Here is a 229381-nt window from a genome sequence, read left to right as displayed (position 1 = left end):
GGGCTACAAGGTGGCGCGCAACAGCAATGTGTTCGACAACGCCTATTTCGACCTCGACCCGGCCACGCAGGCCGAGCGCGTGAACACTTCGCGCACCAACCGCTTCGAATTGACGGATACCACGGTGGCGCTGTACGGCACCTACCAGTGGCGCATCGACAGCAAGTGGGGCGTGCTGGGCGGCCTGCGCGCCGAGTACACGGACCTCGACATGAACCAGGTCACGACCGGCCAGCGCGCGACGAACCACTATTTCGACGCGATCCCGAGCGCCTTCGTCACCTACGGCCTGTCCGACGACACCACGCTGCGCCTGAGCTACGCGCACCGCATCCGCCGCCCGGGCGCGGGCGACCTGAATCCCTTCGTGGTCTACCGCGACGAGCTCAATGTCTCGTCGGGCAACCCGAACCTGAAGCCTACCGATTCCGATTCGCTGGAACTGGGCGTTGAAACGAAGCTGGGCAAGGTCGACACCAACGTGCGCCTGTATACGCGCCGCGACACCGACCTGATTTCGGAACGCCGCTTCCTGCTGGCCAACGACGTGCTCCTGACCACCCGCGAGAACGCCGGCAGCAGCACGTCCAGCGGTCTCGAATTCAATTTCAGCGGACGCGCCAGCCCGAAGCTGATGCTCAACGTGAACGGCAACATCGGTTACTCGGAGCAGACGGTGCTGGGCAGCGCGCTGGACGACAAGCGCAGCGCCACCTCGATCAGCGGACGCGCGCGCATCAGCTACCAGATGGATACAGCCAACAGCTTCCAGCTGATGCTCAACGCCCAGGGCAAGACCCTGTTCGGGGAGGGCTACCGCCAGCCGGTGCGCACGGCCGATGTCAACTATCGCCGCAACCTGACGCCGGCCCTGACCCTGGTGGTGAATATCAACGACCTGTTCGACTCGCAGAAGGCGGAGATGATCACCGAGACCGACCGCTTGCGCGAATACAGTATCCGCCGCACAGGCGGGCGCGTGGCGTATGTGGGGCTGTCCTACCGCTTCGGCAGTTTTGGCGGGCCGGGGCAGCGCCGGCCGATGATGTTTGGTGGGCCGGGCGGGCCGGGTGGTCCTGGTGGCCCAGGTGGCCCCGGCCACTGATGCTGTTGCAGCGTGGGCCGATTCTCCGCCCACGGGGTGATAGTGAGCTTTTGAACAGCCGCACGGGCAGCATCACTGTGATCCGACCGTGTGGGCGGGAGATCTGCCCACGCTACGATTCTAGGCTCACTCGCGTCCGCAGGATTCTCTCTGCATGACGCGCCAGATAAACACCTTCACCAGCGACACCCCTTCGCGCGCCCGGATCGACTCCTCCCTCGCCCTGGGGCCGGACTTCGCCGATGCCGATTTGTCGGGCTGTGATTTCCGCGACGCCGTGTTCGAAGGCGGCAGCCTGCGCGACGCCCACATCAAGACACGCGCTTCGAGGGCGCGGACCTGCGCGAGGTGGACCTGGGAGGCCTGAAGCTGGCAAATGGCAGGCAGTTCCTGGGGGCGACCATCTCGGCGCGCCAGGCGGCCGAGATAGTGCGGGCGATGGGTTTGAACGTTGCCGAAGGGCGGCTAGCTGCGTTCGAAGGTCGGCTGGAAGGGCACGGCCGGCGCCGTGCATTGTTCGACCGGCTGCGGCTTGCCGTCTTCCTTGCGGATGAAGCACTCGTCGAACACCGAGCAGTAGCAGGCCGAGTACTTGATGTCGTTCATGCTGCGATGGAGGGCGTCGAAGTTCGGGTTGGGTACGGCCGTCTCGCTCGAGGTGAACATGACCAGCGTACCACCGGGGCGCACCAGAGCGCTGGAGACGTTGCCTCGGACATTGACAGGGATGTTGAACTCTTTCGATGGTCCGCAGCAGGCGTCCAGCAAGGCGTGCAGGTTCGCGACAGGCTTGCCCTTGTAGGTCAGCTCGACCCATTCGATGCGGGCAGGCCCGATACCGTTATTCACCATCTCGAACTCGACCCGTTTGCGGAACAGCCCCGTTTCGCTGGCCGGCGCCCGCGACGAATTCGAGCGCATCAGGTCCAGGTAAGGATAGCTGTTAGCCGCCACCAGCTTTTCCATCGAATGCGCCGAGTGCAGGCCGAGCCAGAGCGAGACCAGCGAGACGATTGCCGCTGCGACGGCCAGGCTGATGTCGAGCCAGCGCACGCCGGTGCCATGGGGGTGGTGGTGGGGATGATTCTCGTGTTCCAAGGCCGCTCCGAACGTTGACGAAACCGCGATTGTAACGACGCAGCGCCCATAGCGGAGGCTTTGGGCAGCGAATATGCGGCAGGCATGAAAGCGGCCGTGATCCGGTTCCGGAAAAGGAACTGGGCGCCGCAGCGCCCATTCAAGCAGCTGCCCCGCGCAGGCGTCTCAGACGATCCCGAGATGCTCCATCCCCGCCGAGAAATCGCGGTTCTTCGCGTGCTTGCTATTGAGCTTGATGTTCAGGCGCAGGTCGTTGACCGAATCCGCGTTGCGAAGCGCATCCTCATATGAAATCTTGTCCGCCTCGTACAGGTCGAACAGGGCCTGGTCGAAGGTCTGCATGCCCAGCTCGCGCGACTTCTTCATGATCTCCTTGATCTCGTGGACGTCGCCCTTGAAGATCAGGTCGGAAATCAGCGGGGAGTTCAGCAGGATCTCCATTGCCACCACGCGGCCCTTGGCTTCCTTTTTCGGGATCAGGCGCTGCGAGATCAGGCCCTTCATGTTCAGCGACAGGTCCATCAGGAGTTGCTGGCGGCGCTCTTCGGGGAAGAAGTTGATGATGCGGTCCAGCGCCTGGTTCGAGCTGTTGGCGTGCAGGGTGGCCAGGCACAGGTGGCCGGTCTCGGCAAACGCGATCGCATGCTCCATGGTCTCGCGGTCGCGGATCTCGCCGATCTGGATCACGTCCGGGGCCTGGCGCAGGGAGTTCTTCAGGGCCGCTTCGAAGCTGTCGGTGTCCACGCCCACTTCGCGCTGCGTGATCACGCAGTTGCGGTGCGGGTGCACGAATTCGACCGGGTCTTCGATCGTGATGATGTGGCCGTAGCTGTTCTCGTTGCGGTAGCCGACCATCGCGGCCAGGGTAGTCGATTTGCCGGAACCGGTGGCGCCGACCATGATCACCAGGCCGCGCTTGGTCATGATCACGTCCTTCAGGGTTTCCGGGAGGTCGAGGTCCTCGAAACGAGGGATGGTGGTGGTGATCACGCGCAGCACCATGCCCACGCAGCCCATCTGCATGAAGGCCGAGACGCGGAAGCGTCCCAGGTCGCCTGGGCTGATCGCGAAATTCGATTCCTTGGAGAGCTCGAAGCCGGCCGCCTGTTTGTCGTTCATGATGGCGCGCGCCAGGTCGTTCGTGTGCGTGGCGTTGAGCGGCTGGTTCGAGACTGGCGTCATCTTGCCGTCGATCTTGATCGCCGGCGGGAAGCCGGCCGTGATGAACAGGTCCGAGCCGCCTTTGCCGGTCATCAGGCGCAGCAGGTCGAACATGAATTTGGATGCCTGGTCGCGTTCCATCGCTGGTCCTTAGCCTGGGAAGTTTTCTGGAATCTTGGCCGCGGTGCGGGCGGCGGCGCTGGAGATCACGTTGCGGCGCACCAGGTCGGTCAGGTTCTGGTCGAGCGTCTGCATGCCGACGTTGCTGCCGGTCTGGATGGCCGAATACATCTGGGCGATCTTCGCTTCGCGGATCAGGTTGCGGATCGCCGGGGTGCCGATCATGATCTCGTGCGCCGCCACGCGGCCCGAGCCATCCTTGGTCTTGAGCAGGGTCTGCGAGATGACGGCTTGCAGCGACTCCGACAGCATCGCGCGCACCATCTCTTTTTCCTCGCCCGGGAAGACGTCGACGATACGGTCGATGGTCTTGGCGGCCGATGAGGTGTGCAGGGTGCCGAACACCAGGTGGCCGGTTTCGGCCGCCGACAGCGCCAGGCGGATGGTTTCCAGGTCGCGCAGTTCGCCCACCAGGATCGCGTCCGGGTCTTCGCGCAGCGCCGAGCGCAGCGCATTGCTGAACGAGAGCGTGTGCGGGCCGACTTCGCGCTGGTTGATCAGGCATTTCTTGGAGTCGTGGACGAATTCGATCGGGTCCTCGATGGTGAGGATGTGGCCGTACTCGTTTTCGTTCAGGTGGTTGACCATCGCCGCCAGCGTGGTCGACTTGCCCGAACCGGTCGGGCCGGTGACCAGGACCAGGCCGCGCGGGCGCATGGCCAGGTCGCCGAAGATCTTCGGCGCGTTCAGTTCTTCCAGCGACAGGATCTTCGAGGGAATCGTGCGCAGCACGGCCGAGGCCCCGCGTTCCTGGTTGAAGGCATTGACGCGGAAGCGCGCCAGGCCCGGAATCGCGAACGAGAAGTCGCACTCCAGGATCTCTTCGTACTGCTTGCGCTGGCCGTCGTTCATGATGTCATAGATCATGCCGTGCACGTCCTTGTGCTCGAGCGGCGGCAGGTTGATGCGGCGTACGTCTCCATGCACGCGGATCATCGGCGGCAGGCCGGCCGAGAGGTGCAGGTCCGAGGCCTTGTTCTTCACGGAGAACGCAAGCAGTTCTGAGATGTCCATCTTATAATCCTTGTGCTATGAGTGGCGCCCAGGCAGCCGGCCTCGTCTCGACTCAAAATATTTCCTATAGAAAACCATTATGTCCATAATCGCCGGGAACTTGCAAGCTGTCGAAGCGACAATCAAGGCGGCCTGCGCACTGGCCGGCAGGGCGCAAAACGAGGTGCAATTGCTGGCCGTGTCGAAGACCTTTCCCCCTGAAGCGGTGGTCGAAGCCATCGCCGCGGGGCAGCGCGCATTCGGTGAAAATTACCTGCAGGAGGCGCTCGACAAGATGCAGGAAGTGGCGCGCCTGCAACCATCGATTCCGGTGGCATGGCATTTCATCGGCCCGATCCAGAGCAACAAGACGCGGCCGATAGCAAGCAGCTTCCAGTGGGTGCATACGGTGGAGCGCCTGAAGATCGCGCAGCGCCTGTCCGAGCAGCGCCCGCCAGAACTCGGCCCCCTCGACATCTGCCTGCAGGTGAACATCAGCGGCGAGGCCACCAAGAGCGGCGCGCGCGAGGCCGAGCTGCCCGAGCTGGCGCGCCAGGTCTCGCAGCTGCCCAACCTGCGCCTGCGCGGGCTGATGGCGATCCCCGAGCCCAGCACCGAGCCTGCCCGGCAGCGCGCCGCATTCGCGCGCCTGCGCAAGCTGTTCGAGTCCTTGCGCCTCGGTGGCCTGCCGCTCGACACGCTGTCGATGGGGATGTCGGGCGACCTGCCTGCGGCGGTGGTCGAAGGCGCGACCATCGTGCGGGTGGGCAGCGCCATCTTTGGCGCGCGCCACTATGAATAAGTCCAATCAAGGAATCGAATGAAAATTGCGTTTATCGGCGGCGGCAACATGGCCACGGCCCTGATCGCGGGCCTGGCCGGCCAACTGACCGGCGCCGGCAGCCTGCATGTGGTCGACCCGAATGCCGAGGCGCTCGAGCGCCTGGCCGGCCAGTATGGGGTGAGCACGGCCGATACCATCGACGTGCAGGTGGCCGGCTGCGACATCATCGTGCTGGCGGTCAAGCCGCAGCAGATGCGCGAAGTCGCCGCGGCGCTCAAGCCGCAGCTGGGCGGCCAGCCGCTGGTGCTGTCGATCGCGGCCGGTATCCGGATTGCCGACCTGTCGCGCTGGTTGGGGGGCTATACCCGCATCGTGCGCTCGATGCCGAACACGCCGGCGCTGATCGGCATGGGCATCACCGGCATGGTGGCCCAGCCTGAGGTCGACGCGGCGCAGCGCCAGGCCGCCGACAGCGTGATGCGCGCAGTCGGCCAGACCGTCTGGCTGGACGACGAAAACCTGATCGATCCGGTGACGGCGGTGTCGGGCAGCGGCCCGGCCTATGTCTTCTACTTCCTGGAAGCGATGCAGCAGGCCGCCGTCGAGATGGGGCTGGATGCCGGGCAGGGGCGCAAGCTGGCGCTGGCCACCTTCACCGGCGCCGCGCAGCTGGCGGCGCAGTCAAACGATCCGGTGGAGACCCTGCGCCAGCGCGTCACCTCGACAGGCGGCACCACGCATGCGGCGGTGAGCAGCATGGAAGCGGCGGGCGTGAAGGAAGCGATCGTCGCGGCCATGAAGGCGGCCAGTGCGCGTGGGCGTGAACTGGGCGACGAACTCGGGAAAGATTGAACGAACTGGCGGGTGATGCGGCCACGCCGCATCACCATGCCGGCGAGCGCTGATGTGCGCTTGCCGGCTGCCTGCTGCCGATGACCGCTTATTTACGGCCGATGGTCGCCTGCTTCACTGCCTGCTGCGCGCCGTCGTCCACCGCACGAACCTCGACCGTCCACGGCGCCTTGCCCGACAGGGTGACCGATTTCGAGAACACCAGCGCATCGCCCTGCTGTGCGAAAGCCGGCTTGGCGAAGGCATGGAGCACCTTGCCATCGCTGGTCAGCACCCGCACCTGCGCTTCGTTCACGCTGGCCACGCCGTTGGCGTCCCTGACCCTGGCATTGATGGCCACCGGCTGGCCGTTGCTGACCTTGGTGCTGCCGAGCGTCAGCTCCGCGGTAGGCGGCACATTGTCCGGCACTGTCACCTCGTACTTGCCGGTATAGTCGGTCGACACCAGGTTCACGCGGCCGTCGACCCGAACATGCCACTCGCCGGCCTGCGGGAACTTGACATCGACGGAGCGGTATTTCTGCACCGTCGTCAGGCCGGCCGACTGGGCAGCGAAGCCGATGCCGGTGGCAGGGTCGACGCCAGGCGGGTACAGGGTAATGTAGAGGTTGTTGGCCTCCAGCGCCCACGACGCATCGGCGAACAGCTTGATGGCGCCCGGTTCGACCGTGATCTTGTGCAGGCCGTACCCCGTGTTGGTCTGGAACGAGTTCAGTGCCGCTGCGCCGGCGTAGGCGCCGCCGCCGACGCGGACCGGGCCCGGATTGAATTTGACCAGGTCGTCGGCCGTGACGGCGGTTGGGATGGCGCCGGCATTGACCGCGTCGACCGCTTTGCGGGTGTCGACGAAGCCCGCACCCGCGTCATGGGTGTCGTAGCCAGCCATGACTTCCTTGTTGGCGGTGACTTCGAGCAGGCGGATCACGTCCAGCGGCGCCAGGCGCGCGCCGCCTTTCTTGTCCTGGGCCTGGTGCACCAGCGCCGCGATGCCGCTGACGTGCGGGGTGGCCATCGAGGTGCCGGATGCGGCGCCATAGTTGGTGCCGGAGGCGGTCATCGGGTGCACCGGGTTCTGCGTCGACACGATGTTCTCTCCCGGCGCCACGATGGCCGGGCGGTCGATCCCGAGCGGGCGCGCGGCGTGGTCCCAGGCCGCCTGCTCCTCGGCGCTGGCGGCCAGGAAGGTGTTCAGGTTGGCCAGCGCCAGCTCGCGGTCGTGGTTGCCCTCGGGCCGTCCGCGCGAGGAGAAGCCGGTCATGCCGTAGGCCTTGTTGGTAGCGCCGATGCCCAGGCCGTACGGCGCGTTCGAATACGGGTTCATCGTGTTCGGGCCCGCGCCATCGTTACCGGCGGCGAAGATCGACAAGATGCCCTGTTCGAAGGCCAGGCGCGAGGCGACATTGGTCGAGCGGTTGGGGTTGAAGGGCTCGTAGGTCGAGCTGCCCCAGGAATTGCTGAGCACGCGGATGTCGGCTACGCCGTCGCGCTTGCTGGCAATGACGTGGTCGTAGGCTTCCAGCGTAAAGGGGAGGTTGATGCCGGTACTGGCGCCGTAGCTGATGATGGTCGCCTTGGGCGCCATGCCGCGCAGGTTGCCGTCGGAGTCGACGCCGGTGCCGGCGATGGTGCCGATGCAGTGGGTGCCATGGCCGTATTCGTCGGTGTTCCAGTGGGTGCCAAGGCCGTCGAGGTGGCGCTCGACGATCGAGGTCTCGACGTCGATGCCGTTCGGCGTCAGCGACACATACACCTGGGTTGGATCGTTGCCGAGCGCGCCCGCCACCTCGTAGTTCTTCCTGACATTGCCGAGATCCGGGTGCAGGCCGTCGGCGCCGGTGTCGATGATGGCGACGGTCACGCCCGAGCCGTCCAGGCCGAGCACGCGCTGCACTTCCTCGGCGCGGGTCATGGCGCGCCCTTCGGCATTGAACAGGCGCTGGGTGCGGCTCGGCTCGATGAAGCGGGTTTCGCCCCAGCCGGCCACCTTGCTGATCTCGTCCTTGGTCAGCAGCATGCGCGCCATCGGCAGCACCTTGTAGGTCTTGAACTTGCGGCCGAGGACGGACAGGCGCTGGGCGCTCTCCTTCTTGTCGAACACGACGATGACGTCGTAGTAGACATTCGCGAGCTGCTTGTTCAGCTCCTGGGTGAACAGGCTATCGATCTTGGTTGCGGCATGGGTGCCGGTCACGACCGGCACGAGGCCCGTGACGGCCGCACTGGCGACCGGGCCGTGGGCGCCCATTGCCAGGACAAGTGCTGCAACGAGGGAAAAACGACGACGGTTTGTACTCACTATATGCTCCTCTTGATCTGTTATTGTCTCGGGATGCTCCAGTTGAAACACGGCATTTCCGTGTGCCGCCTGATGAGTATCCCGTTGGCAAATGAACCGGTCAAACGTGCATACATACGTCTCGATTTAATTTTTACAAATGTCAAAAAACGTCGTATCCGCGCCAATGTTCAATTGTGCAGGCGAACGTTTGTGCTAGGCGCGGAAATGCAGGAGGGGACTTGCGGCAGAGAATGCCCAGTGAACGACAGGGCGGGGTGGCGTCAGTGGATCTCGAGGCCCTTCCAGCGCAGCACCGGCAGCAGGCGCTGGGCGAGCTGGTAGGCCGACACGGCGCCGGTCGCGATGCCGACGGCCCATTTCGGCCTGATGATGAACAGGCCCGCGGCCACGCCGGCGGCGACCAGCGCCGTCTTGCGGTGCCGGTTCAGCAGGGCGGGGACCACGCCCAGCGTCGCGGGCGAAGCGAGCGAGGCGTAGTCGCAGGCCACCTGCGCGCGCTGGTCTGCACAGCGTTCCACCAGCGCGGCGCGGCGCGCCGCCAGCGTATCGGTCTCAGCCTTCATGGAAGGATTCTCCCTTGAGCGAACCGGCATCCTTGCGCAGCTCGGCCAGGGTCGCCGCCATCAGGGGCGGGCGCGTCTTGAGGCCGGCGCGCAGCCGGGTGACGGCAAATGCGCTGCCGAGCGCGAACAGGATGAACATGCCCCCGACCGCCAGCAAGCGGTGGCTGTCCCAGAACAGCACCAGCACGAACAGTACGGCGAGCAGCAGGCCGACGAAGGCCAGCACCGCCGCTACCAGGGCCCAGGCCAGGTAGCCGAACAGGCGCCGCGTCTCTTCCTGCAGCTCGATGGCCGCCAGTTCGAGCCGCGTGCGCAGCAAATCCAGCATGCTGGCGCCGAGCGCCTTGACGTTCGCGATGATGCTCATGCGCGCCGTCCCGGGATCAGCGGCGTGCGATCAAGAGGCCGATGACGACGCCGACGGCGGCGCCCAGGCCCACCGACTTCCATGGGTTTTCGTGCACGTATTCGTCGGTGACCTTGGCGGCTTCCTTGGTCTTTTCGACAACAGTCTGCTGGTACTCGCCCAGGCTTTCCTTGGCGCCGGCCAGGGTCTGCTCGAACTTGGCCTTGGCCGCCTTGAGCTCGTCGCCGGTCAGGTGGCCGCTATTGCGCAGCCAGGCTTCGGCGTCCTGGATCACGGTCTTCAGGTCCGACAGCAGCTGGTCACGGGTGCCGGTTTGGGTAGGGATCTTTTCCATCATGATGAAGAGCCTCGCTAAAGTAAGTAAATGTGGTGGATGAATGCCTTTTGTGCAATATTACCTGAATGTATAGTCGAGTGCGACACCTGCGAACAGTGCGGCCCCCAGCCAGTTGTTGTGGCGGAAAGCCTTGAAGCAATCCATGCGGTCGCGCCGGCGGATCAGGGTGTAATGGTAGAGCGCCAGGGCGGCCGCCACCACGACCCCGGCCACGAACCACCAGCGCAGCCCGAGGTACCAGCCGCAGGCCAGGTCGATGGCCAGCGCGGCGCCATAGCACAGCATGACGGCGGCCACGTCGAGGCGCCCGAAGGTGATGGCCGAGGTGCGGATGCCGATCTTCAGGTCATCGTCGCGGTCCACCATCGCGTACTCGGTGTCGTAGGCCACCGCCCAGAACACGTTCGCCACCAGCAGCCACCAGGCCACGGCCGGCACGGTATCTTGCACGGCGGCGAAGGCCATCGGGATGCCGAAGCCGAAGGCGATGCCCAGGTAGGCCTGCGGGATCGCAAAGAAGCGCTTGAAGTAAGGGTAGGTGCCGGCCACGACCAGCGCCGCCACCGAGAGCTGTTTGGTCAACGCATTGAGCGGCAAAATCAGGAGGAAGGCTAGCGCCGACAGCACCGCCGCCACCATCACCGCTTCCCAGCCGCGGATCTTGCCGCTGGTAAGCGGGCGGTCATTGGTGCGCTTGACGTGTTTGTCGAACTCGCGGTCGGCGTAGTCGTTGATGGCGCAGCCGGCGGAGCGCATCAGGGCGGTGCCGAGCACGAAGATGGCCAGCACCATGAGGTCGGGCATGCCGCTTGATGCCATCCACAGCGCCCACAGGGTAGGCCACAGCAGCAGCAGGATGCCGATCGGCTTGTCGGCCCGCACCAGGCGGAAATAGAGCGCCAGCTTGTTCATCGAATGGGTTGTCTTGTCGGGCAAGAACTGTTGAGCAGAAGACAGCGATTCTAAAGCTTTTGCCCCCGGCACGCGTTTCAGCCTCAGGGGAGGGCTTGCCGGTACAATCGACCCCCGCCAACTTTTTCCATTTCCATCATGCACATTTGGGTCGATGCCGATGCCTGTCCCGGCGTCATCAAGGACATCCTGTTCCGCGTTGCCGAGCGCACGCACATCAACGTGACGCTGGTGGCCAATCAGCTGATCCGGGTGCCGGGCTCGCGCTTCATCCGCGCGCTGCAGGTACCAATCGGCGCCGACGTGGCCGATGCCGAGATCGTCGAACGCGTGAGCAGCGGCGACATCGTCGTGACCGGCGACATTCCGCTGGCCGCGCTGGTGCTGGAAAAGGGCGGGCTGCCACTCAACCCGCGCGGCGAGTGGTACACCAGGGACACCATCGCCCAGCAGCTCACCATGCGCGCCTTCATGGAAGAGCTGCGCGGCAGCGGCGTCGATACCGGCGGGCCGGCCGCGTTCAGCCAGGCGGACAGCCGAAATTTCGCGAATGCGCTCGACCGCCAGCTGGCGCGGGTGCGGGCCGGCGGCTGAGCCGTCGCGGCCAGCGTACTGTCGAGGTCGAAAAATATTACCGTGGCTGCCAGCGCCAGTTTGACTGGGCCTTGATACAACAAAGGAGCCTTGCGGCTCCTTTGTCTCATCCAGCGAGCGCAGCGAGTGTCAGCTGCGCGACTTGCGGGCGAACAGGCCGGCTGCCACGAAACCCATCAGCATGAGCGGCAGCGTCGCTGGCTCGGGTATCTGGCGCGGGCCGGCCACGTCGCAATCGCTGCAAATCCAGAGCTGCTCGGCGCCTGCATTATTGCCGGTGTAGCGAATATCGAGCGACAGGAAGTAGTTCCCGTTGACTAGGTTATAGACGGCATCGTTCAGCGTCTGGTTGAATGCAGCAAATTCCGCGACGTTCGTGCCCAAGTTGTTTTCTACATAATAGCCAGCAGCGCCGCAGGAGTTGGCGTTTGTCGCCGTACCGATGTTGTACGAGGCGCCAGTGACCTTGTTCACGCAGAAATTCGCAGCCACCGGCAAGAAATTCGTGATTACCGGTGCATTGCAGCCACTACCCGTGCTGAGCTCGAAACACAGGTTGTTGACCGTGTTTCCTGCGGCGTCGACGATGCGCGCCTGGGCCCAGATATTGATCCACTGGCCCGCACCCGAGCCGCTCTGGTTGTTATCGAACAGGAAGACTAGTTCGTTCCCATCCAGGTAATTACGCAGCGCATTAAGGGAAATGTCCCAGCGGTTAGCCAAGTCGCCAGTAAAGGCGCCGCCTGCATCGGCCATGGTATAGCTTGAGCCCTGGTTCCCGGAAGGTGTCAGGAAAGGGTTGTTGACCGGGGTGTTGGCTGCGAATGGCGGGAAGTTCGTTGCGCCGTTGGCCCCTGAGAAGACGATCGCCTGGTCGGCGATCTGTCCAGGCGACGATTGAGCGGGCAAACCGGAGGATGGCAGGCAGCGCGGATCGCCTGCGGCGGCACACTGCTTGAGCAGATCCAGGGAATACACATTAAAACCGTTATACGTCCCGACGGACATCTCATTAGCGGCAGGCAAGCTCAATTGCGTTGCGTGTGCCGAACCTGCCAACAGGAATACGCCGATGAAGAGCCGGCTGACGAACTGTTTCATTACATCCCCTATTTGTTTGATGGTCTACCCGATACGCAAAGCATAAAACGGGCCAGCTTGAAATTAATGAATCAATTCAGTCAGTTAAGAAAAGCGCCCGCCAAAAAACCAAGAGTCGATGTAAGACATACCGACAGTCGGTGCCTGCTATCGATATCGTATTTACGATTGATAAGCTCAAACACCTTGGCCAAACATGCCCGTAGGCGCTGATCAGGAAAACCAAGGCGCCGGCCGGTGCATGAGCGGCCAGCCAGGGCTCAGGCAGCCACCTCGAGCCTGACCATGTCCACGCCCGGCAGCCTGCATTCGCCCACCGCGCGCGCCACCGCATCGATGGCTGCGCGCCGCGTGAAGCTCTTGCGCCAGACCAGCACGACCCGGCGCGAGGGCGTGGGGTGGGCGAAGGGCACATAGGTCAGCAGGCCGTGGGGATCGTGCATGTCGGCCACCGAGGCGCGCGGCAGCACGGTCAGGCCGATGCCGCTGGCCACCATATGGCGGATGGTCTCGAGCGAGGAGCCTTCGAAGGTACGCTGCATGCCGTTGCCCGGCGATGAATAGCGCGCCATTTCCGGACACACTTCCAGCACCTGGTCGCGGAAGCAATGGCCCGCGCCCAGCAGCAGCATGGTTTCCAGCTTCAGGTCGTCGGCCGGGATGTCCTTGCGGCCGGCCCAGGGATGGGTGCGCGGCATGGCAACCACGAAGGGCTCGTCGTACAGGGTCTGCATCGACATGCCGTGCTCCGGCAGCGGCAATGCCACGATGGCGGCGTCGAGCTCACCCTGGCGCAGCAGTTCCAGCAGCTTGTGGGTGAAATTTTCCTGCAGCACCAGCGGCATCTGCGGCACGGTGTCGATCAGGTTGCGCACCAGCGGCGGCAGCAGGTAGGGGCCGATGGTGTAGATCACGCCCAGGCGCAGCGGGCCGGCGAGCGGGTCCTTGTTCTGCTTGGCCAGCTCCTTGATGGCTGCGGTCTGCTCCAGCACGCGTTCGGCCTGGGCCACGATCTGGGCGCCGAGCGGCGTCACCGACACCTCGGAGCCGCCGCGCTCGAACAGGGTCACGCCCAGCTCGTCTTCGAGCTTCTTGATGGCGACGGAGAGGGTAGGCTGGGCCACGAAGCAGGCTTCGGCGGCATGGCCGAAGTGCCTGGCGCGCGCAACGGCGACGATGTATTTCAGCTCGGTCAATGTCATTAGGTATCGGTCCCAGGATTCGCGGCTGTATTGACGTGCATCCTGACACAATGTTGGCTTTTAGTCAGCCGAGATTTCTTATAGATTCGGTCTATTTGAAATCATAGTCGATATAATTGCCCGGCAGGATTTTCGCCTGCGTTCTTAAGAGGCACCCATGTCTTCGACCTTCGGCCCGGCGGAAGCCCAGGCTTATATCCACAAGCTCCTGACGGTCATGCACCAGCAGGGCGGCTCCGACCTGTTCATCTCCAGCGATTTCCCGCCCAGCATGAAGCACCAGGGCGCCATGAAGCCGCTGAGCCAGCAGCGCCTGTCCGGCGAGGTCACGCGCGCGCTGGCCCTGTCGCTGATGAACGAGCGCCAGCGCGCGGAATTCGAAGCCGAGATGGAATGCAATTTCGCGATCTCGCTGCCCGGCGTCTGCCGCTTCCGGGTCAACGTCTTTGTGCAGCAGCAAAGCGTGGGCATGGTGGTGCGCACCATCGCCTCCGAGATCCCGAACTTCGAGAAGCTCGACCTGCCCGAGGTGCTCAAGGACGTCGTGATGACCAAGCGTGGCCTGGTGCTGGTCGTCGGCGGCACAGGTTCGGGCAAGTCGACCACGCTGGCGGCCATGATCGACTACCGCAACAGCAATTCGGCAGGCCACATCATCACCGTGGAAGACCCGGTCGAATACGTCCACAAGAACAAGAACTGTCTGGTGACGCACCGCGAAGTCGGGGTCGACACGCATTCCTGGCACAACGCCCTGAAGAACACGCTGCGCCAGGCGCCGGACGTGATCCTGATCGGCGAGATCCGCGACACCGAAACCATGGAGCACGCGATCGCGTTTGCCGAGACCGGCCACCTGTGCCTGGGCACGCTGCACGCGAACAATGCCAACCAGACCCTCGACCGGATCATCAACTTCTTCCCGGAAGAGCGCCGCAACCAGCTGTTGATGGACTTGTCGTCGAACCTGCGCGCCGTGGTCTCGCAGCGCCTGGTGCGCACCGAGGACGGCAAGGGCCGCAAGGCCGCCATCGAGATCCTGCTCAACACCCCGACGATCGGCGAGATGATCCTGAAAGGGAACTTCCAGAACATCAAGGAGATCATGCACAAGTCGCGCGAGCTGGGCATGGTCACCTTCGATGGCGCGCTGTACGAGCTGTATAACAAGGGGCTGATCGGCTACGACGAGGCGATCCGCAATGCCGATTCGGCCAACGGCCTGCGCCTGCAGATCAAGCTCTCGGGCGAGCGCAAGGGCCCGGATGGCGGCGGCGGCAAGGCCACCGAGCTGTCGATGGCCGTCGAAGAAGAACCGCAAGACGACGCACCAACCACTTAAAAGACTGTATGCCGCAATTCGAAAACAAGATCTGCACGCGCGCCGAGCTGGCCCAGCGTATCGCCCAACTGCCCAAACCAGTGGTGCTGACCAACGGGGTATTCGACATCCTGCACCGCGGGCACGTGACCTACCTGGCGCAGGCGCGCGAGCTGGGCGCTTCGCTGGTGGTGGCGGCCAATACCGATGCCTCGGTCAAGCGCCTGGGCAAGGGCGACGACCGGCCGCATAACAACCTGGCCGACCGCATGGCGGTGCTGGCCTCGCTGGAGTCGGTGAGCCTGGTGGTGGAGTTCGACGAGGACACCGCATTGGAGGTGGTCTTGGCGGCGCGCCCCGAGATCTACGCCAAGGGCGGCGACTACGACATGACGGCGATTCCGGAAGGGCAGGCTGTGCTGGCCTATGGCGGGCGGGCGGTGGCGATCGATTTCGAGCACGACCGCTCGACCACCAAGCTGGTGGCGAAGATCCGCGGATGATTGAAACGGCCCGGTAGGCCGGGCCGGTCGACGATTCAGGCCAGCGCTTCCTTGGCCGCTTCTTCGGGCGTCAAGCCGTCGTAGAACTGGTCGGTAAACCATTCGACCTGCTCTTCGATATGGTCCTGGGCCTGCTTGACGGTGGCGCCGCCGGCGACGAGGAATCCCTCCACCTCGATACACCAGTGGATGAACGCCAGCGTTTCTTCGTCGAGTGCTTCTTCTTTCTTGGCCATGTCGTTTCCTTTTCTGTTCTGGTGAACCGGCGCTTCAGCGCGGGTAGGTGAAGCCGGTGCGGATATCCATCGGCGCCAGGCGGTTGCCCTCGCGGACCATCAGCTTGTTGGGAGGTTCATCGCCCGCCAGCGCGCCCGGCGTGACAGCCAGGCCTTCGCTTTTTCGCACCAGCGGGTCGCAGCGTTCGTAGACATTGGCGCAGCCCGTGGCTTTGAGCAGGGCCTGCACCACCGGGACCTTCCACTGGTCGACGCCGCCGGCATTGAACTGGCATACCAGATAGCCTGCAGGGCCGCCATAGCTGTGCACCAGCAGGCCCGGCAAGCCATCCTTTTCGCCATCGACCAGCTGCACCAGGGCCTGCGGGTCGGCGATGTCCAGCGCCACGGCGCGGCGCTCGACGGCGGCCTGCACGCGGCGCTTGATCATCGCGTGGTCGACCGGCTCGTCTTCGCGCAGGGTCCAGACGCGGGCGGCGATCTGGGATTTGGCGTTGTAGGCGGCCCGCGCCAGGAACTGGCGCGAGGACGACTGCACGATCGCCGTGGCGCCCGGCTTGTTGCGCTCCGAGGGCTTGCCGTCGACCTTGTCGATGGCAGAGATATAGATCCAGGGGTCGCCGGCCAGCAGGCCTTTTTCCTTACCCTGTTTGATGGTGATGATGAGCATGCGCGGCTTTCGTTTTCAAGGTCGGGATGATACAGCAAGCCGCCGCCATTCCCGGCACCCGGCCGGCGGGCATTCCCGCAAAACCAGGAAGCGGCCGACACTTGCCTTCATCCACGCCCAGACGCCTAGCCGCCCACCTACGTGTTTCGCCGTGCCCGCCACGCCAGTCCCAGCAGCCCCAGCCCGAACATGGTCCAGGTCTGCGGCTCCGGCACCGCCGCCGCCATCGCGCTCATCGACAGCTGGGTGTCGCTGGTCCAGTACAGGTGGCGCTCGACCGTCATGGACGGGTTGAAGTCATAGGCATAGTGCTGGTCCCCGGTCGTGATCAGGCGGCCGCCGCCGACCCAGCCTTCCGGGTCACTGCCGTAGCTGCCCACGCTGAAGTTCAGGCCCTGGTCCTGCGAGAATGAAAAGCTGGTCGCGCCGCACTGGTAGTAAGCGTTGCTGGAGGAGGCGCAGGCGAGGTAATCGAGTTCGCCGACCACCAGCGACACGAGTTCGTCCCTGGCCAGCAGCCCGTCGCCGTTGGCGTCATCGCCACGGAACGACCCGCTGATGACTTCCTGCGGCAGGAAGCTCTTGCTGACGCTGTCGTAGAAACCGTTGAAGGAAAAACCCCAGGAGATGGGACCGGCATGGGCCGCGGTGCAGCAGAGCGCCAGGGCGGCGCTCGGGAGAAGCTTTTTCATGTGTTACCTCGAACAAGTGCAAGGTGCGGCGATGGAAACTGATGCGTCCAGCCTACTCCTGCCCGGCACTTACTGTCGCGTTACCCTGGAAATAATTCCAGAATGTGTCGCCCATCTGCCACATCATGTAACATTGCTGACAGGAATGCTCGAGATAAAAAAGCGGACTCAGGCGCCGCCCAGGTAACCGTTCTGGCGCCAGGCTTCGTAGACGACGACGGCCACCGTGTTCGAGAGGTTCAGGCTGCGGTTGTCGGGCATCATCGGCAGGCGGATGCGCTGGGCCGGGGCGAAGCTGTTGCGCAAGGCCGGGTCCAGGCCGCGCGACTCGGGGCCGAACACGAACACGTCACCCGGCCTGAATTGCGCGTCGGCGAAGGGGGAGGAGCCGTGGGTGGTCAGTGCGAACATGCGCGCGGGATCCGGCTGCACGTCGAGCAGAAAAGCGTCCCAGTCCTTGTGCACCTTCATGGTGGCGTAGTCGTGGTAGTCCAGCCCGGCGCGGCGCATCTTGGCGTCGTCCAGTGGAAAGCCGAGCGGCTCGATCAGGTGCAGCTGCACGCCGGTATTGGCACACAGACGGATGACATTGCCGGTATTCGGCGGAATCTCTGGTTCGACCAGTACGACATGGAACAACGCGTTCTCCTTGGTATGCAGTATCAGTGCGGTGGCGTGCGGGCGAACACGAGATTCGTCACGCGCGCCGCGCCGGCCGCTTTCAGCACGCCGGCCAGTTCATCGAGTGTATGGCCGCTGGTCATGACGTCGTCGACCACGCCGATGTGAAGCCCGCACAGGCTGGCCTGCCCGGCGCGCACCGCAAAGGCACCGCGCACGTTGCGGCGCCGCGCGCCGGGCGCTACGCCCGACTGCGCAGCCGTCTCGACCACCCGGTCCAGCAGCCGCGGCAACAAAGCGACGCCCAGCGCGCGCGCCAGGGGCCGCGCCACTTCGAGCGCCTGGTTGTAGCCGCGTTCGGCCAGCCGGTGCGGCCCCAGCGGCACCGGGCATAGCAGCTCGGGCAGGGCCAGGCCATCGCTGGCCTGGACCGCATCCCTCAGCCGCCGCGCCATCCAGGGCGCCAGCGCCAGCCGGGCGCCGAATTTCAGTTGCAGCACCAGGCGGTCGCTTGGCGCCGTGTAGTCGCACGCGGCCACCGTGGCGTCGAAGGCCGGCGGGTCGGCCAGGCAGGCGCCGCAGCGGCGTCCGGCATCCTGGGCGCCGACCGGGTTGGCGCAGCAGGCGCAGCGCGCGGCGCTGTTCCCGATGTGCGCCAGCGAGCAGGGCGGGCAGACCGTCTCGTCCCCGGGCATGCCGCACAGCACGCAGCTGGACGGCAACAAGGTGCGCAGCAGCGCGCCTTGCAGGGCATGCGGCCAGCGCGACAGGGAAGTCAGGCTACGGGGCAGGGGCATCGGCTGGGGCATCGGCTGAAGCATCGGTTGTGACTCACGCAAGCATGTACACTCCCGCCATTATCTCATTTGTCCGCTTCGCTACCATGGCATCACCGCAACCCCCTTCCAAGATGAGCGCGCCGATCGACGGCGCGCGCGTGCGCAGCCTGTTCGCCGCGCCTGGGCGCATCGCGCCCTCCGACTTCCTGCGCCGCGAGATCGCCGCGCGCATGCACGAGCGCCTGCAACTGGTCAAGATCGTCCCGAAACAGATCCTCGATGCCGGCTGCGGCGCCGGGGCCGACCTGGCCCTGCTGCAGAAAACCTATCCGGCGGCCCAGATCCTCGGCATCGACGCCGCGCCGGCCCTGGCCGCGGCGGCGGGCGCCTTGTCGAGCTCCGTGCCCGGCATGCGCTCGCTGAACCAGATGCTCAGCCGCTTGTTGCCGGCCAAGGCCGGCGTGGACATCCTGTGCGGCGATTTCGCCAAGCTGCCATTCGGCGCGAACTCGGTCGATTTGCTGTGGTCGAACCTCGCGCTGCACTGGCATCCCCAGCCGGACCGCGTCTTTGCCGAATGGCGCCGCATCCTGCGCGTGGAGGGCCTGCTGATGTTCTCGAGTTTCGGTCCGGACACGTTTGCCGAGCTGCGCACCGCCTTCGCCGCCATGGACGAGACCCCGCACACGCTGCCTTTCGTGGACATGCACGATTTCGGCGACCAACTGGTCGAAGCCGGTTTTTCCACGCCGGTGATGGACGTCGAGCGCATTACCGTCACCTACGACACGGCGCAGGCGCTGCTGGCCGACGTGCGCGCGCTGGGCGGCAACCCGCTGGCCACGCGCCGGCGCGGCCTGGTCGGGCGTGCGGCCTGGGAGCGCATGCTCGCAGCACTCGAGGCGGGGCGCCGTCCGGACGGCAAGCTGGGTTTGAGTTTCGAGGTCATCTTTGGCCACGCTTTCCGCCCGGCACCGAAGACCACGGCGGCCGGGGAAGCGATCGTGCGTTTCCAGCCGCGCAAGCCTCAATAACGGGTGGCAACAACACTGCCCCAATTTTCCTTGAATAAAAATTACTGATTTGATTATAATCAGTGGCTATTTTTATCGTCCAGACGCGAAAAGCGCTGAAAAAAGCAGCAGAATAGACGAAAAATAGAAATGAATTGCAGCATCCGCAGAGCCGCCGGCCTCTGGTGACGAAGTTGTCACCCGGGCCGGCATATGGTTTTCCCACCGTTCCGCAGCGCATTCGCGGAGGGCGGGTGGCCTATCTGCGGCATTGATTCGGAGCGGCGGCAGTTCGTTCATGGAATTGTCGACCGTTAAAAATATTTTATTTTGGGTGGTTGGGGACAACATGACATACGCAACGCGACTTGGGGCCTGGATGTTCGGGCTCGCAGCAACGGCCGGCATCCCAGCATGGGCGGCTCCGGAAATTACCGGGCGGCCGGTGGAACACCAGTTGAACATGCAGACCCCGGTGACCGCCGTCGGCGCCGACATCTACGACCTGCACAACTGGATGATGATCGTCTGCATGGTCATCTTCGTCGCCGTGTTCGGTGTCATGTTCTATTCGGTGTTCAAGCACCGCAAATCGCTCGGCCACAAGCCTGCCACCTTCCACGAATCCACCGCCGTCGAGATCGCCTGGACCATCGTCCCGTTCCTGATCGTCATCGGCATGGCGCTGCCGGCCACCAAGACCGTGGTCGCCCTGAAAGACACCTCGAACGCCGACATCACCATCAAGGCCACCGGAATGCAGTGGAAATGGGGCTACGACTACCTGAAAGGTGAGGGCGAGGGCATTTCCTTCCTGTCGAACCTGTCCACCCCGCGCGCCCAGATCGGCCTGCCGGGCGAGCCATCGACCGAACAGCGCGGCGAAAACTACCTGATGGAAGTGGACAACGAGATGGTCGTCCCGGTCGGCAAGAAGATCCGCATGGTCTTCACCGCCAACGACGTGATCCACGCCTGGACCATCCCGGCCTTCGGCATCAAGCAGGATGCGATTCCGGGCTTCGTGCGCGACGGCTGGTTCAAGGCCGACAAGGTCGGCACCTACCGCGGCAACTGCGTCGAGCTGTGCGGCAAGGACCACGCCTTCATGCCGATCGTCGTGCGCGTCGTCTCGAACGAAGACTACGCCGCCTGGGTCGGTACCAAGAAGAAGGAAATGGCCGCGCTGGCCGACGACCCGACCAAGGTCTGGACCATCGACGAACTCAAGACCAAGGGCGAGCAGGTCTATGCCGCCAATTGCGTGGCCTGCCACCAGGCCAATGGCAAGGGCGTGCCGAATGCCTTCGCACCGCTGGACGGCTCGGAACTCGTGAACGGTTCGAAGCATCCGCAGATCGACGTCCTGCTCAATGGCCAGGACACCCCGCGCTACGCCTCGGCCATGCCGGCCTGGAAGCAGCTGTCGGACACCGAGATCGCCGCAGTGATCACCTATACCCGCAACACCTGGTCGAACAAGGCTGCGGAAAATATCGTACAACCGGCCGAAGTGCTGGCTGCACGCAGCAAGTAAGTTAGCTCAGTTAGCTTCAGGGATATCGACATGACTACCAGCACCATCGATCACGCACACGACGATCACCACGGCCACGACCACGCGCACGACCATCCGCACGGCTACCGCCGCTGGCTGTTCGCCACCAACCACAAGGACATCGGTACCCTGTACCTGTGGTTCTCGTTCATCATGCTGCTCTCGGGCGGCGTACTGGCACTGATGATCCGCACCGAGCTGTACCAGCCGGGCCTGCAGTTCTTCCGTCCGGAGTTCTTCAACCAGCTCACCACCATGCACGGCCTGGTGATGGTGTTCGGCGCGATCATGCCGGCCTTCGTCGGCTTCGCCAACTGGATGATCCCGCTGCAGGTGGGCGCTTCCGACATGGCCTTCGCGCGCATGAACAACTTCTCGTTCTGGCTGTTGCCCCCGGCGGCGATCCTGCTGGCAGGCTCGTTCTTCTCGCCGGGCGGCGCCACCGCCGCCGGCTGGACGCTGTACGCGCCGCTGTCGACCCAGATGGGCCCCGGCATGGACATGGCGATTTTCGCGATGCACATCATGGGCGCCTCGTCGATCATGGGCTCGATTAACATCATCGTCACCATCCTGAACATGCGCGCCCCTGGCATGACCCTGATGAAGATGCCGATGTTCTGCTGGACCTGGCTGATCACCGCCTTCCTGCTGATCGCCGTGATGCCGGTGCTGGCAGGGGCGATCACGATGACCCTGACCGACCGCCACTTCGGCACCTCGTTCTTCAACGCGGCCGGCGGCGGCGACCCGGTGATGTACCAGCACATCTTCTGGTTCTTCGGCCACCCGGAGGTCTACATCATGATTCTGCCGGCCTTCGGCATCGTCTCGCAGATCATCCCGGCTTTCGCACGCAAGCCGCTGTTCGGCTACGCCTCGATGGTGTATGCAACCGCCTCGATCGCGATCCTGTCCTTCATCGTCTGGGCCCACCACATGTTCACCACCGGCATGCCGGTGACCTCGCAGCTGTTCTTCATGTACGCCACCATGCTCATCTCCGTGCCGACCGGCGTGAAGGTGTTCAACTGGGTCGCCACCATGTGGAAGGGCTCGATGACCTTCGAAACCCCGATGCTGTTCGCGGTGGGCTTCATCTTCGTGTTTACGATGGGCGGCTTCACCGGCCTGATCCTGGCAGTGACCCCGATCGACATCGTGGTGCACGACACCTATTACGTGGTGGCGCACTTCCACTACGTGCTGGTGGCCGGTTCGCTGTTCGCGCTGTTCGCCGGCTTCTACTACTGGGCGCCGAAATGGACCGGCCACATGTATCCGGAAGGCCGCGGCAAGATGCACTTCTGGCTGTCGCTGATCACCTTCAACATCACCTTCTTCCCGATGCACTTCCTGGGCCTGGCCGGCATGCCGCGCCGTTATGCGGATTACGCGACCCAGTTCACCGACTTCAACATGATCGTCTCGATCGGCGCCTTCGGCTTCGGCCTGTCGCAGGTCTACTTCCTGTTCGCGGTGGTGCTGCCAACCATCCGTGGCGGCAAGAAGGCGGAAGCCAAGCCATGGGAAGGCGCGGAAGGCCTGGAGTGGACCGTGCCGAGCCCGGCGCCGTTCCACACCTTCGAAACCCCGCCGCTGGTGAAGTGATCATGACCCGCGACGAAGGTAAAAAGAGCAACCTGAAGACCGCCCTGGTGCTGGGCGGGATCGCGCTGTTCTTTTTCGCCAGCGTGATCGTCAAGTTCCTGCTGCGGGGCTGACATGACCCCGCTGAGTAAGCGCATCCGCCGCCTGAACCGCTCCACCCTGGGAAAACTGGTGGTGGTGGCGATCATGATGTTCGGCTTCGGTTACGCGCTGGTGCCGGTGTACCGCCAGATCTGCGAGGTGCTCGGCATTAACGTGCTCACGCAGAAGGATGGGTTCGTCAAGGCGCCGACCAATACCCAGGTCGACAAGACGCGCACCATCGTCGTCGAGCTGGACGGCAATGCCCAGGGGCCATGGCGGTTCCGCCCGACCACCCGCAGCATCGAAGTGCATCCGGGCGAGCTGGCCACCGTAACCTACGAGGTGGTCAACACGCAGGGCAGGGTGGTCAAGGCGCAGGCAATCCCGAGCTACGCGCCGCAGGTGGTCACGCCGCACTTCAAGAAAGTGGAATGCTTCTGCTTCCAGGAGCAGACCCTGCAGGCCAACGAGGCGCGCCAGATGCCGGTCGTGTTCTTCATCGACCCGGCGCTGCCGCGCGAAGTGAAGAACATCACGCTGTCGTACACCTTCTTCGAGATCGGCGGCGCGGTGAAAGCGGCTGCGGCGCCATCCAAAGGGGCGGTACAGTAATGAACGAGAAGCCGCATCAACGCAAGGCGAGTTTCCTTGCCACGATGAAGGCAGTCTTCTGGTCGTTCTTCGGCGTGCGCAAGCGCAGCGATTACGAGCAGGACGCGGCCAACCTGAACCCGGTGCACGTGATCATTGCCGGGCTGATCGGGGCAGTAATTTTTATCGGCCTGATCATGCTGGCGGTGCGGTTTGCGGTTTCGCAGTAAGTTGCAAAGAGTCGTCGCAGGTAGCGACGTCGATACATGAAACAACGTCATCCCGGCGCAGGCCGGGATCCAAGTGCCAGCATCCAAGTTCTAGCGACACAAGAATCACCCGATAATTCAAAGAGTCAGATTGAGGAGATGAAGATGAGTTCGCCACACACCGTGCCACATTATTTCGTGCCAGGCCCTTCCAAGTGGCCGATGGTCGCCGGCATTTCGATGCTGGTGACCATGCTGGGCGCTTCCGCCTGGGTCAACAGCGCGTCCTGGGGGCCGATCGTCTGCATAGCCGGCATCCTCGCGATGCTGACGGTGCTGTACTTCTGGTTCGGCGACGCCATCGGCGAATCCGAATCCGGCATGTACGGCCGCAACATCGACTTGTCCTACCGCTGGTCGATGAGCTGGTTCATCTTCTCGGAAGTGATGTTCTTCGGCGCCTTCTTCGGCGCGCTGTTCTATGCCCGCGCGATTTCGATGCCATGGCTGTCCGACCTGGACCACAAGTTCATCTGGCCCGACTTCGCACCGACCTGGGGCAATACCGGCCCGGCCGGCGTGGTCGACAACTTCCAGACCATGGGTCCGTTCCCCATCCCGACCATCAACACCGCGCTGCTGCTGCTCTCGGGCGTGACGCTGACCATCTCGCACCACGCGCTGCGCGAAGGCCACCGCGCCAAGACCGCGGTCTGGCTCGCCGCCACCGTCCTGCTGGGCGCAGTCTTCATGGGCTTCCAGGTCTATGAATACATGCACGCCTACTCGGAGCTGAACCTGAAGCTGACCTCGGGCATCTACGGCTCGACCTTCTTCATGCTGACCGGCTTCCACGGCTTCCACGTGACGATGGGCGCGATCATGCTGTCGGTGATCCTGTACCGCGTCCTCAAGGGCCATTTCACGGCGGACAACCACTTCGGCTTCGAAGGCGCGGCCTGGTATTGGCACTTCGTCGACGTCGTGTGGCTGGGGCTGTACGTGGTGGTGTACTGGCTGTAAGCTTGGGTGGCCGGGTCAGACCGGCCATTGATTTGCAGCGGCATGCATGCCGAATCCCGTAGGGTGGGCAGGTTTTCCTGCCCACGCGGTGATCGGTACTTGGCTCCGCTCTCGTGCCTGGTGATCTTGATGCAAACTATCACCGCGTGGGCAAGGAACTTGCCCACCCTACGATTCGCGGCAACGCGTCCTGAGCAGATCCTGCGACGTCAGCGAATCCCCGTCGGCGCAATCCACCCCATCTTGTAGGCCCCGAGCAGGCACAGGAACAAGGTAATCGACAGTCCGACCCGCAGCGCCAGCGCATGCACGGTGCGGTTGCTCTGCCCTTTGTCTCGCATCAGGAAAAACAGTGCCGACGCCAGGCTGGCGAGGATCAGGATGAAAGCGATGGCAACGAGCAGTTTCATAGTGGGCAAGGGAAAGGTTGAGGCATCATTGTAATGCGGTTCGCGTTCCGTTTTCGACCCATTCCCTTCATTGCCGCCCTGGTCCTCGCCATCCTCGGCATTATGCTCGGGAACTGGCAGGCGGGCAGGGCAGCCCAGAAGCAGGCAGTGCAGGAACAGCTTGACGCCCGCGCCGCCGAGGCCCCCGTCGCGCTCGGCCCCACCCTCACGCCTGCCGCGGAGCTCGCTTACCGCCGCGTCACCGTCACCGGCGAATTCGTCGGCAAGTGGCCGCTGTTCCTGGCCAACCGTCCGATGGCCGGCCGTCCCGGCTACTACCTCGTGATGCCGTTTAAAATAGCCGATGCGTCGTCTGCGGCGGCCACCCACGTGCTGGTGCTGCGCGGCTGGCTGCCGCGCGCGGCCGAATACGGCAAGCTTCCGGCCTTCGATACGCCCCAGGGAACGGTGACGATCGAAGGCACGGTGGTCGCCACCGCCGGCCAGTTGATGGACCTGGGCGAGGCCGCGCCGCTGGCGCCGAACGCCATCGTCCAGAACATCGACCCGGCCGCCGCGGCCCGCGCCACCGGCCTGGCGCTGCAGCCCTTCTTCGTGCAGCAGACCGGGCCTGCCCAGCCGGGCGAGGCCCTGCAACGGGTCTGGCCTTCGCCCTCCGGCGGCATCGACAAGCACCGCGGCTACGCGTTCCAGTGGTATGCACTGGCGGCGATGGCCATCCTCTTTTTTGTGATAACGGGAATTCGTAGTGGAACAAGAAAACGTGAAGCAGGCACAAGCAACTGATCCTGCGCAGGCGCTCAAGCGCAACCGTGGCCGCTGGAAGCTGTTCGCCGTGCTGATGGTATGCGCGGCGCCCCTGATCCTGTCCTACCTCACCTATTACGTCATCAAGCCATCCGGCCGCACCAACTACGGCACGCTGATCGACCCGCGCCTGCACCCGATTCCTGCGATGGACAGCACGACCCTCGACGGCCGTCCGGAAAAGCTCGAGCAATACGCCGGCAAGTGGATCATGCTGAAGGTCGGCAGCGGCGAATGCCTCGATGCCTGCCAGAAGCAGCTGTTCGCGATGCGCCAGTGGCGCCTGATGCAGGGCAAGAACATGGACCGCGTCGAGCGCGTCTGGCTCGTCACGGACGACAAGCCGCTCGACACCCTGACCATCCGCCAGTACGACGGCATGCGCCTGCTGCGCGCGCCCAACGGCACCGTGACCAGATGGCTGCCGGCCGAAAGCGGCACCGCGGCATCAAGCCACATCTACCTGATCGACCCGCTGGGCAACCTGATGATGCGCTTCCCGGTCAACCCGGACCCGCGCAAGGTGTACAAGGACATCGCCAAGCTGCTCAAGGCCTCGGCCATCGGCTGACCGGTCGGAATACACACAATGCAAACCTCTTCGCTGCTGCAACTGGCCCTGATGGGCGTGCTGGTTGCGACCCTGCCGCTGGCCATGGTCTGGATGTCGTCCGACGCCAACAAGTTTCGCAAGCTGGTCTGGATCGCGGTCTTCCTGACCTTCGACCTGATCGTGTTCGGCGGCTTCACCCGGCTGACCGATTCGGGCCTGGGCTGCCCGGACTGGCCGGGCTGCTACGGCATGGCCAACCCGTTTTTGGCGCACGAGCAGATCTCGGCGGCCGAAGCGGCCATGCCGACCGGCCCGGTTACCGTGGTCAAGGCCTGGATCGAGATGATCCACCGCTACCTGGCCATGGGCATCGGCGTGCTGATCATGGCGCTGCTGTTCACCGCGACCCTGCAGTGGCGCAAAACGAAGGCACAGGCCTTCAAGCCGGGCATCCCGCTGGCGCTGTTCGTGTTCGTCTGCATCCAGGGCGCCTTCGGCGCATGGACCGTCACCCTCAAGCTGCAGCCGGTGATCGTGACCATCCACCTACTGCTGGGCATGGGCCTGCTGGCCCTGCTGGCCTGGCTGGGCGGACGCGAGGACTACCTGATGCATCCGCCGCAGCCTTCAAGCGAAGGGCAGGGCGACAGCGCCGCGCTGCGCACGATCCACACGCTGACCATCCTGGCCGCCGCCGTCGTCACCGTCCAGATCGCGCTCGGCGGGTGGGTGAGCACTAACTATGCAACCATGGCCTGCGACGAATTCCCTCTGTGCGACGGCCGCCTGGTGCCGCCGATGGACTTCGAGCACGGCTTCCACCTGTGGCGCGAACTGGGCAAGACGGCGGCAGGGCATTACCTGCCGTTCCCGGCGCTGGTGGCCATCCACTGGGTACACCGCAACTTCGCCATCGTCGTCGTCGGCGTGCTCGGCCTGCTGGCCTGGCGCGCCTGGCGGCAGCCTTACCTGGCGAAGCACGCGCGCCGGCTGACCATCTTGTTGGTAGTGCAACTGCTGACCGGTATCGCCACCGTCTACCTGGACTTCCCGCTCGCCATCGCAGTAATGCATAACGCCGGCGCAGCCCTGCTGGTACTGCTGGTGACCATGTTAAACTACCGGGTGAAGTACCAGATTGAAGTGAACGGCGCGACCTGAACCGCGCGACGTGAACCGCGGCATGTGCCGCGCACACGCCAGCCAGCACCCCATTGATGACGACCCAGACCGCCCTCCACAAACCTCCGAGCCGCGTTGCCCAATACTGGGCCCTGACCAAACCGCGGGTCACGCAACTGGCCGTGTTTTGCGCCGTGATCGGGATGTTCCTCGCCACCGACGGCTTCCCGGGCTGGCGGGTGCTGGTCGCCGGCACCGCCGGCATCTGGCTGCTGGCCGGCGCCGCCTTTGCGGTGAACTGCCTGGTCGAGGCCAAGATCGACGCCAAGATGGCGCGCACGGCGCGGCGCGCCACCGCCATGGGCGAGCTCACCAACACCCAGACGATCGTCTTCTCGACCCTGGTCGGCGGCCTCGGGATGGTCGTCCTGTACGCTTTCGTCAATCCGCTCACCATGTGGCTGACCTTCGTTACTTTTGTTGGTTACGCCTTCATCTACACCATGCTGCTCAAGCCGGCCACGCCGCAGAACATTGTCATTGGCGGACTGTCCGGCGCCATGCCGCCGGCCCTGGGCTGGGCCGCGGTGGCTGATGCCGTGCCGATGCAGGCCTGGCTGCTGGTGCTGATCATCTTCGTGTGGACCCCGCCGCATTTCTGGGTGCTGGCCATGTACCGCCGCGACGACTATGCGCGCAGCGGCCTGCCGATGCTGCCGATCACGCACGGCATGCAATACACCGGCCTCCAGGTCTGGCTCTACACCATTGCGCTCGCCGCCACCACCTTGCTGCCCTTCGCCGTCGGCATGAGCGGCCTGATCTACCTGGCCGCCGCGGTCGTGCTCAACATCCTGTTCTTGCGCCATTCGTGGCGCGTCCACAAGCATTACAGTGACTTGGCCGCGCGCAACGCCTTTACCTGGTCGATCGTCTACCTGTCGCTGCTGTTTGCGGCGCTGCTGCTCGACCATTACTTCAAGTTCTGACGGCGCAGCTTCCTTGTGCGCAGCTTCCCGATCACGGTTCCGACATGAAAAAACTCCTGAGTGTGCTGGTGATGACCCTGGCGGTGCTGGCCGCCGGCTGCGACAAGCTGGCGAACAAGACGCCAAGCTTCAACAACACCGACGTCACCGGCCTCGATTACGCCAAGGGCTTTTCGCTGACGGACCACAACGGCAAGCCGCGCACGCTGCAGGACTTCAAGGGCAAGCTGGTGGTGCTGTTCTTCGGCTACACCCAGTGCCCCGACGTCTGCCCCACCACAATGGCCGAGATGGCGGCCGTGATGAAGGAACTCGGCCCGTCCAGCAAGGACGTGCAGGTGCTGTTCGTCACGCTCGACCCTGAGCGCGACACCCAGGAACTGCTGGCCGCCTACGTGCCGGCCTTCCATCCGAGCTTTATCGGCCTGTACGGCGACAAGGAAGCCACCGCGCGCACGGCCAAGGAATTCAAGGTGTTCTTTGCCAAGGTGCCCGGCGCCGAACCGGGCAGCTACACGGTGGACCACATGGCGGGCAGCTATGTGTTCGACCGCGACGGCAAGCTGCGCCTGTTCGTGCGCCACAACAGGGGCCCCGGTCCGCTCGTCGCCGACCTGCGCCACCTGCTGTAATCAAGCTGCGTTAAGCCTGGTGTCAGCCATGCGGTGACGCTGCTGTTATGATGGTGTAAACACCACACTACAGGGACGGCATGGAACAACGCGCAGGCAGGAACTACCCCCGCATCGCCATTGTCGTCCTGCTGACGCTGGGCTGCCTCTACGTCCTCAGGCCCTTCCTCGCCGCGATCGTGTTCGCGGCCTGCGTCGTGATTTCCTCCTGGCCGCTGTATCTGCGCCTGCTCGGCGCGATGAAGGGACGCCGTACCCCGGCGGCCCTGACCATGACGCTCACGCTCACCCTCCTGATCATCATCCCGCTGGCCATGGTCGCCTACAACCTGGCCGACGACGTCGCGAACGCGTTCACCCAGGTCCGCCACGCCATCGAGCACCGCGAGCTGCTGCCGCCGCCCTGGGTGCGCACCATCCCGCTGGTGGGCGAATCGATCGATACCTACCTGCGCCAGCTCGTGGCCAGCCGCGATCAGATGATCGCGCTGGCCCAGCGCATGCTGGAACCGGCGCGGCGCTACCTGCTGGCCGGGGGGCTGATGCTCGGCACCGGCGTGGTCCAGCTCAGCCTGGCCGCTTTCGTAAGCTTTTTCCTCTACCGCGACGGCAAGGCCTTGCTCGAGGTCGTCACCGTGGCGATGGGCCGCATGATGGGGGAGGGCGCCGAGTCGGTGGCGGTCACCGTCAGCCAGACCGTGCGCGGGGTCATGTACGGCATGCTCGGCACCGCGCTGGCCCAGGCGGTGGTGGCGGCGATCGGTTTCACCATCGCAGGCGTGCCGGCGGTGCCGCTGCTGTCGGTGATGATCTTCGTGTCGTCCCTGATCCCGGTCGGCCCGCCCATGATCTGGGGCGGCGCGGCCGTCTGGCTGTTCCTGCAAGGGGAAACGGGCTGGGCGGTCTTCATGGTGGTCTGGGGCACCTTCCTGATCAGCGGCGTCGACAACATCGTTCGCCCGCTGCTGATCAGCCGCGGCAGCAGCCTGCCTTTCCTGCTCACCCTGCTGGGCGTGCTGGGCGGGGTGATCGCCTTCGGCTTCGTCGGCATGTTCATCGGGCCGACCCTGCTGGCGGTGGGCTACAGCCTGATGGGCGAGTGGACAGGTACGCCGGAACGGGTGATTCGCAAGAACTAGCCGGGCAGGAAGCAGCCCGCGCGGCGTCCGGGGCCGGCGCGCAGGGAGTCTGTTCGCTTGCGAACAGATCGCCAGCGCAATTCCGCGCACACTCGGTCGACTTGCTTAGCAATGGCGCACGCGCCAACCCTTTCCCTATTGCCTACCGGCCCCCGGTCTGCGCAAGCCTCCATGTCAGGAAATCATCATGTCGTTCAATCACGCAATCGTCTGGCTCGACCAGACCGAAGCACATGTCATTCATTTCACCCGCAATGCGGCCGAGTCCGAAGTCATCAAGACCACGTCGCAGCACAAGAAAGACGGCGTGACCGGCAACAACCGCGCGGTGGAAAGCACCAGCTACATGGACGACATCGCTGCCGCCTTGACGCCGTCGAAGGAAATCCTGGTCGTCGGTCCAGGCCAGGAAAAGCTCGCTTTCATCAAGCACCTCAATAAAAGCCATGCCGAGATCGGCGACAAGGTCGTCAGCGTCGAGACGGTCGATCACCCGAGCGACAGCGAACTGCTGGTCTACGCGCGCAAGTATTTTGCCAAGGAAGACCTGACGAACTGATTACGGTCCAGCGCGGCATGCAACGGCCCCAGGAGGGCCGTTTTGCATGGACCAGCCCCTGCAGGAAACGTGGAAACACGCGAGAATGACGCCTTTCCTTTCCAGCAGACGTGACCCACATGGCCCTTCCAGGTTCTCCAGTGCTTCCCCGCAGCGCCGCCATCAACCCGACACCGCTCGGCGTATCCCTCGTCCTGATCGTATTGGGCGCCTGGTACCTGGCGCACAGCGTCGGCTGGCGCCAGTCCGCGCTGTTCGTGGTCGGCGCGCTTCTTGGCCTCGCGCTCTACCACGCAGCCTTCGGCTTCACCTCGGCGTGGCGCGTCTTCATCGCCGATGGCCGCGGGGCCGGCCTGCGCGCCCAGATGCTGATGCTCGCTGTCGGCGTGGCCTTGTTCTTCCCGGCGCTGGCCGCAGGGTCGCTGTTCGGCACCCCGGTCAGCGGCCTGGTTTCGCCGGCCGGCACCTCGGTGATCGCGGGCGCCTTCATCTTCGGCATCGGCATGCAGCTGGGTGGCGGCTGCGCGTCCGGCACGCTGTACACGGCCGGCGGCGGCAGCACGCGCATGGTCGTCACGCTGGTCTTCTTCATCATCGGCTCGGTCATCGGTACCGCCTACATGCCGTTCTGGACCTCGCTGCCCCAGCTGGAACCCATCTCGCTGGTCAAGACGCTCGGCGTGGCGCCGGCCCTGGCGCTGAACTGGGCCGTGTTCGCGCTGATCGCCATCATCACGATCGTGGTCGAGAAGCGCCGCCACGGCAAGCTGGTCGCCTCGCACGTGCAGCCGGCGCATGCCTCGCCATGGCTGCATGGCCCCTGGCCACTGGTGGCCGGCGCCCTGGCGCTGGTGCTGCTCAATTTCGCCACGCTCGCGCTGTCGGGCAAGCCCTGGGGCGTGACCTCGGCCTTCGCGCTGTGGGGCGCCAAGGCGGCTGCCGGCATCGGCATCGATACCGCGAGCTGGGCCTACTGGTCGACCGAGGCCAATGCCGCGGCGCTGGCCGCGCCGATCTCGCAGGACCGGACTTCGGTGATGGACATCGGCATCGTGCTCGGCGCGATGCTGGCGGCGGCGCTTGCGGGCCGCTACGCGCCGGTGTGGCGCCTGCCGCTGCGCTCGCTGGTCGCGGCGATCGTGGGCGGCCTGCTGCTGGGCTTTGGCGCGCGCCTTGCCTATGGCTGCAATATCGGCGCCTATTTCAGCGGTATCGTGTCGGGCAGCCTGCACGGCTGGCTGTGGCTGGCGGCCGCGTTTGCCGGGAACGTGGCCGGCACGCGCCTGCGCCCGCTGTTCGGCCTGGAAGTCGAACGGGTCAAGCCCACCGCCTGCTGAACCGGTGCCGCGGCAAGGGAGCGGCTCAGCGCCCGAAGTGCCCGTACAGGCCGAGGCAGAGCTCGACGAAGATCAGCAGCAGGATCGCCTGCTCGAGCCGGTGCGAGCTGTGGTAGCGCATGGTTTCCACCAGCGTTTCGGAGGTATGCGACAGCGTGGTGAGCTTGCGGTCCAGCGCCGCGGCGCGGTCGTGCAGTTCGTAGTCGCCCTCGAGCATGGCATACAGGCCCGACAGGCTGGGGTTATCCCAGAGCAGGTCGGGCCGGTCGAGAACGCCCGCCCGGCCGTTCAAGCGGTTCTCCGCCAGCAGCATGTTCCCGACCGTCTTGAGCAGCTCGGACGGTTTCGCGGAAAAACGCCCATCCTCGGCCAGGTCGCGCGCCAGCGGCTCGCTCAGGTCGAAGTCGCGTGCGGCGCGCCGCTCCTGGAAGGACAGCATGGCCGCCTTGGCCATGACCTCGGCAATCAGCTGCAGGCGCAGCCGGTCGGCGTTCTTGATCTTGATGTCGGGGCCCGACGGTCCTTCTTCTTCGTCCGGACTCACGCACACCCGCGCGGTTTCTTCCGCCTTGAGGTCGGCCGCGCCCGATGCATGGGGCGCGACGGTGCGCAGCAGGTGGGCTTTCTCGTCGTCGGTGGCATTGAAGAAGACAACCGCGCCATAGCGGAAGATCGCGGCAATGCCGCCTTCGGCCAGCCGGATCGTGAACGGCGACTTGCCGATGATCTCGAAACCGGAAAGGGCCCGCACGTCGATGCGCTCCGCCGCCATGATGGCGCTGGCCGTGAACTGGAGCTGGGTGATGACCGGGCGGTGATACGGCAGCTTCTCCGTGTTCAGGTGCAGCCCCGGGCGGGTGCGGGGACGCGGGTTCCAGTGAATCTGCTTTTTGTGGGAGTGGCTATCCATACTATTTTGCTTGCTTGAAATGTCGACGTCGAACGGGAATGGACTTCCCATGCAGGAGTCTCAACTGCGCTGTCGAGCCGGTGTTGTCGGAGGCATCATGATATCGGAAGCCGCAGCCCGGCTGTGTTCTCATGGAGAAACGCATGCCAAAAAAATCCGGCGCGGGGCCGGATTCAAGTGCACGCCACGGGAGCAGCGGCACGCTTAACTGGTGTGTGTTTCCATGCGGCGCCGTTTCTTGAAGCATGTCGCCGCCGGCGGTGCAACCTTGGTCGCCGCCCTTGGAAAATCCAAATGGAATGTGACGCGGGCGGCAAGAATGCTGGGCTTGTCGCGTGACGCGCTACGCTACCGGATTGAAAAATACAGCATCCAGAGCAGGGTGCAATAGCACTCTCGCTGCGCTACACGCCGCCGCCTGCGCCTGCCGGCGCCAGCACGCTGCGCAGCCGCTCGAAATCGATCGGTTTGGTGAGATGGTGATCGAACCCGGCGTCGAAGGCGCGCTGGCGGTCTTTTTCCTGGCCCCAGCCGGTGGCGGCAATCAGGGTCATGTGCCGGCCACCCTCGGTGGCGCGCAGGCGGCGCGCCAGCTCGTAGCCGTTCAGGTCGGGCAGGCCGATATCGAGCAGCGCCACGTCGGGCGCGAAGTCGCGCGCGGCTTCCAGTGCGGCAGTGGCGCTGTGCACGGCGCGGGCTTCGCAGCCGAACAGTTCGAGCGCCATCAGGAGCATCTCGGCCGCATCGGTATTGTCGTCGACCACCAGGACGCGGGCCGGGGCTGGCGCCTCGGCGGGCGGCGCAGGCGGCGCGGCCTCGCAGGCCGCCCCCACCAGCAGCGGCAGGCGCACCGTGAAGCAGCTGCCTTGTCCCTCGCCATCGCTGTGGGCGCCGATCTCGCCGCCGTGCAGCTCGACGATGCCGCGCACCAGCGCCAGGCCGATCCCCAGCCCGCCCTTGGAGCGCTCCAGCGCCGGTTCCAGCTGCGAGAACATGTCGAACACGGTGGCCAGGGCATGCGCGGGCAGGCCGATGCCGGTGTCGCGCACCGCCAGCACCGCGACGCCGCTGTCGACCTGCAGGCTGAGCGTGATCCTGCCGCCGTCCGGGGTGTACTTGGCGGCGTTGGTCAGCAGGTTGACGATGACCTGGTTGATGCGCGTCGGGTCGGCATCGACCATCACAGGCAGGGCCGGCAGCTCGACCTCCAGCACGTGGCGGGCGCCGTCCATCAAGCTTGTCGTGTCGCAGACGGCGGCGCGCGCCAGCGCCGAGAGCTCGACGGGCTGGCGCCGCAGTTCCATCTTGTCCTGGGTGATGCGCGAGACTTCCATCAGGTCGTCGACCAGGTGGGTCAGGTGATGAAGCTGGCGATCGAAAATGGCCAGCAGGCGCCCGCTGTCGCCCTCGGACGCGAACTTGAGCTTCAGGACCTCGAGCGCGCTGCGCATGGGCGCGAGCGGGTTGCGCAGTTCGTGCGAGAGGGTAGCGAGGAATTCGTCCTTGCGGCGGTCGGCCGCGGACAGGGTAGCGTTGATCGCCTGCAGCTGGGCTTCGGCGCCGCGCCGGGCTTCCAGCGCTTCTTCGGCGGCCTTGCGTGCGGTGCGCAGTTCGCGCTCGTAGGACTCGCGCTCGGAAGCCTTGAACAGCGCCCATTCGTCGCGCACCTCGCCGTCTTCATAACGGCGCACGATGTTGATCAGCATGGGCAGGCGGCCGCCCTCGCGGGTGCGCAGGTCGACCTGCAGCTCGGCCACCGAGCCGCGCACCTGCAGCAGCGGCTGGCAATGCGTGTGGTGGAACAGGCGGGCGCCGACCGTCAGCAACTCCTGGACGCGCTTGCCGGCCAGTTCTGCCGGAGCGAAGCCGAGCCAGCGGCAGGCAGTGGCGTTGGCGCGCAGCAGCACGCCGGCGCCGTCGGTCAGCAACAGGCCGCAGGGCGCGTTGTCGTACAGGGGTTCGGCGGGAGCCGGCACCGCCGCCCGCCGTTCAGTCAAGCGCACTGGCCAGGAACGCGTCGATGGCGCGCGAGCTGGCGGTGGGGGCGCTCATGTGCGGGCAGTGGCCGATGTTCTCGATCACATGCAGGTGCGCCTTCGGCAGCCGGCTGGCCAGGAAGTCGCCGGCGCTGAGCGGCGCAATCAGGTCGTCGCTGCATTGCAGGATCAGGGCCGGGGTGGTCGACTTCGGCACGTCGGCGCGATGGTCGGACAGGAAGGTCACACGCGCGAAATGCTTGGCGATGTCGGGATCGTTGCGGCAGAAGCTGTCGGTGAGTTCCTCGCGCAGGGCAGGACGTTCCGGGGCGCCCATGATCGCAGGCGCCAGGTTGCTCGACCAGCCGAGGTAGTTCGCTTCCATTGTCTCGAGCAGTTCGTCGATGTCGCCGCGCTCGAAACCGCCGTTGTAGCCGCCGTCGTTGATGTAGCAGGCCGACGGCGCCACCATCACCTGGGCCGCGAAGCGCTGCGGCGCCTTGATGGTGGCCAGCATGCCGATCATGCTGCTGACCGAGTGGCCCACGAAGATCACCGGTCCGGTAGCGAATTCGTCGAGGATTTCGAGCAGGTCGTCGGCATAGCCGTGCAGGCTGCCGTAGCGTTCCCGGGTGTAGGCCGAGAGGTCGGAGCAGCCGCTGCCGACCAGGTCGTAGGTAAGGACGCGGAAGCGGTCCTGGAAGGCGGGCGCCATGTAGCGCCACATCCCCTGGTCGCAGCCGAAGCCGTGCGAGAACACCATGGTGGCCCCGCCATCGCCTGAGACGTGCACGTTGTTCCGGGCTTGCACTGTCATGTTGTTTACCTGGGAGAGGGTTGCGGGAACAGGGAGGATATTGCGGTCACCGGGCAGTATGCCCTTGCCCGGTTTCTTGTGCAATGATTAAGTTTGTTGCATGTTTCAGTCATGGTCGTCGTCATCCATCGCGCGCTCGCGCCGCGGCACCACCTTCACCAGCAGGATGCGCGGCCCGTTCATCTTCTTGACCACCACGTCGAAATGCGGGAATTCGATGCGCTGACCCTGTTTCGGGATGTCGCCCAGCTTTTCCATGAGCAGGCCGCCGACCGATTCGACGTCGTCCAGGCCCATCTCCTCGTTGTCGATGTCGATCCCGAGCAGGCGCTCGAGCGAGAAGATCGGCAGGCTGGCCTTGCCGATCCAGGTGCCGTCGGACTGCGCCATCCAGTCGTTCTCGTTCATGCGGAATTCGTCGCGGATCTCGCCCACCATGGCGCCGAGCAGGTTGTCGAGCGTGATGAAGCCGACCGGGCGCTTGCCCTTTTCGCCGATCAGGGCGAAATGCGGGGCGCCGCTGCGGAAGCGCCGGAAGATGTCCTGCGCCGGGGTGCGCGCCGAAATCGTCTCGACCGGGCGCAGGTGCTGCTTCAGGTCGGTGACGGGACGGCCAGCCTGCTGGGCGAAGAACAGGTCCTTCAGGTGGATCACGCCCAGCACTTCCTCGCCTTCCTCATCGAAATACGGGTAGCGCGAGAAGCGGTTGCGGCGCACCGTCTCCATGTTTTCCTCGTGGGTGCGGCCGGCGTACAGCGCGCTCACTTCGTTGATCGGGCGCATCAGGTCGGACACCGCCAGCTGGCTGAAGTCGAGCGACTGCGCCAGGATGTTGCGCTCGTCGGTGGTGAACTTCTCGCCCGGCGTGCTGGTGCGCAGGATGAGCTTGAGCTCATCGGTCGAGTAATGGGTGTCGTGGCTGCCGGTGCCGGCCAGGCCGGCGATGCGCAGCACCAGATTGGCGCTGGCATTGAGCAGCGCGATGGCCGGGTACATCGACCAGTAGAAGGCGTACAGCGGGATCGCGGTCCAGAGGGCCACCACTTCGGGCAGGCGGATCGCCAGCGTCTTGGGGGCCAGCTCGCCGACCACGATGTGCAGGAAAGAGATCACCGAGAAGGCGACCACGAAGGACACGCCGTGGATCAGCTCGGGCGAGGTCACGCCCAGCATGGCAAACAGGGGTTCGAGCAGGCTGGCAAAGGCCGGCTCGCCCACCCAGCCCAGGCCGAGCGAGGCCAGGGTGATGCCGAGCTGGCAGGCGGAGAGGTAGGCGTCGAGCTGGTTGTGGACCTTGCCCAGGATGCGCCCGCGCAGGCCGCTGGTCTTGGCAATCGCGCGCACGCGCGTCTTGCGCAACGTGACGATGGAGAATTCCGCCGCCACGTAGAAGCCGTTCAGCGCCACCAGGAACAGGGCGAGAGCGACGAATAAAAGGTTTTCCATTGAAGAGAGTTAAGTTAAAAAAAGGCAAAGCCGGCGACCATTGTACAGCTCATGTACCGTCCAGTACGCCTTGATGGACGGCGGAGAGGATCGCTTCCACGGCCGGATGCTTGATCTTGCGCTCGTTCGAAACGGCGTAGAAATGCTCGCGCACCTGCGGAACGCGGCCCAGCTGGAGCGCGCCTAACTGCTCCTCGACGTCATGGGCCAGGGCGGCCGGGGCGAAGAACAGGCCCAGGCCGCGCCGCCCGAAGGTGGTGAGCAGGGCGTTGTCCTCGAATTCGCCGACCACGTCCGGGCGCACGCCCTGCAGCTCGAACCATTCGTCGATCTTGCCGCGCAGTGCATTATTGCGTGTCGGCAGCAGGAACGGCGCGCCGTTCAGCGAGTGCGGGAAGTTTCCTCCCCAGCTCTCCGCCAGCGCCGGGGTGCCGACCACGATGGTTTCGCTGTCCGACAGCAGATGGCTGAACACGCGCAGGGTGGTGCCCGAGCGCACGGCGCGGTCGGTCAGTACCACGTCGAGCTTGTGCAGGGCCAGGTCGGCCAGCAATTCGTCGAACTCGCCTTCGTAGCAGACCAGCCGCACCGGGCGCGGGAGCTGCGTGGCGATCTCCAGCAGGCGATAGGCGGTAAGCTTGGGCAGGGAATCGGAAATCCCGACCGTCAGGCGGATGCGGGTGCTGTCCGACTCTGCCATGGCTTCCTGCATCTGTTCGCCGAGCAGGAAGATCTGGTCGGCGTAGGATAGCGCCAGCCGCCCGGCCTCGCTAAGATTCAGGCGCCGGCCTTGTTGGGTGAACAAGGCCTTGCCCATGGACTGCTCGAGCTGCGATAGTTGGGTGCTGACGGTCTGGATTGCCAATCCCAGGCGTTCGGCGGCGCGGGTAATGCTGCCTTCCTTGGCCACGACCCAGAAGTAGTAAAGGTGGCGGAAGTTTTGGGGACTATGATTCATGTCTTCTGTTTTTACGAAGTAATTCTTCGATTATCTTCGCTTTTTCAATATCTTGCAGGGGCATACACTGCGTTCTGCCAAATCAACAACAAAGGAAACCGATATATGAAGCATTTCAACAATAGGGGAAATCCAGCATGAAACACTTTACCTGGTCATTTGTCGTCACCGCGATCTGTATGGCACTGGCGGGCTGGTGGGGATACGACCATGCCGGCATCTCCGGCATGCTGACCGCACTCGGCGTCACCGCGATCCTGTCGGTCATGGAAGTCTCGCTGTCCTTCGACAATGCGGTGGTCAACGCGTCGGTCCTGAAGGGCTGGAACGAATTCTGGCTCAAGCTGTTCCTGGGCCTGGGCATGATCATCGCCGTATTCGGCATGCGCCTGGTGTTCCCGCTGGTGATCGTCGCGGTCGCCGCCGACCTGGGCATGACGGAAGTGTGGAACCTGGCGCTGACCGATCCGAAAGGCTTCTCGATCCACCTGACCAACCACCATGCGGAAGTGGCGGCCTTCGGCGGCATGTTCCTGCTGCTGGTCTTCCTGAACTTCCTGCTGGACGATGAAAAAGAAGCCCACTGGCTCGGCAACTTCGAGCGCAAGATCAGCTCGCTTGGCAAGGTGTCGTCGATCGCCGTGCTCGTCGCCCTGGGCGCCCTGATGTTCGCGATGGGCTGGGTTGAAGAAGCGCAGAAGATGGTCGTGCTGATGGCCGGCCTGTGGGGCATCGTGGTGTATATCGGTGTGGATATGCTCAGCAGCCTACTGGAAAAGAGCGAATCCGATGAAAACAGCAACGTGGGTGACATGGTCAAGCGCGGCGGTATCGGCGGCTTCCTGTACCTCGAAGTGCTGGATGCATCGTTCTCATTCGACGGCGTGATCGGGGCGTTTGCGATCACCCAGGACGTCGTGATCATCATGCTGGGCCTGGCAATCGGCGCGATGTTCGTGCGTTCGATGACGGTCTACCTGGTCCGCCAGGGCACGCTCGACGAATACGTCTACCTGGAGCACGGCGCGCACTATGCGATCGGTATCCTGGCCGTGATCATGCTGGTGAGTATGAAGTACCACGTGCCTGAGCTGTTCACGGGCCTGATCGGTGTGGCCTTCATCGCGGCTTCGCTGTGGAGCTCGCTGCAGCACAAGAAGCTCAACGCAAGCATCGAAGAAAAAGTAGCATAAGCAATCGTGGCGGGCCAACCGGCCCGCCACGCAAGAACTGCAAGGCGAGTGGCAGAACACCAGCTCGCCCTGCGTCTACCCCGGTGTTCACAAGAACTACTATTTTTGGAGAGTCACAATCATGGCAATCAGTCTGCAAAAAGGCGGCAACGTCAACCTGTCGAAAGAAGCTCCCGGTCTGACCCAGCTGAAGGTCGGCCTGGGTTGGGACACCCGCGCCACCGATGGCGCAGCGTTCGACCTCGACGGCGCGGTGTTCCTGCTCAATGCGTCGGGCAAAGTGCGTTCGGATAGCGACTTCATCTTCTACAACAACCTGAAGTCGTCGGACGGTTCGGTGGTCCACTCGGGCGACAACACCACCGGCCAGGGCGAGGGCGACGACGAAAGCGTGTCGATCGACCTGTCCAAGGTGCCGGCCGAGGTCGACAAGGTGGTGCTGGCCGTGACCATCCACGACGCCGAGACCCGCCGCCAGAACTTCGGCATGGTCGGCAAGGCCTTCATCCGCTGCGTCAATGCCGGCAACAACAGCGAAATCGCCCGCTACGACCTGTCGGAAGACAGCTCGACGGAAGCGGCAATGGTCTTCGGCGAGGTGTATCGTAACGGCGCCGACTGGAAGTTCCGCGCGACCGGCCAGGGCTTCGCCGGCGGCCTGGGCCCACTGGCCAAGAACTACGGCGTGAACGTCTAATTCAACAGCCGCGCCCCGCTCCACCAATGCGGGCCGCTTGGAAAGGAAGCCAGAAATGCCAGTATTTACCGTGACCGGGGATGTCGATCCCTTCCTGCATGTCTCGATGCGACGCGGCGAAACCATCTATTGCGAATCGGATGCGATGGTGATGATGGAATCGACGCTCGACCTGAAGGGCAAGATGAAGGGAGGCCTGGGCAGCGCGCTGATGCGCACCTTCGCCAACGGCGAGTCGTTCTTCCAGCAGCATATCGAAGCGACCCGCGGCGACGGCGACTGCCTGCTCTCGCCAACCCTGCCGGGCGCGATGCAGGTGGTCGACGTCGGCCCGAACAACTACATCATCAGCGACGGCGCCTTCGTCGCCGCCACCAACGGCGTCGAGCTGAAGGTGCGCACCCAGAACATCGGCAATGCCCTGTTCGCGCAAAGTGGCGGCTTCTTCGTCACCGAGACGGGCGGCAGCGGCCAGGTGGTGGTGTCGGGCTTCGGATCGATGTCGGTGCTGGACGTCGAGCCGGGCAAGGACGCGATCATCGACAACGCCCACGTGGTGTGCTGGGACAGCACGCTGCGCTACGAGATCTCGATCACGACCGGCACCAGCGGCGGCTTCCTGGGCAATCTCATCAACAGCCAGACCAGCGGCGAGGGCATGGTGTTGCGCTTCTCGGGCAAAGGGAAGGTTTATGTATGTTCACGCAACCGGAATGCATTCAAAGCCTGGATGCAGCAGCCGGCACGCTAAAGGAGAAAGCAATATGTCAGTCAATCTGCAAAAAGGCCAGAAGATCTCGCTCGACAAGGAAGCCGGCGGCGCGCTCTCGCGCGTCACCATGGGCCTGGGCTGGGACGTGGCCAAGTCGAAGGGCTTCTTGGGCTTCGGCGGCGGCAAGGGCGACGCGGTCGACCTCGACGCATCGGTCGTGATGTTCGACGAGTCGAACCGCGCGGTCGACACGGTCTGGTTCCGCCAGCTCAAGAGCAAGGACGGCAGCATCACCCACACGGGCGACAACCGCACCGGCGCCGGCGACGGCGACGACGAGCAGATCTCGGTCGACCTGGCGAGCGTGCCAGGCACGATCAAGTCACTGGTCTTCACGGTGAACAGCTTCACCGGCCAGAACTTCTCGACGGTGGAAAACGCCTACTGCCGCCTGATCAACGCTGGCAACAACCAGGAAGTGGCGCGCTTCAATTTGTCGGTGCAGGGTTCGCACACCGCGCAGATCATGGCCAAGCTGTACCGCCATGGCGGCGAGTGGAAAATGCATGCGATCGGCGAGAATGGGTCGGGACGCACGTTCGATGATTTGATGCCGCTGATTACGCCGCATCTGTAATCTGCGGTGGATGCAGAAAGAGCCGGGCTTGCCCGGCTCTTTTATTTGGGGCCGTCAGAGAATCGCTCGGCCGGCACATTGTTGGATCGCAGGGTGGGCCGGTTTCCTGCCACGCGGGGATAGTTGGTGGCTGATGTGCCGTGCTGGCTGATCCAGCGTGATTTGAACGCGTGGGCAAGGAACTTGCCCACGCTACGAGGCCAGCGGCAGCCACACCGTAAACGTACTTCCTTTACCCAGTCCCTCGCTGCGCGCCTGCACCTCGCCCCCGTGCAGCGCCACCATATTCCGCACCAGTGCCAGGCCAATTCCGAGTCCGCCCTGCGACCGGTCCGGCGTGCGCTCGGCCTGGGTGAACAGATCAAACACGTGCGGCAGCAGGCCGCCGTCGATGCCGATGCCGCTGTCGGTCACGCTGATGTCCACGCCCGCATCGCGGCGCGCCACGTGCAGCACGATCATGCCGCCGCGCGGCGTGTATTTGGCGGCATTGTTGAGCAGGTTGGTCATCACCTGCACCAGCCGCGTCGCGTCGCCGTCGACGTGGACGCCGGCGGCGTAGATCTCGACCGACAGCATGTGGGCGCGCGCCGCGATCAAGGGCCGCGACTGCTCGATCGCGCTCGACACCAGCGCGTCGACGCCGATCCTGCGCTTGTCGAGCGTGATCAGGCCGCGGGTCACGCGCGAGACGTCGAGCAGGTCGTCCACCAGCGAGGTCATATGGCGCACCTGGCGGCTGATCACGTCGCTCGAGCTGCGGATGTGATCCGGGCTCGCGGTCATCTTCAGCAGCTCGGCCGCGGTGGCGATCGGCGCCAGCGGGTTGCGCAGTTCGTGCGCCAGCATGGCCAGGAACTCGTCCTTGCGCCGGTCCTGGTCGCGCAGCGAGGCATACAGATGCGCATTGTCGAAGCCGGCCGCCGCGATCGCGGCCAGCTGCACCAGGATCGCTTCGTCCTGCTCGTCGAAGGCGCCGCCGGCCTTGTCCGCCACCTGGAGTCGGCCGAACTGCCTGCCCTGGCGGTCGATCAGGGGCACGCATAGGCCGTCGCTGCCGGCCGGCTGCAGCTGGCCGTCGTCGCCGTCCAGCGTCACCGCCGCCCGGCCGACCCCGAGGGTACCCCGCACTTCCTGTTCCAGGGCCGCGGCGATCTCGCGGCTGGAGAGCACTGTCTGCAGCGCGCGCGCGGCGCCGGCGACCTTGGCCAGCAAGGCGGACTGGCGCTGTTCGCGGTCCAGCCGCTGGGCCAGTCCTTCCTGTTCCACGACGCTGTCGTGGATGTCGCGATTTGCGCCGATCCATTCGCGCACGTCGCCGTCGGGACCGAGGATGGGCACACCCTTGACGGACGTCCAGCGGTAGACGCCATCGGCGCGGCGCAGGCGGTATCGGGTCTCGAACAGGGAACGGTTGGCGACACACTGCAGCCAGATTTGCTGCGTGCGCTCGCGGTCGTCGGGATGGAGTGCGTCGAGCCAGCCAAACCCCTTCCACTGCTCGTAAGTCTGCCCGGTGAAGGCCCGCCACGAGGGCGAATCCTCGACGACATGCCCGTCCGAGGTATTGGTCCAGATGATCTGCGAGGTCGCCATCGCCAGCGACCGGAAGCGCTGCTCGCTTTCGCGCAGCACGGTTTCGGCATGCACGCGGTCGGTAATATCCTCGTGCATCAGCAGCACTTCGACGATCCGGCCCTGGCTGTCCTTGATCGGGTGGGCGCGCGACGTCACCCAGCGCTTGCGCCCCGGCTGGCCGAGGGCGGCGGTGTCGTACAGCATGGCCGGCACTTCGACCGATTCGCCGGCCATGGCGCGCTCGAGATAGGGCGTGATGCCCGCCGCCTGCAGTTGCGGGTCGCGCAGGACGTTGTACTCGGTGCTCAGCACGTGGCGGTAGAGCGGGCTGCCTTCGAAGATATGCCAGAGCTCTTCCCACCCCTTGTTCACGCGCACCGTGTAGCCGGCCGGCGTCAGGAGCTGGAAGCTGGTGGGCGCCTGTTCGAACAGTTCCCTGAACCTGACTTCCGGGTTGGCGAGGAGTTCCGCGCTGGAACCGGTGACCGTGTCTGCGCTGGGAGGCATATCTTGTTCTTCTTCTGGATGGTGATGACGGCAGTGCTGTCCGCGCCCTTGCAGCAGCGCCGGAATGCAGGCGGGGCGGGGCGGCGTAACGACACAATTGTTGCGATCGGAATGATGTCACACATTCGCTCCTGCCGGGATGGCCTTTTGCGTCGTTGCAGGTGCCCCGTGCCAGTATCCCAGCCATGAAGCATAAGTTGCTTCCTTCCTTGCACAAACCGTTGACGATGCACGAAAGCAAGCGTAGTGTATTACTCAATTAATACACATATACGCACCATGCCCACCCACGCACCCCAGCTGTTTTCGATCACGCCCGGCTCGGCCGACCCGATCTACCGCCAGCTGATCGACCAGGTCCGCCGCCTCGTGGCCGCCGGCCAGATGGCGCCCGGCGACGCGCTGCCCTCGGTGCGCGAAGTCGCCCAGGCGCTGGCCGTGAACCCGATGACGGTCTCCAAGGCCTATGGCCTGCTCGAAGTCGAGGGGCTGGTGGAGCGCCGCCGCGGCCTGGGGATGATGGTGGCCGACCGCCCGCGCAACGTGCAAAGCGGCGCCGGGCGCGCAGCGCTGCTGCGACCGACCCTGGAGCGCGCCGCGCGCGAAGCACGCGAGCTCGAGCTCGATCCCGATACCGTTCTCACCCTCTTTGCCCACATTTTGAAGGAAGCATCGTGACTGCACCCATCATCCAGATGCGCGGCGTCGCCAAGTATTTTGGCAGCGCGATCGTCTTGCAGGGCCTCGACTGGGACGTCCAGCAGGGCCAGGTCATCGGCCTGCTGGGCCGCAATGGCGCCGGCAAATCCACGCTGATGGAATGCCTGCTCGGCCTGCGCGAACTCGATGGCGGCAGCGTGCGCCTGTTCGGCGAGGACGTCGCCGCGCTGTCCGACGCCACCCGCGCCCGCATTGGCTACGTGCCGCAGAAATCCGGACTGTTCGAATGGATGACGCCCGTGCAGATGTTCGACTACTTCAAGGCCATGTACCCGCGCTGGAACACGGTCAAGGTCGAGGCGCTGCTCGAGCGCTGGGGCTTCGACGCCCTGCTGCTGAACAAGCCGATCGGACGCCTGTCGGGCGGCGAGCAGCAGCGCCTGTCGATCATCCGCGCACTGGCGCACGACCCCGAACTCCTGGTGCTGGACGAGCCGGTGTCGGCGCTGGACCCGGCCGGGCGACGCGCCTTCCTGGCCGAGCTGGTGGACGGCGTGATCGAGCGCGGCACCACGGTGGTGTTTTCGACCCACATCCTGACCGACCTGGAACGGGTGGCGCTGGACGTCGCCTTCCTCAAGGATGGCCGCATCGCGCTGCAAGGCCCGCTCGACGACTTGCTCGAAGGGGCGCGCAACGCCGTCGACGGTCGCCGCGCCGAGCCGGTCAGCCTGGAAGACCTGTTCATCGAGGTGACGCAATGAGCGCGCGGCTGCATGATTATCGGGTGTTGTGGCGCGCTGCGGTCACGCATGCCAATCCGCGCCTGTCAGCGATCATGCGCTGGGGCGTGCCCTTCCTGACCATCATGCTAAGCGCGGCGGTGGGCGTTTCGCGCGGCCTGGGAGCGGCACTGGTGTTGGCCTGGTGCGTCATCTGCGCCGCCATCCTGCTGACCTGGACCACGCGCTTCGTCCCTGGCGCGGTCAAGCTCAATTCGCCGGCGAATGCAAAACTCGTACCCGGCATGCGCCGGCGGCTGGTGGAACTGGCCTGCATCGTCTGGTTCCTGCCGGTGGCCGGCATTGTCCTGGCGCCGTATGCCGATCCAGGGAGCCTTGGCATGTGGCTGTTCATCATCGTTTGCTTTACGGCCGGGGGCGCGCTGAGCGCGGCCGGGCACCAGGCTGGGTGGCCGATCCTTACTGCCATGTCCTTCGCTTCGGTCTTCATCGGCGAGGTGCCGCAACCGGTGCACAGCCTGCTCTCGTCTCCGCCGGCGCTGGCGCTGGCGCTGCCGTTCTACGCAGGTGTGATCGTCGCCGTGGCGCGCGAAATGCTTCCCGAAGGCGGAGAGCGCCACTGGCGCATGATCGCCCGGCGTACCCGCGTGGTGGGAGAAACCGGCAAGAAGGATCCCCTCATCGACAAGGTGGGCGGCGCGCACGCCACGGCCTGGTACGCCGCTTCGCTGCGCCGCGACAGCGCAGGGCGCGACGCTCGCCGACTGGTGCTGCACGCACTCGGCCCCGCGCACCATGCGAGCGAGCTGGTGGTCGCGCTCGGCCTGCTGTCCTGCGTACTGGTTGCCGTCGGCGTTCTGGCCACATGGCGCGCTGGTGATGGTGTGCTGGCAGGTATTGGGTGGATACTGGCGGCTACTTTGCTGATCGTCCCGTTCTCGACCATCGTCCGCCTGGGCGGGCAGGTGGGGGCGCATCCGGGCGAGCAGGCACTGGTGCGGCTGGCGCCGGCGATGCCTGGCAGCGCACCCTCGTTCAACCGCCACCTGGGCCGTGCCCTGTTGCTGCAGGCGCTGAAGGCCTGGGCCATGGCCTCCAGCGCTGCGCTTGCCCTGGCCGCACTGGGCGGCGCGAACGGGACGACGCTGCTCAACCTGGCCTCTATCTGCTGCCTGCTGCTGCCGCTGGCCGCCGCGCCCCTGCGCAACCATGCGCGGCGCGCCCCGCTGGCTGCCTGGCTGGCGGTGATCCTGCTGCTGGTGTCGGCAGGCATGAACATCCTGCTCGGCTTCTTCGCGCGCAATGCCGGCCTGCCGGTATTGCCGGTGGCGGCAGTCCTGAGCATCGCCACCGCAGCCATTGCGGTCAGGCGCGGGCTGCGCCTGGTGGAGGGGGCGCCCTTCGCCTTCCCGGCGGGGCGCATCGACTGAGAAGCCTCAAACAGCCGTCGGCGCAGCCGCGCCTGCGGCCCGTTTGCGGCCCAGCACCAGCAGCCCGAAGGCGGTCGCAAACACATACATGCTGACCGAATAGATCGCCGCCGGCAGCATCAGCTGGAAGTCGCCCAGCACCGACACCGCCACGAAAATCGCCAGCGTCGAATTGTGGATGCCAATTTCGTAGCCGATCGCGATGGCATTCGGCTTGTCCAGGCCCATCATGCGCGGCACGTAATAGCCCAGGCCCAGGCTGATGATGTTGAAGAGGATGACGGCCAGGCCGATCGACGCGAACGAGGTGGTCAGCGCGGTCCATTCCTTGGCAATCGCGATCAGGGCCAGCGCCGCCAGCACGGCCATCGAGAAGCGCTTCATCGGCTTGTCCATGCGCGCCGCAAATCCCGGTGCGCGGCTTTTCACCAGCATGCCGATTGCCACGGGGATCAGGACGATGCCGATCACCTCGACGACTTTCCCGGTCTGCATCGGCACCACCTGGCCGCTCCTGGCAAAGGTGTCGATGGCGAAATTGGCAATCAGGGGCAGGCTGACGATCGACAGCACCGTGTTGATCGCGGTGAGCGAGATGTTCATCGCCACGTTACCGCCGAACAGATGGCTGAACAAATTAGCTGACACGCCGCCGGGGGAAGCCGCCAGCAGCATCAGGCCAACCGCGAAGATCGGCGCCACATCGAGCAGGACGATCAGGCCAAAACAGATTGCCGGCAGCACGACGGCCTGCAGCACCAGTGCCAGGATGACGGCCTTCGGATGGCCCAGCAGGCGGCGGAAGTCGCCGAGGGTGAGGGACAGGCCCAGCCCGAACATGATGAGCGCCAGCGCGCCGATCAAGAGGGTGGGCAAGAGGGTGATGAAATTGCTCATGTGTTGTCTCCGTTATTGTAGGTATGGGCGGTCGTACAGCACATGACAGTATTGGCGCTGCTCGCCGCAACGACAGTGTAGTGCAGCCGGCGGCCGGGAAACCAGCTGGACAGCCTTACTTGACGCCGCCCCTGGACGCAGGGGGCACCGGATTGAATTCCATCGACCAGACCACGGCGGCGATCTTCCAGCCGGTAGTGGTGCGCACCATCTGCCAGCTTTCCTTGCCCCAGTTCTGCTTGTAGTCGCCGGCCAGGAAGCTGTAGTCGAACCAGGCCTGGGCCACGTCGCCGTCGCTGTCGATGCGCAGGTTGGCGAAGGTTTCCTCAAGCGGCTCGGGGTCCTTGGCGATGCTCTCGATGAAATTGCGCGGGGAGCTGTTCCTGTATTTCGAAGGCCGCTTCAGCTTGGGATCCGGACGGTTGGCGTATAGGCGCTCGATGCTGGTGTCGGTGATCACGCCGGTCCAGGTGATGCCCTCGTGCAGGAACAGCTGCAGGAAGGCGGCCGTGTCCTTCTTGATGATCGCACTGCGGAAGGTTTCGACGATCGCTTCGATCTGCTGCTTGTCGGCGACCGGCGTTTGGGCCAGGGCTTGCGGTGCGGCCAGCAACAGGCCGAGGGCCAGGGCGCTTGCTGCGAATAGCGATTTCATGGCGTCTCCAGGGGGGAAACCGATGAGTATAGTCGTCGATCCCGCCTGTAGAGTCACCGAAACTCACCGCGCCGGCGAATATCCCCGCTCAGTGGCCGCGCCGCTGCACCAGCGCCGTGCCGACGCCGTGGCGCTTGCCTTCGCTGACGGCGGTCACCGTGCCGTCCGGGTTGAACACCAGCGCATTGGCCGCGCCGATTTCTTCCGGCGCCGCTTCCCAGCGGTGGCCGAAGGCTTGCAGCGCGCGCGCCTGCTCGCTGCCAGGGAAGCCTGGCTCGATCGAGGTCGCCTCGCCATTGCGCTCGGACAGGCGCGGGGCGTTGAGCGCCTGGTCCATCGGCATGCCGAGGTCGACGTGATTGAAGATGGTCTGCAGCACCGTCGTGATGATCGTCGCGCCGCCCGGGCTGCCGATGGTGAAGGCCGGCTTGCCGTCCTTGAGGGCGATGGTCGGCGCCATGCTCGAGCGCGGGCGCTTGCCGGCTTCCGGCACGTTCGGATGCGGGCTGGAGAAGTCGAAATCGGTCAGCTCGTTATTGAGCAGGAAGCCGTAGCCGGGCACCACGATGCCGCTGCCGCCCCAGGACTCGATGGTGAAGGTATAGGACACGATATTGCCGTCCTTGTCCGATACCGTCAGGTGGGTGGTATGCGCGTTCCCGCGCTGCATCCTGACGCTTTGCGGGCGCAGCGGCACGCTCTGGTCGTTTTGATAGGCGTAGGGGTCGCCCGCCGCCACGTTGCGCGCGGCCTGGGCGCCGATCAGGGTACGGCGCTGCGCCGCGTACTCCTTCGACAGGATGCCGGCGATTGGCGCGTCGATGTATTCGGGATCGGCCAGGTAGGCGTTGCGGTCGGCGAAGGCCAGGCGGCTCGCCTCCAGGTAGAGGTGCTCGGCGCGGGCGCGCGGCATCGCCTTGAAATCGAAGCCCTCGAGGATGTTGAGCGCCTGCGCGACGGTCGCGCCGCCGCTGCTGGGCAGCGGCATGCCGTAGATCTCGTAGCCGCGGTAGGTCGTGCGCAGCGGCTGGCGGATGCGCGCCTCGTAGTCGGCCAGGTCGGCCAGCGTCATGCGCCCGGCCCGGGCCGTCTTGCCTGGCGCAAGCGGTGGCTTGTTCACGGCGTCGACGATGGCGCGTGCCATCGGGCCTTCATAGAAGGCTTGCACGCCTCCAGAGGCGATCTCGCGGTAGGCCCTGGCCATGCCCGGGTTGCGGATCAGGGCGCCCGGCTGCACCGCTTTGCCGTTGCGCAGGTAAAGCGCGCTGGTCGGCGCGTAGAGCTGAAATTTTCTTTCATTTTGAGTCGTTAAATGACTGAATATTTCACTGACCCGGTAGCCCTTGGTCGCGATTTCGATGGCCGGGGCCAGCACCTGCCTGAAACGCATGCTGCCGTAGCGCTCCAGCGCCTCGTGCCAGCCGCGCACCGTGCCCGGCACGCCGACCGAGGCGCCACTGGCGATCGCGGTCTCGTAGTCGACCGGCTTGCCGTTGTCGAGGAAGGCGGCGGGCGTGAAGCTGGCGGGGGCGGTTTCGCGGTGGTCGATGGTGATCACGCGCTTGTCCTTGGCCAGGTAGATCACCATGAAGCCGCCGCCGCCGATGCCGCAGCTGAACGGATCGGTCACGCCGAGCGTCGCGGCCGCGGCCACCGCCGCATCGATCGCATTGCCGCCCCCGTTCAGGATGGCCATTGCCGACTTCGAGGCCTGCTCGCTGATGGTGGCGACCGCGCCGCCTGTACCGGTAGCGACCGGCGACTTCGCCATGACCGAAGGCGCCTGCAACACAATGGACAAAGCCAGGGCGCAAGCGCCCGCAGTCGCCTTCATGGGGTCGATCCCGAAACGATGCGCTTACTGCGCGTACATGTTGAAGGTAACCGGATACATCACCGCTCCCGATGCCGCGCCCGCCATGCCGCGCGGCGGCGGTGGCGTCAGGTGATCGAGTTCGATGCGCGAGCCGCGCAGGGCCGGCGACATATAGCCCGGCTGGCCCGGCACCAGGTAGAAAGCCTGCGCCACGCTGCCGATGCGCATCGTGAAGCGGTAGCTCAGGCGGCCCGGCCAGATGCAGCGCGCATTGTCCGGGCAGCGGCTGTCTTCGGCGCCTTCGTAGGTGATGGAGAGGCGCTCGGCCAGCGGCAGGGTCTGGCGCTCGGACATGGTATAGCGCGCTTCAGGCAGGCGGTCGTGGGTGGTGGCGCAGCCGCTGAGCAGCGAAGCAAGGCAGGCCAGGGTGAAGACACGGAGCAGGGGGCGCATGCGGGTCATCCGGTTGTTTTTTTGGAATGCCCATCATAGCAAAGCCAGGGGCGGAAGGCGCGCACAGACGTGTTGATCGAGTCATGAGCCCGTCATATTCGGGGTCTAGACTTTGCTGCGTGGTCCAACCCACACTCCCTCAACCAGGAATAGGAATAACAAGCCCATGTTCAAGAAGATCTTCGCCGGTGCTGCCGCCGCGCTCATGATGTCGACCTCGTTCGCCGCCGACATGACCGGCGCCGGCGCGACCTTCCCGTACCCGATCTACGCCAAGTGGGCCGAGTCGTACAAGGCCGCCACCGGCAACGGCCTGAACTACCAGTCGGTCGGCTCGGGCGCCGGCATCAAGCAGATCAAGGCCAGGACCGTGGACTTCGGCGCCTCGGACATGCCGCTCAAGGCGGAAGACCTGGAATCCGATGGCCTGATGCAGTTCCCGGCGATCATGGGCGGCGTGGTCGCCGTGGTCAACGTCGAAGGCGTCACCCCTGGCCAGCTCAAGCTGACCGGCCCGGTCATCGCCGACATCTACCTGGGCAAGATCACCAAGTGGAATGCGCAGCCGATCGCCGCGCTGAACCCGGGCGTGAAGCTCCCCGACGCCGACATCACCGTCGTGCACCGCGCCGACAGCTCGGGCACCTCCTTCCTGTTCACTGACTACCTGTCCAAGACCAGCCCCGAGTGGAAGAGCAGCGTCGGCGCCGGCACCGCAGTGAAATGGGCCGTGGGCGTGGGCGGCAAGGGCAACGAAGGCGTCGCCGCCAACGTGCAGCGCATCAAGGGGTCGATCGGCTATGTCGAGTGGGCCTTCGCCAAGAAGAACAAGCTGTCGCATACCCAGCTCAAGAACAAGGACGGTACTTTCCTGCAGCCTGACGACGACGCCTTCAAGGCCGCCGCCGCCGGCGCCGAATGGACCAAAACGCCGGGCTTCGGCGTGGTGCTGACCGATGCCGCCGGCAAGCAGAGCTGGCCGATCACCGGCGTGTCCTACATCCTGATGCACCGCACCCAGGCTGATGCCGCCAAGGGCGTGGAAGTGCTGAAGTTCTTCGACTGGGCCTACAAGAACGGCGCCCCGGCTGCCGCCGAACTGGACTACGTGCCGATGCCGGCATCGGTCGTCAAGCTGGTGCAGGCCAACTGGAAAGCCCAGCTCAAGGATGCATCGGGCAAGGCCATCTACTAATCCGTTCGACCTGTCACGATCCGGCGGCCTGGCTGCCGGATGTTTTTTTGACTTTCTTCTCCCATGGCCAATACCATCGTTCTCGTGGCCGGCGACAAGCCGGCCATCGCCGAGCTGCTCAAATACGCGCTGCACGAAGACGAATGGATCTGGCACAGCGTCCCGACCCTGGCCCAGGCCTGGGAGTTCATCGGGCGCGAACGCCCCGAACTGCTGCTGCAGGAATCGATGCTGCGCCAGGAAGGCGGCATGCGCCTGCTGGCGCGCCTGCGCAGTGCGAGCAGCCTGCGCGAGCGTCCCGTCATCCTGCTGGCCGCCGGCGCCGATGGCCAGCAAGCCGCGCCGGCGCCGGCTGCCTTCGTTCCGCGGCAGCCGGACGACGCGGTCGAGGAGCGCCTGCTGCGCTCCGGCCGCCTGGTGCTCGATCCGCTCAGCTGCAGCGTCCGGGTCGGCAAGCACCAGGTCGACGTGCGCCACGCCGAATACCGTCTGCTGCGCTTCCTGCTGTGCCATCCGGGCCAGGTATTCTCGCGCGCCCAGCTCATCGAACAACTGTGGGACGCCCACGGCACGCTCGACCAGCGCACCGTCGACGTGCACGTGCTGCGGCTGCGCAAGGCGCTGGGGCGCGCCAAGACGGTGATCAAGACCGTGCGCGGGGCCGGCTACATGCTGGCGCAGGCCTAGCCGGGACTGATACCTCGCCTCGATCAAGGCCCTGCGCGCAAGGCCTTGATCCGCGCGATCGCATTGGCCTGGTTCTTGTCCACTGCGACTGCCTTCTCATAGGCCGCGATCGCCTGGGCCTTGTCTCCCAGCGCCTCCCAGGCCTCGCCTTCGCTGTCCCATGCATTGCCGTATTTCGGCTCGATATGGGTCGCCAGCCTGAACAATTCGATGGCGCCGCGCGCATTCTTCCCGCGCAGCAGCTGGTAACCCAGGTTATTGAGGGTAAGGGAATTGAGGTGGAAGTCGGCGGAAGCGCTCCGCATGCGCGCATGGATCGCCTGCGCATCCTGGTAACCGCCTTCAGCGAATGCACGCAAGAATGCGGCTTCGCCCGGCACCTTGGCAGCCGCCGGCTGGAAGCGCATTGCCATCAGCTGCGGGGCGATGCCCCGTTTCGCGGGCGCCTGCCGGATGAAGTCCATGGCCTCGGCATCCTGCTTCAGGTAGGCGTCGAGGAAGCGGTGGACATACAGGGCGACTGTGCGATAGGCCTGTACGACGTCGGCGCGCCGATAGTCGCCAAATTCGCCGTCACCCGCAAGGCGCAATCCGAACAGGGAGCTGAAGTGCCCGTGCTGCATCGGGTGCATGGTGCCGAAGTAAACGTCCGAGTAGGTCATGCTGTTGAGATAGCTCGGCCCCAGCTTGTCTTTCAGCGCAAGTTCCTCGGCGGGCGGCGCCGAGGCGCCCAGCGACAGCATCGGCACCGCGGTGCGCGCCGGCCGCACGTAGCTGGCGGCGCTCCAGATCTTCGGATGGAAGCGGATCGAGCCGTCCAGGCTCACCAGTGCCTTGATGCGGCCCGAGCGTGCGGCGGCAAACACGTTGGATAGGCCTCCCCAGCTGTAGCCCACCACCGCGACCTTGTCCATGTCGGCCTGCGGCAGGGTGCGTGCATGGTTGACCAGGAAGGCGATGTCCGCCGCCTGCGCCTCCACCCCTTCGACATCATCGGTCATGACCACCGAACGCGCCCCAAGGCTGCGGCTTGCGATGACCACGTAGCCCCGGCTGGCCAAATACTCGCACAGGTCGAGGTTCTCGTCCGCCGGCGCGGCAAAACTCGGCGCGTAGATGATTACGGGGTAGGTGCCGCCAGCGGGGGCGGCGTCGCGCACGGCCAGTGTCGGGGCGTCGTAGAGGGCTTTTTGCGGGCCCGCCATCCAGGCGGCACGCTGCTTCGCGGCCTCAAGCGCCGGCAGGCCGAAGTCCACGTCAAGCAGGCTGGCCTGGCGATAGTCTGCCACCCGCATCGGTGCGGCGCCCGTGCGCTTGGCCGGATACCAGATCAGGGCCTGGATGGGCCGGGCCGGCGGCGTGGAAACGGTCTTGCCGAAGGCATCGACCTGCTCGTCCATGGCACGGCTGTAGTCGTATTGCTGCACGATGCGCAGGCCGACCGCATGGGGGCCGGCTTCGGGCGTCAGGGCGGCGGGGCTGGCGTGGACATGGGCACAGGCGCTGGCCGCCAGGAGCACGATGGCGAGTCTTTTCATCAGGTCGGTGTCTCTCGATGGGAACGGACACTCATCCTACGGCGAGTATGCCGCTGAAAGTGCGCAGTTTGTCACGAATGCCATGTCACAGGCATGACATGTTTGCTATATAGACTGGCAGCACCTCCGCGCCCTTGACTCCCACCTGCATGAGCATCCACGCCGCCGTTCCTACCCTGTCCCGCACCAACCGCTACCTCGTGTTCATCTGGCCGGCCATTGCCTTGCTCCTGTGTGCGGCGCTGTGGACCGCCACCATCCTGCGCGCCGACCTCGAGCACGAACGCGCGAACTCCCAGGCGCGCAAGGACGCGAGCGCCTATGCCGAAGCCTACGAGCAGTACATCACGCGCTCGGTGGGCCAGATGGACCAGGTCACGATGCAGCTGAAATTCAGCTGGGAGAAGGGCCGCGATCCCGGCCTGCTCGACGAGCAGCGCCGTGACGGCATGTTCACCGATCCCGCCTTCCGCGTGGTCGCCATTGTCGACCGCAGCGGCATCGTGCGCGCATCGACGCGCCCGGCGCTGATCGGCAGCGACCTGTCCGACGGCGCGTACTTCGTCCAGCATCGCAACCACATCTCGACGGCGCTGCGCATCGACGCCGCGCCGCCGCGCTTCGCCAGGGAGGGCGAGGGCGGCGAGCTGGTGCTGTTCACGCGTCGCCTCGACACCCGCGACGACGAATTCGACGGCATCGTGCTGATGGGAGCGGACACGCGCTATTTCACCTCCTTCGTGAGCCCGGCCACGGTGGGCGCGGGCGGCGTGGTGGCGCTCGCCGGCAGCGAAAGACCCTTGCGCGCCGAACAGCACAGCGACGGCGCCGTCTTCCTCGACAGCCGCGGCAAGCTGCTGCCCGCGCGCGACGACCTGTGGGCGAGCGAGCGCGGCGTACGCCTGGTCGAAGGCAGGGGTGGCGTCGATAGCGGCTTCGCCGACGGCCAGGCGCGCGTACTTGGCTGGCGCCATTCGAGCGCCTATCCGCTGGTGGCGCTGGTCGGGCTGTCGCAAGGCACTGCATTGGAACCGGCGGCCGCCGCCTGGGCTGACAGCCGCCACCGCGCCATTGCGATTACTGCCCTGCTGCTGCTGCTCGGCGCCAGCGCCGGCATGCTGGCACGCCGCGCGGTGCTGCGCGAGCACGAGCAGGAAGAAGTGCAGCGCGCCTACCGCACCGCCACCGAAAGCGGCAAGGACGGCTTCTACATGGCAGCCGCGGTGCGCGGGCGCGATGGACGGATCGAGGACTTCCGCATCGTCGACTGCAACGAGCGCGGCGCCTTCTTCTACGGGATGACGCGCGACCAGCTGGTCGGCCGCCGCCTGTCGGAGATCGACGCCGGCCTGTTCGGCGAAGCGCTGATGGAAACCTACCGCAAGGCGATGGAAGCCGGCTTCTACGAGGACGACCGCCGCATGCCGAGCGATAACCGCCTGAACATCAGCTGGGGGCATCGGCGCCTGGTGCGGGTCGGCAACGGCCTGGCGGTGACGCTGCAGGACATCAGCGAGCGCAAGGAACACGAATCGCAGCTCGAGCGCATGGCCAACATCGATGCCCTGACGGGACTGGCCACGCGTCACGCCTTCCTGAACGCCATGCCGGCGATGCTGGCGCAGGCCCAGGATACGGGCGGCGGGCTGGCGCTGCTGTTCATCGACCTCGACGAATTCAAGCACGTGAACGACTCGCACGGCCACGCGGTGGGCGACGCACTGCTCAAGTCCGCGGCCGGGCGCCTGCTGTCGCTGCTGCGCCCGACCGACCGCGTCGCGCGCTTCGGCGGCGACGAATTCCTGGTGCTGCTGCACCCGGTGGATGGCGAGCGCCAGGCCGCCTCGGTGGCGGCGCGCATCGTCGAGGCCTTCGGCGTTCCCTTCCTGGTCGGCGACGAGCTGCATGCGGTGGGCGCATCGATCGGCATCAGCATGTACCCGCGCGACGGGCTGGACGCCGAGACCCTGGTGCGCCACAGCGACATCGCCATGTACGCAGGGAAAAACGAAGGCAAGGGCCAGTACCGCTTCTTCGATCCCGCGCTGTCGACCACCCTCAGTTCGCGCGCGCGCCTGAAGCAGCACATGTTTGAGGCGCTCGAGCGCGATCAGTTCACGCTGTTCTACCAGCCGCGCGTGGATGCGCGCAGCGGCGAGCTGCTGAGCATGGAAGCGCTGATCCGCTGGCAGCATCCGGACCTGGGCCTGGTCTCGCCGGGCGAATTCATCCCGCTGGCCGAAAGCACCGGCCTGATCGTGCGCATCGGCGAGACCGTGATCGACAAGGCTTGCGCCCAGCTGGCCGCCTGGCGTGCGGCCGGCGTGGCCCTGGTGCCGGTGTCGATCAACGTCTCGCCCAAGCAGTTCCTGCGCGGCGGCGTGGGGCGCCAGCTCAGCGCGGCCCTGGCCAGGCACCGCGTGCCGGCCAGCCTGATCGAAGTCGAGATCACCGAGTCGGCAATGATGGGCGACCACGACGACATCCTGGCCGAACTGGCCTCGCTGCGCGCCCTCGGCGTCAAGCTGCACGTCGACGACTTCGGCACAGGCTATTCGTCGCTGTCGCAGCTGCAGCGCCTGAAGATGGACGTGCTCAAGGTCGACCGCGCCTTCACCATGGAGCTGGGCAATTCGAAGGAGGGCAAGGTCTTCTTCCAGGCGATCGTCTCGATGGCCCATGCGCTGGGCATGTCGGTGGTGGCCGAGGGCGTCGAGACCGCGGAGCAGCTGGCGATCCTGCAGGGCCTCGATTGCAACGAGGTGCAGGGTTATTACATCGCGCGGCCGGTGCCGGCCGGCGAGATGCTGGGGATGATGCAAAAGCGCTTCCTGCTGGAGCATGCGCCGCAGCCGGTCCCGGTTGCGCCGAGGGGAGTTTGCGCCTAGAATGCCTGCGCCCCTGGGCATGCTTCGCGCCATGCGCAGGCGCCCCGGCCTGACCGGAATCCGCGCATGACCTATACCGCACTGCTGTTCCTCGCCCTTGCCATGTCGACCGACGCCTTTGCCGCGGCGATCGCCAAGGGCGCCGCCTTGCGCCGCCCTACTTTTACGCAGGCGCTGCGCATTGGCCTGCTGTTCGGCTGCATCGAGACCATCACGCCGGTGATTGGCTGGGCGCTCGGCTCGCTCGCCGCCGACGCCATCCGCCAGTGGGACCACTGGATCGCCTTCTTCCTGCTGCTGGGCCTGGGCGGGCGCATGATCTGGCTGTCCTTCGGCGAGGACGAAGAGGAGGACACAGCGGGCTCGCAGAAACTGGTGGTGCTGGTGCTTACGGCCGTGGCGACCAGCATCGATGCGATGGCGGTCGGTGTCGGACTGGCTTTCGTCGACGTCTCGATCGTGCACGCTGCGCTGGCGATCGGCGTCTCTACCACGGTCATGGTCACCATCGGCGTGCTGCTCGGGCAGCGCCTGGGCGCCGTGGCCGGACGCAACGCCGAGCGGGTCGGCGGCGTGGTGCTGATCCTGGTCGGCACGACCATCCTGATCGAGCACCTGTCGGCCTGAGTCTTATCCTGGTTCACGCGCGGCGGGGCCTACCCACCTCCGGCATCAGCCAGAACAGGGCCAGCGACACGTGGATGATGGCGCCGAGCGGTGCGTACCACAGCGACAGCAGGATCGCCAGCGCATACAGCAGGATCGACACCCGGTTCTTGCGGCTGCCCCAGGCCGCCGCATGGCCGCCGGCGCTCGCGTCCAGGCGCCAGGACAGCAGCATGAAGGCGATGGAGCACAGCAGCAGCACCACGCCGTACAGGGCGACCGGCACCGGCGCCATCGGATGCTCGCCGGCCCAGGCCGTGACGAAGGGGATCAGCGACATCCAGAACAGCAGGTGCAGGTTGGCCCACAGGGCGGCGCCGTCGACTTTCGCCACGCGCTCGAGCAGCGCGTGGTGGTTGACCCAGTAGATGCCCACGTAGACGAAGCTGAGCGCATAGCGCAGCCAGCCCGGGAGCACCTCGGCCAGGCCTGCGGCTTCCGTCGAATGCGGAGGCTTCAATTCCAGCACCATGATCGTGATGATGATCGCGATCACACCGTCGCTGAAGGCCTCCAGGCGGGTCTTGTTCATGCTGCCGCCTCGGGCAGGCACAGGTGCAGGCACAGGATCGCCACCGGCACCATCAAGGCGATGAAGCCGACGGCGAGATAGGCAAAGGCCGCCGCCGCGCAGCCCAGGGCAAAGGCCAGTACCGGCCAGAAGAACTTGGCGCAGCGCGCACGGGTGGCCGCGTCGGCGGCGCCGCGCAGGCGGTCGACCGTGTCGATCACGAGCTGGGTGACGTTCCCGGTCATCATCGAGGTCGGCGCGAGATGTGTGAGCAGCAGCTTGCTGGCCGCGCTATGCGCCCCCATCGCCGCCGCGCCCAGCAGGCCGGCCGTCATCGCCAGCGCGCCGGCATGGTCGCCGACCGTTTCGGCCAGCATGCCGCACCCCATGAAGCCCAGCAGCAGCAGCAGCTGCAGCAGGTAGGACGGTTTCACCGCAGGCAAGGCGCGTGCTTCGCAGCGCGCCACCAGCAGCCTGGCCGCCGCCACGCCCAGGATGAAGGCCGGGAAGGCGAGCAGCTTGAGCAGCGAGGGCGTCTGCGCCGGTTCGGCCAGCGACACGGCGATCAGCACGAAGTTGCCGGTGACATGGGCCGTGAACAGGCCGAACAGGGCGATGAAGCCGAGGGTGTCGACATAGCCGGCCAGGAAGCCCATGCCTATGCCTTGCAGGCGCTGGAATTGCGGCGTCGTCATCGAGGTGGTCGTCAAGCTGCTCATGTTCGTCTCCCCCTCAGAACGCGAAGCAGCTGCAGCCGAGGGCGCCCCAGAAGCCGCCGAAGTTCGACACCGGCACCGCCGACTTGCGGGCGCGGTCGTGCTGGTGTGCGTGCACGCCGCAGGGACCGCCGCACTGGTGGGGCAGGGCTGCATGCAACTGCGGCTGCTGCGGCTGGGGTGCTGCACGGCGCCAGTGGCCCGGCACGGTATTCACCGGCGACCACTCGGGCAGCACGGGAACCGGCGGCGGCCCCAGGCTGGTGAATTCGGCCGCGCCAAATACCACCTGGCCGCCGACCACGGTCAGCACCGATTCGATCGACTTGATGGCTTCATCGTCCACGCTGAAGAAATCGTTCGACAGCACTGCCAGGTCGGCCAGCATGCCTTCCTGGATCCGTCCCTTGCGTCCCTGCTCGTTCGAGAACCAGGCGCTGCCCGCCGTCCACAGTTCGAGCGCGACTGTCCGCGGCAGCAGGCCGTTGTCGCCGTACAGCGGCAGGCCGCCCACGGTGCGCCCCGTCACCAGCCAGTACAGCGCCGTCCACGGGTTGTAGCTGGCCACGCGGGTGGCGTCGGTGCCGGCGCCGACCGGCACGCCGCTTTCCAGCATCTTCTTCACCGGCGGCGTGGCGCTGGCAGCTTGCGCGCCATAGCGCTCGACGAAATACTCGCCCTGGAAGGCCATGCGGTGCTGGATCGCGATGCCGCCGCCAAGCAGCCGGACGCGCTCGATATTGCGCTCGCTGATGGTCTCGCAGTGGTCGAACATCCAGTGCAGGCCATTGAAGGGAATCTCGCGGTCGACCTTCTCGAACACGTCGAGCATGCGCGTGATCGATTCGTCGTAGGTGGCGTGCAGGCGGAAAGGCCAGCGGTTCTCCACCAGGTGGCGCACCACTTTTTCGAGTTCGTTTTCCATTCCGGCTGCCAGCTCGGGGCGCGGCTCCAGGAAATCTTCGAAATCGGCCGCCGAGAACACCAGCATCTCTCCGGCGCCGTTGTGGCGGTAGTAGTCGCTGCCCTGGCCGGGCGTGACCATGCCGGTCCAGCGCTGGAAGTCTTCCAGTTCGCCGCCCTTGTTCTGGGTGAACAGGTTGTAGGCGATGCGGATGGTCAGCTGCTTGTTGCGGTCGAGTTCCTCGACGACCGCGTAATCGTCCGGATAGTTCTGGAAGCCGCCGCCGGCGTCGATCGCGCTGGTGATGCCCAGGCGGTTCAGTTCGCGCATGAACTGGCGCGTGGAATTCACCTGCAGCTCAATGGGCAGGGTCGGGCCCTTGGCCAGCGTGGCGTACAGGATCATCGCGTTCGGGCGCGCGATCAGCATGCCGGTCGGGTTCCCCAGGCCATCGCGCTGGATCTCGCCGCCGGGTGGGTTCGGTGTGTCTTTCGTGTAGCCGACAGCGCGCAGGGCCGCGCGGTTGAGCAGGGCGCGGTCGTACAGGTGCAGGATGAATACCGGCGTATCGGGCGCGGCGGCGTTGATCTCGTCGAGCGTGGGCATGCGGCGCTCAGCGAACTGGAATTCGTTCCAGCCGCCCACCACGCGCACCCATTGCGGGCTCGGGGTGCGGTCGGCCTGGTCCTTCAGCATGCGCAGCGCGTCGAGCAGGGAGGGCACGCCTTCCCAGCGCAGCTCGAGGTTGTAGTTCAGTCCACCGCGGATCAGGTGCAGGTGCGAATCGTTCAGGCCGGGAATCACGGTGCGGCCATTCAGGTCGATGACCTGGCTGCCCGCTTCCCTGAAGCGCATCACGTGCTCGATATCGCCGACGGCCAGGAAGCGGCCGTCCTGGATGGCGACTGCGCCGGCATTGGGCCGCTCGCGATCGAGGGTGGCGAAGGCGCCGTTGATCAGGATGAGCGGTGCGGTGGACTGTGCTTGCATGGTCTCGGCTCCTCGCTTAACGAACAGGGGCCGGGACGGGAGCCAGCACGTCGTTTTGCCCCTGGTTGCGCGCCGGGGCCTTGTGGACCATCGTATAGGCATAGTCCACGCCCATGCCGTAGGCGCCCGAATGCTCGGTGACGATCTTCATCACGGCGTCGTAGGTGTCGCGGTTCTTCCAGTCGCGCTGCCATTCGAGCAGCACCTGCTGCCAGGTCACCGGGACCACGCCGGCCTGCACCATGCGCTGCATGGCGAAGTCATGGGCGTCTTTCGAGGTGCCGCCGGAGGCGTCGGCCACCATGTAGATCTCGTAGTCGCCCTCCAGCATGGCGCACAAGGCGAAGGTGGTGTTGCACACTTCCGTCCACAGGCCGGCCACGATGATCTTCTTGCGGCCATTGGCTGCAAGTGCGTCACGCACTTTCTGGTCGTCCCAGGAATTCATCGAGCTGCGTTCGAGGATCGGGTGGCCAGGGAACACGTCCAGGATTTCAGGGTAGGTCTTGCCCGAGAAGGAGTCGGTCTCGACGGTGGTGATGACGGTCGGGATGCCGAAGGCCTTTGCCGCCTTGGCCAGGCCGACCACGTTGTTCTTCAGGGTCTGGCGGTCGATCGACTGCACGCCGAAAGCCATCTGCGGCTGATGGTCGATGATGATCAGCTGCGAGTTTTGCGGGGTCAGGACTTCGAGTTTTGGATTGTTCATGACATGCTCCTTATGTAGGCCGCTCAGCTCGCGGCGGTTGTGATTCGATGAAGTCATTATGTGCGGCGGCAGCGAAACTGAAAAACGGATAATTTGCAGATATACAATCGAAATTTTCGATGGTCGGTCCGTGTGCCTAGGGAAAAATCGTAGGGTGGGACGTTCGTCATTCAGGCCAGCGGCCTGAATGACGAACGTCCACGCGGTGATAGTTGCAACGTAAGCAGCCGCACGGGCTGCCGCGCCGGGCTAGTCGAGATCGGCCGCGTCGTGCCGTTCCGCGACCTGCTCGTCCGGATTGCCACGGACGCGGTTCACCTTGCGGCCGCGAATGACTGCCGGCCGCGCGGCGATCTCGTCCGCCCAGCGGCGCACGTTCTTGTATTCGTGCACCGACAGGAATTCGCCTGCCTCGTACAGCTCGCCACGCACCATGCCGCCGTACCACGGCCAGATCGCCATGTCGGCAATGGTGTACGCGCTGCCCGCGACATACTGGTGCTTGGCCAGCTGCCGCTCCAGCACGTCGAGCTGGCGCTTGGTTTCCATCGCATAGCGGTCGATCGGGTACTGCAGTTTCTCCGGCGCGTAGGTGTAGAAATGCCCGAAGCCGCCGCCCACGAAAGGCGCCGAGCCCATCTGCCAGAACAGCCAGTTCATCGTCTCCACGCGCGCCACGCCGTCCTTCGCCAGGTAAGCCCCGAACTTTTCGGCAAGGTAGAACAGGATCGATCCCGATTCGAACACGCGCACCGGCTGCGGGCCGCTGCGGTCGACCAGGGCCGGGATCTTCGAATTCGGGTTGATGTCCACGAAGCCGCTCGAGAACTGGGCGCCCTCGTCAATGCGGATGAGCCAGGCGTCGTACTCGGCCTGGACATAGCCCAGCGCGATCAGCTCTTCCAGCATGATCGTCACCTTGACGCCGTTCGGTGTCCCCAGCGAGTACAGCTGCAGCGGATGCCTGCCGACCGGCAGTTCGGCGTCGTGCGTGGGGCCGGCGACAGGGCGGTTGATGTTGGCAAAGCTGCCGCCGGAAGCGGCGGGCGGGGTCCATACCGTGGGCGGGATATAGGGCGAGGGGTTGATCATCGGGTTCTCCTTTTTATGCCGGATGAAAGACCCATTCTATCGGGGGCGTCAGGAACGTGCATGGCCAAAAGCCGACGTTGCCAGTGTTCACTTCACTCATAAGTGACCTTGGCTTCGACTTCCGGCTCCAGCAAGAAGGCATGGTGTACTGATAAGTTCTGTACTGCTCACGCCGCCAGGACTTCGCGGATCCGTCGGGCTAATTGCTTTTGATCGTACGGCTTGCTGAGTAACTGAACTCCTTCCCTGAGGCGGCCATCAGTCGTCAGTGCGTCGCGCGTATACCCCGAGGTGAACAAGATGGCCAGGTCCGGTTGCATGAGCTTGGCGAGGGCCGCGAGTTCAGGACCAGTGATGCTGCCTGGCATTACCACATCAGTGAATAACAGGTCGACCTGGGCACCATCTATCAGGATCTGGAGTCCGCTTTCTCCATCGGACGAATGCAACACCCGGTATCCCAGCTCCGACAAGTTGGCAACCACGGACAGGCGCACATCCTCGTCGTCTTCGACGACAAGGATAGTTTCGGTGCCGCCCGACTCTGAAGCAGCCACTGGGGCCGTAGCCAAGTTCTCAGGTTGATGAGTGCGGGGAAGATAGACCATTACTGTCGTACCGCTACCGAGGGTGCTGGAAATGTCGATATGCCCCTTGCTTTGCTTGACCATGCCATAAGCCATGCTCAAACCAAGTCCCGTCCCTTGGCCGATCGGCTTCGTCGTAAAAAAGGGCTCGAACGCTTGCGCCATGACATCAGGACTCATGCCCGACCCGGTATCGGTCATGGAGACGAAAACGTACTCGCCTTTTGCAAGCCCGGGAAGTCTGCTGGCTTCGTCTTCATTCAAGGTTACATTGCTCAGGTTAATCCTCACCTCTCCGCCGGTGGGCATCGCGTCACGTGCGTTGATCGCCAGATTCAGAATCACGTTTTCAAACTGGCCCGGATCAACCTGCGTGTTCCAGAGGCCCTCTTCACAGGAAATATGTAACTCCACCGTTTCCCCGAGGGCGCGCTGTAACAATTCCTCCATGTTTCGCAGGAGCCGCACGACGTTCACGGCAACTGGTTGCAGTGGCTGGCGGCGTGCGAAGGCAAGCAGTTGTGAAGATAGTTTGGCGCCGCGCTGGACTGCTCCTTTGATACTATCGAGTCGCTTGTGCATCCCGGCGTTATCGCGAGCATGCAGTTGCAACAGCGCAAGATTTCCTGTGATGACCTGTAAGACGTTATTAAAATCATGTGCGACGCCCCCGGTCAGCTTACCTAGGGCTTCTAGCTTTTGGGCATGATGAAGGGCATTTCGGGCTTCCTCGAGCGCTTGAGAGCGCTCCGCGTCGAGCTGCTGCGCGGCTCTGCGTTCGCTGATATCGCGTATGAAAGCGGTGACGACATAGCCTGAACCTTGCGGAACGCCTGCAAACGCGAGTTCAACCGGAACCCAGCGGCCTGTACGATGCAACGCTTCGACTTCCACGACTTTCCCCGCCGCTTTGCCAGTCGCGACAAATCGTTGGAAACCGACTTTGTGCCTCGAGCGGAACTGCTCAGGGATGATCAACGTGGCCAGGTCTTTGCCGATCGCTTCCTCGGCGGTCCAGCCAAATAATTGCTCCGCCTTGGCGTTCCAGTCGCGAATCCTTCCGTCGGAAAGCACCGTAACGAATGCATCGTGCGAATGCTTCAGGATCACCTCAATGCGGTGCTGCTCCTCTTTCAACCGGGCATTGGCCTCCCGCAAAGCCTGCTCATCCTGTTTTGAACGGGTAATGTCGGTATGGGTACCGATGAGACGCAGCGGCTTGCCCTCGGCATCCCGGCTGACGGCCATCGCGCGGGTCATAATCCACTTCCAGCTTCCATCCCTGCAACGCATACGGAATTGAGCCTGTAGTGGCCCATCCGTACTGTCGAGATAGCGGCGCACGAGCGCTTTGGTGGCAGGTAAGTCCTCGGGATGAAGTCGACGTTCCCATTCCAACGGGCTGTTGCCTATCTCCTCGTCCTGGTAGCCGAGCATGGCCTTCCACTGCTCTGAATAGATCACCTCGTCAGTGGCGATGTTCCAATCCCACACGCCATCCCCAGCGCCTTCAAGCGCATATTTCCACCGAAACTCGCTTTCGCCCAACTGGTGTGTCATTTCCGTCGCCAGCGACAGCGCCCGGCGTCGTCCTGACGCCAGCAACCACACAAGCAAGGCGATCATGATGCTAAACGCACCGCCAATGATTGCAATGAGTCGGGGACGGTCGGTAACAATACGTTGTTCGAATGCCGAAGACGACTGGATATCGAGGGTCCACGGGCGTCCCGCAACCGAAATGTGCTGCAGGGCTCGAAACTGCGGTGGAGAAAGCCTGGCAGGGTGCATCAAGCGCGAGGAATACAGACGGGACTCCTCGGAGACCTTGGTACCGTCATAGATGGACAGCACGACGTCTCCCGAACGCTCTCCCCCCAGGCCTGCCATGAGGTCGTCCATCCGGAACGGCGCGCCTATCCATCCGATCAGGCTCTGGCGGCGCTGTGCGATGGTAGCCGTCGGCATGCCGCGCTTATATACGGGCAAATACATGACCAGGCCGGACTGCACGTCCTTGCCATTCTCCTGGATCAGTCTCACTTTGCCGGAGGCAGCCGCGTGCCCTGTATCACGTGCCCTCTCCATCGCAGCGCGGCGGTTCGGCTCGGAGAGCATGTCGAAGCCAAGTGCACGCAGATTCAGGCCAGTAAACGGCTCGATCTGTGTAATCGCTGAATACACGTTTCGTTCGCCGGCAGGAATTACTTGATAGTTCGTGAAGCCTTCACGCCGTATCGCCGCTACATGCTCGGCCATGCGCTGCGGAGGAATAAGTTCAACAAGGGCGATGCCTTGAATTCCGGGAAATTTTTCTTGAAGGCGCAATGAGGCAATAAACAGGCTGAAGTCCTCACGTTTCACCTTCACAGAACCGAGCAGATAAGCTTGCGTGCTACGCGCGGCTCCTTCGTAGGTCGTCATCCTTTGCTCGATGCGCCGGATAGCCTGCCGAACCTCGAACCGGAATTCTGTTTCGTTGAGCCGTACGGCTTCCTGGCTTGCGATATTCCAAGCGGCAAATGTCGAGGCCAAGGATAGGACCAAGGTTCCGACAGTTAGCAAGAGCGGAGCGTTTTTTCTAAGCAAGAAGAAGCTCTTCCGAGTTGTTGGCCGTGCCCTGATTCCAGACGGACGGCGGATCGTGACCAAGCTCTGATGTCACGTCCCGTTGGCATTGTATCCGCTTAATCCTAGCGTCAGCATCCGGTTAGAGTCGCCTGCGAAGGAGATCGAGCAGTTGCTGGTCTTCACTGACGCCGGTAAACAGCAAGATCCAGTTCTTCGGTGATTTGGCTGGATTGAGCGTCCGAAGTGCCACTGAAAATGGCGAGGTCCTTGAGTTTGAAGTCGCAGGATATGAACGCCCTTCATACACGGGCCAGCGTGATGTTGACGTGGACGCACGAGATCTGGACAGCGACGGGGCAGTGATTGGGATTGTGCTGTACGCAGACCAGAACGGCCACTTGTTCGAACTCGAATATCTACGATGGGGTTTTGAAGAAATCCAGGATCCGCAGTGGGATACATTCACTGCCACCCCTTACGTGCAATCATCCCGGCGTGAAGCGAAAGACTTAGAAGTCTTTGCATGAGAAATTTGGGCGGCGCATTGAGATCATGCGGAGTCTGTCAACTTGGTCTGCTCCGGGGTCGATTGTGGACGTCCACACAGGCCCCTACACATTTGTCGCCAACAAACTGTTGTTCAAGATTATCCTCGCTTCTGTATTGGCACTTCCTATACTTCAATGACGGCCCGTTGGTAGAAGGCTGTGAGCATCAGGAGCCAATCATGAAAACCATTGCATGTTTTGCAGTGGTCGCCGCCCTGTCGGGGGCGGCCGCTGCGCAGGAAATACCATCACCAGGGCAAGTCCGGATCACCGCGCCGCCGGAGCGCATCGTCCTGCCGCAGCAGCTGCGTAACGTCTGGTACGAAGAGTTCGACGGCATCAAGGGAACGTATGCCCTGTCGAACGGCAAGTCCATGCAGCTGAGCATGTGGGGCAATCGTATGTATGCCAGCATGGGCAGCATCGGGAGGGTACAGCTCATCGCCGTCTCGCCCTATGTGTTCGTCACGCGCGATGAACAACTACGGATCGTCGTCGACGATCCCGCAACATCCTCGTCAAACCGCATCAATGCCACCCTGACAATGCCGGCGCATATGCTGTCGAGCACGGCAGCGCCCGGCGAATTCGTCACGCTGCTCGCGCAACGCTAGACCTTCCCGGCATACCAGTGAAAACCCCCGCCGAAGCGGTAATGCCGTTCAGTTAAGGAAGCTTCGTCACCTTGCGGACGGCGTAGCGTAATGGTCTGGCCTTGACGGCCCGGTCGCAAGAGCGACCGGGCCCTTGTTCATGCAAGAGGCCAACCAAGCTCTCTCGCAGGTGTTTCATCGACGACGGAGCTTGCCGTAGGAATGCGTAACGGCAGCCCAGGGCACGTTTACCACCGTAAAAATGAAAAATGCCGTTCAGTCTTAACTGAACGGCATTACCGCCGAAGCGGGGTGTTTATCTGGCAGGAACTGAAGGCTTAGACAAACGCCGCCAGCGCACCTTTCATTTTCTTCAGCGCAGCCGATTCGATCTGCCGGATGCGCTCTGCCGACACGCCGAACTCTTCGGCCAGCGTGTGCAGCGTGGCGCCCGAGCCGTCGTCGTTGGCCAGCCAGCGCGCTTCGACGATACGGCGCGAGCGCGGGTCCAGTTTGCCGAGCGCCGTTTCCAGGCCTTCGGACTGCAGGCGGGTGACCGCCTCGGCTTCCAGCACCTTGGTCGGCTCTGCCAGATCCGACGACAGGTAGGCGATCGGCGAAAACTTGTCATCTTCGTCGTCGGTCGGCGACTCGAGGGCGATGTCGCGGCCCGACAGGCGGGTTTCCATCTCAATCACTTCTTCGCGCTTGACGTCGAGCATCTTCGCCAGGTCGTCGACCTGGCTCGGGGTCATCGCATCGAGGCCGACCTTGTTGCTGCGCAGGTTGAAGAACAGCTTGCGCTGGGCCTTGGTCGTGGCGACCTTTACCAGGCGCCAGTTCTTCAGGATGTATTCATGCATCTCGGCTTTGATCCAGTGCATCGCGTACGAGACGAGACGCACGCCCTGGTCAGGGTCGAAGCGCTTGACGGCCTTCATCAGGCCAATATTGCCTTCCTGGATCAGGTCGGCGTGCGGCAGGCCATAGCCGAGGTAGCCACGGGCGATCGACACCACCAGGCGCAAGTGCGACAGCACCAGCTTTTGCGCGGCGTCCAGGTCGTTTGCGTCGCGCAGCCGCTTTGCCAGCGATTGTTCTTCCTCGTGGGTCAGCATCGGCAGGCGGTTGACGGCCGAGATATAGGCGTCAATGTTGCCAAGATTGCCGGTGAAACCCAGGTTCAGGGCACGACTGCCGGCCGGAACCAATGCGGATTGTGCGGACATATTCATTCCTCGTAGTAGTCTTGCTGCATCCTCGATGTGCCACGAAACCCATGTCTCGGGACACCAATCTACTGCCTGTTACGGGATGCTTCACTTGATTTTCGCTGTCTTCAAGCCATATATTAGCACTCTCCAGTGGTGAGTGCTAGACGACCCATCGGTTTGCCGAAGTCGATTAAGTTTGGCTAAAGTATTGCCAGCAGGAATCAAAATCATTTCGTTTCAACTGTAGAGTAGCTACTCCCCGTTTGATTGATTCAGCTCAAAAGTGAGCCCGGAAGCGCTGGAAAATCCCTCAGCACAGGTTAAGTGGACCCCGGGACGGCTTCTGTTGAATGGCGCACGTAAGCCTGCCATGCCCTGTAGGAGCAGGGCGCGTCTGGGCGTAGGGACGACGGCAAGGCCGTTTGGAAGAGGCTTGTGGACGGGGGTCGCCGTCCACATTTATATCAGCTGACGCGCGCCAGGTGGCGGTGCACCGACAGCATCGCACCGGTCAGTCCGAGCCCGGCGCTGATCGCCAGCAGGCCGGCGATTTCCAGGCCGCCGAGCGGCGCCAGCTGGAATTCCGACGCATACAGCCTGGCGAATTCGGCAATCGCGCCGTTCAGCGGCGCCAGTCCCAGCAAGACCACGCCGAGCGCCACGGCGCCGGCGCACAGCCCGAGCAGGGCGCCGGTGTAATAGAAGGGGCGGTGGATGAAGTTGTCGGTCGCGCCCAGCAGCTTGGACACCGCGATCTCTTCCTTCTGGGTCAGGACCTGCAGGCGGATGGTATTGAAGACCACCGCGATCACCACGATGCCGAGCGTGACGGCCAGCAGCAGCAGGGCCAGGCGCAGGATGGCCAGCAGGGCGGCCAGGCGCTTGACCCAGGCCGAGTCGACCTGCACCGTCTCGACGCCCGGCAGCGCGCGCAGCTGCTCGACCATCGCATCGACCCCGCCGGCAGCGCCGCTGCCGGAGTAGCCTTCGAGCTTGAGCACATAGCTGTCCGGCAGCGGGTTCTCGCCGAGGGTGTCGAGCACGTCGCTCAGGCCGCTCTTGCCCTTCAGCGCGGCCAGCGCGTCTTCGCGCGCCACGAAATTGACTTTTGCCTGTCCGCCGCCCATGTTGGCGGCCACGATGCTGCGGATCTGCGGCGCCACCGCATTGGCCTGCTCGCGCGTGGCCTCGAGCTTCATGAAGAGGCTCATTTCCGGATCGACCGAGAGCTGCTGGGACAGCGGGCGCACGTTGTCGAGCAGCGTGATGCCGGCGAAGGGCAGGGTCAGCGCGAGCGCGACGACCAGGACATTGAACAGGAAGCTGCCCGGAGCCTTGCGTACGCTGGACAGCGCCGCGCGCAGCGCGAAGCGGTGCTGGCGGATCCACGGGCTCATGCCGCACCTCCGGCAAGCATGCCGTGTTCGAGGCGGATCACGCGTCCCGCCGTGTCGAGCACCTGCTCGTCGTGGGTCGAGATCACGCAGGTCACGCCGACGGCATGGAAGGCGCGCAGCGCGTCGAGCACGCGGTCGGCCGCGGCGCGGTCGAGGTTCGCGGTCGGCTCGTCGGCCAGGATGATCTGCGGGCGGTTGACGATGGCGCGGGCGATCGCCACGCGCTGCTGCTCGCCGCCGGACAGTTCCAGCGGCAGTGCCTTGGTGCGATCGAGCAGCCCGACCTTCTCCAGGGCCGCGCGGGCGCGTCCCTCGGCCTGCGCCCTGGGCGCGCCGGTGACGAGCAGCGGCAGCATCACGTTGGCCAGGATGTTGCGGTCGTTGAGCAGGCGCTGGTGCTGGAAGATCAGTCCCAGGTTACGGCGCAGGAAAGGGATGCCTGCCTTGCGGATGCGGCCGATGTCCTGGCCGTTCACGGTGACGACGCCGCTGGTGGGACGCTCGACCGCGGCCACCATTTTCATCAGGGTCGACTTGCCGGCGCCGGAGGGACCGGCCAGGTAGACCAGCTCGCCCTTGGCGATGTTGATGGTGACGTCGCGCAGGGCGTAAGCGTCGGTGGAGTATTGCTTGGAGACGGACTGGAATTCGATCATTGGGGTCGCTTTTTCCTTAACCCAGCAGCGCTTCGACGAATTCTTCGGCATTGAAGGGCTGCAGGTCGTCCAGCTTCTCGCCCACGCCGATGAAATACACCGGTACCGGGCGCGTGCGCGCAATCGCGGCCAGCACGCCGCCCTTGGCGGTGCCATCGAGCTTGGTGATCACCAGGCCGGTGAGCTGCAGCGCATCGTCAAAGGCTTTCACTTGCGCCAGCGCGTTCTGGCCGGTGTTGCCGTCGATGACCAAGAGCAGCTCGTGCGGGGCGCCATCCATGCCCTTGCCGATGACGCGCTTGATCTTCTTGAGTTCTTCCATCAGGTGCAGCTGGGTCGGCAGACGGCCGGCCGTATCGACCATCACCACATTCGTACCGCGCGCCTTGCCCGACTGGACCGCATCGAATGCCACGGCGGCCGGGTCGCCCGAGGCCTGCGAGATCACGGTGACGTTGTTGCGCTGGCCCCAGACCATCAGCTGCTCGCGCGCAGCGGCGCGGAAGGTGTCGCCCGCGGCCAGCAGCACCGACTGGTCGAAACGCTGCATGTGCTTGGCCAGCTTGCCGATGGTGGTGGTCTTGCCGGCGCCGTTCACGCCCGAGATCATCATCACGAGCGGGTCGTGGCGGCCGAGTTCGAGCGGCTTTTGCAGCGGGCTCAAGAGCTCGATCATCAATTCCTTGAGCGCGACCTTGACGGCGGCCGCGTCGACCAGCTTGTCTTCCTTGACGCGGCGGCGCAGGGAAGTGAGCAGGTAGTCGGTGGCGTCCATGCCGGCGTCCGACATCAAGAGGGCGGATTCGAGTTCCTCGTACAGGTCTTCATCGATGCGCGCGCCGACGAACAGCAGCGACAAATTACTCGAGGTCTTGGACAGGCCGACTTTCAGGCGGGCCATCCAGGATTGCTTCTGCTCGGCTTCGGTCGTCGGGCGCTCGGCGGTTTCCGGGAACAGCTCGCCGGCCGCGACGCTGCCCGTCTCGAACGTTCTCGCATCGAGGGCGCCGGGAACGAACATCGGCGCCGGTGCCGGTGCCGGGACGGGGGCGGGTGCAGCAGCAGGAGCAGTGACAGGAGCAGAGGCGGGCACGGCTTCGACGGCCGGCTCGGGAACCTGGGTCTCCGGCTTCTTTCTTTTGAAGAAACTAAACATAGTGGGGTAGCGATTCCTGCGCGCGCATGCCGGAGGATTCCGGCGATGAAAAAAGATGCGAATATTTTACCAGAGCAGCAAGATCCTTCCCCCAAGCGCAGGAATGCCCTGTAAAGATGCATCGGGTAAATTTCCTGTTGCGTTATTGATGAAACCGGTAGGCTACTCAACAGTGCGGTTCTGGAAATCGATGGCGAGTTGCGTTAAATTGAGCGCAGGGAGAAAACCAACCATAACGAACAACGGGGTTACCGTGAAAATCACGAACTTTCTAAAGCGGCTTATCTATGGCGACAACGCCACCGATGGCAGCGCCGCAACCTTGCGCAACATTATTGTGTGGGCGTTCATTGCCCTCGTTGCCCTGTTCCTGACCAAGCCATCGGGCGAGCCGGTGAGCTTCTTCGACAAACCGATTCCGCTGCCGGCGGAGCTGGGCCTGGAACAGCGGTAAGCACGTAGAAGCAGCCCGTAACGCCGTTCAGTGAAGTTGTAATACGACGTTTTTACGTTAACTGAAGAATTGATGTGGTCTAACTAACTGTACGGTATTACCCGCAGGCAGCCCGTGGCAAGGGCGGCCTGCGCGAGTCAACCGGCGATGGGCGCTCAGCGCCCGGCCTGGGCCGCTTCCGCCGCCCGGCGCAAAGTCTCCAGCGTCGCATTCGGCGTAATCAGATTGCCGTCGTAGCGAAGCTCGATCAAAGCCGGCAGCTGCTGCTCGTTCGCGTGCGCAAGCGCCCGCTGCAGGGCGGGCGCAAACTCTTCGGTTGCTTCGACCACCTCGCCATGGCCGCCATAGGCGCGCGCCAATGCCGCAAAATCCGGGTTGTGCAGCTCGGTTCCCGACACGCGGCCCGGATAGGTCTTTTCCTGGTGCATGCGGATGGTGCCGAACATGCTGTTGTTAAACACCAGGATCACCACGCCAACCTTGTATTGCACCGCTGTGGCCAATTCCTGGCCCGTCATCATGAATTCGCCGTCGCCGGCAAAGGTCACGACTGCGCGTTCCGGGTGGACGATCTTGGCCGCGACACCGGACGGCACGCCATAGCCCATCGCGCCGTTGGTCGGCGCGAGCTGGGTGCGCATGCCGCCGTAGCGGTAGAAGCGGTGCGCCCACGAGGCGTAGTTGCCGGCGCCATTGGTGATGATGGCGTCGCGCGGCAGCACGTCCATCAGGTCCTGCACCACCTGCCACAAATCGAGCGGCGCGCCCCCGTCGCGCAATAACGGCGGCTGCGCCTGGAAGGCCGCCAGTTCCGCTTTTGCTTCAAGCACGCAGCCGGCCCATGCCGAAGCATCCACCGGCTCCATCGCTGCCAGCATGGCGCAGGCCTGCGCCGCGCCGCTGGCGATCATCAGGTCGGCCTGATAGACGCTGCCCAGTTCCTGTGGGTCCGCATGGATGTGGACCAGGCGCTGGCGCGGCACCGGGGAAGCCAGCAGCGAGTATCCGCCGGTCGTCATCTCGCCCAGGCGCGGGCCGATGGCGATTACCAGGTCGGCTTGCGCCACGCGCGCTGCCAGCTTCGGGTTGATGCCGATGCCGACGTCGCCGATGTAGTTCGGATGCAGGTTGTCCATCAGGTCCTGGAAGCGGAAGGTGCAGCCCACCGGCAGCTGGTTGGCTTCGGCGAAGCGCGCCAGGTCGGCGCAGGCCTTTTCGTTCCAGGTGCCGCCCCCCAGCAGCACGACCGGGCGTTTGGCGTCCAGCAGCATGGCGCGCAGCGTGTCGATTTGCGCCTGCGAGGGCGAGGCCTGCACCGGCTGGTAGCGGCGGGTGTCGGCCACTTGCGCGATGGTGACCAGCATGTCTTCGGGCAGGGCCAGCACCACCGGGCCGGGACGCCCGCTGGTGGCGACCTGGAAGGCGCGCGCCAGGTATTCGGGAATGCGGTCGGCGCGGTCGATCTGGGCGACCCACTTGGCCATTTCGCCGAACATGCGGCGGTAGTCGATTTCCTGGAAGGCTTCGCGGTCGATGAAGTCGTTGCCGACCTGGCCGATGAACAGGATCATCGGGGTCGAATCCTGGTAGGCCGTGTGCACGCCGATCGAGGCATTGGTGGCGCCCGGGCCGCGGGTGACGAAGCAGATGCCCGGCTTGCCGGTCAGTTTGCCGTAGGCCTCGGCCATGAAGGCCGCGCCGCCTTCCTGCCGGTTGATCACGAAGCGAATATCCGAGTCATGCAGCGCGTCCAGCACGTCGAGATAGCTCTCGCCGGGAACGCCGAAGGCGGTATCCACGCCGTGGATCGCGAGTGCATCGACCAGGATCTGGCCGCCGGTGCGGGAAGGGTGCGTCATGGTTCGGTCATCCTTGCAGGTTGGGTAACGGATGATTTTATGCGAGCGGGCCGATGGGGGCTTTTGAAATGGCGACACGAAGTTTCAGAAAAGGTGGCGAGAGTTGATCAGGTGGGGGCGACGAGCTTGGGCCCCCGCCTGCGCGGGAACGACGGTTTTCAGGTGCCGGGCCACAAGCACATCTGCACTCTGTTCACTCAGCACGTCGTCCCCGCGAAGGCGTGAATGATGCCAATGGCATCATTCACCCCAATTTTGCTAGCAAACCACAACATCGCCCTGAGCGGGGCCTTCAGCACCCCCAATCGGTTACAATGCGCCCGTGAAGCAGGCCAGGCAGCCGCTGGCCGGTACCTTCGGGTACTGGCGGGAGGAAGGTCCGGACTCCATAGAGCAGGGTGACGGTTAACGGCCGTCCGCTGAAAGCCTTCCGGTGCAAGCCGGGGGTATAAGGCGAGGAATAGGGCCACAGAGACGAGCGTATTAAGTTACGGTGAAACGCGGTAACCTCCACTCGGAGCAATTCCAAATAGGCACGCGTTGATGTTGCTCGCGGAGCGTGCGGGTAGGAAGCTTGAGCGCTGGAGTAATCCAGCGCCTAGAGGAATGGCTGTCCAGGCGGGGACTCGCAAGGGAAACCGCTACACAGAATCCGGCCTATCGGCCTGCTTTACATTATATTCAGCGGTCCGGCGGCAACCCGCCAGGACTGCGCCCCGGTGAGTCGACGATGCGGAAATACATCCTTGCCCTCGACCAGGGCACCACCAGTTCCCGCGCGATCGTGTTCGGCCACCAGGGCCGGCCGATCGCCTGCAGCCAGCAGGAATATCCCCAGCATTTCCCGCAGCCCGGATGGGTCGAGCACGACGCGCTCGACATCTGGCATACCCAGCTCGCCTGCGCGCGCGATGTATTGCGCGAAGCGGGCATCGCCCCATCCCAGGTTGCCGCGATCGGCATCGCCAACCAGCGCGAGACGACCGTCCTGTGGGACCGCGCCACCGGCGAGCCAATCGCGCGCGCCATCGTCTGGCAGGACCGGCGCACCGCCGATACCTGCGACCGCCTGCGGCTTGAAGGCAGGGCCGCCGACATCCAGGCGCGCACCGGCCTCGAACTCGATGCCTATTTTTCCGCCACCAAGCTGCAATGGCTGCTCGAGCACGTGCCCGGCGCGCGCGCGCGGGCCGAGCGCGGTGAACTGGCTTTCGGCACGGTCGACAGCTGGCTGATCTACCGCCTGTGCGGGCGCCACGTTACCGATGCCGGCAACGCCTCGCGCACGATGCTGTTCAACATCCACACGCTGCGCTGGGACGATGCGCTGCTGGAGATGTTCGGCATTCCCGCCGCCGTGCTGCCCGAGGTAGTGGGCAACTCCGAAGTCGTGGGCCTGGCCGCCGAAGCCTGGTTCGGCCATGCGATCCCGATTGCCGGCATCGCCGGCGACCAGCAGGCCGCGACCTTCGGCCAGGCCTGCCACCGCAAGGGCCTGGTCAAGAACACCTATGGCACCGGCTGCTTCATGCTGATGCATGCGGGAGACACGCCGCCGGTCTCGCACAATCGCCTGCTGTCCACCGTCGGCTGGACCGTCAATGAGGCCACCACCTACCTGCTCGAAGGCAGCGTCTTCATGGGCGGCGCCACCGTGCAGTGGCTGCGCGATGGCCTGGGCATCATTAAACAATCCGCCGACGTCGAACCGCTCGCGATGAGCGTGCCCGACAGCGGCGGCGTGATGCTGGTGCCGGCCTTTACCGGCCTGGGCGCGCCGCACTGGGACCCTTACGCACGCGGCGCCATCGTCGGCATGACGCGCGGGACCACGGCCGCCCACATCGCGCGCGCCGCGGTCGAAGCAATCGCCTACCAGAGCGCCGAACTGCTGGGGGCGATGCAGAAGGACGCGGCCTGCGCGGTGCTCGAGATGCGCGCCGACGGCGGCGCTGCGCGCAATGATATGCTGATGCAGTTCCAGGCCGACCTGCTCGGTATGCCGGTGGTGCGCCCGCGGGTCCTCGAGACCACGGCGCTGGGCGCGGCCTACCTGGCGGGCCTGGCGGTCGGTTATTGGGAAACCATCGAGGACATCGGCAGCCAGTGGCAGGTCGAGCGGCGTTTCGAGCCGCTGATGGATGCCGGCCGGCGCCTGGAGCTGATGGCGCGCTGGGGCAGGGCAGTGGAACATGCCAAGGCCTGGGAAACCCCTGGACATTCCGGAGGACGATCATGAAGCAGCAATACTGGTTCCCGCGCAAGCCGCCCGAGCGCGGCTGGGGCTGGGGACTGCCGCAGACCTGGCAGGGGTGGCTGGTCTTCGGCGGCTATTTTGTGCTGCTGGTGGCGGCATCGGTGTCGCTGCTGCCGGAGCGCGCCTTCAGCTATATCGCGCTGGTGTTTGCCCTGAGCGCCTCGCTGGTGTTTATCTGCGCGAAAAAGGGCGAGCCGCCTGGTAAGTGACCGGCATGGGGTATTGGACGAAATTACCCCGCCCGCACAACGGGACTTGGCAACCAGTCGGCAATCGCTGCAAGCGTGTTCCGCCCACCGGTTCCGATAACGTATGATTCCGGCTCAGGGATGGCAGCCCTCCACCTGCCGTAACATGCGCAAGGAGTCCGGAACATGTTGAAATTGGGAGACGCGGACCCGCGCCTGGTCCAGAAACTCGGTGGGCTCGCGGCCCGCGCGGTCGAAGACGCGCTGGCGTCCGGCTTGAGCTGGGACCAGGCCATCCTGGCCTTCGGTGTCGCCAGCAAGGCGATCGCCGCGAATGCCGCCGGCCAGGGAGGCGGCACGCCGGAGGAGTGCGCGGCGCACGCCGAGCGGCGCCTGAAGGAAGGCATGGACCGCAGCGCTGATGTGCTGAAGGCCTACCTGCGCTGAAGCCGGCTGTCGCGAAACACGCTTCAGAACCCGATCCGCGACTTGCCCGGTACCGGCCGCATGCGGATATCGCCCGCCGCCACATGCCCGCGCTCGGCCGCCACCGCGTAACCCAGCGCATCGAGCAGGATCTTGCGCAAGTCGCGGGGCGAGACCGGCGCCAGCCGGTCGAGCACCTTCTCCGCCAGATCCTCGTCGAACCCGGTCAGGTTCAGTTCGCGCACCAGGCCGCGGTACATGCGCTGCGCGATCCCGGCTGCCTGTTCCGGGGTCGGCGCAGGCACCTCGTACACCGCCATGCGATTGAGGAGCGGGGCCGGGATGCCTTCCGTTGAATTTGCCGTCAGCACCCAGAAGATCCGGCTCGCATCGAGTTCCACGTCGATGAACTCGTCGCGGAACGCGCGCGAAGTCTCGGGCTCTAATAGTTGGTAAAGCGCGGCCAGCGGATCGGACTGGCTCGAGCCGCTCGCCTTTTCCACTTCGTCGAGCACCACCACGGGGTTCGCATACTGCCCGCGCACCAGGCGCTCGGCCACCTTGCCGCATTTCGCGCCGCGCCAGCTGGCAGAGCTGCCGGTGATGACGAAGCCGGCCGACAGCGCATTCATGCTGATCAGCTCGCACTCGGTCTGCATCATCCGGGCCAGCCGGCGGGCGAAGTGGGTCTTGCCCACGCCCGGGCCGCCCAGCAGCAGGATGGGCATCACATTGAAGCCTTTGTTACCGGCCTGGGCCAGGCGCAGATAGCGCGCCAGGTCGCCCAGCACTTCGTCGAAATTCGGACATTCTTCGAACAATGGATCCAGTGCACTTGCCGAAGAAGGGGTGGTGACGAAGCGGTCGGCACCGATCTCGAGCATGCGCTCGTAGAAGGCCTCGAGTTCGGGAGAGCGGCCGCGGCTGCGGTCGAGCGCTTCCTGGACTTCGATCAGGTCGTAGACCGCATAGGTGCGGGCAAGGGTGATACTCACAGCTGTCTCCCTGGTAGCAGACAAAGAATGGTTTCGACAGAGCTGCCATCCCTGCTGCCATGCGCTGTCATGCGGGATGGGTAGGTGACTTGGAGTGATGCTAACGCTTCCTGACGAGCGCCGCAATTTTCACAACAATCAATGCTGCAGAGAAATCTTTCGCTCCCGCTCGCCGCTGTCGCATCAGGACGTGATCTTTATCATAGGAATTATTGTCTGTACAAGTGAGGTGCAACCTTCAGTCTGTTTCCTAAGTGACTGATTTAGGAGACATTTTACGTTGACATAGGGTCAAGAGATGCACCTAAGTCCTTGGTTTTATTAGAAAATTTAAGATTTGCCGGGCGTGAATTCGCTTGACCACCAACATTGATTCCAATAAAGTGGGAAACAGTGTGAAAAAGTGTCGTTTTGTGGGGGATTTTTGAAACCCCAAGCGGCTAAAAAATTCTGAATCGATAAACTCCAAGCTAGGTAATCTGTGTTCCAGGGCGCGTCAGCGATCAATCTCGATGCAAAAGGAAGGATGTCGATTCCGGCAAAGCATCGTGACGCCCTCGCGTTCCAGTGCGAAGGCCGCATGACGCTGACCAAGCACCCGCACGGCTGCCTCCTGTTCTTCCCGCGCCCGGTCTGGGAGCAGCACCGCGACCAGATCGCCGCCTGGCCGATGTCGGCTCGTGCGTGGCAGCGCATTTTCCTTGGTAATGCCTGCGATGTCGAGGTCGACAGCGCCGGCCGCGTATTGATTTCGCCCGAGCTGCGCGCCGCCGTCGGGCTGGAGAAGGAAGTCATGATGCTTGGCATGGGCACCCATTTCGAGATCTGGGACGCCGCCAAGCTCGCCGACAGCGAAGCCGAGGCTGTGGCCGGCGGCATGCCCGATGTACTTTCCAATTTCTCCTTCTGAGGCCTTGATGACGGACAATTTGCCGGCACAGGGCACGGTATCTGAATACCAGCATCGTACGGTACTGCTCGACGAAGCCGTTGACGCGCTCAACCTGACGGGTGAGCGCGTCAACGGCATCTATATAGACGGCACCTTCGGTCGCGGCGGGCACAGCCGCCTGCTGCTGTCGCGCCTGGGGCCGCAGGGCCGCCTGTTCGCCTTCGACAAGGACCTCCAGGCCATCGCCACCGCCGAGCAGATCGACGACCCCCGTTTCACGATCGTGCATGACAGCTTTGCCACGATGCAGGACGCGCTGGCCGCGCGCGGCATCAGCCAGGTGGACGGCATCCTGCTGGACCTTGGCATCTCGTCGCCCCAGGTGGACGACGCCACGCGCGGATTCAGCTTCCGCCAGGACGGCCCCCTCGACATGCGCATGGACACCACGCGCGGGATGTCGGCGGCCGACTGGCTGGCCATCGCGCCGGAACAACAATTGGAAAAGGTTATACGAGATTATGGAGAAGAGCGGTTTGCTTTCCAGATTGCAAAGGCGGTTGCAGCTCGCCGGGCAATCGAACCAATTTCGACCACACGACAGCTTGCCGCAATCGTGGCAAACGCGGTCAAGACTCGGGAAAAAGGCAAGGATCCGGCAACCCGGACCTTTCAGGCTATCCGGATTTTCATCAATAAAGAGCTTGAAGACCTCGAACAAGGCCTGAGCGCGGCCTACGCCATGCTGGCGCCGGGCGCACGCATGTCGGTGATCAGCTTCCATTCGCTGGAAGACCGCATGGTCAAGCAGTTTCTGGCGTCCAAGGCGAAAGTCGAGCAGCCGGACCGCCGTTTGCCGATCCGCGCCGTCGACCTGCCGCAGCCGCTGATGAAGCTGATCGACAAGACCAAGCCATCCGACGCAGAGGTGAGCGCCAATCCGCGCGCCCGCTCGGCGGTGCTGCGCGTGGCCGAACGCCTCGGGAGCGCGCCATGAGCGCCAAGCTCAACGCCATGCTGACGGCCGCGCTGGTCCTGTGCGCGCTGTCGGTCGTTAACGCCCGCTACCAGGCGCGCCATCTCCTGATCGAACTCGAACGCCTGCAGCAGCAGTCGCGCCAGCTCGACATCGACTGGGCCCAGCTCCAGCTCGACCAGTCCACGCTCGGCAAGAACGAGCGCATCGAGCAGATCGCACGCACCAACCTGAATATGACCCCGCTCACCCCGGCCCGCACGCAGTACCTGACGGAAGGGGCGCGATGAGCCGGCCGAACGCGCGAGTCGAACGACGCGCCACCTCCCGGGTCGCCGCCTCCAAAGGCGTGGCCTTCTCGAAAAGCCCCGTGCTGGCCGTGAACGTGCCGAGCTGGCGCTCGCGCCTGGTGCTGTTCGTGCTGTTCGCGGCTTTCGCCGCGCTCGGCGCACGCGCGCTCTGGCTGCAGGGCATGTCGACCCAGTTCCTGCAAAAGCAGGGCAAGAGCCGCTACGAGCGCACGCTCGAATTGCCGGCCACGCGCGGCAAGATCATGGACCGCAATGGCGCCGTGCTGGCGTCCTCGCTGCCGGTCAAGGCGGTGTGGGCGATTCCAGAAGACGTGCTGAAATCACCTGGCGCGAAGATCACCGCACTGGCGCGCCTGCTCGAGATGCCGGAAGCGGAGCTGCGCAAGAAGCTCGACTCCGACCGCACCTTCGTCTACCTGAAGCGCCAGGTCGAGATGCCGGTCATCGCCGAGATCGAAAAGCTCAAGATCGACGGCATCGACACCCGCAAGGAATACAAGCGCTTCTACCCGCAAGGCGAAGTGATGACCCACATGGTGGGCTTCACCAATGTCGAGGACATCGGCCAGGAAGGCATGGAGCTGTTCCACCAGAAGGCCCTGGTCGGCGTGCCGGGCAGCCGCCGCGTGATCAAGGACCGCCTGGGGCACATCGCCGAAGACCTGGGCATGTTCCGCGAACCGCACCAGGGCAAGGACCTGACCCTGTCGGTGGACAGCAAGCTGCAGTACATCGCCTTCACCAGCGTCAAGAACGCGGTCGAGAAGTTCAACGCCCAGGCCGGCGGCGCCGTGGTGCTGGACGTGCATACCGGCGAAGTGCTGGCCATGGCCAACTACCCGACCTACAACCCGAATGACCGCTCCAAGCTGACCGGCGCGCAGCTGCGCAACCGCGTCATCACCGATACCTTCGAGCCGGGTTCCACGCTCAAGCCGGTCACCGTGGCGCTGGGTCTGGAGAAGAAACGCATCACCCCGGACACCGTGTTCGACGTCTCGGGCGGGCGCATCGTCGTCGGCGGGCGCACCATCCGCGACATGCACCCGAAGGATGCGCTCACGGTCGGCGGCATCATCCAGAAATCCTCGAACGTCGGCACCGTCAAGATCGCCCAGATGCTTCAGCCGCAGGACATGTGGGAGCTATACACCAAGCTCGGATTCGGCCAGGCGCCGCGCTACGGTTTCCCGGGCGCCGTCGCCGGCCGCGTGCGTCCATGGAAATCCTGGAAGCCGATCGAATACGCCAACATGTCCTTCGGCCACGGCCTGTCGGTGTCGCTGCTGCAGCTGGCGCGCTCCTACATGGTGTTCGCCCGCGACGGCGACATCATCCCGCTCTCCTTCCTGAAGGTGAGTGAGGAGCCGGTCGGCCAGCAGGTGATCTCGCCCAAGACCGCCGCCCAGGTGCGCACCATGCTCGAATCCGTGGTCGGCCCGGACGGCACAGCCTCGAAGGCCCAGGTGGCCGGCTACCGCGTGGGCGGCAAGACCGGTACCGCCGAGAAGATCGTCAACGGCCGCTATTCGAAGACCGACAACATCGGCTATTTCGTCGGCATTGCGCCGATGTCCAAGCCGCGCTTCGTCATCGCCGTCATGATCGACAACCCGCGCGGCGCCTTGCGCACCGGCGGCAGCGTCGCCGCCCCGACCGCGGCGGACCTGGCATCGAATGCGCTGCGGGCCGCGAACGTGCCGCCCGACTCCTCGGTGACCGACATCATCATTCCCGAAAACCCCCTCGAGGAGAGCATGTGATGGCAATGAGCCTGAACGACATCTCCGGATGGATCCGCGCCGCCGCACCAGGCGGCCGTCTCGTTTCCGACTCGCGCCGCGTGGCGACGGGCGACGTGTTCTTCGCCTATCCGGGCGCGGGTGCCGATGGCCGCGATTTCATCGGCGCGGCGATTGCCCTTGGTGCCGCCGCGGTCGTGTACGAAGAAAATGGCCATGCCTGGGACGAGGCGCACACGGTCGCCCACCTGGCCGTCGCCAACCTGAAGAAGAACGCCGGGCCGATCGCCCACGCGGTGCTGGAACGTCCGGATGCCGGCATGTTCACCGTGGCCGTCACCGGCACCAACGGCAAGACCTCCTGCGCCGTGTGGCTTGGGCAGGCGTTGGCCCGCCTGGGCGAGACCGCGGCCGTGATCGGCACGCTGGGCGTGGGCATCGCCAAGGGCAAGGTCGAGCCGCAGTTTGACGCCACCGGCTACACCACGCCGGACGCGGTGCTGCTGGCACAGACCCTCAGCGAGCTGCGCACGCAGGGCGCCACCGCGCTGGCGATCGAAGCCTCGTCCATCGGCCTGGTGCAGGACCGCGCGGCCGGCATGCATGTCGACGCCGCCATCTTCACCAACCTGACCCGCGACCACCTCGACTTCCATGGCGACATGGAGAGCTATGAGGCAGCGAAGTTCAAGCTGTTCGAATGGGAAGGCTTGCGCTCCGCCATCGTCAACCTCGACGACCCGGCAGGGCGGCGCCTGGTCGCCCACCTGGGCGCCAATTTCAGCGCGCTGCCGGTCACCGGCTACACCTTGAAGAACGAAGCGGATCAGCCGGCGATCGATGGCGTCGGCATCCTGCGCGCCTCGAATCTGCGCAGCCGCCATGCGGGTACCGAATTCACCGTCGATACTCCGGCAGGTTCTGCCAATGTGAAGACCGCGCTGGTCGGCCACTTCAACGTCAGCAACGCGCTGGCCGTGCTGGGCGCGCTGCTGGCCAAGGGCGTGGCGCTGAAAAACGCCGTCGAGGCGATCGAAGCGCTGGTGCCGGCGCCGGGCCGCATGCAGCAGGTCGGCGGCCAGGACGCGCCGATGGTCGTGATCGACTACGCGCACACGCCGGATGCGCTGGAAAAGACCTTGGGCGCGCTGCGCCAGGTCGCCACGGAGCGCGGCGGCCAGCTGTGGTGCGTCTTCGGCTGCGGCGGCGACCGCGATCCGGGCAAGCGCCCGCAGATGGGCGCCATCGCGCAGGCTGCCGACCAGGTCGTGGTCACCAGCGACAACCCGCGCAGCGAAGAACCAGGCAGCATCATCGCCCAGATCGTCGCCGGCATGGACAAGGACGTGCAGGCCATTGAAGACCGTGCCACCGCCATCCTGTCGGCCGTGAAAAACGCCGGCAAGCAGGACGTCATCCTGCTGGCAGGGAAGGGCCATGAGCCCTACCAGGAGATCAAGGGCAAGAAGATGCCGTTCTCGGATGCCGATCATGCAACGCTCGCACTGAGCGCGCGGCTTACCATGATGAGGACCCACTGATGCGCGCCACCCTCGCACAACTGGCAGCCGCCATCCCGGGCGCCCGGCTCGTCGGCAGCGACGTCGCCTTTCAGGGCGTCTCGACCGACAGCCGTACTGCCCCAGCCGGCGCGCTGTTCGTCGCGCTAAAAGGCGAGAGTTTTGACGCCCACAGCTTCCTCGGCCAGGTCGCCGGCCGCGGCGTGGCCGCCGTCGTGGTGCACGCCTTGCCGGAAGGCTGGACCCTGCCGGCCATCGTGGTGCCGGACACCCTGGTGGCGCTGGGCCGCATCGCCAATCTCTGGCGCGGGAAGTATGCGATTCCCGTGATCGGCGTCACCGGCTCGAACGGCAAGACCACGGTCAAGGAGATGATCGCCTCGATCCTGGCGGCGGCCTTCGGCGAGGAAGCGCGCCTGGCCACCCAGGGCAATTTGAATAACGAGATCGGCGTGCCGCTGACCCTGTTCCGCCTGGGCGCCCAGCACCGCGCGGCCGTGATCGAGATGGGCATGAACCATCCGGGCGAGATCGGCCGCCTGGCAGCCATCGCGGCGCCCACCGTCGCCATGGTCAACAACGCCCAGCGCGAGCACCAGGAATTCATGCACACCGTGGAAGCGGTCGCACGCGAGAACGGTTCGGTGCTGCAGGCGCTGCCGCAGGATGGCGTGGCCGTGTTCCCGGGCGACGATGTCTATACCGACTTGTGGCGCGGGCTGGCGAAGTGCTCCACCTTGACGTTCGGCCTGACCGAGGATTGCGACGTCAGCGCGAGCTATGCCAGCACCGGTTTCGGTAACCAGCTCACCATAACAACGTCGGGCAACGCTGCGGAACTCGCAAACCGTGCCAATGACCTCCTCACCCAAGCAACGTCATCCCGGCGCGGGCCGGGATCCAGTTCCGATGCGCAGCCGGCTGCGGATGCTGCATCAACTGCGGATGAGAACTTGGGTGCCGGTCTTCGCCGGTACAACGGTCTTCAAGCTGGTGGTAGTAACAGCAACAGCGTCGCACTGGCCGCGGCCGGAGAGCACAACGTCCGCAACGCGCTGGCCGCATTCGCCTCCACCCTGGCCGCCGGCATCCCCGTCGATGCCATCGTGCGCGGTCTCGAAGCCTTTGCGCCGGTGGGCGGGCGCCTGCAGAAAAAGCAGGCCGCCAACGGCGCCACCGTGATCGACGACACCTACAACGCCAACCCGGATTCGATGCGTGCGGCGATCGACGTGCTGGCCGCTTATCCTGCCCCACGCATCCTGGTGGTGGGCGACATGGGCGAAGTCGGGACGCAAGGAAAAGAGTTCCACGAAGAAGTCGGTGCCTATGCCTCGCTGCAGGGCATCGAGACCGTGCTCGCCACCGGCGAACTGGCACGCCATATGGGCGCGTCGGGAACACGGCATTACGAGCAGTTCGACGACTTATTGGCAGCACTGGATTCAACACTGGGCGGCAATAGCAACGCGACTGTGCTGGTGAAGGGCTCGCGTTTCATGAAGATGGAACGCGTGGTTCAGCACCTGACCGGATCAACACCTAGCAAGGACGCCCACTAAATGCTTCTCTGGCTCGCCCAATACTTCCAGGACTACATCGGTCCACTGCGTGTTTTCAACTACATCACCTTCCGTGCGGTGTTCGCCACCATCACCGCCATCGCCATCGGCCTGATCTGCGGCCCAGCCGTGATCCGCAAGCTGACCGAACTCAAGGTCGGCCAGTCGGTGCGCACCTACGGTCCGCAGACCCACCTGGCCAAGCACGGCACCCCGACCATGGGCGGCGTGCTGGTGCTGATCGCGATCGGCATCTCGACCTTGCTGTGGTGCGACCTGTCGAACCGCCTGATCTGGCCGGTGCTGGTCGTGACGATGGGCTTCGGCGCCGTCGGCTGGGTCGACGACTACCGCAAGGTGGTCTATAAAGACCCGGAAGGCATGCGCTCGCGCGAAAAATACTTCTGGATGTCGCTGGTCGGCATCGCCTCGGCGCTCTACCTGGCCTTCTCGGTCTCGGCCGCGAACCCGTGGGAAGTGCTGCAGCTGTTCTACGCCTGGGTGCAGTCGGGCTTCTCGATGACCCTGCCGCCCAAGGCCGACCTGATCGTCCCGTTCTTCAAGTCGATCAGCTATCCGCTGGGCGTGTGGGGCTTCATCGCGCTGACCTATTGCGTCATTGTCGGCTCCAGCAATGCGGTGAACTTCACCGACGGCCTCGACGGCCTGGCGATCATGCCGACCGTGATGGTCGGCGGCGCCCTGGGCCTGTTCGCCTACCTGACCGGCAGCGCGACTTTCTCGAAATACCTGCTCATTCCTTATATCCCGGGCGCCGGCGAACTGCTGATCTTCTGCGGCGCGATGGCCGGCGCGGGCCTGGCTTTCCTCTGGTATAACGCGCACCCGGCCCAGATGTTCATGGGCGACGTCGGCGCGCTGGCGCTGGGCGGCGCGCTCGGCACCATCGCCGTCATCGTGCGCCAGGAAATCGTCCTGTTCATCATGGGCGGCGTGTTCGTGGCCGAGACCCTGTCGGTGATCATCCAGGTCACCTGGTTCAAGTACACCAAGCAGCGCTATGGCGCCGGGCGCCGCGTGTTCCTGATGGCGCCGCTGCACCACCATTTCGAACAAAAGGGCTGGAAAGAGACCAAGGTCGTGGTCCGCTTCTGGATCGTGACCATGATGCTGGTCCTGGTCGGCCTGTCCACCTTGAAGCTGCGCTAAGAATGATCTACGACGGCAAATCCGCATTGGTACTGGGCCTGGGCGAATCCGGGCTGGCGATGGCGCAATGGCTGGCGCGCTGCGGCGCGCGCGTGCGCGTGGCCGACACGCGTACCGATCCGCAGCGCCTGTTCGCCCTGCGCCAGGCGGTGCCGAATGCGGAATTCGTCGGCGGCGAATTTGCCGCGACCCTGCTCGACGGCGTCGATTTCCTTGCCGTCAGCCCGGGCCTGGCCCCCGACCGCGAGCTGGCGGACATCGCCCCGGCTGCGCGCGAACGTAATATTCCCGTCTGGGGCGAGATCGAGCTGTTCGCGCAGGCGCTCGCGCATCTGCGCCTCGACCGCGCCTATGCGCCGAAAGTCATCGCGATTACCGGCACCAATGGCAAGACCACCGTCACCAGCCTGACCGGCCTGCTGTGCCGCCGCGCGGGCCTGTCCACGCGCGTGGCCGGCAACATCAGCCCGGCCGCGCTGGACGTGCTGCGCGAAACCCTCGACAACGACGAGCTGCCGCAGGCCTGGGTGCTCGAGCTGTCCAGCTTCCAGCTGCACACGACCTCCAGCCTGCAGGCCGATGCCGCCACAGTGCTGAACCTGACCCAGGACCACCTCGACTGGCACGGCAGCATGGATGCCTATGCGGCGGACAAGGCGCGCATCTTCGGTAACGAGACCGTGCGCGTGCTGAACCGCGACGATGCGCGCGTCTCGCGCATGGCCGACCCAAGCGCGCCGGCATTTACCTTCGGCACGGGCGAGCCGATGGAGCCGAACAGCTTCGGCCTGGTCAGCGAGCGCGGCGTGCTGTGGCTGGCCAATGCCGTCGCCAATGACGACGAGCCGCTCAAGAAACTGAAAAAAGGCGAGTCGCCCGCGCCCGTGGAAGTCACGGTCAACCGCCTGATGCCGGCCGATGCACTGAAAATCCGCGGCCTGCACAATGCCTCGAACGCACTGGCCGCGCTGGCCCTGTGCCGTGCCTGCGGCCTGCCGCTGGCGCCGCTCCTGCACGGCCTGCGCGAATACGCGGGCGAGCCGCACCGCGTCGAGCTGGTCGCCAGCATCGACGGCGTGGACTATTACGACGACAGCAAGGGCACCAATGTCGGCGCCACCGTCGCAGCCCTGGAAGGCCTGGGCAAGGCCTTCGCGGGCGAGGACCAGCAGATCCTGTTGATCGCCGGCGGCGACGGCAAGGGCCAGGACTTCGCTCCGCTCGCATTGCCGGCATCGCGCTATGTGCGCGCCGTGCTGCTGATCGGCCGCGATGCACCAAGCGTGCGCGCCGCCATCGAGCCGACCGGCGTGCCGGTCTTCGATTTGCCCGGCTTGCCGGAAGCGGTGCACCGTGCTGCCGGACTGGCGCGTCCTGGCGACTGCGTGCTGCTCTCGCCGGCTTGCGCCAGCCTGGACATGTTCACCAATTACGCGCACCGCGCCCAGGTCTTTGTCGACGCCGTGCGTGACATCGCGCTCGAGAAAGGCCAGGAGATCTGATGGCCTTCCAGCTCCCATTCAAGTTTTCCGGCTCGGCCAGCGACGCATTGACCTCGCCGCGCAGCCGTCCGTCGAAGATGATGGACTACGACCAGCCGCTGGTCTGGGTCACCGTGCTCCTGATGTTGTTCGGCCTGGTGATGGTGTACTCGGCCTCGATCGCGCTGCCGGATTCGCCGAAATTCGCCTACCTGGGCGACAAGAACGAATACTTCCTGTATCGCCAGGCGATGTACATCATCGTCTCGATGACGGCGGCGGCCGTCGCCTTCCAGGTGCCGGTCGCGGTCTGGCAGCGCTACGCGCCGATGATGTTCATCGCGACCCTGTTCCTGCTGGCCGTGGTGCTGATCCCGGGCATCGGCGTGTCGGTCAACGGCGCGCGCCGCTGGCTGCCCCTGAAGATCATGAATTTGCAGCCGTCCGAGATCATGAAGATCGCCGCCGTGCTGTACGCGGCCGACTTCACGGTGCGCAAGCAGGAATACATGCACAAGCTGACCAAGGGCTTCCTGCCGATGATGGTGGCGATCGGCCTGGTCGGCGGCCTGCTGCTGATGGAGCCGGACCTGGGCGCTTTCGGCGTGATCGTCTGCATCGCGATGGGCATCCTGTTCCTGGGCGGGATCAACATCGTCTGGTTCGGCGGCATCGGCGCGCTGCTGGTCGTGATCTTCACCGCCATCATCGCGCTGTCGCCCTTCCGCCGCGCGCGCATGTTCGCCTACCTCAACCCGTGGGAAGAGGGCAATGCGCTGGACAAGGCCTACCAATTGACCCACTCCTTGATCGCCTTCGGGCGCGGTGAGTTCTTCGGCGTAGGCCTGGGCGGCAGCGTCGAGAAGCTGTTCTACCTGCCGGAAGCGCACACCGACTTCATCATGGCCGTGATCGGCGAAGAACTGGGCCTGGCCGGCGTGCTGGTCGTGATCGCGATGTTCTACTGGCTGGTGAAGCGCGCCTTCGACATCGGCCGCCAGGCGATCGCCCTGGACCAGACCTTCGCCGGCCTGGTCGCAAAGGGCATCGGTATCTGGATCGGCGTGCAGACCTTCATCAACATGGGCGTGAACCTGGGCCTGCTGCCGACCAAGGGCCTGACCTTGCCCCTGATGAGCTTTGGCGGTTCGGGCGTGCTGTTCAATTGCGTCGGCCTGGCGATCCTGCTGCGCATCGATTACGAGAACCGGGTGCGTATGCGCGGGGGCCGCTCATGACCAAGCGCTTGATGATCATGGCGGCGGGCACCGGCGGCCACATCTTCCCCGGCATCGCGATTGCGCAGACCATGCGCGCGCGCGGCTGGGAAGTGTCCTGGCTGGGCACCGCCCATGGCATGGAAACCGAACTGGTGCCGAAGGCCGGCATCCCGATGGACAGCATCGACTTCGCCGGCCTGCGCGGCAAGGGGCTCAAGCATACGGTCACCGGCGCCTTCAAGATGGCGGCCGCTTTCCTGACCTGCCGCCGCTATATCGCCCAGCGCAAGCCCGACGTGGTCCTGGGCATGGGCGGCTATGTGACGGTGCCGGGCGGGATGATGGCGCGTGCGCGCGGCGTGCCGCTGGCCCTGGTCAACGCCGACGCCGCGCTGCTCTTGTCGAACAAGACCCTGGCCCCGATCGCCGAGCGCCTGCTGTTTGGTTTCCCGGCCGATTTCGGCAAGGCGGCAAGCAAGGCGGTCGTCACCGGCAACCCGGTGCGCCAGCAGATCCTGGATCTTCCTGCGCCAGCCGCGCGCTTCGCAGGCCGCAGCGGCCCGCTGCGCATCCTGGTCGTCGGCGGCAGCCTGGGCGCGAAAGTGCTGAACGACAGCGTGCCGGCGGCGCTCGCGCAGATCGACCCGGCCGTGCGCCCGGTCGTGACCCACCAGTCGGGCAAGAAGAACATCGAGGCGCTGCGCGCCGCGTATGCGCAGGCAGGCGTGGAAGCGAAGGTCGTGGATTTCATCGACGACATGGCCGGCGCCTATGGCGAGGCCGACCTGGTGATCTGCCGCGCCGGCGCGATCACGGTGTCGGAACTCACCGCCGCGGGCGTGGCCAGCGTGCTGGTGCCGTTCGTGGCCAGCACCACCAGCCACCAGCGCGACAACGCGGTCTGGATGGCGGGGCAAAAAGCGGCCGTCTACCTGCCGCAGGGTGAACTCAATCCGCAGGGACTGGCAAGCCTGCTGCAAAAAACCACCCGCGAAGATTGCCTGGCCATGGCGCAGGCGGCAGCAAAGGTGGGCAAGCGCGACGCCAACGAAGCGATCGCGCGTGAACTCGAGAATTTGGCAAATAAGTTAGCTGGCCTGGGGAACTGAACGGAACATGAAGCACAAGATCAAGAATATCCATTTCGTCGGTATCGGCGGCAGCGGCATGAGCGGCATCGCCGAAGTGCTGATCAACCTCGGCTACAACGTGTCGGGCTCGGACCTGTCGAGCAATGCGGCGAGCGAACGCCTGGCCGACCTCGGCGCGCGCGTCTACACGGGGCACTCCAGCGAACACGTGATCGGCGCCGACGTGGTCGTGACCTCGACCGCCGTCAACGAGAGCAACCCGGAAGTCGTCGCGGCCCGCGCCGCCAAGATCCCGCTGGTGCCGCGCGCGATCATGCTCGGTGAACTGATGCGCCTGAAGCGCGGCATCGCGATTGCCGGCACCCACGGCAAGACCACCACCACCAGCCTGGTGGCTTCGGTGCTGGCCGAAGGCGGAATGGATCCGACCTTTGTCATCGGCGGGAAGCTGACCGCGGCCGGCGCCAATGCCAAACTGGGGCAGGGCGACTATATCGTGGCCGAAGCAGACGAGTCGGATGCGTCTTTTCTCAACCTGTCGCCGATGATCGAAGTGATCACCAACATCGACGCCGACCACATGGAGACCTACGAGCACGATTTCGAGAAGCTCAAGGCCGCCTTCGTGCACTTCACCCACCGACTGCCGTTCTACGGCCGCGTGATGCTGTGCATCGACGACCAGCACGTACGCTCGATCCTGCCGCAGGTGACCAAGCCGGTCACCACTTATGGCTTCTCGGAGGACGCCGAAGTGCGCGCCTTGGACGCCTACGCCGATGGCGTGCACATGCACTTCACGGTGCGCCAGCGCGGCTATCCGGACACGAAATTCGTGCTGAACCAGCCGGGCATGCACAACGTGCTCAACGCCTGCTCGGCGATCGCCATCGCGCGCGAGATCGGCATCAGCGACGAAGCCACCGCCCGCGGCCTGCTCGAATTCCGCGGCGTCGGCCGCCGCTTCACCCGCTACGGTGAAGTGGCCCTGCCGGGCGGCGGCAGCTTTACTCTGGTAGACGATTTCGGCCACCATCCGGTGGAAACCGAAGTGACCCTGGCCGCCGCGCGCGCCGCCTACCCGGGCCGGCGCCTGGTGCTGGCCTTCCAGCCGCACCGCTACAGCCGCACGCGCGACCTGTTCGAAGACTTCGTGAAAGTGCTGGCCACCCCGGACGTGCTGCTGCTGGCCGACGTCTACCCGGCCGGCGAAGCGCCGATCGTCGCTGCCGACGGCCGCGCACTGGCGCGCGCGCTGCGCACCGGCGGCAAGACTGAACCTATTTTCGTGGAGACGATCGCCGACATGCCGGCCGCGATCCTGAACGCGGCCCGCGACGGCGACGTCGTCCTCACGATGGGCGCCGGCTCGATCAGCGGCATTCCCCACCAACTGACCAATTCAAAGGCCTGAATCACGTGAACACTTCAACCGTGAATGCTACTACCAGTTTCGACCCGGCCGCCTTCGGCAAGGTCGGCGTATTGTTCGGCGGCCGCTCCGCCGAGCGCGACGTGTCGATCATGTCTGGCACCGGCGTGCTGGCCGCGCTGCAAAGCCGCGGCATCGATGCCCACGCTTTCGACCCGGGCACCCAGAGCCTGGCCGAGCTGGCCGAACAGAAATTCGACCGGGTCTTCATCGCGCTGCACGGCCGCTACGGCGAAGACGGCAGCCTGCAGGGCGCCCTCGAGCAGCTCGGTATTCCGTACACCGGCAGCGGCGTGATGGCATCAAGCGTGGGCATGGACAAGATCACCACCAAGAAGATCTGGAAGATCGACGAGATTCCGACGCCGGACTACGTCTCGATCGACAAGACCACCGACCTCGACGAGGTCCTGGTTGCCCTGGGCCTGCCGCTGATCGTCAAGCCGCCGCTCGAGGGCTCGACCATCGGCATCACCAAGGTGACCGAGGCAGCCGGCTTGCGCGCCGCGGTGGAACTGGCAGCCGGCTTCGACGAAGTCGTGCTGGCCGAGGAATTCGTCACCGGCCGCGAGTTCACCGTCGCCGTGCTGGGGCAGGGTGCCACGGCGCGCGCGCTGCCGATCGTCGAGATCGTGGCCCCGGAAGGCAATTACGACTACCAGAACAAGTATTTCACCGACGCCACCCAGTACCACTGCCCGGCGCCGCTCGATGCCGCCCTGACCGAGGAAATCCAGCGCCATGCCGTGAATGCCTACCGCGCCCTCGGTTGCGAAGGCTGGGGCCGGGTCGACGTGCTGGTGAGGGAAAGCGACATGCGTCCCTTCCTGCTGGAAGTGAACACCTCGCCGGGCATGACCTCGCACTCGCTGGTGCCGATGGCCGCGCGTGCGGTGGGCATCAGCTACGAAGACCTGTGCATCGAGATTCTGGCCTCGAGCCGCCTGAAGATGCCGATGCCGAAGGCGAAGGGTTAAACGCCGATGTGGCATGACGTCCGCGCCCTGAACGCAACCGCCAGCTCCCTGGTGGCGCTGACGGTGCTCGCCGGTCTCGCGTCCGGCGTGTGGTGGCTGTCGCAGCGCCCCATGTTCTCGCTGCGCGCGGTGACGGTGGAAAGCATGTACGGGATCGACCTGCGCCACGTGAACGAACTCACGGTGCGCAATGGCGTCATCGGCAAAATTCGCGGCAACTTCTTCACCACCGACCTGGAGCAGGTGCGCGGCACTTTCGAGACCGTGCCATGGGTACGGCGCGCCACGGTGCGCCGCGAGTGGCCGAACCAGCTGATCGTCGAGGTCGAAGAGCACGAAGCGCTCGGCACCTGGGGCGAGGACGGACGCCTGCTGTCGGTCAAGGGCGATGTGTTTACCGCCAACCTGGCCGAGGCCGACGACGACCATCCGCTGCCGGCCTTCGACGGCCCGCTGGGGACCGAGAAGGAAGTGCTGGCCCGCTTTACCGAGCTGCGTTCGCTGTTTTCGCCGGTGCAGCTGGCGCCACTGCAGCTGTCGCTGTCGGACCGTTATGCCTGGACCGTCAAGCTGGATAACGGCATGAGCGTGGCGCTCGGCCGCGAGCAGGACCGCGACACGCTGAAAAAACGCGTGCAGCGCCTGGTCGGCGTCTACCCGCAGCTGGTCGCGCGGCTGCAGGAAGGACGCATCGACACCATCGACATGCGTTACCCGAACGGGCTGGCGCTGTCGTCGGCGGCCTTGACGGTGCCGCTCGATGCCAGCAAGCCGGTCAAGGCAGCAAAAAAGCCAAAAACTCCGATCAACAAGACAACCAAGCAAACATAAGCAGGCAACAGCAATGACAAAAGACGCGAAGAACCTGATCGTCGGCCTCGACATCGGCACCTCGAAGGTGGTGGCGGTCGTGGCCGAAGTGATGTCCGACGGACGCCACGAGGTGATCGGCCTCGGTCAGCACGAGTCGAAAGGGTTGAAGAAAGGCGTGGTCGTCAACATCGAGGCCACCGTCGAGTCGATCCAGCGCGCGCTCGAAGAAGCGGAGCTGATGGCCGACTGCAAGATCCGCAATGTCTATGCTGGCATCGCCGGCAGCCATATCCGCTCGTTCAATTCGAGCGGCATGGTTGCGATCAAGGACAAGGAAGTCACCGCCACCGACGTGGCGCGCGTGATCGAGACCGCCAAGGCGGTGAACATCCCGACCGACCAGCAATTGCTGCACACGGTGCCGCAGGAATTCATCGTCGATAACCAGGAAGACGTGCGCGAGCCGATCGGCATGAGCGGCATCCGCCTGGAAGTGCGCGTGCACATCGTCACCGGTGCGGTGTCCGCAGTGCAGAACATAGTAAAGTGCGTCCGCCGTTGCGGGCTCGAGGTGTCGGACCTGATCCTGCAGCCGATGGCCTCGGCCGATTCGGTGCTGACGGTCGACGAAAAGGAACTGGGCGTGGTCCTGATCGACATCGGCGGCGGCACCACCGACATCGCCGTGTTCTCGGACGGCGCGATCCGCCACACCGCCGTGCTGCCGATCGCCGGCGACCAGATCACCAGCGACATCGCGATGGCCCTGCGCACGCCGACCGGCGAGGCGGAAGACATCAAGATCCGCTACGGCGTGGCCAAGCAGGTGCTGGCCGATCCGGGCGAGACGCTCGAAGTGCCTGGCCTGGGCGACCGCGGCCCGCGCGCGCTGTCGCGCCAGGCCCTGGCGGCCGTGATCGAGCCGCGCGTCGAAGAACTGTTTGCGATGGTGCACACGGTGGTGCGCGAGTCCGGCTACGAGGGCGTGCTCTCGTCGGGCATCGTGCTCACCGGCGGCAGCTCGATCATGCCCGGCATGATCGAAATGGCCGAAGACATTTTCCTCAAACCGGCGCGCCTCGGCACGCCGGACTACCGCGGCCAGCTGGCCGACGTCGTGCGCAGCCCCCGCTACGCCACGGTGCTCGGCCTGCTGCTGGAAGCGAAGAAGCAATACCTGCGCGGTCATATCGTCACGCGTCAGGATGGTTCGGTGAAGGCAGTCTGGCAGCGCATGAAGGAATGGATCGCAGGGAATTTCTAAATTACGAGTTTAGTTACGAAATACAGCATTAAATTTTCAGTACGTCAGCAACAAAGCGTTCACGGGTAAAGATTTTTTAAATACAATCGCTGTTTCCGGTTGCGGGGCCTGTCAGGGGCCTGGCAAATCTCCGCAACGGAAGCGGCACTGAATATTGGGAGTTCATCATGGAGTTCGATATGGTCGATAACGCAGCACTGGGAACCGTCATCAAAGTTGTCGGCGTCGGCGGCGCCGGCGGCAACGCGGTTCAGCACATGATCAATAAAGGTGTGTCCGGTGTCGAGTTCATCGCGGCAAACACGGATGCGCAGGCACTTGCAGTATCAGGCGCGAACAACATCATCCAGATCGGCGAATCGGGCCTGGGCGCAGGCATGCGTCCGGAAGTGGGCCGCCAGCTCGCCGAGCAGACCCGCTCGCGCATCGAAGACGCACTGCGCGGCGCGCACATGGTCTTCATCGCGGCCGGCATGGGCGGCGGCACCGGCACGGGCGCGGCGCCGATCGTCGCCGAAGTGGCCAAGAGCATGGGTGCACTGACTGTCGCCGTGGTCTCCAAGCCGTTCTCCTACGAAGGCGACAAGTGCATGCAGGTGGCGGAAGCCGGCCTGGAAGAGCTGAGCAAGCACGTCGACTCCCTGATCGTCATCCTGAACGAAAAACTGGAAGACATCTACGAAGACGAAAGCATGCTGGAGTGGATGAAGCACGCCGACGACGTCCTGAACAACGCCGTTGCCGGTATCGCCGAGATCATCAACGTGCCGGGCCACATCAACGTCGACTTCAATGACGTGAAGACCATCATGAGCGAGCAGGGCAAGGCCATGATGGGCACCGCGACCGCCGCCGGCGTCGACCGCGCGCGCATCGCCGCCGAACAGGCAGTGGCCTCGCCGCTGCTCGACGGTATCGACCTGTCGGGCGCCAAGGGCGTGCTGGTCAACGTGACCGCAAGCCGTGGCCTGAAGGGTAAGGAAATCAAGGAAGTCATGGCCGCCGTGCGCGCCTTCGCCGCGCCGGACGCGTCGATCGCCCAGGGCATCGCCTACGACGATTCGATGGGCGACGAGATCCGCGTGACCGTGGTCGCGACGGGCCTGGGCAAAGCCAAGAAGATGCAGCTGGTCCAGCCGCAGCCGGTGCTGCGCACCGGCACCCACGGCTACAACGCACCGGTGATGGCCGGCGCGGCGACCGTGACCGGCGGCCTGAGCATGGGCCAGGCCGGTGGCGACGCACTGGGCGGCATGAAGCAGCCGGCCGTGTGGCGCCGCGAGCAGGCATCGGAGCAGGTGCAGGCCATGCAGCGCAACGGTGTCGAGACTTACGACATTCCGGCTTTCCTGCGCAAGCAGGCCGACTGATACAAAGTCGGTTGAGTGTGAAAAGGCCGGCGCAAGCTGGCCTTTTTGTTTTTTTTTTCCGACCGTTACGTCATGAGCACCGTCACGCTTAAATCCATCATCCCCCGCGAAGGCGGGGGTCCAAGTTCGTGCCGCTGTCGTTGGCGTGTGCGTTTGTGATGCGCACGCAAAATTGGATCCCGGCCTACTCCGGGATGAGGTTCCAAGGGAGTAGGCAGAAGGAGGCGCAGGTGGTCAGCCCATTTTTACAGCCTGCCTGCAAGCCTTCCCCACATCGGCGATAATTGCCGGATTCTCAAAACACGAAGGAGCACACCCCATGACCATCCAGATCGGCGATCGCCTGCCGGAAGGCACCCTGTCGGAATTCATCGAGACCGAAACCGCAGGCTGCTCGCTCGGCCCGAATACCTTCCAGGTCAGCGAGCTCACGAAAGGCAGGAAGATCGTCATCTTCGGCCTGCCGGGCGCCTACACCCCGACCTGCTCGGCCCAGCACGTGCCGGGTTACGTCCAGCACGCGGAAGCGCTCAAGGTTAAGGGCGTCGATGAAATCTGGTGCATCTCGGTCAACGACGCCTTCGTGATGGGCGCCTGGGGTCGCGACCAGAAGGCGACCGGCACCGTGCGCATGATGGCCGACGGTAATGCCGCCTTCTCGAAGGCGCTGGGCCTGGACGCCGACTTCTCCAAGCACGGCATGGGCACCCGCTCGCAGCGCTATTCGATGCTGGTCGAAGACGGTGTCGTCAAGGCCCTGAACGTCGAAACGGCCGGCTTCGAAGTCTCGGGCGCCGAGAAGATGCTGGAACAACTGGGCTAACCGGCCTGTAACTTTCGAAACGGCGCCGTGGCGCCGTTTTTTATCCATGATCATCAACGCCGAAACCCCCGACCAGCCGGAAGTACGGGCCATGCTGGACCAGCTCGATGCCTATTGCGCGTCGCTGTATCCGGCCGAATCGAACCACCTGATGGACATCGCCGCGCTGCATGCCGACGGCGTGCTGTTCCTGGTCGCGCGCGACGTCGATGGCGCGGCCTGCGGCTGCGCGGCGCTGGTCCGGCGCGAGGGCTACGGCGAGATCAAGCGCATGATGGTCGTCAAAGAGCGCCGTGGCTGCGGCATCGGCCGCAAGCTGATGGAACAGCTGGCGATGTTCGCCCGGATGTCCGGCGTGGGCGTGCTGAAGCTGGAAACCGGCATCCACCAGCCGGACGCACTCAAGCTATACGAGCGCTTCGGCTTTACCCGCTGCGAGCCCTTCGGCGACTACCGGCCGGACCCGCTCAGCCTGTTCATGGAAAAACAGGTGTGAAGCGACCCGCCGGGAACCTGTACAGCATCTACGCGATGCTGGTCGCCGTCTTCATGTTCGCGCTGATGGACACGGCCATGAAGCTGCTGTCCGCGCGCTACCCGGCGATCCAGGTGGCCGCCCTGCGTTCGCTCACTTCGCTGCCCCTGGTGGCGATCTATGTCGGGCTGCGGGTGGGCTATGGCGACATCTTCCGCATCCGCTGGCCGCTGCACCTGCTGCGCGCGGTGCTGGGCATCATGATGCTGACCTTCTTCGCTTTCGGCATCCGCAAGCTGTCGCTGGCCGAGGCCTATTCGATCTTCTTCATCGCGCCGGCGCTGATCACGGCGCTGTCGGTCTGGTTCCTGAAGGAGCGGGTCGGCCTGGCGCGCTGGATCGCAATCGCGGTCGGCCTGGGCGGCGTGCTGGTGGTACTGCGCCCGACCGGCGCCGGCTTCCTGACCATCGGCGGGCTGGCGGTGCTGGCCGCGGCCGCGATGTACGCGGTCTCGGCGATCACGGTGCGCATCCTGGCGCGCACCGACCGCAACGAGCACATGGTGTTCTGGCTGATGCTGATGGTGGCCGTCGGTGCGACTGCCCTCGCAGCGCCGGGCTGGGTGGCGATGCGCATGTCCGACGCGCCGCTGCTGTGCGGCCTGGCGCTGACCGGCTTCGTCGGCCAGCTCGCCGTCACCGAAGCCTTTGCGCGCGGCGAGGCCTCGAGCGTGGCGCCTTTCGAGTATTCGGCGCTGGCCTGGGCGGTCTGCCTGGACTGGCTGATGTGGCAGACCCTGCCCGACAGCTACACCATGCTGGGCGCGGCCATCATCATCGGCAGCGGCCTGTATCTGCTGCGCCACGAAAAAGAACACGTCGAAGCCGAGCACCCCTAGCTGGGGCGGGGGGCTGCCTGCGCCGCCGAAAGCGCTGGGCTATAATCGCCGGATGCTGAAACAACGAACCATCAAGCAGGTCGTCCGCACCACCGGTGTGGGCGTGCACTCGGGCACCAAGGTCGAGCTGACCCTGCGTCCGGCCGCCCCGGGCGCCGGCATCACCTTCCGCCGTGTCGACTACGACCCGATCGTCTCCATCCCGAGCGCCGCCGACGTGGTCGGCGAGACCCGCATGGCCACGGTCCTGATCAAGGACGGCGCGCGCGTGTCCACCGTCGAGCACCTGATGTCGGCCTGCGCCGGCCTGGGCATCGACAACCTGGTCGTGGACGTCACCGCCGAAGAGATTCCGATCATGGACGGCTCGGCCGCCTCCTTTGTCTACCTGCTGCAGCAGGCCGGCGTGGAAGAGCAGGACGCCCCGAAGAAATTCATCCGCGTGCTCAAGGAAGTCGAGATCCGCCAGGGCGAGGGCAGCGGCGAAAAATGGGCGCGCCTGTCGCCCTACGAAGGTTTCAAGCTCGACTTCTTCATCGAATTCAACCACCCGGCCGTGGACGGCACCATGCAGCGCGCCTCGGTCGATTTCGGCGACGTCTCCTATGTGCACGACGTGGCGCGCGCGCGCACCTTCGGTTTCATGCAGGACGTGGAAACCCTGCGCGGCCTGGGGCTGGCGCGCGGCGGCTCGCTGGAAAACGCGATCGTGATGGACGAATACCGCATCCTGAATGCGGACGGCCTGCGCTACGAGGACGAATTCGTGCGCCACAAGATCCTGGATGCGATCGGCGATTTGTACATCGTCGGCCACCCGCTGCTGGCCAGCTACACGGCCCATAAATCGGGCCACGCGCTCAACAACGAGCTGCTGCGCAAACTCCTGGCGCAGCCGGATGCCTACGAGCTGGTGGAATTCGATTCGCTTTCGGATGCGCCGCCGTCGTATGTGCGGCAGATGACGCGGGAGTGGGCGCAGACTTGATGGGGTGTACGCGGTCGTGTGTAGTACGCGTGCAAAATTCGATCCCGGCGAAGGCCGGGACCCAAGTTCGCAGCAAACCGCCAGCGTGTGCTCCAGCCACCAAAAAAGCTACCGCCGCTTCTCCGCCAACCTCCGCAGCGCCGCCACCAGATCCTTGTTCTGGGTGGTGTCTTCCAGCGATTCGGCCAGCTCCTCGAAAGCCTGCACCGCCGTCGGCGGCAGCTCCAGGCTGCGCATTTCCGGCTTTTGCGGCACGGCGCGCGCCACCTGCACCTTCAGCTTGACCGATTCCACCTGCCAGCCGCGCCCGAGCAGGGCGGCCTGCAGCTTGGGCGCCATCTGTTTCACACGCGCCGCCACCGCCGAACTCGGCACAGCCAGCACCAGCGCACCATCCTGGAAGGAAATCACGTCGGTATTGCCGGCCAGCGCAGGCAGGATCGCCGCGCAGTCCGACTGCAGGCGCGCCATGCGCATGGCCGCCGGCAGCAGGCTGGCCATGCGTTCGTTGCCGCGAAGGAAGTCAGTCGCGACGATCGACGTCTGCCGATTTTTGGTACCGTAGATGTGCACTGGGAGGATAGGGAAGGGGGAGTCGACCAGGCGCACGATAGCACAAACCCCGCCTCGACTTCGCACAAACCCTGCACGGACTTGCCCCGATCCGGCGCAAGCCCGGCACATTTTCCCGACCGCCAGGCTCCTGTCGCGGGGGCGCCGGCGCCGCCCCGGCCGTCCCGGGTCCGCACGACAGGCCCCGCCACTGTGGCATTCAGTGCAATTTGATAACATTCTGCTGCTCAGCAGTCTTGTTATCCTGCCCATTGTCCCCAAGTGTGGCCGGATCGCATGATAAAATCAGTAGCTTTTTGCCATAGGCGGTCTTCGGCGGATGTGTTCACCCGTCCTCCCGGGCTCTTTTCGCGGCGTATTTTTTGTAGAGTTAGCATGTCATTCCTGACCCAGATTTTCGGCAGCCGTAATCAGCGTCTGCTCAAGCAATACCAAAAGACCGTGCGTCAGATCAACGCGCTCGAGCCGCAGATGGAAAAGTTGTCCGACGCCGAACTCCAGGCGAAGACTCCCGAATTCAAGGACCGGCTCGGCAAGGGCGAGTCGCTCGACGACATCCTGCCGGAAGCCTTCGCGGTCTGCCGCGAGGCAGCCAAGCGCGTCATGAAGATGCGCCACTTCGACGTCCAGCTGATCGGCGGCATGGTGCTGCACCAAGGCAAGATTGCCGAAATGGGCACCGGCGAGGGCAAGACCCTGATGGCAACCCTGCCGGTCTACCTGAACGGCCTGGCCGGCAAGGGCGTGCACGTCATTACCGTCAACGACTACCTGGCGCAGCGCGATGCCGAGTCGATGGGCCGCCTGTACGGCTGGCTCGGCTTGACTACGGGCGTGAACCTGTCGCAGCTGGATCACGACAGCAAGCAGTCCGCCTACGCCTCCGACATCACCTACGGCACCAACAACGAATTCGGTTTCGACTACCTGCGCGACAACATGGTCTTCGAGGCGCGCGAACGCGTGCAGCGCAGCCTGAACTTCGCCGTGGTCGACGAGGTCGACTCGATCCTGATCGACGAAGCGCGCACCCCGCTGATCATTTCGGGCCAGGCCGAGAGTCATACCGAGCTGTACCAGCGCCTGAACGAGCTGCCGCCGCTGCTCACCCTGCAGGTCGGCGAAGAAACGCCGGACGGCAAGGGCCAGGTCGAAGTCCCGGGCGACTACGTCAAGGACGAAAAAGCGCACACCGTGCTGATGACGGAAGCCGGCCACGAAAAGGCCGAGGGCATCCTGACCCAGTGGGGCCTGCTGCCGGAAGGCGCCTCGCTGTACGACGCCGCCAACATCACGCTGGTGCACCACCTGTACGCGGCGCTGCGCGCCCATGTCCTGTACCACAAGGACCAGCACTACGTGGTGCAGAACAACGAAGTGGTGATCGTCGACGAATTCACCGGCCGCCTCATGACGGGCCGCCGCTGGTCGGACGGCCTGCACCAGGCCGTGGAAGCCAAGGAAGGCGTGCGCATCCAGAACGAGAACCAGACCCTGGCCTCGATCACTTTCCAGAACTACTTCCGCATGTACGGCAAGCTGTCCGGCATGACCGGCACCGCCGACACCGAAGCCTACGAATTCCAGGAAATCTACGGCCTCGAAACCGTGGTGGTCCCGCCGAACAAGCCGTCGCAGCGCAAGGACCGCCAGGACCAGGTCTACAAGTCGGCCGAGGAAAAGTACAACGCGATGCTGATCGACATCCGCGACTGCTATGAGCGCGGCCAGCCGGTACTGGTGGGCACCACCTCGATCGAGAACTCGGAACTGCTGTCCGGCATCCTGACCAAGGCCAGCCTGCCGCACAACGTCCTGAACGCCAAGCAGCACGCCCGCGAAGCGGAAATCATCGCGCAGGCCGGCCGTCCGAAGATGATCACCATCGCCACCAACATGGCGGGCCGCGGTACCGACATCGTCCTGGGCGGCATGGTCGAGAAGCAGATCCAGATCATCGAAGCGAACGAGGCCCTGACGGACGCCGACAAGGCGGCCCAGGCCAAGCAGCTGCGCGACGAATGGCAGTCGCTGCACGACCACGTGGTGAACGCCGGCGGCCTGCACATCATCGGCACCGAGCGCCACGAATCGCGCCGCGTCGACAACCAGTTGCGGGGCCGTTCGGGCCGCCAGGGCGACCCGGGTTCCTCGCGTTTCTACCTGTGCCTGGACGATCCGCTGCTGCGCATCTTCGCGGGCGACCGCGTGCGCTCGATCATGGAGCGCCTGAAGATGCCGGAAGGCGAGCCGATCGAGGCGGGCATCGTGACCCGCTCGATCGAGACCGCCCAGCGCAAGGTCGAGGCCCGCAACTTCGACGTCCGCAAGCAGCTGCTCGAATACGACGACGTCGCCAACGACCAGCGCAAGGTGATCTACACCCAGCGTAACGAGCTGCTGGAATCGACCGAGATGACCGACCTGATCGTCTCGCTGCGCAATGGCGTCTTCACCGACGTGGTGCGCGGCTTCGTGCCGGCCGAGTCGGTGGAAGAGCAGTGGGACATCAAGTCGCTGGAATCGACCCTGGCGGCCGAGTGGAACCTGGTGGTGCCGCTGGAGCAGATGCTCAAGGACGATCCGAACCTGAACGACGACGACCTCCTCGAGCGCGTGCTCAAGGCCGCGGAAGTCTCCTACGACACCAAGGTCGGCGTGGTCGGCAAGGAATCCTTCGGCGGCTTCGAACGCAATGTCATGCTGCAGAGCGTCGACACCCACTGGCGCGAGCACCTGGCGGCGCTGGACCACCTGCGCCAGGGCATCCACCTGCGCGGCTATGCCCAGAAGAACCCGAAGCAGGAATACAAGCGCGAAGCCTTCGAGCTGTTTTCCAGCATGCTGGACATGATCAAGAACGAAGTGATCCGCACCGTGATGACGGTCCGCATCCAGAGCCGCGAGGAAGTCGATGCCGCCGAAGCGGCAATGGCGGCCCAGGCGGCCCACCTGGAAAACATCAACTACCAGCACGCCGATTTCAATCCGTCGGCAGCACCGGAAGAACTGCTCAACCCGAACCCGATGGGCAGCAGCGCCGAGCCGGTATCGGCGGAAGACCACAGCACCTATATGGGCGTGAAGGTCGGCCGCAACGATCCTTGCCCTTGCGGCAGCGGCAAGAAGTTCAAGCAGTGTCACGGGAAGCTGGCGTAATCGCCTAGAAGTGTTAACGAAAAACGGCCGGGGTGGGAACCCCGGCCGTTTTTTTATGCTTGCGTGTCTGCTGCGGACCTGGATTCCGCCTCCGCGGGAATGACGGTTTTAAAGGAGGTGGTAGAAATCGGCGCTACCGATTTTCACGCACCCTCGATCAACGTCGCTCCCGCGCAGGCGGGAACCCCATTTTGTATGCGTACCTCTGGCGTCTGCACGACCACAAACCCTCAACTTACGCCTTCACCAGCTCCGGCAGCATCCCACGCGGCTCCGTACCCGCATAACGGAACACCGCCAGGTCATCGGCGCGAATCGCCGGCTTCTTGCCGCTGACCAGGTCGGCGATCACGCTGGCCGAGCCGCAGGCCATGGTCCAGCCCAGGGTGCCGTGGCCGGTATTCAGGAACAGGTTGTGCAGCGGCGTGGCGCCCACCACCGGGGTGCTGTCCGGGGTCATCGGGCGCAGGCCGTTCCAGAAGGCGGCCTGGCTGGTGTCGCCGGCGCCCGGGAACAGGTCGTTGACGACCATCTCGAGCGTTTCGCGGCGGGCCGGGTTCAGGTAGTTGCTGTAGCCGGCGATTTCGGCCATGCCGCCCACGCGGATGCGGTCGTCGAAGCGGGTGACCGCGATCTTGTAGGTCTCGTCGAGGATGGTCGACACGGGCGCGCGGCTGGCATCCGTGATCGGTACCGTGATCGAATAGCCCTTGAGCGGATAGACCGGCAGCTTAAAGTAGTTTTTCAGCAGCAGGCGCGAATAGCTGCCCAGCGCCAGCACGTAGCGGTCGGCCGTCATCACGCCCTTGTCGGTGCGCACGCCGGTGACCTGGCCGCCGCTGGTGAACAGCTCCTTGATCGCGGTGTCGAATTCGAAACGCACGCCGAGGTCGCGCGCCATCGCGGTCAGGCGGGTGGTGAACAGCTGGCAGTCGCCGGTTTCGTCGTTCGGCAGGCGCAGGCCCCCCACCAGGGTGGCGTGCTCGCCCAGCGCCGGTTCGGCCTGGCCCAGCGCGCGGCCGGCCAGCAGCTCGTATTCGACGCCGGCCTGCTTCAGGATCTCGATGTCCTTGGCCGCGCTCTCTAACTGCTTCTGGGTGCGGAACAGCTGCACGGTGCCCAGGCTGCGGCCTTCGTATTCGATCCCCGTCTCGGCGCGCAGTTCGCGGATGCAGTCGCGGCTGAATTCGGCCAGGCGCACCATGCGCTCCTTGTTGACCGCATAGCGGTCGGCTGTGCAGTTGCGCACCATCTCCCACATCCACTGCAGCTGGAACAGCGAGCCGTCCGGGCGGATCGCCAGCGGCGCATGGCGCTGGAACAGCCATTTCGCGGCCTTGAGTGGAATGCCGGGTGCGGCCCATGGCGAGGCGTAGCCGGGCGAGATCTGGCCGGCGTTGGCGAAGCTCGTCTCCAGGGCAGGGCCGGGTTGACGGTCGATGACGGTGACGTCGTGGCCTGCCTTGGCCAGATAGTATGCAGTGGTCACGCCGACCACGCCGCTGCCAAGTACGAGAACGCGCATGTTGTCCCTGAATTCCTGAAAAGGATAAGTAAAAAAGCCGGATCTAGAAAAGATTGCCATCCTACCGCGGGTAGTGGAATAATTGATCCTGTTATTCCACAGGTTTTTAGTGAAAAATCATGCGCGTTCAAAAGAATTCCAACCGTGTCCTCGACAAGATCGACCTGCACATCCTGTCCATCTTGCAGGACGATGCGCGGATCGTCATGAAGGACCTGGCCGAGCAGGTGGGGCTGTCGCTCACGCCCTGCATCGAGCGGGTCAAGCGCATGGAGCGCGACGGCGTGATCGCCGGCTACCACGCGCGCGTCAACCCGCAGGCGATGGGGCTGCAGATCCTGGTGTTCGTGGAGATCACGCTGCACCAGAAATCCGAGAAGGCATTCGACCGGTTCCGCCGCGCGATGCTGGGCATTCCCGAGGTGATGGAATGCCACCTGGTGTCGGGCGACTTCGATTACCTGATCAAGGCGCGCATCCCCGAGATGTCGGAATACCGCCGGCTGCTGGGCGAGATCCTGCACGTGGCCGATGCCGGCCAGTCGAAGAGCTATGTGGTGATGGAAGAGCTGAAGGAAACGCTGGCGCTGTCGATCCCGCGCTGAAAGCCGGGGCCCTGCGCCCCGGCGGCAGGCATCAGGCCGCCGTACCCTGCGCCTGCAGTCGCAGCATTGCATGACGCAGGAAGGCGATCAGATCGTCACTGATGACGCTGCCCAGGCGCAGCAGGGGTTCAGTGGCCGAGGCCCGCCGGAACTGCTCGGTGACTTCAGGCGCGTCGCCAACCATGTCCAGGAACAGCGCATGCCATTGCCTTGCCAGTTCCATGGCTTCGCCCGACCTTGCCTCGGGATCGGCCGCCATGCAGGCGCGCAGGCGGGACGCCAGCGCGATCCACTCATCCGTGTGCGCCTGTTCGTGGCGGCGCATGCGCTCCACTGTTTTAGCCGACAAGTAGCGCGCGTAGACGTCGAAACGCAGCTCGGCGATGGCGGTGCGCATATACGTCAACAGTGCGGGCGACATGCCGAATTGCTTCTGCACTTGCTCGTCCCGGGACGTCATTTCGGTGAGGCGCAGGACGAAGGCCGGGTTGTCGCCGCTGTCGTGCTGCAGGCGTTCAAGCCAGCGCACGGCGAAAGTTTTCGCTTCCGGCGCACTGGGCGCCACGCCTTTCGCCATCAAGCTTTGTGCTTGCGCTATGAGCTCCTGCCATTCCCCACGGGCTTGTGGATTCTGGTAAAGCGGCAGGTGCGCCAGCTCGTCTTTGGAAAAGTATTGTTCGTACATGGTCATCTGCTCCAGGGTAGTCAGCCAGATGGACAGGTCCGTATCGCCGCCGCTTTCCAGCCGCGTGCGCAGGCGCAGCAACTGCTCGCGCATATGTGCTGCTTCGGCGATCTGCCGGTCGAGGTTCGACAGCTGGCGCTCGACGATGGCCAGCGGGGAGGCGGCCGGACTGTCCAGGTAAGCCCCGATGTCGGCCAGCGCCATGCCGAAACTGCGCAGGGCCTGGATCTGCTGCAGGCGCGCCACGTCGTCGCGGTGGTAGAGGCGGTAGCCGGCATCGGAGCGCGCAGAAGGGGAGAGCAGGCCAATGCTGTCGTAATGGTGCAGCGTGCGGACCGTCAAGCCGGCGCGCGCTGCGAGTTCACCCACTTTCAGCATTGCCTGTCTCCCTGTTCTTCATGCGTGCCGCTACTGTCGAGCCTCACCTTGCGTGAGGGTCAAGCATTATTGCGCATGCCGCACAGCAGCAGGGCTTACCAGGCCATCTTGTTCCAGGTATCGTCGCCGACGATGCCATCGGCGCTCAGCCCTTTCGAGGTCTGGAAGTTGCGCACCGCCGTCGCCGTGGCCGGGCCGAAGGCGCCGTCCACCGTGATGCCCGCGCCGCTTTCATTGAGCTGGCTTTGCACCGCGCGCACCTTGGCGCCCGAGTCGCCCTGCTGGGTGAGGATCACCAGCGCCGGCCAGGTGGCATTGCCGACGATGCCGTCCGAACCCAGGCCATGCGAGGACTGGAAGTTCTTCACCGCGGTCTGGGTCGCGGTGTCGAAGCTGGCGTTCACCGTCAAGGAATAGCCCCATTGCTGCAGCAGGTACTGGATGGTGCGCACGCGCTCGCCAGTGTTCCCGTACTGGACCAGCGGCCAGGTGGCATTGGTGCCGCCGCCGGTGCTGCCGGCCACCAGCGATTTATAACGCGGCCAGTCCCAGCCCGCACCCGGGTCGGTATGGCTCTGGCTGGCGAAGTTGACGTGGCCCTTGACGTTGAACAGCGAGTCCGAGGGCACCGCATTCCAGCCGCTGGCGCAGTCATAGACTTTCTGGGCCAGGGCGCGCGACGCCAGGATGTCGCGCGTGAGCGCGGCCGAGGCGGTGTACAGCGCGGTGGTGTACCAGGCGGACGGGTTCTCGATATAGCCTTCGTGCTCGATGCCGACGGTGTAGCCGTTCGAGTTCCCGACGTGCCAGGCCTTGGCCGACTCGTTCACCATCTGGGTGACCTGGCCGTCCGAGGAGCGGATCACGTAGTGGGCGCTGACGCCGGCGCTGCAGTTCTGGAACCACGAGATCGAGCCCGCATACGAGCCCTGGGTCGTGTGCACGGTGACGTGGCTGATGGCGGCGGTGCGGGCTGAATAATTGCAGCTGGCCGCCGCGTTCCAGATCGCCGGCGGATAGTCGGTGGAGGCGAGCGCGGGCTGCACCGCGGCGAGGATGCACAGGCTTGCGAGCAAGCCTTTGAAGAAGGTCTTCATGGATTTGGTCTCCGTATGCTGCTTTATTTTTTACTCGGGTTATCAAGGAAATCCGGCGCCGAAATCTTCGGGTCTGGCGTGCCGGTTTCGACCGTGATGCGGCGCGCGGACAGTTTCTTGAGCTTGTCGCGGCCGTAAGCCTTTTCCATCTCGACGTGGCGCTGGTCGATCTCGAACTTGTCGCTGCGGCGGCCCTGGCGGATGGCGCTCAAGACTTCGTAGCTGTAGATCTGCGCGATCTCGGGCTGCGGGATGCCGCTGTAGCGCGCCACTGCGCCTTCCCAGTCCGCGAGCGGGAAGGATTTGTTCTTGCGCGCGCCGTGCTGGGCCAGCAGGGCGGCGGCGGCGCGGATGTTGGTGCGGGTGTCCGAGGCCGCCTGTTCCGGCGACACGCGGATCAGCGCCGCACCCTGGCTAAGAGACTGGCCGAAGTGGGTGTCGTTGCGCAGGCCCATGATGCCGTAGCTGATCGGCATGCCGTGGTGCGACTCGACTTCCACCTCGGGCTCGCCGTTTTTCTTCAGCTTGCCCTTGGGGACGTGCGGGTGCCAGCGCGTCTCCGCGTAGGCGATCGATTGCAGCAGTTCGACCGGCACGTTGAATTCGTTCGAGGCGTCCCTGAAATACTGCTTGTACTGCTTGGCCGATACGGTCAGCTCGGCCGGTTTGCCGTCGGCGAATGCCAGCGGCGCTCCGGCCAGTGAGGCACATAGCGCGACCAGCAGCCGCGCCTTTACGGTGAGTTTCATTCTTGTCTCCAGTCTTATCAGATATGCCCCGGCAAACGGCCGGGAAGGGTGCGCCGGCGCGGCAAAATGACATGCCGTTCCGTGCCTGATGAGTATATGCACACTCAGCAATAAGAAACGCTAAGAAGCTGATTCAAAACAATATTTTGGTAGAAATGAATCGTGCGCAAGGTGCCGCCGAAAGTTGGTCCATAAGCAGGAATTAAGGGTCCTTACATGGCGGTTATCGCTTCATGCGGGGCGCATGAAAAGTCGCACGAAAATGCCATTCCTCCCGCCGCAGGCTGGCTAACCCGCCCATGGCGCCGCTGGCGGTACAATATCGAATTCACCATTCTTCGAACACGAGATCGCCATGGCCGTCAATTCTCCCCTGCCAGTCGCAGCTGACCTGAAACCCGTCAACGGTATCGACATCGGCTTTGCCGAAGCCGGTATCAAGAAGCCCAACCGCAAGGACCTCCTGGTGATGAAGCTGGCCGAAGGCGCGACAGTCAGCGGCGTCTTCACCAAGAACCGCTTCTGCGCCGCACCGGTCCAGGTGAGCAAGGCCAACCTGGAAGCCGTCAAGGGCGGCGGCAAGCCGATCCGCGCGCTGGTGGTCAACACCGGCAACGCCAATGCCGGCACGGGCGAATCGGGCCTGGCCAATGCGCAGGCCACCTGCGCTGAAGTCGGCAAGCTGCTGGGCATCGAGGCGCAGCAGGTGCTGCCGTTTTCCACCGGCGTGATCCTCGAGCCGCTGCCGCTGCCGAAGATCGTCGCGGGCCTGCCGGCTGCGGTGGCCAACCTGAAGCCGGACAACTGGTTCAACGCCGCCGAGGCGATCATGACCACCGACACCCAGCCCAAGGCGGCGTCAACCACCGTCACCATCGGCGGCCATAGCGTCACCATGACCGGCATCAGCAAGGGCGCCGGCATGATCAAGCCGAATATGGCTACCATGCTGGGTTACCTCGCGATCGACGCCCGGGTGGCGCAGCCTGTGCTCGACCAATTGGTCAAATACGCCGCCGACCACTCGTTCAACAGCATCACCATCGACGGCGACACCTCGACCAACGACTCCTTCATCATCGTCGCCACCGGCGCCGGCTCGCTGGTGGTCGATGCCGCCACGGGCTTCGAGTACGAAGCACTGAGGGAGGCCGTAACAAGCATCTCACGCAACCTGGCGCAGCAGATCATCCGCGACGGCGAAGGCGCGACCAAGTTCATGACCATCACGGTCGAGGGTGGCCGCGACGTCGAGGAATGTCGCAAGATCGCCTATTCGATCGCCCACTCGCCGCTGGTGAAGACCGCCTTCTTCGCATCCGACCCGAACCTGGGCCGCATCCTGGCCGCCGTCGGTTATGCCGGCGTGGACGACCTCGACGTGACCAAACTCGACCTGTACCTGGACGACGTGTGGGTCGCCAAGAACGGCGGCCGCAACCCGGACTACATGGAAGAAGACGGCCAGCGCGTCATGAAGCAGTCCGAAATCACGGTGCGCGTGACGTTAGGGCGGGGCGAGGCCGCGGCCACCGTCTGGACCTGCGATTTGTCGCACGACTACGTGTCGATCAACGCCGACTATCGCTCGTAACCGGCACGCGATGACGCCGCTGGAACAGTTCCTGCACCGCGCCGAAGCCCTGCTGGCACGGGTCGAAGCCGTACTGCCGCCCGCATTGCCGCGCGAGCCGGACTGGAAGCGCGGCTTCGCTTTCCGCTGGCGCAAGCGCGCCAGTGGGGGCGGCAACTACCTGCAGCCGGTGCTGCATGCTTCACCCATCCGGCTGGACGACCTGCACCACGTCGAGGCGCAAAAGCGCCAGATCGAACAGAACACCCGCCAGTTCGTCGCGCGCCGCCCGGCCAACAACGTGCTGCTGACCGGCGCGCGCGGCACCGGCAAGTCGTCCCTGATCAAGGCCTGCCTGAACGGCTTTGCAAGCGAAGGCCTGCGCCTGATCGAGGTCGACAAGGCCGACCTGGCCGATCTGGCCGACATCGTCGACCTGGTGGCGGGGCGGCCGGAGCGCTTCGTGGTCTTCTGCGACGACCTGTCGTTCGAAGAGGGCGAGGCGGGCTACAAGGCATTGAAGGTGGCGCTGGACGGCAGCATCGCCGCGCAGTCGGACAATGTGCTGATCTACGCGACCTCGAACCGGCGCCACCTGCTGCCCGAGAAGCACTCGGACAACGCCGGCTACCGCCATGGCGAGGATGGCGACCTGCATCCGGGTGAGACGGTGGAAGAGCGCATTTCGCTGTCCGAGCGCTTCGGCCTGTGGCTGTCCTTCTATCCGTTCCGGCAGGACGACTACCTTGATATCGCCGCGCACTGGCTGGCCAGCTTCGGCTGCACGCCGCAGCAAATCGAGGCGGCGCGGCCGGAAGCCCTGCAATGGGCCTTGCTGCGCGGCTCGCGCTCGGGCCGCGTGGCCTGGCAGTTTGCGAAAGACTATGCCGGCAGCTTGCCGGACAATGGAATCGATGAATAAAGCAGAAGCAACACCGGTCGACGTCGCGGTCGGCATCCTGATGCGCCCCAATGGCGACGTGCTGCTGGGCCAGCGGCCCGAAGGCAAGCCTTATGCGGGCTACTGGGAATTCCCGGGCGGGAAAGTCGAGGCGGGCGAGGACATCTTCCACGCATTGCAGCGCGAGTTCGTCGAAGAGCTGGGCGTGCGGGTTCTGCATGGCGAGCCATGGTGCTGCGTCGAGCACGTGTACGAGCACGCCCACGTTCGCCTGTATTTCTACATCTGCCGCGAATGGGCAGGCGAGCCGCAAAGCCTGGAAGGGCAAGCGTTCGCGTGGCAGGGTGCGTACAGCGTCAGTCCGCTGCTGCCGGCGACCATTCCGCTGCTGGAGTGGCTGGATAAACTGCGTTTCCCGTCCTCGACTTGGTCAGTACCGCCTGCGCCGGTACGACGGTCTTAAAGTCGCGCCAGGATGCAAGCGCTGTCGCGATGCATCAGGCAAAACGACGCATCAACCGCACTCTTACTCGTCGGCCAGCGGATCGTCCTGGTTTTCGTTCGGCGCCGCGCCGGGAATCGTGTACTTTTCCTCGGCCCAGGCGCCCAGGTCGATCTGCTTGCATCGATCCGAGCAGAACGGGCGGAACTGATTGGTCGGGGTCCATTCGACCTTCTTGCCACAAGTCGGGCACGCAACAACAGTCATACCATTACCAATCAAAAATCAGAAATTACAGAGGGTCAGCTCGAAGCGCACGTCTTCTTCCAGCGCCTTCGGCTTGCAGTCGCCGTCCTGGCTGGTGAAACGCACCCACAGCATGTATTTGTTGGCCGAGATCTCCGGGATCGCGCCCAGGGTTTCGTCGATCGACAGGCGCAGCATCTGGTAGACCTTGCCCTGCAGCATCTGCTGGTAACTGCCGCCGGTGGCCACCATGGGGACCGGGCCGCCCGAGTCGCGCAGCAGGCGCAGCACCAGCGACAGCGCCTCGAACAGCGGCGCCAGCGGCGCGAACCACTTCATGATGTCGGCATGGCGCTGGCTTGCCGTGCGCTGTTGCCACGCATGATACGAGGGCAGGTCGAATTCCGAGGCGCCGCCCGGGATGATGGTGCGGCCCCGGATGCTCATCAGCCATTCGTTGTCGCGCACGTTCTGGCCGGTCTTGCCCTGCGCCGCCACCAGGGCGCTGCTCACGCTGTCGAGCTCGGCCAGCACGGCGTCGAGCGCCTCGGCCGCCACGTTCGGATTGCTCCGGTAGGTCAGCAGGCTTTGCTTCTGGCGTTCGAGTTCCTGCAAGAGGTCGGATTTGAGGTCGGCGCGGCCGGCCACTTCCAGCATGTCGAATATCGTGGCGAGCGCCACGTGATGTTGCATTGGATGCTCTTGTTGCACAAAGAACTTGAATTTCTCATACAAATCTTCCAGCCGCAACAACGTGCGAATCCGCTCGTTGAAAGGATATTCGTAGACGATCAAAGTAACATTCCCCTGAATGTGGGCTGGAGAGCAACCCTGTGATTCTGAACCATGCCGCGCAAAATTACAAATAGCGCATTGACTTTATGCGTTTTCATGACCCCCGGGCTCGGGCCAGGCCCAGGTAGAGGGCGTGCAGGGCCTCGACCTGGGGGCGTAACTGGTCCAGTCCGTCGTCGTTGACGATGATATCGTCCGCCGCCGCCCGGCGCTGCGCGCGCGTGACCTGGGCCGCCATGATGGCACGCACCTGGGCTTCGCTCAGGTTGTTGCGCGCCATGACGCGCGCCACCTGTACCTCTTCCGGGCAGTCGATCGCCAGCACCCGCGTGACGCGCTCGCGCCAGGTCCCTGATTCGATCAGCAGCGGCACGACAAAGATGATGTAGTCGCCAGTGGCAATGCTTGCTGCCGCCGCGGTGGCGTCGCGGATGCGCGGGTGCAGGATGCCTTCCAGACGCGCCCGCGCAGTCGCGTCCGAGAATACCAGGGCGCGCATCTTCGCGCGGTCGAGGGCGCCGTCAGGCGTCGCAAACTCGTTGCCGAATTCGGCCAGCAGCGCCGGCATCGCCGCGCCGTGCGGCGCGCTCAAGGAATGGGCGATCGCGTCAGTGTCGATCACCGCGGCGCCGAGCGCCGCGAACATGTCGGCCACGGTGGTCTTGCCGCAGCCGATGCCGCCGGTCAGACCAACCGAGAACGCGAGCGTGTGCGGCGCGTCCATCTCAGCCGGCGACCACGGCCTGGATCTGCTGGCTGATCTGGCTGCCGTAGAGCAGGGCGATCAGGCCGGCCGCCGCCAGGTAGGGACCGAAGGGGATCGGCTTGTCGCGGCCGCGCTTGGCGAACACGATCAGGCTGATGCCCACCACTGCGCCCACCACCGAGGACAGCAGGATGATCGTCGGCAGCATGGCCCAGCCCAGCCAGGCGCCCAGCGCCGCCAGGAGCTTGAAGTCGCCGTAGCCCATGCCTTCCTTGCCGGTGACGAGCTTGAACAGCCAGTACACCGACCACAGCGCGAGATAGCCGGCGGCCGCGCCGATGACGGCATCGGCAAGCGGCACGAAGGTGCCGTGCAGGTTCACCAGCAGGCCCGCCCACAGCAGCGGATAGGTCAGGTCGTCCGGCAGCAGCTGGGTATCGACATCGATGAAGGTCATCGCCACCAGCAGGTAGAGGAAGAGCAGCGTGGCCAGGCCAGCCATGCCGCTGCCGAAGGTCCAGACCAGCAGGCCGGACAGCAGGCCCGTGAGCAGCTCGATGGCCGGATAGCGCGGCGAGATCGGCGCCTTGCACTTGCTGCACTTGCCGCGCAGCGCCAGCCAGCTGATGACGGGGATGTTTTCCAGCGCCGTGATCCGGTGGCCGCAATGCGGGCAGGCGGAGCGTGGCACCATCAGGTTGTAGCGACCGGTATGGGGCAGTTCCCTGCCGCTTTCCTGGGCCACGTAATTGTCGGACTCGCGCTGCATCATCTTCGGGATGCGATGGATGACCACGTTCAGGAAGCTGCCGATGAGCAGCCCGAACAGGACAGCCACGAGGGTGGCGCCCAGGTTGGCAGGTGCGGCGAACAGGAAGGATTCCACGGGCATGGCGGCTGGGTCCGATCAACTAGGTAAAAAGATTCTTTATATCAACCTATTGTAGAGGTTTCCCCGCGATTTGGCGAAGCCTGGTGCAGGCCTTCATCGAGCGGCCTGCCATTCGCGCCCGATTGTGGAGGATCATGGGCAGAACGTGGCGGGCGGCTACGCTGGATTTTTCCCGCTACTGCCCGGTGCCTGCGATGCCACGCGCAAACTTTACGTTTATCAATCACGCCTGCTTCATGGTGCGGACCGACGGCGCCCTTCTGGTGTCCGATCCCTGGTGCGAGGGCAGCGTGCTGGACGGCGCATGGGGCCTGGTGGACGGCTCGACCAGCAGCGCGGGCATGATCGAAGAGCTCAGCGCCGCCGGCGTGCCGGTCTATATATGGTGCTCGCGCGCCCAGCCCGACCGTTTCTCGCTGCCTTTCCTGAAGCGCTTCCGCGCCGAGTTCCGCGGCATCGCCACATTTCTTTATCGCCCCGGGCGCGACATGCGCATCGGCGACGAACTGCGGCGCCTGCGCCTGCCCGTGGCCGAATGCCCGGACGGCCTTACCGTGGGGCTGGCCGGCGACCTGCGCCTGACCGCCATCGCCAACGGCGACGGCGACACCGCCTGCCTGGTCGGGTGTGGCGGGCGCAACATCCTGAACCTGGGCGACCGCGCACTGGCCAGCGCGGCTGGCTGCCAGGCCGTCGCCCCCCACCTGGCACGGATTGCGCCGCGTATCGACCTGCTGCTGACCGGCTTCGGCAGCATGGGCTGGTGCGGCAACCCTGACGGCCTGGCCGAGCGCGAAGCCGCCGCCAGCGCCGCGGTCGAGCGCATGGCGCTGCAGGTCGACACCTTTCGGCCGAAGATGGTCGTGCCGATTGCCTCGTTCGCGCGCTTCGCGCGGGCCGACAATGCCTGGCTCAACGGCGGCAGGCTGTCGCCGGCCGAATTCATCGAGGCGCCGCGCCTGGACGACGTGCGCGGTTTGCTGCGCTTCCTGGCGCCCGGCACCAGCATCGACCTGCAGCGCGACACGCCCGCGTCGCTGGCCCCCGCCCACCACCTGGCGCTGGCGCACTGGTCCGACTGCTGGCGCAAGCGTCCGGCTCCGCTGCCGCGCCCAACGCAAGCCTCGCTGGGCGAGCTCAAAGCCGCCTTTGCCCGCTACCGCGAGCGCATCACGGCGGCCACGCATTTGCTGCCGTGGCTGCTGGAAACCCTCGGCCTGCTCAAGCCGCTCCGGGTGCACTTGTCCGACCTGCGCCAGAACGTCGAAATGTCCTACCGCCACGGGTTGCGCATGCTGCCGCGCGAGCAGCGAGCGAACTGCGCAGCCCACGTGGCCATGTTCTCGGGAACGGCGCTGCAGCTGCTGCGCCTCGAAGATGGTTTCGATACCGTGTATGCGGGCGGATGCTTCTGGACGCTGCGGCGCAGCGGCCTGTCGGCTTTCGGGCGCTTCTTCCTGCCGCAGCGCATGGGCTGCCGTGGAGCCAACCGGCACCGGCCGCTGGCGATGGGCGGCTTCCTGCTGCGGGTACTGGTGGGGCGCATGCTGCGCAAGGTGCAAGGGACACCGCGCCAAGGCTCGCCCGGGTGAGCGCTCCGGCTGTCTTTACCCCGCCTGGGCGCTTTCGACACTACGGTTTCACTTGCCACGTATTCGGCAGGGATTTCCCCATTATTTAAATATTTTCCTGACGGGAGTGCTGCAAGGCATTCCGCATGGCCTATTACGACTACATGCGAGAACACGGATTTTTATCCCGGAAAAACAGGTGGACCTGGGTCAGCGTCATGGCCCTCGTTGCCTTGACCGCCGCGTCCATCCTGATCGGGTTCGGACTGCTTCCGTCGGCCCGGGCTGAGTTCCGGACCCAGGGCCTGTGGACAGCATCTGCCGGGCTGCCGGGGTCCCCAGCAAGTGGATCGACCGCATTGACCAGAGGGCGCCACCGAACCAGGCCTGAAGGTCGGCACATGAATCCCGCTCGTCTGGAAAGAATCGGCGACCTTGCCCAGCATGGCGCGATGAGACCAATGGGCGAAGCGGTGGCGGTCCTCGGACCGCCACCGCCTGGCGGATTCAGCCTGTGGCCGGATGCGCCCCTTTGCGGGTACGCCAGAGCGAGTACAGGATGCCCGACAGGATCAGCACGAAGGTCACGGCGAGCGATAGCGATGCCGGTACCTTGCCACCGAACACGAAGTCGCCCAGGAAGATCTTGGAGCCGATGAATACCAGCACGGCTGCCAGCGAATACTTCAGGTAGCTGAAGCGCTCGACCATTGCTGCCAGTGCGAAGTACAGCGCGCGCAGGCCCAGTACGGCGAAGATATTCGAGGTGTACACGATGAATGGGTCGCTCGTGATCGCAAAGATCGCGGGCACGCTGTCCACGGCGAACACCACGTCGGTCAGCTCGACCATGCACAGGGCAAGGAACAATGGCGTGGCCCACAGCAGCGTCTTGCCCGGCCGCGCCGGATCGGGCTGGCGCACCATGAAGGCATTGCCGTGCAGCTCAGGCGTGATGCGCAGGTGGCGCCGCAGCCAGGATAGCACCGCGCTGTCGCGGATGTCGTCGCTGCCGGTCGATACGAAGAACATCCGGATACCGGTAAGCACCAGGAAGGCGCCGAACAGGTACAGCGTCCAGTAATAGCTCTGCACCAGCGCCGAGCCCGCGCCGATCATGATGCCGCGCGTGACGATCACGCCGACGATGCCCCAGAACAGTACCCGGTGCTGGTACAGGGGCGGGATCGCGAGCGTGGCGAAAATCAGCGAGATGACGAAAACATTATCCAGCGACAGGCTCTTCTCGATCAGGAAGCCGGTATAGAAGTGCAGGCCCTTTTCGCTGCCCAGCTCGAACCACACCCACAGCCCGAACGCCAGGCCCGCCGTCAGGTACAGCGCCGACAGCTTCAGGCTTTCCCGGACCCCGATGACATGGTCGCGCTTGTTCAGTACGCCAAGGTCGAAGGCCAGCAGCACCACCACGATCGCCAGGAACACCAGCCAGGTCCAGGCCGGCGTTCCCAGCCAGAGTGCATCGAACATGTCCATGATTGTCTCCTTGCAGGCCGGCGCTTAGCCGGACAATGCTTCAAGCGGGAGCGGCGCATCCGGCCGCGCCTGGCCGAACCAGATCCGGGCTGCGCGCCGCACCAGCGTGGTTTCGCGTCCGTCCAGGTGGCCGTCAGCATGGATGATGTCGACCATGGCCTTCCACAGGCGCAGCTGGAGGAGCGGGTCCCGGATCTCGGCCAGCAGTCCGTCGAGCAGGGCCGGGTCGATCTCGACCATGCCCGCATGGCGGTTGGCCGCCGCGCACAGCAGGTCCTCGCACAGTTGGCGCAAGGTCCGGTCGAAGGTGGCGTCGTCAACCCCGGCCGTGCCCAGGAAAGCGCAGGCGTGCATGGCGCGGACCTCGGACGGATCGAGATGGCCATCGACGATCATGCCGAGGGCAAGGATGCGGCTGACGGCTTCCGGACTATTGACTACGTAGACTTGCATGGCGATCTCCCCAGGTTGATGATGAAATCACTATAGGGAGCGCGAAAGCGAAAGTAAAATCGATTAATCTTTCGAAATCCGTAAGTTTTTCTGAGGTATTCGTGATCAACTACAAGCACCTGCATTACTTCCACGTGGTGGCCGTCCAGGGCACGGTGGCGCGCGCGGCCGAGCAGCTGCACGTCACTGCCCAGGCCATCAGCATGCAGCTTCAACTGCTGGAAGACCAGCTTGGCGAGCAGCTGTTCCAGAAAAAGGGCCGCTTGCTGGAACTGACCGAAGCCGGCAAGACCGTGCTGAGCTACGCCGAGCAGATCTTTGACTTAGGCAATGAACTGGAACAGGCAGTGCGCCGCGGCGGGTTCACGGAAGCGGAAACGCTGCGCGTGGGCATTGTCGACATGATTCCCAAGACCATGGCATTCCGGCTGCTGCAACCGGCGCGCGAGGCCGGCCTGGCAATGCGGCTGATCTGCAAGGAAGGGCGCTTCGAGGACCTGCTGCTCGACCTGTCGGCGCACCGGCTTGACCTGGTTATCTCCGACCAGGGCCTGCCGACCGGCGGCGCCATCCGCGGCCATACGAGGCTGCTCGGGTCGAGTACGCTGACGGTGCTGGGCCACCCCGGCCTGTGCCGGGAATGGCCGGGCGCCTTTCCGCAGCGCCTGAAGAATGCCCCCATCCTGATGCCGGGGCAGGATTCCGCCATCCATAGCCAGCTGGTCAGCTGGTTCGATACGCAGGAGCTCAAGCCGATCGTCGTCGGCGAATTCGACGACGGCGCGCTGCTCAAATCCTTCGCCCGCGCCGGGACGGGATTCATGGCGGCGCCGACGGTGCTGGCCGGGATCGTGCAGGAGGAAAACGGGCTCGAAGCGGTGGGGACGATCGACGCGATCGTCGAGCATTTCTACGCGGTGTCGGTCGAGCGGCGCGAGCACCATCCGGCCGTGCGCCGCATCCTCGACAGGGCCGGATCGGTGTTCCGGCCCTGAACGACGCGCGGCGCCGGATTTGCCGGCGCCGCGCGCAGAAGGGCCTGGCGGCCGAAGCAGCCAGGCCTGTTGGATGCAAGGCTTGCTTAGTTGCTGCAACCCATGGTAGCGATACGGTCATAAGCAGCCTTTGCTCTGACCAGGCCGTAGCCATACTTGTCGTCGCGGCCTGCTGCGCCCAGATCTTCTGCCGACTTAGCCAGCGTATTGCGGATCTCTGCAGCGGTGCACATTGGGAAGTAGCTCCACACCAGGGCAGCGACGGCGGAAGCGTGCGGCGTCGCCATCGAGGTGCCGTCAAAGTAAGCGTAATTGCCGACCTTGACTGACACGGTCGCAGCCTGGCCCAGTTGCGCAAGCATTGCAGTGCCCTCGGCCAGCGAGGCTGACACGGAAGGAATGGTCGTAACAGTCGTGCCCAGGGTCGGGTTAATGCTGCCTGCGACATTGTTATACAGGATCGCACCCACGCCACCGCTCGCTTCGCAGTTGGCAACCTTAAGGCCGAAGGGCAAGCCCGCGCCACGCGAAATCAGGCAGACCTTTCCGGCCATTGCGGCATTAATGCTTCCGCCGAAGCCGAAGTCGGCCAGCGGCGCGGTGACGGTTGCGCGCGGCGAACCAGTGACCGAGCCTACGGCATAGCTGCTTGCGCCAACGGTCAGCGACGACACCAGTGCGGTGCCCATCGGTACGGTCGACAGAACGCGTACGCCTGGTGCCGATAGTTCAACCTTCGGGTTGTAATTCGAGAACGTTGCCCAATTTTTGTTACTGTCAAGCGCGCCGACGGAGACCACGCTTTGGTAGCCTGCTGGCCAGCGTGGCGCTGTGGTGCCGGCATTGCTGGACGCAGCGAACGAGAGAATGCCTTTCGCAGCCAGCGCATCGAACGCAGCCTGCTCTGTGCTGCTTGGCTCAGGGCCGCTCAGTGACATGCTGATGATGTTCGCACCTGCGTCGCCGCAGCGGTTTGCCGCGTCAGCCAGTTCGGATGAATAAGCCCAGCCGTCGGCGCCAAAGACTTTGACGATATGCAGCTTCAGCTGACGGTTGGGAATAACGCCGACCACGCCGATGCCGCTGTTGTTGACCGCAGCGATCGTGCCGGCAACGTGGGTGCCGTGGCTGTTTTCGTCCGTGTGCCACCAGCCGGTGCCAAGGTCGTACTCGCCAGTCACGGTGCCGTTGTTGTTCAGGTCTTCGTGGCTGCGGTCGTATCCTGAATCGATGATGCAGATCTTGCGGTTGCCGGCTTTGGATCCGCCATTCGGCAACTGGTCAGCTTGGGTCATCGTAATACCGTAAGGGACAACCTGGCCTAGATAGTAATTCTTGCCAGAAGCCGGGTTCGCCGCCGCACCACGTTCGGTTGCGCTCGTATAGTCGGCGCTCATTTCCATCGATGGAAGGTAACGTGGGGGGTCGATCTCAACGTAAGACACGCCCTTGTCGGCACGCAGTGCGTTGACCTGCTCTGCGGCCAGTTCGACCGACATGGCATTCATGCCGCGGATTTTGCGCTTGACGTTACCGCGTGCGCGAATGACCGCAGCGCTGACGTCGTTGTCGGCGCCAGCCTTGAAACCGACGATGTAACGAGATGGCGGCGCAGCGCTCGCAGCAGTTGAAGCCAGCCCTAGCACGGCGGCCGAGCACAGCATTGCAAGGGTACGAACAGAAAGAGCGGTATCGGTGTGTTTCATGTCTCGTTTTCCAGTCTTGTTGTAGTGTAATGAGCAACTTGAAGCGCGGCCGCCGTTGTACGCCAGATAAGTCTAGCGATCTCAGCGTCGAATGATCCTGCGCGCGTCCCGTGGCATCGTCAACAACATTCCAAAAAATTTTTGACTGAGTGTATGAAAGTCGACATGACTTTAAAGATATTGACAGCGGCATGAAAACAAGGATTTTATTGGGGCTTCTTCAGGATGCCAGCCCTGGGCCTCGAACCAGGCCACGTTTCTCCACTCATTCCGCTATCGCCCGCTGCTTGCGTGCGCTGGCTCGTAGGGGCATACATGATCCGATCTAAAGTGATATGACAAAATTTAAAATCGTCATACACATACACGTTGTTTACACGATAACGGATTCATGATCGTCAAAAATACTTTTACGCTGCGTTGAAGGGGGTGGCTGCAAGCGCGTCGTCGCTGTCTATCCCAGCTTTCTCAACTGGCGCATACCAGTCAGCCCTGCTGCCAGGGCCAATAGCGCAAGCGCCACAAGCGGCCCCGCCGGCAAACTACGTTGGGACGTCGGGGCCTTATAAGCAGGCATGCGCGCGAAATCCGCTTTGCCAAACGGCCGCTCATTGAAGAAGTAGGGATAAAAGAAGCGCCGCAGTTCCGTATGGAAGCCGGCGATTCGCTCCTGGTAGGCGAGCTGCGCGCGCAGGTCGGTGTCTGCCAGCCGGTGTAACAACACCTGGACGTTTACCGACGCCAGCAAGACGCCGGCGCGGGCGGTCCAAGCTTCGCGCGCCTGCAAGCTGGCGCGGTACTGCGCGACCTGCGCCGCTACCGCCTGGTCACCGGCCTGGTGCATTGCGTAGTACCACTTCCAGTGGAAACGTCCCGTGACAGGCGGCGTATCCTTCCACTCGGGATGCGTGCGGAAGAACTTGTCGAACGTGACCGGTTTTGGCAGGTCCCAGCCGTTATGCACTTCCTGCCGCTGTGCCAAGGCAAGCTCCACACCTTTCGACACCGGGACGGTACGCGCGATCGCCGCGTCCAGCGCCGTCGGCACGATCATGGTCAAGCCGACGAGGCAGGCCAGCAGGATCGCGGCGCTCGTGGCCGAAGTGCCGGCACGGCCGGCAACTAACGCGGCCACACCAAACCAGAAAACCAGGTAAAACGAAGCAACCAGAGCAAGTTGGCCCAGAGCAGCCGCTCCTGCGCCAGCCACTACGACGCCTAGGGCGAGCGGTACCAGCAAGGCGAGCCACAGGAGGGCGTAACGCAGGCTGATCCGGCGGCGCCAGAGGCTGGCGGCATTCGCCGGCAGCGACGACAGCAGCCGCAAACGTCCCGCCTCGCGTTCTCCCGTCACCAGGTCGTGCATCAGCGCAATAACGAACAGTGGGGTGAGATAAACCAGCAGGAAGGTGAAGTCGAAGCGGCCGGCCATGGCCAATTCCGGATTGATGGCCTCCGATTCGTATAGCTGGGAGTGCAGGCCCAGCAAACGCACGCGTAGGGCAAACGGCTGCAGGTCGCGCTGGCCGATGGCCGCGAACGCCAGGCTCGAGGGCGGATTGATCGTCAGGTGCGGTGTGTCATAGGCGACCTGGCCGGCGTCGGCTGCGTTCCCATGCTTGTTGGCCAGCGCCCGGACCTCGGCATGGTGACGCATTGCCACGCGCGCGAGCGCGTCGCGCTGAGCGGTGGCGGCCTGCAGGCCGCTCCACACGGAGAGTGCAGACAGCAGCAACAGAAGGGCAACAGCCCCGAGTGCAATGCGGGAGTGCAGCACGAGCCGCAGTTCAAACATCAGGATCTTCACTTGCCAGTCCTTTCAAGTCGTTGGGCAATGACGCGGCCAGCAATGGCCAATGCAAGCAGCCAGCCCCCGAGAAGGGCGAATGCCGGCCATGCGTGGCGCGCCGCTACGGTATCGAACTGCGGCGGCGCATAGGCGAACCGTGGGATCTCATCCCAGTGGTGCTTCGCGACGCGCTGGTCACGATCGTTCTCATAGCGGATCGCAGTGATGTGCAAACTGTTGAGCGCCTGGACAAAGCCATAGCGGTATTTCTCACCCTCGAAAAGGAAGCGCGTGTGGCTGTCGAGGTTGGTCCCGGCAAGCGCGGTCGACATACGGCGCAGCGCGATTACCGGGCTGGCGAGCGCGGCGCGGTACACGATGCCGCTTTGCGCCACTTGGCGATCGTAATCCGCGCGCATGAACTCGTTGAACAGCTCGCTAGTCAGGCGTTCGCCTTCCTGCATGACGAGGCCGCCATAGTTGACCGGCAGCTCCTCGATGCGGCTGACGCCATATTTCGCCAGCACCTGTTGCTTGAAGCGGCTGAAGTAGGGGTCGTTGGGGTTGTGACTGTCACCCAATGCCTTCATACGTTGGTGGATCGCTGCCTCGGTCTCGATACGGGTCGGACGCTCGATACCAAGCATGGCAAGGTCCGGCATGCTGCGCGGCAGCAGGATGGTCGTGACAATCCAGACGGCCACCAACACCAGCAGGGCGTCGCGGGCGCGCGGCAGCAGCGCCGACACAAGAACCGCGCCCACCGCCCACAACAGCAGATAAAGTGCGTAACCGGCAAGCATTGCCAGCGCTTGCGCCGCGACGGTGTTGTGGATTGCCGCGATGGCGCCGAGCGCGATCAAGGCGGGCGAGGCGAGCAACATGGCAATTCCCGCATGCGCTGCCAGCTTTCCAGAAAGGAGCGTGCCGCCGCCAATGCCTTGGGTGAGCTGCAGACGCAACTGCCCACGCTCGCGCTCGCGCGCAATGCTGCCAAAGGCCAGGAAGACGATCAGGAGCGGCGTCAGTACCTGCAGCACGAACGCCGGCGTCAGCTGGCCGAAGCGCAGCAGCACGGATGACTGTCCGGCTTCGCTGAAGTTGGCGCTGTTCTGGCGATGCCCTTCCAGGAACAGCGTGTGGCCGGTGAACGGGTCGACGCCGAAGTCAAAAAACGCGAGGGGACTAAGCGGCCGGAACACGTAGTGGCCATAGTGCACCACGCGGTGCGGATGGCGGTCGGGCTGGTTATGCCACTGTTCGTCAGCGCTTGCCTGCAGGCGCGCACGCTCCGAATTCAGCGCGCTGACGCGTTCATGGCTGACCAGGATGGCGGCCAGCGTGAGTGCCAGCATCAGCCCTGCCGCGGCTAGCGCAACGCGGTTGCGCAGCATGGCGCGCCATTCGGTGTGGACGATTGCGGCGATCACATCACGGGAGCGAGTGCTCATGCAGCCTCTCGCGCGCCGGCATAGCGTCGGTACAGGTCGCGCACGTCGAAGCGTTCGCCGCCACTTGCGGCGCTTTCGTGCCCGATATGCCCACGATCGAGGAAACCGATGCGGTCCGCCACTTCGGCCGCGCCAAGCAGGTCGTGCGTCACCATGAAGATCGCTGCGCCGTCGGCACGGAGGTTTTGCAGCAGCCTATTGAATTCGCTCGTGGCTTGCGGGTCGAGACCGCTGGTCGGCTCGTCCAGCAGCAGCACCGGCACCGCGCGCGCCACCGCCAGCGCAATCGCCACTTTCTGGCGCATGCCCTTCGAGTAGCCTCCCAGGCGGCGCTTCCAGGCCGACTCGTCGAGCTGCACGGCGCGCAGCGCGCCGGCGATCTGGTCATTCGTCCACGCGCTATTGGCCAGCCGCAGGAAGTATTCGATGTTCTCGCGTGCGTCGAGGTGCTCGTATAGCGCCACATTCTCCGGCACATACGCCAGCTGTGAGCGTGCGCCCAGCACGTCGGCGGCCACGTCGATGCCACACACACGCACCGACCCTGCATCGGGCCTGGCGAAGCCAAGGAAGGTGTTGAGCGTGGTCGATTTACCGGCGCCATTGCCGCCAAGCAGGGCATAGATTTCGCCTCGCCTGACCTGTACGTTCAAGTCGCGCAATACAGGATTGCCGTGATAGCTGACGTCGACGCCGCTTGCCTCAAGGGCCAGGATGGAACTGCTCATGATATTCCTTTGATATGAATCGGATCAGGTAGTACGGCCGTTGACAGCAGGGTTGCGATCACCGGACCAGGCACCGGCCTGGCCTGGTGTAGCAGAGGACCCACAACGGCCCCTTTCACGGGAACTGCGTCATAACTTGATATTCAGTGAAAGGTAGGCCGAACGGCCTGGCGCCGCGGAGAACATCGGCTGGGGGTTGTTAGCGGGCCAGAAAAAGTTGTCGTACCAGACATATTCATGCTCGCGATCGGCAATATTCTTGACCTGGAAGTCGATACTGGTCCGTTTAGAAATGTTGTACCGGACATTTGCGTCGAACAGGACGAAGCCGCCGTACTTGCCCTGCTCGTTTGGGCTGTCGATGAAATAAGCCCCTTGCGCGCGCCCCTTGCAAACCGAAGCGCAAGCTGTCGGATGCCCGGTATTCCATCCCGGCGTTGGAAATGTACCGCGGCGTGGAGAAGACTTCCTTGCCGGCCAGGGAGACGCCATTGGCAGCGAAGGCGCTCATCACTTCGGCCTTTTGCAGGGAATGCGACAGCCATAGGTTGAGCTTGTCGGTTACCTGTCCGGAGACCTGGAAATCGACGCCCTGCCTGCGCGTTTCGCCCAGGCCGACCGTCGTGCCGGTGGCGGGCATGTTGGCCACTTCGCCGGTGGCATCCTGTCGCCATACCGCGAAGCGCACGTTTGCGCCAGGAACAGGCTTGAACTTGACGCCGATTTCCTTGCCGGTATTGACGGACGGCTCGAAGGTGGCTTGGCCCGGCCGGAGATAGGCGGGAACGTCCGATCCCGTCAGGACCTGGAAGGTGCGTCCCCAGTTCGCATACACGCTGGTGTCCTGGGACGGGTTATAGACCATGCTGAGCTTGGGCTGTTTGATCCAGCCATAGTCCTGCAAGGGTGCCGTGGCCCCCGTCATGTTGGTTCGGTTGTCACCGGAGAACTTGTCTACCCGGAAGGCCGGGACGATCTTTAGCGAGGCGGTCGGCTTGATGATGGCCTGCACGTAGGCGCCGATGTTGTCGAGGCTATAGGTGTCGTCGTTCTGTGTTTGCGCCGGGGTGCTGAAGTTGGTCGGGCTGGCGAAAGTGAAGCGATAGCGGCGGTAACGGTTGTCCTGCTGTTCCATATTGACGCCGCCGTCGAGGACGAGTTCCTTGCTCAGACTCCAGGTCAGGTTGCTAATAAGACCGAGCTGGTCTTCATTCCATAGGCGGTGCTGGCGCGGGGCAGTGCCGGCGGGATTGCTGGTAAAGGTCACGCGCCGGTCGTCCGCGTAGCTATTGAAGTAGAGCTTGTTACTGAAGTAGGCATCCGGGGTGATTTGCCAATCCAGATGCAGGCTGGCGTGCTTCATCTCGCGGTCGGTGGCGTCGTTGGCATTCTTCGCTGGAGACTGGCGACGGTTCTCGCGCAGTTGCCCTGCGGTCAAAAAGCCTGGCTCTCCTGCCTGATGCTTGTAGGTGCGCACGACGAGACCGGCCGTGACGGCCTTGCCCGCCGAGGTCATGAACCACTTGGCGCCGGCCGAGTACTTGTCCGACCCGGTTCCCCGGTATTCGTCGGTATCCTGCTTGGCGAAGAAATAGTTCTGGGCGAGTCCGCCGGCTTCGCGGCCGATCGCAACCTGTGCCTCGCGGGTGTCGTAGCTGCCATAGGTCAGCCGGGCATCCGTGTAGTTGCCGCCCTGGCGCGTCCCGAAATTGATATTGCCGCCGATGTTATGCAGGCCATAGCGGGGATCGTTGGTGCCGCGAACGACCTCGATGTAGTCGATCTCCAGCGGGAAAATCATGTCGATGAAACGCTGGTTGCCGCTATTGACGTTGCTCGGGATGCCGTCGATCAGCACCTTGATGCCGTTGATGTATCCCTCTCCATTGAAAGCGCGGAAGGTCGCCTTGCCGGACTCGGCGCCCATGCGGGTTTCGGTGAGCTGGACCCCGGGCAGCTGGCCGATCAACTCCCAGCTGTTCATGACATTCTTGTCCTCGACCTTGTCGGCGCCCAGGACATCGACTGAGGTCAGGACGCGATTGGTCAACAGCGGCCCGCCGTTACGTTGCGCAGTGACGCGGACCTCGCCCATGACAATCGTGGGATCGTCTGCGTACGCGGACCCGCTGGCCAGCGGCAGGGCGAGCGCCAGCATCGCTGGTAACGATTTTCGTTTCATTTTTCATACCTTTTTTGGATGGCAGTGTTAGCGTGGACGGCGGAGCGTTCGCGCCAAGGCTTACGCACCTTGGTCGTAGCGCTGGTGCGCCGAAACCAAGGTGGCATTCGGAATCGCCGTTGCGACAGCGAACTACCCACCAAGCCGGGACGAACCCGACAAGTCTGTATGCGCAGCCATCGTCTGCCGCGAAAGCCTCACGGACCTCCAGCGGTGTGCATGGCCGGATCAGCTGCGACGAGCAGAATCCGATCGGACGCGAACGACCGACAGGCAGGCACATTCGTGCCGCGACGGAAGCTGCTCAAGATGCGACGACGCGCTGGCAGGGCCAGGCGGGTGTTAACTGAAGCGTGGGCTTAGAGGGATGGGGGAGCGCGAGAGTGGAAGGCGAGCCGGAGCGCCGCCTGGGCGGCGCGCTCGCATGTTTCGACATGCACGAGCCCGACGGGTTCGGGTGGCTGCAGGCGATATTCGTCGTCGGGAACGGCTGACGCGTACTGGGCGGCAGCGCATAGTTCACATGCGTGCGCCTTGAGGTCGGAGTTGTCGCTGACACGTTCTTCGCCCGCAGCCGAGGCAAGCGCTGCGGGAACCCAGTGCGTGACGGCATGCGACATTGCTACCTGCTGCGTTAGCAGCAGGAAGAACATCAGCAGTAGCGTTATCGGTCGGCGCACGTATCAGGAAAGAAATAAACGGAGTTGTAGTATAAGCCAGACATCATGGTCGTCTAGAATTATCTTGGCGACAGTGGCTTGCTCATTTTGAGCGGCTGTTCCAGTCAGCGCGACCGCTGCAGATCAAAATATTTCGCTTCAATCGATCTGATCCGAGATGGAAAAGCGCAAGGTCAGCTACGGCTTCGCTAACCTTGCAATGGCGTTACCGGGGCTTAGAATGCCGCACGAACACCCACCGTAATATTGCGCCCAGGCAGTGGGGCGATATCCTTCAGCACCGAAGTCGAAATCCGGATCTCCTCATCGAGCAGGTTTTTGCCGATGATGAACCAGGTCAGGTCGGTGTTCTGGAAACGCTGGGTATACGACAGGTTTGCATCGAGCTGGGTATAGGCCGGGGTCGGGGTCGACTCAAAGGCAGCCAGGCGCTCCTGCTTCAGCGCACGCAGCAGCGACACCCCGCCGCGAAGCGCGCCCTGCTTGTAGCCGGCTTCCGCGCCCAAGCGTTTGGCAGGCTGCAGCGGGAGGCTGCCGGCGTCGTCGAGCCTGCCGCGCGACATGTCGCCGAACGCCCGCAGCGACAGGCCTTCGTTGTGCTGGTTATAGGTGATCTCGGCCTCCGCGCCGCGGATCGTCGCGTTCGCCTGGCGGAAAGTGCGCTCGCGCAGCTCGTCGCCCGGATTGCCTTCGTCGTCGAGCAGGGTGTCGCTCACTTCCCCATAGATAAAGTCGCGCACGCGGTTCTGGAACAGGTTCGCCTGCCAGCGTACCAGCCCGGCCGTTTTACGGAACGACAGCTCGATGTTGCGTGAAGTTTCCTTCTTGAAGTCTGGATTGCCGATGTCAAAGGTCAGGGTCGACTCATGCGGACCACCCGAATACAGCTCGTCTGCGGTCGGTGCGCGCTGGGCGACCGAGGCCGTCAGGCCGACGTTGTAGCCCGGGGTGATGGGGAAGATTGCACCGGCCGAGTACGACAGCAGGTCGAAGCTGCGGCGGCGCGCGCCTTCCGGCTCGCGCTTGACAGACTCGACCCGAGCGCCAGCGCTCACGCGCGCCACGCCGAAATCGCGCTCTTCGACGAGGAAGGCGGCATGGGTGTCCGACACTGTCACTGGCACCGTCGCCGATTCGCCGCTTTCGGCGGACAGACCCGAGAAACGCGCATGCTCGGTCTGGACGCCGAAGCTGCCGGCCCAGCCGGCGACCGGCCTGTGCTTCATCTCCAAGCGCGTCTCCAGCGCACGATTTGAAAAAACTGTTTCCGCCCCGCCTTCATCATTCAATTCGATGTGGCCGTAATCGTTATAGCCCACCTTGAAGCGTAGCGTCTCGAAGCCGGGCAGCGGCGCGTTGAGCAGGCTGTCGATGTCGTAGCGCGTCTGGTCCAGGTCGATCTGCGCCCCTTCGCCACCGGGGATGCCGTATTTTTTCTTCAGCGAGCTGACCGAGGCGCCAAGGTAGCCGCGCTCCCCGATATACGAGGCGCCGGCGCCCAGGGTGTGCTGGCGCAGTGCCGAATTGGGCAGGGTGTCGCCATCCGGTGAACCCGAGACATGGTAGTTGCCGGCGTCGCGGCCGCTGCCGTCGACGTGGAGCGCCGCCTTGCCGGCCGAGGCATCGCCCGAGAACGACACGGCGCGGCCGTGGTCGACAGTGCTGTAACGGGTTTCGACAACACCGGTCGGCTTGTCATGGTGTTCGGTCGGAATGCGCTCGTTGACGACGTTGATCAGACCGCCGATCGCGCCGGAGCCGTACAGCAGCGCAGCCGGTCCGCGAAGGATCTCGATCTGGCGCGCCGTGGCCGGTTCGCCCGTCACCGCATGGTCGTTCGAGAGGCCGGACAGGTCGGAGACCGCCATGCCATTTTCAAGTACCTTGACGCGATTGCCTTCCAGACCACGGATAATCGGGCGCGATGCGCCGGCGCCGAATGCCGACGCTGAGACGCCGAGTTCACTCGACAGGGTTTCGCCGAGGGAGCTGCCGAGTTTGCTGCGCAGCTCGTGGCCGGCAAGCACCTTGGCCGGGGTGAGGATCTGGTCGCCTTCGGCGGCGTTGAACGGGGTGGCCGTGACGATGACGGTGGCGATCGGCTCCGTCGTGGTGGTCTGGGCAAACGAAAACGGTGCGAGGGCGGTCAGGACCGCGCTCGCCAGGAGAGTACGCTGGACGTGCATGATAATTCCTAGAGAAAAATTGGGCGAACGCGCGTGCGCGGGCGTACCGGCGCAAACGAGTCAGGAAGTCAGGGCAGTCAGGCGAGGGGTGGAGCGCGGGAGGAGAAGTACGGCGTGAAGGGTGCGTCCCATGAATCGAACGCAGCCATGAGGGCCAGTGCCTCGGTGCCGGGCAGGATGCCGGCGGTGCAGGTCGGGGTATGCAGGGCCGGCGCGACTGTGGCAGCGTCGAAAGCCAGGCAGGAATGCTGCAGCGCTTTCTGGTGCAAACCATCAGGTGTGCTCGCCGCCAGGCCGCTTGCTGCAGCTGGATATTGCGATGCGTGCGCAATCCGGTGCGACAGGCCATGCCAGTGCGCAAAGACCATCGCTATCGTCAGGATGTACGCCATGACGAAGCGGTTGGATCGAACGCGTTTAAGCAGGGCAATCATCGATATAGCTAATGCCGGTCAGGCTTTAAACCCCGAATTGAGGCTCGGTATTATAGCCTGTCTGGCATTCCCCCATCGTCACGGACACTTCCGTTAGGCGCATTTCAAATTTTTCAAACTGTACCGGGCTGATGTAGCCGATAGTGGAATGACGCCGGCGTGGATTGTAGAACCTTTCGATGTAGTCGAACATGTCAGCACGTAGATCATCCCTGGTCCGGTAGTGCTTTTTACTCAGGCGCTCGGTCTTGAGCGTCGAGAAGAAGCTTTCCATTGCAGCGTTGTCCCAGCAGTTACCGCGACGGCTCATGCTGCAAACGATGCCGTGCGATTCGAGCAAGCGCTGGAAGTCTTCGCTGGTGTATTGCGAGCCTTGATCCGAATGATTCAATACCGCCCGAGGCCGGCCGCGGCGGAAGATGGCCATCAGCAAGGCGTCCATTACGAGTTGCGCTGTCATGGTCGGTTGCATCGACCAGCCCACCACACGTCGCGAGTACACGTCGAGGACGACAGCGACAAATAGCCAGCCCTCGCCAGTCCATACGTAAGTGAAGTCAGCAGCCCATTTCTGGTTCGGTCCTGTCGCTTTAAATTGCCGGTCCAGCAGGTTCGGCGCAATAGCGTGGACTGGCGAATCGAACTGCCCTGGTGCACGACGACGCTTGTGCCGGGCCTTAATGCCTACTGCTTTCATCAGCCGCGCCACGCGGTTCTCGCTGCAAGCGTAACCAGCATCGATGAGGTCTCGCACTACGCGCGGTGAACCGTATGTGCCATCGCTGGCTTCGTGGCTGTGCTTGATCGCTTTGAGGAGCCGGGCATTCTCACGTTCATGCGCGCTCACTGGCCGGCCGAACCAGTCGTAAAATCCACTGCTCGATACGCCGAGCAGACGACACATCGTTCGCGTGGGCCAAATGGTTCGATACTTGGCGATGAAGCCGTACTTCACTTGAGGTCGGCTGCGAAGTAGCCGAGCGCCTTTTGTAAGATGTCGCGCTCCGTCTTGACCTTTGCCAGCTCGCGCCGAATACGCTCGTACTCCTGGCTGGACACCTTCTCTTGCCCACCCGTGACCTCTGCGTCCACGTTGGCGTCCCTGCACCAACGCCCCAGCAAATTAGCGCCGATACCGAGATCGCGAGCAATCGCTGCCTTGCTTGCGCTAGGCTGGCCTACCAGCTTGACGGCCTCGCGCTTGAACTCTTCCGAAAACAACCGTCTTTCACGTGCCATGTAATACCTCCGATAGGGACATCATACCTATCGAAAGTGTCCGTCCTGATGGGGGAATGCCAATGTGATGTCAAGAATTTCCATGCTCGGAAAAGTGAGCCAGGCATGCAGGTTTACCTTTGGAGAACTCAAATCCAAGCCATTTTTCACTAGGGAAGCGAGCTCATTTTCGCTCATTTCAAATCGTATGGTGCCTGGTGACGTTTCAATTGCACCAAAGGTTAGGGTCAATGATGTCTCGAAATACCGTTCAAGCAGATGCTTCACTTCCATGTTGGCCCGCCAGCATTGAACCGCCAAGTCGGTAACTTGCAGCTTATTTTGATGCAGGTATTTGGCTAAAAGCCCACCTGCGCCTTGGAGGCGAGCAAGATCGGCTAAATAGAGGAAGTCCAAACGCTGTACATCGGCCACTACTATCCCTAGCTTACGTGCACGCTTCTGGGCCGCATCGAACGCACTTCGGTACTTCTCAAGAGGGGTTAGGGCGTCGGCCTCGCGCGTACCTTGCGGCGCTATCCCAGCCAGAGCGGGAGAATCATCTAGCGTGGCCGTCTCTTCCGGCTTGTCGATACCTAATGCTTGGCGTATGCGGTTGATAATTTTCATAGTTGTCCATTTTTGCTAGTCGAAGCAAACGCCTTTTGCTCAGCGGAATGTTAAACCGGGTCGTGCAGCCTTAGGTCGGGGCCGGGCTTTTCGACCCATAAGCCACCTAGAGTGCTCAACATTTGGAGTAGTTACAAATTTACGTTAGCTACGTTGTCCGCCGCGAACGCAGCTTCTTACTGTAAACGATCAGAAAATAACGCGGCTGATCAAATATACGGAGATAGCTCAAAACAGTTCAAAACGCAATGTCGGGCACGCCCTACGTTCCCATACACAGCGTCAGTGACGGTGCGGTTACGCCAAACTAACCATAGCGGCGCCGGCCCGATACGATTTCGGTGCCGGCACCTCGCCCTGCAGCTGCTCCGCGTGAATCAAGGCCGGCGCGACGAAGATGAGTTTACGCTGCTGGCTGCCTACCCCGAAGGGCTGCATACGAAAATGCCCACGGCGCCAATGCGGCGCCACGCCGCCTCCCGTCGCACCTTCCAAATCCCCGGGCGGCAATAACTCGGGGCCGACCAGAATGCCGTTGTAGAGGGAGCCTGATCTCTGCAACAGTTTGGCGCGCTTGCGCTCCCCCATGCCAGCGGCACGGCGCAGCGCAGCGCCTCGTCGTATTCGCTGTGCGGTGTCACACGTGCCTGCTTCAAGGCCATGTAGAGGAACAGACGTACCACGTAGCTGACCGCGGCGTGCATCGATGAATGGAGCTCGCTCGGGTCCGCTGCCGTGAAGCCGCCGAGGACCTCCGCCAACCACTCGCCGACCGTGATGTCCCCCCGATCCGTTTCGCCGAGCAGCGAGATATGGCCAGCGTAGCGGTCTTGGCGCTTGCCGATGAAGACGAGTTCCAGCGTCCAGCATTTCTCCTCTGGCTCGTCAAACATGCCGTGCCGGGTCAAGAAACAGAATGCTCCGTCGAAGACGTGATCGGGCGATTGCGGAACCGGCACTTTCAGATATTGCATAGCCGCTTCGCCGAAGCGCAGGTACTGGGCCCGGTAAGGCGGCGCGACCATGCTCATTGGGAGACTGAGATCCACGTCCGAGTTCGCCAGCAGCGTTTCCAGCGCGGGCGTCGCCTCGATGACTGTCCCCTCGCTCAAATGGTACTTGAGGTTCGTGCTGACCTGGAACGCGAGCCGTTGGCGATCCTCGGCGCTTATTTGCCCCGCCACCGACGACCGGGGATGCATGCATTCCAGCTGCCGGAGGATTTCCTGCCTGATTTGCCAGCACAGCGTGCCGGGATCCTGCCAGAGGGGCCAGAGTCCGGTGTTCCCGAGTGCACCCGTCCAAGCGTCGAGCGCGCCCTGCGCCCGGAACTGTACCGGATAGGGCCGGCCAAAAAACCGCGTCATGGGGCTGCACACCAGCGCTGCCCCAATATTGGCGAACCCGTTCATCGGCGCTGCCTGTCGGCCAGCCGTGCTAGCGGCACGCGCTGGCCCCTGTCGTTTCAAGTTTTTCGGCATTGCCAGTCTCCCTCAAGATAACCGTCAGAAAAACTTTAGACATAGCGCAGGGAAACGTATTGATTCGGAGCAAGCTCTTTTTGTCAGCATGCAGGTAACGTGTCAGCTGACTATTGTTCAAATGCACTAAGGCCACGCGGCCATCGGGAGGCAGTCAATGGGCGAAAGCCAAGGTATTGCGGCCGGTGCCGCGCGGTCGGCGTTCAGCGGCGCATCTCAACACAACCGCCTCATGCGGCTTGACTTTCCGTTGAAGGATGGGCCGCCCGCGATCCTTCTGCCGAACAAGCTGGTCGCTCATGAGGATGTCTCACGCGGTTTCCGCTTTAACGTCGAGGTGCTGTCGGACGACCCGCGCATCCCGCTAAAAATAGTGATGGGCCGGATGGTGACGATCTCCCTGGTTCGGGAAGACGGGTCACTGCGCTACTTTAACGGCTACATCACCGAGTTCCGTTTCCTGCGCAGCGATGGCGGCTTCGCCTTTTACCAGATGGTGCTCGAACCCTGGCTGGCATTCGCTCGCCTGCGCAAGGACAACAGGTCGTTTCACAATAGAAGCGTGCGCGAGATCACCGAGGAAACCCTGAAGCACTACGGGAAGGCCGACTGGCACGTGTATCCAATCGACGACTCGAAGCTGACCCTCGCCAACCAGTACAACGAGACCGACTACAACCACCTGCACCGGCGTTGGGAAGCGCTTGGCCTGTACTACTGGTACGAACACAGATTCGACGGCCACAAGCTCATGATCTCGGATAACAGCCTCCTGGCCGAGCCGATCGACGAGGAAGCATACGTGATCTCGTACCACGACAAGGGCGGCTCGCGAGAGGACGACGGGATTCACGAGTGGACAGCAATCCGGCGACTCGGTTCAGGCAAAACTACGCTGGCGACATTCGACTACAAGAATCCTAGGGCGCAACTCGTTGAAGCCGCTTCAGTCAACCAGCAAGGCGACTTCTTACCCTACGAAGTCTACGAGGACACCGGCGCCTATGGCTTTCGCTTGCACACCGACGGCGCACAGCTGGCGGCGCGGCGCATGGACGAAGCGGACAAGGACACGCAGTATTTCGAGGCGGCCGGCAACGAGAGGTGTGTGCTGCCTGGCCGCACGTTCAAGCTCGGCGGCCACTTCAGCGCCGAGCCGCGCTCGCGCGAATACGACCCCGAGCCACGCGGCAGTATCGAGAACCGCTACTACCTGATCCTGTCGGCCGACCATGAGGTATCTAACAACTATCAGGCAGGCCCCGGCGCACCTTCGCATTACGAAAACCGCTTTACGTGCATCCGCCAGGACATCCGCTGGCGCCCCGGCCGCAACTTCAACAGTGATCCTGCTATCTATACGGGGCTGCATACGGCCATCGTCGTCGGCCCGGCCGGCGCCGAGATCCATACGGACGGCTACGGGCGCGTCAAGCTGCAGCCTCACTGGGACCGGCTGGGTACTTATGACGAGAAGAGCTCACCCTGGATCCGGGTGATGACGCCGGCTGCCGGCAGCGAATTCGGGCAGATTCGCTTGCCGCGCGTCGGTGAGGAAGTGGCCGTCGTCTACCCGAACGGGAATATCGACCATCCGCTCATACTCGGGGCGCTCTACAATCAAAAGCACATGCCGCCGTGGTCTCTGCCGGAGCAGCAGTCGCTCGCCGGCCTACGCAGCCGGGAACTGGGTGGCGGGGCGCGCGGAAATCACCTCGTCCTTGACGATACCAAGGAAATGATCCAGGCGCAGCTGAAAAGCGACCACCAGTGCAGTCAGCTGTCGCTCGGCCACATCACGCGCATCGAGGACAACGCCGGCCGCAAGGATGCGCGCGGGGAAGGCTGGGAACTGCGCACCGATGGCCATGGCGTGGCACGCGCTGCCAAAGGCCTGTTGATCACTACCGAGGCACGGCAGTCCGCACGTGGACCGATCAAGGACATGGGCGAAACGGCAAAACGGCTTGATGCCGCGCACAAGCTACACGACGACCAAGCGACAGCCGCACTGCAGGGCCTGGCGCAGGAAAGTGGACAGCAGCACGACGTCGCCGATGTGCTGAAGGCACAAAACGGGGGGGTGCGCGGCACCGGTGGACAATTTCCCGAGCTTTCCGGACCCCACCTAGTCCTAGCGAGCCCGGCCGGGATCGAGACGACGTCAGCACAATCGACCCACATCGCCAGCGCCGAGCACACGGCACTGACGGCTGGCCGCAACCTCTCGATCGCAACAGGCGAAAGCTTGTTCGCGAGCATCAAGCAAACCTTCCGCCTGTTCGTCCACAAGGCCGGCATGAAGCTGATCGCGGCGTCAGGCAAGATTACCGTGCAGGCACATGACGACGACATTCAGATCATCGCCAACAAGGTCCTGTCCCTGATCAGCCAAACCGACTGGATCGACCTGAAGGGGAAAAAAGGCGTGCGGCTGCATGGCCCCGGATGCATGGTCGAAATCACCGATCGGATGCAGGTCTTCGCGCCCAAACCGGCGCTATTTCACGGCAACCTGGAGACCCTCGCTCCCCAGAATCGGCCGCAGCCATCGACGGAGCACAAGATCACCATCGCGGAGCCGAAGACGCCGGAAGATCCGAAGCAGTTGCTTTTCATGCTGCAAACCCATCCTGAAAGCGGTCGCCCGTTTGCGAACGTCCCTTACACCCTCCTTAAGAATGGCAGCCAGGTCGACGAGGGCATCACCGACGACCTTGGCCGTATCGCCATTGAGCATACGAGTGGGACACCGGGGTACACAGTCGAGCTGGCGAACGGCGAAAAGTTCGATCTCAAGGCTTGGGAGAAGTTTGATCCGAAGGACAAAACCTTGCACAGCGAGCAGGCGCTGTCGAACCAGGGCGCGCGTGCGCTCGATGGCTCGGCAGACGGTCGCACTTATTCCTGAATTGGCAGTCAACTGGCCAAGGACCTCATGAGCTCCGAGAAATATCTGCGAACCGAAAAGGTTCACATCGACGAAGTCAGCTGCAAAGCGACAAGCACCATTCAATGGTTTGCGGAAGACAAGAACAAAAAAGGAAACGCTACCCATCCCATCACCCACAACAACAAGCTCAGCGTTCTGATATGCGGAAAAGATGGCTTCGCGGCCATCGCCAAGGACATAGCGGAAGCAAAGGAAAGCATTGATCTGGTGTGCTGGGGCTTTGATCCAGGGATGGAATTAGTACGCAATGGGTACAACTGGCCGCGGGCGGAGACATACGGCGATCTATTAATTGCGGCAGGCAAGCGGGGCGTACGAGTCCGCCTACTAGTTTGGCATAGCATCAGCGGCGGTAAGATTCAAAAGCACATGCCCGGCCACACTCATGGAAAGAGTCCTTGGCGCATTCAGCAAGGCGATTTGGAAGTCCAGCAAATCAATGCCAAGCGCAGCTTGGAACTGATACGCGAGCATGCCCGAGACAATCGCCATAAAAAGGAATGGAACATGCCGGGAGACAAACTTGCGGCTATGGCGAGGGAGGAGTATTGCTGCAGCTGGTACAAAGCGGCGTTCGCGGGGCGACTGCAGGGCATCAGCATCCGCACGCGTGACGGCGATTCCGGCAGCATCGACGATTCGCTTGGCCAGGAGACGAGAAAGCCCGATGCCCTCGAGCGCAAGCTGCTGATATATGGCGGCACCCATCATCAAAAGCCAATCCTTATCGACTTCGCTTATGACGGCGGCAAGAAAGCGGTCGGTTACGTCATGGGCCTGAATTCCCTGACCGACTACTGGGACACTCCCGAACATTGCGTCGAGAATCCGCTGCGTGAACAAGGCGCTGCGAAGACGAAGCAGGAGCATGCACAAGGCGTCGACGGCTTTTTCGATTTCGAGACCTTGAAGCCCTACCGCGACTACGCCTGCCGGATCGAAGGCGGCCGGGCACTCATACCGCTGCACGAGAATTTCGAGGGGGGATGGGAACGTGCGGGTGGCGCTGCGTCGGCAAAGCCATACGTGTGCACTACGCCGCCCTCCGCCTTGCTGCGCAAGGCCGCAGGCGGTGACTCGACGGTGCAAATTGTCAGAACCCAGCCCGAAGAGGACGACTTCACGATCAAGGACATCTATTTCAACGCGACCCGCGTTGCTGCTGGTGGGACGGGCTACCTGTACATGGAAAATCAGTATTTTCAGTACCAAGACTGGGCTGAGCACTTGCTGGCGATCCGAAAAAAGGTGATTGCTGGCTGGAACCGAGGTTGCGCAAAAATCGGCAGGACCGCCGAGGACTTGCCGGTAATGCACGTCTTCGTCGTCATCCCGGCCCCCGAAAGAGCGGAGATGGTTCCGCGCACCTACGACGCCCTTGCAACGCTGGGTCAACAAGGCCGCATGACCGGGCAGATCAAGATGATCGAGGAAGCGAATGAAAAGGAGAAGGCAAGGACTCAGGGTACAGCGTCAAAGCAGGGGTTCTTCAAGGACGCCGCAGACCGGGTGGCAAGCCTGCCGCAAGCGTTAACGGACGTTATCCCAACTGCAAACAAGATCAATAAGCCTTCCGATCTGATTCTTAAGGAGACATACGGGCTGCGGGTGTGCGTGGCTGTGCTCAATGCCTGCGAGTTCAACCAGGTGCGGCGCCAGTGGCGCTACCGCGAGATTTATATCCATTCCAAGTTGCTGCTGGTCGACGACGGGTTCTTCACGCTCGGGAGCGCCAACCTGAACCAGCGCAGCATGGTGGTGGACAGCGAGATCAATCTTGCGACGAACGATCGGCGCCATGCAACCGACCTGCGCAAACGAATCTGGTCGCAGCTCGCGACCGAAAAGAATAACGGAGGAAACGCTACGCCGCAGGAAATCGAGAAAACCTTCAAAGATTGGGTAAAGCTCATGAATCGAAACAAGGACAGGCAGAAGGCACCGCCCACCAATCCGGCCGACAAACAGATGGAGGGCTTCATCGTCCCCTTGGACGATGGGCGAAGCTCGACCGTACGAGTAGCTTGAATCATGCCTACTCGTGCCGCTTGTTCTTGGCGTCGCCGCACTGCGGCAACCTTACTGATGACGCTCACTCTTTTGGTGGCCTGTAAAATGGATAAGACTTCCGATAAGGTTCTTCCGCACTTGCAACCCCTGACGCCGTTCGATCCGCACATTGCATCATTCGAATGCCAGACCGAAGCGAGCAAGGTGCCGCCGGTCGATGCCCAAGCCGATGACTGGTTCCTGGAGGCGCGCGCTCTGGAAGATGGGTCCACCTTCGTCGACGACCGCGATTACAAGAAGATCGTCAAGCTGACCCGCCAGGCCGCCGAGCGACATCACTGGAAGGCGATGCTCAACCTAGCAAGTTTGTACGTGGAAGGACGTGATCCGTTAAATGGGGAGGAGGCAGCGCTGCGACTAGTGTCGCAGGCCGTGGAACTAGGCATCCCGGCCGCCTATGACCGGATGGGCACTTATTATCTCAACGGTACGGGCGTGAACGCGAATGCCGACCGCGCCTATGCCTTTTTCCAGAAGGCGGCCCAGATGGGCAACCCGCAGGCAATGGCCTTCCTCGGCGAGAAGATGGACGCGGGTGGAGACGACCTCAAGCCTGGCTACTGGGGCAACATCCCGATTGCAATCAAGATGTTCGAATGCGCGCTGGCCCAGGGTTATGGCCCGGCCGCGGTGGAAATGGAACCCATGTATGCGGTCCCCAGGGGGGCGGACGGAATGCCACTCGGAGAAAGAACTCCCGATACCCTCAACCGCGTGATGCGGGCCGTGCACGAGGGCGTGAAGGGCGGCTGCGAGTACTGCGCAAACAACTTGGCGAGTGAGTTCGACCGGCCAAGCAATCTGGAAACCATGTTCGTGCCTTTCATCGATAAAGCACGCGGCCAACGTTACGATATGCTTGGCGATGCACTCAGCTTCAACCCCGACCGCCGGTTCCCCAACCTCGACAAGATCCTGCCCTTGCCACCGGCCCCGCTGCCGCCCTGGGATGGTAAACGCGAAAGCCTGCTCGCGGCGGCGATGGCCGTCGTGCCGGCGCCGACTGCCCCGGCGCCAACAGAAGCCTCGCTCAGGAAGGGGCGCTACTTCCTCGACAGCGCCTATGCGTTCCGGCCTGTAGCAGAAACGACGGATGCGCTTCAGGCGCCCTTTGCCAGCTATTGGCAGCCGACGGCTCCGCACGAAGCGGCCGAGGTGCGCGCCTTCCTGGCCGGCATTGCGCCCGGTCTCTACGGCAAGGGCGAGGCGTTCGAACAGCCTCGCTACCCGAGCGCCACGGGATTGAAAGCCATTGCCGGCATCGTCTGGCAGCGTGTACTCACTGCGCGCAACGACGGCGGCATTGTCGCGCCGCGCACAGCGCTCAGGCTGTCGCGCCAAGTGGCACGACTGGAACCGCAGGTGAGCTGTGACGGGAACAAGGAGTGCCGCATTACGGGCACCTGGCAGCCATGGCTTGCGCCGGGGCACCCGCTGGAGCAGGAAGTGAATCAAGCGTGGCGGCAGCGCTGGCTGACCGCCGGCCAGCCCTTTCCCGACCCGAAGCGCGACTGGATGCTGCCTCTGGACGGTGCGGAATTGAAGTGGCACCTGCTGGAGGCGGAAACGCCAATGGAGAAATAACTCACTCTACCCATGTCGAAATGTCGCGCTCGCGCAACTCCTTTGCTCTGGTCAGGGTACCGCAGCAGGCCAGCTCATCAATTAGTATGGCGAGGTAATTGAAAATGAAGCACGAGGGGCGTGGTGTAATTCGATTGAATGATAAGACGGACCACGGTGGCCAAGTTATTTCCGTTTCGTCCGGCACTGTTGTGATGGGTACTGAAGCAGCGCTTGCCGACGATGTCACCTTCTGTCCCAAGTGCAAAGGGAAGTTTGCGATCAAGCCGGACGGTGCTGGCGCAAAACACAAGGGCCGGCCGTATGCCTATAACAACGATTTCACCGCATGCGGTGCAAAGCTTATTTCCTCGATATGACGGCCCCGACCGGTCGCCTTTGTATCAAATATCGTTGTTGCCGCTGATGCAGCATGGATAAGACTAGCACAGCGGAAACGGTAATAAGTCGGGTTATCACAGGAAGATGCCGGTCTGAGCCGCTATTTCGGCGACGTTAAGTCGACAAAATCCAGCTCGTTCTCATTTACAATGCTCGAGTTGTTTAAAGAAAGCAGTTTAGATCGGCTGAGACTTACTGACCGCGGCCTGAACTAAATACAGGGCGCACACCGCCAAGGATCTGTTTAATCGACGAAACCAGCTTGGCGTGGGCGCTTCTGAATTGCCGGGCCAACAGCGAATACATATGTTCTTCAAAGGGAAAGCAGGCAACAGGTCGTCGGCGAAAACGGAGGTCCGACAGCGCTTCATTGGGACCGGCCGGGGGGCCGCTTGCAGTCGTTCAGGGTTGTTATCTCATCTTGGCAATTCGACGCGCATCCGATGTTGGAGGGGCGGCGTGGAGGACGTGTCGGTCTCAGTCTGGTGGGCACGACGCGCCTCGCGTCGTGCTCTGGGGTGACCGTAAGCGCCGAGATCAAGGTGAAAGATGATCCCGACACACCTCGTGCGTTGTTACGTCAGTGGAAAAACCTTTCGCCCTCCATCGAAGGATATGGAGCGGTCTCGATCGAAGGCGACGCGTTGCCCTATTTAGACCTGACTCTGTACGGTCACCCAGACTTTGTCGATGGGGTATGGCGAGCGTTCGTCGCGGGCTTTTCCACCCCAGGAGGCAACGTCGTGCTTGACCTGACCGTAGGCCACCCGGATGAGATCACACCTGATTTCTGGAGAATCCAATGGCAGACCGAAACCATGCAAGTCCACGAGTGGAAAGTAAGGGCCGGTGCGACCAGAATGCCACCGCAATGAGAACGGCGATTGCAAGTTTGTACTCCTAGGTGGCTATCCAGGAACCCGTAGACGGAGGGGAAACTGGAACCGCCAATGCACATGCATGCCGGACCGATGCGGGCCACGGGTCAAGGCGCGTCAGTGCCGACGCTAGACTCCCAACCAAGCCGACAGCAGTAGAGTGCTCGACGTCCGCAGCGTGCGTTACATTGCCCCGATTACGTCCAGAACCTGGTTGTTCGGCGCAGCCATAACGAAATGTCCCGTCACGGAATTCCTCTCGGTGCTGTTGGTAAGGTCACTGGTAAAGATTCTTGTTCAATTGCGGAACGGTGATCCTTGATCGACGTTTCCTCAACTGTCCAGTTGCGGCGAGCGCAAATTGCTGCGATGGAAGCAATCTCTGCGTCCGATAGGCGCTTCCGACTGACGATGGGAGCAATGTCCATCAGATGAAGGCCCAAGATACGCCCGCACTGATTGCATTCCTCGGCCAGCTTGTTCGCGACGCGAAAACCGCCGGCGTCGACATCGCCCCAATGCCATACAGCGGATCCTTCAGGAAGCACTGCGAGTGCCATGCGGTAGATCCGGCGCCACGACGGGCTGGGCATGCCACCCGTGTACATCAGGAGGATGGGGCCGGCAGACTGTGCGCCGCGTTGCAGATATTCCGCGGCCTCATGGAATGTGGTGAGGTTCTCCACCGTCAGCAGAGTCATTGCTTGGCGGGGAAGGTCCATGGCAACGATCGCATGCGGTGGAAACCCCAGGTAAGGAGCGACGATGTCGACGGCGGCATCGACCAGCCGGACGACGACGCGATTGTCTTTTCCAGGGCTCACCGCCATCAGCAGCGTGGGCGGGAATTTCATCAGCCCCATCTCCTGGAAGAACTCCTCCTCCTCGCGGGGCGTGCCTGTGATGGCGCCCTGCGTCAGTACGTCAATGAGCGGCGCGAGTGCCGTGATGCGCTTGCTGTCCCCAAATAGTGCGACGCTGAGCCTTCTTATTGGGGTATCGGACCGCTTGTCATCCGGCGTCGTGCGGCAGGCGTCGACCACGCATATCGCATCGAGCCAGCTGCGGATCGCCTGTTCGCCAGGCCTAGTCGATCGAACTGGCGCGCCCTTGCGCCATGTCTCCAGCACGCTTGACAGCACCGGATGGCTTTGCAGGTGGGGCGCGAACGCGATCGCGGCCGCACTGGTTGCATCCCATCTTGGGGTCACCTGTAGTACCTTCGCTAGGATAGCGCCATCGAGGAGCCGGATGAGTTCAATACGTTCAAAACTGCCGGCGCGGGAATCCCACACGATGCAAATGGCACCGTCTCGCTCGGCCAGCCTCAAGGACGCGTTGCAAGTCGTCTTCTCCGCATGCGTGGAGATGTCTAGGTAATCGGGAAACGATGATTGATTAAACTGCAGTTGGATAACCCGCGAGGCCACTAGCGCATCGCCACTTGTCGCGGATTTTCCTGCAGCGTTTTCAGCGTAGCGCAATAGCTTCTGCAGCGCTTTTTTTGCGATAAGGTCCATACCTAGACTATCGACAGCTGCTGCATTTTCTGTTCGACCAGGTGCGGATGCATCTCGGGAATATCACTTTGCAGCAGCTTCCTTGCCGCCTCCTTAATCTGGACATGCGAGAAGTACGCATCGGCGCCATTGTCTGGACGGAACACGTCGTAGTAGCTATCAAGCACAGGAATCAGTTTGCCCACATCGGTGTCCGGACCGGCCAAGATCAGCTGCAGGCCGAGCGACTTCAAGAACTCGGCCGTCACAAATGAATTCTGGGCATCCATGCCGTAAAACGCTTCATCGAGCAGCATCAGTCCGGCACCGCGGTGAAGAGTGCCGGGCTTGATGCGATATGCCGAAGCGAGCGCGGCGCCGGCGATGACGTAAAACGGGACCCGGTGTTCGCCATTGGAGGCAACCCCCATCCGCTTGCTCAATTTATCGACCACCACCCCATTGACCATAATTTTCAGGTCAAAATTGAACAGCAGGCGGTAATCCTCCAGCGGGTTGTTGCCCTTGTCGTCACCGCTTTCGCACGCCTCCAGCAGCGCGACCAACTTACCTTGCGCCCCATCATTGCCGGCCGCATCGAGAAACGACGGCTGGCCAGCATCCGCGTCGCTCACGATCATGTCGTAAAGGTCGCTGTGCGTCGGCGAGATTTCATGGGAGAAACGGTAGCGCTCTCCGCCGGTGAATTCAGGGCATTTATCCAGAATGCGGTTCAGATCGCGCACCTCCTGCTGCACCCGGTGGATCGCTTCACGCATTTTGAATTTGACGTCCGCTTTAAACGCCTGCTCCGCGGCAGACCGCGCTTGCGCCGCATCGCCTTCATACTCTGCAAGGGTAGAGCCTACAAGACGCTGAGTGTGCGTAGAAACCCATGCGGCTGCAAGGCGCCAATCCGAACGCTCTTCATCAAGCGCAATTGCCTGCTCGTTGATATAGGCGATGAAATCGGCGCGCACTAGCGATTCGTCAGCGTTGATGCGCCGCTCCGCCTGAAGCGCTTTTGCTGCAAGATGCTCCATTGCCACCGCCACCCCCAACTGCGCGCTCCTTGATTGGCACTCGTTGTACAGCGCAGATGCCGCTTCCGAGTCGTAGTCCTGATCTGCTTGGGCATGCTGGCATTTCGCGGACAGATCAGCAAACTGCTTTTTGGCCGCATCCAGATCAATCGTCTTCAGCCGGCTTGCCTCAATGTTCGTTGCCAGCAGCGTCGCCAGGCTAAGAACGGCTTGGTCTGCGGTTTGCCTGGCCAGGTTTGCGGCATTGAGCTTTTCAGTTAGTAACTGCGCGTTTTCTGACACCGCCATTTCGCCAGCAGCGGACAGCGCAATGAGCGCTGCATTCATCTCGCCTAGTGCTGTGTTGTAATCTTCAAGGGTGCCGCTGCCAATAGCGCTATGCAGCTCTTCCAAGGCGGCCTTAGTCCGATTACGAGCAGTTTTCGCTTCGTTCCATGCACGCTCCGCTTTTCGCACTTCATTTTCCAGTGCGGCGCGCTCGTCATTCGATATCTGCACGCCGAGCGACCACAGTTTCGGCTCGACCAGACGTAAACGGGTGGTGCCACCATTAGCGCTAAGCATGCCGTCCTCTGTCATGGAGCGTGGATATTTTTCCAGCTCCTGTTCGCTTTGCACCTGACGCAGCGACCCCAACATGCGCCGCAAAAACGCCAGCGCGACCGGATGGTCGCCGCTGATCAGTGCCGCTACCGAAGTTGCTTCATAAGTCCGGTGCAAATCGTCCTGCAGGTGGCGCGGCTGCACTACCGTCACGCCAAAGAGCGGGTTGCGCGATGCCCGTAGCAGCTTGACCGCTTCCTGCTCCCGCCCGGGATCGACGACCAATGCATAACGATTGCGGGCCAGGAAGGACTCAATGACTCCTTGCCACCGCACGTCCTTGACCCGCACCAGGCTGGCGACCGTCGTGCAATCAATGCCTCGGGAACGAAACATTGACATCGCTTCGCCGGCACTGTCCTCGAGGTCCAGGCGCATTCCCTTGGCACTTGCCTTAAGCCGCTCCTCGGCCGACTCGAACGCACGCTTGGCTTCGTCCATTGCGTTGCGCGCCGCCTCATCAAATTTCGCTAGCACGGGCCGGATCGTGGTCAATTCACGCACGGCATTGCCAATTAATGGAGCATTGGCGATTGGACCCTTGGCCGCTTCTCCATCGAGCTGCTCGACGGACTCCCGCAACGCTGACGATTCCATATGGTTGCGCAGCTCCAGCTCAGTGGCGACAGCGCTCATAGCGGCTCTGATTTTATTTTCGATCTTGAGCAGTGCGCGCTTGCTGCTCTCGGCCGCTTGCCGGTTCAGGCTTTCAATCTGCCCGGCCTGGGTGGAGCGCTGGATGTCAGGGTCAGCTGCCTGCTGTCGTATCAGCTCTTCGACGATATTTTTTTTTGCTTCGGCATCATTTTTCAACCTCAAAAGCTCAACCTGGCCGATGCGGATTTCTTCGCCGAGCGTCTCCAGCAGTGCGCCCAAGGTTGAGACATTCGTATCCGCCGCCTCTGTTTGCAGCCACAGCCTGACGGCGGCAGCGATCGCCCTTTGCTGGTGGAACTGTCGAAGCGATTCAAATCGTTTCCCGATGCCCTGCAGCCTGGCGATCTGGTTTTTGATTTCATCGATCTTGCGCCCGAGCAGACGCATGGTCTTGATATGTGCCAGCGTGCCTTGTTTGTCGATGGGGGTAGATTCCACTAGGTATTTGCGCAGGAACACCCCGACACCGTCCACTTGCTTGAGATTAATGCTGTGCTTGAGCGCGCGCAGGAACTGGTTGCGATCCATATGGCGCTCTGGATCCTGGATGTTGTGCAGCAGCTCAGAGAGATACGCTTCGGGCTTGGTCGTGATGGTGGGGGTCAGCCCTGCTGCCCGGGCCTTGCCGCGAATGAGGGCCTCAAATTGCGGCCAATCCATCGGAGCCCGGCCTTCCGCACCCCGGCTTTCCAGATGATCGTCCTGCTCCAGTTCAACGCCCGGCAACACATACAGTCCCAACACCTTGTGCTCTTTGTCGATGGATGTGGAGTGAATGCATACGCCAGCACTGACCGTATCTTCGGGACGCTCGCCCTTGAAAACGAGCGTGATATAGGAAAGCGCTTCCTCGCGTTTGCGGGTGACGAAAGATTGTTTATGGTCAGCGCCGTCACCTGATCGCATCGCCCCAAGCGCGTAGTCGCGTAGCAGCCGCTTGTCTTTCTGGACCGATTGCGCGTTGAAATGCGTGTGGTTCGAATTCGCCCCAACCAGTGCAATCTGAATCGCATCGATCAGCGTTGTCTTGCCGGCGCCGTTTGCGCCAATAATACCGGTAGCATTCCGTTCAAAATCAAAAGATTCGACATCCCAGAATGAAAACTGGATGACGTGGAGCTTTTTGAGTTTTTTCATTTTCCGGCTTCATCCTGTATAGTGGTGGTTTCTGCTGGCTCGCTGCCCACCAAACTGGCCTTCAGGCTGGCGCCAAAGCGGTCGATGGCTTGCTCGCTGAAGATGTCGGCGATTGCCGGCAGGATCGAGATCGCAAAGGGTTGCCCATCCCCATCGCCCAGGCCCTCGGAATTTTCCATGGCCAGGCCTCTTGACTTGGCAACTTTCAGCAATGCCCTGAGATCGCCGCTGCCTTTGGTAAAGTCCTGCTTGGTCAGTTCTTTGAAGACGGTTTCGAATTCTTCGATTCCGACAATCGCCTCATGCAGTCCATTGAGGTCGCCCACGCTACCCCGCATGTGATACAGCTTGCGCAGAGTGAGCAGGAACCGCGTTTCATGGATGTCCATCGCGGCCAGCTTAGTGACCTCCTGGCGCGCGAAACAATAGTCCTGCTCATCCTTAAATATTAGGGTTAATCCCATCAGGTCCGCGGCCTCGGTAAACTCTTTGCGGTGGCTGCTGATAATCCGATACGAGACCGCTTGGCGGGGGAAGCGGGCATACAGGCACTGGCCAACCACCAATTGGTACAAGGCCTGCTTGAAGTCATCGACAACGTAGGTTCCATCCGACGATTCGGCACAATCATTCCAGTTACGGGGCATTATTTTCTTTTCGGGAAACGCTGAAATTGGGGGTGGTGAACAAGGCGGTGTCCGCTTTGGCCTGGTCGTTGGGCGCGAGCCTGGCCTCAAAACCCAGACGTTGCATCAGCGGGTTCCTGCCGCGCAGGGAGGTGCGCTCCGCTTGTGCGGCAATACGCATCAGGGCCAGATACGACACAGCATCGCGCACCGCGGTAACCGGGATGTCTTGAGCATTCAAGCACTGGCCAGGGGCCACCACCGATTCGACGAAACGTTTGGCCGCGGCCGGCGACATATCACGGCTTGCGATCATGGCCCGCCTTAGTTCGTGCATCGCTTTTTGCTGCAGCGTCAGTTCATGCTTGACCATCGCGACGCGCTTGGGCCTGGCAGGGGCCGGACGCGGCAACTGCAGGCGGCCTTCCGAGACCACCTGGGCTGGCGCGTATAGCCGCCCTTGCACCTCAAGCCCCGCCTTTTCCGTTCTTGCGATCGCGTTCATGGTATCGTCGATAATGGACTCAAGCCGGTCCGACGCCTTGAGCCGATAGTTGATGAATGCAAGAGCGCGCTGGGTGGCCGCTTCCATGACGCGATCCATGCGCTCAAGGAACGATTCGACGTCCAACAGGCGCCGAAACCGCTCCGCATCCCGGTCGAGCGCCAGCTCCGCCTCGGCCAGACTCAAGCCAGAAGCCTCCATGTACCCCGCCAGAATCTTCGCGCGCAGCATCTCATTGGTTGTGACCTCCGTGACCAAATGGATGATTTCAAACCTCAGCGACAATGGATGGTTTTCGGTGCGCAACTGCTTGAAGTCACGCACATACAGCTCGCCAATGTGTTCCGTAAAAAACCGCTTAATGAAGCCAGGCGTTGTACTTTCCTGAATCAGATCCTTCATCAAGTCCCGCGCCCGCAGTGTGGTCGCGTTTAAAGAATTGATCATGCGCGAGCACACCTGCGCCGCCGATGCAAATCCCGCGGCCTGACCCTGTGGATCCTTCTGGACACTCTGCAATTGACTATAGACCAGCTGGATACTCCCACCGATATGCTGCGGACCTTCGGTGGCAAACTGCTGCAGCGACTCGAAGAACCGCATCACCGCTGGGCGCATGCTTACGAAGATGCGCAGACCCACCTTTTCTTTGATCAGCCAGCCGGTCTCGGCCAGACGGGCCACTAGTTCAGCTGCCCTGATGGCAATCGGGGTGGCGACGACCTCCTCGCCGTCGTCCCAATCGTGATCGAGAAGGAACCGTTCGACTTCTTTCGTCACTTGATCGTGCAAATAGCCGTCTGGAAACGGCGGCACGCAATCCGGGCCGAAGAAGCGCGCCGACAGCCGAACCAACAAGTCCCAAGTCCGCCGATTGTTGCGGCCAGTCAACGGACTGAAGATGCTAGCGGGCAGACGATCGAACAGGTTCATATGAAATTATCCTAAAGTATAAATTATCATACAGTATAATTACGGAAAATGAACAAATTGAAATCAGATCAACAGCCCCCTAGCTCGCCGGAGGATGGAAGCTCCTCGCGTCTAGTGGACCTTGAACAGCTAATATTGTGGGAAGGAGAACTTACGAACGAGCGTATTCGGGAGCTGCTCGGGGTAAAACTCGTGTATGCCAGCCGTCTTATTTCAGGCCTTATGAAGTTGCTGGCTGGTCGTGCGGGGCGTGCGTCTGCACATGCACCTCTTAAAATGGCGTACGTCTCACCAGATGATCAAACGCGCAGCTCACCGGACGCATATTTGCATATCCTAAATTGGATGCCGGGGTCCCCACTCACCTTCGGGTTAGGCGTAGTCGATGCGCGGCTAGATCTCTCCCTCATCTCGCCAGCCATTTTTTCTGCCATTTTTCAGTCCATCAAGCGCCAACACGGTCTGCGTATTAGCTATAAGTCGATGACACATCCGCTTGGAACAGAGCGGCTTGTGTTCCCACATGCATTGGTCAGAGCTCCGCGCCGCTGGCACATGAGGGCTTGGTGCACAGAACGCTCAGAATTCTTGGACTTTACATTGGGTCGAATCTCTGCAGCGATGCCCGATAGCACTCCTTGTCAGGGGAATGGTAGAACTCGAGACCAAGACCTGGCATGGATGAATGTTATCGATTTGTTGATTGCTCCTCATCCCGCTTTAAACGAGGATCAGAGGAAAATGATTGCGAGTGAATTTTTCCCTGGCGCGGCATCGTTAAGGTTGAAGGTGAAAGAGTGTCTTGCGCCGTACATTGTCCAAGATTTGCGCCTTGCTACAGATTTGGGGAAACACGTGCCCCCGGAATATCAATTGGCGTTGCTTAACGGGGCGGTACTGAAGTTACAATTTAGCTGATGCCGACACCGCCGCGTTTGAAGCGAAAAATTGGAAAATATTCGACCAGTTACGTGGTGCCCAGTTATACACATACCGCCGGCTGAGGCTCGGGCAAACTGTTACATGCAACTGAGCAGTCGCGCCGTCCCGACCTGACTTACACTAACCGGCCTCCATGAAAGCCCGGGCGGTTCACAGCACGGACGCCCATCAGTTCAGCGTCCTGCTACTCTTTGCGACGTGTTAGATCACATCTAATTAGGGGAACCAATGAAACTCATTAGCGGAGCATCGATTCGAAAGTCCCTCCAGCAGATAACTCCAACGCATGTCGCTGTCGCGTACACCGGAATTGATTGGTCTACCTATATTAACCAGCACACGCTGCAGGAGATCATCCTATCACCTACTCTAGGAACAAATCCTCACGCTGTGATTCAAATCGTGAAAAGGCTCAAATGGGAGAATGTTCATTTTCTCGATCACTTACACTCAAAGATATATTTAGGTGCCGAACGGGCTGCAGTTGGTAGCTTTAACTTGAGCGCCAACGGAATGAGTGAACAAGGTCTGGAGGAGGTAGGAGTAGTGATACAAGACCAGCAAATATTGCTGGAGTTACGCGCACTGTTTGACCGCTACAAGAAGGCAGCAACCGAGTCTTACCCTACTACAGCGGCGAAAAAAGCTCGCCTCGCGCAACTTCGTGAGGTGTGGGACCGGGGTATCGCTACGAAAGTAATCCGAAATGATAGCCGCGTAAACGATTTAGTGACCTATCAGCCGACTGCGGCCGACGAGATTTATATAAGTTGTGCTTGGGGCAATCTGACGTACAACGAGGAGGTCGTTTCGCTCTCCACAATTGAAGACTCGCTGTCGTTTCTCGAAGAGGACAATGTTCAACCGGACCGATGGATACTCTATTGGTACGCTAATAAGGATGGCTATCCCCACCGTACACGCGCCCCGCAGTGGATGCACATCGATGAAATCGTTCAGGACGGTGCGATCGATAGGCAATATACAAAATTAGCCAACAAACGCACAGATCGGATGACTCCGCATCCTCCATTCGAGCTAACTAATGAAGTTGCCAATGCACTGCGAGCGGTACTTAAATCCGGGCTTTTCCCTGAATTCCTAGGACACCGCGAACGCTGGTCATTGAATAATACGCTTTCCCGGCTGCCCGATTTCTTAGATGCATTACGGGCTGAGGTAAAAGTGCTTCGAGGAGCCTGATCAGAAGATCTGCTGAACGCAGCGGGCGTCCAAACGACGATGATTGCTTGAAACGGGGTCATTTCTAACGGTTGTTTCAAAGCTGATTAATAGCTCTCCTTAACCGTGCCTTCGTCACGGTTTTCCAAGCGAAATGCATTGAAATAGAAGATCGATTAACTCGTCTCAGGTAGCCGTTGTCGCCGTTTTTGCACCGTGAGCGCCGAGCTAAATCTGCCTTAAAACGAAAGCACCTTACAAACTCTCGCTTGCTCTTAGCAACAACTTCGTACACTGAGCTATTCCGAGGATTCGCAACGGCCAGAATCGGACGTACGCGTGCGGAAACGCATAGGTCATCGTAAACGGAACCTGGGGCATGCTTAAAATAGAGGGCCATCTTCCTGCCGTCCGGGCATTGTCATTCTGGTATAGAGCCAATTCGTGACGGGGGCTTCAAGGAGACCTGTAATGAACACCGATTCCCAGTTATTCCTGCTCTCGTAACTCTCGTCCAACATATCTCGCTCTTCCAGGAGGGAGTCTCGAAGCTGAGCAAGCGACCCCGGATTTATCTTAAGCTCCCGAACAATGAGACTGGGTTTTCGGCAAAGCTTCGCCCACCTGGTCGTTAGCCAATTCTTAATCCCTGATCGTTCGACAATTTTTTGAACGTGAAAACTAATCGCGGCGTACTCGGGGTGTGTCGCTGGCACCTGCAACTTGAGGGCGACCAGAGGCACAGGTCCAAGCGCAGAGAAGTCTGCGCCGATTAGTCTTTCCGAAAGACAATCGTCAAAGTAGGGATGAAGAATTCGCTGATTAGCGAGTAGCCCCGTTAATGTCTCTTTGCGCTTGATATTGCACTTGCACGCAGGCACCAGGTTTCTGCTGAAGATTGCGAACGCCGCGTAGGTGTTCTTGGGTAATAGATGGTCTAGCGTTCCGCTATGAAACGATCCGCACATCGGACAGGGCTTGTGCTCCGTTTCCTCCCGCATCCTAGTAATGTATGCCAAGTCTTTGTTAGGAGACTTGTAGTGGCTTCGGAGGTATCCAGCAATGTTAACCGCGAGCGGCACTGCCGCGATATTGAATATATTTCCGCCAGCGGCGACATACTGTTGGTAAGCTGCCTGAACGGTCGCCACAAAAGGTGACAGTTTAGGATGGCTAGCTACATCTGCGTTGGCTGCCAAGGCTGCGAACGCGACGGCGTCATCGTAGATTGGCAATGGGATTTTATTCATTTCGATACTCGCGCTTCCAAGACCTCGCGTAGTGCCCCCAATACCTCGATAGACAACTCGTCTTTGTATTGGCTATACAGTTCCTCCCAGCTCGTAAATCGACTAAGGAGTCGCTTCTCAACCCGTTCCGCCAGGCGTGACGGTTCGTCTTCCCCAAAAACGAAGTAAGAGATAGCGCCCACATCGGCACCGAATGTTTGCAGCCGCGGCTGTTCGGCCAAGACTGCGCCGTCTTGGTCGACGCGCAGTACCGTCACCTGAGCAGGGAAAACTTCTCGTACAAAGTAAACCGAGTGGGTTGCGATGATCGCAGCAGAACCAGTCAGCTCCAGTAGGTTGTCAAGCAGCAGTACCAATTGACTGATGAAGTTCGGATGCAAGTGTGTTTCAGGCTCATCCAATAAAAGTAGGGAGCCGTTTTCGATATGCAGACTGGCCTGTGCAGCGAATCGCAGGAACGAGATTTCCCCGCTACTCAAAGGGTAACCTTTTCCATCGAGAAGCCGAACCGGATCCTTACGCCGATCGACAAGTCCGAAGTTCTCGAGTGAGGTTCGTTCTCCACCCGAACGCAACGCATGCAGTGGCATGTAATGCCCATGAATATCCGGTAGATGAATTTCCTCCCACCGATGTATGGCCTCGATCGCCTTCAGGAAAATATCCCAACGCGACATATTCCGTATATGCTCTTCTGTTCGCGCCACTTGGACGATGGATCCAGCTACACCGTCGCCCAGAGTCAACCGTTCAGATCGGTTTAGCGAAAAACGTTTGTACCAAATCCGTGGACGTCGCCGGCGGTCAGTGGGAAAGACTGACTTCGCTTCATTCGTTGGTGCAAAAGCCAACAAACGATTGATCAGCGGCCTGTCTTGGGTGTCCATGTCAGTCAACGACGGATCGCCGGTCAGGGCGGCTGTCGTGATGCGCCCTAAGGTCTGACTTTTTCCGACACCATTCTTTCCGATGACTATGGCAATACGTTTTGGCAGAGTATCTTGGTGGTCAAAACGAAACTGGAGGTCATGGTCAGTTTCCCGTCCAGGTAGCCTGAAGGTGATTCCGAGCGACCTTGACAATCTTCCTGATTCCTCTTGCTCTAATCCGCGCAGGATGGGGCCGGCATTGTGGAATGCAAAAAATGATTCTGACGTGCGCACGAAGGACTTCAAAAATACCTGGGATTGAATTGCCGAGTCAAGCCAGTTTGCGTTCGACGGTAGCTCTCTTAGCACAACGAGATCACGTATCGCACGTAACACGCGAACTGCGCGGGCAGGACCGTAAACATTTACGATATCCCGGTAGGACTTCATCGACGGAAGCATTGTGAAGAACGGGAGCAATTCGGTCGGGGCGATGGTTAGTTCGCTTGTCGACGCCAGCCACTGATTGATGCGGTCGACATCAGCTGGCTCTTCAGAGGCACTGGTTAAGAACCCGACGTGGGCTACTCCACCCCAGTGTGTACCGCCAATGTTAACGTAGACGTTTACTTTGGTTCGATACCCAAAATCATTCCAGCGATCCTCGCTAGGCACGATCAGTATATGATTCTCTGGAACAGGCGTGCTAGCCGCTCTCGGGGCGCCGAACATTACCTGTAGCAAGCTATCGGATACGCCTTGCTTCTTTTCTACCACTTGGCATTCCTAATTTGATTGTTTTGAATGTGTGAGCGCAGTGTCGAGAAACGTGCCAACAGTTTCCTTTAATCAAGGCGAATGAGCCAGACGAAAATTGGAACTGCTCGAGCAATTGTCGGTTCAGCCAAGAATTTCCATGGAGAGAGGTGCTAAGCAGTAGCTCTACGTCAGTTAGAGGTAGAGCTACTGCGAACTACGTGAGAACACTGCGAATTCAGTGCGAAGTTTTCTGAGACACTGCGAAGTATTCTGAGAACCTACAGTTGGGGCCTAGACCACCGAACCGAGCTTGAAGATCGGCATATACATTGCTATCACCAGGCCGCCGATGAGCACCCCCAGGATCACCATGATCAGCGGCTCCATCAAGGACGACAGCCCCGCCACCGCCTCGTCGACTTCCTCTTCGTAGAAGTCCGCGACCTTGCCCAGCATGGCGTCGAGCGAGCCGGATTCCTCGCCGATCTGCACCATCTGGATGACCATGTTCGGGAACACGTTCACGTTCTGCATCGACAGCGTCAGGCTGGTGCCGGTGCTGACTTCGTTCTGGATCTTGCGGGTCGCTTCCAGGTAGACCGCGTTGCCCGAGGCGCCGCCGACCGAGTCGAGCGCCTCCACCAGCGGCACGCCGGCGGCGAACATGGTCGACAGGGTGCGGGTCCAGCGGGCGATGGTGGCCTTGCGGATCACGACGCCGAAGATCGGCAGGCGAAGCAGGATGCGGTCCATCGCCTGCTGCATCTTGAGCGAGCGCTGCCAGGCCTGGAAGAAGAAGTACAGGCCGCCGAAGATCGAGCCGAAGATCAGGTACCACCAGGTGACGAAGAATTCCGAGATCGCCATCACGATCAGGGTCGGGGCGGGCAGGTCGGCGCCGAAGGTCTTGAACACTTCCTTGAAGGCCGGGACCACCCAGATCATGATCACCGCCGTGACGACAAAAGCGATCGCGATGATCGAGACCGGGTACATCAATGCCGACTTGATCTTGGCCTTGATGGCCAGCGTCTTTTCCTTGTAGATCGCCAGGCGGGTGAGCAGGTCTTCCAGGATACCGGCCTGTTCGCCGGCGCCCACCAGGTTGCAGAACAGCGGGTCGAAATACAGCGGGTATTTGCGGAAGGCGTTGTTCAGGCTGGTGCCAGTCTCGACGTCGTTGCGCAGGTCCATGATCAACTTGGACATCGACGGATTGCCGTGGCCCTTGCCGACGATGTCGAAGGCCTGCAGCAGCGGCACGCCGGCCTTCATCATGGTCGCGAGCTGGCGCGTGAACAGGGTCAGGTCCTTGTCGGTGATCTTCTTGCCGCTGCGGTAGGCCTTTTTCTTGACCTTGGTGACCAGGATGCCCTGGCGGCGCAGCGTGACGTTGACGATCGCCTCGCCGCCGGCACGCAGTTCGCCGCGCACGGTCTTGCCGGTCTTGTCCTTGCCTTCCCAGGCGTAGACAGATTCCTTGACCTGCGCGCCGCCGCGGCTCCGGGTTGGTAGGGAGGTTGCCATAGTAATTCGCCTATTCGTTGGTGCAGCCGAGCACTTCTTCGAGGCTGGTCAGCCCCTGTTTCACTTTCATCAGGCCCGAGCGGCGCAGCGAGTTCACGCCTTCCTTCTCGGCCTGGGCGGCGATCTGCATCGAATTGCCGTGCGCCAGGATCAGCGCCTCGATGGCGGAGGAGATCGGCATGATCTGGTAGATGCCCACGCGCCCTTTGTAGCCTGAGCCGAGGCAGCGATCGCAGCCGGCCGGGCCGTAGGGCTTCCAGCTGCCGTCCAGGTCGGCCTCGCGGTAGCCGGCGGCGACCAGCGCCTCGCGCGGGGTCTCGAGCGGCTGCTTGCAGGTGCACAGGCGGCGCGCCAGGCGCTGCGCCGTGATCAGGATCACCGACGAGGCGATGTTGAAGGGCGCCACGCCCATGTTCATCAGGCGCGTCAGGGTCGAGGGCGCGTCGTTGGTGTGCAGGGTCGAGAACACCATGTGGCCGGTCTGGGCGGCCTTGATCGCGATGTCGGCGGTTTCCAGGTCGCGGATCTCGCCGACCATGATGATGTCCGGATCCTGGCGCAGGAATGATTTCAGCGCCACCGGGAAGGTCAGGCCCGCCTTGTCGTTGACGTTGACCTGGTTCACGCCCGGCAGGTTGATCTCGGCCGGGTCTTCCGCGGTCGAGATGTTGATGCCCGGCTTGTTCAGCACGTTCAGGCAGGTGTACAGCGACACGGTCTTGCCGGAGCCGGTCGGGCCGGTCACCAGCACCATGCCGTAGGGGCGCGAGATCGCGTCCAGCAGCAGTGCCTTCTGGTCCGGGTCGTAGCCGAGCGCGTCGATGCCCATCTGCGCCTGGGTGGCGTCGAGGATACGCATGACGGTCTTTTCGCCGAACAGCGTGGGCAGGGTAGAGACGCGGAAGTCGATGGCGCGGGTCGGGCCCATGATCAGGCGCATGCGGCCATCCTGCGGCACGCGCTTTTCCGAGATGTCGAGCTTGGCCAGCACCTTGATGCGCGAGACCAGCTTTTCGCGGATCGACAGCGGCGGCGAGGCGTGGTCGCGCAGCACCCCGTCCACGCGCAGGCGGATCCGGTAGTATTTTTCGTAGGGCTCGAAGTGGATGTCGGAGGCGCCCATCTGCACTGCGTCCATCAGGATCTTGTTCAGGAAGCGCACGATCGGCGCGTCCTCGACCTCGTTGCTGGCGTCCGCCGGCGCCAGCGCCTGCGCTTCTTCTTCGGCGAATTCGATTTCCGCTTCTTCGCCGGCCAGGTCGTTCAGGCTCTGCTCGGCGCTCTTGGCCAGGCCGGCCAGCAGCTTGAGCAGCACGTCGTGGGCCACGATCACCGGTTCCACCGAGGCTTCGCTCTGGAACTTGATCTGGTCCAGGGCCTGGGTATTGGTCGGGTCCGACAGCGCCACCGACATCTTGTTGCCGCGCTTGGCCAGCGCGATGACGCGCTGCGCCTGCATCAGCTTGGCGTCGATGGCGGTGAGCGGGAAGGCTTCCGGCGCGAAGCTCGACAGGTCGAGCAGCGGGTAGCCGAAGGTCTCGGCGCAGAAGGCGGCCAGCGCGCCCGGATCGATGATGCCGCTCTCGAGCAGGGCGTCGATGAAGGCGGTCTTGTCGGCCGCGGCTTTCTTTTGCAGCGCGTCGGCCTGTCCCACGCTCAGCCGGCTGGCCTGGACCAGCGCGCGCGCCAGTCCGGACAGTTGCGTGCCGGAAGTCGTGTTGGGGAGGACTGCTGCCATATGAGCCGTGGAAAAGGAGCGCTAAAAAACGGGAAACAATGCAGGAAGGATTCTTTGGATGATGCCTACGGGCATCAAATTTGTAAAGGATTTGTGCCCGCCTAGATGCATGCGCGCCACGGCGAGGCCATGACGGCGCCGCGTTCGTGGTGCACCCGACAAGCCTTGTGGTTGGGCCGACAAGGATTATGGTTCAGGCGACAAGGGAAGGTGTTGACGGCGCCGGTTGCATCAGCTTGACCAGCCGGATCGGCAGCGCGAGTGCCGGCGCGAGTACCCACACGGGGACGGTATCCGAGGGGCCCCGTAGAAGAGCTTGCGGGGTGTTGAGAGTAAGGCATGCCTGGGACGGGGCAAGCGGGGGATTGTGGTGCGAGGATAGCTGGGTGGAGTGCTGGAAAAATTGGGCTCCCGCCAAGTTCGCCGCAAACCACCGCGCAAACTGGCGGACGCAATAAATTAAAACTTAACGCAAGGCCAGCCGATTCGCGGAAGCATTTGCCGGCGCCTGCGCTTCCAGCTTGAACACCGACAGCGCCCCCGTCAGCTGGGTGGTCTGCTCGGTGAGCGACTCCGCCGCCGCCGAGGCTTCTTCGACCAGCGCCGAATTCTGCTGGGTCATCTCGTCGATGCTGCCGATGGCGCGGCCGATTTCGTCGATGCCGGCGCTCTGGCGGGCGCCGGCGGCGCTGATCTCGGCCATGATGGCCTGCACCTTGCGCACCGATTCCACGATCTGGCCCATGGTGACGCCTGCTTCGTCCACCAGCACGCTGCCGGCGCTGACCTTGGCCACCGAGTCGCCGATCAGGCCCTTGATTTCCTTCGCCGCCGCGGCCGAACGCTGCGCCAGGTTGCGCACTTCGCCCGCGACCACTGCGAAGCCGCGGCCCTGTTCGCCGGCGCGCGCCGCTTCCACGGCCGCGTTCAGCGCCAGGATATTGGTCTGGAAGGCGATGCCGTCGATGACCGAGATGATCTCGACGATCTTGTTGGCCGAGCTGTTGATGTCGCCCATGGTGGTGACCACGCCGCCGACCACCTGGCCGCCGCGGGTCGCGATATCGGTCGCGGTTTCCACCAGTGCGTTGGCCTGGCTGGCGGCAGCGGCGTTCTCGCGCACGGCGCCGGTCAGTTCGTCCATCGAGCGGGTGGTGCGGTCCAGGCTCGCGGCCTGCGATTCGGTGCGCTGCGCCAGGTCGGCATTGCCGCTCGCGATTTCGGCGCTGGCCAGCGCGATGGTGTCGGCCGAGGCCTTGATCTCGGCGACCAGGGTCGCCAGGCGGCCGCGCATGTCCTTCAGCGCCACCAGCAGGCTGCTGTCGTCGCCGGCTTCAATGCGGATCTCGGTTGACAGGTCGCCGGCGGCCACGGCGCGTGCGATCTCGCGGGCATAGGCAGGCTCGCCGCCGAGCTGGCGCCAGATGGTGCGCACCACGAACCAGGAGATCACGGCCAGGCTGGCGATCACCACCAGGGCGGTGAGCAGCATCGAAATCATGACTTTGTTCACGCTGTTCTTGCTGTCCTCGATGCCGGTGGCGAACTGGCGCTGGGCCGCTTCATTGACCTTGGCGAGGTCGCTGTTCAGGACCGCCAGCGCCGGCTGCATCTTGCCGACGGCCGCCTGCGGGTCGCCTTGCTCCATCTCGAGCATGATGCGCGCGGCCGACAGGGCCGGTGCGTAATAGGCGTCGAATTCCTTGCCCAGGCGGGTGCCGGTCTCGAACTGGCCCGGGATTTGTTTGAACTTGTCCAGCTTCGCGCGCAGCTTCGTGGCCTGCTCGCCGACCTGGCCGATCTTTTCCTTGTCGCCTTCGGCGACGGCGTCACGGAAGCCGTCGGCGACGGCTGCGACGTCCAGGGTGAGCGCCTTGGAGGCGTCGAGCACCGGGTAGTCGACGCTGGCGGTCGTGGTGATCGACCGGAGTGCGCCGTTCGCGATCATCACGCTCGCGCCTGCACCCAGGCCGAAAATAATGGCGGAAATGACGGGCAATGCCCAGATCCTGCGCTTGATGCTCATTGTTGTCTCCAGAATGCAGAAACCGCCGCGGGCTTGAAGACCGGCGGCGGGTATTGCTAGACGCGTGTGCGTTTATTGCGCGGTGTAGACGACTTTGACGGTCGCATCGACAGCGCTCTTCTCGATATATCCGATGGCCTTCGGGTTGGCGGCGACGGCAGCCTTGACGGCGGCGTTGTCGGCGACTTCCTTCGGCATCGTGGCCTTGCCGGTGAAGACCAGCTTGGACCACAGGGCCTTGGCCTGGGCTGCATCCTTGTCCGCGACCTTCTTGTAGAACTCGTTGCGGACCGGGGCGCCGTCGGCCTGGTCGATCGGCGTCATCGACGACGACTTACCCAGGAAGAACTGGGCGACCTGCTCCTTGGTCATCGCCGATTCGGCGGCTTTCGGGTTGACCACGACCACCACTTCGGCGAAGGCCGGAGCGGCAGCGGCCAAGGTAGCGGCGGCGAACAGCGTTGCAATAATCTTGTTCATGGTCGCTCCTTAGAAGACGAAATCGAGGGCGACGGCGCCGACGGTCACGGTGTCGTTGAAGCCAGGCTGCACGTTGATGAACAGGCCGTTGCCGTTCTTCGGCTTGATGCGGTCGACCTGTGCCTTCAGTGCCACCGAGCTGGCAAAGTCCCAGCGCACGCCGAGCGTGTTGGTCGACTGTTCGCCCTGGCCCACGCCGGTGTTCGGCAGGCGGCGCACGCCGGCGCCGAGCGCCTGCATGGTCGGGGTGCAGGCGGCCGGGAAGCCGGCCGGGCAGGCTGCCGGCACGGTGTTGACGACGGTGCTGTCGATCTTCAGGTTGCTGCGGGTGTAGTACGGCAGGAATTTGCCGATGCGGTAGCCGCCCATCACATACCACGAGCTGGTGTCGTTGATGTAGGTCTCGGACTTGCGCTTGGCGAACTCGGTCTGGACAACGATGTTGTTCCAGTCCATCGACAGGCCCAGCGAGCTGAAGTGCGCGCGCTTGTTCTTGGCTTCGATCTCGGCAGCCAGTGGAGCCAGCTGCGGGAAGCGATAGCCGGCACCGGCAGCGCGCAGGCTACCCACCAGGGTGTTGAGCGAGACCGAATCGTCGATGGTGATCTTGCCGGTGGCGTGACCGGCGCGCACGGTGAACGGGCCGTGTTCGGCGCTCACGTTGACAGCAGCCAGGCCCTTGCCCTGGGCGTGGATGTTGCCGGAAATCGGCGACTTCACGCGGCCGTAGGCCAGCTGGGAGGTCACGGTCGTGTCGCCGAAGCTGTGCTGCCAGGTGACATCGGCGCCGTCGATACTGTTGAACGGGACCTGCGAATACACTTCGGCTGGCGGACGCAGCATGGTGTTGGCATAGCCGACGTTACGGTAGTCCGAGATCATGAAGACCGGCAGGCCGACGCGGCCGATGCGCACGCTCACTTCGTCCGAAATGCGGGCCTTGGCGAACGCCCAGCTCAGTTCAGCGCCGAAGTTTGCCTCGGCATCCTTGCGCACCAGGCCCTGGGCCGTCAGCGACAACCAGCTGTTGACCGGCATGTCGGCCTGCAGGCCGAGGTTTGAGTCGATACCGGTGCGGAAGTCTTTCGAGGAGCCTTCGGCCTGGTTGGGACGGGCGAATTCAGCCTTGTCGGTGTTGGCATAGGTCAGGGCGCCGGTGCCGAAGCCGCTGACTTTGACGGATGGGAAGCCGGCGCTTTCCTGCGCGAAGCTCGTGGAAGCTGCCAGCGGAAGCGCCAGCAGGGTAGCGATCAAACGTTTTTTCATAATGATTCTTGTTGCGCTCATGTTGCGTACAGCTGCTCGGGAAGGGCGGTGCCGACCCAGCAGCAAGCAGGCAGCACCGTGAAACACTGGAAATGATTCTATCCAGCGAGCAATTTTGAGCGCAAGGGAATAATGACAATTGGTGATATTTCTTCCAGGAATGCTATCTTGCCGTTGTGAGATTGAAACAGTGGCTTGTCAGACTTAATTCCACCAATGACAAGTAGTTCCGGCAGGGGGGAGTTGCGCCTGGACGGCGCGATGGATGAGGCCGGCCTGGACCGCTTCATCGGCGTCGAAAATGCGGGCGCTGCCGAATAAATTGGCGTGGATATCGGTGGGGGTGCCGGCCTCGGTGGTGGCGTCGAGGACGGCCTTGGCATAGCGTTCGGCGTCGAAGTCGAGGCAGTCGCGCCATTCGGACACGCGGGCATGGTCGGCCGCGGCCAGGCTGCCGAAGCCCCAGTGCAGCGGGTGGATCAGGAAGCGGGTGCCGGGGCAGGCATAGCGTTTTTGGCCAGCCAGGAAAATGACCACGGCCACCGATTCGACGCTGCCGATATTGTGGGTGGTGAGCGGCACCGGGAGCGATTTCAGGAAGAAGTAGAGCGCGAAGCCGGCCGTCATGTTGCCGCCTTCGCTGGACATGTGCAGTTCGATCTCGGTGGCGCCGTTTTGCAGTGCCTGCAGGCACAGGTTGCGCACCGCGCTGGCGGAACTGTGGTTGATGGGCCCGATGAAATGAACGATGTGCAATGCCATATGCTCTCCGGTACGCTGAAACCAAGCATAGCAAGATTCACTTTGGCGCAGCGTCCGGCTGCAAGGCAGCAGGGGTCCCTAGCTTCCCCGGTAGGTGGAATAGGACCAGGGCGTGACCACCAGCGGCACGTGGTAGTTCTGGCTGTTGTCAAAAACGCCGAAGGCGATGGTGATGCGGTCGAGGAAGCGCGGCGAGGGCAGGGCGACGCCCTGGGCGGCGAAATAGTCGCCTGCGTGGAAGACCAGTTCGTACTGCCCGGCCTGCAAGGCCTCGCCCTCGAGCAGCGGGGCGCCGCAGCGGCCGTCGGCGTTGGTCAGCTCGGTCTTGACCAGGCGGCGTCCGCCCTCATCATTGATGAACAACTCCACCTTGACGCCGGTGCCGGGCCGGCCATGGGCGGTGTCGAGGACGTGGGTGGAAAGTTTGCCCATGGTGCTCCCATATCGGATGGATGAGTTGAAGTATGCGAGTAATCATATACCCTTGTGCTTCCTGCAATATATGATCGCCGATATACCTGCTTCTTCAGAAACCATGGACACCTACTCGAACTATCCGCGCGACCTGGTTGGCTATGGCCGCACTCCGCCGCATCCGCAATGGCCGGGCCAGGCCAGGATCGCCCTGCAGTTCGTGCTGAACTACGAGGAGGGCGGCGAAAATTCCGTGCTGCACGGCGACCCGGCCTCGGAAACCTTCCTGTCCGAGATCATCGGCGCGCAAGCCTTCCCGATGCGCCACATGAGTATGGAGTCGCTCTACGAATACGGTTCGCGCGCCGGGCTGTGGCGGATCCTGCGCCTGTTCGAGGAGCGCGGCCTGCCGCTGACCGTGTTCGCGGTCGCGATGGCGCTCAAGCGCCACCCGGAGGCAGCCAGCGCCTTCCGCGAGCTGGGCCACGAGATCGCCTGCCACGGGTTGCGCTGGATCTCGTACCAGAACATGGACGAGGACACCGAACGCGCCCACATGGCCGAAGCCGTGCAGGTCATCCGCGAGCTCACGGGAGAGGCGCCGCTGGGCTGGTACACCGGGCGCGATTCCCCCAATACCCGCAAGCTGGTGGTCGAGCACGGAGGTTTCGCCTATGACGCCGACCACTATGGTGACGACCTGCCGTTCTGGCAGCGCGTGCTTGTGCAGGGCGCCGCGGGAGAGGAGCGCTCGGAGCCGCACCTGGTCGTGCCCTATACCCTGGATACCAACGACATGCGCTTCGCCGCCATGCAGGGCTTCAATTCCGGCACCCAGTTTTTCGATTATTTAAAGGACGCGTTCGACGTGCTGTATGCCGAGGGCGATCCGAACGGGCTGAACCAGCCAAAGATGCTGTCGATCGGCCTGCATTGCCGTCTCGTGGGACGGCCGGCACGGGCGGCGGCGCTGGCGCGCTTCCTGGATTACGTGCAGCGCCACAAGCACGTGTGGATCACGCGCCGCATCGACATCGCCAATCATTGGAAAAGCGTCCATCCTTTCCTAGAATGAAGTTGCGGGGCCTTTCATAAGATATGCTCATATATTGATAAGTAATATATGCAATATCTTATAAATGGGGTGGCCGCGGGTGGTAGCCTTCCGCCCTTGGTGAAAAGCGCCCAGTACAGAGATCAACCGACGAGACCCACGATGCCAGACCCGATCCGATTTTATTACCGTGGGGCCGTCCAGGAAGTGCGGGATGCCGCACCGACGCAGACCATCCTGCAGCACCTGCGGGAAGACCTGCATTGCACCGGCACCAAGGAAGGCTGCGCCGAGGGCGATTGCGGCGCCTGCACGGTCGTGGTCGGCTCGCTGGAAGGCGGCAAGCTGATACTAAAGGCGGTCAATTCCTGCATCCAGTTCACCCCCACGCTCGACGGCAAGGCGCTGTTTACCGTGGAAGACCTGCAACAGCAGGACGGCACGCTGCACCCGGTGCAGCAGGCGCTGGTCGAATGCCATGGTTCGCAATGCGGTTTCTGCACCCCGGGTTTCGCCATGTCGCTGTGGGGCATGTACCTGAAACAGGAAGGCCGCCAGCCTTCGCGCTGCCAGATCGACGACGCCCTGTCGGGCAACCTGTGCCGCTGCACCGGCTATCGCCCGATTATCGACGCCGCCCGCCGCATGGTCGAGCTGCCGCCGGCCTCCTTCGACCGCGCTGCGCTGGCCGAGCGCCTGCAACTGCTGCAGCGCGCGCATGGCTTCAGCTACGAAGCCAAAGGCGGACGCTTCCACGCACCGCGCACCCTCGACGAGCTGGTGCAACTGCGTACCGAACACCCGACTGCGCTGCTGCTGGCCGGGTCGACCGACGTCGGCCTCTGGGTCACCAAGCACATGCGCGAGCTGAACGACATCATCTACCTGGGCCAGGTCGAGGCGCTCAAGGGCGTCAGCGAAACCGGTGGGATGCTGGAAATCGGCGCCGGCGTCACGCTGAACGATGCCTATGCGGCGGTATGCCGCCATTATCCCGACGAGCTGGGCGAGATGTGGCAGCGCTTCGCCTCGCTCCCGATCCGCAATGCCGGCACCCTGGGCGGCAACGTCGCCAACGGCTCGCCGATCGGCGACTCGATGCCCTGGCTGATCGCCCTGGGCGCCCAGGTGGTGCTGCGCGGCGCCGCCGGCGAACGCGCGCTGGCGCTGGAAGATTTTTATCTCGGCTATCAGCAGAAAGACCTGCGCCCCGACGAATTCGTGCAGGCGATCCGCATTCCGCTGCCACGAAGCGGCCTGCAGTTCCGCACCTATAAACTGGCCAAGCGCTTCGACCAGGATATCTCGGCCGTGTGCGCGGCCTTTGCGCTGAGGTTTGAAGCCGGCACCGTAACCAGCGCGCGCATCGCCTTTGGGGGCATGGCGGCCACGCCCAGGCGCGCGGCGCGCGCCGAAGCAGCACTGGTCGGGCAGCCATGGACCGAAGCGGCCATGCGCGCGGCCATGACGGCGATGGCGCAGGATTACGCGCCGCTGAGCGACATGCGCGCATCGAGCAATTACCGCATGCGGGCCGCGCAGAATTTGCTGCGCCGTTTCTGGCTGGAGACGCGGGTGGATGATCCGCTGCCGGCCACCGCCGTCAATGCGTTTGCCGCCGGCGCCTCAGGAGAATCGAGATGAATGACGCAGGCACCCCCAAGCTTGGCACGGCCCAGTGGAACGAAGTCGGCCGCGCGCGGCCGCATGAATCCGCCGTACTGCACGTGCTCGGCCAGGCCACCTATACCGACGACATGTTAGAGACAGCCGGCACGCTGCACGCCGCGCTCGGCCTGTCCAGCCGCGCCCACGCGCGCATCACGGCCATCGACCTCGAACCCGTCCGCGCCAGCCGCGGCGTGGTGGCGGTGCTGGTGGCCCAGGACATCCCCGGCACCAACGACTGCGGCCCGATCATCCACGACGACCCGATCCTGGCAGATGGGCTGGTGCAGTATGTCGGCCAGCCGGTGTTCATCGTGGTGGCCGACAGCCACGACAACGCACGCCGCGCCGCGAAACTGGCGAAGGTCGGGTACGAAGACCTGCCGGCCATCCTCACCCCGCAGGCGGCGCGCGCCGCGCAGTCCTATGTGCTGCCGCCGATGCGCCTGGCGCGCGGCGACGCGGAAACCGCCTTTGCCCGCGCGCCTTACCGCGCCAGGGGCGAGCTGTATGTCGGCGGCCAGGAACAGTTTTACCTTGAAGGCCAGATCGCCTATGCGATTCCCGGCGAAGACCGCGGCATGCACGTCTACTGCTCGACCCAGCACCCGAGCGAGATGCAGCACGTGGTCGCGCACGCGCTCGGCCTGCATTCGCACCACGTGGTGGTCGAATGCCGCCGCATGGGCGGGGGCTTCGGCGGCAAGGAATCGCAATCGGCGCTGTGGGCATCCGCGGCCGCGATCGCTGCCGCACGCCTGCGTCGTCCGGTCAAGCTGCGCGCCGACCGCGACGACGACATGCTCGTCACCGGCAAGCGCCACTGCTTCCACTACGAATACGAAGTCGGCTACGACCGCGAAGGGCGCATCGTCGCCGCCAAGGTCGACATGGTCACCCGCGCCGGCTATTCGGCCGATTTGTCCGGGCCGGTGGCCACGCGCGCCGTCTGCCACTTCGACAATACCTATTATTTGTCCGACGTCGAGATCCGCGCGGCCTGCGGCAAGACCAATACCCAGTCGAACACCGCCTTCCGCGGCTTCGGCGGGCCGCAGGGCGCGATTGCCATCGAATACGTGATCGACGAGATCGCGCGCAACCTCAGGCGCGACCCGCTCGACATCCGGCGCCTGAATTTCTATGGCCGCACTGACCGTAATGTCACGCCCTATGGCCAGACGATCGTCGACAACGTCATCCATGAGCTGGTGGCCGAGCTGGAAGAGACCAGCGACTACCGCGCCCGCCGCGCGCGAATCGCCGAATACAACCGTCTCAGTCCCGTGCTCAAGAAAGGCCTGGCGATCACGCCCGTGAAATTCGGCATCGCCTTCAACGTCACCCACCTGAACCAGGCGGGGGCGCTGGTGCACGTCTATGTGGACGGCTCGATCCTGGTCAACCATGGCGGCACCGAGATGGGGCAGGGCATCAACACCAAGGTGATGCAGGTGGTCGCGCACGAACTGGGCGTGGACTTGGCGCGCGTGCGCGCCACCGCCACCAATACCAGCAAGGTCGCCAATACTTCGGCCACCGCCGCTTCCACCGGCGCGGACCTGAACGGCAAGGCCGCGCAGGACGCCGCGCGCAAGATCCGCGACCGCCTGGCCGCCTTCGCCGCTGGAGAATATGGCGGCGACGCCCTTGAAGTGCAGTTTGCTACGGATACCGTGTTCGTGGCCGGGCGCGAGGTCCCGTTCGGCGAGCTCGTGGCCAAGGCCTACCTGGCGCGGGTGCAGCTGTGGTCCGACGGCTTCTATGCCACGCCCGGCCTGCACTGGGACCCGAAGACCATGAACGGCCACCCGTTCTCCTACTACGCCTATGGCGCGGCGGTCTCGGAAGTCGTGGTGGACACGCTCACCGGCGAATGGAAGCTGCTGCGCGCCGACGCGCTGTATGACGCCGGCAATTCGCTGAACCCGGCGATCGACATCGGCCAGGTCGAAGGCGCCTTCATCCAGGGCATGGGCTGGCTCACCACGGAAGAATTGTGGTGGAACCCGGCGGGCAAGCTGATGACCCACGCGCCGTCGACCTACAAGATCCCCGGCATCTCGGACTGCCCGGAAGATTTTCGCGTGCACCTGTTCAGGAACCGCAACGCCGAGGACAGCATCCACCGCTCCAAGGCCGTCGGCGAGCCGCCGCTGTTGCTGCCGTTTTCGGTGTTCTTCGCCATCCGCGACGCGATCTCCGCCGTGGGCGGACACAAGGTCAACCCGCCCTTGAATGCGCCGGCCACCTGCGAGGAAATCCTCAAGGCGGTGGCAGCGGTCGAAGCTGCGCAGGGCGCGTGATGATCGAAGGATTGAACGCCGCGCCCCAGGCGCCGGCCGTGCTGGTGACGGTTGCCCGCGTCGAGGGCTCGGTGCCGCGCGAGCCGGGCGCACGGATGCTGGTGCACGCCTCGTGCTTCCATGGCACCATCGGCGGCGGGCACCTGGAGCATCGGGCTCTGGAGATTGCGCGCGGCATGCTCTCTAGGGGCGGCGCAGCGCATATCGAGCGTTTTCCGCTGGGGCCGAGTCTTGGGCAGTGCTGTGGCGGGATTGCCTACCTGGCGTTCGAGATGGCCGATCCGGGCCAGTTGGCGCTGCTCGATGCACGCCGCAACGAAGATACCTGGCGCATCGTGGCGCTCGATGGCGAAACCCGATGGGCGCTGGCCGATGCGGCGGGACTTCTCCTGGCCGGCGAACCCGGGCCCGCGTTCGACCCTGCCGCCGGCACCCACGTGATGGAAGAGGGCGGCCGCCGCTGGCTGGTCGATGCTGTCCTCGCCCCGCGCGAGCACCTGATGCTGTTCGGCGCCGGCCATGTCGGCGCCGCCATCGTGCGTGCGCTGGCCGAGCTGCCCTGCCGCGTGACCTGGGTCGACGAGCGCGACGACCTGTTCCCGCCTTCGATCCCTGCCAACGTGACGATCGAGGCGACCGACTCCCCCGAGGCGCTTGTTGAAAAAGCGCCACAGGGCACCAGCTTTTTGGTCATGACACACAGCCATGCCCTTGACCTGCGCCTGTCGCACGCGATACTGTCCCGCCCCGGCACCGGCTGGTTCGGCCTGATCGGCTCCGATACAAAACGCCGCCAGTTCGAACACCGCCTGCGCGAACGCGGCGTTGCCGCCGACCGCCTCGACGCCATGGTCTGCCCCGTCGGCCTGCCCGGCATCGAGGGCAAGGCCCCGGCCGTGATCGCGGCCTCCGTGGCGGCCCAGCTGCTCACCATCTGGGAAGCAGCCGCCCGCCAACCTGACGTTTCTTCGGAAGTAAATTGATGTCCATCGCACAAACAAACGTGCAAGCCTACCGCGCGAGCTTGCTGCATTTTCACGCCGACCCGGCCTTCGACCCCGGCGCCCATGCCTGGCATGAGGATGGCCTGCTGGTCATCGAAGACGGCCGCGTCAAGGCTGCGGGCGACTATGCCACGCTCGCCTGCACTCTGCCAGAGGGCGTCACGCCGGTCGACTACCGGGGCAAGTTGATCACGCCCGGCTTCATCGACACCCACCTGCATTTCCCGCAGACCGACATGATCGCCTCGCCGGCGCCCGGCCTGCTGCCCTGGCTCGACACCTATACCTTCCCGACCGAGCGCCGCTTCGGCGACACGGAGCATGCGCGCGCGACCGCCGAGTTCTTCCTGGACGAGCTGCTGCGCTGCGGGACCACGACCGCGGTGGTTTACTGCACCGTGCACCGGGAGTCGGTCGATACCTTTTTCGAAGTGAGCGAAGCGCGCAACCTGCGCATGGTGGCCGGCAAGGTGCTGATGGACCGCCACTGCCCGGACTTCCTGCGCGACGTCGAAGGCGGCGTCGGCGACAGCGCGGACCTGATCGAGAAATGGCACAAGCGCGGCCGCGCGCTCTACGCCATCACGCCGCGCTTCGCGCCCACCTCGACCGAAGCCCAGCTGCGCGCCACGGGCGAGTTGGCCGCGAGCTTCCCGGACACCTTCATCCAGACCCACGTCTCGGAAAACCAGGACGAATGCACATGGGTGGGCGAGCTGTTTCCGCAGGCACGCAGCTATCTCGACGTGTATGAGCGCTTCGGCCTCATGCGCCCGCGCGCGCTGTTCGGCCACTGCATCTGGCTCGACGACGAAGACTTCGCGCGCATGACGGCCACGGGGAGCGCTGCGGCGGTCTGCCCGACGTCCAATTTGTTTCTCGGCAGCGGCCTGTTCGACTTCGACCGCGCCGACCGCGCGCGCACGATGCTCTCGCTCGGCACCGACGTCGGCGCCGGCACCTCGTTCTCGATGCTGCAGACCATGAACGAAGCCTACAAGGTGGCGCGCCTGAAGGGCAGCTACCTGCCGGCACTGCGCATGTTCTACCTGGCCACCCTGGGCGCGGCGCGCGCCATGGACCTGGAAGGCACGATCGGCAGCTTCGCGCCGGGCGCGGAAGCCGATTTCATCGTGCTCGACCCGGCCTCGACCCCGCTGCTGGCGCGCAGGACCAGGCAGCTGGAGTCGCTCGAGGAACTGGTGTTTGCGCTGGCGCTGCTGGGGGATGACCGGGCGGTGAAGGCGACCTATTCGGCGGGTGCGCTTGTTCATACCCGAGGCTGACGTTAGGGTGGGCGGGATTCGGCAAGGCGGCCATTGGCCATATTGCCAACCCCAACTCAACCGTATAGAGTTGCGCGGTCACCGCGAGCCCTGGCCCGCATTTAACCGCACCAGAAAGTCACCACCCATGCACATCAAACTGACCGGCAGCGCCATGCTCGCCCTGGCCGTTGCTGGCGCCCCGCAGGCGCTGGCCAAGGGCCCGGCATCCACCATCAACGAAGCGGCCACGGCGCGCCATTACGCGAGCCTGGTCGCCGGTGAGCCGAAAACGGCCGAGCTGACCCTGTTCTTCACCCAGATGCCCAAGGGCGGTGACCTGCACCACCATTACTCGGGATCGGTCTATGCCGAGCAGTATCTCGATTTCGTGGACCGCCAGGGCCTGTGCGTCAACAAGCAGACCTACCGCATCGAGACGAAGAAGGACGTGATCGCCCAGGAGCGCGCCAGGCCGGCGGACGAACGCAACTGCCTGTCCAGCGCCGAAGTCTATGCCGACGACTTCACCTATCGCGAAGTGCTGCAGCGCTGGTCGAACAAGGACTTCCACAACCACGGCGCGGTCCAGCCGCCGCCGGACCGCCTGTTCTTCCAGACCTTCGGCTTCTTTGGCCCGGTGTCGAACGCGAACTTCCGCGAAGGCCTGCAGGAGCTGAAGAAGCGCGCGATCGAAGAAAACGTCGGCTATATCGAGACCATGTTCAAGATGTCTCCTTTTGTGGTCAACAAGGACTTCGACCAGCAGGCCTGGCAGAACGCCAATGACGACAAGGCGTTTGACGCGCAGATGGGCGCCTGGCTGGCCGTTCTGGAGCAGGACGCAGCGTTCCGCAAGTCCACCGAAGATTTCGTGACGAAGATCCACGAGTCGGCCGAGGGCATCGACGACGAGCGCTTCACCATGCGCTACCAGACCTACGTGCTGCGCCTGCTGAACCCCTCGCAGGTGTTCTCGTCGATGGTGTCCGGCTTCAAGTCCGCGAAAATGAGCGACAAGATCGTCGGCGTGAACATCGTGGGCCAGGAAAGCACCATGGTCTCGATGCGCGACTACGCGCTGCACATGAAGATGTTCCGCTTCCTGAAAGCCCGCTATCCCGATGTGAAGGTGGCGATGCATGCGGGCGAACTGGCGCTGGGTGACGTGCCGCCGGAAGGCCTGAAATTCCACATCGACCAGGCCCTGGTGGTCGCTGGCGCCGACCGGATCGGCCACGGCATCGACCTGGCGCACGAATCGAACGCACCGGCCATCCTTGCGAAGATGCGCAAGGACGACATCCCGGTCGAGATCAACCTGACCTCGAACAGCTTCATCAACGGCATCGAAGGGGCGAACCACCCGGTCACCCTGTACCGCAAATACGGCGTTCCCTACGTGATCTCGACCGACGATGCCGGCGTGACCCGCCATACGCTGTCGAACGAGTACGTGCTGTTCGCCAGCCGCTACAAGCCGGGCTATGCGGAGCTCAAGAAGACCTCATACAACAGCATCCGCTACGCCTTCCTGCCGGTGGCAGAAAAACAACGCCTGAGCCGCCAGCTGGACGCCCGTTTTGCCGCCTTCGAAGCCAGAATTGCCAGCCTCGTTAAGACACAAACGCCGGGAAAATAAGCGTCGCGACAGGCGGTCCGGCAGCGCGCCGGATCGCCTGGTAGTTATCTAAAATTGGTAACTTTTTGATCATGGATTAGCGTCGCCCTGATTTTTGTGGCCATCTTGCTACAAATTCCTTCCCGCCTAGCTTGCTTCCGACAAATTTATGTCAAAAAAATTTCGTCTCGGAACGCCCCCCGTATAATTCCGGCTGTAATTTCACTTGGGTAACTCCCAAGTTTGTAGCGCAAGATCAAGCTGCTGATCTGTATTTATAGCTTGAACGTATAAATACCTAAGCCAAAACGAATTTGCCGGAATGTTAACGGTCATGCATATTGGACATTGATGTCCATAGTTCTTGAAGTCGTTACCACCAACGCCGCCGTGTAATTTTGTTGAAACATTGACAGGTTAGACTTGCCGCCGCCAGTCGGCAGGCTCGCCGGCGCTACATGCAGCAAATTAAGATTGCAATAATGTAAGAGAGGGGCAACCGTCGGCTGCCCGTTACAACTATTTAGTTCCTTTTGGGGTTATCAATGATCACTCAACAACAGATCCGGCTCACCAAACTCGCGCTGGCTTTGTCGGTTGCCTTGGCTGCCGCGCCAGTCTTTGCACAGAACACCACCTCGGCCATCGGCGGCCGTATTTCGGTCGCAGACGGCAAGCCTGCAGTCGGCGCCCAGGTGCAGATTGTTCACGCTGAGTCCGGTTCTGTCAGTAATGTCGTCACCGACGCGGAAGGCCGTTACGTTGCACGCGGCCTGCGCGTGGGCGGTCCTTACACGATCGTCATCACCAAGGATGGCGTCACCGAGCGCCGCGAGAACGTGTTCGTCGAGCTGGCCGAAACCGCCGCCGTCGATGCGACCCTGGGCCAGAAAATGCAGACCGTGACCGTGACCGGTTCGGCTGCCCGCTCGGAGATTTTCTCGAAAAACACCATGGGTTCGGTCACCGCCATCTCGCGTGCCGACCTGGAAACCCAGGCATCGATCAACCGCAACCTGCAGGACTTCGCGCGTATCGATCCGCGCATCTCGCAGACCGACAAGGACCGCGGCGAAATGTCCGTGGCCGGCCAGAACTCGCGCTACAACTCGATGACCATCGACGGCGTGGCCGTGAACGATACCTTCGGCCTGGAAGCCAACGGCAGCCCGACCGCCCGCCAGCCGATCTCGATGGAAGCCATCGCCTCGGTGCAGGTCAACGTCGCCAACTATGACGTGACCCAGCGCGGCTACACCGGCGCCAACGTCAACGCCGTCACCAAGTCGGGCACCAACACGTACCACGGCGGCGCCTACTACGTGACCCGCGACGACCGCCTGGTCGGCAAGCGCTACAACCGCTCCACCGACGCTTACGTCGACGCGCCGAACTTCAAGGATAACACCAAGGGCCTGTGGGTCAGCGGCCCGCTGGTCCAGGACAAGCTGTTCTTCTTCGCCCTGGCAGAGAACTACGAAAGCAGCCGCAGCGGCCCGGAATTCGGCGCCATCGGCACGGGTGCCGGCACCACCGTCGGCATCAGCCCGGTCCAGATCGCGCGCCTGACGGACATCGCCAAGAGCCGCTACAACTTCGACCTGGGTAGCACCGAAGTGCCAAGCGGCACCAAGATGAAGGTCGAAGAGCGCATGATCAAGTTCGACTGGAACATCAGCGACGATCACCGCGCCAACCTGCGCTACTCGAAGACCTCGCAGAACGAGCCGATCTTCCCGGGCTTCTCGCAGAGCGGCGTGGCGCTGAGCTCGCAGTTCTACAAACAGGACAAGGCCATCGAAACCGTGGTCGGCCAGGTGTTCTCGGACTGGACCCAGAACTTCTCGACCGAATTCAAGGTCTCGCAGCGCGACTATGATTCGGTACCGATCAACAACGCGACCCTGCCGGCCATGTCGTTCTCGTTCAGCGGCCCGCTGCCGTCGGACGCGCCGAGCGGCACCCGCACCGGCACCCGTTTCCTGAACACCGGTACCGAGAGCAGCCGCCACAACAACGTGCTGGGCACCAAGACCCTCGACATCTACGCCGGCGCCAACTACCTGTGGGGCGACCACGAGTTCAAGGCCGGTGCCGACTACACCTCGAACGAGGTGTACAACGCCTTCCTGCAGAACGTGTACGGTAACTACACCTTCCAGTGCGATAACAACTTCACCTACGCCAACGTGCCGGGCGCATCCGCTGCCGGCGCCGTCAATTGCGCCACCGCGACCGCAGCCCAGATCGACGCTGCGATCTACGAGAACTTCTCGCGCGGCCGTCCGTCGTCGTACACCGTGCAGCTGCCGGTCGCCGGCGGTTCGCTGAGCAACGCGATTGCCCAGTTCACGATGAAGAACACCGGTTTCTTCCTGCAGGATAACTGGACCGTCAACAAGAACCTGACCGTCAGCGCCGGCGTCCGCGTCGACCTGACCAACGTCGACAACAACCCGCTGCGCAACGCGGCCGTGGCCCAGCCGACCGTCGCCGGCAATCCAGCGACCTTCACGCGCCAGACCGGCGGCTACAGCCTCGACAACACCCGTACCTTCGACGGCAACAAGCTGTGGCAGCCGCGCGTCGGCTTCAACTACAAGTTCGACTCGGCCCGTCCGATGCAGCTGCGCGGTGGCGCCGGCCTGTTCCAGGGCGCCGCGGCGACCGTGTGGATGTCGAACCCGTTCTCGAACCCGGGCGCAGCAACCCGCAGCATCACCTGCTCGGGCAATGGCGCAACCCGCTGCCCGAACACCGACGGCCTGTTCACCCCGAACGTGAACGCACAGCGTACGGTCACCGGCTCGACCCCGGCAGCCAACGTCGACATCCTGTCGCCGGACCTGAAGCAGCCGTCGATCTGGAAAGCCAACCTGGCATTCGAGCATGAGCTGCCATGGAACGGCCTGGTGTTCGGCGCCGAGCTGCTGGCGACCCAGAACAAGGACGCGATCTTCTACCAGCACCTGAACCTGGGCGCACCGACCCGCACGGGCACCGATGGCCGCGCGCTGTACTACAACGCCAACGGCCTGAGCGCCAACTGCTATACCTTCACCAACAACTCGGTGGGTACGGCAACCGGCTGCCAGAACACCGCCAAGGCGCTGTCGAACCAGAGCTATGACCGCGTGCTGCTGGCACAGCGTACCGACAAGGGCGACGCCCAGGTCGTGACCCTGTCCGTGACGAGCCCGACCCGCAAGGGCTTCGGCTGGTCGGTGGCTTACTCGCACACCAACGCGACCGAAGTCTCGCCGCTGACCTCGTCGACCTCGAACTCGAGCTGGTCGGGCCGCTCGGTCTTCAACCCGAACGAAGAAGTTGCCGCCAACTCGTCGTACCTGGTGAAAGACCGTATCAACGCCCGTCTGTCGTGGGAGAACCGCTTCTTCGGCAACTACCGCACCCGCCTCGGCGTCTTCTATGAAGGCCGTGAGGGCAAGCCGTACAGCTGGACCATCAACAACGACCTGAATGGCGATGGCCTGGCAGGCAATGACCTGATGTACATCCCGTCGGGCGTCGGTTCGGGCGAAGTCGTGTTCTTCGGCGACACCGCGACCAACAAGGCCAACGAGACCAAGTTCTTCGACATCGTCGAAGCGAACAAGGCCCTGCGCAATGCAAAGGGTGGCGTCGTGGAGCGTAACAGCGCCTTCTCGCCATGGACCAACAGCTTCGACGTGAAGATCACCCAGGAAATACCTGGCTTCATGGCCAAGCACAAGGCCAGCTTCTCGCTCGACATCCTGAACTTCGGCAACCTGCTGAACAAGAAGTGGGGCCGTATCGAAGAAGTGGGCTTCCAGTCCGCCGGCGCGCAGGCTCGCAGCTTCGTCGACTACGTCGGCCTGAATGCTGCTGGCAAATACGTGTACGCAGTGCGTAACAACGTGGAAGACCTCGACGTTCGCCAGGCCAAGGGCGAATCGCAGTGGGCGATCCAGGCAACCGTCAAGTACGAATTCTAAGTACCTGGATTCCTAGCCTGATGTGAAGAACGGCCAGTGGCGACACTGGCCGTTTTTTTATGGGTGAGAGCGGTGTTTTTCGCGCCTGTAAAGATGGCCGTCGCCCGTTGGCCCATGCAATAATGCCGAGGGCCGCAGCCGGCCTCCCGTCCCTGATCGAGAATAGTCCATGACCGTTTCCCTTCGTGCCCCGGCACGCCTTTCCCGCGCCGCGCTGGCGCTGGCAGTTTCGCTCGCCGTCGCTGGTTGCGCCGCTACCTCAAGCCGCGAGCCGGTGACCGTCAACATCGTCGCCATCAACGATTTCCACGGCAACCTCGAGCCGAGCCGCTACACGCCGACCGGCGCCGACGGCGCCAGGACCGCGGCGATCCGCGCCGGCGGCGCCGAAGCCGTGGCGGCGGCGCTGCAGGCCTGGCGCAAGGAAGACAAGGACCTGCTGTTTGTTTCCGCCGGCGACCTGGTGGGCGCCAGCCCGGCGATGTCTTCGCTGTGGGCCGACGAGCCGACCATCGAAGCCATGAATATGATGGGACTGCGCGCGAGCGCAGTCGGCAACCACGAATTCGACGCCGGCCGCAAGGAACTGCTGCGCCAGCAGAACGGCGGCTGCGACTCGGTACGCCCGACCAAGGCCTGCCAGATGGGACCGAACTATGGCGGGGCGAAGTTCACCTACCTGGCCGCCAACGTGGTCGATAGCGCCACTGGCCAGCCCTTCATCCCGGGTTTCAAGATCGAGACCGTGAAAGGCGTGAAAATCGGCCTGGTCGGCGTCGTGCTGCAGGACACCCGGTCGGTCGTCATGGCCTCGGGTATCGCCGGCCTGAAGTTCGGCGACGAAGCCGAGGCGATCAACCGCGCCATCCCTGCCATGCGCGCGCAAGGCGCCGACGTCATCGTCGCGCTGGTGCACGAAGGCGGCACCACCAAGGACAACCCGATGAGCCCGGGCTGCACCAACCTGAAAGGCCCGCTGGTCGACATCGTGAAAAGGCTCGACCCGTCGATCCGGCTGGTCATTTCCGGCCACTCGCACCAGGGCTATTTGTGCCAGGTCGAGGGCCGCACCGTGACCCAGGCCGGCTCCTACGGCCACCTGGCGACGCGCATCGCCATGAAGGTCGATGCCGGTACCGACACGGTCATCGACCTGCAGGTACGGAACGTCGTGCTGAAACCAGGCGACTTCCCGGCCGACCCGAAGATGGCGGCCTTTATCGCCTCGCTCAAGGAAAGCAGCCGCGCAGCCTTGACGCGCCCGGTGGCGCGCCTGGCCGCGGCGCCGGTGCTGCGCAAGAAGAACGACGCAGGCGAATCGGCGCTGGGCAGCACGATTGCCGATGCGGTGCTGGCAGCCACGCGCAACCTCGGCGTCCAGGTCGGCTTCATGAACGAGGGCGGCATCCGCAAGGACCTGGAGGCGGGCGAGAACAATGTGGCCGCCTTCGGCCAGACCCAGGCTGTGCTCCCGTTCGGCAATACCCTGGTGGTCATGGACCTGAGCGGCGCCCAGATCCGAAGCCTGCTCGAGCAGCAGTGGGCGCGCCCGGGCTCGGCCGATCCGGCGATCCTGCAGGTGTCGAATGGCTTCAGCTACCAGTGGGACGAGAAGCGTCCGGTCGGCAGCCGTGTGGTCCCGGGCAGCATCCGCGTCAACGGCGCGCCGCTGATTGATGCCAAAACCTACCGCATCGTCGCCAACAACTTCCTGGCCGAGGGCGGCGACAACTTCCCCGAATTCGCCAAGGGCACGAACCGTCTCGAGACCGGCATGCTCGACCTCGACGCGTTCACCGAATTCCTGCGCGCCGTCGAGGCGCAGGGAGCATCGCTGGCACCAAGCGCGCCGCGCATTGTGAAGATCAAGTAAGCAGAACTGTCCAACGAGGAAAGACCATGAAAAAACTAGCAGTCGTACTCGCGCTGACGGGCGCATTCGCATCCTTCGACGCCATGGCCTGGGGCCGCGACGGCCACAAGGCCATCGGCGCGATCGCCGACAAGCTGCTCAAGGGCACCAAGGCGCAGAAAGAAATTGCCCTGCTGCTCAAGCCGGGCGAGTCGCTCGAACTGGTCGCCAACTGGGCCGATTGCGTCAAGGGCACCTATTGCGGCGAGCAGACTGCCGAGATGGTCGACTACGTCAACGGCAACCCGCAGCACGACAAATACCACTACACCAACGTGCCGTTCCAGCAGGACCACTACGACGACCACGGCGTCGGCCGCACCGGCGTGGACATCGTCCAGACGCTACGCCAGTGCATCGCTGTCCTGCAAGGCAAGACCGACCCTGAGCTGAACCCGCACAAGTTCACCAGGCGCCAGGCGCTGATCCTGATCGCCCACTTTGCCGGCGATATCCACCAGCCGCTGCACGTGGGCGCGGCCTACGTCGGCAAGGACAGCAAATTCGTGGTGCCGTCGAACCAGGCCGACGTCAACGAAGTGGCGATCTTCGACTCGCGCGGCAGCAACAACCTGTTGCTGGACGATGCAAAGATCACCTCGCTGGCCGATGGCCTGATCGGCCCGGGCGAGCAGGTCGCAGTGCGCGAAGGCATGCCGAAGGCGCTGACCAAGCCCTTCCACTCGTACTGGGACAGCACCACGGTCGACTACGCCTTCCGCCGCATCCAGACCAAGACCCCGGACCAGTTCGCCACCAAGGTCATCGGCGGCAACATGAACATCCCGAAGATCGAAGGCGACCCGATCGTCGTGCCGTATGCCTGGGCCAACCATTCACTGTTCGTGGCCAAGCGGGCCTTTGACGGAGTAGTGCCGGGCAAGCTGATTCCGCAAACCGGCAAGAAGGGCGAGACCTACTACACCTTCGCGCTGGAAGTACCGGCCAACTACCCGGTGCCAAGCTCGGAGATCGCCAAACAGCAACTGATCAAGGGCGGGTACAACCTGGCGGCGCTGCTGCAGGCGATCTGGCCGGAGAAGGGGTAATCGGTTCTGGTCGTAGCGAATCGCTAGCGTAATCGAATCGCCTGCCCAGCCAATACCACTACCTTCAAGACCGTCATCCCCTTCGCGGGGATGACGTTTTTACAGCGCGGAATCCGTCGATCGCTGTCAGTATTCGACGTACCCGGCGCATCGACTCCCTGGTCTTGGATAGAATCGGCTCATCCCGATTCCACTTCATCCCACCATGACCACCTCACTCAAGGCCGCCTGCTGCGCCGCCTGCCTTCTCTTGTCCAACGCCGCCACCGCCCAATCCGACCCCGAACGCGGCCTGCCGCTCTGGGAAATCGGCCTGGGCGCCGCCGCCATCTCCGCACCCGCCTACCCGGGCGCCGACGAGCGTGAAACGCGCTTGCTGGTCTTCCCCAACATCGTCTACCGCGGCAAGGTATTGCGCGCCGACCGTTCCGGCATCGCGGCGCGGCTGTTCCGCAGCGACCGGGTCGAACTCGATGTCGGCTTCGCCGGTGCGCTGCCCTCGGACTCCGACGACGTCGACGAGCGCGAGGGGATGCCCGACCTGGGGCCATTGCTGGAATTCGGCCCGCGCCTGAAGGTGAAGCTGGCGGATCTCGGCGGCAACCGCAGCCTGCGCGTCGAGCTGCCCCTGCGCGCGGTCATCGAGGCGCGTGGCGGCCTGCACAACCGTGGCTATACCTTCGAGCCGCGCCTGGCATATGAAATGGCGGGCGAGCGCGGCCTGTGGTCGCTGGAAGGGAATCTGTCGGTCGTGCTGGGCGACCGCAAGATCAACCGGCATTTCTATGAAGTGGCGCCGCGGTTCGCGACGCTGTCGCGGCCCGCGTACGCGGCGGATGCGGGCCTGCTCCTGACCCGCCTGGGGCTGTTCGGTACGCGCCGCCTGAACGACGACCTGCGCGTGTTCGGCTACCTGCGCTACGAGAGTTACAAGGGCGCGGCAAACCGGGACAGTCCGCTGCATGTGAAAGACAGCGGGGTGTCAGGGGGAGTGGGGGTGCTGTGGACCTTCAAGCGCTCTAGCGCGCGGGCCAGGGGCGGCGGGGAGACCCTGGATCCGGCCCTGTAAAAAACAAAGGGGACAATGCCGCCGGCATTGTCCCCTCGATTCGTCACGAGGCGCTTAGCGCGATTTGACGAACGGACGTCCCAGCGCTTTCGGCGCCACCGACTTGGCCATCAGGCCTGCCAGCACGATCACGGTCAGCACGTACGGGATCATCTGGATCAGCGAACCAGGGATGCGGCCGATCACCGGCAGGTCCACGCCTTCGATCTGGATCTGGACCGCGCCGAAGAAGCCGAACATCAGGCAGCCCAGCACCGTGTGCAGCGGACGCCAGTTGCCGAACACCATGGCCGTCAGCGCCAGGTAGCCGGCGCCGGCCGACATGTCGCGCAGGAAGAAGCCGCTCTGGACGATCGACAGGTAGGCGCCCGAGAACGAGCACAGCACGCCGGCGATCAGCATGGCCGTGTAGCGGGTCTGCTGTACCGACACGCCGGCCGCGTCGGCCGCATGCGGGTTCTCGCCGCAGGCGCGCAGGCGCAGGCCGAAGCGGCTGTGGTAGAGCAGCCAGTGCACGAGCGGCAGCAGCAGGAAGGCAGCATAGACCAGCGCCGAGTGACCGCCGATCACGTGGCCATAGAACCAGCCGATGAAGGGGATGTCCGCCAGCGCGGCGGTCCCCGGCAGCACCACGTCGGTCAGGCGCGCCGCGCCCAGCTCCGGCGTGCGTCCGCCCTGCTGGAAGAAATACTGCGCCACCACGAAGGTCAGGCCGCTCATCGCAATATTGATCGCCATGCCCGCGACCAGCTGGTTGCCGCGCTGGGTGATCGACACAAACGCCTGCACCATCGCGAGCACGCTCGATGCCAGGATGCCGGCGGCGATGCCGAGCCACGGGTCCTGGTAGGCGTAGGCGACGCCGGCCGAAACAAATGCCGAGGCGAGGATCTTGCCCTCGAGGCCGAGGTCGATCACGCCGCTGCGTTCGGCGAACAGGCCGGCCATCGCCGCGAAGATCAGGACCGGCGCATTGCGGATGGTGGAGACGACGATACTGGCGAACTGGAAGTCTTCCATGGCTTAACCTTTACGTGTTGCGTTGATCAGTTTCAGAACCACCGGCGCGTACAAATTCTCCATCGCGCCGCAGAACAGGATGATCAGGCCCTGGATGAAAATGAAGGTCTCCTGCGGGATGTTCGGTTTTTCCAGCGACAGGTCGAAGCCGCCCTGGATCAGGGCGCCGAACAGGACCGAGGACAGGAAGATGCCTACCGGGTGCTGGCGGCCCATCAGGGCGATGGCAATGCCGATGAAGCCGGCGCCGGCCGGGAAGTTCAGGCTCAGGTAGTGGGTCGAGCCGAGGATCGAGTTCACCGCGGCCAGGCCGGCCAGGGCGCCCGAGATCAGCATCGCGACGATGATCATGCGGCTGATGCGCACGCCGGCGTAGTGGGCCGCGTGCTGGTTCAGGCCAGTGGCCTGCAGCTTGTAGCCCCAGGCCGAACGCGAGATCACGACGCCGTAGATCGCCAGCGCGGCGATCGCCATGAAGAAACCGATGTTCAGCGGGGTGTCGCCCAGCGCCGGGAACCATTCGCCCAGGCGCGGCATCCACGCGGCTTCCGCAAACACGCGGCTGGCCGGGTTCTGGTCGCCCTCGGGGATCAGCTTCAGGATGAGGTAGTTCATCAGGCTGGCGGCGATGAAGTTGAACATGATGGTCGTGACCACCACGTGGCTGCCGCGCTTGGCCTGCAGGTAGCCGGGCAGGAAGGCCCAGCCGGCGCCGAACAGGGCGCTGGCCACCATCGCCAGCGGAATCAACAGCCAGGGCGAGAGCGTGGCATCAAAAGTCAGCATCGCCAGGGTCAGGCCCAGGCCGCCCAGGTACATCTGGCCTTCGGCGCCGATGTTGAACAGGCCGGCCTTCATCGCCACCGAGACCGCCAGGCCCGTGAACACGAAGGTCGACGCGTAGAACAGCGTATAGCTCAGGCCTTCCGGATTGACGATGGCGCTGTTGACCAGGATCTGCAGCGATTCGACCGGGCTCTCGCCCAGCAGGTGGATGACGAGCGCCGACACCAGCAGCGCCGACAGCAGGTTCAGGAGGGGCAGGGCGATGCCTGTCGCCCAGCGTGGGAGTTCAGTGGTTTTCATGTGTTGTTTTACCCGCTCAGGATGTATGCATCCCGCCCATCAGCAGGCCGATGCGGGTGGTGTCGAATTCATCGATGTTCAGTTCCCCGGTCACGCGTCCGCTTGATACGACCACGATACGGTCGGCCAGGGCACGCACTTCTTCCAGCTCGGTCGAGACCAGCAGGATCGCCACGCCTTCGTCGCGCAGGCGCAGCAACTGGGTGTGGATGCTTTCGATGGTGCCGATGTCGACGCCGCGGGTCGGCTGGCCGACCAGCATCAATTTCGGGCTGGCCGAGACTTCGCGCGCGATCACGACCTTCTGCTGGTTGCCGCCCGACAGGAGGCCGATGCGCAGGTCCGGATTTTTTGGACGCACATCGAAGGCCTCGAGCAGGTGGGCGCAGCGCTTGGCGATGGCGTCGAAGTCGAACAGGCCGATCTTGTTCTTGACCCGGTCCTGGTAGCCGAAGACGGTGTTCTGCATCACCGAGAAGTCCTTGATGACGCCGTCGCGCAGGCGGTCTTCCGGCACGTGGCCGATACCGAGCTCGCGGAATTCGGCAGGCAGGCCGTCGGCGTTCGAACGGCGCGCGTAAGGCAATTCCTTGCCCAGGAATTCGACCTTGCCGGAGGTCGGCAGGCGCATGCCCGACAGGATTTCCATCAGTTCGCTCTGGCCGTTGCCGGACACGCCGGCAATCGCGACGATCTCGCCGGCACGCACCGTGAGGTCGATGTCGCTAAGGAGCCTGACCTTGTTCTTGTCTTCGAGCTGGAGGTTCGAGACCTGCAGCACCGGCGCGCCGGGCTTGTAGGGCTTGCGCGGCAGGTTGCCCTCGATCGGGCGGCCGACCATCATGTTGGCCAGCTGCTCCTTGGAGGTTTCGCGGGTGGCGACGGCGCCGACCACGCGGCCGGCGCGCATCACCGTCACCTGGTCGGTGATCTCCATGATCTCGCCCAGCTTGTGGGTGATCAGGATGATGGTCTTGCCCTGTTCCTTGAACAGCTTCAGGATCTCGAACAGCGAGGCGGTTTCCTGGGCAGTGAGCACGGCGGTCGGCTCGTCCAGGATCAGGATATTGGCGCTGCGGTAGATCTGCTTGAGGATCTCGACGCGCTGCTGGGCGCCCACCGACAAATCGTGGATGGTGGCGAGCGGATCGACGTCGAGGCGGTATCTGGCGCAGATCTCGCGCAGCGCGCTTTCCGTTTCGAGGCGCTTGGCAGCCAGCTTGAACCCGCCCTCGGTGCCGAGCATGACGTTGTCGAGCACGGTCATGTTCTCGACCAGCATGAAGTGCTGGTGGACCATGCCGATGCCCAGCGCGATGGCTTCGTGCGAGGTGCGGATAGTGCGTTCCTGGCCGTCGATCAAGAGCTGCCCGCTGTCGGCATTGTAATAGCCGTAGAGGATGCTCATGAGGGTGGACTTGCCCGCGCCATTCTCGCCGATCACACCGTGGATCGAGCCCTTGGCGATCGGGAAGCTGACGTCAGCGTTCGCCTGCACGGCCCCGAAGGCCTTGCTGATGTTGCGAAATTCTACGGCTGGCTGCATTGCGATCAGTAAAAAAGTAGAGGTAGTGCGCATTCAACACATGCGCAATCAATGCTGTGTGCTTCATTCAAAAGCGCGCCGGACCGGTTCACCGGCGCGGCGCGCTTTTTCACGGAGATGAGTAAATCAGACCGGGCAGCTGCTCGCGGCGCGGTAGTCGATGACCTTGATCTTGCCGTTGATGATGTCGGAGCGCACGCCCATGACGCGCTTCTCCATCTCCGGCGTGACGACCTTGCGGTTGTCCTTGTCCAGCACCCAGTCCACGCCGCCTTCTTTCAGGCCCTTGTGGGTGACGCCTGCTTTCCAGGTGCCGTTCCTCTGTGCCATGAAGGAATCGTAGACGGCGATGTCCACGCGCTTGACCATCGAGGTCAGCATGGTGCCCGGATGCAGGTAGTTCTGGTTCGAGTCGACGCCGATCGCCAGCTTGCCTTTTTCCTTGGCCATCTGCAGCGTGCCCATGCCGCTGCCGCCGGCAACCGCGAACACCACGTCGACGCCGCGGTCGAACTGCGCGCGTGCCAGTTCGCCGCCCTTGGCAGGGTCATTCCAGGCGGCGGCAGTTGTGCCGACCATGTTCTGGACGATTTCGGCTTTCGGCACCTGTGCTTTTGCGCCTTGTGCGTAACCGCAGGCGAAGGCGCGGATCAAGGGGATGTCCATGCCGCCGACGAAACCGAGCTTCTTCGACTTCGAGGCCATGGCGGCGGCGACGCCCACCAGGTAGGAGCCTTCCTGTTCCTTGAACATCACCGAATTGATGTTGTTACCCGGCGCGATGCTGTCGATCAGGACGAAGCGGACATTCGGGAATTCCTTGGCAACCTTCGCGACCGCCTGGGTCTGCGAGAAACCGATGGCGGCGATCAGGTCGAGCTTCTTGCGGGCGAGGCCGCGCATGACCTGTTCGGCCTGGGTGTCGCTGCTGGCTTGCGCTTCGAAGACCTTGATGCCGGTTTCCTTGCTGAAGCGCTGCAGGCCCTCGAAGGCCGACTGGTTAAACGATTTGTCGAACTTGCCGCCCGCATCGTAGACCATGCCGAGCTTGGGTGCGGCCGGTGCTGCAGCCGCGCTGCCTGCGACGCACAGCGCCGCGATGGTCATGGTGAATTGCTTGAATTTCATGAATGAGGCTCCTGGAATGTCGATATTGTACCCGGCACAACGGTAAGCTTGGAACGGGCTGAGCAAGCTGCATCGTCAACAGCCGACAAGGCCGACCATGCGAAGCGCATTGTGTCAGCCGTCGACGGCATGAGGGGTTACGATTTGTATCGCGGCGTCGTTTCTCTCGACAGTGCCTGAAACGTGTAGCCTAGTTGCAACATCAGCGTCGCACATGTGGCCTTTCCATGGTCCAGGCCCGGAGAGAAAATCGCTGCGGCGCCGCGTATCGGGCACAACCCGGCCCTACGCAGCGCAACCTGTCAAATATGCATCAAGCGACATATTGATGACAAATACGATTTTACTTGGCAATTTATTCTAAGGAAATATAACTGCTGATAATTTTCAGCAATTATTTTGCAATAGCGGCCATCTTGCCGGCTATGGCGGAGGCCAGCAGGGTCTGGGCTGGCGCTTGCGGGACCGGCTCGGGGCCGGGTGCAGGCGCAGGGCTGGCGCCGACCGGTTTCGGGCCGACTTCGATGCCGACTTCGGCCAGCACCGGTGGATTGGCGGCTGCCGGCAGTTGGGGAGCAGCGACCGGCTGCGCGAAGCGGCGCGTCAGGAAGCCGGCGATCAGCGCCTGGGTCGCTTCGAGATAGGGGATGTTCATGTGGTCCGAGGCCGGCACAGTGTCGTCGCCGACCAGGGTGGCGAGCTTCTCTACCAATTGGTCCGTGTGCGAATGCGGCACCACGTCGTCGCTTGCCGCGCGCAGCACATAGGTCGGGGCCTTGAGCGAAGGCGCATGCTTGATCGACTCGAAACGGTGGCGCAGCATGTATTCGATCGGCATCACGCGGAAGCGCCGCTTGGCGATGGCGAGGATGGAATCGTAGGGCGTGATCAGCACCACCGAATTGGCCGGGCGTTCCTTGGCCACCTGCACCGCGACACCCGAACCCAGGCTGCGGCCGACCACGGCGATGCGCGCCGCGTCGACCTGGCCGAGGGCGGCCACCCAGTCGAACAGGGTGCAGCCGTCTTCGATCATGTGCAGTTCATCGGGGGCGCCGTGGGACTGGCCGTAGCCGCGGTAATTCATGGCCAGCACGGTCATGCCCGGGAAGAGCTTGCCGGCGTCGCGCGCCACCCAGGAGACTTCTTCGGAGCGGCCGCCGAAATACAGGACGGCGGGGCGCGGGCCCTGGACCAGCGGGGTCAGCAGCCAGCCGCACAGGCGGGTGCCGTCCTTGGCGCGCAAGACGATGGGGCGGGTGCGATGTCCGGTGCTGCGCGGGCTTTCGACTTCAGGGGTGATGCAGGGATTGAACACCAGCCGGCGCTGGTTGGCCGCAATCGCGGCCGTCATCGTCAGCCACAAAAAGCTGGCCAAACCGGTGATCCCAGCCGCCATTTTCTTTGAAGTGTCCATGGGGCCAAGTCTACCCCCATGACCCGGCTTTGTTCTGTGCGGCACTTCGCAATGTGAGCAGCGACAAGGGTGAGATGTGGAACAGTGGGCTTATTACAACAGCAAGGGGAGAAAGCAAGGACATGGGGCCTTGCGGCCCCATGTCGCATGCGATGCGTGGCGCTTACTGCGGCGCATGCAGCGGTGACGGCCCGGCCGCCACGTACTGCTCGACATCGACATTGGTGTGGTCGATACGCACCTTGTCGTTGTCGGTATGCACGCCCGCTTCGGCATGCTCGCCTGAGGCGCTCTTGCCGTAATAGCTCGAGGCGAGGGTGCCGGCCGCGGCGATGGCGGACAGCACCAGCGCGCCGGTGCCGTGCTGGCGGTTGGCGCGTTTCAGGATCAGGTTGGCGACGCTGGCCAGCAACGCCGCGCCGGTAATCATGGCGTGCATTTGCCCCTGGTGTTTCGCTTCGCCCTCGGGCTTCTCGGCCACGTAGTCCGCGACCCCGACCGCGCTGGCCGCCAGCCCGCCGACCACACCGCCGGCCATGCTGTAGTAGGAGGCCTTGGCATAGTCCTCGTCGCCGGTGGCGCTGTGCAGGGCGTCGAGGATGAAGCCGAAGGGAATGAGGACGGCCGGTGCGGCCATCAGGATCGGATGCAGCGGCTGGCCCGCGATGGTGGTCTGGTGCATGGCGTTCTCCTGGCAGTGGTTGTGCTGTCAAGCCAGTGTGACATAGGGACCGCGACCGACACGCACGCTTGGCACCGGGCGGCCCGGCGCCGTCTCATTTCCTGGTAAAGCCGATGCCGAGTTCCACTTCCGCCGCCACCTGCTGCTTGTTTTCGGCGCTTTCGCTGAACTCGACCAGCACCCGCTCGACGCTCATGCCCTTCGCCATCTGGTCCAGCCAGTAGGCCGCCCCGGCGGCATCGGGCAGGCGGTGCAGCACGTTGCGGTACAGCGCCGTGATGACCTGCTGCTGCGTCGGCGCGGCGCCGAGCAGGCTCGCGAACTCGGGCGAGCCGGCGAACTCGCGCGCCATCGGCTCGATACCGAGCCCGCCGTCCATCGAGGTGATCCAGAAGCCCAGGCCGGCGGGGTCGGGCGCGCGGTTGAGCGCGGCCCGGTACAGGCGGTAGACCTTGCCGGCATTGCCCTCGATGTCGAAGGCCAGCGTCAGGTCGGTGAACTCGAGGCGGAACGGGTTGCGCACGGTCTGGGTGCCGTCCAGGCCCGTGTTGTCGACGATGGTGAGCACGCCGTCCCGGCGCGTGACCGTATAGGCCGCGCGCGGGCCGTGCAGGACCGCGCCATCGACCACCGTCTGGACCTGCATGCCGTCGTCGCCGTAATACAGGCCTTTCAGCTCGATGCGCGGGCTGAGGACATAGGTGCCCGGCTGGGTGGCGGCGAGCGTGAAGCTGCCGTCGGCGCTGCGGTATTCGCGCTCGTCGACCAGCTCGCCGACGCCGTCGAAGGCGAGGCTGCTGACGGTCCAGCCGCTGGTCGGGCCCAGGTAGGCTTCTCCCGACTGGTCGGCCAGGAAGCGCAGGCGCAGGTTGCGGCCGGCGTAGCGGGCCAGCGAGACCGTGATGCGTTCGGTCGCGTCCACGGTCGAGACCCGGCCCGGTTCCGCATGCACGTCGCTCCAGGTGGCGGCGTCGTCGACTGACACCTGGACATGGAAGCGCTGTTTGGGCGAGGACATGCGGATCGTGCGGGTGAGCGTGATGCTGCCGCCAGGCGCGACCGACAGCTTCCGGTTCAGCAGCGCCGACTGCTCCTGCATGCTGCCTTGCGCCATGTAGAAGTTCAGCACGCCGGGGCCGAACAGCGAGTGGGTCCCGCCATGCGCGATCGTCCAGGTTCCCGCATCGAAGCCGGGGGCATTGCTGGCCTGGAGCGGCTTGCGCAGCCAGGTGCGCAGGCTGTAGGCCGTGGCCTGGGGCACGGCGCCGATCCGGACCGTGTAGGCCTGGCCGGGCAGGACGTTCGCCGGCGCGCTCAGTTCCGGTCGCAGCGCACTCGGCGCCGCCACCGCGGGGTCGAACACGACCACCTCGTAGGCGAAGCTGCGGGCCTGGCCGGCGACCATCACGTTCGACACCGTGACCTGATAGCGCAGGTCGGCGTCGGGCCGGCCGTGCGGTCCGAGCGGCGCATTGGCGGCGAGCTTCCAGACCAGGGTGTTCTCGCCGGCGCTGGCGCTGACCGGCTCGAGCACCACCTCGGCCGCCACGCCACCGCGGGTGACGGCCACTTTGGCTTGCGTGAAGTCGGCAGCGGGGTAGGACAGGGACCAGCGCGGGAAGACAACCTGGTAGGGGATGAAGCCTTTCGACGGCCAGGCGACGAACTCGTCGCGCACCCGCGGGCGCGGGCCCTGGTAATTGCCGTCGAATACCCACAGGGCATTGGCGCCCCACAGGCCTGGGGAGTCGCCGCTGGCGGCGAGGGCCGGCACATCGCCGCTGCCGAACGTGCGGGTCTGCGGATACAAAATCCAGCGCCGGTGGCCGACCGCGGCATTGTTGTCGCCGTAGTCGTGCATGTAGGCGGTGATCGCATCGGGACCGGTCGAGCCCAGCGCCAGGTTCGACGAGCCGGCAGCCTGCGCGCCTGCGGCGCTGTAGAGTTTCCAGGTGGCCGGCGGCGTATGCGACAGCGTGCCGTTGGCGCTCATCATAAGCGCGGCCTGCTGGGCCTTGGCGCCATACTCGGCCGACAAGGTCGTCGCGGCCGGCACGCCGGCCATCGCGCGGTACCAGTTCAGGCGCTGCAGGGTCGAGGCCTGGAAGGCGGCGCTGGTGGTGCCCGCGGCCGCGCCGGCATAGCTGCCGGTCCAGCCCATCGCGACAGGCGCTTCCAGGTAGAGCCGATTGTAGAACAGGCGCACGGCTTCGCGGTCGCCTGTGTCGATCACCAGTTCCTGTCCGCTGGCGACCAGGGCCGACTGGCCTTGGTGGACGCCGGTCCCGGGCTGCAGGGCGGCAGCGGCCCGGGCCGCCTCGTGCGTCAGGTGGGTGTCGAGCTGGACCTGGGCATGCTGGGCCGAGACGCTGGCCTGGACCGTTTGCGGCGTGTCGGCGGGGCCGTTGCAGCCGCTCAGTGCGAGCAGGCCAAGCAAGGCCAGGGAGGCGATCGGGTAGTGCTTCATCATGGGGCCTGGTTGGCAAAGAGACAGCAGGCGATTATGCCGTGCCGGGCACAGTGTTGCCTACAGTCAACTGCTGATTTTGTCGGGAAAAGGCCTCATTGCACGCACTTCATGCGCGCCGCATGCCGGCATGGCCGGATCGGGCCCGCGCCGGACGGGCAAGGCAGATTGCAGCGGCAGAACCCGGCACGATCAAGTACCATCACCGTTCCGGCCACGCGCCGCATTCACCGGGAGACCCCGTGCACTACCTGCTCATGTATGACCTCGCCCCCGACTACCTCGAGCGCCGCGGCCAGTTTCGCGATGCGCACCTGAAGCTGGCCTGGGAGGCGCAGGAGCGCGGGGAGCTGGTGATTGCCGGGGCCCTGGTGGAACCCGCCGACCATGCAGTGCTGATGTTCTCCTGCGACACGCCGGAACCGGTGCAGCTGTTCGCGGCGCGCGACCCCTATGTCACCCACGGGCTGGTGCGCGCCTTCCATGTGCGCCAGTGGAATACGGTGGTGGGCGAGGACGCCTTCAACCCCGTTCGCCCGGGCTGAACGTTCCAATAGTAAATTTACACATGGGTTAAACTTCCCCGGCTTTCAACCTGGGCCGGAGTATCCATGCAACCTGCAGTCAACCTGTGGCCGCTGCTCGGCGTCGCAGTCATCGTCGCCGGCTTCCTGCTGCGCGCCAATCCGGTGCTGGTGGTGGTCGCCGCCTGCGGCGTCACCGGCGCCGCGGCCTTCATGCCGCTGCTTGCCATCCTGGAGTCGCTCGGCAGCGCCTTTGTCAAAACGCGCAACCTGCCGCTGATCCTGCTGCTGCCGCTGGCCGCCATCGGCTTGCTGGAGCGCTTCGGCCTGCGCGAGCGGGCCCAGACTGCGATCGCAAAAGTGCGCTCGGCGACCGCGGGACGCCTGCTGATCGTCTACCTGTTCGCGCGCGAGACCTCGGCCGCCGCCGGGCTGACCAGCCTGGGTGGCCAGGCCTCGATGGTGCGCCCGCTGGTGGCGCCGATGGCCGAAGCCGCGGCCGAAACCCAGTACGGCGCGCTGCCCGACCATGTACGCCACCGCATCCGCGCGATGGCGGCGGCCACCGACAATGTCGGCCTGTTCTTCGGCGAAGACATTTTTGTCGCCTTCGGGGCGATCGTGCTGATGCAGACCATCCTGAATGCCGAAGGCATCGCGGTCGATCCGCTGCACATGGCGCTGTGGGGCATCCCCACCGCGATCACGGCCTTCATCATCCATGCGTGGAATCTGCGCCGGCTCGATGCGGAGATCCGTCGCACGATGGCGAAGGTAGTGGGGACAGCATGATCACGCTCGAATTTTTCTACGTGCTGGTCGGCCTGCTGTTCGTGGCGGTCGCGCTGATGAACCTGGTCGATCGCAGCAACCCGCGCCGCTACACGACCGCGCTGTTCTGGGGCCTGTATGCGCTGCTCTACCTGGCGGGCGAGCGCCTGCCGCCGGCTTTTGTGGGCGCGCTGATGATCCTGATGGCGTTGGTCGCCGGCTTCAAGGGCGTCGCCGCGGGCAAACCGGCGACGCTGCCGGAAGAGGCGAGACGCGAAAGCAGCGCGCGGCTCGGCAACCGCCTGTTCATCCCCGCGCTGCTGCTGCCGCTGGTGACCATGCTCGGCGCCACCCTGTTCAAGGACGTGCAGCTTGGCGGCATGCTGCTCCTCGACCCGAAACACCTGACCCTGGTGAGCCTGGGCTGCGCCGCGATCGTGGCCCTGGCTGCTGCTTGCTGGCTGACGCGCTCGACGCCCCTGCAGGGCGTGCGCGAGGCACGCCGGCTGGTCGATGCGATGAGCTGGGCCGTGGTGCTGCCGCACATGCTGGCGGTGCTCGGCCTGCTGTTTACCGAAGCTGGCGTAGGCAAGGCGGTCGCGCATGTGACGACGTCCTACATCAACATGGATTCGCGCTTCATCGCAGTGGCCGTGTTCTGCATCGGCATGGCCTTGTTCACGATCGTGATGGGTAACGGCTTCGCGGCCTTCCCCGTCATGGCGGGCGGCGTCGGCATTCCGGTGCTGGTCGGGGTCTATGGCGCCAACCCGGCCGTGATGGCGGCGATCGGCATGTTCAGCGCCTATTGCGGTACATTGATGACGCCGATGGCGGCGAACTTCAACATCGTGCCGGCCGCGCTGCTCGACCTGCCCGACAAGAATGCCGTGATCCGCGCCCAAATCCCCACCGCGCTGCCGCTCCTCGTAGCGAATATCTTCCTGCTGTATTTCTTGATGAACCGATGAAAACCGTTTTATTGACCGGCTTCGAACCCTTCAACGGGGCGACCATCAACCCGGCCTGGGAGGCCGTGCGCGCGCTAGAGGGCTGGAGCGCCGAAGGCTTCCGGGTCGAAGTGCGCCAGCTGCCTTGCGTCTTCATCGAGGCCAACCGTGCGCTTGCGGGGATGGTCGACGAGCTCGAGCCGAGCGTCGTCATTGCCGTGGGCCAGGCCGGCGGGCGCGCCGAGATCTCGGTCGAGCGCGTGGCGATCAATGTGGACGACGCCTCGATCGTCGACAATGCCGGGCACCAGCCGGTGGACCGGGCCATCGATGCCGATGGGCCGGCAGCCTATTTCACGACACTGCCGATCAAGGCGATGGTCGCAGCCATGCGCGCAGCCGGCTTGCGGGCGGCGGTATCGCAGACGGCCGGCACCTTCGTGTGCAACCACGTGTTCTATGGCCTGATGCATTACACCGCGGGACGCCCGGCGAAGGCGGGTTTCATCCACGTGCCCTTCCTGCCCGAGCAGGCCGTGGGCCGGATGGACGATCCGCCGTCGATGGCGCTTGGCGACATCATTGCCGGGATCCGGATCGCGGTCGAGGTTGCGGTGACGGTCGAGCAGGATGCCGTCCACGTGGGCGGGGCGACCCACTGAATACAGGCGTAAAAAATCCGGGGCCGCAGCCCCGGATTGATTTTTTGCTGCGCAGCTACTAAGCGATTAACGCTTTTCCTGCAGCTTTTCGCCGGCACGTTCCAGTGCGGCGCCAGTCTTGTCGCCCACTTTGTCCGATGCCGCACGAACTTCGGCAGCGGCTTCCTTGGTTTCCTGCTTCACTTCGGCGCCGGCAGCCTGGATGTTGTCGCCGGCTTTTTCGGCAGCGGCGTCGACGTTGGCAGCGGCGCGGTCGGCAGCGGCTTCGGTCTCGCGTGCGGCTTCCTTGGTCTCTTCAGCGACTTTTGCGCCTGCGTTATCGACGGCAGCGCCGGCTTCTTGTGCAGGACCCATGGTCGGGTTGTCGTCGGCTTTCTTGCAGCCGGTGGCCATCACTGCGACGGCAAGCATCAGGGCGGAAATGGTAGCGGTGGTGTTTTTCATGGTGTGCTCCTTGTGGAAGGGGTTATTTAAGTATTCATGTTTTGACAAGAGTTTGCACCAGGATGCGGCCGCGAACGGTGCGCAAAGTAACGCAGAATAAAGAAAGTTGGCCTTTTAATGAAGTTTATGGAGACTTTCCGACTGATCGCCTTTTTTCTGGAACGGGCCGGCATACCATATGAGAGCGGAAGGCGCATGTTGTATGCACAAATAATGGTAGGATTTACGGATGGACCGACGAAACGACTATAAAACTGCACTGCTGATCGATGCCGCCATCCACGAGGCCGCGAGCGAAGGGCGCCCGCGCGCCGCTACCGAGCTGGCCGGCATCGGTGTTCCCCTGGAAATCACGATGCGGGTGCTGACCCGGCCCGCCGAGCGGCGCCACCAGATCGCCTCGCTCAATACCGTCGCCGTCGAGATCAAGCGGCAGTAGGCCGCATCTCGAGCCGTCGTTCGAGCCTTACCCTGGCTGGGGCGCGGAATCCGGAAACAGGATGTTCAGGAAGGCCCTCACCACTGGCGCATCGTCCTGCGCCAGGTAAGTGATGTACAAATTGGCCGAGGGCGCATTGGTGCGCACCGGCAGGAAGCGCACGCCCGGCCAGCCGATGCGGCTGGTGGTTTGCGGCAGCAGCGCCACGCCCAGGCCGGCGCCGACCATGGCCAGTAGCGTCTGCGGCTCGGCCGCCTCCTGGAAAATCACCGGCTGGAAGCCGGCATTCACGCAGCACTGGATCAGGTAGCGCGGCTCGGCCGATTGTTCCAGGTGCAGGGTGAGCATCGGTTCATGGGCGATGTCGATCAGTTCGATGGCATCGTGCCGCGCCAGCGGATGGCGTTCGCTGATCGCCACGCACACGTCCTCGCGCGAGCACAGGTCCTGGCGCAGGTTGGCCTGTTTCAGCACGTCCGGCTCGATGCGCGGCTCGCGCCAGAAGCCGACGTCGATCTGGCGCGCGCGCAGCGCTTCCCACTGGTCGTTCGGCCCCAGCTCATGGATGGTCCAGGTCACGCGCGGGTACTGGCTCTGGAACTGCTCGAGCAGGCCAGGTATCGGCCCCCACATCGCCGAGCCGACGATGCCCACGCGCAGGCGGCCCACTTCGCCGCGGTCGATCTGGCGGATGGTGTCGATCGTCATGCGCATCTTGGCCAGCAGCTCGGCCGCCTCGCTCATCAAGGCCTTGCCGGCCACCGTCAGCTCGAAGCTGCGGGTGGTGCGGGTAAACAGACGCACCCCGAGTTCGCTCTCGAGCTTCATGATCTGCTGGCTCAGGGGTGGCTGCGAGATGTGCAGGCGTTCGGCCGCGCGCGAGAAGCTTTTCTCTTCGGCCACCGCGAGGAAGTAGCGCAGCTGTTTCAGGTCGATCGACATGGCAGCGGGCGAATCAAGCCGAGGGCAGGGCGTTCAGCGCCACCGCCATGCGCGCGCCGACCAGGGCGTTGTGCTTGACCAGCGCGATATTGGTCGCCAGGCTGCGGCCTTCGGTCAGCTCCTTGATGCGCGAGAGCAGGAAGGGCGTGACCGCCTTGCCCTTGACACCTTGCTGGCCCGCTTCGCCCAGCGCCTGCTGGATAATGGCGTTGATTTCCTCGGTCGGCATCGCGAATTGCGCCGGCACCGGATTGCTCACCACCACGCCACCGAGCAGGCCGAGCTGCCATTTGGTGCGGATGAAGGACGCCTGCTCCTCCGGCGTGTCGAGCTGGAAGTCGGCCTTGAAGCCGCTGTCGCGGGTGAAGAAGGCCGGGAAGCCCGGCTGGCCCACGCTCACCACCGGCACGCCATTGGTCTCCAGGTATTCGAGGGTCAGGCCGATGTCGAGGATCGACTTCACGCCGGCGCAGACCACGGCCACGCTGGTGTGGGCCAGTTCTTGCAGGTCGGCCGAGATGTCGAAGCTGGTCTCGGCGCCGCGGTGCACGCCGCCAATGCCGCCGGTTACAAACACTTCGATGCCGGCCAGCTGCGCGCAGATCATGGTCGCGGCGACCGTGGTGGCGCCGAGGCGCTTCTGTGACAGCACATAGGCGAGGTCGCGCCGGCTGACTTTCATCGCGTCGGGCGAGGAGCCCAGCAGTTCCAACTGCTCTTCCGACAGGCCGACGCAGATCTTGCCGCCAATGATGGCGATGGTGGCCGGCACCGCGCCGGCGTCGCGAATCACCTGCTCGACTTCGCGCGCGGTCTGCACGTTCTGCGGGTAGGGCATGCCGTGCGAGATGATGGTCGACTCTAACGCGACGACGGGTTTGCCGGCGGTGCGGGCGGCCGCTACTTCGGGCGAGAACAGGAGGAAGGTATGCATATTAGTCCAGTGCGGATTCGGTAGGTTGACTTGCGAGGCTGTCGAGATAGCCCGGCGCCAGCAGGGGGCAGACGGTCTGTTGGCACTCGATGGTCATGGCGGATAACTGCAGGCCGCGGCGGCAGGCCAGCGCCAGATCGCCTTCGCCGCTGTGCAGCGACCAGCAGACGGCGGCGGCAAAGGCGTCGCCCGCGCCGGTGACGTCGACCACGTCGACTGCCAAGGCATCCAGGCGCATCACGCCGGCCGCCGAGGTATACAAGATGCCGCGCGCGCCGCGCGTGACGACCAGGTCCTGCACGCCCTGGCGCTGCACCTCGGCGCAGGCCGCGTCGAGGTCGGCCTCGCTGCCGAGGGCGCGGCCGACGCGGGTCGCCAGTTCGCCTTCGTTCAGGATCAGAAGGCGCAGGCCGTGCAGGCCGGCGGGCAGGCGCGTCATCTTCGGTTCGGACACGGCCACCAGCACCAGCGCGACGCCGTCGCGCACCGCTTCGTCAAGCAGGGCGGCGATGGTTTCCATCGGCAGGTTCAGGTCGGCCACCACCAGGGCCGCGCTGGCGCGCTGCTGCTGGCGGGTGGCGAGGAAAGCGGGCGTGAGCCGGTCATTCAGTGCCATGTCGGCCAGCGCCACGGTCATCTCGCCGTCCTGGTCCAGCACCGCGGTATAGGTGCCGCTGCTGGCGCCGTCCAGGCGCAGGGCGCCGCGGGTGTCGATGCCGGCATCTTCGGCGTGGGCAAGCAGGGCGCGGCCCGAGGCGTCGTTGCCCACCGCCGTGATCAGGGCGGTCGGAGCGCCCATCCGCGCCAGGTTCTCGGCGATGTTGCGGGCGACGCCGCCGAAGGATTCAATCTGCGTCGCCGGGTTCGAGGTGCCGAGCGCCAGCTTGCCAAGCGTACGCAGCTTGCGGTCGAGGTTCGAGGCACCGATGCACAGGATCGGGCGCTGGTCGGGGAGCACATAGGCGCGCCCGAGGATGCGGCGCTCGCGCACCAGGGTAGCGATGTAATTGGCGATGGCCGAGCGCGACAGCCCGAGCTGGGTGGCGAGGTCCTGCTGCGAAATGAAGGGATTCGCGCGGATCAGCTCGTACAACTGTTCTTTTTTGGGCAGCTCGGTCACGGTCGGCCTGGACACGGTTAAACTTATGTTTATCGATACTAAACAATTGTCTTGTCGGTGTCAAACGAAAGCGCGGCAGTGTGCCTTGCTGTACCGGCAAGCCAACAATACGCCCATCTATATATTTTTAAAACAAATAAATCGACAAGAAAAATGGTATTTGCCATACATATTGGCCGTCGTGCATAGTTATAATATTCCGGCTGATATGTGTCGCGTGCCGCTTCTCAGCAGCACGATCCGGCGCCTGCCTCTTCATCCCGTCTCCCGAATTCCGCAAACGACAAGGAACAACCATGTTCAGCAATACCCCATTCGAAGCAGCAGAAGTCATCAAGGCCCGCAAACCGGGCTTCGAACCGCGCGTGGCGCTGATCCTCGGCTCCGGCCTGGGCGTGCTCGCCGAGCAGATGACCGACGTTGTCTCGATCAGCTATGCCGAGCTGCCGGGCTTTCCGATCAGCACCGTGCATGGCCACGCGGGCGAGCTGGTGCTGGGACACCTGGCCGGCGTGCCGGTGGTGTGCATGAAGGGCCGCGGCCACTTCTATGAAGGGTATGGCGCCAGCGTGATGACCTCCGCCGTGCGCACCTTCAAGCTGATTGGCTGCGAGATGCTGTTCGTGACCAATGCGGCAGGTTCGCTGCGTCCCGAAGTCGATGCCGGCAGCGTCGTGGTCCTGAACGACCACATCAACCTGCTGCCGGGCAGCCCGATGTCCGGCCCGAACGACGACCGCTTCGGCCCCCGCTTCTTCAGCATGGCCAATGCCTACGACGCCGAGCTGCGCGCGATGATCAAGGAAACCGCAGCCGCCAAGGGCATCACCCTGAACGAGGGCGTCTACCTGGCCTGCCCGGGCCCGAACTTCGAGACGGCCGCTGAAATCCGCGCCTTCAAGACCCTCGGCGCCGACGTGGTCGGCATGTCGGTGGTGCCGGAAGTGATCGCCGCGCGCCACTGCGGCCTGAAAGTGGCCGGCGTCTCGGCCGTCACCAACCTGGCCGAAGGCCTGAGCCCGTTCCCGCTGTCGCACGAGCAGACCCTGAAGTACGCCGCCATCGCGGCCAAGGACCTGGTCACCCTGATCCATTCGTTCATCGAGCGCCTGGGCGCGACCCCACGCACCGAAGCCAACTAACAGAAAGGCAGCGAACCATGTCACGCGCATTCATCCTCCTGCTCGACTCGTTCGGCCTGGGCGCGCTGCCCGACGCCGACAAGTACGGCGACACGGGCGCCAACACCTTCGGCCATATCGCCGCATGGGCGGCGAAAGAGGGCAAGCCGATGTCGCTGCCCAACCTCGAGCGCCTCGGCCTGGCCGCGGCTGCCCACAAGGCCAGCGGCGAATGGGCCGCGGGTTTCAGCCAGCGCGGCGGTTTCACGGGTGCCTGGGGCGCCGCACGCGAGCAGTCGACCGGCAAGGACACCCAGAGCGGCCACTGGGAGATCGCCGGCGTGCCGGTGCTGTTCGACTGGGGCTACTTCCCGAAGACCGTGCCGTCCTTCCCGAAAGAGCTGACGGATAAACTCCTGGCGCTTACCGGCGTGCCGGGCTGGCTCGGCAACTGCCACGCCTCGGGCACCACCATCATCGACGAACTGGGCGACGAGCATGTCGCCAGCCGCAAGCCGATTCTCTACACCTCGGCCGACTCGGTGCTGCAGATCGCCGCGCACGAAGAACATTTCGGCCTGGAGCGCCTGTATGAAGTCTGCGAAGCGGCCTATGAACTGGTCAAGCCCTACAACATCGGCCGCGTGATCGCGCGTCCCTTCCTGGGCGAGAACGGCAAGTACAAGCGCACTTCGAACCGCCACGACTATGCCGTGCCACCGACCGCGCCGACCCTGCTCGACCACGTGAAAAACGAGGGCGGCGAAGTCATCGCACTCGGCAAGATCAGCGACATCTTCGCCGCGCAAGGCGTGACCAAGCTGGTGAAGGGCGTCGACAACATGGCGCTGTTCGACCGCCTGCTGGAAGAAACCGAGACCGCGCCGGAAAAATCGCTGACCTTCGTGAACTTCGTCGACTTCGACATGCACTTCGGCCACCGCCGTGACGTCGCCGGTTATTCGAATGCGCTCCACGAACTGGACGCACGCATGCCCGAATTCCTGGCCAGGCTCAAGGACGGCGACCTGTGCGTCATCACCGCCGACCATGGCTGCGATCCGACCGCGCCGGGCTCGGACCACACCCGCGAGCACATCCCGATGATCTTCTTCGGCCCGAATGTCCCTGCGCAGGAATTGCCGATCGCGTCCACCTTCTCGGACATCGGCGCCACCCTCGCCAAGCACCTTGGCGTCAAACCACTTTCGAACGGAACCGCACTGCTATGACCCAGCCACTGGACTTCAAACGTAACACCGCCGCCCCCCTCGACCTTGGTTGGGTCAACAGCATCAAGATCAACCGCAATGCGGCCGACCGCCGCGCCGCCAGCCTGGCGAACCGCCGCACCGTCAAGAAGGAATACCAGGCTGCGTGGCTGATCCGCGCGGTCGAGTGCATGGACCTGACCACCCTGGGCGGCGACGATACCCCGGGCCGGGTCGAGCGCCTGTGCATGAAGGCGATGCGCCCGCTGCGCACCGACCTGATGCAAGCCCTCGGCATCGACAGCCTCACTACCGGCGCCGTCTGCGTCTACCACGAGATGATCACGCCCGCCGTGAAAGTGCTGCAAGGCCGCCTGCCGATCGCCGCGGTGTCGACCGCGTTCCCGGCCGGCCTGTCGAGTTTAGAGACCAAGCTGCGCGAAATCGAACTGTCGGTGGCTGCAGGCGCGACCGAGATCGACATCGTGATCACCCGCCAGCACGTCCTGCTAGGCAACTGGCAGGCGCTGTACGACGAGATGCTGGCTTACCGCCAGGCTTGCGGCGACGCGCACGTCAAGGCGATTCTCGCCACCGGCGACATCGTCACGCTGGACAACGTGGCCAAGGCATCAATGGTCTGCATGATGGCCGGCGCCGACTTCATCAAGACCTCGACCGGCAAGGAAGGCGTCAACGCCACCATCCCGGTGTCGCTGGTGATGACCCGCGCGATCCGCGAATACTACGAGCAGACCGGCTTCCAGGTCGGCTACAAGCCTGCGGGCGGCGTGTCCACCGCGAAGAGCGCGCTGCAATACCTGACCGTGATGAAGGAAGAACTCGGCAACGACTGGCTGCAGCCGCACCTGTTCCGCATCGGCGCCTCGAGCCTGATGACCGACATCGAGCGCCAGCTCGAGCACTACGTCACCGGCAACTACTCGGCCGCCCATCGCCACGCGCAACCTTAAATACCAACGGATTCGTCATGCCAACTATTAAAGAGATTCTTCAGACCATGGATTACGGCCCTGCACCAGAAAGCACCAAGGAAGCAACTGCGTGGCTGGACCAGCATGGACGCCGTTTTGGCCTGTTCATCGACGGCGCCTGGAGCGACGCCGCCGCCACCTTCGCCACCAGCAATCCTGCCGACGGCAGCGAGCTGGCGCAGGTCACGCAAGCCACTAGCAACGACGTCGAGCGCGCCGTGCAGGCCGCGCGCCGCGCGCAGCCGGGCTGGGTCGCGCTGGGCGGCCATGGCCGCGCGCGCATCATGTATTCGCTGGCACGCCTGCTGCAAAAGCACTCGCGCCTGTTCGCAGTGCTCGAGACCCTGGACAACGGCAAGACCATCCGCGAAACCCGCGATGCCGACCTGCCGCTGGCCGCGCGCCACTTCTACCACCACGCCGGCTGGGCCCAGCTGCAATCGGAAGAATTCGCGGACTACCGCGCCGTGGGCGTGGTCGGCCAGATCGTCCCCTGGAACTTCCCGCTCTTGATGCTGGCATGGAAAATCGCGCCGGCGCTGGCCGCCGGTAACACCATCGTGTTCAAGCCGGCCGAATACACGCCGCTCACCGCGCTGCTGTTTGCCGAGATCTGCCAGCAGGCTGGTGTCCCTAGTGGCGTGGTCAACATCGTCACCGGCGACGGCGCCGTGGGCGAAGCCATCGTGAATCATCCTGGCATCGACAAGCTGGCCTTCACCGGCTCGACCGAAGTGGGCCGCATCATTCGCAAGGCCATCGCCGGCACCGGCAAGAAGCTGTCGCTGGAACTGGGCGGCAAGTCGCCCTTCATCGTCTTTGACGACGCCGACCTCGACGCCGCCGTCGAAGGCCTGGTCGATTCGATCTGGTTCAACCAGGGCCAGGTCTGCTGCGCCGGTTCGCGCCTGCTGGTGCAGGAATCGGTGTACGACCGCTTCATCGCCAAGGTGAAGGTGCGCATGCAGAACCTGCGCGTCGGCTCGCCGCTTGATAAGTCGAACGACATCGGCGCACTGGTCGACCCGGTGCAGCAGCAGCGCATCCACGGCCTGGTGGAATCGGCCCGCGCCGAGGGCTGCGAAGTGTGGCAACCAAGCTGCGAAGCGCCGACTGCCGGCTCGTGGTACCTGCCGACCCTGATCACCGGCGCCTCGACCTCGGCCGCCGTGGCCCAGGCCGAGATCTTCGGCCCGGTGCTGGTCGCGATGAGCTTCCGCACCCCGCATGAAGCGGTGCAGCTGGCAAACAACACCGTCTACGGCCTGGCCGCCTGCGTGTGGTCGGAATCGATCTCGCTGGCGCTGGACGTCGCGCCGCAGATCAAGGCCGGCGTGGTGTGGATCAACACCGCCAACCAGTTCGACGCAGCTTGCGGCTTCGGGGGCTACAAGGAATCGGGCTTCGGCCGCGAAGGCGGCAAGGAAGGCATGTACGAGTACATGGTGCCGGTGTCCGAAGATGCGCGTCCTGCGGCCCCGGTCGCTGCCGAAAAAGGCAAAGTGCGCGCTTCGGAAGAAGGCAGCCCATTTGGCGTGGACCGCACCGCAAAGCTGTACATCGGCGGCAAGCAGACCCGCCCTGATGGCGCCTACAGCCGCGCGATCAACGGTGCGAATGCTTCCTTCCTGGCCGACGTCGGCGAAGGCAACCGCAAGGACATCCGCAACGCCGTGGAAGCTGCGCACAAGGCGGCCGGCTGGTCCAAGGCCACCGCGCACAACCGCGCGCAAGTGCTGTACTACCTGGCCGAGAACCTGGCGGTCCGCGCCGACGAATTCGTCGCCCGCATCGCCGCCCAGACCGGCGCGCGCAACGCGCAGCTCGAAGTACAGGCCTCGATCGAGCGCCTGTTCTACTGGGCCGCATGGTGCGACAAGTACGACGGCGCGGCCCACCAGCCGCCGATGCACGGCATCACCGTCGCGCTGAACGAACCGGTCGGCGTGATCGGCATCATCTGCCCGAACGAGAACCCGCTGCTCGGCTTCATCTCGCTGGTCGCTCCCGCCATTGCGCTGGGCAACCGCGTGGTGGCCGTGCCTTCGGAAGCGCATCCGCTGTCGGCGACCGATTTGTACCAGGTGCTGGATACCTCGGACCTGCCGGGCGGCGTGCTGAACATCGTCACCGGCTCGAGCGACGAGCTGGCACGGACGTTGGCTTCGCACGGCGACGTGGATGCCGTGTGGCGCCATGATGGTTCGGCGGCAGGCTGCGCGGAAGTCGAGCGCCTGTCGGCCGATTCGCTCAAGCGTACCTGGGTGGGTGGCGGCAAGGGGCGTGACTGGTTCGATGCGAAGCAGGCGTGTGGGCGTACCGTGCTGCAGCATGCGAGCCAGGTGAAGAACGTATGGATCCCCTACGGCGTGTGAGGGAACCTCGATGAACCTACTGCGCGTCGGATCTTTGGCCTGCGATGCTCGCTGTACCGTAAGTACAGCTGCGCTTCTCGGCCAAATCTCCTTCCGCTCGCTACGGTTTCTCGAGGTCCCGAGACGTTTGTAGGAAAACCGTCATCTTTGATGTGGCGGGGCAGGGTGGACGGGAATCCCGTCCACCCTGCGTCGTTTTATTCAGGTATTGAAAGAGAGCACCCATGTTCCTCCCCCAAGAAATCATCCGCAAAAAGCGCGACGGCGGCACCTTGAGCGCCGAAGAGATCCAGTTCTTCGTGCGCGGCATCCCTGACAACACTGTCACCGAAGGCCAGATCGCCGCACTCGCGATGGCCGTCTACTTCAACGACATGACCATGATTGAGCGCGTCGCCTTCACGCTGGCGATGCGCGATTCCGGCCAGGTCCTGGAATGGAAATCCCTGAATCTCCCGGGCCCGGTGATCGACAAGCACTCGACCGGCGGCGTCGGCGACGTGGTCTCGCTCATGCTCGGACCGATGATCGCCGCCTGCGGCGGCTTCGTGCCGATGATCTCGGGCCGCGGCCTTGGCCACACCGGCGGCACGCTCGACAAGTTCGACTCGATTCCCGGCTACAGCACCGTGCCTGATCCGGACCTGTTCCGCAAAGTGGTCAAGGATGTCGGCGTGGCCATCATCGGCCAGACCGCCCAGCTGGCCCCGGCCGACAAGCGCTTCTACAGCATCCGCGATACCACGGCGACCGTGGAATCGGTGGCGATGATCACCGGCTCGATCCTCTCGAAGAAGCTCTCCGCCGGCCTGGACGCGCTGGTCATGGACGTGAAAGTGGGCAGCGGCGCCTTCATGCCGACCTACGAAAAATCGGTCGAACTGGCCGAGAGCATCGTCGCCGTCGGCAATGGCGCGGGCACCCGCACTTCGGCCATCCTGACCGGCATGGACGAATCGCTCTGCCACGCCGCCGGCAATGCCGTCGAAGTGCGCGTCGCGATCGACTACCTGACCGGCAAATCACGCCCGGCACGCCTGCACGAAGTGACGATGGCGCTGTGCGCCGAGATGCTGGTCATCTCCGGCATCGCCGCCAACGACGCCGAAGCACGCGCCAGGCTGCAAACCGCGCTGGATTCGGGCGAAGCCGCCGAGCGCTTCGCGCGCATGGTTGCTGCATTGGGCGGCCCGGCCGACCTGATGGACAAGCCGGACGCCTACCTGGAAACCGCACCGGTGATCGTGCCGGCGGCAGCAACGCAGGCTGGCTACGCCGCTTCGGTCGACACCCGTGGCCTCGGCCTCGCCGTGGTCGCACTGGGCGGCGGCCGCGTGCGTCCGCAGGATTCGATCGACTTCGCCGTCGGCTTGACCGGCCTGGTGGAACTGGGCGACAGGTTCGAGGTCGGCCAGCCGCTGGCGATGGTCCATGCACGCACCAGCGAAGCTGCCGAGCAGGCCGTGCGCCAGGTGCAGGCCGCCTACCAGGTCGGTGCAGAAAAATCGGCCACGACGCCGATGATCCACCGCACCATCCGTCCGTAAGAGGCAATCATGAAATACGCAAAACTGATCGACGAAGCTAGAACCGCGCGCGAGCTGGCCTACGTCCCGTACTCGAAATTCAAGGTCGGCGCCGCGCTGGAAACCAGGGACGGCCGCATCTTCCGCGGCTGTAACGTGGAAAACGCGTCCTACGGCCTGTGCAACTGTGCCGAGCGCACCGCCTTCTTCAGCGCCATCGCCGCGGGCTACAAGCCGGGCGACTTCACCGCCCTGGCCGTCATCGGCCAGACCGAGGGCCCGATCGCCCCCTGCGGCGCCTGCCGCCAGGTGATCCTGGAGCTGGGCGGCAATGCCTTGCCGGTGGTGCTGACCAACCTGAATGGCGATGTGTTTGAAACCACGGCGGCCCAGCAATTGCCGAATGCCTTTGGCGGTGCAGACCTGAACTAGTAGTTCTTGCCTGGTCTGATGTGCCGAGTCACATGGGACACCAGTCTTGCCGGAAGCGCTGTACGCAGAAATGCGACAGCGCTTTCGTTTTGGCTTGTCGCGCGGCATGCGGCCTGATCCTTCTCAAGAGCAAAAATGCCATCCCGGCGTGTAATCGCTTAGTCGCGTGCACATGCGCGTGGTCAATCTCGGGAGACAGCGATGTCGGAACACGTCCATGGCGCCAATCTTTTTGCATCCTTGAGCCGCTTTACCCAGGACACGCGCCTGCTCAGGTTATTCACGCCCCTGGGCGAGGACTTGCTGGCTGAATGCGTGCACGGCGAGGAGGGGATCAGCGAAGGCTACCGCTTCAAGGTCGACGCATTGTGCACGGACGTGGACCTGCAGCTCAAAAGCTTGATTGGCCAGCCGGCTCTGCTGCAATTGTTGACGGCCGAGAACTTGGGCTCCTTGCGCCCCTTCCACGGATACATTACCTCCGCGGAAATCACCGGCGCCAATGGCGGCTTCGTGCGCTATATGCTGACGATCGAGCCGTGGAGCAAGTTCCTGTCGCTGGGCAGGGACAGCCGCACTTTCCAGGACATGACAGTCTTCGACATCCTGGACGTCGTGTTCGGCAGCTATGCGGGCCGGGGCAAGCTGCTCTCGGCATGGCGTTTCGACATCGCCGACCAGGGCGTCTATCCCAAGCGCAGCTTGAGCACGCAATACCAGGAAAGTGACCTCGCTTTCGCGCGGCGCCTGATGCACGAGGAAGGCCTGTTCTATTTCTTCGAGCACAGCGGCGACCCGGACAGCGCCTCGTTGGGCAGCCACACGATGGTGATTGCCGACCACAACGGCGCCTTTGCGCCAAATTTCCAGGCATCGGTCGAGTTCACCCGGCCCGGCGCCGTCATGAAAGCCGACAGCATCGACCGCTGGCGTACCGAAACCCGCTTGTCGACCAATGCAGTCGACATCGGCAGCTGGGACTACCGCAGCGTGCGCCAGCGGCAAGCGAGCGCGGCCGGAACGGACAGTAGCGGCGCACTGTTGAGCAGCCGCGATGCGCCCGGCGTGTATGCCTGGCAGAGCCGTGAGCAGGGCCAGCGGATGGCCCTCAACCAGATCCAGGCATCCGAGGCTGCGCGCCAGGTGCATATCGGCGCCGGAACCGTGCGCAGCTTTGTGCCGGGGAGGAGCTTCACGCTACACGGGCACGCGCGGTTCGACGAAGCGGACAGCGACGATGGCCGGACATTCGTCATCGTTCGGGCCAAACACCTGATGCATAACAACCTCTCGGCGGACATGGCCGATGTGGTGGGCAAGCTGTTGGGGAAGGGCGTGACGGCACTCGCCAACAGCGGGGAAATGGGCCAGGCGGACATGCGGCAACCCGGGGGCGAGCGGCCTTTGTATCGCAACCGCATCGAGGCCATCCTCGCCAGCCTTCCTTTCCGCAGTGCTTGCATGGATGGGCACGGTCGCGTCCTCCGGCCAAGCCCGACCGTACGAGGCCAGCACACCGCCATCGTGGTCGGGCCTCCCGGCGCCGTGATCCACACGGATCGGGACCATCGGATCAAGGTGCAGTTCCACTGGCAGCGGGGCGCGAACAGCCATGGCCGGGTGAGCCATCCGTATCCGGAAGGACATACCGGCGCCCCGGGCGACGACACCGCCGGCACCTGGGTGCGCGTTGCCACCCCGGTGGCGGGCGCGAACTGGGGCAGCAATATGCTGCCGCGAGTCGGGCAGGAAGTGCTGATCGATTTCCTGGACGGCGATATCGACCGGCCTGTCGTCATCGGCAGCCTGTACAACGGCCGGGGGCAGCTCGACGCCCAGCATAACGAGGTTGCGCAAGGCGGAGGAGCAGCCACCGGCAACGCCTCGCCCTGGTTCCCTGGCGAAAAAGGCGGCCACGCGCACCCGGCAGCCCTGTCCGGCATCAAGTCCCAGGCCATGCAAAGCAGCCAGGGCGGCGATGGGGCCTACAACCAGCTCGTGTTCGACGACAGTGCCGGTCAGTCCCGCCTCGCCTTGCAACACCATGCCAAGTCCCACGCCGGAACAGCCGAGCTGAACCTCGGGCACCTGCGGCACCAGGCCGACAACGAACGCCTGAATCCCGTGGGTTTCGGCGCCGAGCTGAAGACCGCGCATAGCGTCGCCATGCGGGCGGGGCAGGGCATGTTGCTGTCGACCGATATGCGTAGTGGCGGCAGCGGCAGCCAGCGCGGTGCGCTGGAGGCAGAGGCGCAGATCGATGCGGCTCACCAGCTTCAGCTCGCCCTGGCTACCCAGGCGGGCAAGCATAACGCCAAGCTGAAGGATGAGCCCGAGCCGGAAGAGCTGCCAGCCGTCAAGCAGATGTGCCATAGCGCCGAGGTGTTGAAAGGCGGGGAGGGGCAGGCGGATGAATATAGCGAGCCGCAACTGCAATTGTCGAGTCCGGCGGGCATTGCGGTTTGCACACCGGCTGATGCGGTGCTGTCGGCCGGCACGACCAGCACTGTCGTCGCCGGGCAGGATATCAATATGGTTGCGCAAGGGGCGAGCTCCACGCTCGCGGCGGGTGGGATTAGCCTGTTCACTTACGGAAAGGCCAGCAATAAGAACAAGCCGAACCAGGAGGTGGGGATCAAGTTCCATGCGGCCAGCGGGAAGCTGAGTGTGCAGAGCCAGTCGGGGGCGACGACCCTTATTGCGGACAAGAAGGTGACGGTGGCGAGCGTGACCAGGTCGGTATCGATTTCGGCGCCGAAGAAGCATGTGCTGCTGACCGCGCAGGGGGCGTATATCAGGCTCGAGGGCGGGAATATCGAAGTGCATGCGCCGGGGAAGGTGGAGTTCAAGGCGAGCAAGAAGGAGTTGGCCGGGCCCGTGAGTGTGAAGGGGGTGGATCTTGCGATGAAGGTGTCCGAGCTGAATATTAAACGAGACCTTGAAATCGAATATGTGGATGCGGATGGTAATGCACTGACTGATGAGCCCATTGCGCTTGGGTTTCTGGATGGGGTCAGGAAGGAGGTCGTGTTAGACGGCAATGGAAAGGCAATCATCAAAAAAGCGCCGCTTGGCCCATTTGGTGCGAAACAGCCAAGACGTAGATAATGCGAGCGCGTTGAAGACTGGGTTGATCATCAACTTGGAAGGACTTGCACGATGACTTTGAATCGAGAATCTAAAAAGCCGATTGGAACGCAATCCGTATGTATCGACTTACCAGGCGAGTCAGTTCAATGTTGGCGATCGACGGACAAGGTTCGAGTAGTTCTGCGAAAACACCGCGACGTCATCATCGATATCAATCTGGCTGGCGATCGAAAATATACTGTGGAGTCAACCGGGTCGGATTTTTATGATGCGAACAAGAAGAAACTAATCGCTGGTAAAGGAAAGCAGCGTGTTCTCTTTAATAATGGCGAACGGCTACATATATGGGTGGCACGCGATTTTGAAGGGGAACTTTTGTTGAAATCGGGCGCCGAAGTATTGACGAGGGTTAACCCGCGAAAGCTGGATCGAAACAAATATGATCACATCGTTACCACTAAACCAGAACCAATCATTATCGCCGTGGGATCGGCTCGCTACCGCACTAATTCAACGTTAGGCGAGGCGATTTCTCTAGCACCCAAGCCTCATGAATTGCGGTTGGCTCAACAGGGGCGGCCACTGGCAGCGCCTATCGAGGAAAATCTTCCGCTTGTATATGTTTTTGACGGTAGCATAAAGAATGCTCCAGCGGCCATATGGAGATCCATTGAGGGCGGCGGTGGAGATTCTGGGCTGGTTGATATTGATCCGTTTGATGTGGCAACCCGTAATTGGCTTCTAGGGCAGCTTATGGGCGCCGGCGCATATCTTAGTGATAATTGGGAGTGGTTGAAAGCCAGTCTGGATAGCAAGACGCATCAAGGCTTTAAACTAGTTACGGCTAAAATACATTATGTCCGGGGCCAGGCGAGGTACTTCTTCTCCGGCTATAGTAAACACAATGTTGTATTTAAGCAAGGAGGCTTTGCTCCTGGGAGCGACCGCATTATGACAATTTTTAGTGGTGCGGGAAAAGTAGGCAGCGTGTTGAAGTCTACCGCGAAGGGAGTGCTTGGAACGTTCAAGGGTAACGCTTTAGTTGCATTTATATTCGGAAGCGCAACTTCATTTGTAGAATGGAAAGCTGACGCGTCGAAGGATGGATGCGACCTTCTTGCGTCGCTGTTGATGAATGTTGTCAAATCGATTCTCATCGCGGTCATCGTTGCACCGATCGTCGCAGCGATCATTGCGTTAGTTATGTTTGGGGCCGAGTCGGGCATGGTAGTGGTTGCTGTGGGTGCTCTTACGTTGGGTGTGGGCGCAATCGTTTCGTTTGGTGTCGATGCCATTGATAAAAAGTTGGGTCAAGTCATAATTGATGAATCCAATAAAGATGGTATATCTCCACTTGTGGCTGAGTATGTCAGGGAAAATTTGAAAGGTAATTGGGATTACCTGAAGAAAAAATTGCTTTGGGATTATGAGGAGGCGTCGTTGTGAGGAATCTTGAATCCCTTAATCCTGTTGGAATGCGGCCGTCGCGATTTACAAGTTTTGCCGCGGGTGTTGCAATAATTCTGGCTTTGATTTGCCTGCCACTAGCATATGGTGCTGCGCCGCATATCGCGTTCTTTGATAACTTGATCGTACAGATGCTGGGCATAATAATGTTGGCTGCGTTATTGTTGTCGGTGAGTTCGGTACTATTTTGCTGGGGATGGGAGGTAAGATATTTCGGGTTTTCATCGCTATGCATTTTAAGTATCTCTCTGATGGCGATTATCCCTTTGTTGTCGGTGGTAATTTACGGGAAAATTGAAATTCTAAGCAAGTTCGGGTTGCTTTTATTTTATCTTTCGACTCATCTTTGGTGGGCTCGGAAATTCTTGGTTTTGTATGGTGATATTTTTGATAACAACGAATTTCGTGCCGTTATTTACGAAGAGGAGGACGATGCTATTTATTACAATCGACGTGCTGATAGATATTTAATGGAAAAATTCTATAATTTTTCGCAAATGCCGCCAGATAAATATTTTATCGCCTTTATATTGCTCGCTTTCACATTGATGCCATTTATGGGGGGCATTCGAGCTATTGTGGGATTGCCATTCGCTCATGTGTTTTTACTCGTCGCTATGCTGCCGGTTAGTTGGATGTCTGTTGGAATGGCACTTCGAGGTTTTCTGGTCTGCTACTTCTATCCTAGGAAATTGAAAAAAACTACGGGTAAAACTGTATACGTGGATCTGGTGCGAAAACATCCTCATATCAGGTCTAAGGGAAAATTTGAGAAGAATTCACCTGCCTGAGCTATCAAAAGGGTCCTTCGTTTGTATTTGTGCTAGTCGGGAAAGGTGAACTCCCACACTAGTCGTGTCTAACCCACACCTTGAAATTTGTCCATCCCGCACACATGTCTTCTTGATCACACTTTCCGATGAGGAGCACCACATGAGCCCGTCCGATGCACAGGTATTGCACGATTTCCTCGGCCAACTGGTCCAGGCACGTGGCCTGAAGAAAGACCCGGAAGCAGACGCGCTGATTCAACGTGCGGTCGAGCAGCAGCCCGACGCCGCCTACTTGCTGGTTCAGCGCGTGCTGCTGATGGAGCAGGCACTGAACGGTGCCAAGTCCCGGATCGCCACGCTGGAAAACCAGCTGCGCCAGCATCCGCAGCAGCAACAGCACCGACAAGCCCAAGGCGGCGGCTTCCTCGACACCGTCTTCGGCCATCGCCGCCCGGTGTCTCACCCCCAGTCCCACCACATGTCCTACCAGCACGCCTACCCGGGCTCGATGGGCAGCGGCATGCCGGGCTTCCTGCGTGGCGGGGGCGGTGGGGGAGGACTGCTGGGATCGATCGCGGCAACCGCAGCCGGTGTCGCCGCAGGCAGCTTCCTCTTCCATGGCCTGGACAACCTCTTGCATGACCACGACGGCAACACAGCAGCCCACCTGTTGGGCGACAACCAGCTGGGAGGCAGCGACCTGTCCGGAAGCGCACTGGCAGACCAGGCCGGCCTGGGCGACATCGGCCAGTCCGATAAGCTGCTCGACAACGAGCCTGGCCTGGACGGCAACGGCGGCTTCTTCGACGGTGATGGGTCCGACGACGGCCTGTTCGGCTAAACGCTCGACGGTCGCAGCGACGCTACATCTGCTGGAACAGGTGACTGTGATTGCGGCTGACTTCCAGCTCGCCGGCGAAGTTGCGTAGCTTGAGCATTTGCCGACCGCGCAGGTCGCGCGTGACTTCGGCAATGGCATCCACCCGCACCAGGGTCGAGCGGTGGATGCGCCAGAACTCGTCCGGGTCCAGCTCGTCCGCCAATTCTTTCAGCGTCTTGCGGATCAGGAGCTGGGCGGTGGCGGTCTGCACGCAGGTGTATTTGTCCTCCGCCTGGAAGAACAGGATCTCGCGGGTGCTGATCATGCGCAGGCTGCCGCCGACCTGGGCCTGGATCCAGCGCAGGTAATCCGGCTTCGTCGCAGCGCCGCCCTGCTTGAGCAGCGTGCCTAGTTCCGCCAGCTGGACGCCGATGTCCTGCGGCGCCAGGCTCAAGCGCTTGCGCACGCGTTCGCAGGTCGTCTGCAGGCGCGCCGGTGTCACGGGTTTGAGCAGGTAGTCGATCGCGCCCTGCTCGAACGCGTCCAGCGCATACTGGTCGTAGGCGGTCACGAACACGATGTGGCAGCGGTCGTAGAGCTGGCGCGCCGCGTCGATGCCGCCCATGCCGGGCATGCGGATATCGAGAAAAGCGATGTCCGGCTGGTGCTGCTCGGCCAGCGCCAGCGCTTCCATGCCGTTCGCGGCTTCGCCCACGATCTGCAGCTCGGGCCAGGCATCACGAAGGCGCATGCGCAGCTGCTCGCGCAGCGGCGCTTCGTCGTCTGCAATCAGGGCGGTAACAGGCATCAGTCGAACTCCGTCATCCGGTAGGGCAGGCGAATCGAGGCGCAGGCGCCGCCACCTGGCGGCATCTCGATCACCAGTTCCGCATCCTTCCCGTACAGCAGGGCCAGGCGTTCGCGGATGTTGGCCAGTCCCACGCCTTCGTCGGCATGCAGGTTGATGCCGACGCCGTCGTCGCAGACGTCGACGTGCAGGATCGCGCCTTCGACGTGGGCCTTGATCGTGACCGTGCCGCCCGCCACCTTCGGCTCCAGCCCGTGCTTGATGGCGTTCTCGATCAGGGTCTGCAGCATCATCGGCGGGAAGGGCGAGCTGCCCAAGAAGTCCGGCACCTCGAAGCGCACGGCCAGGCGTTCCTTCATGCGTGCCTGCATGATGGCGAGATAGGCTTTCGACAGTTCCACCTGCTTGCCCAAGGTGCCGCCACCGCCGGCGCGCATTTGGGGCAGCGACGAGCGCAGGTATTCGATCAAGTGGGCATGGACACGCGCGGCTTCCTTCGGGTCGGTCTCGATCAGCTGGCCGATCAGGGCCAGGGTATTGAACAGGAAGTGCGGCTCGACTTGGGCCTGGAGCGTGGCCATCTGCGCTTCCATCAGACGCCGCTCCAGGGTCGCGACATTGGCCTTGTCGGAAGCATCCTTGGCCTGGAGTTCGGCGCGGCGCTTGCCGCCGGCCAGCACTTTCACGCCGAAGGAGATCAGGATGAAGGAGATGGCCGGTTCGGTCAGCTGGAAGGCGAGGCCGAACACGAAGACCACGAACCAGGTCACGTACAGCTGGCGCCACTCGACCAGGGCCAGCCAGTCGAAGAAGCTCCACGCCAGGGCGCTTGCTTCGCTGACGGCTTCGCGCACGAAGTCGAGTGCGCGGTTGATCGGTGCGGCGGCCATGGCTTACTCCACGATCTGCGAAGGGCGGCGCCCGAACAGGGCCGTGGCGACGAGCTTCAGCAGCAGGAAGCCGATAAACAGCGTCAGCGCGAGCGGGACGATGGTGAGCAGGCAGGCCAGCAGGATCGACACGGCCAGCAGCGCAGGCCAGGGCAGGGCGGCCAGGGTGCGGGCGCCGGAGCGCACGGCGCGGTTGCACTTGCGGCCGAGGTCTTCCATGTCGGCGACGAAGGATTGGAAGCGGGTGGTTTTCATGTGATGCGTCCTTTGCTGGAGTTGATGGTGCTACTTTAGGGGGAGCACATCAAGCGCGCCAGCGTGATCCGACGAAGTGCCGGAAACCCGGCATTGGCGGTAGCGAGGGCGGATAAGCGGGGAGGCCGCGCGCGCTCAGCGGCTGGGACGCGCGTCCCAATAGCGCTTGAGCAGGCCGTAGTTGATCGTGTCGGCCATCTCGCCGTGCACGAACCAGCGCTCGGGCATGAAGCCCTCCTTGCGAAAGCCCATCCGTTCCAGCACGGCGGCGGATGCCGCATTGCGCGGGTCGATGTCGGCCTCGACGCGATTCAGGCGCAGCTCGTGGAAGCCGTAGTCGAGCGCGGCGCCCAGGGCTTCGCCGGCGTAGCCCTTGCCCCAATGCGCGCTGGCGAGGGCGTAGCCAACCTCGCAGCGGCGGTTCTGCGGGAAGACATGGTGCAGGCCAACGGTGCCAATCAGGACGCCGGTCGCGGCCAGCTCGATGCCGAAGCGGACCTCGCTCTGGTCGCGGTAGCTGTCGAGCGCCTGACCGATCATGGTTTCCGCGTCCGCCACCGAGGTCCAGGGCTCGGCGCTCCAGTAGCGCACCACGGCAGGGTCGGAGAACACGGCGAACAGGTCGGGCCCATCGTCCATCGTCAGTGGACGCAGGGTGAGCCGGTTGGTCGTCAGGATGGGTGTGGGATAACTAAGCATGGTGGGAATGATAACATTGCTTTTCCAGTCATGCTCAGGTGACCGCCGCCACGGCCCGCACCACCAGGTCGCCGACCAGCTGCTCCGCATCCTCGAAATCGCTGCCGGTGAGTTCGGGCTGGCCCAGCACCAGCGTCATCTGCGCCGAGAAGTCGGCGTAGGACTGCGTCATCGCCCACAGCGCGAACAGCAGGTGGGTGGCGTTCACGCGCGCGATGCGCCCGTCCGCCATCCAGCGCTCGAACACCTCGATATCGCGGCGCAGCAGCGGCACCACGCGCTCGCGGATCTGGTCGCCGTAGAACTTGGCCCCTCCGATGACTTCGATCGCATACACGCGCGAGGCCCAGGGCTGCTCGCGCGAGAAGCGCAGCTTGGCCGCGACATAGGCACGCAGCACGTCGGCGGGTGCGCCGTCGGCATTGGCCAGGTGGGCCATGCGTTCCAGCCAATCGTCGAGCACGTCGTCGAGCACGCGCTTGTACAGGCCTTGCTTGGTGGGGAAGTAGTACATCAGGTTCTGCTTCGACATCGCCGCGCGTTCGGCGACGGCGGCGATGGTCGTGCCTTCGAAGCCGCATTCGGCGAACAGGCGGGTGGCTTCGAGCAGGATCGTGGTCTCGACCCGGTCGCGCCGCTTCGAAGCGGTGTCGGTGTCGCTTGTCTGGAGGTCCATGGATTCCTCAGCGCTGGGTACGCAGGAAGGCAAGCAGTTGCGGGTTGGCCGCATAGGCGGCATTGAAGCGGAACCAGATGCGGCCTGGCGCGCGCTGGGTGAAGAACTCGCCGGGCGCGAGCAGGATGCCGGCCTTCAGGGCGGCGTCGGCAATGCTGCGGCCATTGCGTGCGCGTGTGGGAGCCTCTGCCCAGCCGGCGCTGACGAACATGCCGCCGCGCGGGCGCGCCAGCGGGCCCATGCCGATACCGTCCAGGGCCTCGAGCGTGCGTTCGCGTGCGTCGCCCAGCTGCACCACCAGGCGCTCGACCATGCGGCGGTAGCCGCGCGTGCTGGTCGCGTCGAGCACCGCGCGCTCGTTGATCTCGGAAGTGGTCAGGCCGGTCACCATCTTCACGCGCAGCAGTTCCGGCACCAGCGAGCTGGAAGCGCACAGCGAACCGACGCGCAGCACCGGCGACAGGGTCTTGGAAAAGCTGCCGACCCGGATCACGCGGCGCAGCCCATCCATCGCCGCCAGCGAGGCCTCGCCCGGCGCCGCCAGCTCGCGATAGATGTCGTCTTCGACCAGCCAGAAATCGAACTGCTCGGCCAAGGCAAGCAGGCGGTGCGCCTGCGCCTGCGAGAGCGAGGTGCCGAGGGGATTCTGCAGCACCGTGTTGACGAACATGAGCTTGGGCTGGAGCGCATTCGCCTGGCGCGCCAGCTCCTCCATGTCCAGGCCTGCTTCACCGCGCGGGATGCCGACCGGGATGCAGCCGTGGTGGCGCACCAGCGACAGCAGATTGCTGTAGCCCGGGTCTTCGACCAGCACCACGTCGCCCGGGCGCGTCAGCGTGCGCAGCACGAGGTCGAAAGCGTGGGTGGCGCCGTGGGTCAGCAGCACCTGGTCCGGCTCGATGTGGAACAGCTCGTCGGACAGGGTCGAGGCCAGGTGCTGGCGCAGCGAGGGAAAACCGAGCGGGTGGCCATAGCCGCGCAGCCGGTTGGGCGGGATCTTCATCGCGTGGCGCACCGCGTCGAGGATGGTGTTTTCGCCATACCAGTCGGGCGGCAGCCAGCCGGCGCCGACCGGCAGGGCTTCGCCCTGGCCGGAATACAGATCCGGGGCGAGGGCGTCGATCTCGGAATGCAGGCTCGATTGCAGCTCGATGGGTGCGCAGGGCGCCGGCGGCGGGCTGCGGGTGACGAAAAATCCGGACCCGCGGCGCGAGGACAGCAGGCCGAGCTGGTGCAGACGTTCGTAAGCATCGACCACCGTGTAGGTGCTGACGCTATTGATCTTTGCGAATTGTCTAACCGAAGGCATTTTCGTACCGGCACCAAGCTGACGCTCGTTTACCATCGTCGAGATGGTTCCGACGATCTGGTCGACCAGGCTGCCGCGCTTACTCCGGTCGATGGGCAACAGCGGCCAGGCCGTAGCGGGCGCCGTAGCGGACGCCGCACCGGACGCCTCGCAAGGAAATTCGTCTGTCAAAACAGCTTCTTCCATCGCCGCCGCTCCGCTCCTCGGGTGTCCAACTGTATCGGTTAAGCTACCAGTACGGTTGGTCGGTTCTGCCGTTGGTGTATCTGTGCCGGTGTTGCCTTGCTGACTATTATTGATCAATATTTTGCCAACTGGTAAAAATTTTTCGCCAAGATGGCGGGGAGAGTCGCATGAACGAATCCAGGCCCAAGTCGATGTCGTCGTTTTGGATGCCCTTCACCAATAACCGCGACTTCAAGGCCAATCCGCGCCTCTTGGTCTCGGCCGAAGGCATGTATTACAAGGACGTGGACGGTAACAGCATCCTGGACGGCACCGCCGGCCTGTGGTGCGTTCCCTGCGGCCACGCCCAGCCGCGCATCACGCAAGCCGTGAGCGAAATGGTCGGCCAGCTCGACTTCGCGCCCACCTTCCAGATGGGCCACCCGGCCGCGTTTGACCTCGCCGAACAGCTGATGGACTACAGCGGCCACAAGTTCGGCCACGTCTTCTATACCAACTCGGGTTCCGAAGCGGTGGACACCGCGCTGAAGATGGCGCTGGCCTATCACCGGGCGCGCGGCGAGGGCGGGCGCACCCGCCTGATCGGCCGCGAGCGCGGCTACCACGGCGTCGGTTTCGGCGGCGTGTCGGTGGGCGGCATCGGCAACAACCGCAAGAGCTTCGGCCCGCTGCTGCCGGGCGTGGACCACCTGCCGCACACGCACAACCTGCTGAAAAACGCCTTCTCGCGCGGCGAGCCGGACTTCGGCGTCGAGCTGGCCGACGAGCTGGAACGCCTGGTGACCCTGCACGATGCCTCGACCATCGCCGCAGTCATCATCGAGCCGGTGTCCGGCTCCACCGGGGTGCTGGTGCCGCCCAGGGGTTACCTGAAACGCCTGCGCGAGATCTGCGACAAGCACGGCATCCTGCTGATCTTCGACGAAGTGATCACTGGCTTCGGCCGCCTGGCCACGCCCTTCGCGAGCGACTATTTCGGGGTCGAGCCGGACATGATGACGACCGCGAAGGGCCTGACCAATGGCGTGGTGCCGATGGGCGCGGTGTTCACCAAGCGCTTCATCCACGACGCCTTCATGGATGCGCCGGCCGGCATCGAGCTGTTCCACGGGTATACCTATTCGGGCCACCCGCTGGCCTGCGCGGCCGCGATCGCGACGCTCGACGTCTTCCGTGAACAAGGAATCACAGAGAACGCCGCGAGCTTGCAACCATACTTTGAAGACGCCCTGCATTCGCTGCGCGGCCTGCCGCACGTGATCGATATCCGCTCGATCGGCCTGGTGGCCGGCATCGAACTCGAACCCATCGCCGGCAAACCGGGGGCGCGCGCCTACAGCGCGTTCAAGCAGGCCTTCGCGGACGGCATCCTGATCCGCGTGACGGGCGACATCATCGCGCTGTCGCCGCCGCTCATCCTGACCAAACAGCACATCGACGAATTGTTCGGCAAGCTGGCCAACGTACTCAAGAACCTGGACTGACCATGACCCTGATATCCCATTTCATCAACGGCCAGCAGGCCCACCCCGAAGGCACGCGCCAGGCTGACGTGTTCAACCCGGCGAAGGGCGAAGCCTGCGCGCGGGTGGCGCTGGCCGAGCCGCGCGATGTCGATGCGGCCGTGGCGGCGGCCCTCAAGGCCTTCCCGGCCTGGGCCGCGACCCCGCCGCTGGCGCGTGCGCGCGTGCTGTTCAAATACCTGCAGCTGTGCCAGCAGCACACCGACGAATTCGCGGCGATGATCACCCGCGAGCACGGCAAGACCTTCGCTGATGCGCAAGGAGAGGTCGCGCGCGGCATCGAAGTGGTGGAGTTTGCGGTCGGCATCCCGCACATGCTCAAGGGCGACTTCTCGGACCAGATCGCGCGCGGCATCGACGCCTGGTCGATGCGCCAGCCGCTCGGCGTAGTGGCCGGCATCACCCCGTTTAATTTCCCGGTGATGGTGCCGATGTGGATGTTCCCGGTCGCGATCGCGTGCGGGAATACCTTCGTGCTCAAGCCGTCCGAACGCGATCCGTCGCCGTCGCTGTTGCATGCGCGCCTGCTGAAAGAAGCCGGCCTGCCGGATGGCGTCTTCAACGTGATCCAGGGCGACAAGGTGGCGGTCGATGCGCTGCTGGACCACCCCGACATCCAGGCCATCAGCTTCGTCGGCTCCACGCTGATCGCCGAATACATCTATTCGCGCGGCTCGGCCAAGGGCAAGCGGGTGCAGGCCCTGGGCGGCGCCAAGAACCACATGGTCGTGATGCCGGACGCCGACATGGACATGGCGGTCGACGCGCTGATCGGCGCGGCCTATGGCTCGGCCGGCGAGCGCTGCATGGCGATCTCGGTGGCGGTGGCCATCGGCGACGCCGGCGACAAGCTGGTTGCAGGCCTCGCCGCACGCGCCTCGAGGCTCAAGATCGGCGACGGCATGAGCGAGGGCGCCGAAATGGGCCCGCTGGTCACTGCCGCGGCCAAGGAACGCGTCGAGCGCCTGATCGGCCAGGGCGTGGAGCAGGGCGCCACACTGGTGGTCGACGGCCGGGGTTGCAGTGTCGAAGGCTGCGAGAAAGGCTTTTTTGTCGGCGGCACCCTGTTCGACCACGTCACGCCCGAGATGAGCATCTACCAGGAAGAGATCTTCGGCCCGGTGCTGTGCGTGGTGCGCCTGCCGGACGTGGGCCGCGCGGTGGAACTCATCAACGCCAACGAATACGGCAATGGCGTGGCGATCTTCACGCGCGACGGCGGCGTGGCGCGCGAATTCGTGCGCCAGATCGAAGTGGGCATGGTCGGCGTGAACGTACCGCTGCCGGTGCCGATGGCCTTCAACAGCTTCGGCGGCTGGAAGCGCAGCCTGTTCGGCGACCACCATGCCTACGGCCCGGAGGGCGTGCGTTTCTATACACGCCACAAGGCGGTGATGGAGCGCTGGCCCAACACGGCCAGCAGCGGACCGGAGTTCTCGTTCCCGCAGATGAAGTAAGCAGGTCGACCAACATAAAAGCATAGGGATGCACATGATCGAATCACTCCAGCACCTGCCGACAGCAAGCGGGTCGAACGGCGAGCTCGCGTCGCAGTTCACCGACCTGGCGCCGCCGCTCACCGCGCGCCAGGCGGCAGTCGAGGCGGCGCGCTGCCTGTACTGCTACGATGCCCCCTGCATGAATGCCTGCCCGACCGGCATCGACGTCGCCAGCTTCATCAAGAACATCCACGACCAGAACATCAATGGCGCCGCCTACGGCATCCTGAAGGCGAACATTTTCGGCGGCAGCTGCGCGCGGGTCTGCCCGACCGAGATCCTGTGCGAGGATTCCTGCGTGCGCAACAACCCGGCCGAGCGCGAGCCGGTGCGCATCGGCCTGCTGCAGCGCTATGCCATCGACCATGCCAACTTCGGCGGCCACCCGTTCGAACGTGCGCCGTCCACCGGCAAGGTGATCGCCGTGGTCGGCGCCGGCCCGGCCGGACTGTCCTGCGCGCACCGCCTGGCCATGCTGGGCAATGACGTGGTGGTCTACGAAGCACGCCCGAAGGCGGGCGGCCTGAACGAATACGGCATCGCCAAGTACAAGCTGCCGGGCGACTTCGCCCAGCAGGAAGTCGAGTTCCTGATGTCGATCGGCGGCATCCATGTCGAATACGGCCGCAAGCTGGGCGAGAACCTGAGCCTGGCCGAGCTGCACACGCGCTACGACGCGGTTTTCCTGGGCATCGGCCTGTCGGCCAGCCGTTCGCTCGGCCTGACGGGCGAGAACGCGCCCGGGCTGATGGCGGCGGTGGATTACATTGCCGCGCTGCGCCAGGCGGCTGACCTGTCGCTGCTACCCGTACCGCGCCGCGTCATCGTCATCGGCGCCGGCAATACCGCCATCGACATGGCGGTGCAGATCAAGCGCCTCGGCGCCGAAGACGTCACGCTGGTCTACCGCCGCGGCCTGGAATCGATGAGCGCGACCGGCCACGAGATCGAGATCGCCAAGGCCAACTACGTGCGCATCCGCACCTGGGCCTCGCCGTCGGAGGTGCTGCTGGACGACGCGGGCCGTGTGACCGGCATGCGTTTCGAGCAGACCCGCATGGAAGAAGGACGGCTGGTGCGCACCGGCGGCTTCCTCGAGATCGCGGCCGACGCCGTATTCAAGGCCATCGGCCAAAGCATGGACGATGCCGGCTTCAAGGAGCCGATCGCCGGCGAGCTATCGCGAGAAGGAGACCGTATCTGGATCGACAACGGCTTCCGCACCGCGCTGCCCGGCATCTACGCCGGCGGCGACTGCGTCGCACCGGGCCAGGACCTCACGGTGCAGGCAGTCCAGCACGGAAAACTGGCCGCTTTGGCCATCCACCAGGACATCCAGTCGACATCGGAGGCAGCATGGCCGACCTGAGCATCGATTTCTGCGGGATCAAGAGCCCGAACCCGTTCTGGCTGGCCTCCGCGCCACCGACCGACAAGGCCTATAACGTGGTGCGCGCCTTCGAAGCGGGGTGGGGCGGCGTTGTGTGGAAGACGCTCGGCGAAGACCCGGCGGCGGTCAACGTCTCGTCGCGTTACTCGGCCCACTACGGCAAGAACCGCGAAGTCATCGGCTTCAACAACATCGAGCTGATCACCGACCGCAGCCTGGAAACAAATTTGCGCGAAATCACGCAAGTGAAAAAGGATTGGCCGGACCGAGCCATGATCGTGTCCCTGATGCTCCCTTGCGAGGAAGCGTTGTGGGCGGCGATTCTGCCGATGGTGGAAGCCACCGGCGCCGACGGCATCGAACTCAATTTCGGCTGCCCGCACGGCATGCCCGAGCGCGGCATGGGCGCGGCAGTCGGCCAGGTGCCGGAATATGTGCAGATGGTCACCAGCTGGTGCAAGAAGCACACGCGCCTGCCGGTCATCGTCAAGCTCACCCCGAACATTACCGACGTGCGCGCCCCGGCGCGGGCGGCGCTGGCCGGCGGGGCCGATGCGGTGTCCTTGATTAATACGATCAACTCGATCACTCACCTCGATCTCGAGCGCATGGTGGCCTTCCCAGTGGTAGGCAATGCCAGCACCCACGGCGGCTATTGCGGTTCGGCGGTCAAGCCGATCGCACTGAACATGGTGGCCGAGATCGCGCGCGATCCGCAAACCCGCGGGCTGCCGATTTCCGGCATCGGCGGCATCGGCAGCTGGCGCGACGCGGCCGAGTTCATCGCGCTCGGCGCCGGCTCGGTGCAGGTGTGCACGGCCGCCATGCTGCACGGCTTCCGCATCGTCGAGGAGATGAAGGACGGCCTGTCGCGCTGGATGGATGCCCAGGGCTATGCCAACATCGCCGCGTTCTCGGGCCGGGCGGTGCAGAACACCACCGACTGGAAATACCTGGACATGAATTACCACGTGATCGCCCAGATCGACCAGGACAAGTGCATCAAGTGCGGCAAGTGCTACGTGGCCTGCGAGGATACTTCGCACCAGGCGGTCGGGCGCTCGGTGGACGCGGTGGGTATTCGGCGCTACGAGGTGATCAAGGACGAATGCGTGGGCTGCAACCTGTGCGAGATCACCTGCCCGGTGGAGGCCTGCATCACCATGGTGCCGCAGCCGAGCGGGAAACCGTATATGAACTGGACGCAGGATCCGAGGAATCCAAGGGCGGAGCCGGTCACCGCCTAGTCTGCCGCGCACCGTCTGATTTGCGCGCACCGTTTGATTTGCCGCGCACCGTAGGGTAGGCAGGGAAACCTGCCCACCCTACGGTAAACATCTGCTCATACCATTGCGCTACACTCGGCTGCATCCTTCGCAACCGACGAAAAGGGTTCAACATGCACCACAACGCAAGTTCAGATCTCTGGAACGAAGACCTGGCGCCCACCACCGCGGCCCAGCGCACCTGGCGCTGGTACCACTTCGCGGCGCTGTGGGTCGGCATGGTGATGTGCATCCCGGCTTATACCCTGTCGGCCAGCCTGATCGAATCGGGCATGTCGGGCTGGCAGGCGGTGTGGACGGTCTTCCTGGCCAACGCCATCGTGCTGGTGCCGATGCTCCTGATCGGCCACGCCGGCACCAAATACGGCATTCCTTATGCTGTCCTGGCGCGCAGCTCTTTCGGTACCAGCGGCGCCAAGCTGCCGGCGCTGATGCGCGCCATCGTCGCCTGCGGCTGGTACGGCATCCAGACCTGGTTTGGCGGCAGCATGATCTACACGCTGCTGGGCGTAATGAACGGCGCGCCGATCGGCGGCGCCCCCATCGCGGGCCTGGGCATCAACGGGGCGCAGCTGCTGTGCTTCCTGGCGTTCTGGGCGATCCAGCTCTACTTCATCGTGCACGGCATCGAATCGATCCGCAAGCTCGAGACCTATACCGCGCCGCTGAAGATCGCGATCTGCTTCGTGCTGCTGTGGTGGGTGTACGAGCGCGCCGGCGGCTTCGGCCCGCTGCTCGACCGGCCCTCAGCGTTCGTTGCGGGCGGCGCGAAAGAAGGGCAGTTCTGGCAGGTGTTCTGGCCCTCGCTCACCGCGATGATCGGATTCTGGGCCACGCTCGCGCTGAACATCCCCGACTTCACCCGCTTTGCCAAGACCCAGCGCGACCAGGTGATCGGCCAGTCCGTCGGCCTGCCGGTGCCGATGGGCTTACTCGCCGCGCTGGCGGTGATCGTCACCTCGGCCACGGTGGTCTTGTACGGCAAGGCCTTGTGGGACCCGGTGGACCTGGCCAGCCGCATGGAAGGCATCGCGGTGCTGGTCGCGTTGATCGTGCTGCTGGTCGATACGGTCAGCGTCAACCTGGCGGCCAACCTGGTCGGCCCGGCCTACGACTTCTCGGCGCTGGCGCCGCGCGCCATCAGCTACCGCCTGGGCGGCTACATCACCGCCGGCCTGGCCCTGGTCATGATGCCCTGGAAGATCCTGGAGACGACCCAGAACTACATCTTCACCTGGCTGGTGGGCTATTCCGCGCTGCTAGGGCCGATCGCCGGCATCCTGATCGTCGACTACTACCTGGTGCGCAAGACCGAGCTCGACGTGGCCCAGATGTACCGCGACGACGGCATCTACTCGTACGGTAACGGCTGGAACATGGCCGCCGTCGCGGCTTTCGTGCTGGGGGTTCTGCCCAATATTCCCGGTTTCCTGAACGCGGCCTTCCCGGCATCCTTCCCGGATGTGGGCGAGGCCTTCAAGACCATCTACACCTACGCATGGTTCGTCGGCGTCGCCATCGCGGCGGTCGTCTATGGCGCCATGATGCGAGGCCACCGCGTCCCGGTGCTGGCCACGCGGCATTCCTGAACCAAGGAGAACGATTCGATGAAGACCCTGATCCGTGGCGGTACCGTGGTGAACGCCGACCGCGCTTTCCGCGCCGACGTGCTGTGCGAAGGCGACAAGGTGGTGGCGGTTGGCGAGAACCTGGAAGCGCCAGCCGGCGCCACCATCGTCGACGCGGGCGGCCAGTACGTGATGCCGGGCGGGATCGACACCCATACCCACATGCAGCTGCCCTTCATGGGCACCGTCACCGCCGACGACTTTTTCACCGGCACAGCGGCCGGGCTGGCGGGCGGCACGACCACCATCATGGACTTCGTGATCCCGAACCCGCAGCAATCCCTGCTGGAGGCTTACCATACCTGGCGCGGCTGGGCAGGAAAATCGGCCGCCGACTACACCTTCCACGTCGCCGTCACCTGGTGGGACCAGTCGGTGCACGAAGAGATGGGCGTGCTGGTGCGCGAGCATGGCGTGAACAGCTTCAAGCACTTCATGGCCTACAAGAACGCGATCATGGCCGACGACGAAACCTTGGTGAAGAGCTTCCGCCGCTCGCTGGAACTGGGCGCCATCCCAACTGTCCATGCCGAGAACGGTGAACTGGTCTACCAGTTGCAGCAGGAGCTGCTGGCCAAGGGCATCCGCGGCGCCGAGGCGCATCCGCTCTCGCGGCCGCCGGAAGTCGAGGCCGAAGCGGCCAACCGGGCGATTGCCATCGCCAACGTGCTGGGCACGCCGGTGTATATCGTGCACGTGTCCTGCGCCGAGTCGCTCGAGGCGATTCAACGCGCGCGCGCCAAGGGCCAGCGCGTCTACGGCGAAGCGCTGGCCGGCCACCTCGTCATCGACGACAGCGTCTACCGCCACCCGGACCCGGACTTTGCTCGTGCTCACGTCATGAGCCCGCCGTTCCGCAGCAAGCATCACCAGCAGGCGCTCTGGCAGGGCCTGCGCGGCGGAAATTTGCACACCACGGCGACCGACCACTGTACCTTCTGCGCCGAGCAGAAAGCGGCCGGCAAGGACGACTTCACCCGCATCCCGAACGGCTGCGGCGGCGTCGAAGAACGCATGGCCGTGGTCTGGGACGCCGGCGTGAACACGGGCCTCTTGACCCCTTCCGAATTCGTGCGCGTCACTTCCACCAACGCGGCCCAGATCTTCAATATCTACCCACGCAAGGGCGTTATCGCCGTCGGTGCAGACGCCGACATCGTGGTCTGGGACCCGCAAGGCACCCGCACCATTTCGGCTGCGACCCAGCATTCGAAGGGCGGCTTCAACGTCTTCGAGGGCCGCAGCGTGCGCGGCGTCCCGACCCATACGATCGCCGCCGGCAAGCTCGTGTTCGAGCGCGGCGACTTGCGCGCCGAACCCGGCGCCGGCCGCCACATCGATCGCCCAGCCTTTACCACCACCGTCGCCTGAACCAGAGGACAACAGCAATGAACGAACTCCGTATCAATGGCGACCGCCTGTGGAAGTCCCTCATGGACCTGGCCGCGATCGGCGCCACCGAGAAGGGCGGCGTCAAGCGTCTGGCCCTGACTGACCTCGACCGCCAGGGCCGCGACCTGGTGGTGAAGTGGGCACGCGAAGCCGGTCTCACGATCACGGTGGACCAGATCGGCAATGTCTTCATGCGGCGCGAGGGGCGCAACCCGGCCTTGCCCCCGATCGTCACCGGCAGCCACGTCGACACCCAGCCGACCGGCGGCAAGTTCGACGGCAACTATGGCGTGCTGGCCGGCCTGGAAGTGGTGCGCACCCTGAACGATCAAGGCATCCAGACCGAGGCGCCGATCGAAGTCGCCTTCTGGACCAACGAGGAAGGCTCGCGCTTCGTGCCCGTGATGATGGGCTCGGGCGTGTTCTGCGGCGCCTTCAGCCTGGCGACCGCCTATGCGGCGAAGGACCTTGAGGGCAAGACCGTGCGCGAGGAGCTGGAACGCATCGGCTATCTTGGCGACGAAGTGCCGGGCCGGCATCCGATCGGCGCCTATTTCGAGACCCATATCGAGCAGGGACCGGTGCTGGAAGACGCCGACAAGGTGATCGGCGTGGTGCCGGCCGTGATGGGTCTGTCGTGGTACGACTGCCTGGTTACCGGCATGGAAGCGCATGCCGGGCCGACCCCGATGGGCCTGCGCCGCGACGCGCTGCAGGTGGCCACCGTCATCATGCAGGAGGTGGTGCAGATCGCGAACCGCTACCAGCCTTATGGCCGGGGCACGGTGGGCATGGTCGAAGTCTTCCCCAACAGCCGCAACGTGATCCCGGGCCGTGTCAAGTTCAGCATCGACCTGCGCAACGTGAACGACGAGCTGCTGGGCACGATGCACGAAGAGATGCTGGCGTTTGTCGCGAAAACGCGCGAGCAGAGCGGCTTGTCGATCGGTCTCGAGCGCGTCTCGTATTATCCGCCTTGCCCCTTCCATCCGGATTGCGTGGGCGCGGTGCGCGCCGCGACCGAAAAACTGGGCTATTCGACGATGGACGTGGTCTCCGGCGCCGGCCACGACGCCATCTACGCCGCGCGTGTCGCGCCCTCGGGCATGATCTTCGTGCCCTGCAAGGACGGCATCAGCCACAACGAAATCGAAGACGCCCAGCCGGCCCACCTGGAGGCGGGCTGCAACGTGCTGCTGCATGCGATGCTGGAGCGCGCCCGCGTCGTGGGCTGAGCCGGAATCAGGCAGACACAGCCGAGCGTGGCGACACCGATCGTATAGGGGTGGCATGATCCCGGGACAAACTCGGGAGGACAACACGGTGTGGCTGGAGCGCAGTTGGCAAACGATATTACGGGAGTTTTCGGACCTGGGCAGCCCGGAAGACATCACTCGCGTCTTCCTGCGCCTGCTGGTGGCGGTGGTGCTTGGGGGAGTACTGGGCTATGAGCGCGAGACGGTTGGCGCGTCGGCCGGCCTGCGCACCCACATGCTGGTTTCGCTCGGCTCGGCCTTGTTCGTGCTAATTCCCCTGCAGGCCGGCATGAGCATCGGCGACGTGTCGCGCGTCCTGCAAGGCATCACCGCCGGCATCGGCTTCATCGGCGCCGGGGCGATCCTGAAGCATTCCAGTCAAAACGATATCAAGGGCGTGACCACCGCCGCCAGCGTGTGGCTGACCGCCGCCATCGGGATTGCCGCCGGCATGGGGCGCGAAGCGACGGCGGTGCTCAGCGCGGTGTTTGCACTGATTATACTGTCGCTGCTGCGGACCAGGACCAAGCAAAGCTGATTCAAAGCTGGCGCAGGAAGCCGAGCAGCACCTGCCCCGCGATCTCCGCATCGTCTGCCGTCATCGTCTCGAGCGGGTTATGGCTGATGCCGTCGTTTCCGCAGCGCGTGAACAGCATCGCCACCTCGGTGATCGACGCCATCTCCATGGCGTCGTGGCCGGCGCCGGACAGAAGATCGAAGCGCGGCAGGCCGCAGCCTTCGATGGCCTGGCCCAGCCGGTCCATCAGGCGCGGTGCGCAAGGCGCGGCGTCGGCTTCCACCAGCTTCCACAGCTTTTCGTCGATGCCGCGGCGCGCGCAGATGGCGGTGATGCCGGCCAAGATATCGTCGACCGCTTCCAGGCGCACGGAATCTTCAGCGGCGCGGATGTCGAGCGACAGCCGACACGCGCCCGGGATCACGTTGACGGAGCCGGCAGGCACCTCGAGCTGGCCGACGGTGCCCACCAGCGAACCGCGCCCGCTGCAGCGCGCCTCGACCAGCAGCACGATCTCGGCGGCGGCGGCTGCCGCATCGCGCCGCATGTCCATCGGCGTGGTGCCCGCATGGCTGGCCACGCCGCCCAATTCGACCAGGTAGCGCGAGCTGCCCGCGATCGCCGTGACCACGCCCACCGGCAGGCCGCGCTCGAGCAGCACCGGCCCCTGTTCGATATGGACTTCGACGAAGCCCAGCAGCGAGGCCGGGTCGCGCACGATGCCGGGAATCTCCGCAGGATCGTGCCCGGCCTGGACCAGGGCTTGGCGCATCATGACGCCCTCGCTGTCCGTCTGTTCAAGCAGGATCGGATTGAAGCGCCCGGTGATGGCGCTGCTGCCGAGGAAGGTACTGCGAAAGCGCACGCCTTCCTCCTCGGCAAAGCCGATCACGTCGAGGTGGAAGGGCAGGCGCTCACCGCGGTCTTGCAAGTGTCGAATCAGCGCTATCGGCAGCAGGATGCCGAGCCGGCCGTCATACTTGCCGCCGTTGCGCACCGTGTCGTAATGCGAGCCGGTGATCAGGGTTTTTGCCTCCGGCTGCGCGGCCGCATAGCGTCCGACCACGTTGCCGACGGCGTCGATGTGGGCGTCCATGCCGGCATCCACCATCCAGTCGCGCAGCTGGCTGGCCGTGCGCCGGTGCGCCGGCGTCATGTAGGCGCAAGTCAGGTTCTCAAGGCTGTCGCTGATGGCGCCGAGCTGCTCGGCCCATTCCATCACCTGCGCACCAAAGTCGAGCTGCACGTTCAACAGCTCGTTGAGGCGGATCTCGGCGATGCGGTGCACCTGGCGCAGGCATTCGGCCAGTTCGTCGGCCGGCTGGTTCTTGAGGCGCCGCGCGAAGGTCTCGATGATGGCGCTGCGGGTCAATCCTTGCCCGGTCGGGCCCTTCACCGCGAGGATGAAGGGGAAGCCGAATTTGTCCTTGTAGCCGGCGTTCAGCTCGTGCAGCAGGGCGTATTCTTCGGCGCTGCAGAGGTTCAGGCCCGAGGCGGCCTGCTCCCCAAGGGATTCCGTTGTCAGCTCGCCGGCGATCGCCGCCTTGCCGGCCAGCTCGGGGTGGGCGCGCAGCAGGGCCAGCTGCTGGTCTTTGGATGCCAGCGTCACCACCGCCTGCAAGGCCTGCTTGAGCGCGACCAGGCCGGCAAACGGACGCAGCACGGCCGCGCCCTCGGCGATCCAGGGCGAGTGTTCATAGATGCCGCCCAGGGCCGCCACGAAGGCGCCGCGGTCGCAGCTGTTCAGCTCTAACAGGGTGGTCATGGTCTGCCTCTTCAATCCCGGGATGATAAATCCTGCAACCCCTCCAGCTTATACGCGCCGCCGCATAAACGGTATTGCGCTCACTTCGTGACCAGGGCGCGCGCCGCCGCGCTGACCTGGTCGCGCAGCCATTTGTGCTCGGTCGACTGGTGCACGCGCTGGTGCCACAACTGGTAGAAGCGCATCGGCGGGAACTTGATCGGCACCGTGAAGCTCTTGAGCGGGAGGATGCGCTCGTAGAAGCCGATGAACTGGCGGCCGGTCGTCAGCACCAGGTCGCTCTGGGTCAGCATGTAGGGGATCACGCCGAAATAGGGCGATTCGACCGCCACCGTGCGCTGCAGGCCCATGCGGTCGAGGTGGGCGTCGATCACGCCGTGATAACCCGGCAGCATCTGCGAGGGAGCCACGTGCGGCAGGCTGAGGTAATCCTCGAGCGTCATCGCGTCGACCGCGGTGCGCCGCGCATACGGGCTGTCGGCGCGCATGGTGCAGATGATCGGGTCTTCGAACAGCTTCGAGATGTGCAGGTGGGCGGGCGGCTCGTCCCAGTTGGCGATCACCAGGTCCATGTCGCCGTCGGACAGCATGCGCAGGTAGTCCACGCCCGGCCCCAGGCTGTGGAAGACCACCTTGCTGCCCGGCGAGCCGCGCCGCAGCGCCGCCACCACGTTGGGCAGGAACTGGGTGTCGAGGTAGTCGGGTGCGGCGATGTGGAAGGTGCGCGTGGCTTCCTCCGGCACGAAAGGCGACTTGCGGACGAACAGGCTCTCGGTTTCGTCGAGGATGCGCTTGGCCGGCTTGAGCAGGCTTTCGCCATGCTGGGTCGGCACCATGCCGCGCGCACCGCGCACCAGCAGCGGATCGCCGGTCAGCTCGCGCAGTTTGCGCAGCGACGCCGAGATCGAGGGCTGCGGCTGGTTCAGCTTGAGGGCCACGCGCGAGACGTTTTTCTCCACCAGCAGCAGGTAGAGGATGCGGATCAGGTGCAGGTCGAGGTGCTGGGGCAGGCTGGACATCGAGACGCTCTCAACTGATTATATGGGTTCGGGTATATCAATCCCGGTATGTCGAATATACGCTAACTTTCATGTTGCAGAAAAGGAAATCCTTTATTGTCGAGGGATACCGCCAACCAGGAAGCTCCATGGACGTTTTCGGATATCTCGGGCATCTCGCACCCTATGCGCTCGAATGGTTCAACATGCTTGTGCGCTGGCTGCACATCATCACGGGCATCGCCTGGATCGGCGCGTCTTTCTATTTCGTCTGGCTCGACAACACGATCCGGCCGCCCGCGCCAGGCTCCGAGCTGGCGAAGAAGGGCGTGGCCGGCGAGCTGTGGGCGGTGCACGGTGGCGGCTTCTACAACCCGCAGAAATACCTGGTCGCTCCCGCCGAACTGCCGAAGGAACTCCACTGGTTCAAGTGGGAAGCCTATTCCACCTGGATCTCGGGCTTTGCGCTGCTGGTCATCGTGTATTACCTGAATGCGCAGGCCATGATGGTCGACCGCAGCGTGGCAGACCTGGGCAGCATGCAGGCGGTCGGCATTGGCCTGGGGAGCCTGGTGATCGGCTGGATCGTCTACGACCTGCTGTGCCGCTCACCGCTGGGCAAGCATGACCTGGCCTTCGGCCTGGTGATCTTTGCCTTCCTGGTGGCCAGCAGCTATGTGCTGACCCACCTGCTCAGCGGCCGCGCCGCCTACCTGCACGTGGGCGCGATGATCGGCACCATGATGGTGGCGAACGTGGCGATGCTGATCATCCCGGGCCAGCGCAAGATGGTGAACGCATTGACGTCCGGCGAAAAACCCGATCCCATCCACGGCATCAAGGCCAAGCAGCGCAGCGTCCACAATAATTACTTCACGCTGCCGGTGCTGTTCATCATGATCAGCAACCACTATGCGATGACCTATCGCCACGAGCAAGCGTGGGCGGTGCTGGGCGTGATCATGGCGGCCGGGGTCCTGATCCGCCACTTCTTCAACCTGCGCCACAAGGGACGGGTCGAATGGAAGTATCCGGCGGTGGGCGTGGCGCTGCTCCTGGGGCTGGCGGTGGCGATCGCGCCGAAGGCGCCGGTACAGGCCAAGGCTGCGGCGGGGCAGGATGAGGCGGCGCGCTTCGCTCAGGTGCGCACCATCATCGACCAGCGCTGCGTGGCCTGCCACGCGCAGCAGCCTACCCAGCCGGGCTTCGCCACGGCGCCGGCCGGTGTCATGCTGCATACGCCGGAACTGGTGAGCCAGAACGCCCAGCGCATTTACCAGCAGACGGTGCAACTCAAGGCCATGCCGCTGGCGAACCTTACCAACATGACCGATGTCGAACGGGCGCAGGTCGGCGCCTGGTTCGAAGCCGGGGCAAAAACGGGGAAGAACTGATGGACAAACAAGTACAGGAACAACTGCTGGCCTGGATCGACGCGCACTTCGACGAGGAGGTCAGCTTCCTGCAGCAGGTCGTGCGCATCCCGACCGATACCCCGCCGGGGAATAACGCACCGCACGCGGAGGCGGTAGCAGGCATGCTGGCGCAGTACGGCTGGACGGCCGAGCAGCATGCCGTACCCGCTGGGGAAGTGCGCGACTATGGCATGGAGAGCGTCACCAACCTGATCGTGCGCCGCCCGTATGGTGCCGGTGGCCCGACGCTGGCGCTGAACGCGCACGGCGACGTGGTGCCGCCGGGCGAGGGCTGGACCAGGCCGCCCTATGGCGCCGAGATCATCGATGGCGCCATATACGGGCGTGCCACGGCGGTATCGAAAGGCGATTTCGCCACCTATGTGTTCGCGGTGCGCGCGCTGGAAGCGCTCGGCCTGCCGCTGAAGGGCGGGCTGGAGCTGCACTTTACCTATGACGAGGAGTTCGGCGGCCTGCTAGGCCCCGGCTGGCTGCTGGAGCAGGGGCTGACGAAGCCCGATTACGTGATCGCGGCGGGCTTCAGCTACAACATCGTCACCGCCCACAACGCCTGCCTGCAGCTCGAGATCACGGTGCATGGCAAGGCCGGCCACGGCGCCATGCCGGAGACCGCGGTCGACGCGCTGCAGGCCGCCACCCGCGTCCTGAACGCGATCTATGGCCAGCTGCCGGAACTGAAAAAAATCAGGTCGCAGGTCCCGGGCATCGATTCGCCCACCATGCTGGTCGGCCGTATCGATGGCGGCACCAACACCAATGTGGTGCCGGGCAAGGTGGTCATGAAGATGGACCGCCGCATGATTCCGGAAGAAGACCCGGTGGCGGTCGAGGCGCAGGTGCGCAAGCTGATCGAGGAGGCGGTGGCCGGCATGCCCGGCATCCGCCTCGAGATCCGGCGCCTGCTGCTGTCGCACGCGCTGCGTCCCCTGCCTGGTTCCGACAAGCTGGTGGCGAGCCTGCAGCGCCACGGCCGCGCGATCCTGGGCGAAGACATTCCGGCCCAGGGTACGCCGCTGTATGCGGACGCGCGCCTGTATGGCGAGCGCGGCATCCCCGCGGTGCTCTACGGCGCCGGCCCGCGCACGGTGCCGGAATCGAATGCGAAGAAGGCCGACGAGCACTTGCAGCTGGAAGACCTGCGCCGCGCCACCAAGGTGGTGGCGCTCACGCTGCTGGACTTCCTGGCGGCCGGCTAGGCGTCAGCGCGGCACGATCGCGAACTGCGGCCCCAGGCCGTAGTCGGGCTTGACGGTGCGCGCCATGAAGCGCTCCCAGGCCTTGCGTCCCGCGTCGCCCGCCGCACTGGCCGAATAGGCCAGGGCCGGCTGCATGGTCGAGGGCAGCCCGGTCGTGCTGGTCGAGTCGCCGGTCATTTCGCCCGCCGCAAGCTTGAGCGAGGCGGCCATCTCGGGCCCGCCGCAGGGAAGGGCCAGCAGTTGCGGCGTATGGTTCGCGCGGTACACCTGCCCGATGCTGTCGTAGAACGGGCTGTCTGGGCGCGCGCGCACCTTCATGGCGTAGATGGCGGCATCGATCCAGCAGGCGCCGGCGCCCGTCATCCGCTGCACCGGGAATTTCGCCTTCCATGCCAGCAGGGGTTTAGCCTTGGCAAACCCGAGTTCGGCCACATGTCCTACCGCGGCGGTGAAGAAGTCGTCCTGCCAGGGCGCCAGGCCAATGCCGTTTTCGTAGACCATGGCCTGATCGACAATCACGCCCAGCTTGTTCGCCTGCGGATTGGCCGCGTACTGCGCGGTATACCAGTCCAGGTTGGCGTCGAGAAGCTGCAGGAACTGCCGCTTGAGCACGTCGTTGTCCGGCGTAATGTAGGCGGCGTGCGCCAGGGTGCGCAAGGCCCAGGCCTGGCCGCGCAGCTGGTCGGTCTTGACCAGTCCCTTCTTGTACTCGCGGTAGGACGGGTTCGACCAGAACACGTCGTACATGGCCCAGAACTGCAGTTCCTCGAGATAGTAATGGTCGCCCGTCAGCAAATATGGCAGGTAGGCCAGCGAGGGCTGGTGCGCGACATCCTGGACGTTGGGCGTGGTGCAGGCGTCCGGCGCCGCGCACAGCGGGAAGGCCTCGAGCTTGCCGGTGGCCGGATTGAGGGTGTCGCCGCGGCTCTGCAGGATCGTCATGTAGGGATAATCGAACAGGCTGACGGGACGCCCGGTACGCTTGTCGCGGAAGTGCGCCGAATAGCTTCCCGCGAGGTCCGCCGTGCCCAGCAGGGCGCGCTTGGCGCGCAGGTCCCCGCTCAGGATATACATGGCGGCCCATCCCGGGAGCAGTCCGATATCGGCCCGCCCGCCGGTGGTCGGCATGTAGGGCATCGCTTCGCCCGTGCCCATCGGTTCGATACGCGCTCCCTGCCAGCGCGCCTGCATCTCCGCCAGCGCCCGCTCCGCGACCACCACCGCCGGATCGTAGTTCGGCACTGCGCGGCTGGCGACCAGGTCCTGCATGTTCGAGCGCACGTCCGCGCCCGGATCGCCCCCGACCCAGAACACCTTCCGCCAGCGCGCATGGTGGTAGTGGACCAGCGCCGGGCGGGTATAGGCCGGCGCATTGTTCAGGGTGATCTCGGCATCGTAGGTGAAGTTGCGCGGCGCCTGCTCGAAGGCCCAGTTGTTTTCCACCGTGACGTCGATCCGTGCGCGCTGCGTGCCTGTATAGGCGCGCAGCGCGAAGCGCGCGCTCAGGTGCGGATGCTCTTCGCCCGCCGCGCTGCGCAGCGGACCGGAGACATGCCATTCGGTGACGACAGGCCCGGCCAGCCAGGTGGTGGGACGGGCGCCGCGCAGCAGGCGCTCGAGCGAAGCGGTATAGCGTTTGCCGTCGATGACGGCGCTGACCGCGGCGCCGGCGCCGAGCCGGCCCGGATCGGGCAGCGTCGGGGCGAGGGCGGTGCCGACAGCGGACAGCCGCGAGGGCGTGGCCGCCACCAGCGCCAGCGCGAGCGGCTTCTTGTTGGCTGGGCGCGGTACCAGTGCGGAAATCACGGCATGCCGCACCGAGCCGTCGGGATGGGTCGCCTTGATATCGGCCTGCAAGGCGGTGGTGGCGTCGGCCGCGGTCTTTCCATGCAGGGTGGCGGCGCGGGGCAGCACGCCCGGCGCGAACACCTGGCCGAAGGTGACCGGGACCAGTTCTCCCGCCGCGCCGCCGTTCACGTTGTCCACCATGACGGTTGCCACGCTGCCTTCGATCCGCTGCATGGCAGCGGGTGCCGCAGCCGCGCCGTAGCGCTTCTCGACGACCTTGCGTGCATCGAGTCCTCCACCGGCGGGCAGGCCTGCCGGCGTTTGCGCGCCGGCGTCGACGGCGGCGCAGAGCAGGGCGGTGGAAAGGAGCGCAGAAAGACAGGCTTGGCAGGGCAGGAACATAAGGACTCCACGATGAGGACAACGATCCGGGGGACCATGTTACCGCGCCGGCCGCGCAAGCGCGTTCTCGGTGCGCCCACAAAAAAAGGCGCCCCGATGAACTGAACCCCAAAAGTTGGACACCAACTTTTGGGGTTTTTTCATGTCGAAGTACAGTGAGCAATTTAAGCTCGCCATCGTCCAGCAGTACCATTGCGGCACTGCGGGTTACAAACAGATCGCCCATGAGCATAATCTACCGTACTCAACGGTGAGGAAGTGGGTAGGTCTGCATCGAGCACACGGAACGGACGGTCTAGCAAAGAAGTTCAG

General features: G+C 63.7%; 202 protein-coding genes, 1 other RNA gene and 2 pseudogenes (1 of these 205 cut by a window edge). 110 read left to right on the top strand and 95 right to left on the bottom strand.

The features are described from left to right. Both AC56K1_RS11700 and AC56K1_RS11695 read left to right on the top strand, forming a co-directional pair. Positions 1-1105, top strand: partial view of a TonB-dependent receptor domain-containing protein gene (locus AC56K1_RS11700; protein WP_497158007.1) — the 3' portion only. 1175 nt of this gene lie to the left of the window's left edge; only the last 1105 of its 2280 coding nucleotides appear in the window; the start codon falls outside the window, past its left edge; its stop codon occupies positions 1103-1105. A gap of 154 nt (positions 1106-1259) precedes the next feature. After that, positions 1260-1472, top strand: coding sequence for a pentapeptide repeat-containing protein (locus AC56K1_RS11695; protein ID WP_497158006.1), 213 nt, complete (start codon positions 1260-1262; stop codon positions 1470-1472). A gap of 98 nt (positions 1473-1570) precedes the next feature. On the opposite strand, the gene AC56K1_RS11690 is transcribed toward AC56K1_RS11695, so the two are convergent. The 3 genes from AC56K1_RS11690 to AC56K1_RS11680 form a co-directional block, all read right to left on the bottom strand. Continuing rightward, positions 1571-2203, bottom strand: a complete 633-nt coding sequence (locus AC56K1_RS11690) for a hypothetical protein (protein ID WP_497158005.1) — start codon at positions 2201-2203, stop codon at positions 1571-1573. 165 nt (positions 2204-2368) lie between these two features. Then, positions 2369-3505 carry a PilT/PilU family type 4a pilus ATPase gene (locus AC56K1_RS11685; protein WP_497158004.1) on the bottom strand — a complete coding sequence of 379 codons (1137 nt, stop codon included), beginning with the start codon at positions 3503-3505 and terminating at the stop codon, positions 2369-2371. A gap of 9 nt (positions 3506-3514) precedes the next feature. After that, the gene (locus tag AC56K1_RS11680) at positions 3515-4558 is read right to left on the bottom strand and encodes a type IV pilus twitching motility protein PilT (protein ID WP_497132887.1); all 1044 of its coding nucleotides are present in this window, start codon (positions 4556-4558) and stop codon (positions 3515-3517) included. 79 nt (positions 4559-4637) lie between these two features. Here AC56K1_RS11680 and AC56K1_RS11675 point away from each other — a divergent pair, with 79 nt between their 5' ends. After that, complete coding sequence (locus tag AC56K1_RS11675; protein WP_497158003.1) at positions 4638-5339, top strand: YggS family pyridoxal phosphate-dependent enzyme; 702 nt, start codon at positions 4638-4640, stop codon at positions 5337-5339. An 18-nt stretch (positions 5340-5357) separates the two neighbouring features. Then, positions 5358-6173, top strand: coding sequence for a pyrroline-5-carboxylate reductase (gene proC / locus AC56K1_RS11670; protein WP_497158002.1), 816 nt, complete (start codon positions 5358-5360; stop codon positions 6171-6173). A gap of 88 nt (positions 6174-6261) precedes the next feature. On the opposite strand, the gene AC56K1_RS11665 is transcribed toward proC, so the two are convergent. The 5 genes from AC56K1_RS11665 to ubiA form a co-directional block, all read right to left on the bottom strand. Next, the gene (locus tag AC56K1_RS11665) at positions 6262-8469 is read right to left on the bottom strand and encodes a S8 family serine peptidase (RefSeq protein WP_497158001.1); all 2208 of its coding nucleotides are present in this window, start codon (positions 8467-8469) and stop codon (positions 6262-6264) included. A gap of 263 nt (positions 8470-8732) precedes the next feature. Next, positions 8733-9035 (bottom strand): hypothetical protein, encoded by a 303-nt coding sequence (locus AC56K1_RS11660; protein WP_497158000.1) that lies wholly within the window; start codon positions 9033-9035, stop codon positions 8733-8735. Further along, on the bottom strand, positions 9025-9402 hold the full coding sequence (locus tag AC56K1_RS11655) for a phage holin family protein (RefSeq protein WP_497157999.1): 378 nt from the start codon (positions 9400-9402) through the stop codon (positions 9025-9027). The genes AC56K1_RS11660 and AC56K1_RS11655 overlap by 11 nt, the downstream gene beginning before the upstream one ends. A gap of 16 nt (positions 9403-9418) precedes the next feature. After that, a complete protein-coding gene (locus AC56K1_RS11650) occupies positions 9419-9739 on the bottom strand; it encodes an ElaB/YgaM/YqjD family protein (protein WP_497157998.1) in 321 nt (106 codons plus the stop codon). A 57-nt stretch (positions 9740-9796) separates the two neighbouring features. Further along, a complete protein-coding gene (ubiA, locus tag AC56K1_RS11645; RefSeq protein ID WP_497158062.1) occupies positions 9797-10651 on the bottom strand; it encodes a 4-hydroxybenzoate octaprenyltransferase in 855 nt (284 codons plus the stop codon). Positions 10652-10789: 138 nt separating this feature from the next. Between ubiA and AC56K1_RS11640 the strand changes: the two genes are divergently transcribed. Beyond that, entirely contained in the window at positions 10790-11245 is a 456-nt protein-coding gene (locus tag AC56K1_RS11640) for a YaiI/YqxD family protein (RefSeq protein WP_497157997.1), read from the top strand. A gap of 129 nt (positions 11246-11374) precedes the next feature. Here the strand turns inward: AC56K1_RS11640 and AC56K1_RS11635 are convergent, their stop codons facing one another. Both AC56K1_RS11635 and AC56K1_RS11630 read right to left on the bottom strand, forming a co-directional pair. Further along, the gene (locus AC56K1_RS11635) at positions 11375-12346 is read right to left on the bottom strand and encodes a PEP-CTERM sorting domain-containing protein (RefSeq protein WP_497157996.1); all 972 of its coding nucleotides are present in this window, start codon (positions 12344-12346) and stop codon (positions 11375-11377) included. A 260-nt stretch (positions 12347-12606) separates the two neighbouring features. Beyond that, positions 12607-13548 (bottom strand): hydrogen peroxide-inducible genes activator, encoded by a 942-nt coding sequence (locus AC56K1_RS11630; RefSeq protein ID WP_497157995.1) that lies wholly within the window; start codon positions 13546-13548, stop codon positions 12607-12609. 157 nt (positions 13549-13705) lie between these two features. Between AC56K1_RS11630 and AC56K1_RS11625 the strand changes: the two genes are divergently transcribed. After that, the gene (locus AC56K1_RS11625; protein WP_497157994.1) at positions 13706-14890 is read left to right on the top strand and encodes a PilT/PilU family type 4a pilus ATPase; all 1185 of its coding nucleotides are present in this window, start codon (positions 13706-13708) and stop codon (positions 14888-14890) included. An 8-nt stretch (positions 14891-14898) separates the two neighbouring features. After that, positions 14899-15372: an adenylyltransferase/cytidyltransferase family protein gene (locus tag AC56K1_RS11620; protein ID WP_497157993.1), complete on the top strand. Its 474-nt coding sequence runs from the start codon at positions 14899-14901 to the stop codon at positions 15370-15372. Positions 15373-15407: 35 nt separating this feature from the next. Here AC56K1_RS11620 and AC56K1_RS11615 read toward each other — a convergent pair whose 3' ends face one another. From AC56K1_RS11615 to AC56K1_RS11595, 5 genes are all read right to left on the bottom strand, one after another. Beyond that, positions 15408-15608: a hypothetical protein gene (locus AC56K1_RS11615; RefSeq protein WP_489874654.1), complete on the bottom strand. Its 201-nt coding sequence runs from the start codon at positions 15606-15608 to the stop codon at positions 15408-15410. Positions 15609-15642: 34 nt separating this feature from the next. Continuing rightward, entirely contained in the window at positions 15643-16278 is a 636-nt protein-coding gene (locus AC56K1_RS11610; protein WP_497157992.1) for a class I SAM-dependent rRNA methyltransferase, read from the bottom strand. A gap of 137 nt (positions 16279-16415) precedes the next feature. Further along, a complete protein-coding gene (locus AC56K1_RS11605; RefSeq protein WP_497157991.1) occupies positions 16416-16970 on the bottom strand; it encodes a PEP-CTERM sorting domain-containing protein in 555 nt (184 codons plus the stop codon). 168 nt (positions 16971-17138) lie between these two features. Beyond that, positions 17139-17609 (bottom strand): tRNA (uridine(34)/cytosine(34)/5-carboxymethylaminomethyluridine(34)-2'-O)-methyltransferase TrmL, encoded by a 471-nt coding sequence (gene trmL / locus AC56K1_RS11600; RefSeq protein WP_497157990.1) that lies wholly within the window; start codon positions 17607-17609, stop codon positions 17139-17141. Between the two features lie 23 nt (positions 17610-17632). Next, positions 17633-18388 carry a double zinc ribbon domain-containing protein gene (locus tag AC56K1_RS11595; protein ID WP_497157989.1) on the bottom strand — a complete coding sequence of 252 codons (756 nt, stop codon included), beginning with the start codon at positions 18386-18388 and terminating at the stop codon, positions 17633-17635. 86 nt (positions 18389-18474) lie between these two features. Between AC56K1_RS11595 and AC56K1_RS11590 the strand changes: the two genes are divergently transcribed. The 7 genes from AC56K1_RS11590 (at position 18475) to AC56K1_RS11560 (ending at position 24459) form a co-directional block, all read left to right on the top strand. Then, positions 18475-19404 (top strand): methyltransferase domain-containing protein, encoded by a 930-nt coding sequence (locus tag AC56K1_RS11590; protein WP_497157988.1) that lies wholly within the window; start codon positions 18475-18477, stop codon positions 19402-19404. A 328-nt stretch (positions 19405-19732) separates the two neighbouring features. Continuing rightward, positions 19733-20920 (top strand): cytochrome c oxidase subunit II, encoded by a 1188-nt coding sequence (gene coxB / locus AC56K1_RS11585; protein ID WP_497157987.1) that lies wholly within the window; start codon positions 19733-19735, stop codon positions 20918-20920. Between the two features lie 30 nt (positions 20921-20950). After that, positions 20951-22552: a cytochrome c oxidase subunit I gene (ctaD, locus tag AC56K1_RS11580; RefSeq protein WP_497157986.1), complete on the top strand. Its 1602-nt coding sequence runs from the start codon at positions 20951-20953 to the stop codon at positions 22550-22552. 2 nt (positions 22553-22554) lie between these two features. Continuing rightward, entirely contained in the window at positions 22555-22665 is a 111-nt protein-coding gene (locus tag AC56K1_RS11575) for a cytochrome oxidase small assembly protein (RefSeq protein WP_497157985.1), read from the top strand. A gap of 1 nt (position 22666) precedes the next feature. Next, the gene (locus tag AC56K1_RS11570) at positions 22667-23248 is read left to right on the top strand and encodes a cytochrome c oxidase assembly protein (protein WP_497157984.1); all 582 of its coding nucleotides are present in this window, start codon (positions 22667-22669) and stop codon (positions 23246-23248) included. Next, the gene (locus tag AC56K1_RS11565) at positions 23248-23457 is read left to right on the top strand and encodes a DUF2970 domain-containing protein (protein WP_497157983.1); all 210 of its coding nucleotides are present in this window, start codon (positions 23248-23250) and stop codon (positions 23455-23457) included. The genes AC56K1_RS11570 and AC56K1_RS11565 overlap by 1 nt, the downstream gene beginning before the upstream one ends. Before the next feature lie 144 nt (positions 23458-23601). Further along, complete coding sequence (locus tag AC56K1_RS11560) at positions 23602-24459, top strand: cytochrome c oxidase subunit 3 (protein WP_497157982.1); 858 nt, start codon at positions 23602-23604, stop codon at positions 24457-24459. Positions 24460-24668: 209 nt separating this feature from the next. Here the strand turns inward: AC56K1_RS11560 and AC56K1_RS11555 are convergent, their stop codons facing one another. After that, positions 24669-24869, bottom strand: a complete 201-nt coding sequence (locus AC56K1_RS11555; protein WP_027867006.1) for a twin transmembrane helix small protein — start codon at positions 24867-24869, stop codon at positions 24669-24671. A gap of 33 nt (positions 24870-24902) precedes the next feature. On the opposite strand from AC56K1_RS11555, the gene AC56K1_RS11550 reads away from it, so the two are divergent. The 8 genes from AC56K1_RS11550 to AC56K1_RS11515 all read left to right on the top strand — a co-directional run bounded on the left by AC56K1_RS11550 (position 24903) and on the right by AC56K1_RS11515 (position 32007). Continuing rightward, entirely contained in the window at positions 24903-25655 is a 753-nt protein-coding gene (locus AC56K1_RS11550; RefSeq protein WP_497157981.1) for an SURF1 family protein, read from the top strand. Continuing rightward, positions 25633-26247 carry an SCO family protein gene (locus AC56K1_RS11545; protein ID WP_497157980.1) on the top strand — a complete coding sequence of 205 codons (615 nt, stop codon included), beginning with the start codon at positions 25633-25635 and terminating at the stop codon, positions 26245-26247. The genes AC56K1_RS11550 and AC56K1_RS11545 overlap by 23 nt, the downstream gene beginning before the upstream one ends. An 18-nt stretch (positions 26248-26265) precedes the next feature. Next, positions 26266-27390, top strand: a complete 1125-nt coding sequence (locus AC56K1_RS11540; RefSeq protein WP_497157979.1) for a COX15/CtaA family protein — start codon at positions 26266-26268, stop codon at positions 27388-27390. 56 nt (positions 27391-27446) lie between these two features. After that, positions 27447-28340, top strand: a complete 894-nt coding sequence (gene cyoE / locus AC56K1_RS11535; RefSeq protein ID WP_497157978.1) for a heme o synthase — start codon at positions 27447-27449, stop codon at positions 28338-28340. A gap of 44 nt (positions 28341-28384) precedes the next feature. Further along, positions 28385-28972: an SCO family protein gene (locus AC56K1_RS11530; RefSeq protein ID WP_497157977.1), complete on the top strand. Its 588-nt coding sequence runs from the start codon at positions 28385-28387 to the stop codon at positions 28970-28972. Between the two features lie 80 nt (positions 28973-29052). Beyond that, positions 29053-30111 (top strand): AI-2E family transporter, encoded by a 1059-nt coding sequence (locus tag AC56K1_RS11525; RefSeq protein WP_497157976.1) that lies wholly within the window; start codon positions 29053-29055, stop codon positions 30109-30111. A 187-nt stretch (positions 30112-30298) separates the two neighbouring features. After that, a complete protein-coding gene (locus tag AC56K1_RS11520) occupies positions 30299-30670 on the top strand; it encodes a translational machinery protein (RefSeq protein ID WP_497157975.1) in 372 nt (123 codons plus the stop codon). Between the two features lie 119 nt (positions 30671-30789). Continuing rightward, positions 30790-32007 (top strand): YeeE/YedE family protein, encoded by a 1218-nt coding sequence (locus tag AC56K1_RS11515; RefSeq protein WP_497157974.1) that lies wholly within the window; start codon positions 30790-30792, stop codon positions 32005-32007. A 25-nt stretch (positions 32008-32032) separates the two neighbouring features. Here AC56K1_RS11515 and AC56K1_RS11510 read toward each other — a convergent pair whose 3' ends face one another. Continuing rightward, positions 32033-32917, bottom strand: a complete 885-nt coding sequence (locus tag AC56K1_RS11510; protein WP_497157973.1) for an RMD1 family protein — start codon at positions 32915-32917, stop codon at positions 32033-32035. 223 nt (positions 32918-33140) lie between these two features. On the opposite strand from AC56K1_RS11510, the gene AC56K1_RS11505 reads away from it, so the two are divergent. Beyond that, positions 33141-33308, top strand: coding sequence for a helix-turn-helix domain-containing protein (locus AC56K1_RS11505; protein WP_497157972.1), 168 nt, complete (start codon positions 33141-33143; stop codon positions 33306-33308). A 13-nt stretch (positions 33309-33321) separates the two neighbouring features. On the opposite strand, the gene AC56K1_RS11500 is transcribed toward AC56K1_RS11505, so the two are convergent. From AC56K1_RS11500 to nhaR, 4 genes are all read right to left on the bottom strand, one after another. Continuing rightward, complete coding sequence (locus AC56K1_RS11500) at positions 33322-34920, bottom strand: hybrid sensor histidine kinase/response regulator (protein WP_497157971.1); 1599 nt, start codon at positions 34918-34920, stop codon at positions 33322-33324. Further along, a complete protein-coding gene (locus tag AC56K1_RS11495) occupies positions 34907-35710 on the bottom strand; it encodes an alpha/beta fold hydrolase (protein WP_497157970.1) in 804 nt (267 codons plus the stop codon). Before AC56K1_RS11495 ends, AC56K1_RS11500 begins: the two co-directional genes overlap by 14 nt. A gap of 105 nt (positions 35711-35815) precedes the next feature. Then, positions 35816-37156, bottom strand: coding sequence for a hemolysin family protein (locus AC56K1_RS11490; protein WP_497157969.1), 1341 nt, complete (start codon positions 37154-37156; stop codon positions 35816-35818). A gap of 49 nt (positions 37157-37205) precedes the next feature. Beyond that, positions 37206-38114 carry a transcriptional activator NhaR gene (nhaR, locus tag AC56K1_RS11485; RefSeq protein ID WP_497157968.1) on the bottom strand — a complete coding sequence of 303 codons (909 nt, stop codon included), beginning with the start codon at positions 38112-38114 and terminating at the stop codon, positions 37206-37208. A gap of 137 nt (positions 38115-38251) precedes the next feature. On the opposite strand from nhaR, the gene AC56K1_RS11480 reads away from it, so the two are divergent. The 4 genes from AC56K1_RS11480 (at position 38252) to AC56K1_RS11465 (ending at position 41353) form a co-directional block, all read left to right on the top strand. Beyond that, entirely contained in the window at positions 38252-39307 is a 1056-nt protein-coding gene (locus AC56K1_RS11480; protein ID WP_497157967.1) for a DUF475 domain-containing protein, read from the top strand. 121 nt (positions 39308-39428) lie between these two features. Continuing rightward, entirely contained in the window at positions 39429-40004 is a 576-nt protein-coding gene (locus AC56K1_RS11475; protein ID WP_497157966.1) for a TerD family protein, read from the top strand. 55 nt (positions 40005-40059) lie between these two features. Beyond that, complete coding sequence (locus AC56K1_RS11470) at positions 40060-40755, top strand: TIGR00266 family protein (protein WP_171088368.1); 696 nt, start codon at positions 40060-40062, stop codon at positions 40753-40755. A gap of 13 nt (positions 40756-40768) precedes the next feature. Further along, positions 40769-41353, top strand: a complete 585-nt coding sequence (locus AC56K1_RS11465; RefSeq protein ID WP_497157965.1) for a TerD family protein — start codon at positions 40769-40771, stop codon at positions 41351-41353. Positions 41354-41545: 192 nt separating this feature from the next. Here the strand turns inward: AC56K1_RS11465 and AC56K1_RS11460 are convergent, their stop codons facing one another. Next, the gene (locus tag AC56K1_RS11460) at positions 41546-43438 is read right to left on the bottom strand and encodes a sensor histidine kinase (RefSeq protein ID WP_497157964.1); all 1893 of its coding nucleotides are present in this window, start codon (positions 43436-43438) and stop codon (positions 41546-41548) included. Positions 43439-43717: 279 nt separating this feature from the next. On the opposite strand from AC56K1_RS11460, the gene AC56K1_RS11455 reads away from it, so the two are divergent. The 3 genes from AC56K1_RS11455 to AC56K1_RS11445 are packed head-to-tail and all read left to right on the top strand — an operon-like array spanning position 43718 to position 46271. Beyond that, a complete protein-coding gene (locus tag AC56K1_RS11455) occupies positions 43718-44116 on the top strand; it encodes a GntR family transcriptional regulator (RefSeq protein ID WP_497157963.1) in 399 nt (132 codons plus the stop codon). After that, positions 44113-44862 (top strand): ABC transporter ATP-binding protein, encoded by a 750-nt coding sequence (locus tag AC56K1_RS11450; protein WP_497157962.1) that lies wholly within the window; start codon positions 44113-44115, stop codon positions 44860-44862. The genes AC56K1_RS11455 and AC56K1_RS11450 overlap by 4 nt, the downstream gene beginning before the upstream one ends. Next, positions 44859-46271, top strand: a complete 1413-nt coding sequence (locus AC56K1_RS11445; RefSeq protein WP_497157961.1) for a hypothetical protein — start codon at positions 44859-44861, stop codon at positions 46269-46271. Before AC56K1_RS11450 ends, AC56K1_RS11445 begins: the two co-directional genes overlap by 4 nt. 6 nt (positions 46272-46277) lie before the next feature. Here AC56K1_RS11445 and AC56K1_RS11440 read toward each other — a convergent pair whose 3' ends face one another. The 4 genes from AC56K1_RS11440 to AC56K1_RS11425 all read right to left on the bottom strand — a co-directional run bounded on the left by AC56K1_RS11440 (position 46278) and on the right by AC56K1_RS11425 (position 50092). Continuing rightward, on the bottom strand, positions 46278-47168 hold the full coding sequence (locus AC56K1_RS11440) for a bile acid:sodium symporter family protein (protein ID WP_497157960.1): 891 nt from the start codon (positions 47166-47168) through the stop codon (positions 46278-46280). Positions 47169-47283: 115 nt separating this feature from the next. Further along, positions 47284-47823, bottom strand: coding sequence for a YybH family protein (locus AC56K1_RS11435; protein ID WP_497157959.1), 540 nt, complete (start codon positions 47821-47823; stop codon positions 47284-47286). An 88-nt stretch (positions 47824-47911) separates the two neighbouring features. After that, entirely contained in the window at positions 47912-49657 is a 1746-nt protein-coding gene (gene ggt, locus AC56K1_RS11430) for a gamma-glutamyltransferase (protein ID WP_497157958.1), read from the bottom strand. Positions 49658-49681: 24 nt separating this feature from the next. Further along, the gene (locus tag AC56K1_RS11425) at positions 49682-50092 is read right to left on the bottom strand and encodes a hypothetical protein (protein WP_497157957.1); all 411 of its coding nucleotides are present in this window, start codon (positions 50090-50092) and stop codon (positions 49682-49684) included. A gap of 166 nt (positions 50093-50258) precedes the next feature. Here AC56K1_RS11425 and pstS point away from each other — a divergent pair, with 166 nt between their 5' ends. Together pstS and AC56K1_RS11415 are read left to right on the top strand one after the other, a co-directional pair. Beyond that, positions 50259-51287: a phosphate ABC transporter substrate-binding protein PstS gene (gene pstS / locus AC56K1_RS11420; RefSeq protein ID WP_497157956.1), complete on the top strand. Its 1029-nt coding sequence runs from the start codon at positions 50259-50261 to the stop codon at positions 51285-51287. A 63-nt stretch (positions 51288-51350) separates the two neighbouring features. Beyond that, positions 51351-51974 carry a winged helix-turn-helix transcriptional regulator gene (locus AC56K1_RS11415; protein ID WP_497157955.1) on the top strand — a complete coding sequence of 208 codons (624 nt, stop codon included), beginning with the start codon at positions 51351-51353 and terminating at the stop codon, positions 51972-51974. 23 nt (positions 51975-51997) lie between these two features. Here AC56K1_RS11415 and AC56K1_RS11410 read toward each other — a convergent pair whose 3' ends face one another. After that, the gene (locus tag AC56K1_RS11410) at positions 51998-53512 is read right to left on the bottom strand and encodes a dienelactone hydrolase family protein (protein WP_497157954.1); all 1515 of its coding nucleotides are present in this window, start codon (positions 53510-53512) and stop codon (positions 51998-52000) included. A gap of 149 nt (positions 53513-53661) precedes the next feature. On the opposite strand from AC56K1_RS11410, the gene AC56K1_RS11405 reads away from it, so the two are divergent. Together AC56K1_RS11405 and AC56K1_RS11400 are read left to right on the top strand one after the other, a co-directional pair. Next, positions 53662-56400 carry a bifunctional diguanylate cyclase/phosphodiesterase gene (locus AC56K1_RS11405; RefSeq protein WP_497157953.1) on the top strand — a complete coding sequence of 913 codons (2739 nt, stop codon included), beginning with the start codon at positions 53662-53664 and terminating at the stop codon, positions 56398-56400. A gap of 66 nt (positions 56401-56466) precedes the next feature. After that, a complete protein-coding gene (locus tag AC56K1_RS11400) occupies positions 56467-57027 on the top strand; it encodes a manganese efflux pump MntP (RefSeq protein ID WP_497157952.1) in 561 nt (186 codons plus the stop codon). A gap of 13 nt (positions 57028-57040) precedes the next feature. Here AC56K1_RS11400 and AC56K1_RS11395 read toward each other — a convergent pair whose 3' ends face one another. From AC56K1_RS11395 to AC56K1_RS11370, 6 genes are all read right to left on the bottom strand, one after another. Continuing rightward, positions 57041-57598, bottom strand: a complete 558-nt coding sequence (locus AC56K1_RS11395; RefSeq protein WP_497157951.1) for a TMEM175 family protein — start codon at positions 57596-57598, stop codon at positions 57041-57043. Further along, positions 57595-58296, bottom strand: a complete 702-nt coding sequence (locus AC56K1_RS11390; RefSeq protein ID WP_497157950.1) for a YoaK family protein — start codon at positions 58294-58296, stop codon at positions 57595-57597. The genes AC56K1_RS11395 and AC56K1_RS11390 overlap by 4 nt, the downstream gene beginning before the upstream one ends. Positions 58297-58309: 13 nt before the next feature. Continuing rightward, positions 58310-60187, bottom strand: coding sequence for an amidohydrolase (locus tag AC56K1_RS11385; RefSeq protein ID WP_497157949.1), 1878 nt, complete (start codon positions 60185-60187; stop codon positions 58310-58312). A gap of 16 nt (positions 60188-60203) precedes the next feature. After that, positions 60204-60896 (bottom strand): hydrolase, encoded by a 693-nt coding sequence (locus AC56K1_RS11380; protein ID WP_497157948.1) that lies wholly within the window; start codon positions 60894-60896, stop codon positions 60204-60206. A 249-nt stretch (positions 60897-61145) separates the two neighbouring features. After that, the gene (gene yghU, locus AC56K1_RS11375; protein WP_497157947.1) at positions 61146-61988 is read right to left on the bottom strand and encodes a glutathione-dependent disulfide-bond oxidoreductase; all 843 of its coding nucleotides are present in this window, start codon (positions 61986-61988) and stop codon (positions 61146-61148) included. 167 nt (positions 61989-62155) lie between these two features. After that, entirely contained in the window at positions 62156-65110 is a 2955-nt protein-coding gene (locus tag AC56K1_RS11370; protein ID WP_497157946.1) for a CHASE domain-containing protein, read from the bottom strand. A gap of 362 nt (positions 65111-65472) precedes the next feature. Between AC56K1_RS11370 and AC56K1_RS11365 the strand changes: the two genes are divergently transcribed. Both AC56K1_RS11365 and AC56K1_RS11360 read left to right on the top strand, forming a co-directional pair. After that, a complete protein-coding gene (locus AC56K1_RS11365; RefSeq protein ID WP_497158061.1) occupies positions 65473-65673 on the top strand; it encodes a DUF6984 family protein in 201 nt (66 codons plus the stop codon). 200 nt (positions 65674-65873) lie between these two features. After that, a complete protein-coding gene (locus tag AC56K1_RS11360) occupies positions 65874-66308 on the top strand; it encodes a hypothetical protein (protein WP_497157945.1) in 435 nt (144 codons plus the stop codon). Between the two features lie 317 nt (positions 66309-66625). Here the strand turns inward: AC56K1_RS11360 and rpoH are convergent, their stop codons facing one another. From rpoH to ftsY, 4 genes are all read right to left on the bottom strand, one after another. Further along, positions 66626-67516, bottom strand: a complete 891-nt coding sequence (rpoH, locus tag AC56K1_RS11355; protein WP_497157944.1) for an RNA polymerase sigma factor RpoH — start codon at positions 67514-67516, stop codon at positions 66626-66628. A gap of 449 nt (positions 67517-67965) precedes the next feature. Then, positions 67966-68898: a permease-like cell division protein FtsX gene (gene ftsX, locus AC56K1_RS11350; RefSeq protein ID WP_497157943.1), complete on the bottom strand. Its 933-nt coding sequence runs from the start codon at positions 68896-68898 to the stop codon at positions 67966-67968. Continuing rightward, positions 68895-69554 carry a cell division ATP-binding protein FtsE gene (locus AC56K1_RS11345; RefSeq protein ID WP_497157942.1) on the bottom strand — a complete coding sequence of 220 codons (660 nt, stop codon included), beginning with the start codon at positions 69552-69554 and terminating at the stop codon, positions 68895-68897. The genes ftsX and AC56K1_RS11345 overlap by 4 nt, the downstream gene beginning before the upstream one ends. A 16-nt stretch (positions 69555-69570) precedes the next feature. Next, entirely contained in the window at positions 69571-70710 is a 1140-nt protein-coding gene (gene ftsY / locus AC56K1_RS11340; RefSeq protein WP_497157941.1) for a signal recognition particle-docking protein FtsY, read from the bottom strand. A gap of 253 nt (positions 70711-70963) precedes the next feature. On the opposite strand from ftsY, the gene AC56K1_RS11335 reads away from it, so the two are divergent. Next, positions 70964-71164 carry a hypothetical protein gene (locus AC56K1_RS11335; RefSeq protein WP_497157940.1) on the top strand — a complete coding sequence of 67 codons (201 nt, stop codon included), beginning with the start codon at positions 70964-70966 and terminating at the stop codon, positions 71162-71164. Positions 71165-71319: 155 nt separating this feature from the next. On the opposite strand, the gene AC56K1_RS11330 is transcribed toward AC56K1_RS11335, so the two are convergent. Beyond that, complete coding sequence (locus AC56K1_RS11330) at positions 71320-73023, bottom strand: thiamine pyrophosphate-binding protein (protein WP_497157939.1); 1704 nt, start codon at positions 73021-73023, stop codon at positions 71320-71322. A 324-nt stretch (positions 73024-73347) separates the two neighbouring features. Between AC56K1_RS11330 and rnpB the strand changes: the two genes are divergently transcribed. From rnpB to AC56K1_RS11310, 4 genes are all read left to right on the top strand, one after another. Further along, positions 73348-73699: RNase P RNA component class A (rnpB, locus tag AC56K1_RS11325), an RNA gene on the top strand. Between the two features lie 54 nt (positions 73700-73753). Further along, positions 73754-75262, top strand: coding sequence for a glycerol kinase GlpK (gene glpK, locus AC56K1_RS11320; protein WP_497157938.1), 1509 nt, complete (start codon positions 73754-73756; stop codon positions 75260-75262). Next, complete coding sequence (locus tag AC56K1_RS11315; RefSeq protein WP_497157937.1) at positions 75259-75489, top strand: hypothetical protein; 231 nt, start codon at positions 75259-75261, stop codon at positions 75487-75489. Before glpK ends, AC56K1_RS11315 begins: the two co-directional genes overlap by 4 nt. 165 nt (positions 75490-75654) lie before the next feature. Continuing rightward, positions 75655-75915 (top strand): hypothetical protein, encoded by a 261-nt coding sequence (locus AC56K1_RS11310; RefSeq protein ID WP_497157936.1) that lies wholly within the window; start codon positions 75655-75657, stop codon positions 75913-75915. Between the two features lie 23 nt (positions 75916-75938). Here AC56K1_RS11310 and AC56K1_RS11305 read toward each other — a convergent pair whose 3' ends face one another. After that, the gene (locus AC56K1_RS11305; protein WP_497157935.1) at positions 75939-76889 is read right to left on the bottom strand and encodes an AAA family ATPase; all 951 of its coding nucleotides are present in this window, start codon (positions 76887-76889) and stop codon (positions 75939-75941) included. A gap of 481 nt (positions 76890-77370) precedes the next feature. On the opposite strand from AC56K1_RS11305, the gene mraZ reads away from it, so the two are divergent. From mraZ to lpxC, 19 genes are all read left to right on the top strand, one after another. Continuing rightward, positions 77371-77799, top strand: coding sequence for a division/cell wall cluster transcriptional repressor MraZ (gene mraZ, locus AC56K1_RS11300; RefSeq protein ID WP_497157934.1), 429 nt, complete (start codon positions 77371-77373; stop codon positions 77797-77799). Beyond that, on the top strand, positions 77786-78778 hold the full coding sequence (gene rsmH, locus AC56K1_RS11295; RefSeq protein WP_497158060.1) for a 16S rRNA (cytosine(1402)-N(4))-methyltransferase RsmH: 993 nt from the start codon (positions 77786-77788) through the stop codon (positions 78776-78778). The genes mraZ and rsmH overlap by 14 nt, the downstream gene beginning before the upstream one ends. Beyond that, positions 78775-79047, top strand: coding sequence for a cell division protein FtsL (ftsL, locus tag AC56K1_RS11290; RefSeq protein WP_497157933.1), 273 nt, complete (start codon positions 78775-78777; stop codon positions 79045-79047). Before rsmH ends, ftsL begins: the two co-directional genes overlap by 4 nt. After that, positions 79044-80831, top strand: a complete 1788-nt coding sequence (locus tag AC56K1_RS11285) for a peptidoglycan D,D-transpeptidase FtsI family protein (protein ID WP_497157932.1) — start codon at positions 79044-79046, stop codon at positions 80829-80831. Before ftsL ends, AC56K1_RS11285 begins: the two co-directional genes overlap by 4 nt. After that, complete coding sequence (locus AC56K1_RS11280; protein ID WP_497157931.1) at positions 80831-82351, top strand: UDP-N-acetylmuramoyl-L-alanyl-D-glutamate--2,6-diaminopimelate ligase; 1521 nt, start codon at positions 80831-80833, stop codon at positions 82349-82351. Before AC56K1_RS11285 ends, AC56K1_RS11280 begins: the two co-directional genes overlap by 1 nt. Next, positions 82351-83892, top strand: a complete 1542-nt coding sequence (locus tag AC56K1_RS11275; protein ID WP_497157930.1) for a UDP-N-acetylmuramoyl-tripeptide--D-alanyl-D-alanine ligase — start codon at positions 82351-82353, stop codon at positions 83890-83892. Before AC56K1_RS11280 ends, AC56K1_RS11275 begins: the two co-directional genes overlap by 1 nt. Further along, positions 83893-85062 carry a phospho-N-acetylmuramoyl-pentapeptide-transferase gene (mraY, locus tag AC56K1_RS11270; protein WP_497157929.1) on the top strand — a complete coding sequence of 390 codons (1170 nt, stop codon included), beginning with the start codon at positions 83893-83895 and terminating at the stop codon, positions 85060-85062. 2 nt (positions 85063-85064) lie between these two features. Continuing rightward, positions 85065-86564, top strand: a complete 1500-nt coding sequence (gene murD / locus AC56K1_RS11265) for a UDP-N-acetylmuramoyl-L-alanine--D-glutamate ligase (RefSeq protein ID WP_497157928.1) — start codon at positions 85065-85067, stop codon at positions 86562-86564. After that, on the top strand, positions 86564-87781 hold the full coding sequence (gene ftsW, locus AC56K1_RS11260; RefSeq protein WP_497157927.1) for a putative lipid II flippase FtsW: 1218 nt from the start codon (positions 86564-86566) through the stop codon (positions 87779-87781). The genes murD and ftsW overlap by 1 nt, the downstream gene beginning before the upstream one ends. Then, positions 87778-88872, top strand: coding sequence for an undecaprenyldiphospho-muramoylpentapeptide beta-N-acetylglucosaminyltransferase (murG, locus tag AC56K1_RS11255; RefSeq protein ID WP_497157926.1), 1095 nt, complete (start codon positions 87778-87780; stop codon positions 88870-88872). Before ftsW ends, murG begins: the two co-directional genes overlap by 4 nt. A 7-nt stretch (positions 88873-88879) precedes the next feature. Further along, complete coding sequence (gene murC / locus AC56K1_RS11250; RefSeq protein ID WP_497157925.1) at positions 88880-90268, top strand: UDP-N-acetylmuramate--L-alanine ligase; 1389 nt, start codon at positions 88880-88882, stop codon at positions 90266-90268. Between the two features lie 5 nt (positions 90269-90273). Beyond that, complete coding sequence (locus AC56K1_RS11245; protein ID WP_497157924.1) at positions 90274-91263, top strand: D-alanine--D-alanine ligase; 990 nt, start codon at positions 90274-90276, stop codon at positions 91261-91263. A 6-nt stretch (positions 91264-91269) separates the two neighbouring features. Then, on the top strand, positions 91270-92094 hold the full coding sequence (locus AC56K1_RS11240) for a cell division protein FtsQ/DivIB (RefSeq protein WP_497157923.1): 825 nt from the start codon (positions 91270-91272) through the stop codon (positions 92092-92094). A gap of 13 nt (positions 92095-92107) precedes the next feature. Continuing rightward, positions 92108-93340, top strand: coding sequence for a cell division protein FtsA (ftsA, locus tag AC56K1_RS11235; protein ID WP_171088011.1), 1233 nt, complete (start codon positions 92108-92110; stop codon positions 93338-93340). Between the two features lie 167 nt (positions 93341-93507). Beyond that, entirely contained in the window at positions 93508-94710 is a 1203-nt protein-coding gene (ftsZ, locus tag AC56K1_RS11230; RefSeq protein ID WP_497157922.1) for a cell division protein FtsZ, read from the top strand. Positions 94711-95029: 319 nt separating this feature from the next. Further along, complete coding sequence (locus AC56K1_RS11225) at positions 95030-95533, top strand: peroxiredoxin (RefSeq protein WP_497157921.1); 504 nt, start codon at positions 95030-95032, stop codon at positions 95531-95533. A 46-nt stretch (positions 95534-95579) separates the two neighbouring features. Continuing rightward, entirely contained in the window at positions 95580-96029 is a 450-nt protein-coding gene (locus tag AC56K1_RS11220) for a GNAT family N-acetyltransferase (protein WP_497157920.1), read from the top strand. A gap of 35 nt (positions 96030-96064) precedes the next feature. Then, complete coding sequence (locus tag AC56K1_RS11215) at positions 96065-96907, top strand: DMT family transporter (RefSeq protein WP_497158059.1); 843 nt, start codon at positions 96065-96067, stop codon at positions 96905-96907. A 52-nt stretch (positions 96908-96959) separates the two neighbouring features. Then, on the top strand, positions 96960-97895 hold the full coding sequence (gene lpxC, locus AC56K1_RS11210; RefSeq protein WP_497157919.1) for a UDP-3-O-acyl-N-acetylglucosamine deacetylase: 936 nt from the start codon (positions 96960-96962) through the stop codon (positions 97893-97895). A gap of 108 nt (positions 97896-98003) precedes the next feature. Here lpxC and AC56K1_RS11205 read toward each other — a convergent pair whose 3' ends face one another. Continuing rightward, positions 98004-98396, bottom strand: coding sequence for a DciA family protein (locus AC56K1_RS11205; RefSeq protein ID WP_497157918.1), 393 nt, complete (start codon positions 98394-98396; stop codon positions 98004-98006). Between the two features lie 447 nt (positions 98397-98843). Between AC56K1_RS11205 and secA the strand changes: the two genes are divergently transcribed. Continuing rightward, positions 98844-101627, top strand: coding sequence for a preprotein translocase subunit SecA (secA, locus tag AC56K1_RS11200; RefSeq protein ID WP_497157917.1), 2784 nt, complete (start codon positions 98844-98846; stop codon positions 101625-101627). A 235-nt stretch (positions 101628-101862) separates the two neighbouring features. Here secA and AC56K1_RS11195 read toward each other — a convergent pair whose 3' ends face one another. After that, positions 101863-103152 (bottom strand): D-amino acid dehydrogenase, encoded by a 1290-nt coding sequence (locus tag AC56K1_RS11195; protein WP_497157916.1) that lies wholly within the window; start codon positions 103150-103152, stop codon positions 101863-101865. A gap of 119 nt (positions 103153-103271) precedes the next feature. Between AC56K1_RS11195 and AC56K1_RS11190 the strand changes: the two genes are divergently transcribed. Beyond that, on the top strand, positions 103272-103757 hold the full coding sequence (locus AC56K1_RS11190; RefSeq protein WP_497157915.1) for an Lrp/AsnC ligand binding domain-containing protein: 486 nt from the start codon (positions 103272-103274) through the stop codon (positions 103755-103757). A gap of 31 nt (positions 103758-103788) precedes the next feature. On the opposite strand, the gene AC56K1_RS11185 is transcribed toward AC56K1_RS11190, so the two are convergent. From AC56K1_RS11185 to AC56K1_RS11175, 3 genes are all read right to left on the bottom strand, one after another. Further along, the gene (locus AC56K1_RS11185; protein WP_497157914.1) at positions 103789-104820 is read right to left on the bottom strand and encodes a MerR family transcriptional regulator; all 1032 of its coding nucleotides are present in this window, start codon (positions 104818-104820) and stop codon (positions 103789-103791) included. Positions 104821-104915: 95 nt separating this feature from the next. Then, positions 104916-105917, bottom strand: a complete 1002-nt coding sequence (locus tag AC56K1_RS11180) for a peptidoglycan recognition protein family protein (RefSeq protein ID WP_497157913.1) — start codon at positions 105915-105917, stop codon at positions 104916-104918. Positions 105918-105940: 23 nt separating this feature from the next. After that, a complete protein-coding gene (locus AC56K1_RS11175) occupies positions 105941-106666 on the bottom strand; it encodes a transglycosylase SLT domain-containing protein (protein WP_497157912.1) in 726 nt (241 codons plus the stop codon). A gap of 355 nt (positions 106667-107021) precedes the next feature. Between AC56K1_RS11175 and argJ the strand changes: the two genes are divergently transcribed. The 3 genes from argJ to AC56K1_RS11160 are packed head-to-tail and all read left to right on the top strand — an operon-like array spanning position 107022 to position 109603. Beyond that, positions 107022-108260, top strand: a complete 1239-nt coding sequence (argJ, locus tag AC56K1_RS11170; protein WP_497157911.1) for a bifunctional glutamate N-acetyltransferase/amino-acid acetyltransferase ArgJ — start codon at positions 107022-107024, stop codon at positions 108258-108260. Between the two features lie 10 nt (positions 108261-108270). Then, a complete protein-coding gene (locus tag AC56K1_RS11165) occupies positions 108271-109161 on the top strand; it encodes an ATP-binding protein (protein WP_497157910.1) in 891 nt (296 codons plus the stop codon). Beyond that, entirely contained in the window at positions 109154-109603 is a 450-nt protein-coding gene (locus tag AC56K1_RS11160; RefSeq protein ID WP_497157909.1) for an NUDIX domain-containing protein, read from the top strand. Before AC56K1_RS11165 ends, AC56K1_RS11160 begins: the two co-directional genes overlap by 8 nt. Positions 109604-109666: 63 nt before the next feature. Here the strand turns inward: AC56K1_RS11160 and yacG are convergent, their stop codons facing one another. From yacG to AC56K1_RS11140, 4 genes are all read right to left on the bottom strand, one after another. Next, positions 109667-109849: a DNA gyrase inhibitor YacG gene (gene yacG / locus AC56K1_RS11155; RefSeq protein WP_497157908.1), complete on the bottom strand. Its 183-nt coding sequence runs from the start codon at positions 109847-109849 to the stop codon at positions 109667-109669. Between the two features lie 18 nt (positions 109850-109867). After that, positions 109868-110623: a cell division protein ZapD gene (gene zapD, locus AC56K1_RS11150; protein WP_497157907.1), complete on the bottom strand. Its 756-nt coding sequence runs from the start codon at positions 110621-110623 to the stop codon at positions 109868-109870. Between the two features lie 94 nt (positions 110624-110717). Further along, the gene (gene coaE / locus AC56K1_RS11145; protein WP_497157906.1) at positions 110718-111347 is read right to left on the bottom strand and encodes a dephospho-CoA kinase; all 630 of its coding nucleotides are present in this window, start codon (positions 111345-111347) and stop codon (positions 110718-110720) included. Between the two features lies 1 nt (position 111348). After that, on the bottom strand, positions 111349-112221 hold the full coding sequence (locus AC56K1_RS11140; protein WP_497157905.1) for a prepilin peptidase: 873 nt from the start codon (positions 112219-112221) through the stop codon (positions 111349-111351). A gap of 194 nt (positions 112222-112415) precedes the next feature. Here AC56K1_RS11140 and AC56K1_RS11135 point away from each other — a divergent pair, with 194 nt between their 5' ends. Then, positions 112416-113813 carry a hypothetical protein gene (locus tag AC56K1_RS11135; RefSeq protein WP_497157904.1) on the top strand — a complete coding sequence of 466 codons (1398 nt, stop codon included), beginning with the start codon at positions 112416-112418 and terminating at the stop codon, positions 113811-113813. A gap of 486 nt (positions 113814-114299) precedes the next feature. Here the strand turns inward: AC56K1_RS11135 and AC56K1_RS11130 are convergent, their stop codons facing one another. Continuing rightward, the gene (locus AC56K1_RS11130) at positions 114300-115286 is read right to left on the bottom strand and encodes a TerC family protein (protein WP_497157903.1); all 987 of its coding nucleotides are present in this window, start codon (positions 115284-115286) and stop codon (positions 114300-114302) included. A 24-nt stretch (positions 115287-115310) separates the two neighbouring features. Next, entirely contained in the window at positions 115311-115739 is a 429-nt protein-coding gene (locus AC56K1_RS11125; RefSeq protein WP_497157902.1) for a tellurite resistance TerB family protein, read from the bottom strand. A 101-nt stretch (positions 115740-115840) separates the two neighbouring features. On the opposite strand from AC56K1_RS11125, the gene AC56K1_RS11120 reads away from it, so the two are divergent. Next, positions 115841-116734: a LysR family transcriptional regulator gene (locus AC56K1_RS11120; protein WP_497157901.1), complete on the top strand. Its 894-nt coding sequence runs from the start codon at positions 115841-115843 to the stop codon at positions 116732-116734. Positions 116735-116820: 86 nt separating this feature from the next. On the opposite strand, the gene AC56K1_RS11115 is transcribed toward AC56K1_RS11120, so the two are convergent. The 12 genes and pseudogenes from AC56K1_RS11115 to AC56K1_RS11060 form a co-directional block, all read right to left on the bottom strand. Next, complete coding sequence (locus AC56K1_RS11115; protein ID WP_497157900.1) at positions 116821-118440, bottom strand: S8 family serine peptidase; 1620 nt, start codon at positions 118438-118440, stop codon at positions 116821-116823. Positions 118441-118894: 454 nt separating this feature from the next. Further along, positions 118895-120247: a DUF3526 domain-containing protein gene (locus AC56K1_RS11110; protein WP_497157899.1), complete on the bottom strand. Its 1353-nt coding sequence runs from the start codon at positions 120245-120247 to the stop codon at positions 118895-118897. After that, positions 120244-121680 carry an ABC transporter permease gene (locus tag AC56K1_RS11105; RefSeq protein WP_497157898.1) on the bottom strand — a complete coding sequence of 479 codons (1437 nt, stop codon included), beginning with the start codon at positions 121678-121680 and terminating at the stop codon, positions 120244-120246. Before AC56K1_RS11105 ends, AC56K1_RS11110 begins: the two co-directional genes overlap by 4 nt. Then, positions 121677-122408: an ABC transporter ATP-binding protein gene (locus AC56K1_RS11100; RefSeq protein ID WP_497157897.1), complete on the bottom strand. Its 732-nt coding sequence runs from the start codon at positions 122406-122408 to the stop codon at positions 121677-121679. The genes AC56K1_RS11105 and AC56K1_RS11100 overlap by 4 nt, the downstream gene beginning before the upstream one ends. A 286-nt stretch (positions 122409-122694) precedes the next feature. Then, on the bottom strand, positions 122695-124590 hold the full coding sequence (locus tag AC56K1_RS11095) for a TonB-dependent receptor (protein WP_497157896.1): 1896 nt from the start codon (positions 124588-124590) through the stop codon (positions 122695-122697). Between the two features lie 359 nt (positions 124591-124949). Continuing rightward, positions 124950-125243: a hypothetical protein gene (locus AC56K1_RS11090; protein WP_497157895.1), complete on the bottom strand. Its 294-nt coding sequence runs from the start codon at positions 125241-125243 to the stop codon at positions 124950-124952. 242 nt (positions 125244-125485) lie between these two features. Continuing rightward, positions 125486-127456 (bottom strand): TonB-dependent receptor, encoded by a 1971-nt coding sequence (locus tag AC56K1_RS11085; RefSeq protein WP_497157894.1) that lies wholly within the window; start codon positions 127454-127456, stop codon positions 125486-125488. A gap of 77 nt (positions 127457-127533) precedes the next feature. Further along, the gene (locus tag AC56K1_RS11080) at positions 127534-127890 is read right to left on the bottom strand and encodes a hypothetical protein (RefSeq protein ID WP_497157893.1); all 357 of its coding nucleotides are present in this window, start codon (positions 127888-127890) and stop codon (positions 127534-127536) included. A gap of 109 nt (positions 127891-127999) precedes the next feature. Further along, positions 128000-129129, bottom strand: a pseudogene (locus AC56K1_RS11075) (IS3 family transposase); the annotation flags it as partial. Positions 129130-129156: 27 nt separating this feature from the next. Then, entirely contained in the window at positions 129157-129738 is a 582-nt protein-coding gene (locus tag AC56K1_RS11070; RefSeq protein ID WP_497157892.1) for a hypothetical protein, read from the bottom strand. 297 nt (positions 129739-130035) lie between these two features. Further along, the gene (locus AC56K1_RS11065; RefSeq protein WP_497157891.1) at positions 130036-130326 is read right to left on the bottom strand and encodes an AcrVA2 family anti-CRISPR protein; all 291 of its coding nucleotides are present in this window, start codon (positions 130324-130326) and stop codon (positions 130036-130038) included. Positions 130327-130382: 56 nt separating this feature from the next. After that, positions 130383-130940: pseudogene (locus tag AC56K1_RS11060) on the bottom strand (AcrVA2 family anti-CRISPR protein); the annotation flags it as partial. A 436-nt stretch (positions 130941-131376) separates the two neighbouring features. Between AC56K1_RS11060 and AC56K1_RS11055 the strand changes: the two are divergent. The 5 genes from AC56K1_RS11055 (at position 131377) to AC56K1_RS11035 (ending at position 139082) form a co-directional block, all read left to right on the top strand. Beyond that, on the top strand, positions 131377-134130 hold the full coding sequence (locus AC56K1_RS11055; protein WP_497157890.1) for a type VI secretion system Vgr family protein: 2754 nt from the start codon (positions 131377-131379) through the stop codon (positions 134128-134130). A gap of 27 nt (positions 134131-134157) precedes the next feature. After that, complete coding sequence (locus AC56K1_RS11050) at positions 134158-136200, top strand: phospholipase D-like domain-containing protein (protein WP_497157889.1); 2043 nt, start codon at positions 134158-134160, stop codon at positions 136198-136200. Between the two features lie 57 nt (positions 136201-136257). Then, positions 136258-137826, top strand: a complete 1569-nt coding sequence (locus tag AC56K1_RS11045) for a tetratricopeptide repeat protein (RefSeq protein WP_497157888.1) — start codon at positions 136258-136260, stop codon at positions 137824-137826. Between the two features lie 104 nt (positions 137827-137930). Then, the gene (locus AC56K1_RS11040) at positions 137931-138185 is read left to right on the top strand and encodes a PAAR domain-containing protein (protein ID WP_497158058.1); all 255 of its coding nucleotides are present in this window, start codon (positions 137931-137933) and stop codon (positions 138183-138185) included. Positions 138186-138749: 564 nt separating this feature from the next. Further along, positions 138750-139082 (top strand): hypothetical protein, encoded by a 333-nt coding sequence (locus tag AC56K1_RS11035; RefSeq protein ID WP_497157887.1) that lies wholly within the window; start codon positions 138750-138752, stop codon positions 139080-139082. Positions 139083-139330: 248 nt separating this feature from the next. On the opposite strand, the gene AC56K1_RS11030 is transcribed toward AC56K1_RS11035, so the two are convergent. The 4 genes from AC56K1_RS11030 to AC56K1_RS11015 are packed head-to-tail and all read right to left on the bottom strand — an operon-like array spanning position 139331 to position 146088. Then, positions 139331-140605, bottom strand: coding sequence for a Wadjet anti-phage system protein JetD domain-containing protein (locus AC56K1_RS11030; protein WP_497157886.1), 1275 nt, complete (start codon positions 140603-140605; stop codon positions 139331-139333). Positions 140606-140607: 2 nt separating this feature from the next. After that, positions 140608-144024, bottom strand: coding sequence for an SbcC/MukB-like Walker B domain-containing protein (locus AC56K1_RS11025; protein ID WP_497157885.1), 3417 nt, complete (start codon positions 144022-144024; stop codon positions 140608-140610). Further along, positions 144021-144671 carry a DUF4194 domain-containing protein gene (locus AC56K1_RS11020; RefSeq protein WP_497157884.1) on the bottom strand — a complete coding sequence of 217 codons (651 nt, stop codon included), beginning with the start codon at positions 144669-144671 and terminating at the stop codon, positions 144021-144023. Before AC56K1_RS11020 ends, AC56K1_RS11025 begins: the two co-directional genes overlap by 4 nt. Continuing rightward, entirely contained in the window at positions 144661-146088 is a 1428-nt protein-coding gene (locus tag AC56K1_RS11015; protein WP_497157883.1) for a Wadjet anti-phage system protein JetA family protein, read from the bottom strand. The genes AC56K1_RS11020 and AC56K1_RS11015 overlap by 11 nt, the downstream gene beginning before the upstream one ends. A 48-nt stretch (positions 146089-146136) precedes the next feature. Between AC56K1_RS11015 and AC56K1_RS11010 the strand changes: the two genes are divergently transcribed. Continuing rightward, complete coding sequence (locus AC56K1_RS11010; RefSeq protein ID WP_497157882.1) at positions 146137-147006, top strand: BrxR family transcriptional regulator; 870 nt, start codon at positions 146137-146139, stop codon at positions 147004-147006. A 252-nt stretch (positions 147007-147258) separates the two neighbouring features. Then, positions 147259-148233: a phospholipase D family protein gene (locus AC56K1_RS11005; RefSeq protein WP_497157881.1), complete on the top strand. Its 975-nt coding sequence runs from the start codon at positions 147259-147261 to the stop codon at positions 148231-148233. 362 nt (positions 148234-148595) lie between these two features. On the opposite strand, the gene AC56K1_RS11000 is transcribed toward AC56K1_RS11005, so the two are convergent. The 9 genes from AC56K1_RS11000 to uraH form a co-directional block, all read right to left on the bottom strand. Continuing rightward, complete coding sequence (locus AC56K1_RS11000; RefSeq protein WP_497157880.1) at positions 148596-149462, bottom strand: hypothetical protein; 867 nt, start codon at positions 149460-149462, stop codon at positions 148596-148598. Further along, positions 149459-151108, bottom strand: coding sequence for an AAA family ATPase (locus tag AC56K1_RS10995; protein WP_497157879.1), 1650 nt, complete (start codon positions 151106-151108; stop codon positions 149459-149461). Before AC56K1_RS10995 ends, AC56K1_RS11000 begins: the two co-directional genes overlap by 4 nt. Before the next feature lie 273 nt (positions 151109-151381). Then, positions 151382-152617 carry a type II secretion system F family protein gene (locus AC56K1_RS10990; protein WP_497157878.1) on the bottom strand — a complete coding sequence of 412 codons (1236 nt, stop codon included), beginning with the start codon at positions 152615-152617 and terminating at the stop codon, positions 151382-151384. A 10-nt stretch (positions 152618-152627) separates the two neighbouring features. Continuing rightward, positions 152628-154355, bottom strand: coding sequence for a type IV-A pilus assembly ATPase PilB (gene pilB, locus AC56K1_RS10985; RefSeq protein WP_497157877.1), 1728 nt, complete (start codon positions 154353-154355; stop codon positions 152628-152630). 466 nt (positions 154356-154821) lie between these two features. After that, positions 154822-156381 carry a methyl-accepting chemotaxis protein gene (locus tag AC56K1_RS10980; RefSeq protein WP_497157876.1) on the bottom strand — a complete coding sequence of 520 codons (1560 nt, stop codon included), beginning with the start codon at positions 156379-156381 and terminating at the stop codon, positions 154822-154824. A 72-nt stretch (positions 156382-156453) separates the two neighbouring features. Then, complete coding sequence (locus AC56K1_RS10975; RefSeq protein WP_497157875.1) at positions 156454-156861, bottom strand: hypothetical protein; 408 nt, start codon at positions 156859-156861, stop codon at positions 156454-156456. 9 nt (positions 156862-156870) lie between these two features. Further along, positions 156871-158127 carry a hypothetical protein gene (locus AC56K1_RS10970; RefSeq protein WP_497157874.1) on the bottom strand — a complete coding sequence of 419 codons (1257 nt, stop codon included), beginning with the start codon at positions 158125-158127 and terminating at the stop codon, positions 156871-156873. Positions 158128-158331: 204 nt separating this feature from the next. After that, on the bottom strand, positions 158332-158889 hold the full coding sequence (locus AC56K1_RS10965) for a ClpP family protease (RefSeq protein ID WP_497157873.1): 558 nt from the start codon (positions 158887-158889) through the stop codon (positions 158332-158334). A 78-nt stretch (positions 158890-158967) separates the two neighbouring features. After that, a complete protein-coding gene (uraH, locus tag AC56K1_RS10960; RefSeq protein ID WP_497157872.1) occupies positions 158968-159321 on the bottom strand; it encodes a hydroxyisourate hydrolase in 354 nt (117 codons plus the stop codon). A 103-nt stretch (positions 159322-159424) separates the two neighbouring features. On the opposite strand from uraH, the gene puuE reads away from it, so the two are divergent. From puuE to AC56K1_RS10910, 10 genes are all read left to right on the top strand, one after another. Then, positions 159425-160378: an allantoinase PuuE gene (gene puuE / locus AC56K1_RS10955; RefSeq protein ID WP_497157871.1), complete on the top strand. Its 954-nt coding sequence runs from the start codon at positions 159425-159427 to the stop codon at positions 160376-160378. A 141-nt stretch (positions 160379-160519) separates the two neighbouring features. Further along, entirely contained in the window at positions 160520-162001 is a 1482-nt protein-coding gene (gene xdhA, locus AC56K1_RS10950; protein ID WP_497157870.1) for a xanthine dehydrogenase small subunit, read from the top strand. Beyond that, positions 161998-164331 (top strand): xanthine dehydrogenase molybdopterin binding subunit, encoded by a 2334-nt coding sequence (xdhB, locus tag AC56K1_RS10945; RefSeq protein ID WP_497157869.1) that lies wholly within the window; start codon positions 161998-162000, stop codon positions 164329-164331. Before xdhA ends, xdhB begins: the two co-directional genes overlap by 4 nt. Beyond that, on the top strand, positions 164331-165314 hold the full coding sequence (gene xdhC / locus AC56K1_RS10940) for a xanthine dehydrogenase accessory protein XdhC (RefSeq protein WP_497157868.1): 984 nt from the start codon (positions 164331-164333) through the stop codon (positions 165312-165314). Before xdhB ends, xdhC begins: the two co-directional genes overlap by 1 nt. Beyond that, complete coding sequence (gene guaD, locus AC56K1_RS10935; RefSeq protein ID WP_497157867.1) at positions 165314-166621, top strand: guanine deaminase; 1308 nt, start codon at positions 165314-165316, stop codon at positions 166619-166621. The genes xdhC and guaD overlap by 1 nt, the downstream gene beginning before the upstream one ends. A gap of 127 nt (positions 166622-166748) precedes the next feature. Continuing rightward, the gene (locus tag AC56K1_RS10930) at positions 166749-168242 is read left to right on the top strand and encodes an adenosine deaminase (protein WP_497157866.1); all 1494 of its coding nucleotides are present in this window, start codon (positions 166749-166751) and stop codon (positions 168240-168242) included. Positions 168243-168766: 524 nt separating this feature from the next. Next, positions 168767-172198 carry a TonB-dependent receptor gene (locus tag AC56K1_RS10925; RefSeq protein WP_497157865.1) on the top strand — a complete coding sequence of 1144 codons (3432 nt, stop codon included), beginning with the start codon at positions 168767-168769 and terminating at the stop codon, positions 172196-172198. 169 nt (positions 172199-172367) lie between these two features. Further along, entirely contained in the window at positions 172368-174071 is a 1704-nt protein-coding gene (locus AC56K1_RS10920; protein WP_497157864.1) for a bifunctional metallophosphatase/5'-nucleotidase, read from the top strand. Between the two features lie 26 nt (positions 174072-174097). After that, complete coding sequence (locus AC56K1_RS10915) at positions 174098-175159, top strand: S1/P1 nuclease (RefSeq protein ID WP_497157863.1); 1062 nt, start codon at positions 174098-174100, stop codon at positions 175157-175159. Positions 175160-175364: 205 nt separating this feature from the next. Then, a complete protein-coding gene (locus AC56K1_RS10910) occupies positions 175365-176228 on the top strand; it encodes a MipA/OmpV family protein (RefSeq protein ID WP_497157862.1) in 864 nt (287 codons plus the stop codon). 54 nt (positions 176229-176282) lie between these two features. Here AC56K1_RS10910 and AC56K1_RS10905 read toward each other — a convergent pair whose 3' ends face one another. The 7 genes from AC56K1_RS10905 to AC56K1_RS10875 all read right to left on the bottom strand — a co-directional run bounded on the left by AC56K1_RS10905 (position 176283) and on the right by AC56K1_RS10875 (position 185577). Continuing rightward, positions 176283-177248 carry an ABC transporter permease gene (locus AC56K1_RS10905; RefSeq protein ID WP_497157861.1) on the bottom strand — a complete coding sequence of 322 codons (966 nt, stop codon included), beginning with the start codon at positions 177246-177248 and terminating at the stop codon, positions 176283-176285. A 3-nt stretch (positions 177249-177251) separates the two neighbouring features. Further along, positions 177252-178334, bottom strand: coding sequence for an ABC transporter permease (locus AC56K1_RS10900; RefSeq protein WP_497157860.1), 1083 nt, complete (start codon positions 178332-178334; stop codon positions 177252-177254). Between the two features lie 16 nt (positions 178335-178350). Next, a complete protein-coding gene (locus tag AC56K1_RS10895; protein ID WP_497157859.1) occupies positions 178351-179880 on the bottom strand; it encodes an ABC transporter ATP-binding protein in 1530 nt (509 codons plus the stop codon). A gap of 126 nt (positions 179881-180006) precedes the next feature. After that, a complete protein-coding gene (locus AC56K1_RS10890; protein WP_497157858.1) occupies positions 180007-181008 on the bottom strand; it encodes a BMP family lipoprotein in 1002 nt (333 codons plus the stop codon). Between the two features lie 394 nt (positions 181009-181402). Next, entirely contained in the window at positions 181403-182425 is a 1023-nt protein-coding gene (locus AC56K1_RS10885; RefSeq protein WP_497157857.1) for an alpha/beta hydrolase, read from the bottom strand. A 163-nt stretch (positions 182426-182588) separates the two neighbouring features. Next, the gene (locus AC56K1_RS10880) at positions 182589-183107 is read right to left on the bottom strand and encodes a DUF2231 domain-containing protein (RefSeq protein WP_497157856.1); all 519 of its coding nucleotides are present in this window, start codon (positions 183105-183107) and stop codon (positions 182589-182591) included. Positions 183108-183201: 94 nt separating this feature from the next. After that, positions 183202-185577 carry a DUF4214 domain-containing protein gene (locus AC56K1_RS10875; RefSeq protein ID WP_497157855.1) on the bottom strand — a complete coding sequence of 792 codons (2376 nt, stop codon included), beginning with the start codon at positions 185575-185577 and terminating at the stop codon, positions 183202-183204. A gap of 239 nt (positions 185578-185816) precedes the next feature. On the opposite strand from AC56K1_RS10875, the gene AC56K1_RS10870 reads away from it, so the two are divergent. The 4 genes from AC56K1_RS10870 to pcp all read left to right on the top strand — a co-directional run bounded on the left by AC56K1_RS10870 (position 185817) and on the right by pcp (position 188481). Continuing rightward, positions 185817-186119 carry a YciI-like protein gene (locus tag AC56K1_RS10870; RefSeq protein WP_497157854.1) on the top strand — a complete coding sequence of 101 codons (303 nt, stop codon included), beginning with the start codon at positions 185817-185819 and terminating at the stop codon, positions 186117-186119. A gap of 66 nt (positions 186120-186185) precedes the next feature. Beyond that, positions 186186-186890, top strand: a complete 705-nt coding sequence (locus tag AC56K1_RS10865; protein ID WP_497157853.1) for a DUF969 domain-containing protein — start codon at positions 186186-186188, stop codon at positions 186888-186890. Further along, positions 186887-187840, top strand: a complete 954-nt coding sequence (locus AC56K1_RS10860) for a DUF979 domain-containing protein (RefSeq protein ID WP_497157852.1) — start codon at positions 186887-186889, stop codon at positions 187838-187840. The genes AC56K1_RS10865 and AC56K1_RS10860 overlap by 4 nt, the downstream gene beginning before the upstream one ends. After that, a complete protein-coding gene (gene pcp, locus AC56K1_RS10855; protein ID WP_497157851.1) occupies positions 187837-188481 on the top strand; it encodes a pyroglutamyl-peptidase I in 645 nt (214 codons plus the stop codon). Before AC56K1_RS10860 ends, pcp begins: the two co-directional genes overlap by 4 nt. Positions 188482-188547: 66 nt before the next feature. On the opposite strand, the gene AC56K1_RS10850 is transcribed toward pcp, so the two are convergent. Beyond that, positions 188548-188925 carry a hypothetical protein gene (locus AC56K1_RS10850; RefSeq protein WP_497157850.1) on the bottom strand — a complete coding sequence of 126 codons (378 nt, stop codon included), beginning with the start codon at positions 188923-188925 and terminating at the stop codon, positions 188548-188550. A gap of 229 nt (positions 188926-189154) precedes the next feature. On the opposite strand from AC56K1_RS10850, the gene AC56K1_RS10845 reads away from it, so the two are divergent. Then, entirely contained in the window at positions 189155-189364 is a 210-nt protein-coding gene (locus AC56K1_RS10845) for a hypothetical protein (RefSeq protein ID WP_171087891.1), read from the top strand. Positions 189365-189391: 27 nt separating this feature from the next. On the opposite strand, the gene AC56K1_RS10840 is transcribed toward AC56K1_RS10845, so the two are convergent. Genes AC56K1_RS10840 through AC56K1_RS10830 form a run of 3 tightly spaced genes read right to left on the bottom strand, consistent with a single transcriptional unit; the run spans position 189392 to position 192360 of the window. Then, on the bottom strand, positions 189392-190306 hold the full coding sequence (locus tag AC56K1_RS10840) for a LysR family transcriptional regulator (RefSeq protein ID WP_497157849.1): 915 nt from the start codon (positions 190304-190306) through the stop codon (positions 189392-189394). A gap of 13 nt (positions 190307-190319) precedes the next feature. After that, the gene (locus tag AC56K1_RS10835; RefSeq protein WP_497157848.1) at positions 190320-191240 is read right to left on the bottom strand and encodes a pseudouridine-5'-phosphate glycosidase; all 921 of its coding nucleotides are present in this window, start codon (positions 191238-191240) and stop codon (positions 190320-190322) included. Between the two features lies 1 nt (position 191241). After that, positions 191242-192360: a carbohydrate kinase gene (locus tag AC56K1_RS10830; RefSeq protein WP_497158057.1), complete on the bottom strand. Its 1119-nt coding sequence runs from the start codon at positions 192358-192360 to the stop codon at positions 191242-191244. Between the two features lie 296 nt (positions 192361-192656). Between AC56K1_RS10830 and xapA the strand changes: the two genes are divergently transcribed. The 10 genes from xapA to AC56K1_RS10780 all read left to right on the top strand — a co-directional run bounded on the left by xapA (position 192657) and on the right by AC56K1_RS10780 (position 206191). Continuing rightward, positions 192657-193502: a xanthosine phosphorylase gene (gene xapA, locus AC56K1_RS10825; RefSeq protein ID WP_497157847.1), complete on the top strand. Its 846-nt coding sequence runs from the start codon at positions 192657-192659 to the stop codon at positions 193500-193502. Positions 193503-193519: 17 nt separating this feature from the next. Continuing rightward, a complete protein-coding gene (locus tag AC56K1_RS10820) occupies positions 193520-194713 on the top strand; it encodes a phosphopentomutase (protein ID WP_497157846.1) in 1194 nt (397 codons plus the stop codon). Then, positions 194710-195666: a deoxyribose-phosphate aldolase gene (deoC, locus tag AC56K1_RS10815; RefSeq protein ID WP_497157845.1), complete on the top strand. Its 957-nt coding sequence runs from the start codon at positions 194710-194712 to the stop codon at positions 195664-195666. Before AC56K1_RS10820 ends, deoC begins: the two co-directional genes overlap by 4 nt. Positions 195667-195683: 17 nt before the next feature. Then, a complete protein-coding gene (locus tag AC56K1_RS10810; RefSeq protein WP_497157844.1) occupies positions 195684-198062 on the top strand; it encodes an aldehyde dehydrogenase family protein in 2379 nt (792 codons plus the stop codon). 224 nt (positions 198063-198286) lie between these two features. Next, complete coding sequence (gene deoA, locus AC56K1_RS10805) at positions 198287-199609, top strand: thymidine phosphorylase (protein ID WP_497157843.1); 1323 nt, start codon at positions 198287-198289, stop codon at positions 199607-199609. A gap of 9 nt (positions 199610-199618) precedes the next feature. Continuing rightward, positions 199619-200020 (top strand): cytidine deaminase, encoded by a 402-nt coding sequence (locus tag AC56K1_RS10800; RefSeq protein WP_497157842.1) that lies wholly within the window; start codon positions 199619-199621, stop codon positions 200018-200020. A gap of 201 nt (positions 200021-200221) precedes the next feature. Further along, positions 200222-203128: a type VI secretion system Vgr family protein gene (locus tag AC56K1_RS10795; RefSeq protein WP_497157841.1), complete on the top strand. Its 2907-nt coding sequence runs from the start codon at positions 200222-200224 to the stop codon at positions 203126-203128. Between the two features lie 51 nt (positions 203129-203179). Further along, complete coding sequence (locus tag AC56K1_RS10790; RefSeq protein ID WP_497157840.1) at positions 203180-204556, top strand: hypothetical protein; 1377 nt, start codon at positions 203180-203182, stop codon at positions 204554-204556. Further along, positions 204553-205368 (top strand): hypothetical protein, encoded by an 816-nt coding sequence (locus AC56K1_RS10785; protein ID WP_497157839.1) that lies wholly within the window; start codon positions 204553-204555, stop codon positions 205366-205368. Before AC56K1_RS10790 ends, AC56K1_RS10785 begins: the two co-directional genes overlap by 4 nt. 142 nt (positions 205369-205510) lie before the next feature. After that, positions 205511-206191, top strand: a complete 681-nt coding sequence (locus AC56K1_RS10780; protein ID WP_497157838.1) for a DUF2076 family protein — start codon at positions 205511-205513, stop codon at positions 206189-206191. Between the two features lie 22 nt (positions 206192-206213). On the opposite strand, the gene AC56K1_RS10775 is transcribed toward AC56K1_RS10780, so the two are convergent. From AC56K1_RS10775 to AC56K1_RS10750, 6 genes are all read right to left on the bottom strand, one after another. After that, complete coding sequence (locus AC56K1_RS10775) at positions 206214-206978, bottom strand: LytR/AlgR family response regulator transcription factor (protein WP_497157837.1); 765 nt, start codon at positions 206976-206978, stop codon at positions 206214-206216. Then, positions 206978-207868: a sensor histidine kinase gene (locus AC56K1_RS10770; protein WP_497157836.1), complete on the bottom strand. Its 891-nt coding sequence runs from the start codon at positions 207866-207868 to the stop codon at positions 206978-206980. The genes AC56K1_RS10775 and AC56K1_RS10770 overlap by 1 nt, the downstream gene beginning before the upstream one ends. Before the next feature lie 3 nt (positions 207869-207871). Next, entirely contained in the window at positions 207872-208123 is a 252-nt protein-coding gene (locus tag AC56K1_RS10765; RefSeq protein ID WP_497157835.1) for a hypothetical protein, read from the bottom strand. A 135-nt stretch (positions 208124-208258) separates the two neighbouring features. Beyond that, positions 208259-208822: a GNAT family N-acetyltransferase gene (locus tag AC56K1_RS10760; protein WP_497157834.1), complete on the bottom strand. Its 564-nt coding sequence runs from the start codon at positions 208820-208822 to the stop codon at positions 208259-208261. 34 nt (positions 208823-208856) lie between these two features. Then, the gene (locus AC56K1_RS10755; protein WP_497157833.1) at positions 208857-209498 is read right to left on the bottom strand and encodes a TetR/AcrR family transcriptional regulator; all 642 of its coding nucleotides are present in this window, start codon (positions 209496-209498) and stop codon (positions 208857-208859) included. 7 nt (positions 209499-209505) lie between these two features. Continuing rightward, entirely contained in the window at positions 209506-210993 is a 1488-nt protein-coding gene (locus AC56K1_RS10750; protein ID WP_497157832.1) for an aminotransferase-like domain-containing protein, read from the bottom strand. Between the two features lie 167 nt (positions 210994-211160). On the opposite strand from AC56K1_RS10750, the gene aptA reads away from it, so the two are divergent. From aptA to AC56K1_RS10710, 8 genes are all read left to right on the top strand, one after another. Continuing rightward, entirely contained in the window at positions 211161-212477 is a 1317-nt protein-coding gene (gene aptA, locus AC56K1_RS10745; protein ID WP_497157831.1) for an omega-aminotransferase AptA, read from the top strand. A gap of 2 nt (positions 212478-212479) precedes the next feature. Then, positions 212480-213973 (top strand): CoA-acylating methylmalonate-semialdehyde dehydrogenase, encoded by a 1494-nt coding sequence (locus AC56K1_RS10740; RefSeq protein WP_497157830.1) that lies wholly within the window; start codon positions 212480-212482, stop codon positions 213971-213973. A 34-nt stretch (positions 213974-214007) separates the two neighbouring features. Beyond that, positions 214008-215384, top strand: coding sequence for an NAD(P)-dependent oxidoreductase (locus AC56K1_RS10735; RefSeq protein WP_497157829.1), 1377 nt, complete (start codon positions 214008-214010; stop codon positions 215382-215384). Then, positions 215372-216652, top strand: a complete 1281-nt coding sequence (gene preA, locus AC56K1_RS10730; RefSeq protein ID WP_497157828.1) for an NAD-dependent dihydropyrimidine dehydrogenase subunit PreA — start codon at positions 215372-215374, stop codon at positions 216650-216652. The genes AC56K1_RS10735 and preA overlap by 13 nt, the downstream gene beginning before the upstream one ends. Before the next feature lie 152 nt (positions 216653-216804). After that, positions 216805-218280 carry an NCS1 family nucleobase:cation symporter-1 gene (locus tag AC56K1_RS10725; RefSeq protein WP_497157827.1) on the top strand — a complete coding sequence of 492 codons (1476 nt, stop codon included), beginning with the start codon at positions 216805-216807 and terminating at the stop codon, positions 218278-218280. An 18-nt stretch (positions 218281-218298) separates the two neighbouring features. Next, the gene (gene hydA / locus AC56K1_RS10720) at positions 218299-219690 is read left to right on the top strand and encodes a dihydropyrimidinase (RefSeq protein ID WP_497157826.1); all 1392 of its coding nucleotides are present in this window, start codon (positions 218299-218301) and stop codon (positions 219688-219690) included. A 17-nt stretch (positions 219691-219707) separates the two neighbouring features. Further along, entirely contained in the window at positions 219708-220946 is a 1239-nt protein-coding gene (locus tag AC56K1_RS10715) for a Zn-dependent hydrolase (RefSeq protein WP_497157825.1), read from the top strand. 55 nt (positions 220947-221001) lie between these two features. Further along, positions 221002-221505 (top strand): MgtC/SapB family protein, encoded by a 504-nt coding sequence (locus AC56K1_RS10710; protein ID WP_497157824.1) that lies wholly within the window; start codon positions 221002-221004, stop codon positions 221503-221505. Position 221506: 1 nt separating this feature from the next. On the opposite strand, the gene AC56K1_RS10705 is transcribed toward AC56K1_RS10710, so the two are convergent. Continuing rightward, the gene (locus AC56K1_RS10705) at positions 221507-223249 is read right to left on the bottom strand and encodes an allantoate amidohydrolase (protein WP_497157823.1); all 1743 of its coding nucleotides are present in this window, start codon (positions 223247-223249) and stop codon (positions 221507-221509) included. Between the two features lie 80 nt (positions 223250-223329). Beyond that, positions 223330-224268: a LysR substrate-binding domain-containing protein gene (locus tag AC56K1_RS10700; protein ID WP_497157822.1), complete on the bottom strand. Its 939-nt coding sequence runs from the start codon at positions 224266-224268 to the stop codon at positions 223330-223332. Between the two features lie 128 nt (positions 224269-224396). On the opposite strand from AC56K1_RS10700, the gene AC56K1_RS10695 reads away from it, so the two are divergent. Together AC56K1_RS10695 and AC56K1_RS10690 are read left to right on the top strand one after the other, a co-directional pair. Continuing rightward, the gene (locus AC56K1_RS10695; protein WP_497157821.1) at positions 224397-225641 is read left to right on the top strand and encodes a urate hydroxylase PuuD; all 1245 of its coding nucleotides are present in this window, start codon (positions 224397-224399) and stop codon (positions 225639-225641) included. Beyond that, positions 225641-226879 carry a M20/M25/M40 family metallo-hydrolase gene (locus AC56K1_RS10690; protein WP_497157820.1) on the top strand — a complete coding sequence of 413 codons (1239 nt, stop codon included), beginning with the start codon at positions 225641-225643 and terminating at the stop codon, positions 226877-226879. The genes AC56K1_RS10695 and AC56K1_RS10690 overlap by 1 nt, the downstream gene beginning before the upstream one ends. 3 nt (positions 226880-226882) lie before the next feature. On the opposite strand, the gene AC56K1_RS10685 is transcribed toward AC56K1_RS10690, so the two are convergent. Next, a complete protein-coding gene (locus tag AC56K1_RS10685; RefSeq protein WP_497157819.1) occupies positions 226883-229069 on the bottom strand; it encodes an RIFT barrel domain-containing protein in 2187 nt (728 codons plus the stop codon). Positions 229070-229211: 142 nt separating this feature from the next. On the opposite strand from AC56K1_RS10685, the gene AC56K1_RS10680 reads away from it, so the two are divergent. Next, positions 229212-229381, top strand: a 170-nt coding sequence (locus tag AC56K1_RS10680; protein WP_497158056.1) for a transposase, incomplete at its 3' end; no start/stop codon positions are given.

It is taken from the genome of Telluria sp. ZB4P37, from assembly GCF_059685855.1.
This window is presented reverse-complemented; position numbering and strand designations above follow the sequence as displayed.

What these genes read in the sequence shown, in the direction of transcription:
- AC56K1_RS11695 (WP_497158006.1), top strand. Translation starts at nt 1,260, where the DNA reads ATGACGCGCCAGATAAACACCTTCACCAGCGACACCCCTTCGCGCGCC.
- AC56K1_RS11685 (WP_497158004.1), bottom strand. Translation starts at nt 3,505, where the DNA reads ATGGAACGCGACCAGGCATCCAAATTCATGTTCGACCTGCTGCGCCTG.
- AC56K1_RS11680 (WP_497132887.1), bottom strand. Translation starts at nt 4,558, where the DNA reads ATGGACATCTCAGAACTGCTTGCGTTCTCCGTGAAGAACAAGGCCTCG.
- AC56K1_RS11675 (WP_497158003.1), top strand. Translation starts at nt 4,638, where the DNA reads ATGTCCATAATCGCCGGGAACTTGCAAGCTGTCGAAGCGACAATCAAG.
- proC (WP_497158002.1), top strand. Translation starts at nt 5,358, where the DNA reads ATGAAAATTGCGTTTATCGGCGGCGGCAACATGGCCACGGCCCTGATC.
- AC56K1_RS11660 (WP_497158000.1), bottom strand. Translation starts at nt 9,035, where the DNA reads ATGAAGGCTGAGACCGATACGCTGGCGGCGCGCCGCGCCGCGCTGGTG.
- AC56K1_RS11655 (WP_497157999.1), bottom strand. Translation starts at nt 9,402, where the DNA reads ATGAGCATCATCGCGAACGTCAAGGCGCTCGGCGCCAGCATGCTGGAT.
- AC56K1_RS11650 (WP_497157998.1), bottom strand. Translation starts at nt 9,739, where the DNA reads ATGATGGAAAAGATCCCTACCCAAACCGGCACCCGTGACCAGCTGCTG.
- ubiA (WP_497158062.1), bottom strand. Translation starts at nt 10,651, where the DNA reads ATGAACAAGCTGGCGCTCTATTTCCGCCTGGTGCGGGCCGACAAGCCG.
- AC56K1_RS11640 (WP_497157997.1), top strand. Translation starts at nt 10,790, where the DNA reads ATGCACATTTGGGTCGATGCCGATGCCTGTCCCGGCGTCATCAAGGAC.
- AC56K1_RS11635 (WP_497157996.1), bottom strand. Translation starts at nt 12,346, where the DNA reads ATGAAACAGTTCGTCAGCCGGCTCTTCATCGGCGTATTCCTGTTGGCA.
- AC56K1_RS11630 (WP_497157995.1), bottom strand. Translation starts at nt 13,548, where the DNA reads ATGACATTGACCGAGCTGAAATACATCGTCGCCGTTGCGCGCGCCAGG.
- AC56K1_RS11625 (WP_497157994.1), top strand. Translation starts at nt 13,706, where the DNA reads ATGTCTTCGACCTTCGGCCCGGCGGAAGCCCAGGCTTATATCCACAAG.
- AC56K1_RS11620 (WP_497157993.1), top strand. Translation starts at nt 14,899, where the DNA reads ATGCCGCAATTCGAAAACAAGATCTGCACGCGCGCCGAGCTGGCCCAG.
- AC56K1_RS11615 (WP_489874654.1), bottom strand. Translation starts at nt 15,608, where the DNA reads ATGGCCAAGAAAGAAGAAGCACTCGACGAAGAAACGCTGGCGTTCATC.
- AC56K1_RS11610 (WP_497157992.1), bottom strand. Translation starts at nt 16,278, where the DNA reads ATGCTCATCATCACCATCAAACAGGGTAAGGAAAAAGGCCTGCTGGCC.
- AC56K1_RS11605 (WP_497157991.1), bottom strand. Translation starts at nt 16,970, where the DNA reads ATGAAAAAGCTTCTCCCGAGCGCCGCCCTGGCGCTCTGCTGCACCGCG.
- AC56K1_RS11595 (WP_497157989.1), bottom strand. Translation starts at nt 18,388, where the DNA reads ATGCCCCTGCCCCGTAGCCTGACTTCCCTGTCGCGCTGGCCGCATGCC.
- AC56K1_RS11590 (WP_497157988.1), top strand. Translation starts at nt 18,475, where the DNA reads ATGGCATCACCGCAACCCCCTTCCAAGATGAGCGCGCCGATCGACGGC.
- coxB (WP_497157987.1), top strand. Translation starts at nt 19,733, where the DNA reads ATGACATACGCAACGCGACTTGGGGCCTGGATGTTCGGGCTCGCAGCA.
- ctaD (WP_497157986.1), top strand. Translation starts at nt 20,951, where the DNA reads ATGACTACCAGCACCATCGATCACGCACACGACGATCACCACGGCCAC.
- AC56K1_RS11575 (WP_497157985.1), top strand. Translation starts at nt 22,555, where the DNA reads ATGACCCGCGACGAAGGTAAAAAGAGCAACCTGAAGACCGCCCTGGTG.
- AC56K1_RS11570 (WP_497157984.1), top strand. Translation starts at nt 22,667, where the DNA reads ATGACCCCGCTGAGTAAGCGCATCCGCCGCCTGAACCGCTCCACCCTG.
- AC56K1_RS11565 (WP_497157983.1), top strand. Translation starts at nt 23,248, where the DNA reads ATGAACGAGAAGCCGCATCAACGCAAGGCGAGTTTCCTTGCCACGATG.
- AC56K1_RS11560 (WP_497157982.1), top strand. Translation starts at nt 23,602, where the DNA reads ATGAGTTCGCCACACACCGTGCCACATTATTTCGTGCCAGGCCCTTCC.
- AC56K1_RS11555 (WP_027867006.1), bottom strand. Translation starts at nt 24,869, where the DNA reads ATGAAACTGCTCGTTGCCATCGCTTTCATCCTGATCCTCGCCAGCCTG.
- AC56K1_RS11550 (WP_497157981.1), top strand. Translation starts at nt 24,903, where the DNA reads ATGCGGTTCGCGTTCCGTTTTCGACCCATTCCCTTCATTGCCGCCCTG.
- AC56K1_RS11540 (WP_497157979.1), top strand. Translation starts at nt 26,266, where the DNA reads ATGCAAACCTCTTCGCTGCTGCAACTGGCCCTGATGGGCGTGCTGGTT.
- cyoE (WP_497157978.1), top strand. Translation starts at nt 27,447, where the DNA reads ATGACGACCCAGACCGCCCTCCACAAACCTCCGAGCCGCGTTGCCCAA.
- AC56K1_RS11530 (WP_497157977.1), top strand. Translation starts at nt 28,385, where the DNA reads ATGAAAAAACTCCTGAGTGTGCTGGTGATGACCCTGGCGGTGCTGGCC.
- AC56K1_RS11525 (WP_497157976.1), top strand. Translation starts at nt 29,053, where the DNA reads ATGGAACAACGCGCAGGCAGGAACTACCCCCGCATCGCCATTGTCGTC.
- AC56K1_RS11520 (WP_497157975.1), top strand. Translation starts at nt 30,299, where the DNA reads ATGTCGTTCAATCACGCAATCGTCTGGCTCGACCAGACCGAAGCACAT.
- AC56K1_RS11515 (WP_497157974.1), top strand. Translation starts at nt 30,790, where the DNA reads ATGGCCCTTCCAGGTTCTCCAGTGCTTCCCCGCAGCGCCGCCATCAAC.
- AC56K1_RS11510 (WP_497157973.1), bottom strand. Translation starts at nt 32,917, where the DNA reads ATGGATAGCCACTCCCACAAAAAGCAGATTCACTGGAACCCGCGTCCC.
- AC56K1_RS11505 (WP_497157972.1), top strand. Translation starts at nt 33,141, where the DNA reads ATGCGGCGCCGTTTCTTGAAGCATGTCGCCGCCGGCGGTGCAACCTTG.
- AC56K1_RS11495 (WP_497157970.1), bottom strand. Translation starts at nt 35,710, where the DNA reads ATGACAGTGCAAGCCCGGAACAACGTGCACGTCTCAGGCGATGGCGGG.
- AC56K1_RS11490 (WP_497157969.1), bottom strand. Translation starts at nt 37,156, where the DNA reads ATGGAAAACCTTTTATTCGTCGCTCTCGCCCTGTTCCTGGTGGCGCTG.
- nhaR (WP_497157968.1), bottom strand. Translation starts at nt 38,114, where the DNA reads ATGAATCATAGTCCCCAAAACTTCCGCCACCTTTACTACTTCTGGGTC.
- AC56K1_RS11480 (WP_497157967.1), top strand. Translation starts at nt 38,252, where the DNA reads ATGAAACACTTTACCTGGTCATTTGTCGTCACCGCGATCTGTATGGCA.
- AC56K1_RS11475 (WP_497157966.1), top strand. Translation starts at nt 39,429, where the DNA reads ATGGCAATCAGTCTGCAAAAAGGCGGCAACGTCAACCTGTCGAAAGAA.
- AC56K1_RS11470 (WP_171088368.1), top strand. Translation starts at nt 40,060, where the DNA reads ATGCCAGTATTTACCGTGACCGGGGATGTCGATCCCTTCCTGCATGTC.
- AC56K1_RS11465 (WP_497157965.1), top strand. Translation starts at nt 40,769, where the DNA reads ATGTCAGTCAATCTGCAAAAAGGCCAGAAGATCTCGCTCGACAAGGAA.
- AC56K1_RS11460 (WP_497157964.1), bottom strand. Translation starts at nt 43,438, where the DNA reads ATGCCTCCCAGCGCAGACACGGTCACCGGTTCCAGCGCGGAACTCCTC.
- AC56K1_RS11455 (WP_497157963.1), top strand. Translation starts at nt 43,718, where the DNA reads ATGCCCACCCACGCACCCCAGCTGTTTTCGATCACGCCCGGCTCGGCC.
- AC56K1_RS11445 (WP_497157961.1), top strand. Translation starts at nt 44,859, where the DNA reads ATGAGCGCGCGGCTGCATGATTATCGGGTGTTGTGGCGCGCTGCGGTC.
- AC56K1_RS11440 (WP_497157960.1), bottom strand. Translation starts at nt 47,168, where the DNA reads ATGAGCAATTTCATCACCCTCTTGCCCACCCTCTTGATCGGCGCGCTG.
- AC56K1_RS11435 (WP_497157959.1), bottom strand. Translation starts at nt 47,823, where the DNA reads ATGAAATCGCTATTCGCAGCAAGCGCCCTGGCCCTCGGCCTGTTGCTG.
- ggt (WP_497157958.1), bottom strand. Translation starts at nt 49,657, where the DNA reads ATGAAGGCGACTGCGGGCGCTTGCGCCCTGGCTTTGTCCATTGTGTTG.
- AC56K1_RS11425 (WP_497157957.1), bottom strand. Translation starts at nt 50,092, where the DNA reads ATGCGCCCCCTGCTCCGTGTCTTCACCCTGGCCTGCCTTGCTTCGCTG.
- pstS (WP_497157956.1), top strand. Translation starts at nt 50,259, where the DNA reads ATGTTCAAGAAGATCTTCGCCGGTGCTGCCGCCGCGCTCATGATGTCG.
- AC56K1_RS11415 (WP_497157955.1), top strand. Translation starts at nt 51,351, where the DNA reads ATGGCCAATACCATCGTTCTCGTGGCCGGCGACAAGCCGGCCATCGCC.
- AC56K1_RS11410 (WP_497157954.1), bottom strand. Translation starts at nt 53,512, where the DNA reads ATGAAAAGACTCGCCATCGTGCTCCTGGCGGCCAGCGCCTGTGCCCAT.
- AC56K1_RS11405 (WP_497157953.1), top strand. Translation starts at nt 53,662, where the DNA reads ATGAGCATCCACGCCGCCGTTCCTACCCTGTCCCGCACCAACCGCTAC.
- AC56K1_RS11400 (WP_497157952.1), top strand. Translation starts at nt 56,467, where the DNA reads ATGACCTATACCGCACTGCTGTTCCTCGCCCTTGCCATGTCGACCGAC.
- AC56K1_RS11395 (WP_497157951.1), bottom strand. Translation starts at nt 57,598, where the DNA reads ATGAACAAGACCCGCCTGGAGGCCTTCAGCGACGGTGTGATCGCGATC.
- AC56K1_RS11390 (WP_497157950.1), bottom strand. Translation starts at nt 58,296, where the DNA reads ATGAGCAGCTTGACGACCACCTCGATGACGACGCCGCAATTCCAGCGC.
- AC56K1_RS11385 (WP_497157949.1), bottom strand. Translation starts at nt 60,187, where the DNA reads ATGCAAGCACAGTCCACCGCACCGCTCATCCTGATCAACGGCGCCTTC.
- AC56K1_RS11380 (WP_497157948.1), bottom strand. Translation starts at nt 60,896, where the DNA reads ATGAACAATCCAAAACTCGAAGTCCTGACCCCGCAAAACTCGCAGCTG.
- yghU (WP_497157947.1), bottom strand. Translation starts at nt 61,988, where the DNA reads ATGATCAACCCCTCGCCCTATATCCCGCCCACGGTATGGACCCCGCCC.
- AC56K1_RS11360 (WP_497157945.1), top strand. Translation starts at nt 65,874, where the DNA reads ATGAAAACCATTGCATGTTTTGCAGTGGTCGCCGCCCTGTCGGGGGCG.
- rpoH (WP_497157944.1), bottom strand. Translation starts at nt 67,516, where the DNA reads ATGTCCGCACAATCCGCATTGGTTCCGGCCGGCAGTCGTGCCCTGAAC.
- ftsX (WP_497157943.1), bottom strand. Translation starts at nt 68,898, where the DNA reads ATGAGCCCGTGGATCCGCCAGCACCGCTTCGCGCTGCGCGCGGCGCTG.
- AC56K1_RS11345 (WP_497157942.1), bottom strand. Translation starts at nt 69,554, where the DNA reads ATGATCGAATTCCAGTCCGTCTCCAAGCAATACTCCACCGACGCTTAC.
- ftsY (WP_497157941.1), bottom strand. Translation starts at nt 70,710, where the DNA reads ATGTTTAGTTTCTTCAAAAGAAAGAAGCCGGAGACCCAGGTTCCCGAG.
- AC56K1_RS11330 (WP_497157939.1), bottom strand. Translation starts at nt 73,023, where the DNA reads ATGACGCACCCTTCCCGCACCGGCGGCCAGATCCTGGTCGATGCACTC.
- glpK (WP_497157938.1), top strand. Translation starts at nt 73,754, where the DNA reads ATGCGGAAATACATCCTTGCCCTCGACCAGGGCACCACCAGTTCCCGC.
- AC56K1_RS11315 (WP_497157937.1), top strand. Translation starts at nt 75,259, where the DNA reads ATGAAGCAGCAATACTGGTTCCCGCGCAAGCCGCCCGAGCGCGGCTGG.
- AC56K1_RS11310 (WP_497157936.1), top strand. Translation starts at nt 75,655, where the DNA reads ATGTTGAAATTGGGAGACGCGGACCCGCGCCTGGTCCAGAAACTCGGT.
- ftsL (WP_497157933.1), top strand. Translation starts at nt 78,775, where the DNA reads ATGAGCGCCAAGCTCAACGCCATGCTGACGGCCGCGCTGGTCCTGTGC.
- AC56K1_RS11285 (WP_497157932.1), top strand. Translation starts at nt 79,044, where the DNA reads ATGAGCCGGCCGAACGCGCGAGTCGAACGACGCGCCACCTCCCGGGTC.
- AC56K1_RS11280 (WP_497157931.1), top strand. Translation starts at nt 80,831, where the DNA reads ATGGCAATGAGCCTGAACGACATCTCCGGATGGATCCGCGCCGCCGCA.
- AC56K1_RS11275 (WP_497157930.1), top strand. Translation starts at nt 82,351, where the DNA reads ATGCGCGCCACCCTCGCACAACTGGCAGCCGCCATCCCGGGCGCCCGG.
- mraY (WP_497157929.1), top strand. Translation starts at nt 83,893, where the DNA reads ATGCTTCTCTGGCTCGCCCAATACTTCCAGGACTACATCGGTCCACTG.
- murD (WP_497157928.1), top strand. Translation starts at nt 85,065, where the DNA reads ATGATCTACGACGGCAAATCCGCATTGGTACTGGGCCTGGGCGAATCC.
- ftsW (WP_497157927.1), top strand. Translation starts at nt 86,564, where the DNA reads ATGGCCTTCCAGCTCCCATTCAAGTTTTCCGGCTCGGCCAGCGACGCA.
- murG (WP_497157926.1), top strand. Translation starts at nt 87,778, where the DNA reads ATGACCAAGCGCTTGATGATCATGGCGGCGGGCACCGGCGGCCACATC.
- murC (WP_497157925.1), top strand. Translation starts at nt 88,880, where the DNA reads ATGAAGCACAAGATCAAGAATATCCATTTCGTCGGTATCGGCGGCAGC.
- AC56K1_RS11240 (WP_497157923.1), top strand. Translation starts at nt 91,270, where the DNA reads ATGTGGCATGACGTCCGCGCCCTGAACGCAACCGCCAGCTCCCTGGTG.
- ftsA (WP_171088011.1), top strand. Translation starts at nt 92,108, where the DNA reads ATGACAAAAGACGCGAAGAACCTGATCGTCGGCCTCGACATCGGCACC.
- ftsZ (WP_497157922.1), top strand. Translation starts at nt 93,508, where the DNA reads ATGGAGTTCGATATGGTCGATAACGCAGCACTGGGAACCGTCATCAAA.
- AC56K1_RS11225 (WP_497157921.1), top strand. Translation starts at nt 95,030, where the DNA reads ATGACCATCCAGATCGGCGATCGCCTGCCGGAAGGCACCCTGTCGGAA.
- AC56K1_RS11220 (WP_497157920.1), top strand. Translation starts at nt 95,580, where the DNA reads ATGATCATCAACGCCGAAACCCCCGACCAGCCGGAAGTACGGGCCATG.
- AC56K1_RS11215 (WP_497158059.1), top strand. Translation starts at nt 96,065, where the DNA reads ATGCTGGTCGCCGTCTTCATGTTCGCGCTGATGGACACGGCCATGAAG.
- lpxC (WP_497157919.1), top strand. Translation starts at nt 96,960, where the DNA reads ATGCTGAAACAACGAACCATCAAGCAGGTCGTCCGCACCACCGGTGTG.
- AC56K1_RS11205 (WP_497157918.1), bottom strand. Translation starts at nt 98,396, where the DNA reads ATGGCCAGCCTGCTGCCGGCGGCCATGCGCATGGCGCGCCTGCAGTCG.
- secA (WP_497157917.1), top strand. Translation starts at nt 98,844, where the DNA reads ATGTCATTCCTGACCCAGATTTTCGGCAGCCGTAATCAGCGTCTGCTC.
- AC56K1_RS11195 (WP_497157916.1), bottom strand. Translation starts at nt 103,152, where the DNA reads ATGCGCGTTCTCGTACTTGGCAGCGGCGTGGTCGGCGTGACCACTGCA.
- AC56K1_RS11190 (WP_497157915.1), top strand. Translation starts at nt 103,272, where the DNA reads ATGCGCGTTCAAAAGAATTCCAACCGTGTCCTCGACAAGATCGACCTG.
- AC56K1_RS11185 (WP_497157914.1), bottom strand. Translation starts at nt 104,820, where the DNA reads ATGCTGAAAGTGGGTGAACTCGCAGCGCGCGCCGGCTTGACGGTCCGC.
- AC56K1_RS11180 (WP_497157913.1), bottom strand. Translation starts at nt 105,917, where the DNA reads ATGAAGACCTTCTTCAAAGGCTTGCTCGCAAGCCTGTGCATCCTCGCC.
- AC56K1_RS11175 (WP_497157912.1), bottom strand. Translation starts at nt 106,666, where the DNA reads ATGAAACTCACCGTAAAGGCGCGGCTGCTGGTCGCGCTATGTGCCTCA.
- argJ (WP_497157911.1), top strand. Translation starts at nt 107,022, where the DNA reads ATGGCCGTCAATTCTCCCCTGCCAGTCGCAGCTGACCTGAAACCCGTC.
- AC56K1_RS11165 (WP_497157910.1), top strand. Translation starts at nt 108,271, where the DNA reads ATGACGCCGCTGGAACAGTTCCTGCACCGCGCCGAAGCCCTGCTGGCA.
- AC56K1_RS11160 (WP_497157909.1), top strand. Translation starts at nt 109,154, where the DNA reads ATGAATAAAGCAGAAGCAACACCGGTCGACGTCGCGGTCGGCATCCTG.
- yacG (WP_497157908.1), bottom strand. Translation starts at nt 109,849, where the DNA reads ATGACTGTTGTTGCGTGCCCGACTTGTGGCAAGAAGGTCGAATGGACC.
- coaE (WP_497157906.1), bottom strand. Translation starts at nt 111,347, where the DNA reads ATGGACGCGCCGCACACGCTCGCGTTCTCGGTTGGTCTGACCGGCGGC.
- AC56K1_RS11140 (WP_497157905.1), bottom strand. Translation starts at nt 112,221, where the DNA reads ATGCCCGTGGAATCCTTCCTGTTCGCCGCACCTGCCAACCTGGGCGCC.
- AC56K1_RS11135 (WP_497157904.1), top strand. Translation starts at nt 112,416, where the DNA reads ATGCCACGCGCAAACTTTACGTTTATCAATCACGCCTGCTTCATGGTG.
- AC56K1_RS11130 (WP_497157903.1), bottom strand. Translation starts at nt 115,286, where the DNA reads ATGGACATGTTCGATGCACTCTGGCTGGGAACGCCGGCCTGGACCTGG.
- AC56K1_RS11125 (WP_497157902.1), bottom strand. Translation starts at nt 115,739, where the DNA reads ATGCAAGTCTACGTAGTCAATAGTCCGGAAGCCGTCAGCCGCATCCTT.
- AC56K1_RS11115 (WP_497157900.1), bottom strand. Translation starts at nt 118,440, where the DNA reads ATGAAACACACCGATACCGCTCTTTCTGTTCGTACCCTTGCAATGCTG.
- AC56K1_RS11105 (WP_497157898.1), bottom strand. Translation starts at nt 121,680, where the DNA reads ATGAGCACTCGCTCCCGTGATGTGATCGCCGCAATCGTCCACACCGAA.
- AC56K1_RS11100 (WP_497157897.1), bottom strand. Translation starts at nt 122,408, where the DNA reads ATGAGCAGTTCCATCCTGGCCCTTGAGGCAAGCGGCGTCGACGTCAGC.
- AC56K1_RS11095 (WP_497157896.1), bottom strand. Translation starts at nt 124,590, where the DNA reads ATGAAACGAAAATCGTTACCAGCGATGCTGGCGCTCGCCCTGCCGCTG.
- AC56K1_RS11090 (WP_497157895.1), bottom strand. Translation starts at nt 125,243, where the DNA reads ATGTTCTTCCTGCTGCTAACGCAGCAGGTAGCAATGTCGCATGCCGTC.
- AC56K1_RS11085 (WP_497157894.1), bottom strand. Translation starts at nt 127,456, where the DNA reads ATGCACGTCCAGCGTACTCTCCTGGCGAGCGCGGTCCTGACCGCCCTC.
- AC56K1_RS11080 (WP_497157893.1), bottom strand. Translation starts at nt 127,890, where the DNA reads ATGATTGCCCTGCTTAAACGCGTTCGATCCAACCGCTTCGTCATGGCG.
- AC56K1_RS11070 (WP_497157892.1), bottom strand. Translation starts at nt 129,738, where the DNA reads ATGAAAATTATCAACCGCATACGCCAAGCATTAGGTATCGACAAGCCG.
- AC56K1_RS11065 (WP_497157891.1), bottom strand. Translation starts at nt 130,326, where the DNA reads ATGGGGGAGCGCAAGCGCGCCAAACTGTTGCAGAGATCAGGCTCCCTC.
- AC56K1_RS11055 (WP_497157890.1), top strand. Translation starts at nt 131,377, where the DNA reads ATGGGCGAAAGCCAAGGTATTGCGGCCGGTGCCGCGCGGTCGGCGTTC.
- AC56K1_RS11050 (WP_497157889.1), top strand. Translation starts at nt 134,158, where the DNA reads ATGAGCTCCGAGAAATATCTGCGAACCGAAAAGGTTCACATCGACGAA.
- AC56K1_RS11045 (WP_497157888.1), top strand. Translation starts at nt 136,258, where the DNA reads ATGACGCTCACTCTTTTGGTGGCCTGTAAAATGGATAAGACTTCCGAT.
- AC56K1_RS11040 (WP_497158058.1), top strand. Translation starts at nt 137,931, where the DNA reads ATGAAGCACGAGGGGCGTGGTGTAATTCGATTGAATGATAAGACGGAC.
- AC56K1_RS11030 (WP_497157886.1), bottom strand. Translation starts at nt 140,605, where the DNA reads ATGGACCTTATCGCAAAAAAAGCGCTGCAGAAGCTATTGCGCTACGCT.
- AC56K1_RS11025 (WP_497157885.1), bottom strand. Translation starts at nt 144,024, where the DNA reads ATGAAAAAACTCAAAAAGCTCCACGTCATCCAGTTTTCATTCTGGGAT.
- AC56K1_RS11020 (WP_497157884.1), bottom strand. Translation starts at nt 144,671, where the DNA reads ATGCCCCGTAACTGGAATGATTGTGCCGAATCGTCGGATGGAACCTAC.
- AC56K1_RS11015 (WP_497157883.1), bottom strand. Translation starts at nt 146,088, where the DNA reads ATGAACCTGTTCGATCGTCTGCCCGCTAGCATCTTCAGTCCGTTGACT.
- AC56K1_RS11010 (WP_497157882.1), top strand. Translation starts at nt 146,137, where the DNA reads ATGAACAAATTGAAATCAGATCAACAGCCCCCTAGCTCGCCGGAGGAT.
- AC56K1_RS11005 (WP_497157881.1), top strand. Translation starts at nt 147,259, where the DNA reads ATGAAACTCATTAGCGGAGCATCGATTCGAAAGTCCCTCCAGCAGATA.
- AC56K1_RS11000 (WP_497157880.1), bottom strand. Translation starts at nt 149,462, where the DNA reads ATGAATAAAATCCCATTGCCAATCTACGATGACGCCGTCGCGTTCGCA.
- AC56K1_RS10990 (WP_497157878.1), bottom strand. Translation starts at nt 152,617, where the DNA reads ATGGCAACCTCCCTACCAACCCGGAGCCGCGGCGGCGCGCAGGTCAAG.
- pilB (WP_497157877.1), bottom strand. Translation starts at nt 154,355, where the DNA reads ATGGCAGCAGTCCTCCCCAACACGACTTCCGGCACGCAACTGTCCGGA.
- AC56K1_RS10980 (WP_497157876.1), bottom strand. Translation starts at nt 156,381, where the DNA reads ATGAGCATCAAGCGCAGGATCTGGGCATTGCCCGTCATTTCCGCCATT.
- AC56K1_RS10975 (WP_497157875.1), bottom strand. Translation starts at nt 156,861, where the DNA reads ATGAACAAGATTATTGCAACGCTGTTCGCCGCCGCTACCTTGGCCGCT.
- AC56K1_RS10970 (WP_497157874.1), bottom strand. Translation starts at nt 158,127, where the DNA reads ATGAAAAAACGTTTGATCGCTACCCTGCTGGCGCTTCCGCTGGCAGCT.
- AC56K1_RS10965 (WP_497157873.1), bottom strand. Translation starts at nt 158,889, where the DNA reads ATGGCATTGCACATCGTTCATTTCATCGGGCCCATCAACCACAGTTCC.
- uraH (WP_497157872.1), bottom strand. Translation starts at nt 159,321, where the DNA reads ATGGGCAAACTTTCCACCCACGTCCTCGACACCGCCCATGGCCGGCCC.
- puuE (WP_497157871.1), top strand. Translation starts at nt 159,425, where the DNA reads ATGGACACCTACTCGAACTATCCGCGCGACCTGGTTGGCTATGGCCGC.
- xdhA (WP_497157870.1), top strand. Translation starts at nt 160,520, where the DNA reads ATGCCAGACCCGATCCGATTTTATTACCGTGGGGCCGTCCAGGAAGTG.
- xdhB (WP_497157869.1), top strand. Translation starts at nt 161,998, where the DNA reads ATGAATGACGCAGGCACCCCCAAGCTTGGCACGGCCCAGTGGAACGAA.
- xdhC (WP_497157868.1), top strand. Translation starts at nt 164,331, where the DNA reads ATGATCGAAGGATTGAACGCCGCGCCCCAGGCGCCGGCCGTGCTGGTG.
- guaD (WP_497157867.1), top strand. Translation starts at nt 165,314, where the DNA reads ATGTCCATCGCACAAACAAACGTGCAAGCCTACCGCGCGAGCTTGCTG.
- AC56K1_RS10930 (WP_497157866.1), top strand. Translation starts at nt 166,749, where the DNA reads ATGCACATCAAACTGACCGGCAGCGCCATGCTCGCCCTGGCCGTTGCT.
- AC56K1_RS10925 (WP_497157865.1), top strand. Translation starts at nt 168,767, where the DNA reads ATGATCACTCAACAACAGATCCGGCTCACCAAACTCGCGCTGGCTTTG.
- AC56K1_RS10920 (WP_497157864.1), top strand. Translation starts at nt 172,368, where the DNA reads ATGACCGTTTCCCTTCGTGCCCCGGCACGCCTTTCCCGCGCCGCGCTG.
- AC56K1_RS10915 (WP_497157863.1), top strand. Translation starts at nt 174,098, where the DNA reads ATGAAAAAACTAGCAGTCGTACTCGCGCTGACGGGCGCATTCGCATCC.
- AC56K1_RS10910 (WP_497157862.1), top strand. Translation starts at nt 175,365, where the DNA reads ATGACCACCTCACTCAAGGCCGCCTGCTGCGCCGCCTGCCTTCTCTTG.
- AC56K1_RS10905 (WP_497157861.1), bottom strand. Translation starts at nt 177,248, where the DNA reads ATGGAAGACTTCCAGTTCGCCAGTATCGTCGTCTCCACCATCCGCAAT.
- AC56K1_RS10900 (WP_497157860.1), bottom strand. Translation starts at nt 178,334, where the DNA reads ATGAAAACCACTGAACTCCCACGCTGGGCGACAGGCATCGCCCTGCCC.
- AC56K1_RS10895 (WP_497157859.1), bottom strand. Translation starts at nt 179,880, where the DNA reads ATGCAGCCAGCCGTAGAATTTCGCAACATCAGCAAGGCCTTCGGGGCC.
- AC56K1_RS10890 (WP_497157858.1), bottom strand. Translation starts at nt 181,008, where the DNA reads ATGAAATTCAAGCAATTCACCATGACCATCGCGGCGCTGTGCGTCGCA.
- AC56K1_RS10885 (WP_497157857.1), bottom strand. Translation starts at nt 182,425, where the DNA reads ATGGACACTTCAAAGAAAATGGCGGCTGGGATCACCGGTTTGGCCAGC.
- AC56K1_RS10880 (WP_497157856.1), bottom strand. Translation starts at nt 183,107, where the DNA reads ATGCACCAGACCACCATCGCGGGCCAGCCGCTGCATCCGATCCTGATG.
- AC56K1_RS10875 (WP_497157855.1), bottom strand. Translation starts at nt 185,577, where the DNA reads ATGATGAAGCACTACCCGATCGCCTCCCTGGCCTTGCTTGGCCTGCTC.
- AC56K1_RS10865 (WP_497157853.1), top strand. Translation starts at nt 186,186, where the DNA reads ATGCAACCTGCAGTCAACCTGTGGCCGCTGCTCGGCGTCGCAGTCATC.
- AC56K1_RS10860 (WP_497157852.1), top strand. Translation starts at nt 186,887, where the DNA reads ATGATCACGCTCGAATTTTTCTACGTGCTGGTCGGCCTGCTGTTCGTG.
- pcp (WP_497157851.1), top strand. Translation starts at nt 187,837, where the DNA reads ATGAAAACCGTTTTATTGACCGGCTTCGAACCCTTCAACGGGGCGACC.
- AC56K1_RS10850 (WP_497157850.1), bottom strand. Translation starts at nt 188,925, where the DNA reads ATGAAAAACACCACCGCTACCATTTCCGCCCTGATGCTTGCCGTCGCA.
- AC56K1_RS10845 (WP_171087891.1), top strand. Translation starts at nt 189,155, where the DNA reads ATGGACCGACGAAACGACTATAAAACTGCACTGCTGATCGATGCCGCC.
- AC56K1_RS10840 (WP_497157849.1), bottom strand. Translation starts at nt 190,306, where the DNA reads ATGTCGATCGACCTGAAACAGCTGCGCTACTTCCTCGCGGTGGCCGAA.
- AC56K1_RS10835 (WP_497157848.1), bottom strand. Translation starts at nt 191,240, where the DNA reads ATGCATACCTTCCTCCTGTTCTCGCCCGAAGTAGCGGCCGCCCGCACC.
- xapA (WP_497157847.1), top strand. Translation starts at nt 192,657, where the DNA reads ATGTTCAGCAATACCCCATTCGAAGCAGCAGAAGTCATCAAGGCCCGC.
- AC56K1_RS10820 (WP_497157846.1), top strand. Translation starts at nt 193,520, where the DNA reads ATGTCACGCGCATTCATCCTCCTGCTCGACTCGTTCGGCCTGGGCGCG.
- deoC (WP_497157845.1), top strand. Translation starts at nt 194,710, where the DNA reads ATGACCCAGCCACTGGACTTCAAACGTAACACCGCCGCCCCCCTCGAC.
- AC56K1_RS10810 (WP_497157844.1), top strand. Translation starts at nt 195,684, where the DNA reads ATGCCAACTATTAAAGAGATTCTTCAGACCATGGATTACGGCCCTGCA.
- deoA (WP_497157843.1), top strand. Translation starts at nt 198,287, where the DNA reads ATGTTCCTCCCCCAAGAAATCATCCGCAAAAAGCGCGACGGCGGCACC.
- AC56K1_RS10800 (WP_497157842.1), top strand. Translation starts at nt 199,619, where the DNA reads ATGAAATACGCAAAACTGATCGACGAAGCTAGAACCGCGCGCGAGCTG.
- AC56K1_RS10795 (WP_497157841.1), top strand. Translation starts at nt 200,222, where the DNA reads ATGTCGGAACACGTCCATGGCGCCAATCTTTTTGCATCCTTGAGCCGC.
- AC56K1_RS10790 (WP_497157840.1), top strand. Translation starts at nt 203,180, where the DNA reads ATGACTTTGAATCGAGAATCTAAAAAGCCGATTGGAACGCAATCCGTA.
- AC56K1_RS10780 (WP_497157838.1), top strand. Translation starts at nt 205,511, where the DNA reads ATGAGCCCGTCCGATGCACAGGTATTGCACGATTTCCTCGGCCAACTG.
- AC56K1_RS10775 (WP_497157837.1), bottom strand. Translation starts at nt 206,978, where the DNA reads ATGCCTGTTACCGCCCTGATTGCAGACGACGAAGCGCCGCTGCGCGAG.
- AC56K1_RS10770 (WP_497157836.1), bottom strand. Translation starts at nt 207,868, where the DNA reads ATGGCCGCCGCACCGATCAACCGCGCACTCGACTTCGTGCGCGAAGCC.
- AC56K1_RS10765 (WP_497157835.1), bottom strand. Translation starts at nt 208,123, where the DNA reads ATGAAAACCACCCGCTTCCAATCCTTCGTCGCCGACATGGAAGACCTC.
- AC56K1_RS10760 (WP_497157834.1), bottom strand. Translation starts at nt 208,822, where the DNA reads ATGCTTAGTTATCCCACACCCATCCTGACGACCAACCGGCTCACCCTG.
- AC56K1_RS10755 (WP_497157833.1), bottom strand. Translation starts at nt 209,498, where the DNA reads ATGGACCTCCAGACAAGCGACACCGACACCGCTTCGAAGCGGCGCGAC.
- AC56K1_RS10750 (WP_497157832.1), bottom strand. Translation starts at nt 210,993, where the DNA reads ATGGAAGAAGCTGTTTTGACAGACGAATTTCCTTGCGAGGCGTCCGGT.
- aptA (WP_497157831.1), top strand. Translation starts at nt 211,161, where the DNA reads ATGAACGAATCCAGGCCCAAGTCGATGTCGTCGTTTTGGATGCCCTTC.
- AC56K1_RS10740 (WP_497157830.1), top strand. Translation starts at nt 212,480, where the DNA reads ATGACCCTGATATCCCATTTCATCAACGGCCAGCAGGCCCACCCCGAA.
- AC56K1_RS10735 (WP_497157829.1), top strand. Translation starts at nt 214,008, where the DNA reads ATGATCGAATCACTCCAGCACCTGCCGACAGCAAGCGGGTCGAACGGC.
- preA (WP_497157828.1), top strand. Translation starts at nt 215,372, where the DNA reads ATGGCCGACCTGAGCATCGATTTCTGCGGGATCAAGAGCCCGAACCCG.
- AC56K1_RS10725 (WP_497157827.1), top strand. Translation starts at nt 216,805, where the DNA reads ATGCACCACAACGCAAGTTCAGATCTCTGGAACGAAGACCTGGCGCCC.
- hydA (WP_497157826.1), top strand. Translation starts at nt 218,299, where the DNA reads ATGAAGACCCTGATCCGTGGCGGTACCGTGGTGAACGCCGACCGCGCT.
- AC56K1_RS10715 (WP_497157825.1), top strand. Translation starts at nt 219,708, where the DNA reads ATGAACGAACTCCGTATCAATGGCGACCGCCTGTGGAAGTCCCTCATG.
- AC56K1_RS10710 (WP_497157824.1), top strand. Translation starts at nt 221,002, where the DNA reads ATGATCCCGGGACAAACTCGGGAGGACAACACGGTGTGGCTGGAGCGC.
- AC56K1_RS10705 (WP_497157823.1), bottom strand. Translation starts at nt 223,249, where the DNA reads ATGACCACCCTGTTAGAGCTGAACAGCTGCGACCGCGGCGCCTTCGTG.
- AC56K1_RS10700 (WP_497157822.1), bottom strand. Translation starts at nt 224,268, where the DNA reads ATGTCCAGCCTGCCCCAGCACCTCGACCTGCACCTGATCCGCATCCTC.
- AC56K1_RS10695 (WP_497157821.1), top strand. Translation starts at nt 224,397, where the DNA reads ATGGACGTTTTCGGATATCTCGGGCATCTCGCACCCTATGCGCTCGAA.
- AC56K1_RS10690 (WP_497157820.1), top strand. Translation starts at nt 225,641, where the DNA reads ATGGACAAACAAGTACAGGAACAACTGCTGGCCTGGATCGACGCGCAC.
- AC56K1_RS10685 (WP_497157819.1), bottom strand. Translation starts at nt 229,069, where the DNA reads ATGTTCCTGCCCTGCCAAGCCTGTCTTTCTGCGCTCCTTTCCACCGCC.